208 protein-coding genes, 12 tRNA genes, 4 pseudogenes and 1 riboswitch (2 of these 225 only partly in view) are annotated in these 222,705 nt (G+C 67.0%); of the genes and pseudogenes, 109 read left to right on the forward strand and 115 right to left on the reverse strand.

All coding sequences use genetic code 11. The features are described from left to right. Both AC5P60_RS00920 and AC5P60_RS00925 read right to left on the reverse strand, forming a co-directional pair. A protein-coding gene (locus AC5P60_RS00920; protein WP_495201662.1) for an inorganic phosphate transporter crosses the window boundary here: on the reverse strand, positions 1–300 show its start. 822 nt of this gene lie to the left of the window's left edge; the window shows 300 of its 1,122 coding nt (coding positions 1–300); it begins with the start codon at positions 298–300; its stop codon lies off the left edge, out of view. A 13-nt stretch (positions 301–313) separates the two neighbouring features. Beyond that, positions 314–940: a DUF47 domain-containing protein gene (locus AC5P60_RS00925; protein WP_004152833.1), complete on the reverse strand. Its 627-nt coding sequence runs from the start codon at positions 938–940 to the stop codon at positions 314–316. Between the two features lie 292 nt (positions 941–1,232). Here AC5P60_RS00925 and AC5P60_RS00930 point away from each other — a divergent pair, with 292 nt between their 5' ends. Both AC5P60_RS00930 and AC5P60_RS00935 read left to right on the forward strand, forming a co-directional pair. Beyond that, positions 1,233–2,537, forward strand: a complete 1,305-nt coding sequence (locus tag AC5P60_RS00930; protein ID WP_032966609.1) for a hemolysin family protein — start codon at positions 1,233–1,235, stop codon at positions 2,535–2,537. After that, on the forward strand, positions 2,521–3,180 hold the full coding sequence (locus AC5P60_RS00935) for an exopolysaccharide biosynthesis protein (protein ID WP_111172667.1): 660 nt from the start codon (positions 2,521–2,523) through the stop codon (positions 3,178–3,180). The genes AC5P60_RS00930 and AC5P60_RS00935 overlap by 17 nt, the downstream gene beginning before the upstream one ends. Positions 3,181–3,272: 92 nt before the next feature. Here AC5P60_RS00935 and AC5P60_RS00940 read toward each other — a convergent pair whose 3' ends face one another. The 4 genes from AC5P60_RS00940 to AC5P60_RS00955 all read right to left on the reverse strand — a co-directional run bounded on the left by AC5P60_RS00940 (position 3,273) and on the right by AC5P60_RS00955 (position 6,486). Beyond that, positions 3,273–3,770, reverse strand: coding sequence for a pyridoxamine 5'-phosphate oxidase family protein (locus AC5P60_RS00940; protein ID WP_033834120.1), 498 nt, complete (start codon positions 3,768–3,770; stop codon positions 3,273–3,275). Between the two features lie 68 nt (positions 3,771–3,838). After that, positions 3,839–4,834, reverse strand: a complete 996-nt coding sequence (locus AC5P60_RS00945; protein ID WP_483692836.1) for an LLM class flavin-dependent oxidoreductase — start codon at positions 4,832–4,834, stop codon at positions 3,839–3,841. A gap of 223 nt (positions 4,835–5,057) precedes the next feature. Beyond that, positions 5,058–5,825 (reverse strand): sulfurtransferase, encoded by a 768-nt coding sequence (locus tag AC5P60_RS00950; RefSeq protein ID WP_005408988.1) that lies wholly within the window; start codon positions 5,823–5,825, stop codon positions 5,058–5,060. A 295-nt stretch (positions 5,826–6,120) separates the two neighbouring features. Next, entirely contained in the window at positions 6,121–6,486 is a 366-nt protein-coding gene (locus tag AC5P60_RS00955; protein WP_005408987.1) for a DUF6164 family protein, read from the reverse strand. Positions 6,487–6,556: 70 nt separating this feature from the next. Here AC5P60_RS00955 and AC5P60_RS00960 point away from each other — a divergent pair, with 70 nt between their 5' ends. Beyond that, the gene (locus AC5P60_RS00960) at positions 6,557–6,991 is read left to right on the forward strand and encodes an FKBP-type peptidyl-prolyl cis-trans isomerase (protein ID WP_005408986.1); all 435 of its coding nucleotides are present in this window, start codon (positions 6,557–6,559) and stop codon (positions 6,989–6,991) included. Beyond that, positions 6,978–8,225 (forward strand): TIGR03862 family flavoprotein, encoded by a 1,248-nt coding sequence (locus AC5P60_RS00965; RefSeq protein WP_049459681.1) that lies wholly within the window; start codon positions 6,978–6,980, stop codon positions 8,223–8,225. Before AC5P60_RS00960 ends, AC5P60_RS00965 begins: the two co-directional genes overlap by 14 nt. A 53-nt stretch (positions 8,226–8,278) precedes the next feature. On the opposite strand, the gene AC5P60_RS00970 is transcribed toward AC5P60_RS00965, so the two are convergent. The 4 genes from AC5P60_RS00970 to AC5P60_RS00985 all read right to left on the reverse strand — a co-directional run bounded on the left by AC5P60_RS00970 (position 8,279) and on the right by AC5P60_RS00985 (position 12,381). Further along, the gene (locus tag AC5P60_RS00970) at positions 8,279–8,740 is read right to left on the reverse strand and encodes a GNAT family N-acetyltransferase (RefSeq protein WP_024956617.1); all 462 of its coding nucleotides are present in this window, start codon (positions 8,738–8,740) and stop codon (positions 8,279–8,281) included. 99 nt (positions 8,741–8,839) lie between these two features. Continuing rightward, on the reverse strand, positions 8,840–10,462 hold the full coding sequence (locus tag AC5P60_RS00975; RefSeq protein WP_005408983.1) for an FMN-binding glutamate synthase family protein: 1,623 nt from the start codon (positions 10,460–10,462) through the stop codon (positions 8,840–8,842). Positions 10,463–10,517: 55 nt separating this feature from the next. Continuing rightward, positions 10,518–11,804, reverse strand: coding sequence for a nucleotide sugar dehydrogenase (locus AC5P60_RS00980; RefSeq protein ID WP_005408982.1), 1,287 nt, complete (start codon positions 11,802–11,804; stop codon positions 10,518–10,520). A gap of 142 nt (positions 11,805–11,946) precedes the next feature. Further along, the gene (locus AC5P60_RS00985) at positions 11,947–12,381 is read right to left on the reverse strand and encodes a BLUF domain-containing protein (protein WP_005408981.1); all 435 of its coding nucleotides are present in this window, start codon (positions 12,379–12,381) and stop codon (positions 11,947–11,949) included. A gap of 128 nt (positions 12,382–12,509) precedes the next feature. On the opposite strand from AC5P60_RS00985, the gene AC5P60_RS00990 reads away from it, so the two are divergent. Continuing rightward, a tRNA-Leu gene (locus tag AC5P60_RS00990) sits at positions 12,510–12,596 on the forward strand. Positions 12,597–12,619: 23 nt separating this feature from the next. Here the strand turns inward: AC5P60_RS00990 and hemN are convergent. Next, entirely contained in the window at positions 12,620–14,029 is a 1,410-nt protein-coding gene (gene hemN, locus AC5P60_RS00995) for an oxygen-independent coproporphyrinogen III oxidase (RefSeq protein ID WP_483692837.1), read from the reverse strand. 44 nt (positions 14,030–14,073) lie between these two features. Further along, the gene (locus AC5P60_RS01000; protein ID WP_033834669.1) at positions 14,074–14,511 is read right to left on the reverse strand and encodes a group III truncated hemoglobin; all 438 of its coding nucleotides are present in this window, start codon (positions 14,509–14,511) and stop codon (positions 14,074–14,076) included. Positions 14,512–14,689: 178 nt separating this feature from the next. Between AC5P60_RS01000 and AC5P60_RS01005 the strand changes: the two genes are divergently transcribed. Together AC5P60_RS01005 and AC5P60_RS01010 are read left to right on the forward strand one after the other, a co-directional pair. Beyond that, entirely contained in the window at positions 14,690–14,977 is a 288-nt protein-coding gene (locus AC5P60_RS01005; RefSeq protein WP_483692838.1) for a hypothetical protein, read from the forward strand. Then, a complete protein-coding gene (locus AC5P60_RS01010; RefSeq protein WP_483692839.1) occupies positions 14,974–16,017 on the forward strand; it encodes a 4Fe-4S dicluster domain-containing protein in 1,044 nt (347 codons plus the stop codon). The genes AC5P60_RS01005 and AC5P60_RS01010 overlap by 4 nt, the downstream gene beginning before the upstream one ends. A 1-nt stretch (position 16,018) precedes the next feature. Here AC5P60_RS01010 and AC5P60_RS01015 read toward each other — a convergent pair whose 3' ends face one another. Together AC5P60_RS01015 and AC5P60_RS01020 are read right to left on the reverse strand one after the other, a co-directional pair. After that, entirely contained in the window at positions 16,019–16,255 is a 237-nt protein-coding gene (locus AC5P60_RS01015; protein WP_005408923.1) for a hypothetical protein, read from the reverse strand. 352 nt (positions 16,256–16,607) lie between these two features. Beyond that, positions 16,608–16,817: a helix-turn-helix domain-containing protein gene (locus AC5P60_RS01020; RefSeq protein WP_005408922.1), complete on the reverse strand. Its 210-nt coding sequence runs from the start codon at positions 16,815–16,817 to the stop codon at positions 16,608–16,610. Between the two features lie 111 nt (positions 16,818–16,928). On the opposite strand from AC5P60_RS01020, the gene AC5P60_RS01025 reads away from it, so the two are divergent. Together AC5P60_RS01025 and crcB are read left to right on the forward strand one after the other, a co-directional pair. After that, positions 16,929–17,330 (forward strand): transcriptional regulator, encoded by a 402-nt coding sequence (locus AC5P60_RS01025; RefSeq protein ID WP_005408921.1) that lies wholly within the window; start codon positions 16,929–16,931, stop codon positions 17,328–17,330. A gap of 22 nt (positions 17,331–17,352) precedes the next feature. After that, positions 17,353–17,416, forward strand: a riboswitch (Fluoride riboswitch). 82 nt (positions 17,417–17,498) lie between these two features. After that, positions 17,499–17,891, forward strand: coding sequence for a fluoride efflux transporter CrcB (crcB, locus tag AC5P60_RS01030; protein WP_005412844.1), 393 nt, complete (start codon positions 17,499–17,501; stop codon positions 17,889–17,891). Positions 17,892–17,894: 3 nt separating this feature from the next. On the opposite strand, the gene AC5P60_RS01035 is transcribed toward crcB, so the two are convergent. Next, positions 17,895–18,728 (reverse strand): AraC family transcriptional regulator, encoded by an 834-nt coding sequence (locus AC5P60_RS01035; protein WP_483692840.1) that lies wholly within the window; start codon positions 18,726–18,728, stop codon positions 17,895–17,897. Positions 18,729–18,862: 134 nt separating this feature from the next. Here AC5P60_RS01035 and AC5P60_RS01040 point away from each other — a divergent pair, with 134 nt between their 5' ends. After that, positions 18,863–19,357, forward strand: a complete 495-nt coding sequence (locus tag AC5P60_RS01040) for a DUF6265 family protein (RefSeq protein ID WP_111108376.1) — start codon at positions 18,863–18,865, stop codon at positions 19,355–19,357. A 58-nt stretch (positions 19,358–19,415) separates the two neighbouring features. Here AC5P60_RS01040 and AC5P60_RS01045 read toward each other — a convergent pair whose 3' ends face one another. Both AC5P60_RS01045 and AC5P60_RS01050 read right to left on the reverse strand, forming a co-directional pair. Continuing rightward, the gene (locus AC5P60_RS01045) at positions 19,416–19,826 is read right to left on the reverse strand and encodes an SRPBCC family protein (protein ID WP_483692841.1); all 411 of its coding nucleotides are present in this window, start codon (positions 19,824–19,826) and stop codon (positions 19,416–19,418) included. Between the two features lie 20 nt (positions 19,827–19,846). Beyond that, a complete protein-coding gene (locus tag AC5P60_RS01050; protein ID WP_483692842.1) occupies positions 19,847–20,866 on the reverse strand; it encodes an aldo/keto reductase in 1,020 nt (339 codons plus the stop codon). Between the two features lie 103 nt (positions 20,867–20,969). On the opposite strand from AC5P60_RS01050, the gene AC5P60_RS01055 reads away from it, so the two are divergent. Continuing rightward, on the forward strand, positions 20,970–21,887 hold the full coding sequence (locus AC5P60_RS01055; protein ID WP_231522150.1) for a LysR family transcriptional regulator: 918 nt from the start codon (positions 20,970–20,972) through the stop codon (positions 21,885–21,887). A gap of 10 nt (positions 21,888–21,897) precedes the next feature. On the opposite strand, the gene AC5P60_RS01060 is transcribed toward AC5P60_RS01055, so the two are convergent. After that, complete coding sequence (locus AC5P60_RS01060) at positions 21,898–22,416, reverse strand: P-loop nucleotide/nucleoside kinase family protein (RefSeq protein ID WP_081284545.1); 519 nt, start codon at positions 22,414–22,416, stop codon at positions 21,898–21,900. Between the two features lie 261 nt (positions 22,417–22,677). Here AC5P60_RS01060 and AC5P60_RS01065 point away from each other — a divergent pair, with 261 nt between their 5' ends. Continuing rightward, positions 22,678–23,754: an alpha/beta hydrolase family protein gene (locus tag AC5P60_RS01065; protein WP_495201663.1), complete on the forward strand. Its 1,077-nt coding sequence runs from the start codon at positions 22,678–22,680 to the stop codon at positions 23,752–23,754. 259 nt (positions 23,755–24,013) lie between these two features. Here the strand turns inward: AC5P60_RS01065 and AC5P60_RS01070 are convergent, their stop codons facing one another. Together AC5P60_RS01070 and AC5P60_RS01075 are read right to left on the reverse strand one after the other, a co-directional pair. After that, the gene (locus AC5P60_RS01070; protein WP_005408911.1) at positions 24,014–24,283 is read right to left on the reverse strand and encodes a hypothetical protein; all 270 of its coding nucleotides are present in this window, start codon (positions 24,281–24,283) and stop codon (positions 24,014–24,016) included. Positions 24,284–24,407: 124 nt separating this feature from the next. Then, the gene (locus AC5P60_RS01075) at positions 24,408–25,112 is read right to left on the reverse strand and encodes an ArsR/SmtB family transcription factor (protein ID WP_483692844.1); all 705 of its coding nucleotides are present in this window, start codon (positions 25,110–25,112) and stop codon (positions 24,408–24,410) included. A gap of 103 nt (positions 25,113–25,215) precedes the next feature. On the opposite strand from AC5P60_RS01075, the gene AC5P60_RS01080 reads away from it, so the two are divergent. Further along, entirely contained in the window at positions 25,216–25,857 is a 642-nt protein-coding gene (locus tag AC5P60_RS01080; RefSeq protein ID WP_483692845.1) for a flavin reductase family protein, read from the forward strand. 10 nt (positions 25,858–25,867) lie between these two features. Here the strand turns inward: AC5P60_RS01080 and AC5P60_RS01085 are convergent, their stop codons facing one another. From AC5P60_RS01085 to AC5P60_RS01095, 3 genes are all read right to left on the reverse strand, one after another. Continuing rightward, the gene (locus AC5P60_RS01085) at positions 25,868–26,413 is read right to left on the reverse strand and encodes a DUF4124 domain-containing protein (protein ID WP_033834659.1); all 546 of its coding nucleotides are present in this window, start codon (positions 26,411–26,413) and stop codon (positions 25,868–25,870) included. Between the two features lie 74 nt (positions 26,414–26,487). Then, entirely contained in the window at positions 26,488–27,036 is a 549-nt protein-coding gene (locus AC5P60_RS01090) for a GNAT family N-acetyltransferase (RefSeq protein ID WP_049452811.1), read from the reverse strand. A gap of 43 nt (positions 27,037–27,079) precedes the next feature. Continuing rightward, complete coding sequence (locus AC5P60_RS01095) at positions 27,080–27,577, reverse strand: GNAT family N-acetyltransferase (RefSeq protein ID WP_495201664.1); 498 nt, start codon at positions 27,575–27,577, stop codon at positions 27,080–27,082. Positions 27,578–27,684: 107 nt separating this feature from the next. Between AC5P60_RS01095 and AC5P60_RS01100 the strand changes: the two genes are divergently transcribed. Next, positions 27,685–28,089, forward strand: a complete 405-nt coding sequence (locus AC5P60_RS01100) for an NUDIX hydrolase (protein WP_053451721.1) — start codon at positions 27,685–27,687, stop codon at positions 28,087–28,089. A gap of 73 nt (positions 28,090–28,162) precedes the next feature. On the opposite strand, the gene AC5P60_RS01105 is transcribed toward AC5P60_RS01100, so the two are convergent. The 3 genes from AC5P60_RS01105 to AC5P60_RS01115 all read right to left on the reverse strand — a co-directional run bounded on the left by AC5P60_RS01105 (position 28,163) and on the right by AC5P60_RS01115 (position 28,596). Beyond that, positions 28,163–28,236: transfer RNA gene (locus tag AC5P60_RS01105), tRNA-Cys, on the reverse strand. Positions 28,237–28,302: 66 nt separating this feature from the next. After that, positions 28,303–28,378: transfer RNA gene (locus AC5P60_RS01110), tRNA-Gly, on the reverse strand. A gap of 142 nt (positions 28,379–28,520) precedes the next feature. Further along, a tRNA-Gly gene (locus AC5P60_RS01115) sits at positions 28,521–28,596 on the reverse strand. 130 nt (positions 28,597–28,726) lie between these two features. On the opposite strand from AC5P60_RS01115, the gene AC5P60_RS01120 reads away from it, so the two are divergent. Continuing rightward, a complete protein-coding gene (locus tag AC5P60_RS01120; RefSeq protein ID WP_012479693.1) occupies positions 28,727–29,128 on the forward strand; it encodes a hypothetical protein in 402 nt (133 codons plus the stop codon). Continuing rightward, positions 29,121–29,570, forward strand: coding sequence for a hypothetical protein (locus AC5P60_RS01125; RefSeq protein ID WP_033833853.1), 450 nt, complete (start codon positions 29,121–29,123; stop codon positions 29,568–29,570). The genes AC5P60_RS01120 and AC5P60_RS01125 overlap by 8 nt, the downstream gene beginning before the upstream one ends. Before the next feature lie 2 nt (positions 29,571–29,572). Here the strand turns inward: AC5P60_RS01125 and AC5P60_RS01130 are convergent, their stop codons facing one another. From AC5P60_RS01130 to AC5P60_RS01220, 19 genes and pseudogenes are all read right to left on the reverse strand, one after another. Next, complete coding sequence (locus tag AC5P60_RS01130) at positions 29,573–30,493, reverse strand: HlyD family secretion protein (RefSeq protein WP_049452179.1); 921 nt, start codon at positions 30,491–30,493, stop codon at positions 29,573–29,575. Continuing rightward, entirely contained in the window at positions 30,490–31,218 is a 729-nt protein-coding gene (locus AC5P60_RS01135) for an ABC transporter ATP-binding protein (protein ID WP_005408900.1), read from the reverse strand. Before AC5P60_RS01135 ends, AC5P60_RS01130 begins: the two co-directional genes overlap by 4 nt. Positions 31,219–31,228: 10 nt before the next feature. Further along, positions 31,229–32,368 (reverse strand): ABC transporter permease, encoded by a 1,140-nt coding sequence (locus AC5P60_RS01140; RefSeq protein WP_033835993.1) that lies wholly within the window; start codon positions 32,366–32,368, stop codon positions 31,229–31,231. Beyond that, positions 32,365–33,829: pseudogene (locus tag AC5P60_RS01145) on the reverse strand (TolC family protein). The gene AC5P60_RS01140 and the pseudogene AC5P60_RS01145 overlap by 4 nt, the downstream one beginning before the upstream one ends. Before the next feature lie 369 nt (positions 33,830–34,198). Next, positions 34,199–34,274 (reverse strand) — tRNA-Gly (locus AC5P60_RS01150). 115 nt (positions 34,275–34,389) lie between these two features. Next, the gene (locus AC5P60_RS01155) at positions 34,390–35,496 is read right to left on the reverse strand and encodes an NAD(P)/FAD-dependent oxidoreductase (RefSeq protein ID WP_483692846.1); all 1,107 of its coding nucleotides are present in this window, start codon (positions 35,494–35,496) and stop codon (positions 34,390–34,392) included. 138 nt (positions 35,497–35,634) lie between these two features. Continuing rightward, positions 35,635–35,710: transfer RNA gene (locus AC5P60_RS01160), tRNA-Gly, on the reverse strand. A 236-nt stretch (positions 35,711–35,946) separates the two neighbouring features. Continuing rightward, entirely contained in the window at positions 35,947–36,573 is a 627-nt protein-coding gene (gene pgsA, locus AC5P60_RS01165; RefSeq protein ID WP_483692847.1) for a CDP-diacylglycerol--glycerol-3-phosphate 3-phosphatidyltransferase, read from the reverse strand. Positions 36,574–36,591: 18 nt separating this feature from the next. Next, complete coding sequence (gene uvrC / locus AC5P60_RS01170) at positions 36,592–38,436, reverse strand: excinuclease ABC subunit UvrC (protein WP_033833872.1); 1,845 nt, start codon at positions 38,434–38,436, stop codon at positions 36,592–36,594. Beyond that, positions 38,433–39,845, reverse strand: coding sequence for a hypothetical protein (locus AC5P60_RS01175; protein ID WP_483692849.1), 1,413 nt, complete (start codon positions 39,843–39,845; stop codon positions 38,433–38,435). Before AC5P60_RS01175 ends, uvrC begins: the two co-directional genes overlap by 4 nt. After that, a complete protein-coding gene (locus AC5P60_RS01180; RefSeq protein WP_495201665.1) occupies positions 39,842–40,330 on the reverse strand; it encodes a low molecular weight protein-tyrosine-phosphatase in 489 nt (162 codons plus the stop codon). The genes AC5P60_RS01175 and AC5P60_RS01180 overlap by 4 nt, the downstream gene beginning before the upstream one ends. Then, positions 40,327–41,100 carry a 3-deoxy-manno-octulosonate cytidylyltransferase gene (gene kdsB, locus AC5P60_RS01185; protein WP_033833870.1) on the reverse strand — a complete coding sequence of 258 codons (774 nt, stop codon included), beginning with the start codon at positions 41,098–41,100 and terminating at the stop codon, positions 40,327–40,329. The genes AC5P60_RS01180 and kdsB overlap by 4 nt, the downstream gene beginning before the upstream one ends. 74 nt (positions 41,101–41,174) lie before the next feature. Then, positions 41,175–42,194: a tetraacyldisaccharide 4'-kinase gene (gene lpxK, locus AC5P60_RS01190; RefSeq protein WP_005408875.1), complete on the reverse strand. Its 1,020-nt coding sequence runs from the start codon at positions 42,192–42,194 to the stop codon at positions 41,175–41,177. Further along, complete coding sequence (msbA, locus tag AC5P60_RS01195; RefSeq protein WP_049451352.1) at positions 42,194–43,942, reverse strand: lipid A export permease/ATP-binding protein MsbA; 1,749 nt, start codon at positions 43,940–43,942, stop codon at positions 42,194–42,196. Before msbA ends, lpxK begins: the two co-directional genes overlap by 1 nt. Next, positions 43,939–44,361: an ExbD/TolR family protein gene (locus AC5P60_RS01200; RefSeq protein WP_004152323.1), complete on the reverse strand. Its 423-nt coding sequence runs from the start codon at positions 44,359–44,361 to the stop codon at positions 43,939–43,941. The genes msbA and AC5P60_RS01200 overlap by 4 nt, the downstream gene beginning before the upstream one ends. Positions 44,362–44,364: 3 nt before the next feature. After that, entirely contained in the window at positions 44,365–45,027 is a 663-nt protein-coding gene (locus AC5P60_RS01205; protein WP_005412819.1) for a MotA/TolQ/ExbB proton channel family protein, read from the reverse strand. A 3-nt stretch (positions 45,028–45,030) separates the two neighbouring features. Next, on the reverse strand, positions 45,031–47,430 hold the full coding sequence (locus AC5P60_RS01210; protein WP_483692850.1) for a DNA internalization-related competence protein ComEC/Rec2: 2,400 nt from the start codon (positions 47,428–47,430) through the stop codon (positions 45,031–45,033). 59 nt (positions 47,431–47,489) lie between these two features. Next, positions 47,490–48,833 (reverse strand): sensor histidine kinase, encoded by a 1,344-nt coding sequence (locus tag AC5P60_RS01215; protein WP_033833868.1) that lies wholly within the window; start codon positions 48,831–48,833, stop codon positions 47,490–47,492. Position 48,834: 1 nt separating this feature from the next. After that, positions 48,835–49,506, reverse strand: a complete 672-nt coding sequence (locus AC5P60_RS01220; protein ID WP_033833867.1) for a response regulator transcription factor — start codon at positions 49,504–49,506, stop codon at positions 48,835–48,837. A 145-nt stretch (positions 49,507–49,651) separates the two neighbouring features. Between AC5P60_RS01220 and AC5P60_RS01225 the strand changes: the two genes are divergently transcribed. Together AC5P60_RS01225 and AC5P60_RS01230 are read left to right on the forward strand one after the other, a co-directional pair. Continuing rightward, positions 49,652–50,419: a MipA/OmpV family protein gene (locus AC5P60_RS01225; protein WP_033833866.1), complete on the forward strand. Its 768-nt coding sequence runs from the start codon at positions 49,652–49,654 to the stop codon at positions 50,417–50,419. A gap of 30 nt (positions 50,420–50,449) precedes the next feature. Further along, complete coding sequence (locus tag AC5P60_RS01230; RefSeq protein ID WP_005408868.1) at positions 50,450–50,734, forward strand: hypothetical protein; 285 nt, start codon at positions 50,450–50,452, stop codon at positions 50,732–50,734. Between the two features lie 42 nt (positions 50,735–50,776). Here AC5P60_RS01230 and AC5P60_RS01235 read toward each other — a convergent pair whose 3' ends face one another. Continuing rightward, positions 50,777–50,917, reverse strand: a complete 141-nt coding sequence (locus tag AC5P60_RS01235) for a hypothetical protein (protein WP_164281623.1) — start codon at positions 50,915–50,917, stop codon at positions 50,777–50,779. 162 nt (positions 50,918–51,079) lie between these two features. On the opposite strand from AC5P60_RS01235, the gene AC5P60_RS01240 reads away from it, so the two are divergent. From AC5P60_RS01240 to AC5P60_RS01250, 3 genes are all read left to right on the forward strand, one after another. Continuing rightward, the gene (locus AC5P60_RS01240) at positions 51,080–51,649 is read left to right on the forward strand and encodes a TlpA family protein disulfide reductase (protein WP_033833865.1); all 570 of its coding nucleotides are present in this window, start codon (positions 51,080–51,082) and stop codon (positions 51,647–51,649) included. 112 nt (positions 51,650–51,761) lie between these two features. After that, a complete protein-coding gene (locus AC5P60_RS01245; RefSeq protein WP_005408865.1) occupies positions 51,762–51,950 on the forward strand; it encodes a hypothetical protein in 189 nt (62 codons plus the stop codon). A 257-nt stretch (positions 51,951–52,207) separates the two neighbouring features. After that, positions 52,208–52,540: a hypothetical protein gene (locus tag AC5P60_RS01250; protein ID WP_049403688.1), complete on the forward strand. Its 333-nt coding sequence runs from the start codon at positions 52,208–52,210 to the stop codon at positions 52,538–52,540. Between the two features lie 94 nt (positions 52,541–52,634). On the opposite strand, the gene AC5P60_RS01255 is transcribed toward AC5P60_RS01250, so the two are convergent. The 3 genes from AC5P60_RS01255 to uvrB all read right to left on the reverse strand — a co-directional run bounded on the left by AC5P60_RS01255 (position 52,635) and on the right by uvrB (position 55,014). After that, positions 52,635–52,709 (reverse strand) — tRNA-Val (locus tag AC5P60_RS01255). Positions 52,710–52,807: 98 nt separating this feature from the next. Further along, positions 52,808–52,882 (reverse strand) — tRNA-Val (locus AC5P60_RS01260). A gap of 107 nt (positions 52,883–52,989) precedes the next feature. Continuing rightward, complete coding sequence (uvrB, locus tag AC5P60_RS01265) at positions 52,990–55,014, reverse strand: excinuclease ABC subunit UvrB (protein ID WP_033833863.1); 2,025 nt, start codon at positions 55,012–55,014, stop codon at positions 52,990–52,992. A gap of 129 nt (positions 55,015–55,143) precedes the next feature. Between uvrB and AC5P60_RS01270 the strand changes: the two genes are divergently transcribed. Beyond that, positions 55,144–55,680: a GspH/FimT family pseudopilin gene (locus AC5P60_RS01270; RefSeq protein WP_005408862.1), complete on the forward strand. Its 537-nt coding sequence runs from the start codon at positions 55,144–55,146 to the stop codon at positions 55,678–55,680. A gap of 48 nt (positions 55,681–55,728) precedes the next feature. Here AC5P60_RS01270 and AC5P60_RS01275 read toward each other — a convergent pair. The 11 genes from AC5P60_RS01275 to grxD all read right to left on the reverse strand — a co-directional run bounded on the left by AC5P60_RS01275 (position 55,729) and on the right by grxD (position 69,201). Next, positions 55,729–55,805 (reverse strand) — tRNA-Asn (locus AC5P60_RS01275). Between the two features lie 47 nt (positions 55,806–55,852). Beyond that, positions 55,853–56,278 carry a type IV pilin protein gene (locus AC5P60_RS01280; RefSeq protein ID WP_005408861.1) on the reverse strand — a complete coding sequence of 142 codons (426 nt, stop codon included), beginning with the start codon at positions 56,276–56,278 and terminating at the stop codon, positions 55,853–55,855. A gap of 13 nt (positions 56,279–56,291) precedes the next feature. Beyond that, entirely contained in the window at positions 56,292–60,113 is a 3,822-nt protein-coding gene (locus AC5P60_RS01285) for a pilus assembly protein (protein ID WP_033833862.1), read from the reverse strand. An 11-nt stretch (positions 60,114–60,124) separates the two neighbouring features. Continuing rightward, positions 60,125–60,646, reverse strand: a complete 522-nt coding sequence (locus tag AC5P60_RS01290) for a pilus assembly PilX family protein (RefSeq protein ID WP_005408859.1) — start codon at positions 60,644–60,646, stop codon at positions 60,125–60,127. 3 nt (positions 60,647–60,649) lie between these two features. Further along, a complete protein-coding gene (locus AC5P60_RS01295) occupies positions 60,650–61,819 on the reverse strand; it encodes a PilW family protein (RefSeq protein ID WP_483692852.1) in 1,170 nt (389 codons plus the stop codon). Continuing rightward, positions 61,816–62,316, reverse strand: a complete 501-nt coding sequence (gene pilV / locus AC5P60_RS01300) for a type IV pilus modification protein PilV (protein ID WP_005408857.1) — start codon at positions 62,314–62,316, stop codon at positions 61,816–61,818. The genes AC5P60_RS01295 and pilV overlap by 4 nt, the downstream gene beginning before the upstream one ends. Then, a complete protein-coding gene (locus AC5P60_RS01305; RefSeq protein WP_005408856.1) occupies positions 62,313–62,828 on the reverse strand; it encodes a GspH/FimT family pseudopilin in 516 nt (171 codons plus the stop codon). Before AC5P60_RS01305 ends, pilV begins: the two co-directional genes overlap by 4 nt. Positions 62,829–62,989: 161 nt before the next feature. Beyond that, positions 62,990–64,378, reverse strand: coding sequence for a nucleotide 5'-monophosphate nucleosidase PpnN (ppnN, locus tag AC5P60_RS01310; RefSeq protein WP_483692853.1), 1,389 nt, complete (start codon positions 64,376–64,378; stop codon positions 62,990–62,992). A gap of 252 nt (positions 64,379–64,630) precedes the next feature. Further along, on the reverse strand, positions 64,631–67,876 hold the full coding sequence (locus AC5P60_RS01315; protein ID WP_005408854.1) for a TonB-dependent receptor: 3,246 nt from the start codon (positions 67,874–67,876) through the stop codon (positions 64,631–64,633). Between the two features lie 231 nt (positions 67,877–68,107). Then, complete coding sequence (locus tag AC5P60_RS01320; RefSeq protein ID WP_483692854.1) at positions 68,108–68,884, reverse strand: SDR family NAD(P)-dependent oxidoreductase; 777 nt, start codon at positions 68,882–68,884, stop codon at positions 68,108–68,110. Next, positions 68,881–69,201, reverse strand: coding sequence for a Grx4 family monothiol glutaredoxin (gene grxD / locus AC5P60_RS01325; RefSeq protein ID WP_414497734.1), 321 nt, complete (start codon positions 69,199–69,201; stop codon positions 68,881–68,883). Before grxD ends, AC5P60_RS01320 begins: the two co-directional genes overlap by 4 nt. Positions 69,202–69,322: 121 nt before the next feature. Between grxD and AC5P60_RS01330 the strand changes: the two genes are divergently transcribed. Next, positions 69,323–69,901: a superoxide dismutase gene (locus tag AC5P60_RS01330; protein WP_483692856.1), complete on the forward strand. Its 579-nt coding sequence runs from the start codon at positions 69,323–69,325 to the stop codon at positions 69,899–69,901. Positions 69,902–70,015: 114 nt separating this feature from the next. On the opposite strand, the gene AC5P60_RS01335 is transcribed toward AC5P60_RS01330, so the two are convergent. The 3 genes from AC5P60_RS01335 to purE all read right to left on the reverse strand — a co-directional run bounded on the left by AC5P60_RS01335 (position 70,016) and on the right by purE (position 72,118). Continuing rightward, the gene (locus tag AC5P60_RS01335) at positions 70,016–70,357 is read right to left on the reverse strand and encodes a carboxymuconolactone decarboxylase family protein (protein ID WP_483692857.1); all 342 of its coding nucleotides are present in this window, start codon (positions 70,355–70,357) and stop codon (positions 70,016–70,018) included. Positions 70,358–70,469: 112 nt separating this feature from the next. Continuing rightward, positions 70,470–71,618, reverse strand: coding sequence for a 5-(carboxyamino)imidazole ribonucleotide synthase (locus AC5P60_RS01340; RefSeq protein ID WP_049454048.1), 1,149 nt, complete (start codon positions 71,616–71,618; stop codon positions 70,470–70,472). Continuing rightward, on the reverse strand, positions 71,615–72,118 hold the full coding sequence (gene purE / locus AC5P60_RS01345; protein ID WP_483692858.1) for a 5-(carboxyamino)imidazole ribonucleotide mutase: 504 nt from the start codon (positions 72,116–72,118) through the stop codon (positions 71,615–71,617). Before purE ends, AC5P60_RS01340 begins: the two co-directional genes overlap by 4 nt. Before the next feature lie 58 nt (positions 72,119–72,176). Here purE and AC5P60_RS01350 point away from each other — a divergent pair, with 58 nt between their 5' ends. From AC5P60_RS01350 to AC5P60_RS01365, 4 genes are all read left to right on the forward strand, one after another. Continuing rightward, positions 72,177–72,446: a Trm112 family protein gene (locus tag AC5P60_RS01350; RefSeq protein WP_049402738.1), complete on the forward strand. Its 270-nt coding sequence runs from the start codon at positions 72,177–72,179 to the stop codon at positions 72,444–72,446. Then, entirely contained in the window at positions 72,443–73,294 is an 852-nt protein-coding gene (gene nadC / locus AC5P60_RS01355; protein ID WP_005408846.1) for a carboxylating nicotinate-nucleotide diphosphorylase, read from the forward strand. The genes AC5P60_RS01350 and nadC overlap by 4 nt, the downstream gene beginning before the upstream one ends. A 114-nt stretch (positions 73,295–73,408) precedes the next feature. Further along, the gene (locus AC5P60_RS01360) at positions 73,409–74,410 is read left to right on the forward strand and encodes a DUF2272 domain-containing protein (protein WP_483692859.1); all 1,002 of its coding nucleotides are present in this window, start codon (positions 73,409–73,411) and stop codon (positions 74,408–74,410) included. 67 nt (positions 74,411–74,477) lie between these two features. Next, entirely contained in the window at positions 74,478–74,828 is a 351-nt protein-coding gene (locus AC5P60_RS01365; protein ID WP_005408844.1) for a DUF3301 domain-containing protein, read from the forward strand. Between the two features lie 46 nt (positions 74,829–74,874). Here the strand turns inward: AC5P60_RS01365 and AC5P60_RS01370 are convergent, their stop codons facing one another. The 7 genes from AC5P60_RS01370 to AC5P60_RS01400 form a co-directional block, all read right to left on the reverse strand. Continuing rightward, positions 74,875–75,327: a ClpXP protease specificity-enhancing factor gene (locus tag AC5P60_RS01370; RefSeq protein ID WP_005412806.1), complete on the reverse strand. Its 453-nt coding sequence runs from the start codon at positions 75,325–75,327 to the stop codon at positions 74,875–74,877. 84 nt (positions 75,328–75,411) lie between these two features. Continuing rightward, positions 75,412–76,047, reverse strand: coding sequence for a glutathione S-transferase N-terminal domain-containing protein (locus AC5P60_RS01375; protein WP_005408842.1), 636 nt, complete (start codon positions 76,045–76,047; stop codon positions 75,412–75,414). 134 nt (positions 76,048–76,181) lie between these two features. After that, a complete protein-coding gene (locus tag AC5P60_RS01380) occupies positions 76,182–76,931 on the reverse strand; it encodes a cytochrome c1 (protein ID WP_005408841.1) in 750 nt (249 codons plus the stop codon). Continuing rightward, positions 76,924–78,183: a cytochrome b gene (locus AC5P60_RS01385; RefSeq protein WP_049454044.1), complete on the reverse strand. Its 1,260-nt coding sequence runs from the start codon at positions 78,181–78,183 to the stop codon at positions 76,924–76,926. Before AC5P60_RS01385 ends, AC5P60_RS01380 begins: the two co-directional genes overlap by 8 nt. Continuing rightward, entirely contained in the window at positions 78,183–78,803 is a 621-nt protein-coding gene (gene petA / locus AC5P60_RS01390) for a ubiquinol-cytochrome c reductase iron-sulfur subunit (protein WP_004151998.1), read from the reverse strand. Before petA ends, AC5P60_RS01385 begins: the two co-directional genes overlap by 1 nt. Positions 78,804–78,997: 194 nt before the next feature. After that, the gene (locus tag AC5P60_RS01395) at positions 78,998–79,918 is read right to left on the reverse strand and encodes a lytic transglycosylase domain-containing protein (protein WP_005408839.1); all 921 of its coding nucleotides are present in this window, start codon (positions 79,916–79,918) and stop codon (positions 78,998–79,000) included. A 46-nt stretch (positions 79,919–79,964) separates the two neighbouring features. Continuing rightward, positions 79,965–80,933 carry a helix-turn-helix transcriptional regulator gene (locus tag AC5P60_RS01400; protein WP_049454042.1) on the reverse strand — a complete coding sequence of 323 codons (969 nt, stop codon included), beginning with the start codon at positions 80,931–80,933 and terminating at the stop codon, positions 79,965–79,967. Positions 80,934–81,012: 79 nt separating this feature from the next. Here AC5P60_RS01400 and AC5P60_RS01405 point away from each other — a divergent pair, with 79 nt between their 5' ends. Both AC5P60_RS01405 and miaB read left to right on the forward strand, forming a co-directional pair. Then, entirely contained in the window at positions 81,013–81,633 is a 621-nt protein-coding gene (locus AC5P60_RS01405) for a glutathione S-transferase family protein (RefSeq protein WP_012479667.1), read from the forward strand. Between the two features lie 165 nt (positions 81,634–81,798). Beyond that, on the forward strand, positions 81,799–83,217 hold the full coding sequence (miaB, locus tag AC5P60_RS01410; RefSeq protein WP_005408836.1) for a tRNA (N6-isopentenyl adenosine(37)-C2)-methylthiotransferase MiaB: 1,419 nt from the start codon (positions 81,799–81,801) through the stop codon (positions 83,215–83,217). Positions 83,218–83,277: 60 nt separating this feature from the next. Here the strand turns inward: miaB and AC5P60_RS01415 are convergent, their stop codons facing one another. From AC5P60_RS01415 to AC5P60_RS01425, 3 genes are read right to left on the reverse strand one after another with little or no spacing between them, the layout of a single operon-like run. Next, a complete protein-coding gene (locus AC5P60_RS01415; RefSeq protein ID WP_483692861.1) occupies positions 83,278–84,390 on the reverse strand; it encodes an ABC transporter permease in 1,113 nt (370 codons plus the stop codon). Next, positions 84,387–85,310 (reverse strand): ABC transporter ATP-binding protein, encoded by a 924-nt coding sequence (locus AC5P60_RS01420; protein WP_033834736.1) that lies wholly within the window; start codon positions 85,308–85,310, stop codon positions 84,387–84,389. The genes AC5P60_RS01415 and AC5P60_RS01420 overlap by 4 nt, the downstream gene beginning before the upstream one ends. Positions 85,311–85,330: 20 nt before the next feature. After that, complete coding sequence (locus tag AC5P60_RS01425) at positions 85,331–86,287, reverse strand: HlyD family secretion protein (protein WP_483692862.1); 957 nt, start codon at positions 86,285–86,287, stop codon at positions 85,331–85,333. A gap of 482 nt (positions 86,288–86,769) precedes the next feature. Between AC5P60_RS01425 and AC5P60_RS01430 the strand changes: the two genes are divergently transcribed. From AC5P60_RS01430 to AC5P60_RS01465, 8 genes are all read left to right on the forward strand, one after another. Beyond that, a complete protein-coding gene (locus AC5P60_RS01430; RefSeq protein WP_033834734.1) occupies positions 86,770–87,756 on the forward strand; it encodes a PhoH family protein in 987 nt (328 codons plus the stop codon). Beyond that, positions 87,753–88,238 (forward strand): rRNA maturation RNase YbeY, encoded by a 486-nt coding sequence (ybeY, locus tag AC5P60_RS01435; RefSeq protein ID WP_032966554.1) that lies wholly within the window; start codon positions 87,753–87,755, stop codon positions 88,236–88,238. Before AC5P60_RS01430 ends, ybeY begins: the two co-directional genes overlap by 4 nt. 48 nt (positions 88,239–88,286) lie before the next feature. After that, positions 88,287–88,895, forward strand: a complete 609-nt coding sequence (locus AC5P60_RS01440) for a hypothetical protein (RefSeq protein ID WP_049402731.1) — start codon at positions 88,287–88,289, stop codon at positions 88,893–88,895. 75 nt (positions 88,896–88,970) lie between these two features. Continuing rightward, positions 88,971–89,579: a hypothetical protein gene (locus AC5P60_RS01445; RefSeq protein ID WP_111108360.1), complete on the forward strand. Its 609-nt coding sequence runs from the start codon at positions 88,971–88,973 to the stop codon at positions 89,577–89,579. Further along, positions 89,579–90,166, forward strand: coding sequence for a hypothetical protein (locus AC5P60_RS01450; RefSeq protein WP_172711786.1), 588 nt, complete (start codon positions 89,579–89,581; stop codon positions 90,164–90,166). The genes AC5P60_RS01445 and AC5P60_RS01450 overlap by 1 nt, the downstream gene beginning before the upstream one ends. Positions 90,167–90,230: 64 nt before the next feature. Next, complete coding sequence (locus AC5P60_RS01455; RefSeq protein WP_005408827.1) at positions 90,231–91,112, forward strand: CorC family transporter; 882 nt, start codon at positions 90,231–90,233, stop codon at positions 91,110–91,112. After that, positions 91,109–92,359, forward strand: coding sequence for a lipoprotein N-acyltransferase Lnb domain-containing protein (locus AC5P60_RS01460; RefSeq protein ID WP_483692863.1), 1,251 nt, complete (start codon positions 91,109–91,111; stop codon positions 92,357–92,359). Before AC5P60_RS01455 ends, AC5P60_RS01460 begins: the two co-directional genes overlap by 4 nt. A gap of 6 nt (positions 92,360–92,365) precedes the next feature. Next, a complete protein-coding gene (locus AC5P60_RS01465; protein ID WP_005408825.1) occupies positions 92,366–93,388 on the forward strand; it encodes a magnesium and cobalt transport protein CorA in 1,023 nt (340 codons plus the stop codon). Between the two features lie 118 nt (positions 93,389–93,506). Here AC5P60_RS01465 and AC5P60_RS01470 read toward each other — a convergent pair whose 3' ends face one another. The 4 genes from AC5P60_RS01470 to AC5P60_RS01485 all read right to left on the reverse strand — a co-directional run bounded on the left by AC5P60_RS01470 (position 93,507) and on the right by AC5P60_RS01485 (position 97,859). Next, on the reverse strand, positions 93,507–94,871 hold the full coding sequence (locus AC5P60_RS01470) for an NAD-dependent succinate-semialdehyde dehydrogenase (protein ID WP_483692864.1): 1,365 nt from the start codon (positions 94,869–94,871) through the stop codon (positions 93,507–93,509). 83 nt (positions 94,872–94,954) lie between these two features. Beyond that, positions 94,955–95,797 (reverse strand): ABC transporter permease subunit, encoded by an 843-nt coding sequence (locus AC5P60_RS01475; RefSeq protein WP_483692865.1) that lies wholly within the window; start codon positions 95,795–95,797, stop codon positions 94,955–94,957. Beyond that, positions 95,794–96,726, reverse strand: coding sequence for an ABC transporter permease subunit (locus tag AC5P60_RS01480; protein WP_024956568.1), 933 nt, complete (start codon positions 96,724–96,726; stop codon positions 95,794–95,796). Before AC5P60_RS01480 ends, AC5P60_RS01475 begins: the two co-directional genes overlap by 4 nt. Next, positions 96,723–97,859 carry an ABC transporter ATP-binding protein gene (locus AC5P60_RS01485; RefSeq protein ID WP_005408821.1) on the reverse strand — a complete coding sequence of 379 codons (1,137 nt, stop codon included), beginning with the start codon at positions 97,857–97,859 and terminating at the stop codon, positions 96,723–96,725. Before AC5P60_RS01485 ends, AC5P60_RS01480 begins: the two co-directional genes overlap by 4 nt. Before the next feature lie 273 nt (positions 97,860–98,132). Here AC5P60_RS01485 and AC5P60_RS01490 point away from each other — a divergent pair, with 273 nt between their 5' ends. Next, positions 98,133–99,533 (forward strand): flavin-containing monooxygenase, encoded by a 1,401-nt coding sequence (locus AC5P60_RS01490; RefSeq protein ID WP_483692866.1) that lies wholly within the window; start codon positions 98,133–98,135, stop codon positions 99,531–99,533. Between the two features lie 38 nt (positions 99,534–99,571). Here the strand turns inward: AC5P60_RS01490 and AC5P60_RS01495 are convergent, their stop codons facing one another. From AC5P60_RS01495 to AC5P60_RS01505, 3 genes are all read right to left on the reverse strand, one after another. After that, the gene (locus tag AC5P60_RS01495; RefSeq protein WP_483692867.1) at positions 99,572–100,681 is read right to left on the reverse strand and encodes a polyamine ABC transporter substrate-binding protein; all 1,110 of its coding nucleotides are present in this window, start codon (positions 100,679–100,681) and stop codon (positions 99,572–99,574) included. 91 nt (positions 100,682–100,772) lie between these two features. Beyond that, entirely contained in the window at positions 100,773–102,170 is a 1,398-nt protein-coding gene (locus AC5P60_RS01500; protein WP_049402723.1) for a glutamine synthetase family protein, read from the reverse strand. Continuing rightward, a complete protein-coding gene (locus tag AC5P60_RS01505) occupies positions 102,167–102,928 on the reverse strand; it encodes a gamma-glutamyl-gamma-aminobutyrate hydrolase family protein (RefSeq protein ID WP_164133510.1) in 762 nt (253 codons plus the stop codon). Before AC5P60_RS01505 ends, AC5P60_RS01500 begins: the two co-directional genes overlap by 4 nt. Before the next feature lie 161 nt (positions 102,929–103,089). Here AC5P60_RS01505 and AC5P60_RS01510 point away from each other — a divergent pair, with 161 nt between their 5' ends. The 5 genes from AC5P60_RS01510 to AC5P60_RS01530 all read left to right on the forward strand — a co-directional run bounded on the left by AC5P60_RS01510 (position 103,090) and on the right by AC5P60_RS01530 (position 109,761). Next, positions 103,090–104,367, forward strand: coding sequence for an NAD(P)/FAD-dependent oxidoreductase (locus AC5P60_RS01510; RefSeq protein ID WP_341353747.1), 1,278 nt, complete (start codon positions 103,090–103,092; stop codon positions 104,365–104,367). Positions 104,368–104,417: 50 nt separating this feature from the next. Beyond that, complete coding sequence (locus AC5P60_RS01515; RefSeq protein ID WP_033834724.1) at positions 104,418–106,022, forward strand: MASE1 domain-containing protein; 1,605 nt, start codon at positions 104,418–104,420, stop codon at positions 106,020–106,022. A gap of 198 nt (positions 106,023–106,220) precedes the next feature. Then, on the forward strand, positions 106,221–107,774 hold the full coding sequence (locus AC5P60_RS01520) for an MASE1 domain-containing protein (RefSeq protein WP_483692869.1): 1,554 nt from the start codon (positions 106,221–106,223) through the stop codon (positions 107,772–107,774). A 96-nt stretch (positions 107,775–107,870) separates the two neighbouring features. Further along, a complete protein-coding gene (locus AC5P60_RS01525) occupies positions 107,871–109,214 on the forward strand; it encodes a diguanylate cyclase (protein ID WP_005408813.1) in 1,344 nt (447 codons plus the stop codon). Positions 109,215–109,299: 85 nt separating this feature from the next. Continuing rightward, a complete protein-coding gene (locus AC5P60_RS01530; protein WP_004151683.1) occupies positions 109,300–109,761 on the forward strand; it encodes a bacteriohemerythrin in 462 nt (153 codons plus the stop codon). On the opposite strand, the gene AC5P60_RS01535 is transcribed toward AC5P60_RS01530, so the two are convergent. Continuing rightward, positions 109,742–111,034: an MFS transporter gene (locus AC5P60_RS01535; RefSeq protein WP_174842179.1), complete on the reverse strand. Its 1,293-nt coding sequence runs from the start codon at positions 111,032–111,034 to the stop codon at positions 109,742–109,744. The two genes, AC5P60_RS01530 and AC5P60_RS01535, sit on opposite strands and share 20 nt — an antisense overlap. 156 nt (positions 111,035–111,190) lie before the next feature. Here AC5P60_RS01535 and AC5P60_RS01540 point away from each other — a divergent pair, with 156 nt between their 5' ends. Next, positions 111,191–111,832: a hypothetical protein gene (locus AC5P60_RS01540; protein ID WP_049402718.1), complete on the forward strand. Its 642-nt coding sequence runs from the start codon at positions 111,191–111,193 to the stop codon at positions 111,830–111,832. A gap of 115 nt (positions 111,833–111,947) precedes the next feature. On the opposite strand, the gene AC5P60_RS01545 is transcribed toward AC5P60_RS01540, so the two are convergent. Beyond that, a complete protein-coding gene (locus AC5P60_RS01545) occupies positions 111,948–113,444 on the reverse strand; it encodes an aldehyde dehydrogenase (RefSeq protein WP_033834722.1) in 1,497 nt (498 codons plus the stop codon). A 103-nt stretch (positions 113,445–113,547) separates the two neighbouring features. Here AC5P60_RS01545 and aptA point away from each other — a divergent pair, with 103 nt between their 5' ends. The 7 genes from aptA (at position 113,548) to AC5P60_RS01580 (ending at position 120,271) form a co-directional block, all read left to right on the forward strand. Continuing rightward, the gene (aptA, locus tag AC5P60_RS01550) at positions 113,548–114,900 is read left to right on the forward strand and encodes an omega-aminotransferase AptA (protein WP_005412783.1); all 1,353 of its coding nucleotides are present in this window, start codon (positions 113,548–113,550) and stop codon (positions 114,898–114,900) included. A 63-nt stretch (positions 114,901–114,963) separates the two neighbouring features. Continuing rightward, a complete protein-coding gene (locus AC5P60_RS01555) occupies positions 114,964–115,842 on the forward strand; it encodes a hypothetical protein (RefSeq protein ID WP_062607534.1) in 879 nt (292 codons plus the stop codon). 118 nt (positions 115,843–115,960) lie between these two features. Continuing rightward, positions 115,961–117,247, forward strand: coding sequence for a DUF445 domain-containing protein (locus tag AC5P60_RS01560; RefSeq protein WP_483692871.1), 1,287 nt, complete (start codon positions 115,961–115,963; stop codon positions 117,245–117,247). Between the two features lie 246 nt (positions 117,248–117,493). Next, complete coding sequence (locus AC5P60_RS01565; RefSeq protein ID WP_033834719.1) at positions 117,494–117,808, forward strand: DUF3649 domain-containing protein; 315 nt, start codon at positions 117,494–117,496, stop codon at positions 117,806–117,808. Continuing rightward, on the forward strand, positions 117,805–119,442 hold the full coding sequence (locus AC5P60_RS01570) for a PepSY-associated TM helix domain-containing protein (protein WP_049402713.1): 1,638 nt from the start codon (positions 117,805–117,807) through the stop codon (positions 119,440–119,442). The genes AC5P60_RS01565 and AC5P60_RS01570 overlap by 4 nt, the downstream gene beginning before the upstream one ends. Next, complete coding sequence (locus AC5P60_RS01575; protein WP_483692872.1) at positions 119,439–119,768, forward strand: DUF3325 domain-containing protein; 330 nt, start codon at positions 119,439–119,441, stop codon at positions 119,766–119,768. The genes AC5P60_RS01570 and AC5P60_RS01575 overlap by 4 nt, the downstream gene beginning before the upstream one ends. Positions 119,769–119,797: 29 nt before the next feature. Further along, positions 119,798–120,271 (forward strand): hypothetical protein, encoded by a 474-nt coding sequence (locus AC5P60_RS01580; RefSeq protein WP_033836021.1) that lies wholly within the window; start codon positions 119,798–119,800, stop codon positions 120,269–120,271. 121 nt (positions 120,272–120,392) lie between these two features. Here AC5P60_RS01580 and rlmKL read toward each other — a convergent pair whose 3' ends face one another. Together rlmKL and AC5P60_RS01590 are read right to left on the reverse strand one after the other, a co-directional pair. After that, positions 120,393–122,531, reverse strand: a complete 2,139-nt coding sequence (rlmKL, locus tag AC5P60_RS01585) for a bifunctional 23S rRNA (guanine(2069)-N(7))-methyltransferase RlmK/23S rRNA (guanine(2445)-N(2))-methyltransferase RlmL (protein WP_483692873.1) — start codon at positions 122,529–122,531, stop codon at positions 120,393–120,395. A gap of 145 nt (positions 122,532–122,676) precedes the next feature. Beyond that, positions 122,677–123,204: an alpha/beta hydrolase gene (locus AC5P60_RS01590; RefSeq protein ID WP_033834993.1), complete on the reverse strand. Its 528-nt coding sequence runs from the start codon at positions 123,202–123,204 to the stop codon at positions 122,677–122,679. Positions 123,205–123,276: 72 nt separating this feature from the next. On the opposite strand from AC5P60_RS01590, the gene AC5P60_RS01595 reads away from it, so the two are divergent. Continuing rightward, on the forward strand, positions 123,277–123,843 hold the full coding sequence (locus tag AC5P60_RS01595; protein ID WP_483692874.1) for an N-acetylmuramoyl-L-alanine amidase: 567 nt from the start codon (positions 123,277–123,279) through the stop codon (positions 123,841–123,843). A 354-nt stretch (positions 123,844–124,197) separates the two neighbouring features. On the opposite strand, the gene AC5P60_RS01600 is transcribed toward AC5P60_RS01595, so the two are convergent. The 3 genes from AC5P60_RS01600 to AC5P60_RS01610 all read right to left on the reverse strand — a co-directional run bounded on the left by AC5P60_RS01600 (position 124,198) and on the right by AC5P60_RS01610 (position 126,819). Next, positions 124,198–125,100 carry a sulfurtransferase gene (locus AC5P60_RS01600; protein ID WP_483692875.1) on the reverse strand — a complete coding sequence of 301 codons (903 nt, stop codon included), beginning with the start codon at positions 125,098–125,100 and terminating at the stop codon, positions 124,198–124,200. Next, a complete protein-coding gene (locus tag AC5P60_RS01605; protein WP_032965692.1) occupies positions 125,097–125,900 on the reverse strand; it encodes a CoA pyrophosphatase in 804 nt (267 codons plus the stop codon). Before AC5P60_RS01605 ends, AC5P60_RS01600 begins: the two co-directional genes overlap by 4 nt. 217 nt (positions 125,901–126,117) lie before the next feature. Further along, complete coding sequence (locus tag AC5P60_RS01610; RefSeq protein ID WP_005408797.1) at positions 126,118–126,819, reverse strand: FKBP-type peptidyl-prolyl cis-trans isomerase; 702 nt, start codon at positions 126,817–126,819, stop codon at positions 126,118–126,120. Between the two features lie 167 nt (positions 126,820–126,986). On the opposite strand from AC5P60_RS01610, the gene AC5P60_RS01615 reads away from it, so the two are divergent. From AC5P60_RS01615 to rnt, 15 genes are all read left to right on the forward strand, one after another. Then, positions 126,987–127,769, forward strand: coding sequence for an enoyl-CoA hydratase/isomerase family protein (locus AC5P60_RS01615; protein WP_483692876.1), 783 nt, complete (start codon positions 126,987–126,989; stop codon positions 127,767–127,769). A gap of 4 nt (positions 127,770–127,773) precedes the next feature. Further along, on the forward strand, positions 127,774–128,127 hold the full coding sequence (locus AC5P60_RS01620) for a hypothetical protein (RefSeq protein ID WP_483692877.1): 354 nt from the start codon (positions 127,774–127,776) through the stop codon (positions 128,125–128,127). Further along, positions 128,127–128,816 carry an endonuclease III gene (gene nth / locus AC5P60_RS01625; protein ID WP_012479638.1) on the forward strand — a complete coding sequence of 230 codons (690 nt, stop codon included), beginning with the start codon at positions 128,127–128,129 and terminating at the stop codon, positions 128,814–128,816. The genes AC5P60_RS01620 and nth overlap by 1 nt, the downstream gene beginning before the upstream one ends. Before the next feature lie 196 nt (positions 128,817–129,012). Further along, positions 129,013–130,224 (forward strand): OprO/OprP family phosphate-selective porin, encoded by a 1,212-nt coding sequence (locus tag AC5P60_RS01630; RefSeq protein ID WP_005408793.1) that lies wholly within the window; start codon positions 129,013–129,015, stop codon positions 130,222–130,224. A gap of 222 nt (positions 130,225–130,446) precedes the next feature. Continuing rightward, entirely contained in the window at positions 130,447–131,463 is a 1,017-nt protein-coding gene (gene pstS / locus AC5P60_RS01635) for a phosphate ABC transporter substrate-binding protein PstS (RefSeq protein ID WP_005408792.1), read from the forward strand. A 587-nt stretch (positions 131,464–132,050) separates the two neighbouring features. Next, positions 132,051–133,139 (forward strand): phosphate ABC transporter substrate-binding protein PstS, encoded by a 1,089-nt coding sequence (gene pstS / locus AC5P60_RS01640; protein ID WP_005408791.1) that lies wholly within the window; start codon positions 132,051–132,053, stop codon positions 133,137–133,139. 82 nt (positions 133,140–133,221) lie between these two features. Continuing rightward, complete coding sequence (gene pstC, locus AC5P60_RS01645; protein WP_049402705.1) at positions 133,222–134,190, forward strand: phosphate ABC transporter permease subunit PstC; 969 nt, start codon at positions 133,222–133,224, stop codon at positions 134,188–134,190. Then, a complete protein-coding gene (gene pstA, locus AC5P60_RS01650; RefSeq protein WP_483692879.1) occupies positions 134,190–135,053 on the forward strand; it encodes a phosphate ABC transporter permease PstA in 864 nt (287 codons plus the stop codon). Before pstC ends, pstA begins: the two co-directional genes overlap by 1 nt. A gap of 19 nt (positions 135,054–135,072) precedes the next feature. Then, positions 135,073–135,903 (forward strand): phosphate ABC transporter ATP-binding protein PstB, encoded by an 831-nt coding sequence (pstB, locus tag AC5P60_RS01655; RefSeq protein ID WP_005408788.1) that lies wholly within the window; start codon positions 135,073–135,075, stop codon positions 135,901–135,903. Between the two features lie 65 nt (positions 135,904–135,968). Next, the gene (gene phoU / locus AC5P60_RS01660) at positions 135,969–136,676 is read left to right on the forward strand and encodes a phosphate signaling complex protein PhoU (RefSeq protein WP_005408787.1); all 708 of its coding nucleotides are present in this window, start codon (positions 135,969–135,971) and stop codon (positions 136,674–136,676) included. A 258-nt stretch (positions 136,677–136,934) separates the two neighbouring features. Then, on the forward strand, positions 136,935–137,291 hold the full coding sequence (locus tag AC5P60_RS01665; RefSeq protein ID WP_005408786.1) for an HvfA family oxazolone/thioamide-modified RiPP metallophore: 357 nt from the start codon (positions 136,935–136,937) through the stop codon (positions 137,289–137,291). Beyond that, positions 137,278–138,153 (forward strand): HvfB family MNIO-type RiPP peptide maturase, encoded by an 876-nt coding sequence (locus AC5P60_RS01670; RefSeq protein WP_483692881.1) that lies wholly within the window; start codon positions 137,278–137,280, stop codon positions 138,151–138,153. The genes AC5P60_RS01665 and AC5P60_RS01670 overlap by 14 nt, the downstream gene beginning before the upstream one ends. Next, the gene (locus tag AC5P60_RS01675; protein ID WP_322534776.1) at positions 138,146–138,901 is read left to right on the forward strand and encodes an HvfC family RiPP maturation protein; all 756 of its coding nucleotides are present in this window, start codon (positions 138,146–138,148) and stop codon (positions 138,899–138,901) included. The genes AC5P60_RS01670 and AC5P60_RS01675 overlap by 8 nt, the downstream gene beginning before the upstream one ends. Before the next feature lie 26 nt (positions 138,902–138,927). Next, complete coding sequence (locus AC5P60_RS01680; protein WP_483692882.1) at positions 138,928–139,449, forward strand: HvfX family Cu-binding RiPP maturation protein; 522 nt, start codon at positions 138,928–138,930, stop codon at positions 139,447–139,449. 169 nt (positions 139,450–139,618) lie between these two features. Beyond that, positions 139,619–140,269 carry a ribonuclease T gene (rnt, locus tag AC5P60_RS01685; RefSeq protein WP_414486620.1) on the forward strand — a complete coding sequence of 217 codons (651 nt, stop codon included), beginning with the start codon at positions 139,619–139,621 and terminating at the stop codon, positions 140,267–140,269. An 84-nt stretch (positions 140,270–140,353) separates the two neighbouring features. Here rnt and AC5P60_RS01690 read toward each other — a convergent pair whose 3' ends face one another. From AC5P60_RS01690 to AC5P60_RS01700, 3 genes are all read right to left on the reverse strand, one after another. Beyond that, complete coding sequence (locus AC5P60_RS01690; RefSeq protein ID WP_483692883.1) at positions 140,354–143,380, reverse strand: two-component regulator propeller domain-containing protein; 3,027 nt, start codon at positions 143,378–143,380, stop codon at positions 140,354–140,356. A gap of 177 nt (positions 143,381–143,557) precedes the next feature. Then, positions 143,558–144,967, reverse strand: coding sequence for an ATP-binding protein (locus AC5P60_RS01695; RefSeq protein WP_005408780.1), 1,410 nt, complete (start codon positions 144,965–144,967; stop codon positions 143,558–143,560). A gap of 6 nt (positions 144,968–144,973) precedes the next feature. Next, positions 144,974–145,702 (reverse strand): response regulator, encoded by a 729-nt coding sequence (locus tag AC5P60_RS01700; protein ID WP_005408779.1) that lies wholly within the window; start codon positions 145,700–145,702, stop codon positions 144,974–144,976. Between the two features lie 204 nt (positions 145,703–145,906). Here AC5P60_RS01700 and AC5P60_RS01705 point away from each other — a divergent pair, with 204 nt between their 5' ends. The 3 genes from AC5P60_RS01705 to AC5P60_RS01715 are packed head-to-tail and all read left to right on the forward strand — an operon-like array spanning position 145,907 to position 150,542. Further along, positions 145,907–147,151: an efflux RND transporter periplasmic adaptor subunit gene (locus AC5P60_RS01705; RefSeq protein ID WP_483692884.1), complete on the forward strand. Its 1,245-nt coding sequence runs from the start codon at positions 145,907–145,909 to the stop codon at positions 147,149–147,151. After that, positions 147,148–149,106, forward strand: a complete 1,959-nt coding sequence (locus AC5P60_RS01710) for a MacB family efflux pump subunit (RefSeq protein WP_005408777.1) — start codon at positions 147,148–147,150, stop codon at positions 149,104–149,106. The genes AC5P60_RS01705 and AC5P60_RS01710 overlap by 4 nt, the downstream gene beginning before the upstream one ends. Continuing rightward, positions 149,103–150,542 (forward strand): efflux transporter outer membrane subunit, encoded by a 1,440-nt coding sequence (locus tag AC5P60_RS01715; protein ID WP_483692885.1) that lies wholly within the window; start codon positions 149,103–149,105, stop codon positions 150,540–150,542. The genes AC5P60_RS01710 and AC5P60_RS01715 overlap by 4 nt, the downstream gene beginning before the upstream one ends. Positions 150,543–150,669: 127 nt before the next feature. On the opposite strand, the gene rlmB is transcribed toward AC5P60_RS01715, so the two are convergent. The 3 genes and pseudogenes from rlmB to rnr all read right to left on the reverse strand — a co-directional run. Continuing rightward, the gene (gene rlmB, locus AC5P60_RS01720; RefSeq protein WP_005408775.1) at positions 150,670–151,413 is read right to left on the reverse strand and encodes a 23S rRNA (guanosine(2251)-2'-O)-methyltransferase RlmB; all 744 of its coding nucleotides are present in this window, start codon (positions 151,411–151,413) and stop codon (positions 150,670–150,672) included. Positions 151,414–151,565: 152 nt separating this feature from the next. Continuing rightward, positions 151,566–152,048, reverse strand: a complete 483-nt coding sequence (locus AC5P60_RS01725) for a GFA family protein (protein ID WP_033834106.1) — start codon at positions 152,046–152,048, stop codon at positions 151,566–151,568. 94 nt (positions 152,049–152,142) lie between these two features. Continuing rightward, a pseudogene (rnr, locus tag AC5P60_RS01730) lies at positions 152,143–154,371 on the reverse strand (ribonuclease R); the annotation flags it as partial. 359 nt (positions 154,372–154,730) lie between these two features. Here rnr and AC5P60_RS01735 point away from each other — a divergent pair. Beyond that, a tRNA-Leu gene (locus tag AC5P60_RS01735) sits at positions 154,731–154,815 on the forward strand. Positions 154,816–155,020: 205 nt separating this feature from the next. Next, positions 155,021–155,105 (forward strand) — tRNA-Leu (locus AC5P60_RS01740). 56 nt (positions 155,106–155,161) lie between these two features. On the opposite strand, the gene AC5P60_RS01745 is transcribed toward AC5P60_RS01740, so the two are convergent. Next, on the reverse strand, positions 155,162–155,908 hold the full coding sequence (locus tag AC5P60_RS01745; RefSeq protein ID WP_483692886.1) for a sulfite exporter TauE/SafE family protein: 747 nt from the start codon (positions 155,906–155,908) through the stop codon (positions 155,162–155,164). Between the two features lie 99 nt (positions 155,909–156,007). Here AC5P60_RS01745 and AC5P60_RS01750 point away from each other — a divergent pair, with 99 nt between their 5' ends. The 3 genes from AC5P60_RS01750 to AC5P60_RS01760 all read left to right on the forward strand — a co-directional run bounded on the left by AC5P60_RS01750 (position 156,008) and on the right by AC5P60_RS01760 (position 157,644). After that, positions 156,008–156,907 carry a LysR family transcriptional regulator gene (locus AC5P60_RS01750; protein ID WP_483692887.1) on the forward strand — a complete coding sequence of 300 codons (900 nt, stop codon included), beginning with the start codon at positions 156,008–156,010 and terminating at the stop codon, positions 156,905–156,907. A gap of 50 nt (positions 156,908–156,957) precedes the next feature. Next, a tRNA-Leu gene (locus tag AC5P60_RS01755) sits at positions 156,958–157,042 on the forward strand. Between the two features lie 434 nt (positions 157,043–157,476). Continuing rightward, positions 157,477–157,644 carry a hypothetical protein gene (locus AC5P60_RS01760; protein ID WP_483692888.1) on the forward strand — a complete coding sequence of 56 codons (168 nt, stop codon included), beginning with the start codon at positions 157,477–157,479 and terminating at the stop codon, positions 157,642–157,644. A gap of 111 nt (positions 157,645–157,755) precedes the next feature. On the opposite strand, the gene emrB is transcribed toward AC5P60_RS01760, so the two are convergent. Genes emrB through emrR form a run of 4 tightly spaced genes read right to left on the reverse strand, consistent with a single transcriptional unit; the run spans position 157,756 to position 162,476 of the window. Then, positions 157,756–159,342 carry a multidrug efflux MFS transporter permease subunit EmrB gene (emrB, locus tag AC5P60_RS01765; RefSeq protein WP_483692889.1) on the reverse strand — a complete coding sequence of 529 codons (1,587 nt, stop codon included), beginning with the start codon at positions 159,340–159,342 and terminating at the stop codon, positions 157,756–157,758. Positions 159,343–159,349: 7 nt separating this feature from the next. Then, positions 159,350–160,531, reverse strand: a complete 1,182-nt coding sequence (gene emrA, locus AC5P60_RS01770; protein ID WP_005408768.1) for a multidrug efflux MFS transporter periplasmic adaptor subunit EmrA — start codon at positions 160,529–160,531, stop codon at positions 159,350–159,352. Positions 160,532–160,542: 11 nt separating this feature from the next. After that, a complete protein-coding gene (emrC, locus tag AC5P60_RS01775; RefSeq protein ID WP_483692890.1) occupies positions 160,543–162,036 on the reverse strand; it encodes a multidrug efflux transporter outer membrane subunit EmrC in 1,494 nt (497 codons plus the stop codon). Next, positions 162,033–162,476: a multidrug efflux system transcriptional regulator EmrR gene (emrR, locus tag AC5P60_RS01780; protein WP_005408766.1), complete on the reverse strand. Its 444-nt coding sequence runs from the start codon at positions 162,474–162,476 to the stop codon at positions 162,033–162,035. The genes emrC and emrR overlap by 4 nt, the downstream gene beginning before the upstream one ends. Positions 162,477–162,648: 172 nt before the next feature. Between emrR and AC5P60_RS01785 the strand changes: the two genes are divergently transcribed. Further along, complete coding sequence (locus tag AC5P60_RS01785; protein ID WP_005408765.1) at positions 162,649–163,530, forward strand: helix-turn-helix domain-containing protein; 882 nt, start codon at positions 162,649–162,651, stop codon at positions 163,528–163,530. 59 nt (positions 163,531–163,589) lie between these two features. Next, positions 163,590–165,833, forward strand: a complete 2,244-nt coding sequence (gene parC / locus AC5P60_RS01790; protein ID WP_005408764.1) for a DNA topoisomerase IV subunit A — start codon at positions 163,590–163,592, stop codon at positions 165,831–165,833. Positions 165,834–166,190: 357 nt separating this feature from the next. Here parC and bfr read toward each other — a convergent pair whose 3' ends face one another. Beyond that, positions 166,191–166,679: a bacterioferritin gene (bfr, locus tag AC5P60_RS01795; RefSeq protein ID WP_005408763.1), complete on the reverse strand. Its 489-nt coding sequence runs from the start codon at positions 166,677–166,679 to the stop codon at positions 166,191–166,193. Positions 166,680–166,802: 123 nt separating this feature from the next. On the opposite strand from bfr, the gene AC5P60_RS01800 reads away from it, so the two are divergent. Beyond that, positions 166,803–169,130, forward strand: a complete 2,328-nt coding sequence (locus AC5P60_RS01800; protein ID WP_495201666.1) for a penicillin acylase family protein — start codon at positions 166,803–166,805, stop codon at positions 169,128–169,130. Positions 169,131–169,212: 82 nt separating this feature from the next. Here AC5P60_RS01800 and AC5P60_RS01805 read toward each other — a convergent pair whose 3' ends face one another. The 8 genes and pseudogenes from AC5P60_RS01805 to map form a co-directional block, all read right to left on the reverse strand. Then, on the reverse strand, positions 169,213–170,601 hold the full coding sequence (locus AC5P60_RS01805; RefSeq protein ID WP_483692892.1) for a cation:proton antiporter domain-containing protein: 1,389 nt from the start codon (positions 170,599–170,601) through the stop codon (positions 169,213–169,215). A 99-nt stretch (positions 170,602–170,700) separates the two neighbouring features. Next, positions 170,701–172,392, reverse strand: a complete 1,692-nt coding sequence (asnB, locus tag AC5P60_RS01810) for an asparagine synthase B (protein ID WP_483692893.1) — start codon at positions 172,390–172,392, stop codon at positions 170,701–170,703. Positions 172,393–172,942: 550 nt separating this feature from the next. Next, a complete protein-coding gene (gene dapE, locus AC5P60_RS01815; RefSeq protein WP_049453171.1) occupies positions 172,943–174,070 on the reverse strand; it encodes a succinyl-diaminopimelate desuccinylase in 1,128 nt (375 codons plus the stop codon). Next, positions 174,067–174,438, reverse strand: coding sequence for an arsenate reductase (locus AC5P60_RS01820; RefSeq protein WP_172958409.1), 372 nt, complete (start codon positions 174,436–174,438; stop codon positions 174,067–174,069). The genes dapE and AC5P60_RS01820 overlap by 4 nt, the downstream gene beginning before the upstream one ends. Positions 174,439–174,469: 31 nt before the next feature. Beyond that, positions 174,470–174,736: pseudogene (locus AC5P60_RS01825) on the reverse strand (hypothetical protein); the annotation flags it as partial. A 136-nt stretch (positions 174,737–174,872) separates the two neighbouring features. Further along, entirely contained in the window at positions 174,873–175,934 is a 1,062-nt protein-coding gene (dapD, locus tag AC5P60_RS01830; protein ID WP_005408756.1) for a 2,3,4,5-tetrahydropyridine-2,6-dicarboxylate N-succinyltransferase, read from the reverse strand. Further along, positions 175,934–178,543 (reverse strand): [protein-PII] uridylyltransferase, encoded by a 2,610-nt coding sequence (locus AC5P60_RS01835; RefSeq protein ID WP_447177726.1) that lies wholly within the window; start codon positions 178,541–178,543, stop codon positions 175,934–175,936. Before AC5P60_RS01835 ends, dapD begins: the two co-directional genes overlap by 1 nt. A 20-nt stretch (positions 178,544–178,563) precedes the next feature. Next, positions 178,564–179,406: a type I methionyl aminopeptidase gene (map, locus tag AC5P60_RS01840; RefSeq protein WP_005408754.1), complete on the reverse strand. Its 843-nt coding sequence runs from the start codon at positions 179,404–179,406 to the stop codon at positions 178,564–178,566. Between the two features lie 173 nt (positions 179,407–179,579). Here map and AC5P60_RS01845 point away from each other — a divergent pair, with 173 nt between their 5' ends. From AC5P60_RS01845 to AC5P60_RS01960, 24 genes are all read left to right on the forward strand, one after another. Then, on the forward strand, positions 179,580–180,110 hold the full coding sequence (locus tag AC5P60_RS01845) for a Csu type fimbrial protein (RefSeq protein ID WP_005412747.1): 531 nt from the start codon (positions 179,580–179,582) through the stop codon (positions 180,108–180,110). Next, the gene (locus AC5P60_RS01850) at positions 180,110–180,859 is read left to right on the forward strand and encodes a fimbrial biogenesis chaperone (RefSeq protein WP_005412746.1); all 750 of its coding nucleotides are present in this window, start codon (positions 180,110–180,112) and stop codon (positions 180,857–180,859) included. Before AC5P60_RS01845 ends, AC5P60_RS01850 begins: the two co-directional genes overlap by 1 nt. Before the next feature lie 7 nt (positions 180,860–180,866). Beyond that, positions 180,867–183,245 (forward strand): fimbria/pilus outer membrane usher protein, encoded by a 2,379-nt coding sequence (locus AC5P60_RS01855; RefSeq protein ID WP_483692894.1) that lies wholly within the window; start codon positions 180,867–180,869, stop codon positions 183,243–183,245. Beyond that, positions 183,242–184,276: a Csu type fimbrial protein gene (locus tag AC5P60_RS01860; protein ID WP_483692895.1), complete on the forward strand. Its 1,035-nt coding sequence runs from the start codon at positions 183,242–183,244 to the stop codon at positions 184,274–184,276. Before AC5P60_RS01855 ends, AC5P60_RS01860 begins: the two co-directional genes overlap by 4 nt. A 171-nt stretch (positions 184,277–184,447) precedes the next feature. Further along, positions 184,448–184,693 carry a hypothetical protein gene (locus AC5P60_RS01865; RefSeq protein WP_164133220.1) on the forward strand — a complete coding sequence of 82 codons (246 nt, stop codon included), beginning with the start codon at positions 184,448–184,450 and terminating at the stop codon, positions 184,691–184,693. Next, complete coding sequence (locus AC5P60_RS01870) at positions 184,693–185,391, forward strand: fimbrial biogenesis chaperone (protein ID WP_495201667.1); 699 nt, start codon at positions 184,693–184,695, stop codon at positions 185,389–185,391. Before AC5P60_RS01865 ends, AC5P60_RS01870 begins: the two co-directional genes overlap by 1 nt. Positions 185,392–185,611: 220 nt before the next feature. After that, a complete protein-coding gene (rpsB, locus tag AC5P60_RS01875) occupies positions 185,612–186,418 on the forward strand; it encodes a 30S ribosomal protein S2 (protein WP_005408748.1) in 807 nt (268 codons plus the stop codon). A gap of 125 nt (positions 186,419–186,543) precedes the next feature. Then, complete coding sequence (gene tsf / locus AC5P60_RS01880; RefSeq protein WP_005408747.1) at positions 186,544–187,419, forward strand: translation elongation factor Ts; 876 nt, start codon at positions 186,544–186,546, stop codon at positions 187,417–187,419. A gap of 226 nt (positions 187,420–187,645) precedes the next feature. After that, a complete protein-coding gene (locus tag AC5P60_RS01885; protein ID WP_005412741.1) occupies positions 187,646–189,184 on the forward strand; it encodes a GGDEF domain-containing protein in 1,539 nt (512 codons plus the stop codon). Positions 189,185–189,305: 121 nt separating this feature from the next. After that, positions 189,306–190,034 carry a UMP kinase gene (gene pyrH, locus AC5P60_RS01890; RefSeq protein ID WP_005408745.1) on the forward strand — a complete coding sequence of 243 codons (729 nt, stop codon included), beginning with the start codon at positions 189,306–189,308 and terminating at the stop codon, positions 190,032–190,034. 96 nt (positions 190,035–190,130) lie between these two features. Continuing rightward, positions 190,131–190,685, forward strand: coding sequence for a ribosome recycling factor (frr, locus tag AC5P60_RS01895; RefSeq protein WP_005408744.1), 555 nt, complete (start codon positions 190,131–190,133; stop codon positions 190,683–190,685). 5 nt (positions 190,686–190,690) lie between these two features. Continuing rightward, positions 190,691–191,458, forward strand: a complete 768-nt coding sequence (uppS, locus tag AC5P60_RS01900) for a polyprenyl diphosphate synthase (protein ID WP_005408743.1) — start codon at positions 190,691–190,693, stop codon at positions 191,456–191,458. After that, positions 191,455–192,291, forward strand: coding sequence for a phosphatidate cytidylyltransferase (locus AC5P60_RS01905; RefSeq protein WP_005408742.1), 837 nt, complete (start codon positions 191,455–191,457; stop codon positions 192,289–192,291). The genes uppS and AC5P60_RS01905 overlap by 4 nt, the downstream gene beginning before the upstream one ends. A gap of 2 nt (positions 192,292–192,293) precedes the next feature. Next, positions 192,294–193,484 carry a 1-deoxy-D-xylulose-5-phosphate reductoisomerase gene (locus AC5P60_RS01910; protein WP_005408741.1) on the forward strand — a complete coding sequence of 397 codons (1,191 nt, stop codon included), beginning with the start codon at positions 192,294–192,296 and terminating at the stop codon, positions 193,482–193,484. Between the two features lie 55 nt (positions 193,485–193,539). Next, a complete protein-coding gene (rseP, locus tag AC5P60_RS01915) occupies positions 193,540–194,898 on the forward strand; it encodes an RIP metalloprotease RseP (protein WP_483692898.1) in 1,359 nt (452 codons plus the stop codon). A gap of 74 nt (positions 194,899–194,972) precedes the next feature. Continuing rightward, positions 194,973–197,336 (forward strand): outer membrane protein assembly factor BamA, encoded by a 2,364-nt coding sequence (gene bamA / locus AC5P60_RS01920; protein ID WP_005408739.1) that lies wholly within the window; start codon positions 194,973–194,975, stop codon positions 197,334–197,336. Between the two features lie 516 nt (positions 197,337–197,852). After that, positions 197,853–198,875, forward strand: a complete 1,023-nt coding sequence (lpxD, locus tag AC5P60_RS01925) for a UDP-3-O-(3-hydroxymyristoyl)glucosamine N-acyltransferase (RefSeq protein WP_483692899.1) — start codon at positions 197,853–197,855, stop codon at positions 198,873–198,875. Then, positions 198,872–199,330, forward strand: a complete 459-nt coding sequence (gene fabZ / locus AC5P60_RS01930; RefSeq protein WP_005408737.1) for a 3-hydroxyacyl-ACP dehydratase FabZ — start codon at positions 198,872–198,874, stop codon at positions 199,328–199,330. The genes lpxD and fabZ overlap by 4 nt, the downstream gene beginning before the upstream one ends. Positions 199,331–199,346: 16 nt before the next feature. After that, a complete protein-coding gene (gene lpxA / locus AC5P60_RS01935; protein ID WP_005412736.1) occupies positions 199,347–200,138 on the forward strand; it encodes an acyl-ACP--UDP-N-acetylglucosamine O-acyltransferase in 792 nt (263 codons plus the stop codon). A gap of 53 nt (positions 200,139–200,191) precedes the next feature. Further along, positions 200,192–201,394, forward strand: a complete 1,203-nt coding sequence (gene lpxB, locus AC5P60_RS01940; protein ID WP_043034888.1) for a lipid-A-disaccharide synthase — start codon at positions 200,192–200,194, stop codon at positions 201,392–201,394. Continuing rightward, positions 201,391–202,062, forward strand: coding sequence for a ribonuclease HII (rnhB, locus tag AC5P60_RS01945; RefSeq protein ID WP_049454734.1), 672 nt, complete (start codon positions 201,391–201,393; stop codon positions 202,060–202,062). Before lpxB ends, rnhB begins: the two co-directional genes overlap by 4 nt. Positions 202,063–202,290: 228 nt before the next feature. Beyond that, a complete protein-coding gene (gene dnaE / locus AC5P60_RS01950) occupies positions 202,291–205,881 on the forward strand; it encodes a DNA polymerase III subunit alpha (protein WP_005412734.1) in 3,591 nt (1,196 codons plus the stop codon). 56 nt (positions 205,882–205,937) lie between these two features. Next, a complete protein-coding gene (locus AC5P60_RS01955) occupies positions 205,938–206,807 on the forward strand; it encodes a hypothetical protein (protein WP_483692900.1) in 870 nt (289 codons plus the stop codon). A gap of 113 nt (positions 206,808–206,920) precedes the next feature. Then, complete coding sequence (locus tag AC5P60_RS01960) at positions 206,921–207,880, forward strand: acetyl-CoA carboxylase carboxyltransferase subunit alpha (protein WP_005408731.1); 960 nt, start codon at positions 206,921–206,923, stop codon at positions 207,878–207,880. Between the two features lie 173 nt (positions 207,881–208,053). On the opposite strand, the gene AC5P60_RS01965 is transcribed toward AC5P60_RS01960, so the two are convergent. Beyond that, positions 208,054–208,509: a CopD family protein gene (locus AC5P60_RS01965; protein WP_005408730.1), complete on the reverse strand. Its 456-nt coding sequence runs from the start codon at positions 208,507–208,509 to the stop codon at positions 208,054–208,056. A gap of 149 nt (positions 208,510–208,658) precedes the next feature. Between AC5P60_RS01965 and AC5P60_RS01970 the strand changes: the two genes are divergently transcribed. Both AC5P60_RS01970 and AC5P60_RS01975 read left to right on the forward strand, forming a co-directional pair. Further along, positions 208,659–209,249, forward strand: a complete 591-nt coding sequence (locus AC5P60_RS01970; RefSeq protein WP_483692901.1) for a class I SAM-dependent DNA methyltransferase — start codon at positions 208,659–208,661, stop codon at positions 209,247–209,249. Between the two features lie 93 nt (positions 209,250–209,342). After that, entirely contained in the window at positions 209,343–210,650 is a 1,308-nt protein-coding gene (locus tag AC5P60_RS01975) for a polyhydroxyalkanoate depolymerase (RefSeq protein WP_495201668.1), read from the forward strand. 111 nt (positions 210,651–210,761) lie between these two features. On the opposite strand, the gene AC5P60_RS01980 is transcribed toward AC5P60_RS01975, so the two are convergent. Then, positions 210,762–211,751 (reverse strand): sensor domain-containing protein, encoded by a 990-nt coding sequence (locus AC5P60_RS01980; protein WP_049454730.1) that lies wholly within the window; start codon positions 211,749–211,751, stop codon positions 210,762–210,764. Beyond that, positions 211,748–212,113, reverse strand: coding sequence for a PadR family transcriptional regulator (locus AC5P60_RS01985; RefSeq protein ID WP_032128337.1), 366 nt, complete (start codon positions 212,111–212,113; stop codon positions 211,748–211,750). Before AC5P60_RS01985 ends, AC5P60_RS01980 begins: the two co-directional genes overlap by 4 nt. A gap of 136 nt (positions 212,114–212,249) precedes the next feature. Between AC5P60_RS01985 and AC5P60_RS01990 the strand changes: the two genes are divergently transcribed. Further along, a complete protein-coding gene (locus AC5P60_RS01990) occupies positions 212,250–213,152 on the forward strand; it encodes a peptidylprolyl isomerase (RefSeq protein ID WP_483692903.1) in 903 nt (300 codons plus the stop codon). A gap of 576 nt (positions 213,153–213,728) precedes the next feature. On the opposite strand, the gene AC5P60_RS01995 is transcribed toward AC5P60_RS01990, so the two are convergent. Further along, positions 213,729–214,601 (reverse strand): DMT family transporter, encoded by an 873-nt coding sequence (locus AC5P60_RS01995; protein WP_483692904.1) that lies wholly within the window; start codon positions 214,599–214,601, stop codon positions 213,729–213,731. Between the two features lie 115 nt (positions 214,602–214,716). Here AC5P60_RS01995 and AC5P60_RS02000 point away from each other — a divergent pair, with 115 nt between their 5' ends. Next, entirely contained in the window at positions 214,717–215,661 is a 945-nt protein-coding gene (locus AC5P60_RS02000; protein ID WP_005408722.1) for a LysR substrate-binding domain-containing protein, read from the forward strand. 68 nt (positions 215,662–215,729) lie between these two features. Next, the gene (locus AC5P60_RS02005) at positions 215,730–216,023 is read left to right on the forward strand and encodes a hypothetical protein (RefSeq protein WP_005408721.1); all 294 of its coding nucleotides are present in this window, start codon (positions 215,730–215,732) and stop codon (positions 216,021–216,023) included. 31 nt (positions 216,024–216,054) lie between these two features. Here AC5P60_RS02005 and AC5P60_RS02010 read toward each other — a convergent pair whose 3' ends face one another. Continuing rightward, positions 216,055–216,843 (reverse strand): DUF4349 domain-containing protein, encoded by a 789-nt coding sequence (locus tag AC5P60_RS02010; protein WP_088436641.1) that lies wholly within the window; start codon positions 216,841–216,843, stop codon positions 216,055–216,057. Positions 216,844–216,866: 23 nt separating this feature from the next. Then, positions 216,867–217,223: a GFA family protein gene (locus tag AC5P60_RS02015; protein ID WP_483692905.1), complete on the reverse strand. Its 357-nt coding sequence runs from the start codon at positions 217,221–217,223 to the stop codon at positions 216,867–216,869. A 112-nt stretch (positions 217,224–217,335) separates the two neighbouring features. On the opposite strand from AC5P60_RS02015, the gene AC5P60_RS02020 reads away from it, so the two are divergent. Continuing rightward, the gene (locus AC5P60_RS02020; RefSeq protein ID WP_005408718.1) at positions 217,336–219,144 is read left to right on the forward strand and encodes a DUF885 domain-containing protein; all 1,809 of its coding nucleotides are present in this window, start codon (positions 217,336–217,338) and stop codon (positions 219,142–219,144) included. Between the two features lie 144 nt (positions 219,145–219,288). Further along, positions 219,289–220,284, forward strand: a complete 996-nt coding sequence (locus AC5P60_RS02025; protein WP_483692906.1) for a polysaccharide lyase — start codon at positions 219,289–219,291, stop codon at positions 220,282–220,284. Between the two features lie 9 nt (positions 220,285–220,293). On the opposite strand, the pseudogene agp reads toward AC5P60_RS02025, so the two are convergent. Further along, a pseudogene (gene agp / locus AC5P60_RS02030) lies at positions 220,294–221,517 on the reverse strand (bifunctional glucose-1-phosphatase/inositol phosphatase). 67 nt (positions 221,518–221,584) lie between these two features. After that, positions 221,585–222,705 carry the 3' portion of a multidrug efflux ABC transporter SmrA gene (gene smrA / locus AC5P60_RS02035; protein ID WP_088436638.1) on the reverse strand. Its footprint extends 712 nt past the window's final position, so 1,121 of the gene's 1,833 nt are visible here — the last part of the coding sequence; its start codon lies beyond the right edge, outside the window — the gene reads right to left on this strand; its stop codon occupies positions 221,585–221,587.

Below are 222,705 nucleotides of genomic sequence, written 5' to 3' on the forward strand. Positions count from 1 at the left end.
CAGGCCCTTCCACCAGGTGATCAGGTTCCAGATGATGCCGCCCAGCAGCGCGCACAGGATTACCTGCGGGGTGACCTCGACCACGTTGGTGTTGAGCAGGCCCGAAGCGATGGTCAGCGCCACCGCGGTGCCGGTCAGCGCACCGATGAGATTCATGAAGGCGGCCAGCATCACCGCCCAGCCAGGCGAGAGCACCTTGGTCGCGACCACGGTGGCAATGGAATTGGCGGTGTCGTGGAAGCCGTTGATGAACTCGAAGACGAGTGCGGCCAGGATCACCACCAGGACAAGGGTCAACATGCGGCGGCGTCCGTCAGCTGTTCTTCAACACGATCTGGTACGCAACCACGCCGGCCTCGCGGCAACGGTCGATGGCCTTTTCCAGGATCTCGAAGAATTCCTTCAGCAGGAACATCTGCAGGTTGTCCAGGCGGCCGGAATAGATGTCGCGGTACAGCTCGAGCATCAGGCGGTCGGCCTCGTTCTCAAGCGAGCGCAGCTTCTCGTTCAGCGCGGTCATCCGGTCCAGGTTCATGTGGCGCAGGTCGGCCACCATCTCCACCACCACGCCGGCGGCCTGTTCCAGCATCGCCGCGCGCGGCGCGAAGTCGATGTGTTCCAGATGGGTCGTGGCCAGCGAATAGCGATCGGCGAACTTCTCGATCTGCTTCGGAATCTTGTACAGGGCCGAGCCCAGCGCTTCGATGTCTTCACGCTCGATCGGGGTCATGAAGCTGTCCACCAGCGCCTGGCTGATCTTGTCCGAGGCCGCGCGTTCGCGCAGGCGAGCCAGCTTGAAGGCGTCCAGCGCGGGCTGGCGGTCGGCCTCGCGCAGCATGGAATGCAGCGCCTTGGCGGCGTCGGAGGCCGCGACGGCAGCCTCATCGAGCAGGGTGTAGAACTGTTTGCCGGAACCGAAAATGGTCTGCAGAGAGAACATTGAGAAACCTGTCAGCCGTCGCGGGAAGGACGGCACCAGACGGAATTATGACGGCTAGATGACCATCTCGGGTATCCCCGCCCCCTTTCCGGGCATCGAGACCCCAAACCTGAACAGGCGGTTGCCACCCTGCCACGCCCCTTTGCTAAGATGCCAGCGCGCCTTCGGGCGCACCTTATGGACGACGACCCTTATCCCCCAGCGCCGCGCCGGACCCCGTTCCTGAGCGCCTGCCGCCATCGCAAGCACCCGCCCTCCCTGCCACCAACCGGGGACGACGCCCGTGTTTGAAATGATCCTGATTGTCTTCGCGCTTGTTCTGTTGAACGGCTTCTTCGCCATGTCCGAGATGTCGGTCATGACCTCGCGCAAGAGCCGCCTGAAGCAGATGGCTGCCACCTCCAAGCGCGCCGCCAAGGCGCTGGAACTGTCCGAGAAGCCGGAGAGCTTCCTGTCCACCGTGCAGATCGGCATCACCGTGATCGGCGTGCTGACCGGCTACCTCGGTGGTGAAGCGCTGGGCGAAGCCTTCGCCGGCTGGATCCAGGGTCTGATGCCGGGCTTCGCTTACGCCGGCAACATCGGCACCGCGCTGGCGGTCAGCCTGATCACCTTCATCACGCTGATCTTCGGCGAACTGGTGCCCAAGCGCCTGGCGCTGACCCGTTCGGAGGCCATTGCCGGCCTGGTCGCGATGCCGATGAGCTGGCTGGCCAAGCTCGCCCTGCCCTTCGTCTGGCTGCTGTCCAGGACCACCCAGCTGGTGCTGCGCCTGTTCGGCCTGGGCAAGGATGAAGTCGCCTCGGTGACCGAAGAAGAGATCCGCATGCTGGTCGCCGAAAGCCACGAGGCCGGCGTGATCGATGCCCACGAGCGCGACATGATGAACCGCGTCATGCGCCTGGGCGACCGCACCGCCGACAGCCTGATGACCCCGCGCAACCGCATCGCGTGGCTGGATACCCAGGCCGGGCTGGAGCGCAACCTGGAAATCATGGCCGAACACGAGTTCTCCCGGTACCCGGTGTACCGCGACAACGACATGGACGTGGTCGGCGTGCTCGAACTGAAATCGCTGGCCACGCGCATGGCTCGCGGCGACAACGCGCTGTTCCAGACCCTGCGCGAACCCCTGTACGTCTCCGAATCGACCCACGCGATGAAGCTGCTGGAAATCTTCCGCGAGGAACAGCAGTCGATGGCACTGGTGGTGGACGAGTACGGCGAGATCCAGGGCCTGGTGACCATCAGCGACCTGATGGGCGCAGTGGTTGGCCGTCTGCAGGCGGTGGAGAACGCCGACGAGGACGCGCTGGTGGTGACCCGCGAAGACGGCTCGCTGCTGGTGGACGGATCGCTGCCGATCGAAGACGTGCGCGAACTGATCGGCAGCAACGACCTGCCCGACGCCGAGGACGGCGACTACTACACGCTGGCCGGCATGTGCATCCATTACTTCGGCCGCATTCCGCACGCGGGCGAGTACTTCGACTGGGCTGGCTGGCGCTTCGAAGTGGTCGACCTCGACGGTGCGCGCGTGGACAAGCTGCTGCTGCGCACGTTGTCCGACGAGCAGGCCGATGAGCTCACCGCCTGAGGCCGGCCAGGGTCCGGGCGCCGAGCGCCCGACCTACCGCAACGAGGGCATCCGCACCCTGCTGGAGATGTTTGCCTCCGGTGATCCGGCCGAGCACATGCCGCTTGGCCGGATCCTGTGCAACCTGCAGCAGAGCGCGTTCGGCGTGTTCCTGTTCGTGGCGATCCTGCCGTCGTTCATTCCGATTCCGGGCATGGGCGGTGCGGTCAGCGGGCCGCTGGTGATCCTGATCGGCCTGCAGATGCTGTGCTGCCTGCGCCGTCCCTGGCTGCCCGGCTTCATTGCCCGGCGCGGGCCGAAGCGCGGCACCATGCACCGTTTCCTGGACCGCATCGACCGCCCGCTGCGGCGGTTGGACAAGATGCTGAAACCGCGCCTGCCGCAGCTGCTGACACCGCTGCCCGCCCACGCCTTCACCGGCCTGCTGCTGGTGCTGCTGGGCCTGCTGCTGTCGCTGCCGATTCCCTTCACCAACTTCCTGTTCGGCTTCCAGTTGCTGCTGTTCGCGCTGGCGCTGCTGGAGCGCGATGGCGCGCTGATGCTGTTCAACTGGATCGCGGCGCTGGCGGCAATCGCCTTCTTCGGTTTCAGCTCGGGGCAGCTGGTGGGCTATACGGTGGAACTGTTCCAGCGCTGGTTCTGAGCCGGAATCCGGTAGAGCCGGCCGCTGGCCGGCTGCCACGTTTCCAGGTTTGCCGGCCAGCGGCCGGCACTACCCATACCGGACATCGGTCATCACCGAAGGTCGATGAACCCGTTGTCGGCCAACGCCGCCGGTTCGTCCTGCACCGCCGACAGCACGAACGTCAACGCCTTGCCCAGCAGCGTGCCCGGACCGTCCCAGTACTCGGCACTGTCGGCGCGCACATGGATCAGGCGAAGGTTGGGGTCATCTTTGCCACCGGGGAAGAACAGCTTCATCGCCGGTGACCACAGCGCCTCGATCTTCGCGCGATCGTCGACCACGCGTGCCCGCCCCGCCACCGACACATAGGTGTTCTTCGAGGGCGAGGCATACGCCACGTTGACCCGCGGGTCGAGCGCGATCTCGGCCACCTTGGGGCTGTCGCCGGTGATCACGAACCACAGGTCACCGTCGAAGGCGACCTGCTGGGTGGCCAACGGCCGGCTGTAGAGGCGGCCGTCGACGCCGGTGGTGGTGAACATCGCCACCTCCACGTCCTTGATCAGTTCGGCCAGCTGGGCGATGTGTTCGGCACGGGTGTCGGCCATGTGGGGGCTCCTTCGATATGAGCCCCCATCAGACGCGGTTCGGCCGCAATGGGCCGTGACGCAATTGTTCAGCCCGCGTGGCGGGCGTGCCAGGCCTGCATGGTGAGTTCGAACGACCGCAGGCGCGCGCGGTGGTCGTACAGGTTGGCGGTGACCATCAGCTCGTCGGGCTTGTGCCGTTCGACGAACGCGGCAATGCCCTCCGCCACCTGCTGCGGATCGCCCAGCACGGTGCAGGCCAGCGCCCGCTCCACGCCCAGTTTTTCGTGCGGCTCCCAGAAGGACTCGATGTCGTCGATCGGTGCCGGAATCTTGCCCGGTCGGCCGCGACGCAGGTTCACGAAACTCTGCTGCTGGCTGGTGAACAGGCGCCGCGATTCGGTTTCGCTGTCGCTGGCAACGACGTTCAGGGCCAGCATCGCGTGCGGCTGCTTCAGCGTGGCCGAGGGGCGGAACTCGCGGCGGTACACGGCAAGGGCTTCATCCATCGCGTCGGGTGCGAAGTGCGAGGCGAACGCATACGGCAGGCCCATCGAGGCGGCCATGCGCGCACCGAACAGGCTCGAACCGAGGATCCAGGTCGGCACCCGCAGGCCGCCACCCGGAACCGCCTGCACCGCCTGCCCGGGTTGTACCGGCTCGAAGTAATGCAGCAGCTCGCGCACGTCCTGCGGGAACTGGTCGGCGCTGTCGAAGTAGCGGCGCAGCGCACGCGCGGTCGGCTGGTCGGTACCGGGTGCACGGCCCAGGCCGAGGTCGATGCGGTCCGGATACAGCGAAGCCAGCGTGCCGAACTGCTCGGCCACCTGCAGCGGGGCATGGTTGGGCAGCATGATGCCGCCGGCACCGACGCGGATGCGCTTTGTGCCACCGGCGACGTGGCCGATCAGCACGGCGGTGGCCGCACTGGCGATGCCCGGCATGTTGTGGTGTTCGGCCAGCCAGTAGCGGCGGTAGCCCAGCGCATCGGCGTGCTGGGCCAGTTCCAGCATGTTGGCGAAAGCGGCGGTGGTGTCACTGCCCTCGCAGACCGGGGCCAGGTCAAGGATCGACAACGGGATCATCAGGCGTTTTTCCGTCACAGGATCCCCCATGCATGGGGTCGGCCAGGCGCCGCGGCCAGTGACGGTGGCGGAATGCTGATTCCCGTGTGGCGGGTTCAGGGCTGACCGGGCCGATCCGGGGTGCCCTGATCCGCGCCAAGCGCGATTGGTAGTGCCGGCCGCTGGCCGGCATACAGGTAGATGGCTTCGCAGCCGGCCAGCGGCCGGCTCTACCGCGGAAGCGTCAGAACGCGCTGGGGCGCGGCTCCGGCAGCGGCTGGTCGACCATCGGCTTCAGCTCGGCATCCAGTGCCACGCGCTCATCGAACACGAAGCAACGCCCCTCGTAGCCTTCGCCGCCCACCTCCTCGAAGTAACCGAGGATGCCACCGTCCAGCTGCAGCACGTTGTCCATGCCGTCGTTGACCATCCACAGCGCCGCCTTCTCGCAGCGGATGCCGCCGGTGCAGAAACTGACCACGGTGCTGTCTTTCAGCGCCTCGCGGTGCGGCGCCAGCGCCTCGGGCAGGTCGGTGAACTTGTGAATCGGCAGCACCAGCGCATCCTTGAAGGTGCCGTACTCCACTTCCTGCAGGTTGCGGGTATCGAGCATCACCACCGGCTTGCCGGCGTCGTCATGCCCCTGCCGCAACCAGCGTTGCACCGTGGCCGGATCGACCGCCGGCGCGCGCGGATAGTCCAGCGGCTGACCGTCGTCACGGCGGAAGCTGATGATCTCGTCCTTCACCTTGGCCTTCAGCCGCGCGAACGGCTGATGTTCACTGAAGCTGGTCTTGACCCGCATATCGGCAAACCGCACGTCAGAACGCAGCGCCGCGTAGAAACCCTCGACCGCCTCCGGCGCACCCGCCAGGAACAGGTTCAGCCCCTCGCCCGCCACCAGGATCGTGCCCCGCAACTGCGCCGCCTCGGCACGCGCCAGCAACTGGTCGCACAGGGCCTGGGGAGCGTCGATGACGGCGAAATGATAGGCAGCGGTATTGGCGATCATCCTGGCATTTTAGCGCCTCCCGCCCCTCCGGGCAGATTCAGGGGTCAGAGCCCTCTGCGCAGCAGAGGGACCCGACCCCAAGCCCGGCAAACAACCGGAATCTGTCATGGGTGGGGCGGTGTGGGCAGGCGGGGGCGCAGAGCGCCATGGATGGCGCTCTACGAGGCACGCAGGAGCAGCTTTTGCCGTCCCCCGCCTGTCCACACCGCCCCGCCCTCCCACTGAAGCCCGGCTTTTGACGTTGCTGTTGCCGTTGCGTCTGCGGGTGCCGGGTGCAACCCGGCCAGAAGCCCCATTACCCCCGCAACAGCACGAACGGCAGCAGCACCAGCGCCGCCGCACCGGCCATCCCCAGCAGCACCAGCACCACGTAGACCGGCCGCCGCCGGAACAGGCTGCCGAAGGTCTCCGCCGTGCCATCACGCAATGCCTGCTCACGCTCGGCACGGATGCGCGGCCCGCGTTCGGCCTGGTATTCCGCCATCAGCGCCTTCGCTCGTGGATGATCAGCGTCCTCGCGCAGCCACAGGCCACCATTGGAGATGCCCCAGGGGCTGGGTTCGGTGCGATACCAGGCGATGCCGTGCTGGTCGAGCAGCGTGCAGACATCGGCATATTCGTCGTCGCCGACATTGCGCAGATTGAGCAGGAGTTTTGCCATGCCCCCATGATACCTGGCGCCGATGCGCTACCCTTGCCGCCCTCGCCCTGCGCCCTTCCGGAGACGCCCGATGCGCCGCCTGCTGCTTCCCCTGCTGCTGTCCCTCGCCGCCGCTGGCTGCACAACCGAACCGTCCGGCCCACCGCCCGGCGGCACCCTGACCACCTTTGAGCGCATCGATACCGTGCCCGGCACCGGCACCGAAGCCGTTGCCGGCAGCAAGGTCACCGTGCACTACACCGGCTGGATCTACGACAACCGCACCGAAACCAAGCACGGCAAGACCTTCGACAGCTCCTTCAAGCACGGCGAACCGTTCACCTTCGCACTCGGCGCCGGCCAGGTCATCCGCGGCTGGGATGAGGGCGTGGCCGGCATGAAGGTCGGCGGCAAGCGCACCCTGATGATCCCGCCGGATTACGGCTACGGCGACCGCCGGGTTGGCCCGATTCCGGCCGGCTCGTCGCTGGTGTTCGATGTCGAGCTGCTCGATGTCAAACCGTAATGCCGCACCGCTTCCGCGGGTCGCCGTCATCGGCGGCGGCCCGGCCGGCCTGTTCGCCGCCGAGCGCCTGCGCGCCGCCGGTCTGGAGGTGGACCTGTACGAGGCCAAAGGTTCGCCCGGCCGCAAGTTCCTGATCGCCGGCAAGGGCGGGCTCAACCTTACCCATTCCGATCCGCGTCCGCTGTTCGACAGCCGCTACCGCGAGCAGTCCACGACCGTGGGCCGCTGGCTGGATGGCTTCGATGCGCAGGCATTGCGCGACTGGGCCGGCGGTTTTGGCGTGGAGACCTATGTGGGCAGCTCCGGCCGCGTGTTCCCGGTCGACCGCAAGGCCGCGCCGCTGCTGCGTGGCTGGGTGCGCCGGCTGAAGGAACAGGGCGTGCGCCTGCATGCCAACCACCGTTGGATCGGCTGGAGCAACGACGGCGCGCTGCGCTTCGCCACCGAAGCCGGCGAGATCGATGTCCACGCCGATGCCACCGTGTTGGCGATGGGCGGCGGCAGCTGGCCGCAGCTGGGCAGCGACGGCGCCTGGGTTGCCCCGCTGCAGGCCCGTGGCGTGGACATCACGCCACTGCAGTCAGCCAACTGCGGCTTCGACGTGGACTGGACCCCGTTCTTCGCCCAGCGCAATGCCGGTGCACCGCTGAAGCCGGTGGTCGCGCACTGGATCGACCTGGCCGGACAGCCACAGTCGCTGCAGGGCGAATGCGTGGCCAGCGAGTACGGCATCGAAGGCAGCCTGATCTATGCGTTGGCGGCGGACCTGCGCGAGACCATCAACCGCGATGGCCACGCGATGCTGTGGCTGGATCTGGTGCCGGGCCGCGACGAGGCGCGCCTGCTGGCCGATCTGTCACGCCCGCGCAAGGGCCGCAGCTTCGGCGAGCACCTGCGTCGCCAGGCGGGCCTTGATGCGGTGAAGGCCGCACTGGTGTTCGAGATTCTGGGTAAGGAAGCCGGCAACGACCTGCCTGCCGTGGCGGCTACGCTCAAGCGCCTGCCGCTGCGCCTGCTGCGTCCCCGGCCGATGGCCGAGGTGATCAGCACCGCCGGCGGCGTGCGCCTGGATGCGCTGGATGATGGCCTGATGCTGCGGGCCGTGCCCGGCGTGTTCTGCGCCGGCGAGATGCTGGACTGGGAGGCGCCTACAGGTGGCTACCTGTTGACCGCGTGCTACGCCAGTGGCCTGCGTGCCGCCGAGGGCGTAATCAGGTGGCTGGCCGGGCGGTGACGCCTGCATTGTAGAGTCGAGCCATCCTCGACTGCCTTACAGTCCCCGGGCGCTCACCATGGCCTGCGCATGCTCACCGAAGCCAGCGCCACGCCGCTGGGATGCGGATAGACCTCTTCGCGCACGCTGATGAATCCCTGCCGTTGGTAGAACGGCACCGCGTTGAGCGAGGCCGACAGCACCACCTCACGCTCACGATCGGCCATTGCCAGCAGGCGCTGCATCAGCGCCTGGCCGATTCCCTGGCCGCCACGATCAGGATCAACGAACAACGCGTCGACTTCATTGGCATCGGCATCGAACACACCGAAGCCAAGAAGGCCGCCCTGCCCATCCTCGGCCACCACGCAGCCGCCCTGCCCCAGCAACCGCGCGTACTGCGACGGCGGCGGCGAGGCCGACCAGGGCGCAATCACTTCGGGCGGATAATGGCTGCTGCAGGTCTCGCGCACGCAACGCGTGCGCAACGCCCACAGCGTGGCCACGTCATCCGTGGTGCCGATCCGGAACCGCATGGCATCTCCTTGCAGCGTCGAGCCATGCTCGACGGTTCTTCGTTCCAACATCGCGATGAGAGAAGCAGCCGAGCATGGGCTCGGTTCTACAGCAACACGTTATCGCGACTTGCTGGCCCGCAGCGCCTGGATCTTCGGCGGCGGCTGGAAGGAATCGCTGCGCGCATCGGCCCAGAACGCATGGAACACGGCGTGGTCCGGCACCTTGTGCAGCAGCTCGCCCGGTTCCAGGTAGCGGTACAGCGAGGCCAGCGAACGGATCTCAACAGGCGAAACCCGACGCAGGATATGCTCCGGACCCAGTTCCGCCGGGTCGTTCAGGCCCGCGGCACACAGCAGTTCCTTCAAGGCATGCAGCGTGTGCTCGTGGTAGCTGTACACACGGGTGGCCTTGTCCGGTGCATCCAGATGCTTCCAGCGCGCCGGGTCCTGGGTCGCGATGCCGGTGGGGCACTTGTCGGTATGGCAGCTCAACGACTGGATGCAGCCCAGCGCGAACATGAAGCCGCGGCCGGCATTGCACCAGTCGGCACCCAGCGCGATGGTGCGCGCGATGTCGAACGCACTGGTGATCTTGCCGGCTGCACCGATGCGGATGCGCTCGCGCAGATCGAGGCCGACCAGGGTGTTGTGCACCAGCAGCAGCGCTTCGTGCATCGGCACGCCGACATGATCGACGAACTCGGCCGGCGCCGCGCCGGTGCCCCCTTCGGCACCGTCCACCACGATGAAATCCGGCAGCAACCCGGTTTCCTGCATCGCCTTGGCAATGCCGAACCACTCCCACGGGTGGCCGATCGCCAGCTTGAAACCGACCGGCTTGCCACCGGACAGCTCGCGCAGGCGGGCGACGAACTGCAGCAGCTCGACCGGTGTCGAGAACGCCGAGTGACGCGACGGCGACACGCAGTCCACGCCCATCGGCACGCCACGGGTCACCGAGATCTCGGCAGTCACCTTCGGCGCTGGCAGCACGCCGCCATGACCCGGCTTGGCACCCTGCGACAGCTTGATCTCGATCATCCTGACCTGGTCATGGGTGGCATTGGCAACGAAGCGTTCCTCGCTGAAACCACCCTTCTCGTCGCGGCAACCGAAGTAGCCCGAGCCGATTTCCCAGACCAGATCGCCGCCCATCTCACGGTGATAGGGCGAGATCGAACCTTCGCCGGTGTCGTGGTAGAAACCACCACGCCGTGCGCCTTCGTTCAGTGCGCGGATGGCATTGGCCGACAGTGAACCGAAGCTCATCGCCGAGATGTTGAACACGCTGGCCGAATAGGGCTTGGCACAGTTCGGACCGACCAGCACGCGGAAGTCATGCTTGGCGATGGCGGTTGGCGCCAGCGAATGGTTGATCCACTCGTAGTCCACCGCATAGGTGCTGCGCAGGGTACCGAACGGCACCGTGTCCATCTCGTTCTTGGCGCGCTGGTAGATCAGTGCACGTTGCTGGCGCGAGAACGGCACATCCTCCAGGTCACTCTGCACGAAGTACTGGCGGATCTCCGGGCCGATCGATTCCAGCCCGTAGCGGAAGTGCGCCATCACCGGATAGTTGCGGCGCAGCGTGCTGCGTTTCTGCAGCAGGTCCCAGGTCCCCAATGCCACCATCGCGGCAGTCAGGCCGACGCCCCAGTACCAGGCCGGCCAGATCGTGGCCAGCCACAGGCATATCGGGAACATCAGGATGGCGAGCAGGTAGACGATGTACCGGTGCATGGCTTTCCTCGGTTGCAACTGTTCCCGAGTCTACCGCGCCGCTCGCTGCCAAGGCTTACAAACGATCGTCAACCACGTTGCGCGGCCAGGCCGATTTGACGTCGTAGACCAGGCCGCCTGGCGCCAGCAGCGCCCGGATTGCGTCTTCATCCATTGCCTTGAAACGGGCGTGGGCCACCGCCAGCACCACCGCGTCATAGCGCCCTGCCCCGGGTTCGGCCAGCCAATCCAGGCCCTCGCCGGTCAATGCCGCCGGGCCGACCCACGGGTCGCTCACCTCCACCTGCGCCCCCGCATCGCGCAGGCGCTGGGCCAGTTCCAGCGCGCGGCTGTTGCGCAGGTCCGGGCAATCCTCCTTGAAGGTCACGCCCAGCACCAGGATGCGTGCCTCCGCCGGTGCACGGCCACGCTCGGCCAGCATCGCCAGCACGCGCGCCGCCACGTGCTCGCCGACGCGGTTGTTGACCTGCCGCGCGGTGTGGATCAGGTCCGGGTGGTAGCCCACGCTTTCGGACTTGTGCAGCAGATAGTACGGATCGACGCCGATGCAGTGACCGCCAACCAGGCCTGGCCGGAACGGCAGGAAATTCCACTTGCTGCCGGCGGCGTCCAGTACGTCCTGGGTATCGATGCCGAGCCGGTCGAAGATCAGCGCCAGCTCGTTGACCAGCGCGATGTTGACGTCGCGCTGGATGTTCTCGACCACCTTGGCTGCTTCGGCCACGCGCATCGACGGCGCCGGGAACGTACCGGCGTCGATGATGCGCTGGTAGAGACCATCGATCACCGCAGCGACTTCCGGGGTCGAACCAGACGTGATCTTGCGGATGTCGGCCAGGCGCCGCTGGCGGTCACCGGGACTGACCCGTTCCGGGCTGTAGCCGCAATAGAAGTCTTCGTTGAAGCCCAGGCCCGAACCCTGTTCCAGCAGCGGCACGCACACTTCCTCGGTGGTGCCGGGGTACACCGTGGACTCGTAGATCACCAGATCGCCGGCGCGAAGATGACTGGCAATCAGCCGTGTCGCCGAACGCAGGGGCTCCAGGTCGGGCTGCTCGTATGCATCGATCGGGGTCGGCACGGTGACGATATAGACGTTGCAGGCATCGAGCAGCGAAGGATCGCTGCCGTACTGCAGATGCGTGGCTTCGGCCAGCTCGTCGGCCTCCATCTCCAGCGTGTGATCGCGGCCACCGCGCAGCTCCGCGATGCGGCCGGCATCGATGTCAAAGCCCAGTGTCGGCCAGTGCCGGCCAAACGCCACGGCCAATGGCAGGCCGACGTAACCCAGGCCGATCACGGCGAAACGCGGCGTCACCGCCGCCGCAACGGGCACGCTCATCGGCATGTCCCGTGCACCGGGCGAAACCGGATGCGTGCCGCCATGGCTTGGGCCAACCCACTCATTCGCTGTACCACTCCGGAAAACCCGCACCAGAAAGGCTACAGCCTACCGGCCCCGGTACCCCGCCGCCAAGGCGGGCTCAGGAACCCAGCGCGACCGCAGCGGGTTCCAGCTCGCCGTCGGCACCGGTCCAGGCCTGCAGCAGGCGCTCGAAACCACCGCTGCCAAGCAGGAAACCCGGCCACGCCGCGTCAACGATCTGGGTCAGCAGGTCCGCATCGATCCGCCGCGTCCCCATCGACCAGCGCGGGAACGCACGCTGCACCACCGGCGCGCGGCACAACAGCCTCATCTGCGCGTGGCTGCGTGCATTGAAGATGCGCTGGAACACCGAATCGATGCCATCTTCGGGGCCTTCCAGATACTGCAGGAAGCGGCTGCCGTCGAACATCAGGACACCGGTGACACCGGCTACACGATTGAATGCCGTGGCGTCGGCCAGCAGGCGATCAAGATCGGTTGTCCGCAGATCGGCGCGGGCCTCACTGGCATAGGCAATCGCGTGCAGCGACATCGGGTGGCTCCCCCCCTGGGAACGGTGGCTGGGACTATGACATGAACAGGGATAACAGTTAAGCACGTCGCTCACGCGCAATCCGGCTGCAGCGACACGGGTAGGCTACAATCGGCGCCGCGCTGCAGGCCCGGATGGCGAAACTGGTAGACGCATCGGACTTAAAATCCGCCGGGGGCAACCCCATGCCGGTTCGATTCCGGCTCCGGGCACCACACGCATGCAGCACATCCCGCTTTCAGATCGCCCGCGAGTAACGTGGCTGCTCATGTGCGGCACGCAGATACGGGTCGAAGCACATTGCCAGCAACCGCAGCAACGGTCGCCCGGGTTCGCTCGCACGCACCACGCCATCGCGGTATTCGGCCAGGCCATCTTCCTGCAGCCGCTGTACCGAACGCAGGTCCTCGGCGAAGTACTGCTGGAAATCCACGCCGTGGCGCTGCCCCAGCACCGCACCATCCACCTCGCCCTGGCACATCAGCTGCTGGATCAGCTCCGCGCGCAGCTGGTCGTCGGCACTCAGCGCGACACCGCGCCAGACCGGCAACTGCCCCTGGTCCACCGCGTCCTCCCAGCACGCCAGGTCACGTGGATTCTGGCTGTAGGTGGCGCCGATATGGCTGATCGCACTTACGCCCAGGCCGAGCAGATCGGTATCGGCGTGGGTGGTGTAACCCATGAAGTTGCGATGCAGCTGGCCGGCACGCTGCGCGCGTGACAGATCCTCTTCCGGCAATGCGAAATGATCCATGCCGATGTACTGGTAGCCGGCCGCGGAGAGCTTCTCCACCGCCAGGCCCAGCAGCGCCAGCTTGTCTTCCGGCGACGGCAACCGGCTTTCGTCGATCTGCTTCTGCGCCCGGAACAGATGCGGCAGGTGCGCGTAGCCATACACCGCCAGGCGGTCCGGGCGCAGCGCCAGCACCCGTTCGAGGGTGCGGCCGAATCCTTCCAGGCTCTGCCCGGGCAGGCCGTAGATCAGGTCGACGTTGACCGAACGCATGCCGCTGTCGCGGCAGGCGCGCAGGATGTCCAGTGTCTGCTGCACGCCCTGTATGCGGTTGATCGATTCCTGCACCTGCGGGTCGAAATCCTGCACGCCCAGGCTGGCCCGGTTGAAGCCCAGGCGCGCCAGCATGGCGACGTCACGGGTGTCGATGAAGCGTGGATCGAGTTCGATCGAGAAATCGCGCTGCGGTGAATCGCTGAAATCGAAGCGCCGGCGCAACCCTTCCACCAGTGTGGTCATCGCCTCGGCATCGAGGAAGTTCGGCGTACCACCGCCCAGATGCAGCTGGATGACCTCGCGACCGTCCTCGAACTGTGGTGCCAGCAGATCGGCCTCGGCCAGCACGCGCGACACATAGCTGTGGCCACGGCCGCGATCGCGGGTGATCACCCGGTTGCAGCCGCAGTAGAAGCACGGGCTGGAACAGAACGGCACATGCACGTACAACGACAGCGCGCGGGCCAGCTGGTTGCTGTCGGCGATCGCCTGGCGCAGCGCCGGCGCGTCGAACCCATCATGGAAATGCGGCGCGGTCGGGTACGAGGTGTAGCGCGGGCCCGGCCGGTCGTGCCGGCGCAGAAGGTCGGGGTCGAAGGTCCAGGCCAGGCCACCAGCGGCGGGAGAGAACGTGTCCATGGCGCCAGCATCGCGCCGGGCGGCCTGCGCCGCCTTGACCCAGATCAATCCTTGGCGGGCATCCCCAGCACCGGCAGGCCGACCTGCGGCCATCGCAGCATCTGGTAGCGCTTCCAGAAGGTGTCACCGATGCGCGCAGCCACGTCGTTGGCAAGCTCCTGCATCGGCGGGTTGTTGCATTCGGCGGTGGTGATCCGGAACAGCACCAGCCAGCGGTCGAACAGATCCTTGTCCAGCTCGATTGCCATGTGCTTGGACATCGGCGAACCCTTGAAGCGCCGGGTGCCGCGCAGCATCGCCGACCAGAAGTCGACCAGCTGGGCCAGATGCTCCGGCCAGTCGTGGACGTGGGCCTCGAACACCGGCCCCAATCGCTCCTCCCCGCGCACGCGGGCGTAGAAGTCGTGGACCAGGCGGGTCACTTCCTGCTCGGTGCACAGCTCGGGCGAGGCGACAGGAAGGACAGGCGGCGTTGCGTTCATCGGGGTACCCAAAGCGTGCCGGCAGTGTGCCGCAGCCGGCCGGCACCACCGTTGATCCAGATCAATGTCGGCGCAGTCCGCTGCACCTAGGCTGGCACGCTTGCAGGAAGCATGCCCTGCGGATGCCGCGCCAACCCAGGCGAGTATACGCGCCGCCCACTTTTCGATCCGGGACAGCATGAACAGACCCTCTCCCAACCGTCGCCAGCAGTTGATCCAGCAATGGGGCGCGATCCTCTGGCCCAGCTTCATCGCTACCGGCCTGGCCAGCGTGGTGTTCTTCGCCTTCGTCGACCCGCTGCGGTTGCAGGCCATCAGTTTCCCGGGCACGCAGATCAGCCGTGAAATGGGCTACACGGTTGGCTTCTTCATGTTCTGGACGGTGACTGCGCTGTCCAGCGCGATCACCTGGTACCTGCAGCGACCGATGCCCAGCGGCGACGACGACGAGCTGCCGCTGGGATGAGTACGACCTGCACACCGAGACCACGGCACTGGCGCGGCACGCTCAGCGCCGCCTTGCTGGTGCTGTTCTACGCATTGCCATGGCTGCGCTGGGACGGCCGCCAGGCCTTGCTGCTGGATATCAACGCCCGCCGCTTCGATCTGTTCGGCTGGACGCTGTGGCCGGGAGACGTCGGGGTGCTGGTCGGCCTGCTGGCGGTGCTCGCGGTGGGGCTGGCACTGCTCACCCACCTCGCCGGGCGCATCTGGTGCGGCCACGCCTGCCCGCAGACACTGTGGCGCCGTGCCTTCGACTGGATCGCCGACGGCGTGGCCCGCGCGCTTCCGGCACGCGTTGCGCGCGCGGCCACACAGCTGGCCTGGGGGCTGCTCTCGTTGTGGACCGGCATCACCTTCGTGGGCCTGTTCAGCCCCATCGCCGAGCTGGTGATCGCAGCGCCGCGCGCCGGCTGGAGCGGCTGGGAAACGTTCTGGGTGCTGTTCTATGCCGCCGCCACCTGGGCAAACGCCGGCTTCCTGCGCGAGCAGGTCTGCCGTTCGCTGTGCCCGTTCGCACGCATGCAGCCGCTGCTGACCGATCCACATACGCCGCGCATGCTGTACGACGCCCGCCGCGGCGAGCCACGCGGACCTCGCCCATCCGGCCTGGGCGGCGTGCTGGGCCGTGGCCGCGGCCTGCTCGATTCGACCACTGCACAGGACTACGTGTTCCGCGCCGCGCATCCGCTGCTGGCCGGACCGATGCCGACCTTCAGCGCCGACCGTCTTGGCGACTGCACCGATTGCGCGGCCTGCATCAGCGCCTGCCCGATGCAGTTGGACATCCGCCAGGGGCCGCAGGCCGACTGCCTGGCCTGCGGCGCCTGTCTGGAAGCCTGCGCACAGCAACAGCACCGGGCCGGGTTCGGTCCGGGGCTGGTGCGCTACTGCAGTCCGCAGGCGATGGCCGGGCAACCGAAGCGCTGGTGGCGACCCCGGACCCTGGCCCTGCTGTCTTTGCTGCTTGCGCTGCTTGCCTGCGGCGCCTGGCGCCTGCTCTGAATCAACGCGGCCCGTCGGCGTGCGGTGGTACCAGCTGCGCGCGTCGGACAATGCCCAGCTGCTCGATGATCAGCGCCATTTCGTTGGTGAACTCGGTACGCTCGGTCCCCTGCGGGACGAGCCGGTCCAGCACCTGCTGGTAGGTATCCCAGAACGCCGGACCGCATCCGTGTTTGTGATAGCTGGCTTCCAGTTCGCGGCGTACCCGTTCAGCCAAGCCATGCATGCCGTATTCCATACGACCTCCGTTGGACTTGTTCTGCATCGTTGACGGTCTACCGACTCACTTGCGTGCTACTGAAAGACTCCCAGGCTTCACGCCCGGTTGATCCAAATTAGTCACAGATTTCACGACAGGTCAATTACATGCAGCGACTTTCGCGATTGAAATTATTAATCGTTCACGAAACCACATACGGGACCCCGCCCCTCCCGGATGGGGTGAAGCCGACAACGCGCCCCAGGCACCTGTCCGGCAGCCGGTAGGCCTCGACAATAGGTACTGCCAATACGATCAGTTTTTCCTATTTTGCTAATTGTACTTAACAGAATGCGCTTAGCACGCTAAATGCGACAAAAGGCGGCGTAATTCAGGCGGATTCGACTTCGGCGGCGCCAGTTGCGGGGAACAGGTTCGGGTAGCGCTGATGCAGGATGTACTGCCGCAGAGCGGGGATCGGGAAGTCTTTCGGCCATTGCGATACCGCGGAACGGCTGATGCCGAAGAAGCGCGCCAGCTCCGCATCGGTCTGGAACCCCAGCCGCGTGCGCACCTGCCGCTTGTTCCAGAATTCGGTCATGGTCTGCCCTTTTGTTAACCAGACTTATTCTTGCGGCAAGGATTCTTCGCATTCCACGCGTTAAGCTGGCTTGCATAGATGAATACTCTCGGCCAACGACTCGCCGCCGCCATGAAGAAAGCCGGGCACCCCCGCCCGGCCGATCTGGCCCGCGCCGCCAAATCCACCACGGCAACCATCAGCAACTGGCTCAACGACCATGTCAGTGCGTCCCATGTGAAAGCCGAGCAGCTGTTCCGCATCGCCGATGCGGCCAAGCTGGACGCACGCGAGCTGCTGTATGGAGTGAACGGGCGCGGCGTCGGGGAGCCGGGTAACGCCTACATTCCCAGCCAGGCCCACCTTGACGTCTGGCAGGACGCCTACGAGCTGGTCAGTCACCTGGTGGCCGAGAATGGCCTGGAAATCGACCACCGCCGCCACGCGGCGCTGGACCTGCTCGCGTTCGAACTGCTGATGGATGGCTTCAGCCGCAGCAAGGTGGCCCGCGTGCTGACCACCTCAATGACGTGAATGCACCGCCGCTGGTAGCATGGACCGCGATGGGGATGGGGCTCCCCCGATAACCGCCTGAGAAGGCTGATGGCTCCTGCCAGGACGAACCCGGTGTTCGTCGACGGCAGGTCGTGCCTGCCCTCGGCGTTCGCCATTGACCCTGCGAACCCGCATTCGAGGCACGCCATGCAAGCATTGAACAACTATTTCCTGGTCTTCGTCGGCGGCGGCATCGGTGCCTGCCTGCGCCACGCCTGCAACCTGATCGGCGCCCGAGTGGCCGTCGGTAGCCCCTGGCCATGGTCGACCTTCCTGATCAACATCAGCGGCGCCCTGCTGATGGGCGTGGTGGTCGAGGTCTTCGCGATGCGCAATGGTGCCTCGCCGCAGCTTCGCCTGTTGCTCGCCACCGGCATCCTTGGCGGCTACACCACGTTCTCTACCTATGCGCTGGAGATCGGCCTGCTGCTGCAGCGCGGCCAGCACGGACTGGCCGCGCTGTATGCCGGTGGCTCGGTGGCGCTGGGCCTGGCCGGCCTGTTCGGTGGCATGAAGCTGGCCCGGCTGGTGCTCGGCTGAGGCTCAGGCCGTGCCAGCACGCGCCTGTCCGCGCCATTCGCGTGGTGACTGCCCCGTGTGCGCCTTGAACGCGCGCGAGAGTGCCGCCTCGCTGCCATAGCCCACCTCGTCGGCAATCCGCTTCAGCGGCCGGCCCTGGCGCAGCGCCTGCTGTGCCAGCCCGACCCGCCAGCCTTGCAGGTACTGGCCCGGGGTGGTCCCCATCGCTTCGCGGAAGCTGGCGGCGAACACGCTGCGTGACATGCCGGCCACCTCGGCCAGATCCTCCAGCGTCCACCCCTGCGCCGGGGCTTCGTGCATCGCCACCAGCGCCAGCCGCAATCGCGGGTGGCCAAGCCCAGCGAACAGACCGCCGCGCATTTTGCCACCTTCCATCAGCTGGCGCAGCACCTGGATCATCACCACCTCGAACAGGCGGTTGACCATCGCCGCGCGCCCGCAACGCTGCTCGAACGCTTCTTCGAACAACAACTCCAGCGCTGCGTTGCCGCCATACAGCCCAGCCAGCGGCAGGCAGATGAAATCCGGCAACGCGGCGCTGATCGGATTGAGCCGGCCGCCTTCGAAATGCAGGTTCGCGCAGGCCATGTCGGCGCCCTGCTGTGGGTCGGTACTGAAGCGGTGCGGCATCGGCCGCGGATACAGCAGCAGGCTGGGCACATCCACCTGTACGGTCTGCTGGGCATGACTGACCTGCAGCGGCCCACGTCGCACCAGGTGCAGCTGCCCGGCTTCATCCTCACCCTCCAGCGTGTTGATGCCGCACAGCGCACCGGCATGGAACACCGAGGCGGTGACCGCGAAGCGTTCAAGCAGAATGGCGAGACGGTCGACCATGACGGGACTCCGGGTCAAGCGAGATAAGCTCAATGTGACAGATCGTATCGGAATCAGCACTGGAAAGGACGGCACTGGCCGCGTGATCTGGCGGGCGCTATACAGGCCGCACATTCCCGCGCATGGAGGCACCGATGTCACTCCGCATCGCCCTGGCCCTGTTGCCGCTGCTGCTCGCGGCCCCGCACGCGCTATCCGCCTCACCCTCGAAGATCGAACACCTGGCCTGGCTGGCCGGTTGCTGGCAGCTTGATGGGCAGCCACCCGGTGCCGGCGAGCAATGGACCAGCCTGGCTGGAAACACCCTGTTCGGCAGCAGCCGCAGCCTGCGTGAAGGGCGAACCGTCGGCTTCGAGTTCATGCAACTGCGCCAGCACGATGATGGGCGCCTGGTGCTGACTACCCTGCCCTCTGGCCAGAACGCCACGGACTTCGTTGCCACCCGGGTCGATGCCAACGAGGCGGTCTTCGAGAATCCTGCCAACGACTTCCCACAACGTATCCGCTACCGGCGCCTCGACGACCAGCGCGCACATGCGCGCATCGAGATCGCGCAGGACAATCCGAAGCAGGCAATGGACTTTCCCATGCATCGCGTCGCCTGCGGTGCACCGACGCCCGCACCCTGACACGCAGACGCCCCGGACCGGCCGGGGCGCCTGCATGCGGTCAACGCCACACGGGCATTCACCCGGCCAGCGTGGTTTCCAGGGCCTTCAGGCCATCGCGATAGATGCCCTCGAACAGCGCGGACGCTTCTTCGTTGCTGACGCCCACCGGAGTGAACTCACCGGACCAGTCGATCCGCGAACCGTCGCCCTGCTCGACCACACGCAGGGTGGATCGATAGCCGCTGACCGGGAACGGGGCCTGCAGGATCGAGTAGGTGTAGCTGCGATCGGCCTGGTCGAAGGCTTCCAGGCGCTCGACGATGGCATCGCCATCGGGATTGGCCAGATGGCGCACGCGACCGCCTTCACTGAGCGTGCTCTGGGGAATGTACGGAAGCCAGTCGGGCAATGAATCGAAGCCGCCGATGAGGTTCCAGACCTGGTCGGCCGGGGTCGGCACGGTGATGGATACAGAAGCAGTTACCATGGGAATGTCTCCTTCGGGACTCAGATGTTGTCGATCGGCAGCGGGGCGTTGGCCGCGACCAGGCCCTGGGCGCGCAGCGCCTGCCAGAACCCGGCCGGGATGATTTCCTTCAGTGCGGCGTAGTCTTCGGCGATGCGCTCGGGACGGCTGGCGCCCGGAATCACCGCAGCCACTGCCGGGTTGGCCAGCGAGAACTGCAACGCGGCCGCCTTGATGCTGATGCCGTACTCGGCCGCGATGGCCTTGATGCGCTCGACCTTGGCCAGGATCTCCGGCGACGCCTTCTGGTACTCGAAGTGGCTGCCACCGGCCAGCACGCCGGAGCTGTACGGACCGCCGACCACGACGCCGGTGTTGCGCTCGGCCGCCTTGGGCATCACCCGCTGCAGCGCACGCTCGTGGTCGAGCAGCGAGTAGCGGCCTGCCAGCAGGAAGCCATCCGGACGGGCTTCGTCCAGGTCCAGGGTCAGCTCGATCGGCTCGACACGGTTGACGCCCAGGCCCCAGGCCTTGATCACGCCCTCCTCGCGCAGGCGGGTCAGCACCTTGAAGGCGCCGCGGCGTGCGGTCTCGAAGTACGACAGCCACTCATCGCCGTAGAAGTCCTGTGCGATGTCGTGCACCCAGACGATGTCCAGGCGATCGGTCTTCAGGCGCTTGAGGCTGTCGTCGATCGAACGCAGGGTGGCATCGGCCGAGTAATCGTTGACCAGCTTGTTGGGGCGGCCGGCGACGAACAGGCCGCCCTTCTCGCCAAGGTCGCGGGCGCTGGTGTCTTCCACTTCGTCCAGGATCAGGCGGCCGACCTTGGTGCTGAACACGAAGTCATCGCGGTTGCGCTTGGCCAGCGCGTCGCCAAGGCGGATCTCGGCCAGGCCTGCGCCATAGAACGGGGCGGTATCGAAGTAGCGGGTGCCCTGTTCCCAGGCCGCGTCCACCGTGGCCTGGGCCTCGGCTTCCGGGATGTCACGGAACATGTTGCCCAGCGGCGCGGTACCGAAGCCGAGGGTCTTGCCAGCCAGCAGCGTGTTGATGCTCATGGGTTCCCCCTTGGGGAGGTTGTTGAAGTTGAGGCACAGGCTAGGCTTGCCCGATAAGACTGTCCAAGACATAATTTAATTATCTTGAGTCCCGCAGGGTCTTATGCTTGACCTCCGCCAACTGCGCTACTTCGTGGCCGTCGCCGAAGATGAACACGTCGGCCGCGCTGCCGAGCGCCTTCACATCTCCCAATCCCCGCTCAGCCGGCAGATCGCCCAGCTGGAGGAACGGCTGGAACTGCAGCTGTTCGAACGCTCGCAGCAGCGCATCCGGCTGACCGCCGATGGCCGTACCTTCCTGGCCGAGGCGCGGGCCCTGCTGACCCATGCCAACCGGCTGGAATCGCTGGCACGCCGGCTCGGCCGCGGCGACGAAGGCGGCCTGTGCATCGGCTATCTGGAGTACGCGATGCACTCCGGCGTATTGCCCACCGCCCTGCGCGAACTGCGCGGCGATCGCCCGGCAGTGCATATCGCGCTCTACAACCAGCAGTCGGACGTGCAGCTGGAAGGCCTGCGCCAACGCAGCCTGGACATCGCCCTGGTCTGCGAACCACCGGCGTTCGACGATCCAGACCTGGAAGCCACGCAGGTGCTGAACGATCCGATGCTGCTGGCGCTGCCGGCCGGCCACCCATTGGCCACTGCAGAGACCATCACGCCCGAGGATCTGGCCAGCCAGCAGTGGATCGGCGTGATGCACAGGGAAAACGCACTGCGCCACGACACCTTCATCGCCGCGTGTGCGAAAGCCGGGTTCACCCCGACCATCGCCATGGAAGCGACCGAGCCACTGGCCGCGCTTGGCCTGGTTGCCGCCGGCCTGGGCCTGGCCACCGTCCAGCAGAGCCTGGATCACCAGGCGCCGGACGGCGTGGTGCTGCGCGAGCTGCCGTGGTTCAGCTACCGCACACCGCTGTGGGCGGCCTGGCACCGCATCAACCTGCGCCCCCTGGTCGAGACCTTCCGCAGGACGCTCGTGCGCACCGCCACCGAAGGCAAGCCGGCATTCGGCGACTGAGCCGACCGCGCTATGCCGGGCCTGCCTCGGTGTAGCGCATCACCATGAAACCCTCTTCTGCGGCCGGTGCAACGAAGTGGCGGGTGATCTGCTCGAATTCCTCATCGCTGGCCTGGAAGGGATGCTCGCCGCATGCATTGCGTGCACGCAGCCGCGCCTTGCAGACCTCGTCGGCGATATCGAGGAAGTGCAGTTGATGCGCGGCGCCCACTGGCGAGAACACCTCACGTGCCCACCCGCGGGTTGCGGGCGTGTTGAAGGGGAAATCGAGCACCACCGAGACGCCGGCCCGCAGCAGCGTACGCAGATGATCGGTCAGCACGCTGCGCAGCGTGGCTGCGCGCTGCAGATAATCGGCGACGGAGTGGATTTCACCCGGGTGCAGCGTGGCCAACCAGGCATCTTCGCTGATCAATACGTGGCGAGGATTGGCCGCCAGCTGTTGCGACAACGTCGATTTTCCTGCGCCGATCTTGCCGCACAGCAGGTGCAGGGTTGCGCCGCCATCGGCGGATGAAGGGTGTTGCATCTGCGATCTCCTCGGTGGATTCCAGTTCCCGGGAGAGCGCTGCATGCAATCCGCCTTCCCGGGCGGGTTGCAGGGCCGTGACGACCGCGCGCTACCCCGCCTTCCCGTGGGGAATGCGGATAATCGACGCGGTGACGTGCGGAGCCATGCCACCAGCGTAGAGCGCCGCCTGTACGGCCCGCAATCCCCTGCGGCAGTGCAGCGCGCGCAACATTCCGCTGGCATCTATGCTCTGCGCCATTCCCGCATGGAATGACCACGATGCGCCCCTTGCTTCGATGTGCCCTCGCCCTTGGCCTGCTGCATGCTTCGACGGCATCGCTGGCAGCACCAACCACGGCACCACGCACGCTCAGCGGCGAGCTGCAGGGCGCCCCCTGGCGGCTGGATGTACCGGCAGACTGGAACGGCGACCTGGTGATGCTGGCCCATGGCTATGAGCCCGTGGGCGTGCCACGCACCACGCCGATGGCCGCCGGTGACAGCACCGCAGCACTGCTGGGCGCGGGCTACGCCGTCGCGCAGAGCGCGTATTCCAGCCAAGGCTGGGCGGTGGCCGAGGCGATCACCGACATGGAACACCTGCGACAGCATGCCCTGGGTGAACTCAAGCGCGTGCGACACACCTGGATGCTGGGCTTCTCGATGGGTGGTGCCGTAACCATTGGCAGCCTCGAGCGTTTCCCGCAGCACTATGCCGGTGGTGTGTCGCTGTGCGGCGCCAATCTCAGTGGCGAACAGATCGCGGCCGACCTGCTGACCACACTGGTCGCGTTCGATTATTTCTTCCCCAAGGCTGAGGGGTTGCCGGCCACCGGGTTGGCGTCGCGCGAAGCAGCCATGCTGGCCCAGAGCGAGCTTTACCAGGGCATCGCCACCACGCTGCAACGCGACCCGGCGCATGCCGCGTTGCTGGCGCAGCGGCTGCAGGTTTCCCCCGATGAAGTGGCCGGCACGATCAGCCTGCACGCCCTGGTGCTGCACGAGCTGGCCACACGCAGCGGTGGCATGCCGGTCGGCAACAGGGGCACGGTCTACAGCGGCTTCGGCGATGACGCCGCATTCAACGCCGGGGTGCGGCGCATCGATGCTGTACCTGCCGCGCAGGCCAGGGTGCGCGCGGCGCTGGCGCTGACCGGCGCACTGCAGCGCCCGCTGGTGATCCAGTTCAACCACAACGACCCCACCATCGTGCCGCACATGCAGACGGTGTATCCGCAGTTGGCCGCACACGCCGGTGCGCGGCCAGCGCCACGGGTACTGCCATCGGTGGGCGAAGGACATTGTGGCTTCTCTGAAGCACAGGTTGTCGATGCCTTGAAGACAGTGCAACGCTGAGTCCATCGCGTAGCGAAACGTGTCCGCCAGGCTGGCAACGCTTACGGTGCAGGGACCCGCGCAGCATGTGTCGCCTCCCCTCGATCCGACCGCGCACCTGTTCGGCATGCCCGAAGGCGAGTGGCTGGGCTTCGACATGTCGGTGCCGTTTGCCCACCCCGGTGTCGGCCGACCAGCACAGTGCCGTTCGATGCGCGCGGTCAGATCGGCGCGCTCGGCCAGGTCTTGGCCGTGCGCCCGTAGCCGCAGCAGGCGGGGATCAGCCGCCCAGCGTGCCCATCGTGAAGGTGTAGCCCGAGCTCATCAAGAATTCGCGCATGCGCATTTCCGCGCGCCGCGGTGAGGCCAGGTTGGCCGGCGCATACAGGGCGTACACCAGGCCCGATCCCTCGATATGCTCGCGGCGGACCTCGCAGCGGGCAGTTTCCGAGGCTATCACCCATCCGTCCTTCAGCCGCTCCGGCCCGATGGATTGCCCGTTCTTCAACCGAAAGGTCAGCCAACGCACATCTGCCATGATTTTGCTCATTTCCGATTCGCTCCGTGCCCGAAGCGACCCGTGATGTCCTTGCTCGCCATTGCAGCTCCCTGAGACGTGGAACTCGACCATAACGCCTTGCCATGTCGCGGGTGGCTGAGACTGGCCGCGCCGCTCAGGTCGCCAGGTTGAAGAGCCGCCACAACGCCTCGCGCCCGGGTGGCGTCAGCCGCAGTTCGCGCCGGCCCTCGACGCGCCGCAGCCAATCGTTGTTCACGAAACTGTCCAGCATCGCCCCACCGACCAGCCCTGCCAGGTGTGGCCGCCGTTCGGTGCAGTCCAGGCAGCCACGGCAGTAGCGCGCCGGCTTGGCCGCCACCGGCTGCTGCAGGAGCTCGCGCAACGGCAGGCCCAGTCCGGCAAGGAATGCGGCGCCTCCAGCGCTGATCTGCCAATGCCCTTCGCATGGCAGTACATGCCCCGCCTGCAGCAGGCGATCGGTGATGGCGACCGCGTGCACGCCGGCCAGGTGCCGATAGCAGGAACGCGCCTCGCGCAGTGCAGGCATGCTGCGCGCGGCCGCAGCGGTACAGGAAGGGGTACGGTCGGCCACGCGCAGCATGCCTTCGAGCATCTCTGCCACCTCGCTTGATGCCAGCCGGTGGTAGCGATGACGCCCCTGCGCCACCGCCACCAGCAGGTCACCCTCGACCAGCCTGCGCAGGTGCGTGCTCGCCGTCTGCGGCGTTACCCCGGCCACGCGCGCCAGCTCCATCGCGGTGTAAGCCCGTCCATCCATCAACTGCAGCAGCATGGCGGCACGCGCCTGGTCCCCGACCAGGGCACCGACACTGACAAGGGAACCGGAGGTGTGGACCATGCCCCATTGTGGCATGCCGTCATCTGCCAACAGTTCGATGCAGGCCGAAGCGTCAGCAGCCGACTGCGCGGCACAGTGCTCGCCCGCAACCGCGAGACCTGCCGTGAAGACCGCTTCGATCCATCGCCGCCGCATCACCCCTTCGGTCCTGTACCCAGGTACGCCCGTGCTGCTGATGACCACGTTGAATGACGATGGCAGCAGCAACATCAGCCCGCTTTCTTCGTTCTGGGCGCTGGGCAACCGGGTAGTGCTGGGTCTCGGTACGCAGGGCCAGGGCTATCGCAACCTGCAACTGCGCAACGAGTGCGTGCTGAACTTCCCCTCATCCGCGCAGGCCGCACAGGTCGAGGCGATCGCGCGGGCAACCGGCTGTAACCCGGCGCCGACCGCCAAGCAGGCGATGGGCTACGTGCACGTGCGCGACAAGTTCGCACTGGGCGGATTCACCGCCGCCGTGTCGACGCATGTTGCTCCGCTGGCCATTGCCGAGTGCCCGCTGCAGGTGGAGGCCACCGTCATGGCGATGCATCCACCCGGCGAGGATGATGGCCAGGGCTTCGTGATCGTCGAAGGCCGCATCCGCTGCGTGCATGCGCACGAAGACATCACCGTGCACGGCACCCAGCACATCGATGTGACGCGCTGGAAACCGCTGATCTACCTGTTCCGGCACTACCTGGGCGTGAGCGCGCCGGTTGGGCGGAACTTCCGTGCGGAGACACCCATGCGCCTTCCCGCCTAGCGGGAACGACTCATGGCGTACCCGCGGGTACGTTGCTGAACTTGTCGCGCACCGAGCGCTCGCGTTCACGCCGGGTCGAGGCGCACCGTTCGCGCGCACTCGCCATCTGTGTATCCGCCGCCATCCGCTCGGCACTCAACGATTGCTGCAGGCTGGCAATCTGCGTACGGATGCCCGAGTCACGGGTTGCGCCGGCCAGGTTGTTGCTCGACGCGGCCATCTGCCGGTTCAACTCGGCGATCTGCCGACCGATCTGCTGGCTGCGCGACTCCAGCGGACCGTAGATGCGCGAGCGCTCGCCCTGCACGCAGTTGCGCTCGGCGATACCGGCGTCGGCCAGTTCGGTGTTCTGGTACACCGCCGCGCGGTTCGATGCCTCCCCCGCCGTTTCCGTGGAGGAACGGCTGGAACGCAGCTTCATGGGTTCAGCGCCGGCAGCACAGGGATTCTGGCTGTATACCGTTTCACCGGAAGCGCCCTTGCACTTGTAGACCTGAGCCGATGCCAGCGGGAAACACCCCAGCAGCATCATCGCCATCACTACCTTCCCCTTCATCCTGCACCGCTCCCTGGTTCATTGGACAACCGCCACGATACGGTGGTTTGGTGGTGACTGCACGCTGGCGCCGTTCAGACCGTTTCGCCCTGCAGATCGAGCAAGGCCGTGGTCCAGCGGCGCGCTCCCAGCGTGGCCACCATGCCGCCGCGGTAGACGAACCTGCGTACGTGGCCGTCTTCAATGAAGCAGGTCTCGTTCTGCATCGGCACATAGCCCACAGAGGCATAGTGCCGATGATCCAGGGCGAACAGCACGGCGAAATCGATACCGTGCCGGCACAGCTCTGCATGGGCCGCTTCGATCAACCGCGAGGCAACGCCCTGCCGGCGAACGTCGGCACGCACCACCACGCCGCCAATCAAGCCCATGCGTTCCGGCTCGCCGTCCAGCAGTACGTTGCGTTCGTACAGCGCGAGATGTGCGACAACGTGATCACCTCCCATCGCCAGGACCAGAGCGACCGGCCCCGGGATGGCGTAGCCCTCGCCCTGCATGTCCGGGAAAGCCTGGCGAAGCAGATCCACCGCCTGCTGACGGTGTTGCGGCGCTACGCTTTGCCAGCGGCATACCTGAACGTGCATTGCCCCATCTTCGTCGAATGAATGTGTGTCCAGGCCCATCGTGCCACGGAAACATGACCGGGCTCGCAGTAACGTTTCACTGTCAGTGCAATGTGATCCAGTACGAGACGATATCCGTGTAGATGCCCTCGCGCTTGACTGCGCGCGGCTCCCTGCCGAGTACGCTGAAACCCAGCGATTCATACAGCCCGCGCGCAGCAGCATTGTCCGCCAGCACCGTGAGGGTGAGCGATTCAATGCCCTCAGCGCGCGCAGATGCAAACGCAGCAAGAAGAAGCTGGCGGGCGATACCCTGGCCACGGTGGCCGGTGCCCACATGGACACTGTGCACTTCCGCCGTATGCCGTCGCGCCATCCGCATCGGGCGTACGTAGCGCAGGGAACCCGCAAGCTTGCCGTCGATGAAAGCGCCGAAGTAACGCGTCCCGGGATCAGCAAGCTGGGCGCGCATCACGTCTGCTGTCTCATTCTGCGCCTCGGCCAGCGTGGACAGGAACGCAGCGGGCGACTCGCGAAGCGCCTGCAACCGCGCCTGCCAGAGAATGTCGGCGTCGTCAGCACCAAGTTGCCGGATGACCATGCGACACACCCGCGAGGTTGTTGATGCACAGGTGCCCAGCCTAGCGCGGGTTCGCCTGATGCGGCGTGCATGCAAGAATGAAAACCGTCCCTCCTTCATTCACCGCCATGACTGAACTGCAGATTCCCCGCGTTGGATGCGGCGCCGTCGTCCGTGATGCCGACGGCCGCATCCTGCTGATCCAGCGCGGACGCGATCCGGAGCGCGGGTATTGGGGCCTGCCTGGCGGCAAAGTCGACTGGATGGAAACGGTGGAGGCTGCCGTGGTCCGCGAAGTCCGCGAGGAGACCGCCTTGGAAGTGCAGCTGCTGCGCCTGCTGTGCGTGGCCGATCATTTCGAGCCGGCGCTTGTGCAGCACTGGGTCGCGCCCATCTACGAGGCACGGGCACTTGCGGGTGCCGAGGCTTCCATCCAGGAGCCGGGCGTGCAGACCGGGCTGGGCTGGTTCGCGCGGGATGCTCTGCCCCAGCCGCTGACCCAGGCCACGGTGCAGGCGCTGGCCCGGTTGTAGCGGGTATCGATCCGGGCGCGGGCCGGCATCCAGCCAAACAAAAAAGCCCTGACCGAAGTCAGGGCTTTTCAATTGGAGGCCTCAAGCGGAATCGAACCGCTGTAAACGGATTTGCAATCCGGTGCATAGCCACTCTGCCATGAGGCCAACGTACTGCGCGCCAGGAACTGGGCCCTGACAAGACAAAACCCCATGATGGGGCCTGTCGGAACATGGAGCGGGAAACGAGACTCGAACTCGCGACCTCAACCTTGGCAAGGTTGCGCTCTACCAACTGAGCTATTCCCGCGTAAGCCGACATGCTACCGGAAATCCGGAAAACACACCAGCGATTTCACTTTTCTGACTGCGCGCAAAGCCTTGTGGCCCAACGTGCCCCGCCTTGCCGTGGCGGGAGAAAAACAAGGCCCCTGCCGGGGCCCTGTAGAATCTGGAGCGGGAAACGAGACTCGAACTCGCGACCTCAACCTTGGCAAGGTTGCGCTCTACCAACTGAGCTATTCCCGCAGATTCCGTTCGACCTGCGTCGAAGGAGCGCTATTGTGTCCAAATTCCTTCACGCCGTCAACAGTCTTCACATCATGCGGTCACGGACGTCCGCAGTGGGGTACGCTGCCCCGCCCGGCCCCGTTCGCCCATGCTCCTTCGCGGCACGCCTCTGTTGATCGCCCTGCTGCTGCATCTGCTGGTGGCCCTGCTGTACTGGGCGCTGATGCCGATGGGAATGAACTGGTATCGCGACCATTTCGGCTTTGCTTCACATCGTGACATCGGCCTGGGCATCGCCCAGTTCTATCTGTTCTGGATGTTCATTGGCGCCCAGCCGCTGATCGCGGTGCTGCGGCCACTGTTTGCCAAGCTGCTGGTGCTGGCGATTCCCCTGGCGTTCGCGAGTTGGACACTGATGCACAACCATCCGCTGCGCCTGCTGTACTTCACCCTCGGGCCCGGCCTGCTGGCACTGGCCGCGATCGCCATTTCCGCGTGGTATGCATCACGCAACCGCCTGCCTGCCGCCACGGACACCGCCGATGCCTAGACGCTACGTCCGCCTATTCTGGTTGCTGGTTGCGTTGACCTGGCTGGCGCTGATCGCCGCACTGGTCAATGCCGGCTTCACCCCAGACTACTGGCTGCTGCATCACCTGGAAGGCGCCGAGTCGCCCTACCCGACCAGCACTGTCATCGTGTTCGCGTTGCTGGGCACCGTCGAACTGGTGGTGGCCGCCTTGATCGTGCGGCCGTGGCGACTGAAACGACTGTGGCTGCGCCTGCTGATCGCCTTCGCCCTGCTGCTGGCATGGTCGGTGCCGTGGATGCTGTCAGCCATGCACCAGCCGCCGGTACACGGCATGCATCTGCTGTGGTTGTTGCTGCTGGACGTGGGACTGCTGCTGGCGCTGTGCATGGTGTCGGCGGTGAGCGCATGGCGGGCGCTCAGGCGTCGAGGGCGCGCGGATGCGCCCCCGCCGCAGCACTAGGCTTACTTCCGGAACTCCACCCGCACATGCTGGCCGAAGCGCGCCTTGGCCTCGCCATCGAACTCCAGCACGCACTCCACCACCTTGGCCACGCCACGCCCAGCGTCTTCAGGCAGGCGTGCCTGTGCGAACACCGGGCTGATGCGTACCACGCGTGCGGGCGGCAGCGTGCTGGTGTTTTCGGCGCCATCGCTGTCCGGAACGACGGTAGCCTTCATGCCGACCTGCACGGCATCGGCGTAGGCCGCGCTGAGTTCGGCACGTACCTGCAGCGGGCGCGCGGGCAGCAGGGAGATTGCCGGCTTGCCGGCCTGCACGAATGCGCCAACGCCCGGCACCTGGCCGACCACGGTGCCAGCTTCCGGCGCGCTCAGCGACATCTGCTGCAGTTTCAGCCTGGCGTGTTCCAGCTTGTGCTGGGCCAGGTCGACCTGCGCACTGGCCACGTCGACATCGGCGCGCACACCCGCCAGCTGCTGCTTGGCCGCATCGGCCTGCTGGTTGGACGACACGCCCTCGCTGGCGCCCGTGGACAGGCGGGTAACGTTGCGCTCCAGTTCGCGCAGCTGCGCCTGGCTGCCCTTCAGGCGATCATTGGCCAGGGCGAGATCGGCGCTGGCCATCGCCACCTCCTGCTGCAGCAAGGCACCATCCAGCGACAGCAGCAGCTGCCCCTTCTTCACCGTGGCGCCTTCCTTCACCGGCGCGGCAGTGATCGAGCCGTCCACCGGCGGTGCCAGCGCGATCAGGCCACCCTCGACATCGATGATGCCGCGTGCCACCGCAACCTTGCCGGCGGCGGTTGCACCGGCCTTGCCCGAAGGCGACTGTGCAGGCGCAGGCGCGTCCCTGGAACAGGCGCCGAGCAGCAGTGCCGCGGACAGGGCCAGGCTGAGGGGGAGCAGGTGCGACGTCTTGGTCATGGGGCGGACTCTACAGTTTCGTTCTGGCGGCGGTCATCACGGACCATGCCGTCTTCCATGGCGATCACCCGATCGGCATGCCGGATCAGGCGCGGATCGTGGCTCACGCACAGCACGGTGGCGCCATGCGCACGTGCGTAGCGATGCAGGATGTCGATCACGCGCTGGCCGTTCTCGGCGTCCAGCGCGCTGGTGGGTTCGTCTGCGAAGATCAGCGTCGGCGACTTGGCGAAGGCGCGGGCAACGGCCACACGCTGCTTCTCGCCGCCGGACAGCTGCGCCGGGCGCATGTGGCTGCGGTGGCTGAGGCCCACTTCTTCCAGCGCCTTGCGCGCCAGCGGTTCGCTTTCGCGATTGCGCATGCCGCGGTAGCCCAGCGGCAGCTGCACCTGCTCCAGCGCAGTCAGTGCCGGGAACAGATTGAAGCCCTGGAACACGAAACCGACATGGTGCAGGCGGAAGCGCTCCACCTCGCTTCGGGTCATGTGCCCCACGTCCTGGCCAAGTGCGTGCACGCGGCCACCATCGGGCGCGGACAGGCCGGACAGCAGCGACAACAGCGTGCTCTTGCCGCAACCCGACGGGCCCGATACCAGGGTCAGCTCGCCAGGATAGATGTCCAGCGACAGGCCACGTAGCACCGGCACCTGCACGTCGCCGGACAGGAAGCCCTTTTCAAGTGCATCGGCCCGCAGGGTCGGGGCGACGGCGCGTGTGGAAGTCATCGGCCGGTCCTCAACGCAGCAGCAACGATGGATCGGAGCGGACGACACTGCGCACCGCCATGATGCTGGAGAGCATGGCCATCACCGCAACCAGCGCCACGCAGCCGAGGATCACCATCGGTGTCAGCTGCACCGGCACGCGCTGGGTCTGCGCGATCAACAGCACCACGGTGCTGAAGGCCGCCGCCAGCAACATGCCCACGCCACCGATCAGCAACGCCTGCTCGAACACCACCCGTGCCAGCGCATAGCGGCCTGCACCGAGTGCATTGAGCGTGGCGTACTCGCGAACCGAGCCAGCCACCACCGACGCGAACGACTGGTTGGTGATCACCGCGCCGACGAAGCAGACGATGACGGCCATGAACAACACCGCGATGCCGGCGCCGGTATCGAACAGCCAATACTGCTGCGAGCGGCTGGCGAACTCCGGCGCGGTCCAGAACTCGACCGGCGTGGCCCGGCCCATCGACGCGGACAAGCGGTCACGCACACGATCGGCCAGGTCCGGCGAGCGCAGGCCCGCCACGAAGTAGGTACTGCCCTCGTGTGGGTCGGTACCGGCGATGGCGCGCGCGGTATCCAGCGAAGCCAGTACGTTGACACCACCAAGGCCACGCAGGCCCGGCTGCGCGGCAACCACGCGCACGGCCTTGCCATTGATCCAGGCGCGGTTGTTCTGCAGGTCCACGCCCAGCGTATCCAGGTCGGCGCTGTCGACGATCACCGCACCCGGTTCGCGCAGCTGTGCACGCAGGTCGGCAGGCAGGATGCGCGCGAACATCATTGCATCGTCGCGGGTGGAGATGCCGGACAGATACACCGACACGTTGCCGGTACCCTGCGCGCTGGAGCGCCATTCGCCATCCACCCACTCGTAAGGTTCGACGCGGGTGACATCCGGATCCATGCGCAGGTGGCTTTCCACATCGGCGCTGATCGCGTGGCCGTAGTTGACGCTCTGGGTGCCGGGGAAACCGGCCCAGATATCGGCCGAAGATGCCTTCACATAGATCGCGGCGGTACCGAAGATGCCCAGCACCAGCGCCGCCTGCACGATCAGCAGCACGCCGGCGAAGCACATCGCCAGCACCACCGGCAGGAACCGGCGCCACTCATAGGCCAGGGTCTTGCGGGCCAGCGCGATCATTGCGGTTCGCCCTCAGCCTCGACCGGCAGCGGTGCGCCACCAAGCGCGCGGTACAGCGACGCAAAAGCCAGCACGCGCGCGCCCTGCGCACCGATCAGATCCGCCTGCGAAGCGAGCGCGGCACGTTGCGTGTCCAGCCCATCGAACTCGCTGGACAGGCCCAGCTGCACCTGCCGCACCTGGCGCTTGACCTGCTGGTTGGCGGCATCATTGGCCGCACGCAGCGATTGGATGCTGCTGTCCTGGCGCGCCAGGCTGCCCAGCGCGCCTTCCACTTCGCTCACGCCTTCCAGCACGGCCTTGCGATACCCGAGCAGCGCGGCGTCCAGTTGCTTCTCATCGGCATGGAAACGCGCACGGCGTTGGCCCCAGTCCCACAGCGGAATATCGACGTATGGACCGATCGACGGACTGGAGTCGGAATTGGAGCGCGCGTTCTGGGTGAGGTTGTAGGCATACAGAATGGAGCCGCCGAGGCTGATCCGCGGGTACATCGCGGCGCGCGCCGAGCCCTTGCTGGCGGCGGCCTGCATCACCTCCGATTCGGCCAGCAGGATCTGCGGACGATGGCGCAACAGGTCCGCTGGGACCTGCTGCAACGAGAACGTGCCCAGCGTCGGCGGCGTTCGGTACGCACGCCAGGTCGGATCCGGGCCATCGCGGCCCAGCAGCAATGCCAGGGCGCGGGCCGCGTTGTCGGCGTTTTTCCCGGGCCTGTGCCGTGGCGGCGCGGGTGGCGGCCTGGCGTGCACGCAGGCGATCCAGTTCGCCCGGCTCATCCAGGCGAAGTCGCTGGCGGACCCGCGCCAGTTGTTCGCCGCGGTCGTCCACGGCCTGCTGGCGCATCAGCAGATCCTGCTGGGCCTGCGCCACGGTCAGGTCCAGATAGCTGCGCACCACGTCGGCAATCACCGCTACCTGCGCGGCATTGCGTAGCGCCTCGGCATTGCCGGCCGAGGCCTGCGCGCTCAGCTGCGCACTCTCGGCGGCGCCGAACAGGCCCAGGTCCCAGATCGCTTCAATGCCGGCATGGAAGTAGGTATCGACAGCGGCGGCGTCCTGCACCTGCTTGGCGCTGGCGGAGATTTCCGGCAGGAAACGCGAGTCGGACGTGCCAGCGACGATCCGAACGGCCTGCAGGCGCAAGGTGGCCTGCTGCAGGTCGAGATTGCCGGCGACCGCCTGATCGACCAGGCCATCCAGCGCCGGGTCGGCCAGCACCTTCCACCACTGCCTGGCGTCCACCGCCACGCCCTGGCCCTGCGGTACCTGGGTCCAGGCGCTGGGTGTGCGATCAGGCAGGTCCGGGACGGGCACCGACATGCAGCCGGCCAAGGCCAGGGTTGCCAAAAACGCACCGGGGCGCAGCACTGCCTGCAGGGAGAGTCCGCGCCCTGTCCTGGGCACTGCCACTGAAGTGATACGCCTGACCACCAGCCCGCCAACGTGTAGAAGGAGCATGAAGGCTACCGTGCGATTGTGGAGCGAACATGGAGAAATGGTCCGAAAAAGGTCACAGCACGCGTGCGGTTCAGGCAACGATGGCGTTGGCCTTTCGCCAGCCTTTCACTGCATGCGACGCACGGAACGCTGGTGCGACATCCGGGCCATTGCGTCTTCTTGCCAACTTCCCCGAGCCCCGCCCCTGCGGTCATCCCCACGACCGATACGCCCCGCCATTCCGATTGCAACACTAACGCTGGAATCGTCCCGCCAGGCCGTCGATATCACGCCCGCCATGACGATGCCATGGCGCGACTGTAGCGCCCCGTGCCGCCAACGTCATGACAAACGAAAGACGCCCCCTTTCGGGAGCGTTCTTCTTGAATCTGGAGCGGGAAACGAGACTCGAACTCGCGACCTCAACCTTGGCAAGGTTGCGCTCTACCAACTGAGCTATTCCCGCAGATTTCGTTCGACCTGCGTCGAAGGAGCGCTATTGTGTCGATATTGCTGCACGGCGTCAACAGGAATTTTCGCCCGCATTGCGGGGAGGCGTTCAGGCCCCCAGGACCGATACCTCAGGTTCGCAGGCCACGGCGGTGGAAGTAGACCTGCTCGGCGATGCGCCGCGTGGCCGCCGTGTGCAGCAGTGCATTGAGCGGCCAGTCCGCCTGCAGATGGTCCATCGCCCAGCGCAGCAGGCGCTTGCCATGGAATGCCGGCGCCACCCGCCGCGCCACCCGTTCCGCTTCCGGCCCTTGCCCACGCAGATGGCGGGCAATCGCCTCGCCGACCGCCCAGCCGTGCCGCCACGAGGAGTGGATGCCCCCGGCGGACAGCGGCGAGACGATGCCCGCCGCGTCGCCGGTCAGGATCAGCCGCTGGCCGGTGATCGGCCCATCCGGCCGGCCGCAGGGGACCAAGCCGGCGCGGGTGGCCGAGGAACGCGCCGAAGGCGGAATGTCGACCACATCGCGCACGTGGTCGAGGAAGCCATCGATATCCGGCGGCCGCACCTGTTGCGGGTCATGACGCAGCGCCAATCCCACCTGCAGCCCGGTCGGATTCTGTGCGACCCAGCCGATGTAGCCCGGTGCGTAGTGCTTGCTGACGAAGCAATGCAGCGCGTCGCCCTGCGGCAAATGCAGGCCGGCGAACTCACGCTCGACGCCGTAGAGGTTGTCACGCACCTGGCCAAGTCCGGTGCGATGTGCCACGCGTGAGCGTGCGCCATCAGCACCAACCAGATAGGCGCATCGCCCTGCCCCATCCACCTGCCAGCCGTCACCACTGCGATGGGCATCGGTGAAAGACCGTTGCAGGCGCAGGTCGACACTATTCGCGCGCAGCTCGCTGGCCAGCCAGCGCATCAGGTTCGGCGTATCGGTGGTGAGGAAGTAATAGCCCGGCGCGACCAGCAACACGTTGCGCAGGTTCGGCGCATACAGGCGCACGTTGGCGACGCGCTGCACCAGATGCTCGGGCATGCGCCCCAACCAGGTCTGCTCCATCGCTTCTTTCACCACGATGCCGGTGGTGTGCAGGCGCTCGCCGGGGTCGGCCTTGCGTTCAAGCACGCAGACGCGCAGACCGTACTGGGCGGCAGCCAATGCGCAGGCGGCACCGGCGAAACTGGCGCCGACGATGACCACGTCGTGGTCGTAGGCGGGGGAAGTGTGAGGCATTGCGGCATCGCCGTGGAGCGTCGGAGATGCAGCTTCGAACTGCCGCGTGGTGAGGCGAAGGAGTGGCGGTGAAGTGAGGATGAAGCGTGGAACACGCAAACGAAAAACGCCCCCTTGCGGGAGCGTTTTTCTTGAATCTGGAGCGGGAAACGAGACTCGAACTCGCGACCTCAACCTTGGCAAGGTTGCGCTCTACCAACTGAGCTATTCCCGCTTGGGAGGCGAAATTTTACCTATTCCAAGGATGGCGTCAAGCGCTTTTTTCAGGGTCTGCCGAGGCACCTGGCACCGCGTATCCACGCATGGCGTGGATCTACTGCAGCGTCTCCGCAAACTGATGGATCCGCCCCCTCCTTGGATGCGGCATTTCCAGTAGATCCACGCCATGCGTGGATGGCAGCAACCGTGGGGTCAGAGCCCTTTCCTGCGGAAAGGGATCCGACCCCGGGCTCAGTTGCCCAGCTTCTTCTGCCGCGCACGCTCGCGCGCAGCGCGCTCGTCATCGCGCAGGCTCGGCCAGGCGACGTGCAGGTACTGCAGGCCCGACCACAGGGTCAGCACCGCGGCAATGGCCAGGGTCCAGTCGCCGATATGGAACACCGGCCAGCCCATCCAGATGTCTTCCACCGGCACGTTCGGGGCCACCGAGTACAGCAGGCACAGCAACGCGACCATCTGCGCGGTGGTCTTGATCTTGCCGATCATCGCCACGCGCACCTTCGCACGCTGGCCCAGCTCGGCCATCCATTCGCGCAGCGCCGATACCGCGATCTCACGGCCGACGATGACCGCCGCCCAGAACGCCATCCACGGCGTCGGATGGCCCTGCACGATCAGGAACAGTGCCACTGCCACCATCAGCTTGTCCGCGACCGGGTCGAGGAAGGCACCGAAGGCCGACTCCAGCTGGTAACGGCGTGCGATCCAGCCATCGAGCCAGTCGGTGATCGCGGCCAGGCCGAAGATCGCCGCCGAAGCGAAGTTGGTCCAGGTGTAGGGCAGGTAGAACACCAGCACCAGCACCGGGATCATCACGATCCGCAACAACGTCAGCCAGGTGGGCAGGGTCAACTTCATGCTTGCGTGCTTCTCTCTCTACTCGGCCGCATCAGGCGTGGCCAACCCGTGCAGGTTAGCGTAGATACGTGCCGCGAGGGCGTCATTGATGCCTTCCACCTTGGCGATTTCCGCTTCGCCAGCGGCTTTCAGGCCCACCAGGCCGCCGAAATGCTTGAGCAGGCTGGCGCGGCGGCGCGGCCCGATGCCGGGGATATCCTCCAGCTTGCTGGTCATCCGCGCCTTCTGGCGGCGCCCCCTGTGGCCGGTGATGGCAAAGCGATGCGCCTCGTCGCGCACCTGCTGGATGAACTGCAGCGCCGGGTTGGCCGCGCCCGGGCGCAGCTCGCGGCCATCGGGCATCACCAGCGCTTCGTGGCCGGCGCGGCGCTCCACGCCTTTGGCCACGCCCACCAGCAGCACGCCTTCCACGCCCAGGTCGGCCAGCGCGGCCTGCGCCTGCGCCAGCTGACCGGCACCACCGTCGATCAGCAGTACGTCCGGCAGCACGCCCTGCTCTTCCACCGCACGGCGGAAGCGCCGATCGATGGCCTGGCGCATCGCAGCGTAGTCGTCGCCCGGCTCGATGCCGCTGATGTTGAAGCGGCGGTACTGCGCGCGTACCGGACCGGCGGCGTCGAACACCACGCACGAGGCCACGGTAGCCTCGCCAAGCGTATGGCTGATATCGAAGCACTCGACCCGCTTGACCGGCTCGGCCAGGCCCAGCATCTCGCGCAGTGCATCGCTGCGCGCGTGCTGCGCATTGCGGCTGTTGAGTTCGGTGGTCAGGGTCAGCTGCGCGTTGCGGCTGGCCAGTTCCACGTAGCCGGCGCGCTCGCCGCGCACGTTCCACTTCAGCTGCACCTTGCGCTCGGCCGAGGCCGACAACGCGGCGACCAGCAGGTCGGCATCGGGGATCTCGCGGTCCAGCAGGATCTCGCGCGGTGGCTCGAATTCGATGTAGTACTGCGAGACAAACGCGGCCAGCACTTCCTCCGGGCTTTCTTCACCATTGGTGCGCGGAAAGAACGGGCGGGTGCCGAGGTTGCGGCCATCACGGAAGGCCAGCAGCAGTACGCAGGCCTGCGAGCCCTGCATGGCCACCGCCAGCACGTCCAGGTCGGCAGCACGGCCATCCACGTACTGGCGGGTCTGCATGCTGCGCAGCGAGGAAATCAGGTCACGCAGGCGCGCGGCCTGCTCGAATTCCAGTGCCTCGCTGGCGGCCTGCATCTGCTCGCCCAGCTCGCGGGTCAGTTCGTCGCTCTTGCCTTCCAGGAACAATGCAGCGCGACGCACCGATTCGGCGTACTCGGCAGGCGCCACCAGCTCCACGCAGGGCGCGCTGCAACGCCCGATCTGGTACTGCAGGCACGGTCGCGAACGGTTGCGGAACACGCTGTCCTCGCAGCTGCGCAGCTTGAACAGCTTGTGCATCAGGTTCAGCGTTTCGCGCACCGCAGTGACGCCGGGATACGGCCCGAAGTAGCGGCCGGGAATGGCGCGCGGGCCGCGGTGCAGGGCGATGCGCGGCCAGTCCTCGCGGGTCAGCAGCACATGCGGATAGGTCTTGTCGTCGCGCAGCGAGACGTTGTAACGCGGCGACAGCGACTTGATCAGCTGGTTTTCCAGCAGCAGCGCCTCGGCTTCCGAGCGCGTCACCGTCACGTCCATGCGCACGATCTGCGAGATCATCGACATGATCCGCGCATTCTTCGGACTGCCGTTGAAATAGCTGCCGACTCGGTTGCGCAGCGCACGCGCCTTGCCGACATACAGCAGGGTGTCGTCGGCCGCGTACATGCGGTACACACCGGGGGCGGTACTGAGCTGGGCCGCGAAGGCCTTGCCGTCGAAGGCCGGGGCGGGAACGTCGGTCATTCGCTGATCGGCACTTCGCTGAGCACGCCGCTTTCGGGGTCGAATCGCAGTATGGCGTGGGCGTCGGTCTCGGCGATCCACACCGCACCGGCACCCACGGCCAACCCGGCCGGGCCGTGCAGGCGGCGCGGCAGCGGCTGGGTGGTCAGTTCGCCACCGCCCAGGCGCAGCGTGCGCAGGCGGCCATTGCCGGTATCGGCAATCCATAGCAGCGGCGCATCCGGACTCAGCGCGATCGCCTGTGGGAACTGCAGGCTGGCCTGCGCGCGCGGGCCATCTTCGTCACCGAAACGCCAGGGGCCCTGCCCGACCAGCGTCTGCACAAGATCCCCGCGCAGCTGCAGTGCACGGATCGAGGAGCCCAGCGCATCGGCCACGTACAGCACCTGCTGCACCACGGCCAGCGCGGTCGGTTGGGCAAAGGCAGCCAGATGGCCGCTGCCGTCACGCTCGTCGATGGCACCGCTGCCGGCGCGCCACTGCAGGCTGCGCTGACCCAGGTGGTAGCTCCAGATGCGGTTGTCGCCGGCCATGGCGATGTGCAGCTGGTTATCGGCGATGGCGAGGCCGGCCGGGTGGTCCAGCGAGACCTGCCGCGCCTGTGCTACCGGGCCCTCCACCGGCGCACCGGGGCGGCCATTGCCGCACAGCGTGTCGACGATGCCGGTCAGCAGGTTGATGCGGCGCACGGCATGGTTGCCGGTGTCGGCCACGTACAGCGCGTCGCGCTCAAGCACCAGCGCCTGCGGGCGATGGAACGCCGCTTCGGCGAGGTTGCCGTCCATGAAATCGGCCGTCCCCAACCCGAACTGGCGCAGGATGCGGCCGCCGTGGCTGCATTCGAGGATGCGGTGATGGCCACTGTCGGCGACGTACAGGCGTTCGGTGCTGACCGCCAGGCCCAGCGGAAAACGCAGGGCCTGCCGCGGCTCCGGATGCAGCTCGGTACCGCCGCGCGGCGGTGCCGACGGCGCACCGTGGCACAGCGCATTCAACGCACGCTCAAGCTCTCCCGGAGCCCCCAGCCCGACCAGCCGCTGCTGCTCGCGACCCTGCGCGTCCAGCAGCACCACGGTCGGCCACGATGTGATGCCGAAGCGACGCCAGCCATCCCAGTCGGCATCGAGCAGGACCGGCATTGACAGCCCTTGGCGGCGCAGCAGTTTGAGTGCGGCGCCGGCGTCACGCTCGAAATCGAAGCGGGGTACCTGCAGGACCAGCGGCTGCAGCATGCCAGGGTGACGCGACAGCCATTGACTGAATTCGGCCAGGCGCTGCGCGCTCCAGGCAGAAGCGGCGTTGACGAACAACAGGGCCACCGGCCGACCGCGCAGTTCGGTCAGGGTACAGGGAGCGGCATTGAGCCAGGTGGCGAACTCGGGCAGGTCCGGGACGGGCTGGACGTTCATGGCCCGATTATGCCGGAGTCGGCGTCATGCAACAGTCGTGCCACTGCACGTTTTGCAGCATTGTCGACCAGCGTCCAGACCTGTTCAAAGTGATCGCTGCCGCCGGTGTAGGGATCCGGGATGGCCGCCTGCCCCTCCCCGCCCGACCAGGGCAGGTACAGCGCCAGCCGCTCACGCTGGGCGGGTGCCACCAAGCGTCCCGCGTCCCGCAGGTTCGCCTCGTCGGCGCACAGGATCCAGTCGAAGCGGTCGAAATCAGCGGCGTGCAGCTGGCGCGCACGCAGGCCGCCGATGTCCACGCCGTGCCCGGCCGCGCAGGTGATCGCACGCCGGTCCGGCGGCTCGCCCACATGCCAGTCACCGGTGCCGGCCGAATCCACCTGCACGCGCCCCGCCAGTGGCGAAGCGTCCAGGCGTGCGCGGAGCGCGCCTTCGGCCATCGGCGAACGGCAGATGTTGCCGAGGCAGACGACCAGCAGCTTCATCGGGCAGCCAGCGTCTGCAGCAGTGCTTCGGCGCGCTCCAGGTCCTCGGGCGTGTCGATGCCCGCCGGGAACGGTTCAGGCGAGATCGCCACGCTGATCGGGTAGCCGGCCTCGAGCACGCGCAGCTGCTCCAGCGATTCGACCTGCTCCAGCCGGCCCGGGGGCATCGCCGCGAACTGCTGCAGGAAACCGGCGCGGTAGCCGTAGATGCCGATGTGGCGCAGCCAGGCATGCCCTTCCGGCAGCACGTCGCGGCTGCGCGCGAAGCCATCGCGGTGCCAGGCAATCGGCGCGCGGCTGAAGTACATCGCCTCGTTGCGCACGTTGCGCACCAGCTTGACCACGTTCGGATCGAACAGGGTTTCTGCATCCTCCACGGCGGTCGCCAGCGTCGACATCGGCGCATTGCCTTCAACCAGCGCCTGGGCCACCGCACGGATTCCCGCAGCCGGCGCGAACGGTTCATCACCCTGCAGGTTGACCACTACGGTGTCGTCGGCCCAGCCGGCGATGCGCGCGCACTCGGCCAGGCGGTCGGTACCGGAGGCATGCGAGGTGGCGGTCATGGCCACCTTCACCTCGGCCAGCCCGGACAGCGCGTCGGCGATGCGTTGATCGTCGGTAGCGACCCAGACCTCGCCAGCGCCGGCCTGCAGCGCGCGGCGCGCCACGTGCAGCACCAGCGGCTCACCACCCAGCAGGCGCAGCGGCTTGCCCGGCAGCCGCGAGGCGGCATAGCGGGCCGGAATGGCGACGACGAATTCGGTCATGGGGCAATACTCGGCAGGCTCGTTACAACGGGGATGCGGCCGGCGGCGCTTGAATGCAAGCGCCGCCGCGCCGCTCAGTTCGGTCGCAGCTTGTCCAGGCGGTCGGTCAGCGCCACCCAGAACGCGGCAGGCAGCTCGGCACGCAACGGCACCGCGTAATGCCAATCGTTGCCGAACGCGCGGCATTTCACCGCATCCTTCTCGGTCATCAGCACCGGCAGCTGGCTGCCGAACGACAGGTCCTGCGGTTGGTAGGCCTGGTGGTCGGCAAAGGCGTGCGGCACCACGCCGATGCCACGCGCGCGCAGCATGTCGAAGAAGCGCTGCGGATGGGCGATGCCGGCCACCGCATGAACACGCTGGCCCTTGAAGTACGACAACGGGCGCGCGCGGCCACCGGCCAGCGGCTGCGCACTGTCGATGTGCAGGGCCATCGGCCACTGGCCGAAACCGCAGGCCTGTGCCGCGCTTTCCTCATCGGCCTGGCCCAGGTTGACCACGCGGAAATCGCATTCGCCGGCACGGCTGACCGGCTCGCGCAGCGGTCCGGCGGGAATCATCCGGCCGTTGCCGTAGCGCCGCTGGGCATCGACCACTTCGATCTCGATGTCGCGCGCCAGCCGGTAATGCTGCAGGCCGTCATCGCAGACGATCACATCGCAGCCGGCCTGGATCAGTGCCCTGCCTGCGGCCACGCGGTCAGCGTCCACGCGCACCGGCACGCCGGTCTTCCAGGCGATCAGCACCGGTTCGTCACCGCCCTTGGCGGTCGGCGTGTCGGCCTGCACCCACAGCGGCTTGTCAGCGTCTTCACGGCCATAGCCACGGCTGGCGACGCCCGGCTTCCAGCCGGCCGCACGCAGGCGCTCGACCAGGGCGATGGTCAGCGGCGTCTTGCCGGTGCCGCCGGCGGTGATGTTGCCAACCACGATGACCGGCACCGGCAGCGCGTAGCGCTTGCGCCATCCACGCCGGTAGGCACGGCGGCGCAGCGCGGTGACGCCGGCATACAGCGGCGCCAGCAGGCGCATCGCCCATGGAACCGGGCTGCCGTCGTACCAGTACGGCGGGGTCTGGGTACCCTTGCCAGCCATCAGTCCTGCCTTTCGCGGAACTGCATGCTGTGCAGATGCTGGTACAGGCCACCCATGGCAAGCAGCTCCCTGTGGGTACCCCGTTCAACGATGCGGCCGTGGTCCATCACCAGCACCTGATCGGCATGCTCGATGGTCGACAGGCGGTGCGCGATGACCAGCGTGGTGCGTTCGGGCATCAGGCGCTGCAGCGCATCCTGCACCAGTCGCTCGGATTCGTTGTCCAGCGCGGCAGTGGCTTCGTCGAGGATCAGGATCGGCGCGTCACGCAGGATCGCGCGGGCGATCGCCAGGCGCTGGCGCTGGCCGCCGGACAGCAGCGCGCCGTTCTCGCCGACCGGGGTCTGCAGCTGCTGCGGCATGCGCGCGATGAACTCCCACGCATTGGCCGCTTCGGCCGCCGCACGGATCTGTTCCTCGCTCGCTTCCATGCCATAGGCGATGTTGGCCGCGATGGTGTCATCGAACAGCATGACCTTCTGCCCGACCATCGCCACCTGCCGACGCAGGTCGGCCAACGGATAGTCATCCAGCGCGACGCCATCGAGGGTGATCACACCACCGCTGGGCTCATAGAAGCGCGGCACCAGCCGGATCAGGCTGGTCTTGCCACTGCCGGAACGACCCACGATGGCGGTGACCGTACCCGGCTTCGCCACGAAACTGATGTCGTCCAGGGCAATGCCGCTGTCCTCGCGGTAGCGCAGCATGACGTGGTCGAAGGCCAGCTCGCCGCGCACGCGCTGCACGTTGTTGCGGCCCTCGTCACGCTCGACCTGCATGTCGAGGATGCCGAACAGGCGTTCGGCGGCGGACACACCGCGGGAGATCGAGGACTGCACGCTGGTCAGGCGGCGCAGCGACGGGATGATCGCTGTCATGGAGATCATCAGGCCCATGAACTGGCCGGCATTGAGGCGGCCTGCCAGTGCTTCACGGGTCGATACCCAGACGATCACCGCCAGCGCCAGCGCGGCCAGGAACTGGACCACGCTGGATGCACCGGCACGGGTGATTTCCACCTTCATGTTCAGCGCCAGCATGCGGTTGGCCAGGCGCGAATAGCGCGACATTTCGTGTTGCTGGGTGCCGTGCACCTTCACTTCCTGCTGGGCCGCCAGCGACTGTTCGGCGGTCTGCGCCATCGTGCCCATGCCGTCCTGGATGCCGCGGCTGATACGGCGGTAGCGCTTGCCAACATAGGACACGATCACGCCGATCATCGGCACCACCACCAGCATCGCCACGGTCACCTTGACACTCATCTGCAGCATCACCGCCAGCATGGCGATGATGGTCAGGGTGTCGGCAACCACGGTCTTGAGCGCATCGGCACTGGCCTGGGTGACCTGCTCGGTATCGAAGTTGAGGCGGCTGACCATCACCGGCGTCGATTCGGTATCAAAATGCGAGGACGGCAGATGTAGGTACTTGGCCAGCACCTGCTCACGCAGGTCGCGCACCACGCTGCGGCCGGTCTTGGCCAGCGCGTAGTCGCTCACCCAGGTGGCAGCGCTGCGCATCAGGAACAGGCCGAGGATGGTCAGCGGCAGGATCACCGCCATTTTCGGTTCGGGATTAACGAAGCCACGGTTGACGAGCGGCTCCATCAGCTTGGTGAAGTGGTAGCCGGCCACCGACTCCACCGCCATGGCGATGACGGCGGCGACCATCATGCCCCAGTAGGCACGGGTGTATCCCAGCAGACGTTTGTAGATCGGCCACACCGGCGCGTGTTTGGAACTCATGGACGCACCTCGGGTGCTGTTGCAATGGCAATACGGCGGAAGCCGAGCTGACCCAGCGCGTCCTGCGCGGTCACCACGGCCTGGTAGGGAGTGCGTGCGTCTGCACGCAGCAGCACGGTCTGCTCGCGATCGCTGCCGGCCACGGCGGCGATGGTCTGCTTGACCGACTCCACGTCGCTGCGCAGCACTTCCTGGTCGTTGATGAAGTAACGGCCTTCGGCGTTGATCAGCACGCTGAGCGAGCGCGGCGGCTCGTTGGTCTGCTGCTGGCTGGCGGTCGGCAACTGCACCTGCAGCGTCGAACGCGCGTCGAAGGTGGTGGTGACCACGAAGAAGATGATCAGCACCAGGATGACGTCGATCAGCGGCACCAGGTCGATATGCGGCTCATCCTGGGATCGGTCGTTGCCGATACGCATCGATCAGGCCTTCGCCGTGGCGGCGCCGGACTGGCGCGCGGCCGGGGCCGGGTTCATCACCCCGGGGCGGCCGTCGAGCGTATCCAGCAGGGCGCTGGCTTCCTGCTCCATCTCCACCACGTAGCCGTGGATGCGGCCCTTGAAGTAGCGATGGAACATCAGCGCCGGAATCGCCACGATCATGCCGGTGGCGGTGCACACCAGCGCCTTGCCGATGCCGCCGGCCAGCTGGTTCACGTCGCCCACGCCGTGGTCGAGGATGCCCAGGAACATCTGGATCATGCCGATCACCGTGCCGAGCAGGCCCAGCAGCGGGCCGGCCGAGGCAATGGTGCCCAGTGCGTTCAGGAATCGCTCCATGCGGTGCACCAGGTGGCGGCCGGTGTCTTCGATGCGCTCGCGGATCTGGTCGCGCGGGCGGTTGCGGGCTTCCAGTGCGGCAGCCAGCAGCGCGCCCAGCGGCGAGTTCGCCCGCAGGGTCTGCAGGTGGGCCGGGTCGAGCTTGCCGCGGGCGGCCCAGTTGCGCACTTCCTGGCCGAGGCCGGGCGGCAGCACTTCAGTCCGCCGAAGGGACCAGAAACGCTCCAGGATGATCGCCAAAGCCAGTACGCCCAGCAGCAGCAGCGGCACCATCGGCCAGCCACCGGCCTTGACCAGTTCCCACACGTTTCAACCCTCCGGCCCAACGGCCGCTTGTTCGATCGGCGATAGGATAGCAGCCGACCGCGCCCGCCCAGCGGCATCCCACCACCGGGATGCATGGATGCGCTGTTCACGCAGCTGCAGGCCTTGTGCGCCAAGCCATACGCGGATCGCCCCGGAGTCGGCCGTGGCCAGCACCTCCGCGCCTTGCGCCTGCCAGCGCTGGACCACATCCTGGCGCGGGTGGCCGAAGCGGTTCCGGTGCCCGGCCGAGACCACCGCCAACCGCGGCGCCACCGCCGCAACCCACGGCGCACTGGAGCTGCCGCCGCTGCCATGGTGCGGCACCAGTACCACGTCCGCCCTCAGCGCGTGCGGGTACGCCTGCAGCAGCGCCCCCTCGGCCGGTCGACCGATGTCACCCGGCAGCAGGACCACGCCGTGACGGCTGGCGATGCGCAGCACGCAGCTGTCCTCGTTTTCGGCTTGCCGGCTGCCCGGCGCCGGGTGCAGGACCTGGAAATCAACCCCGTCCCACTCCCAGCGCATCCCCTGCTGGCAGGGCGTGGCGCCGCCGATGGTGCTGCCCGGTGGCGCCAGCAGCTGCAGCCCGGGCAACTGCCGTCGCAGGCTGGGCAGGCTGCCGGTGTGATCCAGGTGGTCATGGCTGAGCATCACCTGCCGGGGCGGCCCCTGGCCGAGCGCGCGCAGGGCCGGGACCAGGATGCGTTCGTTGCCCTCGCCGCCAGTCGGCGGCCCCACGTCGTACCAGAGCGCGTGCCGCGCCGTGCGCACCAGCACCGCCGTGCCCTGGCCGACATCGTGCACCAGCAGCTCCAGCTCCCCCGCGGCCGGTGCATGCCGGGCCGGCCACAGCAGCGGCAGGCACAGCAGCAGGCCCGCCAGGCCACCGCCGGCGCCGCGCGGCAGCAGCCACCAGAACACGCCCAGCAAGGCCACGGGTAGCGCCCAGCGCGGCGCCTCGGCCAGCCACCACATCGCCTGCGGATGCAGCGCCAACGGCTGCAGGGCCCCCCAGCTGAGCTCGAACAGCCAGGCCGCGGCACGCCAGGCCCAACGCCCCGCGCCGTCATGCAGCACGTGCAGGCCGGTACCGAGCAGCGACAGCGGAACAACCAGCATTGTCCACCACGGGATGATCGGCAGGTTGACCAGCGGCCCCAGCCGCGCGGTCCCGCCGAACAAGGCGATGCACAGCGGCAGCAGCCCAAGGCTGGCAACACCCTGCGCGGCAAGGAACCCGCGCAGCCCGCCACCGATTCCCTCCGGCCCCGTCCTCGGCAGGCACCAGAGCAGCCACAGCACGCCACCGAAGCTCAGCCAGAATCCAGCCGAGAGCACCGACAGCGGCGCAGGCAACAGCATCACCATCGCGGCCAACGCCAGCCCCTGCCCTGCGCCCACCGGGCGACGCCCGGCCCTGGCCAGTGCGACCAGCCCGATCATCAGCGCCGCGCGCACCGTCGGCAGCGCACCACCCGCCGCCACGGCATAGGTGGCTGCGGCCAGCGCCGCTCCCCATGCGGCGGCCTGCGGCCGTGGCCAGTACCGTCCCAGCAGCGGGCACAGCCACCACCACAAGCGGCACAGCAGTACACCGAAGCCAGCCACCACGCCCACGTGGAAACCGGAGATGGCGACCAGATGGGTCAGGCCCAGCGCGCGCAGGTGTTCCCAGTCGGCATCGGACAGGCCGCGGGTATCGCCCAGTGCCAGCGCCTGCACGAACCGCGCGGCAGGATGTGCCACCTGCATGGCGATCGCCTCACTGCTGCGTTCCCGCCAGGCCTGCAGGCCCTGCGCCGGCAGCCACTCCCGCGCACGGGCCGGATCACGCACCGAGGCATTACCGGAGATGCCCCGCAGCACGGCGTGGCGCTCGCCATCGAAGCCGCCGGGATTGATCCGCGAGCGTGGCGCGCGCACGCGCAACGACAACTGCCAATGCGATCCTGCGCGAACCGCATGGCGCCCGCCCTCCGCCTCGTGCGCTGGCGATCCGCGCCACGGATCGTTCCAGGTCACCTGCAGGCGCTTGCCACGCAGCGATGGCAGCGCGCCGGCATCTTCGACATGCAGCACGAAACGCGTGTAGCCGGGCCCCTGCTGGGGAAGGTCGGCAACCCGGCCCCGCACCTGCACATCCTGCGCTGGCGCGCCGGGTGGCAGCTGGCCATGCAGGACCCAGTGCCCGTGCACCGTTGCCCAGGCCAGGCCGAGCAGGGCCGCGGCCCAGGCACGGCCGCGCCAGGGCAACAGCCAGCCGCCGGCGCCGGCGATCGCCATCGGCACACTCAGCCACAGCGGCAGCAACATCGGCATCTGCACGCAGGCCAGCGCCCCCAGCACCAGGCCTGCAGCGCAGCCAAAGCCAAACAGGGCCGGGGCGGATCGATCGGGAACCATTTCCCCAGCCTGCCGCTGGAGGTCGCAGGCTGCCTATCGGGCCTTTCCCCGTGCGCCTGTCAGCGCCGTACGGTACCGCGGTGGAAATTGACTCTGAAGCTGGCGCCGCCGCCAGCCGCTTCGCCAACGCTGACCGAGCCACCGTGGTGCTGCACGATTTCCTTCACCAGGTGCAGGCCCAGGCCACTGCCGCTGCCGGCTGCACGCAGGCGGTGGAAGGGCTCGAAGATCGCTTCGCGGTCGCCGACCGGAATGCCGGCGCCCTGGTCGCTGACCTCTAGCAGGCCGCGTGCATCGAGGCGCACGCAGATCGTGCCGCGCCCGCCGCCATGGACGATGGCGTTGTGCACCAGGTTGGCGATCACACGCCCCAGCGCCAGGCTGTCGCCATGGATCCACACGGGCGACTCCGGCGCATCCACCTCGAAGCCATAACCGGCGCCGACCACCAGCGGCGCCAGATCGGCGGCCGCCTCGCGCACCAGCAACGCCAGGTCCAGCCGCTGCAGCGCGCCGACATTGCGATCGAGACGCTGCAGGTCGAGCAGGTGCTCAGCCACGTTGCCGAGGCGGGCGACGTCGGTCAGCAACTGCGATTTCAGTTCACCCTGCGGCAGCTGCGACAGGCGCGCCTGCACCACCGCGATCGGTACGCGCAGCTCATGCGCGGCATCGGCGAGGAACTTGTCGCGCGCTGCATAGCCCTGCTGCACCTTGTCGATCGCATCGTTGAACGCTTCCACCAGTGGTGCGACCTCGGTGGACACCAGCTGCGCATCCAGGCGCGCGCCCGGCTGGCCGATGTCCAGTTCCTTGGCCTGCTGCGCGGAGCGGCGCACGCCGCGCATCGCGCGATGGATCACCGTCGGCATCACCAGCAGCGTGACCACGATCAACGGCAGGAAGAACCACAGGCCGATCAGGCGCAGCACCATCAGCGCGCCATCCAGCAACCCGCCCTTTGGAGCGCCACCGACCATCACCGTGATGCGGCGCCCCTCTTCGTTGCGGATCATCACCCGCGCCACATCCAGGTACGGCGGCACCAGCGAACCAAGTTCGGTCGCGCCCAGCGTCGGCAACCGCGCCAGCAGCGGCGCGTGGATCGCCGGAATCGTGCCGCGCTCCAACCAGACACCCTTGTCGTCGACTGCCGCGAACCAGAGGTTGCCGCCTGCACTGGCATCGAGCTTTTCCCAGCGCGCCTGGTCCAGCACCAGTCGGCCCCCCTCGCTGTGCACTGCCTTGGCCACTGCCTCGGCCATGAACATGTCCATGCCCCAGGTGTCCTTGTCACCCCAGGTCAGGATCAACGCGACCACCGCGAACAGCACGGTGAAGGCCTGTGCAAGGAACAGGCGCCAGGCCAGGCCCAGGGTGATGGAACGGATCGGACGTGCCATCTCAGGCCTCCGCCAGCAGGTAGCCGACACCGCGGATCACATGGATCTCCACGCCGGCCCCCGCCTGTTGCAGCGCCTTGCGCAGCTTGGAGATATGCGCGTCCAGTGCATTGGACTGGATCTCGTCATCGAAGCCGTACACTGCCGCCTCCAAGGCACTGCGGGTGACGGTGCGTCCCTGCCGCATCGCCAGCGCCTGCAGCACCAGCACCTGCCGGCGCGGCAGCGCCAGCAGCTGGCCATCGACCTGCGCCTGCAGCGATTCGAAATCGAATTCCAGCCGGCCCAGTCGCAGGCTGGGTGTCACCATCGCAGACGGCCGCCGCGACACCGCACGGATGCGCGCCATCAGCTCCTCGATCGCCACCGGCTTGACCAGATAGTCATCGGCGCCGACATCCAGGCCCTCGACCTTGTCCGACAGCGTGCCCTTGGCAGTCAGCATGATCACCGCCAGGTTCGGGCGCAGGGCCCGCGCAACGGCAACGAAGCCAGCGCCGTCGCCATCAGGCAACTGGCGGTCGAGCAGCATCAGCTGGTGCACGGGTTCGCGCAGCGCGATGGCCGCTTCGGCCAGGCAACCAACCACATCGGCGACCACGCCCTGCCGCTCCAGTCCCGATTGCAGGGCTCGGGACAGATCAGGATCGTCTTCGACCAGGAGGATGCGCATCGGGGGCTCGGCTACCGGAAACGGTGCCGATCATAGTGCCTGGCGCCCACTTTTTCCGCTTCGGCCTGCCGGATGCGCCGACGCAATGTTCTGACAATGTTGCCCCGCCATCATGCGCAGCCATCCCCCGCAAAGTCGCTGATCGATGCCGTCACTGTCCTCGACCCTGCTGCGCCCGCTGCTGTTCTCCGCTGCATTCGGCCTGCCGGTGTTCGCGCAGGCCGCCGACCGCAACCCGGGCGTGCAGGCCGGCATCAGCGCTGGCGCAACCTCGGGCGCGTATGCGCACTACGACGTCAAACCACTGGTGGTTCCGTCCATTGCCTGGCAGGGCCAGCGCTTCTTCGCCAGCCCCGGCTCGCTGGGGATGTACCTGTACAAGGGCCAGGGCCTGCGCCTTTCGACGGCGCTCACGCCCTACACGCTGCGCTTCAAGACCGATGACGTGAATGATCCGCAGCTGCGCCGCCTGCACAGCCGGCAGATGTCGGCCATGGCCGGCATCAACGGCGAATACAGCGCCGACTGGGGCATCATCGAAGCTGGGGTGATGCGTGAGATCACCGGCCACGGCGGCGGTTTCGAATCGCGCCTGCACTACAGCTATCCGATCCAGGCCGGCCGCTTCACCTGGGTCCCCAAGGTGGGCGTGGTGCGCTCCAGCGCACGCTTGCTGGATTACTACTACGGCATCAGCGATGAGGAAGCGCTGCGCTCCGGACTGGCCGCCTACCGGCCGGGCAGCACGACATCGCCAAGCCTGCAGATCGCCGTCAGCACGCCGCTGGGCACGAAGTGGCGCGCGACCGGCGTCGTCGCCAACCAGTGGTTTGGCGATGCGGTGAAGGACAGCCCGATGGCACGACGCGGCACACAGTCGTCGGCCTTCATTTCCCTGATGCGCTCGTTCTGAACGAGCACCCGCTACGGACAAGGACTCCCCATGGCCTCCGTCTCCCCCACTTCCGAAGCACACGCGATCCTGCGAGCCCCCGATCTGGACAGCGCCGAACGCGTCTACCTTGGCCTGATGCCCGACCTTGAGCACGTAAGCGCGCTTGCACGTCGCGCGCTCGGCCAGTCGCGCGTTGCCGACGCGGCCCGGGGATACGCGCTTTCGATGACCCTGGTCGGGCTGCGCCTGCAGGAACTGGAGATGGGCGAGGCCAGCGCGAAAGAGCACCGGCAGGCCACCCTGCGCAGCCTGCGCCAGGCCTTCAGCGCCTGAGCACCGGCCAGCCGCAACGCTGCCGCAGTGCCGCGCAGCCGCTCAGCGGAACGTGGTCCAGGCCAGCACAGCGGACAACAGGGCGACCCAGATCACTGCCTTGAACGTACCTTCCAGCATGTTGCCGCCGAACAGCACTTCAAAGAACGGATTGGGCCTGGAAACCGGCACATGATCGCTCATCGTTGAAAGATCCTGGGGATGGGTGGAGGGCATGCACGCAAGCCTGCGCGGGCACAACTCTAGTACATGTGCTCCGTCGGAGGATGCGCCGGGAACATCCGCTTAACAACCTGCGCGCCAGTTCGGGTATGTTCGACCCAACGCTGTGTTCAAGGATGATCGATGCTCAAGCGCGTCCTGTTCCCCGTTGTCGCCCTGCTGCTGTCCGTGCTGGTCATCGCGCTCGGATGGCAGAACCGCCAGCTGCGGCAGATCAATGAGCAGATGGCCACGCAGCTGCAGGACATGCGTCTTGCAGCACATGGCCTCGAACTGGGCAGTCGCCCGGATGCGCTGGCGCTGCGCACCACGCAGCAGACCTTCGTCGATATCGGCGGCGCGCGCGAGGTTCCGCAGATCCTCTATTTCTTCTCCACCGCATGCCGCTACTGCCTGGCCTCGGTACCGCAGCTGCAACAGATCGCCGCGGCCCGCGGCAACAGCGAACTGGTCGGTGTCGGCATGCCGCCATACGACCAGCTGGGGGACTACGCCGGCAAACATGCACTGCGCTTCCCGATCGCCATCGACAACGAAGCCGCCGCGTCCACGCGCTATCGCGCCACCGTCACGCCGATGCTGATGGTGCTGGCTGCCGATGGCCGCGTTGCCTACAAGCATGTCGGCCAGCTCGACGCCCAGGTCGTGCAGGCTGTCGTCGCCTCGCTCGCACCGAGGCCGGCGCTGCCCTGATCCCGCGTGCCGCGCATTGCGTCGCGGCCCCCTGTTACCGCATTCGCGCCACAACCGGCACTCCCGTGCCTTCGGCAACTGCAACTCCACAACGCCAACCAAGGAGATACACATGATCGGAAAGAAAGTGCTTTCGTCCGTCGCCGGTATCGTCGTTGTCGCGGCCATGGCCTTCGGCGCCAGCCAGGCCTTCGCCGTCTCGCCCAAGACCGGATATGCACCGGGCTGCGAACCACACCCGCAGTGCCCGTTCGGCAACGCGGGCAAGCACGGCCAGCTGCTGTGCTGCGATCCGTTGTAACCGGATCCGTGCATGGGGTCGGCATCGCTGACCTGCCACACCCGCCGCGGAGCTGAGCCAGCGCCGCGGCCATGACCGGGCCACCCCGCAGTGGCCCACCACGCCGGGCCGCCTTGAAGCGCGGCCCGGCACTTCCTGGCCCGGATTCATCCTTCCCGCAGCGACTTGGCGGACGCTTTTCCGGCTTTCGTCGCATACCGGTTTCACAGCGCAGGGGGCAGTGCCACGCTGGACTCCCTTCTCCGGAGCACCGTGCCATGCCGATGCTTGCCCTGCTGTTGTTGTGCGCTGGCCTGTTCGGCCGCGATGCCGACGCCGGGGATGCCTCCCTGCGCAGCCAGATCCTGCAGGCCGACGCCGGTCAGGCAGAAACATCCTCGGTGCCGGATCGGAAAGCGGCCCCGGCCACCCTGCAGCTGTACCGGCTACGCCAGGATCGCGTATTGCGCGTGGGCAATCAGCCGCTGCAGGCCGACGCCCCGCAGCGGCAAGCCGGCTCGGCGCGCTTCGCGCAGGTCTGGGAACGCGTGGACGGCCACTGGCGGCTGCAGCGCATGATCAGCATCGACGAATGGGTTGCCCAGCGCTGACGCTCGGCACCGGCAACCGTCGTAAACGAGAAAGCCGGCCCAGGGCCGGCTTTCATCGTGATCCACCGCTGCACCGGCAATGCCGGGAGCCAGGTGGTGGGCGGTACAGGGTTCGAACCTGTGACCCCTACCATGTCAAGGTAGTGCTCTACCGCTGAGCTAACCGCCCATCTTGTTCCTGCCGCCCGAAAGCTGGCCTTGCTACGTAAAAACCCGGCGCCAGGGCCGGGCTCTTCAGTTCACGACAGCCTCCTTCCGGAGACTTCGTGGTGGGCGGTACAGGGTTCGAACCTGTGACCCCTACCATGTCAAGGTAGTGCTCTACCGCTGAGCTAACCGCCCGTTTTTGCTTCTGAACGTCCGCGATTGCGTCGGTGCAGGCCGCGTATATTACGGATGCCGGCCGTGAAGCGCAACACTTTTGTGAAGAAGATGCTGCACCGCCGCGTTCAGCCCAGACTCGCTTCCTTCAGCTGCCGGATCTGGTCACGCACCCGTGCGGCATCCTCGAATTCCAGGTCCTTGGCGTGCTGGTACATCTGCTGTTCGAGCGCCTTGAGACGCGCCGCCAGCTGGGCCGGACCGAGCGAACGGTAATCGGCTCCGTCCTCGGCAACACCCGCCCTGCCCTTGCCCTTGCCCTTCTTGGCTTCCTTCTCCGCCGCATCCGAACGCGCACCTTCGAGGACGTCGACGATCGGGCGCGCCACCGAGCGCGGCACGATGCCGTGTTCTTCGTTGTACTCGACCTGCTTGGCGCGGCGGCGGTCGGTCTCGTCGATCGCTGCCTGCATCGAGCGGGTCACCTTGTCCGCATACAGGATCGCCTTGCCGCGCACATTGCGGGCGGCGCGGCCGATGGTCTGGATCAGCGAACCGGTGGAGCGCAGGAAGCCTTCCTTGTCGGCGTCGAGGATCGCCACCAGCGACACCTCGGGCATGTCCAGGCCTTCGCGCAGCAGGTTGATGCCGACCAGCACGTCGAACTTGCCCAGGCGCAGGTCGCGGATGATCTCCACGCGCTCGACCGTATCCACGTCCGAGTGCAGGTAGCGCACGCGGATACCGTGTTCGGTGAGGTACTCGGTGAGGTTTTCAGCCATGCGCTTGGTCAGCGTGGTGACCAGCACGCGGTCGCCCGCCTTGATGCGCGCGTTGGCCTCGCTCATCAGATCGTCGACCTGGGTACCGACCGGCCGGATCTCCACCACCGGGTCGATCAGGCCGGTTGGGCGCACCACCAGTTCGGTGATCTCGTCACCGGCTTCACGCAGTTCATAGGGCCCGGGCGTGGCCGACACGTAGATGCTGCGCGGGCAGCGCTCCTCCCATTCCTCGAAGCGCAGCGGGCGGTTGTCCAGCGCCGACGGCAGGCGGAAACCGAACTCAACCAGGGTTTCCTTGCGCGAGCGGTCACCCTTGAACATGGCGCCGATCTGCGGAATGGTCACATGCGATTCGTCGATGACCAGCAGCGCGTCCGGCGGCAGGTAGTCGAACAGGGTCGGTGGCGGCTCGCCGGCGTTCTTGCCGGTCAGGTGCCGCGAGTAGTTCTCGATACCGTTGCAGAACCCGACCTCGGCCATCATCTCGATGTCGAACTGCGTGCGCTGTGCCAGGCGCTGCGCCTCCACCAGCTTGTTTTCCGCGTACAGCTGCTCAAGCCGCTCCTTCAACTCCACCTTGATCGTTTCCACCGCGGCCAGCACGCGCTCGCGGGTGGTGGCGTAGTGGGTCTTGGGGTAGACGGTGAAACGCTGCATGTTGCGCATCGTCTCACCGGTGAGCGGGTCGAACAGGGTGATCTTCTCGACCTCGCCGTCGAACAGCTCGATACGCAGCGCTTCGCTGTCCGACTCGGCCGGGAACACGTCGATCACTTCGCCACGCACGCGGAACGTGCCGCGCTGAAGCTCGTACTCATTGCGCGTGTACTGCAGCTGGGTCAGGTGATTGATCAGGTCGCGCTGGTCGATGCGCTCGCCCTTGGACAGGATCAGGCGCAGCGACAGGTAGTCCTCCGGCGCACCCAGGCCATAGATCGCCGACACCGTGGCCACCACGATCGCATCCGGGCGCGACAGCAGGGTCTTGGTCGCGGCCAGCCGCATCTGCTCGATGTGCTCGTTGATCGAACTGTCCTTCTCGATGAAGGTGTCCGACGAAGGCACGTAGGCCTCCGGCTGGTAGTAGTCGTAGTAGCTGACGAAATACTCGACCGCGTTGTGCGGGAAGAACGCCTTGAACTCACCATACAGCTGCGCCGCCAGCGTCTTGTTCGGCGCCATGATCAGCGTCGGTTTCTGCACGTTCTGGATGACGTTGGCGATGGTGTAGGTCTTGCCCGAGCCGGTGACGCCCAGCAGGGTCTGCTTGGCGATGCCCGCCTCGAAGTTGCTGGTCAGCTTCGCGATGGCATCAGGCTGGTCGCCCGCCGGCGAATACGGCGAGACGAGTTCGAAACGGTCGCTCATGGTGTTGCCAGTTCCCGGGAAGGACAAGTATACGGGGCAAGGGGTGACGGCCGGCTGAGGGCTTTCCGGGCAGGCGGGCGCGGCAGTGCCTGATGGCGGCCGTCCCGCTGCGGCGCGAGGCTTGATGCCATGCATCGCACTCCCGCCCACTGTCGTTCAGCATCACGCGGCGTGCATCTGGTCGAGATGCTGGTGGTGATCGCCATCCTTTCCGTTCTGCTGGCCGTGGGCTGGCCGGCCCTGCGCCCGGTGCTGTTGCGGCAACGCGCCGACGCCCTGCAGCTGACCCTGCATGCCAGTCTTTCCAGCGCCAGAAGCGAGGCCCTGAAGCGCCGCGAACTGATCGGGCTGTGCGCCAGCGACGACGGTGAGCAGTGCTCCCGCGACTGGAGCGCAGGGTGGATCATCTATCGCAGCGGCAGGCACCGGGGGACACCAGCATCCGCCCAGGACATCCTGATCCACCATCAAGGCCGGACCGACATCGCCATCGTCGCCCAGGCCAGCGGTGGACGGCCGCTGCTGTTCTTCCAGCCTGACGGGCGCAGTCCCGGTGCCAATCTGACGCTGCGCATCTGCGCAGGAGACCGGCTGCATGGCAGGTTGGTCATCAACAACGGCGGCCGCATCCGCAGCGAGCGTGTCGACCGCACCCTTCCCTGCTGACGGGCCAAAACGACAAAAGCCGCGATTTCTCGCGGCTTTTGCAGTATCTGGCGCCCGAAGTTGGACTCGAACCAACGACCCCCTGATTAACAGTCAAGTGCTCTAACCGGCTGAGCTATTCGGGCGGGGAGGCGCATTGTACTGGGCGTTCAGAGGAAGATCAACACCTGATTTACCAGCAATCGGAAACCGTGCCGCTGGCCGTTTTGCGGTTGGCCTGGTCCACGCTCAGCGTCCCGCAGCTGTCCTTGGTCTGGTTGCCCTGGGGCGTCGCAGTCAGCGTGAACGAGGACGCCTTGCCATCGAACGTGATCGCGTACCGTGTGGTCCCGCCCTCGCGCGGCGACACCTTGCTGGGCAGCGCGAAGCCCGAGTAGGTGTTGTTCACCGAGTAGTAGCGCTCGGCACGCTGCGCGTATTCCACCAGGTCCGCCTTGGCCACGCCCCGGTGCGACTGGCGGATGTACTGCTGGTACGACGGAACGACAATCGCGGCCAGGATGCCGAGCACGATCACCACGATCATCAGTTCGATGAGGGAGAAACCGTGCTGCTTGCCGGGACGACGCAGGGTACGGGAAAGAGTGTTCAGGCTCATGGGCATGTCTTCGTTACTGGATCTGGCGCCAGGATTGGCGACCGCAGGGATAAGGCACGTACATCGTCGGAGCACCCGCCACGTTGACCGCCATCCAGCAGGCACGTCCGCCTCGATCGGCACCCTTTGCCAGGCGCGGCATCACCGAGACATTGACGTCCTTCACCGGTGCGGTGCCGCCGGTGTCGAGACTGACGCCAGCCGTGCCCGCTCCGTAGGGCGTACCGGTAATGGACCCGACCCGCGCCTGCTCCAGCGATGCAACGCCCGAGATCGGATTGAGGCCAAACAGCCAGTTGCTTCCCTCGGTCGAACAGCCACGGCCACCCGCGGTGGGCATGTAGGTAGGCATGAACACCGTTCCCGACGCCACGGCAGGATTACCAACAAAGCGCTCACCTGCGCCGGGCAGTGCAATGCTCCATCCGCGCGCCGCGCCGGAGAAGGGTGTGGCCGTGACCGTGCGCAACTTGTTGGTGGTGGTCACTGTATAGGCCACCAGATTGGCGGGCACGATCGTGGCCTCCGGCTGGTCCTTGCTGGTGTCGTTGACACCGTACAGCGACTGCGCGGTGAGATCCTGGGGGTCATTGTCGAAGGAGAAGCTGCCGGTACCCAGCACCAGCATCACGCCACCACCGGGTCCGGTCACGGCGGTCATGCCACCGGTAATCGGCTGGCGATACACCTGGTTGTTGTTGTTGGTCTGGCGCGCCGTGGTGAACACCGGCGTGGTGACCGAGGTCGCCGTGCTTTCCAGGTCGAACTTCCACAGCGCGCCGCGCTGGTCGGCCGCATAGATCGTGTCCGCCAGGCCGTCACGGCCACGTACACGCCCCGTCCCACCGGCGCTGTCGGCGCGCCAACGGTCGACAGCCACGATGTTGCCCAGGCCATTGTCACCGGCAGGTGCGGTTGCTGCGGCCTCGGTAGCAGTGATCATCCGCACCGCGCCCGATCCCAGGTCGACCACGAACAGCACGGCCTTGCGGCTGAGGCTGTTGTAACCGTTGCCGAAGATCGCTTTCCACGCCACCCCGGTCCCTTCCTTCACCGGCACGATCACCGGCTTGCCAAGGACATGGCCGATGTTCGCCTTTACGGTGCTATCGAGCCCCGGCGCCACGTCACTGATTTCCCACAGGCGATTGCCGGTACCGAAGCTGGACGGCGTGGTCACATCCAGCGCGAACACCGAGCGCCCACCGGCGCCGGCCGTACCGACCAGTGCCGTGGCCCAGTTGCCACCGATCTGCGCGTCCGCCACCGCGATCGGTCCATCCACGTAGTAGCGATGACGGAAGCGCTGGTCGGACTTGTTGGCCGCCACGTAGGGATACAGCAGGTTGGCCATGTGGCCCAGCGCGGTTCCAGGGATGTAGGCGAAGGTCTCGCTGCCACCGGCACCGTCACTTACGCCACTGCCGTTCATGCCACCGTCGAAGGCATGCAGCATGCCGTCATTGGCACCGACATAGACCATGTAGCGGCCATTGTTGCGCTTGCGGGTCAGATACGTGGCATACGAGGTCGCCATCGCGGTGCTGATGCGCTGGTAGCCATAGTCGTCGCGGGGCGAACTGATCACCGGGCTGGAATTGACGATGTCGCCCAGCACGGTGGTACGGGTGCGATAGATGCCCCCTGAGTTGCGTACTTCGCGCGATGCGTCGCCGCGCAGATAAGCCATGGCCGTGGCGATGTCGCCGCCCAGCTTTTCAGCCTCGGTCGCAGAACAGCGCGCAATACCCGGATACTGCTTCTCGTCCTTGTTGCAGAGATCGGTGAAGGCGATGTTGGTGCTGCTGAAGTCAACTGCAGCATTGCCCTTGGTGGCGACGATGGTGCGCGAACGCTGCGCGCCCAGTTTCTCGGCCGCTTCCCACACCTGCGTGTACTCGGTCTGCTGCGTCTTGTCGTTCACCGCAAGCTTGGATGCCTTCAGGCGGCTGAACCAATCGGTTTCCTCGTTGGCTACTTCGAACTGGGGCGTGACCGCCAGCGACCCGGTACCGATACGCGCGCCGGTCAGGCCCTGGCTGCCCGAAGGCGCTGGCCCGGAGGTGACCGACGAGAGCACCCGGCGCATGGCCGTGGTGATGTCTGCCGGAGTACGCGCGTTGATGTACTCACCGCGGGTATTGGTCGCGGCGTGCCAGATGTCATCCACGGTGCTGGGGTTGTTGTTCTGACGTGGCGGCCAGTTGTTGTAGATGGCCGAATCGGTATACGGATTCTGCTGTTTGTCCGGATCGAACAGGTTGCCACGCGCACCCAGGGTGATCCCGTAGAAGTTGATATGCAGGTTCTTGTTGCAGTCCAGCGACTTGTCGGTACTGGTCGCGCACTGCTCCGGCACCGGCACATTGCCCTTGGGCATCGCGGTATCGGTGCGCAACGGATTGACGTAATAGTACGCCGCGATATCAGCCATCGTATCCGAGTTGCTGTCCTTGAACGGGGCACCCATGGCACCGTCAATGTTCCCTGGGGTGGGAATCGAACTCGATGGGAACCCGTTGCCGTTGTTGCTGTAGCCATCGGTGAACAGCATCACCGCGTTTTTCTGGCAGGAAAGCTTGATGGGGGCCGCATCGTCGGTTCGCATGAACTGCAGGCCGGCCGCATTGACCGCATTTCGGTTGGGCGTACCGCCATTGGCGGTCAGCGCAATCATGTCGCTGTACAGTTTCGCCTTTTGCGAGATCAGGCTCATGTCCTGGATCGCGAGACGCTTCGCATCATCCGACGAGCTGTTGTACTTCAGGAAGTCGTTGATCTTGAAGTAGCCGACATACATGTCGTTGACGTTCAACGCATGCGTCATGCCAGCGATCATCGCGCGGTTTCGGTTACCGTAGTAGGAGTACCAGTTGGCGAAATTCTGGAGCGCGGCGGCATCACCGGATGCGATGACATACTTCCACATGTCACAGCCTGGGCCACAGGCACCCGCAATTCTGGTGCGCTTCACGCCCGCATATGCATTGGTCGTCCCCGGCAGCTGGGGACGGGGGTCCGCATCACTGCTGTAGGGCATGAAGAATGTTGCCGGAACGTACCTGAGAGATGCGTAATCCGCCGAAGTCCAGCTTCGGCCAGCGCTATTGCCATTGCTGTTTTCGCTACCGAATGTATACGTTACGTTCCCCGAGCGATCCTCGTATCGGGTCACATTCGCATAGGCCTGCCCCTGCGGCGCAACCATGCCCTTCTGCATCCGTTGGACATCCCAACTGGATTTACCCAGGTAGCTCGCAGCAAGCGACAGCGAATTACCCGTGTCACGCGGATCAATGAGGGTGGCTGTCGTATTGGCCTGAGGATAGGACACGACCTCTTCCTTGACGATGTTCAGCCAAGGCTCGTACTTGATGTTCGGATCGTAGTACGCCGGATTGTAGGCGGCCGATCGCGCGAACCCGAATACGTCCAGCGCGGGAATGCCGCTGTTGTCGTTGATTCGGGCACCTGGCAGTACATAGAAGTAGTCGCACTCACCCGCGCCATAGATGGGATTTCCATAGCGATCGTAGCCACTGATGATGTCGTCAACGGTGTTCAGTACACCCTTGGATCTGAAGAAGCTCTGCCGGGCATAGTTCCAGCACGCCGTTCCGTCCTGCCCCGGGAACTGGGTCTGAAAGGTCATCGAACCCGAATCATCCACCGCCATGATGAATGACGGCGGCGCGGAGACCTTCAGGTTCATCGGGTGCTGCGACAATGTGCCCTGCGCCTGCGCGGCGAACAGGTTCATCGCAAGCCAGGTGCCGCCAGCCACCGCCAGCAACAGCCCGGAGCCGGCCAGGATCTTGATCTTTCGGGTCGCCATGACCGGGTTCCTCAAAGCTTGAAAACAGTGTCGACAGCCGCCGAGGAAGTACCCTCGTTGCTGGTGGCGGCATCGCGATCGGAGCCGAACGCGGTGATCTGGTAGACGCGGGTGGGCTCTTCGCTTTCCGGCGTGCCCATGCCCAGCGTCGATTCGCCCTGGATGCAGGCGTCGATGCGGCGCACGCTGACCACCGGCGCCGCCGACAGTTTCTGCTCTCCCACCCAGCGGGTGGGATCGAAGCCGTCATCGCAGATGCGCTTGATGGCGTCAGCCTTCAACGAGCCGCCGTCGCCGGTATTGTTGTCGATCTCCTCGATCGACCGCTCGGCGTCACGGACCGCCCGCTCGCTGGCCTGGAACGCCACGTTGGCGGCCCGGTAGTTGGAGGACATGCGCTCCTGCATGCTCGCCACCTGCATGCCGACCACGCCGATCAGCGACAGCAGGATCAACAGCATCAGAGCCACGTACAGCACCGCACCGCGCTGCTGCGTACGCCCCTGGAATCGACGGGAGACGGAGGGCTTCATGGGTCAGTTCCCGAACAGTCGGTTGCGCAGTGCCACGGACACCTCGTAGGAGGCACGGTAACGATCGTCGTAGGTCGTGGGCGGATTGAAGCCAACGCCGAGCACGCCCAGCTGGGCCACGGCCGTATTGGCCTGCTCGGCCGCGGCGCGCTGCGGGCTGCGCACCAGCAGTCCAAACTGCACCAGGCCAACCCGTCGCCACGCGGCGACAGCGGCAGCATCGGTACCGGTACTGACCCCGCTGGCAGTCTTCTGGAAGGCGATTACCCCGGTCGGCGGCGCGGTGCTGCTGATCGCCGTCTCGGTATCCTGGCCGTAGAGGAACTGCAGGCTCTCAATGCCTTCCACCAGCTCCTCACCGGTGGCGAACGTATTGTCGCCAGCGCCACGCGCGCGGTACAGCGCGGGTTCGCCGGCGGTATTCGTTGCCACGTAGTACGCCATCGATTCCACCCGATAGACCATGGTCACCGCGTTGTTGGCCGAATACGCCGAGAGATCGGCTTTGCTGGCCGTGATCGTGCTGCCGGCGATTTTTCCGGCAAACACGTCCACTTTGCTGCAATCGGCCACGGCAAACGCCGAGGGCGTGGTGACGGCACCGGCCGACAGGCGGGCCGCCGCGTCACTGGCGATCGTGATGTCCGGCGAAGTACCGGAGCCGATGGACAGCACCGGCGAGCCTTCCGGCGCCAGGTAGCGCATCACGATGATGTCGCTGCCGCCAAGCGGTTTGGGCTTCAGATTGGTGATCGCCGACGGCGTGCTGCCGGCAGCCCCCCAGCTTGCGCCGAGGGTCAGCTTGTTGCCAGGCGCGGTGCCCTGTGCCTCGTAACCCTGGATCGGCACCGAAAAGTCCATCGGGCTGCCATCACCCGACTTCACGCCGGCAATGTTGACCTTGATACTGTCCTGGGCGCGCACCAGGTGCGCCTGGTCATTCACGCAGCCCATGTGCCCGGCCATCCGGATGTCGCGCTCGAGGAACTCCAACGCGAATCGGGCGTTCTCCTGGGTGCGCGCGACACCTTCGGACAGCTGCGAGGCCGCCCGCGAAGCCATGAAGATCTGGGTCACGCCCAGCATCAGCACCAGGCCGATGACCAGCGAGATCAGCAGTTCAACCAGCGAGAGGCCAGCCGCATGGCTGGCAGCGGAAGGCGCGCGCTTCATAGACGGGTAACCAGGGTGAACGTGGTGATGCTGTCGGGATTGGCTGCGTTCCATCGCTCGTCTCCCCAGCCGATGCCCACCGTGACCAGACCATCATTGACGGTCACGTTGGCGCTGGCCTTGCCTCCCAGCACCTTGACGACCTGGCATTGCCAGCGCGCCACGTTCGCCTTGGAGGCTGTCACGTCGGCACTGTTGGGCCAGGTGCAGGGGCCAGCCGGCGCGGTGACCGAGCCGGCAGTGAAGGAGGCCTTGGTGTATTCGCCACCGTTGAGGGTTTCGCTGCGCTGTACGCGCATCAGCTCGATCAGATCGTAGGCCAGGCTGGTGGCCTGGGTGCGCTGGCTGGCGCTCTGCACGAACCGCACGTTCATGGTCTGCAGCAGCGCAAAGCCAAGCAGGCCGAACGCCAGCACCAGCAGCGCGATCAGCACCTCGATCAGGCTGAAGCCACGACTGCGGGCAGGCCCGCCCATGCCGGAACGACGACGTTTCATTTGCAGGTTCCTGCGGTGGAGCGGACCTGGCCGGAGAACAGGACGGTCAGGGTCCGCATGGGGTCACCCGTCTTGCAGCCTTGCGGCACCAGGCTCACGACCTGGTCGGCGGACGCGCGGCGGCGTCCCTGGGAATCGAAGGTGATGACGGTTGGGCTGGGAGCCTCGACCGCCAGGCTGCTGCTGCCCTTGGAGAAGCGCAGCACGCTTTCGCTGCCGCTGACGGAGCCATCGCCATCGGCGTCGCCCCAGGCCAGCATGCCCTTGCTCCACTCACCATCGCAGGACGTGCCGTTGCTGCTGCCGCACACCCCGCCACCATGGCGGTTGCGGATGGCCTCGCTGCGAGCGAGCGACAACAGACCGATCACCTCGTTGTTGGTGGTGGTCAGCCGGTTCGAGCGCATCGCGGTGCGGAAGCTGGGATAGGAGATGCTGGCCAGAATGACCAGGATGACCAGCGTGATCATCAACTCGACCAGCGTGAAGCCGTTTTGCCGGCGCAAAGACATTGGACGCTCCCCAGCGTGTTGGTGGCCACGATGGGCCATCGTCCCGCCACCGGCAAGCGGCGGCAGGATGAACGGTCAATCCAGGGCGACGGGCGTCAAAGCCTTGACGACCCGCACCTTCCCACCCCGGCCGGCGCGATCCCCATCGCACCGGCCCGGGCTCAGGCCAGCACCTGGTAGCAGGGCTGGTATTCGCCGGAGATCTTCATCCGGCGCTGCTCGACGAAAGCGCGCAGCAACGCGTCCAGCGCCTGCATCATGTCCGGGTCGCCATGGATCTGGAACGGTCCGAACTGTTCGATGCGACGCATGCCGTCTTCCTTCACGTTGCCGGCGACGATGCCCGAGAACGCCCGGCGCAGGTCGGCCGCCAGCGCATGCGGCGCACGCCCGTGGTGCAGGTCCAATGCGGCCATCGCCTCGTGGGTGGGCACGAACGGCTGCTGGTACTCCCACGGAATCTCGATCGACCAGTTGAAGAAGAACGAGTCCTTCTGCGCCAGGCGGTGCTCGCGCACGCGCTTGATGCCATTGGCCATCTTCTTCGCCACCGCCACCGGGTCGCCGATGATGATCTCGTAGCGCTCGGCGGCCGCGTCACCCAGGGTCAGGCGGATGAAGCGGTCGATCTGCTCGAAGTACGGCGCCGCCACGGTCGGTCCGGTCAGGATCAGCGGGAACGGCAGGTCGTTGTTTTCCTCGCGCAGCAGGATGCCGAGCAGGTACAGGATCTCCTCGGCGGTACCGACGCCACCGGCGAACACGATGATGCCGTGGCCGATGCGGACGAAGGCCTCCAGGCGCTTCTCGATGTCCGGCATGATCACCAGGTGGTTGACGATCGGGTTCGGCGACTCGGCGGCGATGATGCCCGGCTCGGTCAGGCCGATGTAGCGCGTCACGGTACGGCGCTGCTTGGCATGTGCGATCGTGGCACCCTTCATCGGACCCTTCATCGCGCCCGGGCCGCAGCCGGTGCAGATGTCCAGGCCGCGCAGGCCCAGTTCATAGCCCACCTGCTTGGTGTACAGATACTCGTCGCGCGAGATCGAGTGGCCGCCCCAGCACACCACCAGGTTCGGGTCACCCGGGTTGAGGATGCGCGCATTGCGCAGCAGGCCGAACACCGCGTTGGTGATGCCCTCGGACGACTCCAGCTCGGCCGCGTAGGCAGGGCCCATCTCGATGGCCATGTAGGCCAGGTCACGCACCACGGCGAACAGCAGTTCGGCAACACCGCGGATGATCTCGCCATCGACGAAGGCCATGGCCGGTGCGTTGACCAGGTCGATGCGCACGCCGCGATCCTGCTGCGCGACCTGGATGTCGAAATCGGGATACAGATCGCGCGCCGCGCGCGGATCGTCAGAGGCACTGCCGCTGGTCAGCACGGCCAGCGCGCAGCGGCGCAGCAGCTCGTGCATGCCGCCGGCAGAGGCATCGCGCAGGCGGGCCACTTCGGCCCGCGACAGCACATCCAGCCCACCGCGCGGGTAGATCCGTGCGTCCTGCACCGGCAGTGCGCGGGCTGATTTTTCGTTCGTGGTCATGTCCAATTTTTTGCTTCCTTCAAGGTTTCCGACTGTACTGCCGCCCCCTTAAAAAGCAAAACGGCCGGGAAGCCCGACCGTTGGATGTGTGCTCCCCGCGTTCGCCTTTCCGGGACCGCATCGGCGGCGTTGGCACCGCGCACATTTCCGGATGCTACGCCGATGCAGAGTGGCCTGCAAGGACTTTCGCCTGAACGGAAAACGGCCGGGTTTCCCCGGCCGTTTCCACTTACTGCTTCAGATTCTGACGGATCAGAACTTGTACTTCAGGGTCAGCTGCATCGACCAACGCGACACGGCGGTGTTGCCCTTGTCGTTGTTGTTTTCCTGGATCGAGGAATTGTCGGTACGGCCGGTGAAGTTGTACAGGTACTTGCCGGTAGCCGGGTCGATACCCGAGTAGTTGGCAACGCGACGGGTGGCGTAGAAGCCGTAGTCGTCGATCAGACCCCACTTCTTGTTCAGCAGGTTGCCGACATTCATGATGTCCAGGGCGACTTCACCCTTGTGACCCTTCACGAAGCCCGGGAATTCCTGGCTGATACGGACGTCGAAGCTGTTGACCCACTTGGCACGGTGCGAGTTGGCCGGGACCACGCTGCCACGGTAGGCCTCGAGTTCCGGATTCTGCGCCAGCCATTCGAAGAACTTCTTCTCCATGTCGGCGCCGCCGGTGAAGATCACGTCACCCGGGCCCTTCGGCACGTAGAACAGGTCGTTGGTACCGGCACCGTCGCCATTCACGTCGTTGTAGTAGACGTAGCTGTACGGACGGCCCGAACGGCCTTCATAGAACAGGCCAACGCGGGTGGCGTTGTCACCGAAGAAGTTGTGCTTCCACTCCAGGGTACCGGTGATGCGGTCCTTGATCGCGTAGCGCGAGTTGTACGCAACGTTGTCGTTGGCGTTCAGGCTCAGCGTGTTGTTCCAGTTCGAGGTGTTCTGCGAGCTGGACAGCGGGCTCACTTCCTTGGACTGGGTGTAGGTGTAACCCAGCGACCAGCCCCAGTTCTCGGTCAGCGGCTTGGCCAGCGAGAAGGTAGCCTGCGAACCGCGACCCTTGTCGGTATTGCGCAGCAGGATCACGTCGCCGATGTCACCCGGACGGTTGACGCGGTCACCCGGGCAGGTCCGATCGGTCGCCGAGCAGGCGCGACCATTCTTCTGGCCAGCCTGCATACCGTTCGGGCCGGCATTGGCACCATTCATGCCGTAGTCGTTCCAGTACAGCGCGCGACCGTCCTGACCGACCGAACGGTTGGCATTCGGGGTCATCACGTCCAGGCGGTCGAAGTACAGTCCATCCTTGACCTTGGTGAACAGCACTTCAGCCGACGCCACGATGCCGTACCACGGCAGCTCGTGGTCGAACGCCAGGTTGGCCTTCCACACCGACGGCAGACGGGTGCCCGGAGCGATCAGGTCAACGTTCTGGCGGGCCGAGGCCAGCGACGGGTTCGGGATGTACGGGTTGTCGGCGTCGAAGCTGAAGCCACCCGGGTTGCGGGTCAGGTTGTACTCGGAGTAGTTCAGGCCGGTGTTCTGGTAGGCACCTGCCAGCCACACGTTCGGAGCAGCGCCGCCGAACAGGCCAACGCCACCGCGCAGCTGGGTCGGACGATCGGTGTCGAAGGTGTAGTTGAAGCCGACGCGCGGCTGGAACAGCTTCTTGTCGACCAGCTGGGTGTTGTTGAAGCCGTACAGCTGTTCGATGCGCGGGTTGTACAGGCGCTGGGTGCTGAAGTCCGGCATGTCGATACGGATACCGAACATCAGGCTCAGGTTGTAGTTGATCGCCCAGGTGTCCTGGATGAACAGGCCGGTGTTCTTCAGGTGGAACTTGGCCGGAATGTCGTCAACGCTGCCGCCGGCGCGCGGGACGCGCACCTGGTAGGCCGACGGGGTACCGGCTTCAAACGCAGCCAGGTCGGCGAACTCGTACGCGCCGTACAGGTTGCGGCCGTAGAAGTTCATCAGGTCGTTGTCGGTGTAATCGAAACCGAACTTGACGGTGTGGTCACCGATGTACCAGGTACCGGCACCGAAGGCGCTCAGTTCCTTCGACTCGACGATGTTGGTGTGGGTGTTCTGCTCGGTACCCAGGTACAGCGAGTTGTTGCCGAAGCGCACGCGGATCTGCGGCAGGTGCGAGGCAGCAACGCGGTTGGACGAGTAGTCCTTGTGCGAAACCTTGAACTCGGTCGAGAAGTTCTCGGACCAGTCACTGAACAGTTCACCCATCCAGGTTTCGTACTGGGTCGGCTGGGTGTACCAGAAGTCACTCAGCGAGATGGCGCTGTTGTTGACCTGCGGGAAGCGGACGACGTCCTGCTTCATCTTGTTGTAGCGCAGGGCCGCGCGGTGGTTCTCGTTGATGTTCCAGTCGAGCTTGATCGCGTACTCTTCGATCGAGGTCTTGTTGTCCAGCGCGCCGATGCCGCCAACCGGGTAGCCCAGGTCGGACATGCGCTTCTGCACGCGGGCGATGTCGGCGTCGCTGATGCCGTTCGGCTTGTTGTACGGGGTTTCGCCGAGGCTCACGCCGCCGCCGCTACGCTCGTACTTTTCATAGTTGGTGAAGAAGAACAGCTTGTCCTTGACGATCGGGCCGCCCAGGGTCATGCCGTAGGTCTTCTCGTCCTTGAAGCCGTTGAAGTCCGTCGTGTCACCTTCCAGGCGCGTACGGATCATGTCCTTGTCGCGGTACGAACCGTACACGGTGCCGTGGAACTCATTGGTACCCGACTTGGTCACGGCGTTGATCACCGCACCGGTACCGCCGGCGATGGTGGTGTCGTAGTTGGCCAGGTCGATGTTGATTTCCTGGATGGCATCCATCGACACCGGCTGACGCTCGGTCGGCAGGTTGTTGGAGCCCAGGCCGAACGGATCGGAGGCGCTGATGCCGTCGATGCGGATGGCGTTGTAGCGGGTGTTCTGGCCACCGGCCGAGATCGCGCCGTCAGCCTTGCTGACCTGCGAGATGCGCGGGTCCAGGCGGATGTAGTCCTGGATGTTGCGGTTGGCCGACGGCAGCGCGTCCATCGTTTCGCGGGTCACGTTGCTGCCGGTGCCCATCTTGTTGGCGCTGAACAGGTCCAGGCCGCCGGCGGTCGCAACAACGTTCACCGCGTCCAGGTTGGTCGCAGCCAGGTCACCGCCCAGGTTGGCGTTGACCGTGTTGACCTGGTTCAGGTTCAGGTAGACACCCTCTTCGGTCTTGGTGCCTTCACCGGACTTGGTGATGGTGATGGTGTACGGACCACCCACGCGCAGGCCGCGCGCGTTGTATCGACCCGACGCATCGGTGGTGGCACGCGAAACGGTGCCCGACTCGGTGTGGGTGATGGTGACTTCAGCGCCGGCGACAGGCTGGCCTGCGGCGGACATCACCTGGCCGCCGACACCGGCAGAGGTGCTCTGGGCGAAGGCGGGAGCGGCGGCGAGCGCAGCCACGAGACCAAGGGTGAGCTTGGACATCCGGAGTGGGTGGGTCATTTTTCGGTAGCCTCGATGCGAGTTGGCGATGGCGGAAAAAAGCGCATCCAAACAGCCCTGCGGGTGGCTGGTCGGAGATTTATCTGGGGTTCCCTACCGCTTGGCTGAAGGCAGCCACAACGGTTAACACTAGATTAACACGCTACGCCATCAATGTGACGGTTGTGCGACAAACGGCACCGGATCGCAACGCAATCGTGACGGGTTCTTCACTCCGCCTTTCCCCCGGCCTCATTCCGGCAGGGGCGCCTCACTGGCGTCGAGAATCCGGCCCCGCCAGGCAAGCCCAGCGCTGGACAGCAGGGTCACGGCCGCCGCAGCGGCGGCCTCCGGGCCCCGGGCGGCCGGGTCCTGGTCGACGGAATAGGCCCTGGCGCGCAGCGCCGTGCGCAGGGGGCCCGGATACAGGCCGCTGACCCGCACCGGGCTGCGGCCGAGTTCGTCATGCAGGCTGGTGATCAGCCCGCGCAGGCCATGCTGGGCCACACCGTATCCACCCCAATAGGCCTGCCCCACCCGTTCGGAGGCATCGACCGCAAACACCAGGGCCGCGTCCTCGCGCTGCCGCAGCAGCGGCAGGCAGGCCTGGGCCAGCCACGCCGGGGCAGTGAGCGTGACATGCACCGCACGGGCGAAACTGGCCGGGTCGGCCAGTTCGAACGGGGTCAATCCGGGGAAATGGGCGGCACAGACCAGCACTCCATCCAGGCGCGCCAGCTCGCGCTGCAGGGCCTGGGCCAGTTCGGCATAGTCGTCGGGGCCCGCACCCTCCAGATCCAGCGGATACAGCAGCGGTTCCGGGCCGACGGCCTGGACCTGGGCGTAGACACGGTCCAGGCGGCGCGGCTTGCGGCCCAGCAGGACCACGGTGGCCCCGGCGGCGGCGGCGGCAACGGCCGCCGCACTGCCCAGCCCACCGCCGGCGCCGGCAACCAGCACCACGCGATCCTGCAACGGGCGGCCATCGAGCGCCCCGTTGGTCGGTGACGTCGATGGCCAGGCACTCATCCCTGGGTCGCCTCTTCGACGATGCGCTTGAGCTCGCCGGCTTCAAACAGTTCCAAGACGATGTCGCAGCCGCCGATCAGCTCTCCATTGATGAACAGCTGCGGGAAGGTCGGCAGGTTGGAGAACCGCGGCAGGTTGGCGCGGATCTCGGGTTCTTCCAGCACGTTGACGGTGCGCAGGGTGGCCGCGCCGGCTGCCATCAACGCCTGTACGGCGCGGCTGGAGAAACCGCACATCGGGTATTGCGGGGTGCCCTTCATGAACAGCACGAGCGGGTAACGATCGACCTCGGCCTGGATTTGCTGCATTACCGCCACAACCTCACTCCTTGCTTCGCCGGACAAACCGACCGCGGTGGTCGGCTAGACTGCCCACGGTAGCCGCCATTGTAAGCGGATGGAACCGGCTGCCGCCGCCCCTCTGGCCACGAACCTGTCCATGCCTGTCGAATTGCCTGCCCTGCCCTACCTTTCCGGCTCCCTGCAGCCGCACCTGTCCGCACAGACCCTGGAGCTGCACCACGGCCGCCACCATCGCGCCTACGTGGATGCGGTCAATGCCGGCATCCTCGGCACCGAGTGGGAAGACGCGTCACTGGAAGAGATCGTCCGCCAGGCCCAGGGCAAGCTGTTCGATGCGGCCGCCCAGGTGTGGAACCACGGCTTCTACTGGCAGTGCCTGCGACCGCGTGGCGGTGGCGAACCACAGGGTCGCCTGGGCGAGCTGGTGAAGCGCCAGTTCGGCGACGTGCAGCGCCTGCGCGAGGAATTCAACCGCACCGCGCTGGGCCTGTTCGGCTCCGGCTGGGTGTGGCTGGTGCAGCATCCGGGCGGACAGCTGGGCATCCAGGCGACCCGCAATGCCGGCACGCCGCTGACGGGTGAAAGCACGCCGCTGCTGTGCTGCGATGTCTGGGAGCACGCCTACTACACCGACTACCAGAATGATCGCGCGCGCTATCTGGACGCGTTCTGGCAGATGGTCAACTGGGAATTCGCTGAGAGCCAGCTACGCTGAGGCAACGGCTCCGCCCCGGGGTGGTGCCGGCCGCTGGCCGGCATCCCCATCGGTGTACAGAGATGGCGAATCTGCCGGCCAGCGGCCGGCACTACCGGAAAGCAGAGCGTGGCTTCACGCGTTCTCGTGCGCGGCCACCGCATCCATCACCCGCGCCGAGTACACCAGCGTCGCACCGGCATTGAGCGACACCGCCACACCCAGCGCCTCGGCGATTTCCTCGCGGTTGGCACCGTGCTTCAGCGCGGCATCCACGTGCACGGTGATGCAACCGTCGCAGCGGGTGGTCACCGCCACCGCCAACGCGATCAGCTCGCGGGTCTTCGCATCGAGGTGGTTGGTCTGCGCGCCAGCGTTGGCCAGGGTGGCGTAGCCCTTGACCGTATCCGGTGAGAGCTTGCCGATCTCACCGATACGGTCCTTCAGTTCCTTGCGGTAGGCATTCCAGTCGAGCATGGGGGTGACTCCTGTGAAAGGAGCTCCACGCTACCACCGGGAATGTTGCGCCGATGCCTGCACCGGCGCTTCACAGCGTTGCACTGCCGGCCAGCGGCCGGCACTACCGGACTCAGCGATTGCGCAGCGCGTGCACCGCCGGCGCCACCTGGGCCTGGCGATCCAGCTCCAGGCCGACCTGCTCCAGCGCATCGGCCAGCGCGGCAGCATCGTCATCGCGCAACGTGGCGTGGCCGACCTTGCGGCCTTCGCGCGGCTCCTTGCCATAGTCGTGCCAATGGCCGCTGGCCTGGCCCAGCACCGGTGCCGGGTCCGGCATCGCGCCCAGCCAGTTCAGCATGCAGGCGTGGCCGAGCATGCGGGTGCTGCCCAGCGGCAGGCCCAGCACGGCACGCAGATGGTTCTCGAACTGCGAGGTCTCGCTGCCCTCGATGGTCCAGTGGCCGGAGTTGTGTACGCGCGGCGCCATCTCGTTGGCCAACAGCTCGCCATCGCGACAGAACAGCTCCAGCGCGAACACGCCGACGTACTGCAGGTGCTCGGCGACACGGCGGGCATAGCCGATCGCGGCCTGCTGCTCGGCATCGGACAGCACAGCCGGTGCCACGCTGGCCGACAGCACGCCGTCGACATGCCAGTTGCCGGTGACCGGCCAGGCTTCGAAGCTGCCATCGCGGCCACGCACGGCGACCACGCTGACCTCGCGCTGGAACGCCACGAAGCCTTCCAGGATCAGGCCGGTTCGCTCGACCTGCGCGCCCAGTGCATCCCACGCGGCGTCGATGTCGGACTCGCTGCGCAGGCGGAACTGGCCCTTGCCGTCATAACCAAGGCGGCGGGTCTTGAGGATGCACGGCAGGCCGAACTCAGCCGCCTTCGCAGCCAGCTCGTCACGGCTGCGGATATCAGCGAAGGCCGGCAGCGGGATGCCCAACTGCTGGAACAGGGTCTTCTCGCTCAACCGGTCCTGGGCCACCGCCAGCGCGGCCGGCGGCGGATAGACCGGCACGCGGTTGGCCAGGAACTGCGCGCTGTCTGCGGGCACGTTCTCGAAATCGAAAGTGACCACATCGACCTTGGCGGCGAACTCCGCCAGCGCGTGGCGGTCATCGAAGGCACCGACGGTGAGCGGCGCCAGCGGGCCACTGCAGGCGTCGGCCGCCGGGTCGTACAGCTGGAAGCGCAGTCCCAGCGGCGCACCGGCCAGGACCATCATGCGGGCGAGCTGGCCGCCGCCCAGGATGCCGACGGTCAGGCTCATTGGCGCGGATCGTCGTGGGCCATCACGTCTTCGGTCTGGCGTGCACGGAAGGCGTCGAGCGCCTGGCCGATCGACGGCTGGTCGCTGGCCAGCATCGCAGCAGCGAACAGCGCCGCGTTGGACGCTCCGGCATTGCCGATGGCGAAGGTGGCGACCGGGATGCCGGCCGGCATCTGCACGATCGACAGCAGCGAATCCATGCCGTTGAGGGCCTTGGACTGCACCGGCACGCCCAGCACCGGCACGGCGGTCTTGGCGGCGATCATGCCCGGCAGGTGGGCGGCCCCGCCGGCGCCGGCGATGATCGCGCGCAGGCCACGCGGACCCGCCTGCTCGGCGTAACTGAACAACACATCCGGCGTCCGATGCGCGGACACCACCTTCACTTCGAACGGAACACCCAGGGCTTCAAGCTTCTGGGCGGCGTGCTGCATGGTTTCCCAGTCGGAACGGGAACCCATGACGATGCCGACAAGCGGCGCGATCGGGTTGGGGGTCATTGGCCGTCACCTGCCTTAAAGACGTATTCTAGCCATCTTCCACGCAAGACGAAGAACCATGGATCGCAAGCTGCTCGACCTGCTGGTGTCGCCGGACACCCGCCAGCCCCTGTCCCTGCTGGATGGCAAGGGCCTGGAAGCCCTCAACAAGGCCATTTCCGTCGGCGCGGTGAACAAGGCCGATGGCAACCCGCTGGCGCAGCCGCTGCGCGAAGCGCTGGTCACCCGCGACCGCAAGCAGGTGTTCCGCGTTGACGACGGCATCCCGGTGCTGCTGGCCGAGGAAGCCATCCCGACCGCCCAGATCGCCGACTTCCCGGCCGCATGAGCGCGCTGCCGACGCCGGATGCGGCCGTTGTCGCCGCCGATGTCGCGCGTGCGCTGGCCGAGGACCTGGGCAGCGGCGACGTCACCGCCGCCCTGCTGCCCGACCAGGCCGACAGCGCTTACCTGCTGTGCAAGCAGGACGGGGTGATTGCCGGCCGTCCGTGGTTCGACGCCACCCACCGCGCACTCGACCCGGACGTGCGCATCGAATGGCGTGTCTCCGAAGGTGACGCGGTCACCGCAGGCACCGTGCTGGCCCTGCTGCACGGGCGCAGCCGCAGCCTGGTCAGCGCCGAGCGCACCTCGCTGAACTTCCTGCAGACGCTGTCTGGCACCGCCACCACCACTGCCCGCTACGTGGCGGCGGTGGCCGGTACCGGCACGCGCATCCTCGACACCCGCAAGACTCTGCCTGGCCTGCGCCTGGCGCAGAAGTACGCGGTGCGCTGTGGCGGCGGTGACAACCACCGCTTCGGCCTCTATGACACGGTGATGCTGAAGGAAAACCACATCCGTGCCGCCGGTTCGCTGGCCGCGGCGGTGGCCGCCGCGCGCCGGCAATGGCCCGCGCTGCCGCTGGTGGTCGAGGTCGAGGACCTGGCCCAGCTGCGCCAGGCGCTGGAAGCCGGTTGCGAGCGCATCCTGCTGGATGACTTCAGCCCCGACCTGCGCCGCGAGGCAGTGCGCATCACGGCGGGCCGCATTCCGCTGGAAGTATCCGGCAGCGTGGGCCTGGGTGGCCTGCGTTCGATCGCCGAGGACGGCGTTGACTGCATCTCCATCGGTGGACTGACCAAGCACGTGCAGGCCATCGATCTGTCGCTGAAGCTGGGCCCGCCGCCGGGTTGAGGCCTGGCGTGGGGGCCGATCCGTTGTCCATGGGAAAAGGGATCCGACCCCGTTCTCACACCCGGCGTTCACGACAGCGCTGCGACGCTGAGGTATCCCCCACAGGAGCCGCGCATGCGCCGGATGCTCTTGCCTGCCTGCCTGCTGCTGGCCGCGGCACCGTTGTCCGCAGCGGCCGCCGAAGCCTGCGATGTTCCGCCCCGCTTCGGCCTGAGTCCGTTGGCGGTGGCCATCCGCAACACCGCCTGCAATGAGCACCGGCTCTGGTACCGGCCCTTCATCGATCGTGAAGGCCGTGCCGCCAGCCTCAGCGTCACCGAGGCCGAAAGCGATCACCTGGCAGACAATGGCCTGATCGCCTGGCAGCGCGTGGCCGGCTACTGGCGCAACAGCGGCACACTCAATGCGATGGGCAGCATCGCGGGCGCCAGCAGCTGCCTGGCGCCGTTGGGCACGCGCTACACCGACAGCGACTGCCGCGCCTTCCTGATCGACAACCCATGGTCGGCCGCGTACATTTCCTGGGTGATGGTGCAGTCCGGCGTTCCTGGCTTCAATACGTCGCCACGCCACATCGACTACATCCGTGCCGCCTACCAGGGCGGCCCCTCGGGCGTGCCGTACCGGCTGGTCGACCCAGCCACGGCCAAACCCGCACCGGGCGACCTGCTGTGCTTCCTGCGCGACCGCAGCACCACGCTCAGCTACAGCGGGCTGGTGCAGGCACTGGGCAATGGCTCGGTGGGCCACTGGAAATCGCATTGCGAAGTGGTGGTGGCGGCCAACCTCGGCGGCGACCAGACCCTGTACCTGGTCGGTGGCAACGTGATGAACACCGTAGCGATGCGGTTGCTGCAGCTGGATCGTACGGGGCTGATCAAGCTGCCTCCGGCACGCGAACGCAACAGCACCGGCATCGACCCCGGCTGCACGCCAGGTCGCGAGGACGAATGCAGCTTCAACCGGCAGGACTGGGCAGCGCTGCTGCAGCTGACTGCAACCTCACCGCTGGTGATGCCCTCGCCCACTGCGACGCCGATGCAGCCCACTCCGGCACCTCAACCGGTCATCGTGCCCGCGCAGCCGATGTCCAGCGAACCGCAGCTGCGGCGGTGAGTGCAGCGCTTGATCCCGCGCGCGTTCGCCGCCATCTTTGCGGGATCGACCCCTGACGGCTGACGCCATGCCCACCCTGCTGCTGTTGCTGATTGCCGGCGGAATCATCTATTTCTTCTGGAACGCGGCGCGTTCGGCCGCCGAGCGCGCGGTCGAACTGGGGCGCAATGCCTGCCGTGCTGCCGACGTGCAATGGCTGGATCAGGCGGTGCACGCCACCGGCCTGCGCCTGTCGCGCGGCGAAGATGGCCGGCTCGGCTTCGAACGTACCTTCAAGTTCGAGTATTCCTACGACGGCATCGATCGCCACGTGGGCCGCATGGTGCTGCGCGGCGACCAGCTGATCTCATTCACTGGTCCGGGCGCGGCGCGGATCAGCCAGATCCGCGCGGATGTGGACGATGCCGAGGATGTGTAAGGGCTGAATGCGTGCCGACCAATGGTCGGCACCCACCGTTACCTGGTTACTTGACCACGCGCAGGTTCGGGCGCCCCTTCGGCGGCGGGCTGGCTGGCGGCGTATCGTCCGGCGGCGTGCCTTCCTCGTGCAGCAGCTCATCGCTGGTCGGAGCGGTCTCGTTGCCCGGGATGTCATCCGGTAGCGCCATGCCCTGCCCGGTCTCGCGGGCGTAGACGGCCAGCACGGCGCTGATCGGCACCTGCACCGGGTAGCTGGTACCGGAGAAGCGCGCCGAGAAGCTCACCATCTCGTTGTCGATCATCAGTCGCACGACAGCACGTTCGGCGATGTTGAGCACGACCCGGCCATCCTTGACCGCCGAAGGCGGGACCTGCACGCCGGGAACGCCGGCGTCGACCAGGATGTGCGGGGTCAGCTGGTTGTCGTTGATCCATTCCACCAGCGCCCGCAGCAGGTACGGGCGGTGGCTGGTCATGTGGAAGAAGTCTTCGGTCATGCGTGAAGTGTACGCGTCCGGCGCCCCGCCGGGGCGGATCACCTGCACGCCGGTCGGCGTGCAGACGGGTAACGCAGGCCCGGATCAGACCGGCAGATCGCGCAGCTTCTTTTCCTGATCGGTCAGGCTGCGGACGAAGCCCGGATGGCGGAAGATGCGGTTGCCGTAGTCCTCGATCGCCTTGCCGTCCTTCGGCAGCGGTACGTCCAGCGACTGCAGGCGCCAGATGATCGGCGCCATCGCGCAGTCGGCCAGGCTCATTTCCGGGTTGAGGAAGAACTTACTGGCCTTGAACAGCGGCAGCGAGGCGGTCAGCAGCTCCTTCAGGCGCTTGCGGCCAGCCTCGGCCTGGGTCTTGTTGCCGAGCTGGATGGCCTGCACCTGTGGCACCCAGTCGTGCTCGATGCGCAGCATCGCCAGGCGGATGCGCGCACGCGAGAGCGGATCGACCGGCATCAGCGGCGGATGCGGATAACGTTCGTCCAGGTACTCGCTGACCACTGATGCGGCGTACAGCACCAGCTCGCGTTCGACCAGGGTCGGCACCGAGTGATACGGATTGAGGTCGATCAGGTCTTCAGGCGGGTTCTGTGGATCGACCGGAACGAAGTCGAAGGTCACACCCTTGGCCGCCAGGACCAGGCGTACACGGTGGCACAGTACATCGTCGTTCGAGGAAAACAGCGTCAGTGTATTGCGCATGCGTACGCTCGCCGCCATCAAAGGCTCTCCCACGACAGGAGACCGCCTGCCGCATCGGCGCCGCCGGCACCGTGCCGGCGGTCTACTCCTCCCCGAGTGTGCAACCGACCATCACAAAAGCCAATAGGCCCGTGAGATGGCCGGCGGCAGATTCAGTGAACGTCCTTCCAGTATTCCTTCTTCAGCAGGTACAGCAGGAAGGTGAGCAGGGCCAGGAACAGGATCACCCACACGCCCAGCTGCTGGCGCTTGAGCGCGGCCGGTTCACCGGCATACTCGAGGAAGTTGGTGATGTCCCGCACCGCCTGGTCGTACTGCCCGGCATCGACCGACCCGGGCGTTTCGATCTTCAGGCCGGTCACCGGCGGGTCCATGCCGGGCGCTTCCGCCTTGCCGTGCACCGCATGCTGCAGGCCCTGCATCTCCCACAGCGGGTTGGGCATGGAGGCATTGGCGAACAGCGCGTTGTTCCAGCCCAGCGGGCGACTGCTGTCCAGATAGAACGACTTGAGGTAGGTGTAGACCCAGTCACTGCCCCGCACACGCGCGATCAGGCTGAGATCGGGCGGCATCTTGCCGAACCACTTCTCCGCGTTCTCCTTGGGCATCGCCACCGGAATCGGGTCGCCGATCGCCGAGCCGGTGAAGTTGAGGTTGTTCATCACCTCTTCCTCGGTCAGGCCCAGGTCCTGCGCCATCCGCGAATAGCGCAGGTACTTCAGCGCGTGGCAGCCGGAGCAGTAATTCATGTATAGCTGCGCGCCGCGCTGCAGCGAAGCGCGGTCGCCCAGATCGTTGCCGGCCTGCAGCAGCTTGGTGCCACCTTCGGCGGCGGAGGCCAGGAAACTGCCCAGCATCAGGGTGGCCGTCAGGGCCAACCGGACCATCCAGCGATCAGTCATGGGTGGTCACCCTCTCCGGTACCGGCTTGGTCTTGTCCAACCGCGTCCATAGCGGCATGGTGATGAAGAACGCGAAGTACAGGAAGGTCAGCACCCGCCCGATGTAGGTCTCGTGCACGTCGGTGCCCGGGCCGGAACCAATCACGCCCAGCCACACGAAGCACACCGCCAGCACGCCCAGCATCACCTTCGAGATCCAGCCGCGGTAGCGCACCGACTTCACCCTGGCCTTGTCCAGCCACGGCACCAGGAACAGGATCGCAATGGCCGAGAACATCACCAGCACGCCACCGAGCTTGTTCGGCACCACGCGCAACATCGCGTAGTAAGGCGTGTAGTACCAGACCGGCTTGATGTGTTCCGGGGTCACCAGGCGGTTGGCCTCGGTGAAGTTGTCGTGCTCCAGGAACAGGCCGCCGAAACCGGGCGCGAAGAAGATGATGAAGGCGGCGATGATCAGCAGGAAACCGGCGCCGACGCCATCCTTGAGCGTGTAGTACGGGTGGAACGGGATGCCATCGGCCGGTGCGTTCGGCGACCAGCGGTTGCCCTTCGGCCCCTTCTTGATCTCCACGCCATCGGGGTTGTTCGAACCCACTTCGTGCAGCGCGCCCAGATGCAGTACCACCAGCAGCAACAGCACCAGCGGCAGGGCGATGACATGCAGCGCGAAGAAACGGTTGAGCGTGGCGTCACTGGGCAGGTAATCGCCCATGATCCATTCGGTCAGGCCGTTGCCGATCACCGGTATCGCGCCGAACAGCGAGATGATCACCTTGGCGCCCCAGAACGACATCTGGCCCCACGGCAGCACGTAGCCCATGAAGGCTTCGGCCATCAACACCAGGTAGATCAGCATGCCGAGGATCCACACCAGCTCGCGCGGCTTCTGGTAACTGCCGTACAGCAGGCCACGGAACATGTGCAGGTAGACCACGATGAAGAACAGCGAGGCACCGGTGGAGTGCATGTAGCGGATCAGCCAGCCCCACTCCACATCGCGCATGATGTACTCGATGGAGCCGAACGCCTCGGCGGCGCTGGTCTTGTAGTGCATCGTCAGGAAGATGCCGGTGACGATCTGGTTGACCAGCACCAGCAGCGCCAGCGAACCGAAGTAGTACCAGATGTTGAAGTTCTTCGGCGCGTAGTACTCGCTGACGTGCTTCCGGTAGACCGGCATCAGGCCGGGCGCGCGGGCGTTGACCCAGTCGGCGACGCCGCTGGCGGTACGGGCGAGGATATTGGCCATCAGGCAGCCCCCTGCGGATCGACACCGATGATGATGGTGTTGTCGTCCTGGTAATGGTGCGCGGGCACCTTCAGGTTGATCGGCGCCGGCACGTCCTTGAAGACGCGTCCGGACATGTCGAAGCGCGACTTGTGGCAGGGGCAGAAGTAGCCACCCTTCCACTGCGGGTCGTAGGGCTCGGGCCGGATCTCGGCGACCATTTCCGGCGAGCAGCCCAGGTGCGTGCACAGGCCGACCAGCACGGAGATGTCCGGCTTGATCGAGCGCAGCTCGGGGTTCTGCTTCAGCACGTAGTCCGGCTGCTGGTCCTTCTCGCCGGACTCGGGGTCCTTGAGGCGGCCATCCAGCCCGTGCAGCGCGTCCAGGATCGCCTTGGACCGCTTGACGATCCAGATCGGCTGGCCACGCCATTCCACGATCAGGCGTTGGCCTTCCTGCAGGGCGCTGATGTCGGCCACCACCGGTGCGCCGGCAAGCTTGGCGCGGGCACTGGGGTTCCAGGATTTGATGAAAGGAACTGCGGTGAATCCGACGCCGACGGCGCCAACCACAGCAGTGGTGGCAGAAAGAAAACGCCGACGTCCGGTGTTGACTGGATCGTGTACCCCATCGTTGGCCATCCGGCACTCCGATATTGATTAGGTAGCTTTAAGGCTGCCAGCGGATCCGGTGGGGGCCAGAGCCGCATTGAATCACGGTCGAGTGTAGCGGAACCGTCGCGCGCCACACAACGCATTGCAACAACATTGATTGCGGGGTTGCCGGCCAGCGGCCGGCACTACCTTTCAAAGGAGTGCCGACCAACGGTCGGCACCTACTGGTGACTCAGGGCGGTGCGGTAACGCTCCGCCAGCTGCCCGACCCGGCGCACGTAGTACTGGGTCTCGCTGTAGGGCGGCACGCCACCGTGGCGGTCGACCGCGCCTTCGCCAGCGTTGTAGCCGGCTGCGGCAAGGGTCAGGTCGCCATTGAAGCGTTTCAGCAACCACGCAAGATACTGCACGCCGCCACGGATGTTCTGCCCGGCGTCATAGGAATCGCTTACGCCGAAGCGCGCGGCGGTCGGCGGCATCAGCTGCATCAGGCCCTGCGCGCCAGCACGGCTGAGCGCGGTCGGGTTGTAGGCCGACTCGGCATGGATGATGGCGCGCACCACCGCCTCCTCCACGCCGAACTCGCGCGCGGCCGAGGTGATCTCGGCCTGGAAGGCCGAGGTGTTCAGTCGCACGGTGCCGAAGTCCACGCGTGGATTGACCCCGCAGGCATAGCAGCGCTCCATGAAGCTGTAGCGGATGGTCCGGACCGGGCCGAGGTTGGCCACCTGTGTCGGGCGCGCACTGGTGTAGTGGCGCACGCCATCCTTCATGAAGGAATAGACCTGGCCGCTGACCATGCGGCCGCTGCGCGAGGCGACCGGCTGTGCGGGACCGGATGCCGGCACGGACGCAGGCGCGACCGTTGCCGGCGCTGCGGCACTCGCGGCAACGGCCACCGGGTTGCGTTCGATGCTGGCCACCGTGGTCGGTGCCGGCCTGGGCGCGGCCACCACCGGTCGAGGTGCCGGGCGGGTGTCACGGGTGTAGCTGATGGTGCTGCAGCGCGCGCCGGCCACCCGCTTGCTCACATAACTGGTGACGCCGTCAGCGCCCTGGCACTTGTACAGGGTTCCAGCGCTGGCCGGCGCAGCGGTCAGCGCAGCGATGATGATCGCCGTTGTCCCCAGTATCCCCTTCATGGCGGCGAGTGTCCCAGCTTCGCCGGGGCTTGCCAAGCGACGTGGCTCAGCCTGTGACCGGCGGCACAGCCAGCAGCTGGCCGAGGCCCGCCAGGCGCTGTGCCAGTTCGTCGCGCAGGCCCGGCGGGGTGGTCCAAAGCGCCACGGGTAGGCGGTCCAGGCTGAGAATCTGCGCCAGCATCATGCCGCGGCTCTCGGCGCCCATGCGTAGCAGGCAGTGGTCGGGGCCATCCGCTTCCAGCACTCCACACCACGGCGGGATGCGGCCTTCCAGCTCGGAATGGCTGCCGGACAGGCGGAGGATGGCCTGCAGCGCGAACGGCGCCTGGCTGACCGCCTGCCGCACCATCACATCGGGCGGCGCCGGGGTGCGCCGGTGCAGGCCCGGCCCGGCGCACTCACGTACGGCGCCCATGCGGTCCACGCGCAGGGTGCGCCAGTCCTGCCGCCCCAGGTCCCAGGCAAGCAGATACCAGCGTCGCCCGTAATTGACCAGGTGCTGGGCCTCGACCTCGCGCTGGGTGACGGCTTCCTGCGCGCTGCGGTACTCGAAGGCCAGCCGTGACGCCTGTCGGCAGTGCTGGGCCAGCCGCCCGAGCAGGCGTGCGTCGGTGGACGGAAGGTCGGACAGGGTGGCCGTCGCTGCATGCACCTCGCCGGCCTGCCGGCGACGACGGGTCGGCACCAGCGGATCGAGCTTGGACAACAGGCCACGCGCGGTGTCGTCGATCCCGGCAACGGTGGCCGAGGCTGCGCGCAGGGCGATGGCCAGGGTGGTCGCCTCCTCCTCGTCCAGCAGCATCGGCAGCACCGGGGCCCCGGCCCCCAACTGGTAGCCGCCGCCGACCCCGGACGAGGCCTGCACCGGATAGCCCAGCTCGCGCAGGCGCTCGATATCACGGCGGATGCTGCGCCGGTCCACGCCCATGCGCTCGGCCAGCTCGGCCCCGGACCACTGGCGGCGGGCCTGCAGCAGGGCGATCAGGCGCAGCAGACGATGGGCGGTATGGCGCATGAAGGATCGAGGACAGAAGTCGTCCGCAATAGTGCCCCAGGATGGCTCCAGTTCACCACCCACCGCAAGGAGCAATGCCATGAATTCACGCCAGATCACCCTGTACCACGCCGCCCGTTCCCGCTCGAGCGGCGCCGTGGCCCTGCTCGAAGCGCTGGGTGCCGACTACCGCATGCAGGTGCTGGACCTGAAAGCCGGCGCCAACCTGGCCCCGGCCTACCTGGCCATCAACCCGATGGGCAAGGTGCCGGCCATCGTCCACAACGGCGCACTGGTGACCGAGCAGGTGGCGATCTACCTGTACCTGGCCGACCTGTATCCGGAAGCCGGGCTGGCGCCGCCGATCGGTGACGCCCTGCGCGGGCCCTATCTGCGCTGGATGGCCTTCTATGGCGCCTGTTTCGAGCCGGCGATGATCGACAAGGCGATGCACCGCGAGCCGCCGCCGCGCCTGATGTCGCCGTACAACGATGCCGAGACCGTGCTGCAGGTGGTCGAGGCCCAGCTGGCGCAGGGCCCGTACCTGCTGGGCGAGGTCATGAGCGCCGCCGACGTGCTGTGGGGCAATGCACTGGCGTGGACCACGGCCTTTGGCCTGGTACAGCCGGCGCCGGCCACGGCTGACTACATCGCACGGATGAGCGCGATGACCGCGTTCGACCGTTCGCGGCAGATCGATGCGGAGCTGGTGGCGGCCTGAGGCGTGCCGGCGGGCGCGGCCGGGGGGCGGACCCGCAGTTCCAGTAGATCCTCGCCATGGGTGGATGAATACAGCCAGGCATGGCCTGGCTCTACTGGGCCGGCGCACGCGCCGGGATGCAGGTAGAATTGCCGGCTTTCCCGCCACCCGAATGGATTAAGCGCCATGACCGGGACGCCAGACGTCTTTCCGCCCGCCCCGCCGGGCGGTGCCCCGCTCGTTGCCCTGCCCGCCGGTCCGCGCAAGCCCGACCAGGTGAAAGGCAAGCTGTACATCAAGACCCACGGTTGCCAGATGAACGAGTACGACTCGGCCAAGATGGCCGACGTGCTCGCCGCCAGCGATGGCCTGGAACTGACCGATACCCCGGAAGACGCCGACGTCATCCTGGTCAACACCTGCTCCATCCGCGAGAAGGCGCAGGAGAAGGTGTTCAGCCAGCTCGGCGTCTGGAAGGGCCTGAAGAACAAGGGCCGCGAGGTCATCATCGGCGTGGGCGGCTGCGTTGCCTCGCAGGAAGGCGAGGCGATCATCAAGCGTGCGCCGTTCGTGGACCTTGTGTTCGGCCCGCAGACCCTGCACCGGCTGCCGGAGCTGATCCGCGCCCGCCGCGAGCAGAAGCGCCCGCAGGTGGACATCAGCTTCCCCGAGATCGAGAAGTTCGACCGTCTGCCGGAACCGCGTGCCGAAGGCGCTTCGGCGTTCGTGTCGATCATGGAAGGCTGCTCGAAGTACTGCTCGTTCTGCGTGGTGCCCTACACCCGCGGCACCGAAGTCAGCCGCCCGTTCGAGGACGTGGTGGTGGAAGTGGCGCAGCTGGCCGCGCAGGGCGTGCGCGAAATCAACCTGCTCGGGCAGAACGTCAATGCCTATCGCGGCCCCTATGGAGATGGCGAGTTCGCCGATCTCGGTCTGCTGATCCGGACCATCGCCGAGATCGACGGCGTCGGCCGCATCCGCTTCACCACCTCGCACCCGCTGGAGTTCAGCGACTCGCTGATCGATGCGTTCCGCGACGTGCCGCAGCTGGCCAACTTCCTGCACCTGCCGGTGCAGGCCGGCAGCGACCGCGTACTGTCGGCGATGAAGCGCGGCTATACCGCACTGGAATTCAAGTCGAAGATCCGCAAGCTGCGCGCGGTGCGCCCGGACATCTCGATCAGCTCGGACTTCATCGTCGGCTTCCCCGGCGAAACCGATGCCGATTTCGAGAAGACCATGAAGCTGATCGAGGACATCGGCTTCGACCACAGCTTCTCCTTCATCTATTCGCGCCGCCCGGGCACCCCGGCGGCCGACCTGGAGGACACGATCAGCGATGCCGAAAAGCACGCGCGCCTGTCGCGCCTGCAGGAGCGCATCAATGCGCACGCCGCCGGCATCTCCGAGAAGATGGTCGGTACCGTGCAGACCGTGCTGGTGGAAGGCCCTTCGCGCAAGAACCCGAACGAACTGACCGGCAAGACCGAGAACATGCGTTCGGTGAACTTCCCTGCGCCGGCGCGGCTGATCGGCCAGTTCGTGGATGTGGTGATTACCGAGGCGCTGACCAATTCGCTGCGCGCGCGCGTGGTGGCGGAATAAGGTGCGCCGACCAACGGTCGGCACCCACCGGGGTGGATGCCGACCGTTGGTCGGCATGCCTCAATCCAGTCGCTTGCGGAAACGCAGGATCGCCAGGGTCATCATCACCGCGATGAAGGCCAGCAGCGCCAGCGCGTCGTGCCACAGCTCCCACAGCGACGCTCCGCGCAGCATGATGCCGCGCACCAGGCGCAGGAAGTGGGTCAGCGGCAGTACTTCGGCCAGCCATTGCACCGGCCGCGGCATGCCCGCGAACGGGAACATGAAGCCCGACAGCAGGATCGACGGCAGGAACAGGAACAGGGTCATCTGCATCGCCTGGAACTGCGAGCGCGCGCGCGTGGAAATCAGCAGCCCCAGTGCGAGGTTGGCCAGCACCAGCAGCACCGCGGCCAGGTAGATATCGAGCAGGCTGCCGCGGATCGGCACCTGGAACAGCCAGGTGCCCAGCACCAGCACCAGCGTGGTCTGCAGCAGGCCGATGGCTGCATAGGGCAGCACCTTGCCCACCATCAGTTCGCTGCGCGACACCGGTGTGGCGATCAGCAGCTCCATGTTGCCGCGTTCGCGTTCACGCACCACCGCCACCGCCGTGAACATCACCAGGGTCATGGTCAGGATCACCCCGATCAGGCCTGGCACGATGTTCACCGCCGAACGCCGCTGCGGGTTGTAGAAGCTGGTCACGCTGATTGGACCATCGGCGATGCTGCCTTCGCGCAGCGGCCGCGTGTTGCTGGTCGGTCGCGTCTCCAGCGGCACCTGCGCCAGCTGGATCGCCGCGCTCTGCACCACGGTGTCGCTGCCATCAACCAGCACCTGCACCGCCTCGCGTCCATCGAAGCGACGGCGCTCGAAGTCGGCCGGCACCACGATGCCGACACTGATCTCGCCACGCCGCAGCGCCTGCATCAACTGGTCGGGCGTATAGGCTTCGCTGCGCGGCGTGATCACGCCGGTGGCGACCATGTCCTGCACCAGCGCGCGTGACGCCGCACTGTTGGCGTGGTCGGCGAAACCGGCGTCGAGGTGGCGCAGGTTGAGATTGATTGCGTAGCCGAACAGCAGCAGCTGCATCACCGGAATGCCGACGATCATCGCCAGCGTGATGCGGTCGCGGCGCAGCTGGCGCAATTCCTTGAGCATGATCGCCCACAGCCGGCGCAGGTTCATGCCGCTGGCTCCCGGCCACGGCCGCGGGTGGCGGCGACGAAGACGTCTTCCAGATTCGGCGCCACCGCCTCGATGCGGGCCTGCGGATCGGCGCTGGCCAGCGCGCGCCGCAACGCTGGCGTATCGGCGGCCCCCTCGCTGCACAGCACGCGCAGCTGCGTGCCGATCTGTGCCACGCTCAGCACGCCGGGCAGCTCAGACAACGCGCGGCTGACCTGCCGCGGCTGCGCCGACGTGACCTGCAACGTGCGGCCGTCCAGCTGTGCACACAGTTCGGCCGGCGTGCCATCGGCGACCAGCGCGCCTCGATCGAGGATCGCCAGCCGGTGGCAGCGCTCGGCTTCGTCCATGTAGTGGGTCGATACCAGCACGGTGGTACCGGCGTCGGCAAGTTCAAACAGGGCCTCCCAGAAATCGCGGCGTGACTCCGGGTCGACCGCGCTGGTCGGCTCGTCCAGGAACAACAGCTCGGGTGCGTGCACGACGGCGCCGGCCAGCGCCAGGCGCTGTTTCTGGCCACCACTGAGGGTGCCGGCCAGCTGTGGCTGCCGGTCCAGGAGACGGTACTGCTGCAGCAGTTCGTCGACCCGCTGCCGGGCCTGCGTACGCGGCAGGTCCTGGATGGCGGCGAGGAATTCCAGGTTCTCGCGCACCGAAAGGTCTTCATACAACGAGAAGCGCTGGGTCATGTAGCCGATGCGCCGGCGCAGTGCCTCGGCCTGCTCCGGCACGGCCAGGCCGAGCACCTCGATCTGGCCGGCGCTCGGTTCCAGCAGGCCGCACAGCATGCGGATGGTGGTCGACTTGCCCGACCCGTTCGGGCCCAGGAAGCCATAGACCTGGCCACGCGGCACGGTCAGGTCGACATTGTCCACGGCCAGCAGATCGCCGAAGCGGCGGGTCAGGCCCTGGGCATGCACCGCGATGTCGTTGCCGGTGTTCAGAAGGTCACCTGCACCGGCATTCCCGCCGGCAGCTTCTGCATGTCGGCGGCGTCGTCCACTTCGATCTCGGCGAGGTAGCTCAGGCGCGCGACGTCGTCACCGGTCAACGCGTAGTACGGCGTAAATGACGGCTCGCTGCGGATCGAGCGCACATGCCCCTTCAACGCAGTGCCCTGCCCTGCCAGGTGCACCTGCGCGACCTGCCCGACCTTGACCTGCAACCGCAATGGCTGCGGCAGGTAGACGCGCGCATAGGGGCGCTCGCCGACCAGCATCACCGCCAGCGGCGCGCCGACCGGCGCCTGGTCGCCCTGCCGGTAAGGCAAGGCATCGACCACGCCGTCGCGCGGCGCACGCAATTGCAGCTTCTGCAGGTTCACGGCCTGCACTGCCTGTTGCGCCTGCGCGGCATCGGCGGTGGCCTGGCCCTGGGCGATATCCTGCACACGGCTGCCGTGCACCCGCTCCAGCCAGGCCTGCTCGGCAGCACGCACGCTGGCCTCGGCATTGCCGGCGGCGGCACGTGCACGATCCAGCTCAGCGGCGGCAATCAAGCGCTGCTGTGCCAACGGCTGGACCCGTCGGTAATAGGCACTTGCTTCGGCAGCCTGCGCGCGCAGCGCGGCCAGTTGCGCCTGGGCCTGCGCGATCTGCTCCTGGCGTGGGCCGATCTTCAGTTCTTCCAGCTGCGCCTGCGCACGCGCCGTATCAGCCTGCGCTGCGGCGAACTGCGCGTCGCCGCGGGCCGGGTCGAGCTGCATCAGCACGGCGCCGGCCTTGACCTGCTGTCCCTCGCGCACCTCCACCGTGGCGATCACTTCGGCCGCCGGTGCCGGCACCGTGATCCGGTCCCACTCCAGCGTGCCCAGTGCAGTCGGTGTCGACTGCCCACACCCGGCAAGCAGGCCGATGCCCGCCAGTCCGATTCCTCGCATCCCGTTGCCGATGCCCATGCCATCCCCTCCTGCGACGGCGACACGGTGCCATGTGCCCCGTGCACCCTCAATGATTCCGATCAGCCCTGGCGGTTTTTTCGCCACGCGCGGGCACGCCTTTTGCTGCAAGGCTCCGCACCACCTATCCACAGGTTGATTCGGCATCATTCCACAACCGTTGTGGAAATCCGCCAGCGCGCGGCTTTGTTGCTCGCCCGGCAACGAAACCTGCACTGTCGTCACGATGAATGCCCCCGTGCAGGCCCCCCGTGGCAGTGTTGCCGAAGCGACGAGCGACCATGACGTTTTTTTCACCAGGACCTCATGGGCCTTGTGGCACAAGCATTGCGAAGGTCTATCCACAGGTTTTCGCGCGCCCCGTCCACACCGGGTGTGGAGAACGCTGTATCGACCGTCTGCTGGCCGTGTGCCCCGCACGCGCGCTACCCTTGTCTCCCCTGAATACACTGCGGTGGAAGGCGTCCGCCCCACCCGAAGCAATGAAAAGCATCGAGCATCGAGACTTCACCCTGTCGCCGGAAGACAACGAACGGCTGGCCAACCTGTGTGGCCCGTTCGACGGGCACCTGCGGCAGATCGAACTGAAACTCGGCGTGGAAATCGCCAACCGTGGCTTCGTGTTCCGCATCAGCGGGCCGAACGAAGCCATCGTCGAGGCGCAGAAGCTGGTTGAAGCGCTGTACGCCGAAGCCGGCGAAACGACCTTCGACAACCACGCCATCCACCTGCGCCTGGCGCAGGCCAATGTCGAGCAGATCGCCGAGCGCTCCTACGAAGCGCAGGAGGTGGCGATCAAGGTCAAGCGCGGCACGGTACGCGGGCGCGGTGCCAACCAGGCCCGCTACCTGCACCAGATCGCAACCCACGACATCAACTTCGGCATCGGGCCGGCCGGCACCGGCAAGACCTTCCTGGCCGTGGCCAGCGCGGTCGAAGCACTGAACGAATCGCGGGTGCAGCGGCTGATCCTGGTCCGTCCCGCGGTGGAAGCCGGCGAGAAGCTGGGCTTCCTGCCTGGCGACCTGAGCCAGAAGGTCGATCCCTATCTGCGACCGCTGTACGACGCCCTGTACGAGATGATGGGCGTGGAGAAGGTGGTCAAGCTGCTGGAAAGGAACGTCATCGAGATCGCGCCGCTGGCCTATATGCGCGGCCGCACGCTCAACGATGCGTTCGTGATCCTGGACGAAGCACAGAACACCACCATCGAGCAGATGAAGATGTTCCTGACCCGCCTCGGCTACGGCTCCACCGCGGTGGTCACCGGTGACCTGACCCAGACCGACCTGCCCAAGCACGTGAAGTCGGGCCTGCGCGACGCCATCGATGTGCTGCGCGACGTGGAGGGTGTCAGCTTCACCTTCTTCGAATCCCGCGACGTGGTCCGCCACCCGCTGGTGGCGCGTATCGTCAGCGCCTACGACCGCCGCGACCTGCATCAGATCCAACCTGGAGCAACTCCATGACCCGTGGTCCCGTGCGACTGGACGTCGCCGTCAGTTATGCCCTGCCGCGTGCCGGCCTGCCGGCGGCAGTGAGCTTCCGCAGGTGGGTGGCTGCCGCGCTGAAGGGCCGCATCCGCGAGGCCGACCTGGCCATCCGCGTGGTCGACGCCAAGGAAGGCCAGTCGTTGAACCGCCACTACCGTGGCAAGGACTACGCCACCAACGTGCTCAGCTTCCCGGCCGAAGTGCCCGAAGGCCTGCCCAAGGGCGTCAAGTTCCCGCTGCTCGGCGATCTGGTGATCTGTGCACCTGTCGTAGCGCGGGAGGCCGACGAACAGGGCAAGGCGCTCAACGCCCACTACGCGCACCTGACCGTGCACGGCGTGCTGCACCTGCTCGGCTGGGACCACGAGGACGACAAGGAAGCCGAAGCGATGGAACAGCTGGAACGGGAGATCCTGGCCGAGCTGGGCATCGACGACCCCTACGCGGGCGAGCGCTGACACCGGGCCCTGTTCCGAGCCCACGCACTCACGGAAGAGGAGCGCAGCATGACCCTGCCCGCACTTGTGCTTGCCGCGCTACTGCAGTCCGGGGCAGGCCTGATGCCCGATCCTGACCGTCCCTCACCGTTCCCCGCCAGCGACAGCGAGGCCGACATCGCCGCAAAGATCGCCGAACTACGGGCGTTCTTCGGCAGCAGCGAGCGCGACACCCGCAACATCGTCGCCACTGCCCAGCAACGGGCACTGATCGAGCGCCTGGAAGCGCGGCACGCGGCACGTCTGGCCGGCATATGGGTGGACAATGCGAGGGGCTGGAACGTTGTCGTGCGACTGACAGGCGCCGCACCCGAGGCCGATGAGACACATCCAGGGGCGGATGGCCCGCAACGTGTGCGCTACATCACCGGCGCCGCGATGACCGAAGCGGAGATGACGCGCCGCCTGCACGCACAGCAGGACTGGCTGCGGGCCCAGCTGCCCGACCTGTTCGGCCATGGCCTGGATGTCAAGACCGGGGAGCTGGAGGTGGAGCTGCGGGATACCCCAGCCAACCGCGCGACGGCGGCGGCCGTGCGTGACCACCTGCAGGCGCGACTGGGCTACCCGGTCAGGCTGCGCTGGTACCCAGCGGCCACGCGCTGGAATCCGCCCTGACTGCGCCACGGCTGGAGTGCCAGCCCATGCGCTGAGCTACTGTTCAACACCGGCCAGGACGCGGAAGGAAAAAGGATGAACCCAGGGAACAGCTTCACGACGTTTGCGATGGCCCCCGGCCTGCTCGCGGGCCTGCTGGTGCTGGGCGCTTACACCTTGCGCCGCATCAGCGCCCGCGACCCCGGCGGCAGGCACTGGCTGCTGCGCAGCCTGGCCCTGCTGTCGCCCGTGTGCCTGCTGGCCGGGCTGGCGATCGGCATGTTCGGCCCGCACCTCACAGGTAGAGCTGAACCCGCCCACCTGCCGGGGCTTTGGGAAACGTCGATGGTGCTGATACTGGTCGGTGCCTTGACCCTGCCAGTACTGTGGCGAACGCTGCTGCAGCAGTGGCTTGGCAGGCCGGCCAATGCACTCCCGTTCTTCCACGCCAGCCGCACCTCGCTGCTGGTGCTGTTCGTGCTGGCCGTGATCTACATGAAAGTGGCCAGGACAGCCGCGGCGGAACTGATGCCCTGGCTGACCAGCCCGGGCCTGTGGCCGGCGGTGGCGCGCATCGCGGGGCAATCGATGCAGGTCGCCATGCTTGCGGTTGTGCTGACTCTCTCACTGATGGTCGTACGGCGGGCGATGACCGGTTTCCTGCGCCTTCTCAGCGGGCTGTTCCGGCGCTCGCCGGGGCTATGATGGCGGCCCCTCGCCTGCGGAAACCGACCGTGTCACTGCGCTGCTGTCTGCCCCTGCTCTGTGCCCTCGCCGCTCCCTCCGCCTTCGCCACCCGCCTGGACCTGCCGGCCCTGATCGAATGCCGCCAGGGCGTGGCCGAGCAGGCCGCGCTGGCGCCGCTGCTGGCCGATCCGCTGAAGGCCGTGGCCCAGGGCCTGCAGCCGCTGCCGCAGGGCAACCAGTTCATGAGCGAGTTCCGGCTGGCCAGCCCGATCACCGTCTTCGGCCAACAGACCGATCGGGTGGCGGTGGCCGGCGCCAGCGTCATGGCCGTCCTCGACCAGGCCGACCCACGCCCGCTGGCCAAACGGCTGGAATTGGAGACCGGCTACGACCAGGACGGCAAGTTCATGGCCGGCCGCGAACTGGTCAGCCGCGACGTGACCGACCCGAAGACCGGCGAGGCCCAGATCGAGTCGATCATCCTCAGCGTCTCCACCGTGGCCTCCCACCCGGGCAAGACTTTGGCCGGCTGCACCTACAGCCTGGACCTGCCCGAGGAGGCGCCGGCCGCGGCCGCCCCAGCCCCGGCCACCGGCAGTCACTGACAGGCCGTCACATCCTGCTAGACTTGGGTCAACGCCCGGCCTGCCGGGTGCCTTTTTTCCAGAGATGTCAGAAGACGACAGTAGTAGCTCCCCTGCGGAGCACAGTGAAAAGAAGCGCGGCTGGCTTGAACGCCTGACCTCCGCCTTCTCCGGCGAACCCCATACCCGCGACGAGCTGGTCGCTGTCCTGCACACCGCGCAGGAAGAGGGTCTGATCGCCGCCGATACCCTGAAGATGATGGAAGGCGCCATTTCGGTGGCCGAGCTGACCGTGGGCGACGTGATGATCTCGCGCTCGCAGATGGTCTCGCTGCCGGTTGAAGCGCCCTTCCTGGAACTGATGAAGCAGGTGGTCGAATCCGGCCATTCACGCTTCCCGGTACACGGCGAGAACAAGGACGACATCCTTGGCATCCTGCTGGCCAAGGACCTGCTGCGCGGCGTGGTCGCCGACAACGGTCCGGCCAACGTGCGCGAGCTGCTGCGCCCGGCGGTCCTGATCCCGGAAGCGAAGAAGCTCAACGTGCTGCTGAAGGAATTCCGCCTGTCGCGCAACCACATGGCCATCGTGGTGGACGAGTACGGCGGTGTCGCCGGCCTGGTCACCATCGAGGACGTGCTGGAACAGATCGTCGGCGAGATCGACGATGAGCATGACGAGGCCGAGGATCCCTCGGCGCAGATCGCGATCCAGTCCGACGGCCAGTACGTGGTCGACGCGCTGACCCCAATCGGCGACTTCAACGAGCGATTCGGCGCGACGTTCTCCGACGAGGACTACGACACCATCGGCGGCCTGGTCACCGAGGCCGTGGGCCACCTGCCGGAAGTCGGTGACGAGCTGGCGCTGGACCGCTTCATGTTCCGCGTGGCCCGCGCCGATGCGCGCCGGGTACAGGCCTTCCACGTGACCGTGCTGCCGCCGGACGCGCAGGACGACGCTTGAAGCGCCGCGGCCTGATCCTCATGGTGTGGCTGGCACTCTACGTGCTGGCCATGGCCCTGCCGCTGGCCGCCTTCGCGCAGCCGGCGCCGGCCACACCTGCCGTGCCCGCGGCCAGCGCTGAAGCCCCTGCTCCGCGCATCGGCGTGGTGACCATGCAGCCGGGCACGGTGTTCTTCGAACGCTTCGGCCATGACGCCATCGTGGTGGTCGATCCGCTCAGCGGTGAAGCGACCTCGTACAACTTCGGCTACTTCGATCCGTCCGAGGACGATTTCGTCAGCCGCTTCGCGCGCGGCGACATGATGTACTACCTGGTGGCGCTGCCGCTGCAGCAGGACCTGTCGTACTACGACGAGACCGGCCGTGGCGCCAGCGTGCAATGGCTGGACCTGCGCCCGGACCAGGCGCGCTCGCTGGCCGCCGGCCTGGCCGAGCGGGCCAAGCCGGAAAACGCGCGTTACCACTACGATTACTACACTGCCAACTGCGCGACGATGGTGCGCGACACGCTGGACAAGGCACTCGGCGGCGGCCTGCAGTCGCAGCTGTCGGGGCGCTCGCGTGGCAACACCTATCGCAGTGAATCGGTCCGTCTGGCCTCGCCGGCACCATGGATGTGGCTGGGCTTCGACGTGGGCCTCGGACCGTTCGCCGACCAGCCGCTGTCGCGCTGGCAGGAAGCGTTCGTGCCGATGCGCCTGGCCGATGCCCTGCGCCAGGCACGCAACAGCGATGGCCGGCCGCTGGTGCAGTCCGAACAGGAACTGTTGCCGCACCGCATCGATCCGGAGCCGAAGGAGTTCGCACGCCGCTGGTGGCCGTGGCTGCTATGTGGCCTGGTGATCGCCGCTGGCGTGCTGGCGCTGCGCAACCGCCCGCGCCTGCTGGCCGGGCTGGCCCTGCCGTTCTGGCTGCTGTGCGCCCTGTTCGGTGGCGTGCTGGTGTTCCTGTGGGGCTTCAGCATCCACTACGCCGCATGGGCCAACCGCAACCTGCTGCTGCTTTCGCCACTGGCCGTGCTGCTGCTGCCGGGCGCGATCGCACTGCTGCGCCGGCGCGTGCCGGGACGCATGTTCAGGATCGTGCTGTGGCTGCTGGCGGTACAGGCGGTGGCCGCGCTGGTGCTGCACTGGCTGAGCCTGCAGCCGCAGTACAACGTGCAGTGGATCGTGCTGCTGCTGCCGGTGCACATGGCACTGGCGTGGGTGCTGGCGCGTCGTCCTCACTTGTCCGAAACACGGCCCTGACGCACGATGGCGGGCATGTCATTGCCCGCCTCCGCTTCCGCCCCCGCTTCGGCCAACCCTACCTGCGTCATCAACTGCGTCCACTACGATGACGAGGGCAAGCGCCACGACATCAGCCTGGATGCCATCAGCGATGTCATTGCCAGCGGCAACGGCTTCGTCTGGGTCGGCCTGTACGACCCCAACGAAGACGTGCTGCTGAAACTGCAGGAAGAATTCTGCCTGCACGACCTGGCCATCGAGGATGCGCGCAACGCGCACCAGCGGCCCAAGGTCGAGACCTATGGCAACTCGTTGTTCGTGGTGGTGACCACCGCGCAGATGGTCGACGAACGCATCCAGTATGGCGAAACCCATGCCTTCCTCGGCCCGCGCTTCCTGGTGACGGTCCGCCACGGCGCCTCGCTGTCCTACGCGCCGGTGCGCGCACGCGTCGAGCGCGAGCCGCAGCTGCTGAAGATGGGCCCGTCGTACTGCCTGTACGCGGTGACCGACTTCGTGGTCGACAACTACCTGCCGATCGTGCACCGCTTCCGCGACACCCTGGACCTGCTGGAAAAGGACATCTTCGCCGACACCTACAAGCGCAGCACGGTGGTGCGGCTGTACGAGCTCAAGCGCGAACTGAACAAGATGCGGATGGCGGTGGCGCCGTTGCAGGACGTGCTGGCGCAGCTGCGCCGCTACCAGGGCGAACTGATTCCCGATGAAGTGAAGCTCTACGTGCGTGACGTGCATGACCATGCGGTGCGCATCAGCGATGTGATCGACACCCTGCGCGAGATGCTGGGCACCGCGCTGAGCGTGAACCTTTCGCTGGTGACACTGGCGCAGGGCGAGACGGTCAAGCGGCTGGGCGCCTGGGCTGCGCTGCTCGCCGCGCCGACGCTGATCACCAGCTGGTACGGCATGAACTTCAGTCACATGCCGGAGCTGAGCGAACCCTGGTCGTACCCGCTGATGATCGTTGGCGTGGGCGGTGTGTGCGTGGGGCTGTACCGGTTGTTCAAGCGCGCGAAGTGGTTGTAGCGCGTATCGACCAACGGTCGATACCCACCAAGCACGGCACATGCCCCGCTTCTGGTAGTGCCGGCCGCTGGCCGGCAACCCGGCAATGCCGGCCGGCGGCCGGCACTACCGTTCGGGATCAAGCCACGTAGACGGTCTTGATGTTCATGAACTCATGGATGCCATGGTCAGCCAGCTCCCGACCAAAGCCTGACTGCTTGCTGCCGCCGAACGGCAGCCGCGCGTCGCTCTTGACGATGGCGTTGACGAACGCCGCACCGCATTCCATGCGCTGCGCGAAGCGCTCGCCGCGTACCGGATCGCCGGTCCACACGCTGCCGCCCAGGCCGAAGCGGGTGTCGTTGGCCACGCGCAGTGCCTCGGCCTCATCCTTGACCCGGATCACTGCGGCCACCGGCCCGAACAGCTCCTCGTCATACGCCGGCATGCCCGGGCCGACCTGGTCGAGCACCGTGGCCGGATAGCCGGCATGGGTGCCGGCAATCGGCTCACCACCGATCAGCACCCGCGCGCCCTTGGCCACGCTGGCCTGCACCTGCTTGTGCAGTTCGTCACGCAGGTCGGCGCGAGCCATCGGCGCCAGCGTGGTGCCCCGCTCATCGGGATCGCCGTACTGGCGCTCGCCCGCCGCTTCCACGAAGCGACGGGTGAATTCATCGGCCACCGCCTCGACCACGATGAAGCGCTTGGCCGCGATGCAGGTCTGGCCGCTGTTGTCGAAGCGTGACTTCACTGCCGCGGCCACGGTCTTGTCGAGGTCGGCATCGTCGAGCACCACGAAGGCATCGCTGCCACCCAGCTCCATCACCGACTTCTTCAGCTGGCCGCCGGCATTGGAAGCGATCGAGCGCCCTGCCCGCTCGCTGCCGGTCAGCGTCACCGCCTTCACCCGCGCGTCGCGCAGCACGTCGGCGGCCTGGTCGTTGTCGATGTGCAGCACGTCGAACACGCCATCAGGCAGGCCGCCGTCACGGCACACCGCCAGGATCAGGTCGGCGCACTGCGGCACGTTGCTGGCGTGCTTGAGCAGGGCGACGTTGCCAGCCATGAACGCCGGGGCGAGGAAACGGAACACCTGCCAGATCGGGAAATTCCACGGCATCACCGCGAACACGCAGCCGATCGGCTCGTAGCGCACGTAGCTGCGCTGGGCTTCGGTATCGATCAGCTGCGGCTTGAGATAGTCGGCCGCGTGATCGGCATAGTACTCGCAGGCGGCAGCGCACTTGTCGACCTCGGCCAGCGCCTCGGCCTTGAGCTTGCCCATCTCGTGGGTCATCGCCTGCTGCAGGTCGTCGCGCCGCGTGCGCAGCTGCGCGGCGATCTGGCGCAGGATGGCGCCGCGGTCCTGCAGCGAGCGATCTGCCCAGCCCGGAAACGCATCGGCAGCGGCCTGCAGGCGCTGCTCGATGTCGGCTGCGCCCATCAGTTCATGGCGGTAGGTCACCTGTCCGGTGGCCGGGTCGACGATCTCGACGGTCATGGGGGATCTCCAGCTGGAAGACCCCCATTGTGCGCCGCCGGCTGTGAGCCGGGTGTTGCCGGCGTTGTCGGCAGACCGTGTCCTCAGCCGTTGTCCTGCCGCGCCAGCTGCAGGTCGCGCTGGCGCCGCTTCTCGGCGCGGGCGTTGATGTACCAGCCGATCACCGCGGCGATCGACACCGCCGACACCAGCAGCGTGGCCAACGCGTTGATCTTCGGGCTGATGCCCATGCGCACCGAGGCGAACACCTTCATCGGCAGCGTGGTCGAGCCCGGCGTGGCGACAAAGCTGGCCACCACCACGTCATCCAGCGACAGGGTGAACGCCAGCAGCCAGCCCGCCACCAGCGCCGGCGCGATGATCGGCAGGGTGATGCGGCCGAACACGGTCAGCCGGCTGGCGCCCAGATCCATCGCCGCTTCTTCCAGCGACAGGTCCATTTCCTGCAGCCGCGAGGACACCACCACGGTGACGAAGCACAGGGTGAAGGTGACGTGGGCGATCCAGATGGTGGCCAGGCCGCGTGCCGGGAAGCCGGGAATCGCGCCCATCGAGGCCAGCAGCGCCATCAGCGAGAAGCCCAGGATCACATCCGGCATCACCAGCGGTGCGGTCACCAGCGCGCCGAACAGCGGCTTGCCACGGAAGCGCTTGAAGCGCGTCATCACCATCGCCGCCAGCGTACCCAGCACGGTGGCGGTACAGGCGGTCCAGAACGCCACCACCAGGCTGGTCCACATCGCATCCACCAGCGCGCGGTCGGCGAACAGGTCGCTGTAGGCACGGGTGGAGAACCCGGCCCAGACCATCGCCAGCCGCGAGCTGTTGAACGAATAGAACATCAACAGCAGGATCGGCAGGTACAGGAAGGCGAAGCCGAGCAGCAGCACGCCCAGCCCCAGGCCCTTTGCGCTACGCGGGCTCATGCCTGCTTCCCTTCCAGCAGGCGCTGCTGGGAACGGTTGAACAGCAGGATCGGCACCAGCAGCAACAGGATCATCGCCACCGCCATCGCCGAGGCGCCCGGCCAGTTGCGGTTGTTGAAGAACTCGTTCCACAGCTGGCGGCCGACCATCAGCGTTTCCGAGCCACCCAGCATTTCCGGGATCACGAATTCACCGATCGCCGGAATCATCACCAGCATGCAGCCGGCGATGATGCCCGCTTTGGACAACGGCAGGGTGATGCGCAGGAACGCCTGCCACGGCCTGGCACCGAGGTCGTAGGCCGCTTCCAGCAGGCGGTGGTCATGCTTGACCAGATTGGCGTACAGCGGCAGCACCATGAACGGCAGATAGCAGTAGACGATGCCGATGTAGGCGGCGGTCGGGGTGTCGATCAGCTGCAGTTTCGGCAGGCCCATCGACGTCATCAGCGTCTGCAGGCCGGTGAACTGCAGGAACTGGTCGAGCAGGCCATTGCGGTCCAGGATCGCCTTCCACGCATACACGCGGATCAGGAACGAGGTCCACGACGGCAGCACCACCAGCATCATCGCCACGTTGCGCGCGGCGGGCGACAGGCGCGCGATGGCATAGGCCATCGGATAGCCGATCAGCAGGGTCAGGAAGGTCGAGATCGCCGCGATCCTGATCGAGCTCAGGAACGCCTGCGCATAGATCGAATCGCGGAACAGCGCCAGGTAGTTTTCCAGGTTCAGCTTCAGCGAGAAACCGCCGTCGGCGTACTGCAGCAGCCAGGTGTACGGCGGCGAGCCGACCCGGCTGAGCGAGAAGCTGATCATCAGCACGATCAGGAACGGCACTGCGAAGAACAGCAGCAGCCACAGGTACGGAATGCCGATCACCGTGGCACGCAGCCCCGGCAGCCAGCGCTTCAGGCCGGCGGTGCTCATGAGGTGAGCACCACGCCGTCGTTGTCGCGCCAGTGCACCCACACCTCGTCGCCCCAGGTGAGGCCATCACTGGCCCAGCGCTGCGAATTTGCGAAGTTGGCCAGTACCTTGGCGCCGCTGGGCAGGCGCACGTGGTAGACCGAATGGCTGCCGAAGTAGGCGATGTCCTCGATCACACCCTGGGCCTTGTTGGTGTGCCCTTCCGGTTCGTCCTTGCCGATCATCACCTTCTCCGGGCGCAGCGCGAACGCGACCGGCTGCCCTTCATAGCCGGTGATGCCATGGGCGATGTAGATCGGCGCCGGGAACAGCGGCGAGCGTACGGTCACGTACTCCGGCAGGTCCTCGTCGATCACCCCGTCGAACAGGTTGACCGAACCGATGAACTCGGCGACGAAGCGGTTGGCCGGCTGCTCGTAGACCTCGTCCGGCTTGCCGACCTGCTGGATCCAGCCGGCATCCATCACCGCGATGCGGGTGGCCATGGTCATCGCTTCTTCCTGGTCGTGGGTGACCATCACGCAGGTCACGCCCGACGATTCGATGATGCTGACCAGTTCCAGCTGCATCTGCGAGCGCAGCTTCTTGTCCAGCGCGCCCATCGGCTCGTCCAGCAGCAGCAGCTTCGGCCCCTTGGCCAGCGACCGCGCCAGCGCCACGCGCTGCTGCTGGCCGCCGGACAGCTGGTGTGGCTTGCGCTTGCCCAGGTGGCCCATCTGCACCAGGTCGAGCATCTCGCCCACGCGCTTGCCGATCGCATCCTTGCCCAGGCCATCCTGCTTCAGGCCGAAAGCGATGTTCTGCTCGACCGTCATGTGCGGGAACAGCGCATAGGACTGGAACATCATGTTGACCGGCCGCTGGTACGGCGGCAGCGCGTCCAGGCGCTGGCCATCGAGGGTGATGCTGCCCTTGGTGGGCGTCTCGAAGCCGCCCAGGCAGCGCAGCAGGGTCGATTTGCCACTGCCGGAGCCACCGAGCAGGGCAAAGATCTCGCCCTTGCGCACGTCCAGGTTGACGTCGTCGACGGCGACGAAACCGTCGAATTCCTTGCGCAGGTCACGAATGGAGAGATAGCCGGGCGCACCGGTCGTGTCGACGACGGTGGCTACCGGCTGGGCTTCAACGGGCATGGGGGCTCCGGGAGCGGGCGGTGGACAGCGGCCGCCATTCTAACGGCCGGGGGGCCCAGGGGATATGACGGCGGCAGGCGGAAGCGGCCGCTGGCCGGCTCCGGGGGCGTTAGGAGTGTCGGTTTTCCCCCGCCATGGTGGCCTGCCCGCGCAAAGGCCCAGGCTCCCCGGGACGGCCCTGCGGCCGTCCCGGCCAGACACCACAGGCGACGCCTCGATCTGCAACGTTTTTCAGAACCGGATCTGTTGAAGGCCCGGGGCATTGCCCGCGCAATGGCCCTGATCAAGGCCTTGCATGGACCCACACTGGTGATTTCCCCGGACAGCCCCTCCCCATTCCCGCCCCGCCTGCCGGGCTCCCTGCCTGCAAGGCTGCCGCTGGTCATCATCGGTGCCGGCCAGGCCGGGTTGTCGCTCAGCGCGCTCCTGCAGGAGACCGGCGTCGAGCATCGCGTGCTGGAGGCCGAAACCGTGGGCGCCAGCTGGCAGCGGCGCTGGGAGTCGTTCCAGACCAACACCGCCAACGCGACGATGGCCCTGCATGGTCATGCCTATGCCGGCGATGACCCGGATGGCTTCATGGGCGCCCCGGAGGTGATCCGGCACCTCCGCGACTATGCCCACGAGCGTTCCCTGCCGATCAACGAGGGATGCGGGGTGCATCGGGTTGGGCCTGGGCCCGGTGGCTACGCCATCCACAGCAGCCAGGGGCTGATCCATGCCCGCGCAGTGGTGGTCGCCACTGGTGAATACCGCCGCGCGAGGATGCCCCGGGTCCCGTTCGCGCCCGCGCCAGGCCTGACCGTGCTGCACTCGGGCGACTACCGCAATGCGGGCCAACTGCCCGACGGCGCCGTGCTGGTCATCGGCGGCGGCCAGTCCGGCGCGCAGATCGCCCAGGACCTGCGCGACAGCGGTCGCAGCGTGTACTGGTCACTGGCCCAGCGGCATTCGCATACCCGCCGGCTGCGCGGCAAGGACTCGATGACCTGGTGGGACATGGCTGGGCGCATCCACCAGCACGTGAGTGAAGCGGCCGCCGTCCTGGCCGGAGAACCGGATGCCCTGCGCAAGGCCCGCACCGCCGAATTCCCGCTGATTTCCGGCAAGGGGCGTGCCGGCTTGGGCAGCTCGATCAGCCTGCTGGCGATGCACCGCGTGGGCATCAGGCTGCTGGGCCGGTTGCAGGGCTTCGATGGAAACGTCGCCCGCTTCGCCGATGTGCGCCCGCAGCTGCGTACCGCGATCGAGGCCACGCGGGGCGAGTACGCCTATCTCGATTCGCTGGCCAGCGCGTACTACGCCACGCGTCCCGAACCACGCACCGACGATGCCCGCTACATTCCGGAGGAGGTCTATCTGCACTGGGAACCGGACGCATCCCCGTGCGAACTGGATCTGCAGGCGGAAGGCATCCGCTCGGTGGTGCTGGCCACCGGCTTCGTCGCCGAATGGCCCTGGCTCGACGTACCGGGCGCGCTGGATGCACATGGCTACCCGCTCGGCGACTTCGGTGTTTCACCGCAACCGGGGCTGTTCTTCATCGGCATGCACAACCTGCAGCGGATGAGTTCATCGTTCCTGTGCAACGGCGGTCGCGATGCACGCGACCTGCTGCCTGCCATCCTGCGGCACCTGGGCCGAAGCGGGAGTACCGGCATCGACCCAGGGTAAGGCAGCCGCCGGGCATGACCCGGCGGCACCAGGCCGGCTCAACGGCCGGTCTTCACCTCGGTCCACAGCCGGGTGTAGAGCTTGTCGGTTTCCGGCGTGTTGATCGAGTACGTGAACATCTTCGCGGCCACGTCGGCCGGCGGGTAGATGGTCGGGTCGGTACGGATCGCCTCATCCACCAGCGGGGTCGCGGTCGGCACCGGGTTGGCGTAGTGGATGAAGTTGGTGTTGGCCGCGGCAACCTTCGGCTGCAGCAGGTAATTGATGAAGGCGTAAGCGGCCTCCGGATGCTTGGCGTCCTTCGGGATCGCCAGCATGTCGAACCACTGCGGGGCGCCTTCCTTCGGGATCGAATAGGCCACGTGCACGCCATTGCTGGCTTCCTCGGCGCGGTCGCGGGCCTGGATGATGTCACCCGACCAGCCGACCACCAGGCAGGTGCCGCCATTGGCCAGCGAACCCACGTACTGCGAGGAGTGGAAATTCTGCACGTACGGTCGGATCGACTTCAGCAGGTCGGCCGCCTTCTGCAGCTCGGCCGGGTCACCGCTGTGCGGGTCCAGGCCCAGGTAATGCAGCGCGATCGGGATCATGTCGGCCGGCGTGTCCAGGATGGTCACGCCGCAGTCCTTCATCTTGCTGATGTTCTCCGGCTTGAACACCAGGTCCCAGCTGTTGGCGATGTCGGTGCTGCCACCGAAACGCTGCTTCAGCATCTCCACGTTGTAGCCGATGCCGGTGGTGCCGATCATGTACGGCACGCCGTACTGGTTGCCCGGGTCCTGGGTGGCGATGCGCTTCATCACCGCCGGATCGAGATTGCCCAGGTTCGGGATCTTGCTCTTGTCCAGCGGCAGGAACACACCGGCCTGGATCTGGCGACCGAAGAAATTCAGGGTCGGCACCACCACGTCGTAGCCGCTGTTGCCGGCCAGCAGCTTGGTCTCGACCATCTCATCGCTGTCGAACACATCGTAGGTCACCCTGATGCCGCTCTCCTTCTCGAAGGTCGGGATGGTGTCCTCGGCGATGTAATCGCTGTAGTTGTAGACGTTCAGGACCTGGCTGTCCTGCGCGCCGCCATTGCCACCGCCACAGGCGGCGAGCATGGCGGAGGCCAGGCCGAGCGTGAGGATACGCAGCTTCATCGGGTGCTCCAGAATGCGGGAAGGGGGGCCGGCGGGGCCGGCGACGGGTGCCAGCCTACCCCCCGGCGGCGGATTTTTCTATTCCGGATGCTCAGACGTTCAGCAGCAGGAACTCGCGCTCCCACGAGCTGATGACACGGAAAAAGGTCTCGTATTCCTTGCGCTTCACCGAGATGTAGGCCCGGCAGAAGCGCTCGCCCAGCAGGGCCTGCAGTTCGCTGCATTGCTCCAGCCCATCCAGCGCTTCGCCCAGCGAGCGCGGCAGGTTGTAGCCCAGTTCCTTGGCGCTGCCGGTCACCGGCGCATCCGGTGCCAACCGCTCGCGGATGCCCAGCAGGCCGCAGGCCAGAGTCGCCGCCATCGCCAGGTAGGGGTTGGCGTCGGAACCGGCGAAGCGGCTCTCCACGCGCATGTTTTCCGGCGTGTCCAGCGGCACGCGCAGGCCACAGGTGCGGTTGTCGAAGCCCCAGTGCACGTTGCTCGGCGAGACTTCGCCGAACACCAGCCGGCGGTAGGAATTCACGTTCGGCGCGAAGAACGCCATCGCCTGCGGCGCGTACTTCTGCAGGCCGCCCAGATAGTGGCCGAACACCGGGCTGAACTCGCCTTCGGTATCGGTATCGCCAGCGAACACATTGCTGCCGTCGCTCACCCGCACCAGGCTCTGGTGGATGTGCATGGCACTGCCCGGCTCGTTCTCCATCGGCTTGGCCAGGAAGGTGGCATACACGCCGTGGCGCATCGCCGCCTCGCGCATGGTGCGCTTGAACAGGAACACCTGGTCGGCCAGGTCCATCGCATCGGCATGGGTGAAGTTGACCTCCAGCTGCGCCGCACCGGATTCGTGGATCAGCGTGTCCACATCCAGCTTCATCGCATCGGCGTAGTCGTACATCAGGTCGAGGATCGGGTCGAATTCGTTGACCGCATCGATCGAGTACGACTGCCGCGCGGTTTCCGGGCGCCCGGAGCGGCCGGCCGGTGGCAGCAGCGGGAAGTCCGGGTCGGTGTTCTTCTGCACCAGGAAGAACTCAAGCTCCGGCGCCACCACCGGGCGCAGGCCCAGCTCGGCGTAGGCCGCCAGCACGCGGCGCAGTACGTTGCGTGGCGCCAGCTCGTGCGGCTCACCGTTCTTGGTGTAACAGTCGTGGATGACCTGCGCGGTGGCGTCGGCCGCCCACGGCACCATGCGCACCGTGTCCGGATCGGGACGCAGCATCATGTCCGAGTCCGACGGCGAGGTCAGCTCGTAGTAGTCATCAGGGAACTCGCCGGTGACGGTGGTGGCGAAAATGCCTTCGGGCAGCCGCGTACCGTAATCATGCGAGAACTTGTCGGCGGGAATGATCTTGCCGCGCGCGTTGCCGGTGATGTCCGGGACCAGGCATTCGACCTCGGTGATGCGCCGCTCCTTCAGCCAGCGCAGCAGGCTGCTTTCCTGCGGTGCGGGGGGCGTAGCCGTCTTGCGCGGGCGCGTTCGGGAACTCATCGGGAATCCAGTCGGTTCTGTTGGTGCTGCCGGCAAGCTTGGCCGAACGCACGGAAAATAGCGTGATAGAACGGCGAGTCCATGACACGCCACTCCGGGTGCCACTGTACGCCGAGCACGAAACGATGGCGTGGGCTGCGCGCTGCCTCGACCAGTCCATCATCGGCCCAGGCCTCGACCTGCAGCCCGTGTGCCAATCGGTCGATGCCCTGCCCGTGAACCGAATTGACCTGTGCGCGGTCACCGCCTTGCCACTGCGCCAGCCAGCCATCCGCCGCCAGGGCGACCGCATGGGCCGGCCCGTACTGCACATCAACCGGCGCCTTCGGGTCTTCACGATGATCCGAAAGACCGGGCGCCGCGTGCACCTGCGGATGCAACGTTCCACCCAGCGCAACGTTCAGCTCCTGCAGGCCGCGGCAGATCGCCAGCACCGGCAGGTCCAGCGCCAGCGCCTCGTGCAGCAGCGCGAACGCGTTGGCGTCACGGGCCGGGTCATGCGGATTGCCCGGCCAGCTGCGACCGCCGTCGTAATGCTGCGGTTCGATGTTGCTGACCGCACCGGTCAACAGCAGGCCATCGAGCCCCTGCAGCCAGTCGCCGGCCGGCAGCGGCGGCTGCACGCTCGGCAACAGTACCGGGGTCACCTCGGCGGCCTCGGCCAGCGCGCGCACGTACTTCTCGCCGGCCACCGCGAAACGGTGATGGCCGAGCACGGTGCTGTCGGTGGGCAGGCCCACCCAGGGCAGGCGGCGCATGGGAAAACTCCTTGGCGTGCCGACACGTTACCCGCCGTCCGGCGAAGGCGGCAAGTCGTCGCCGTCACACCATGGCTGTCACGCATCGGCGAAACTACTCGGGTGAATGCTGATCGTCCTCCCCCGCTCTCCTCCACCGCACTGCGCCCGCGAGGCCTGCGGTGAGTGCCGCGTTCCCGCCCAGCTGGTATGCCGCCAGCCTGCCCGAACCACCCGCGCTGCCCCCGCTGCAGGGCGAGGTTCAGGCCGATGTCGCAGTGCTTGGTGCGGGCTACACCGGCCTGACCGCGGCCCTGGAACTGGCCTCACGTGGCCAGCGCGTGGTGGTGCTGGAGGCGCAGCGGATCGGTTGGGGCGCGTCCGGCCGCAATGGTGGCCAGGCGCTGGTCGGCTACGGCTGCGAGGTGGACGAACTGGAGCGTCAGCTGGGTCGTGATGATGCACGCCACCTGTTCGACTGGTCGCGCGGCGCGGTGCAGGCGATGCGCACGCGCATCGATCGCCACCGCATCGACTGCCATTGGGTTGAAGGCCACGCCAGCGTGGCCATCCGTGAACGCCACGAGCGTGACCTGCGCGCCAACTGCGAGCACCTGCAACGCCACTACGACTACCCCATGCAGTGGTGGGGCCATGACGCTCTGCGCGCGCAGCTGGACAGCCCGCGCTACCGCGCCGCGATGTTCGACCCGCTCAGCGCACACCTGCACCCGCTGGCGTATGCACGCGGTCTGGCCGATGCAGCGCGCGCGGCAGGTGTGGTCATCCACGAGAATTCGCCCGTCGTGCGCATCCAGCGCGGGCCACGGCCGAGCCTGCACACTGCCCAGGGCAGCGTGCGCGCCATGCATCTGGTGGTGGCCGGCAATGCCTGGCTGCTGGGCCTGCTGCCCGAGCTGGAACGGCGGATCATGCCGGTGGGCACCTATATCGGTGCCAGTGAGCCACTGGGCGCAGAACGTGCCCGCGCCCTGATCGGCAACAACATGGCCGTGGCCGACACCGCCTGGGCACTGGACTACTTCCGCCTCAGCCACGACCACCGCCTGCTGTTCGGCGGCCGCGCCAGCTACTCGGCATTGCCCCCGCCCGGCCTGCGCGGGGTGATGCAGCGACGCATGCACGACGTCTTCCCGCAGCTGGCCGACGTGGTACTGGACCAGGTCTGGGGTGGCTACGTGGACATCACCCGCAACCGCGCCCCGCACTGGGGCCGGCTGGACGGCAACCTGTACTTCGCGCAGGGATTCTCCGGCCATGGGGTGGCCGCCGCCGGACTGGCCGGCGAGGTGATCGCCGCCGCCATTGCCGGCCAGAGCGAGCGTCTGGACGTGTTCCAGCGCCTGCGGCATGCGCCCTTCCCCGGCGGCCGGCTGCTGCGCACGCCCCTGCTGGTGGCGGCGATGTCGTGGTACAAGCTGCGGGATGCGTTGTGGTAGCCGGGCCCTTCCCAGCCACATAATCGGCGCAGGAGCTGGGGAGCACGTGGATGCAGTGGTGGAAGGACGGCCTGCTGGTGAGGATACGGGTCAGCCCAGAAGGGCTGGCGCTGGCGCTGCTCTATGCCCTCGCCTGCTGGGGTGCGCGCAAGCTGTCACTGGACCAGTTCTTCCTGCCTGCCGGCGTGCGGGTGGCCGCGCTGTTGCTGTGCCCGCCGCGTCTTTGGCCCTACCTGCTGATGGGTGAATACGCCTACTTCGCGCATCTGCGCATCCCCCTGATCAGCAAATACAACCTGACCTGGGTAATCCTGGCCTCGGTGTTCCTGATGCCTGCCGTGATGCTGATCGTGCGCCTGCACCGGAAGCTGCTGGCACGCACCACGATCGTCGGCGTGATCTCCATTGCGGTATGCGCCGCGACGGTCGTCAGCCTGCTCAACCTCGGAATCTCGTATGTGATGTGGGCACCGTTGCATGAAGAGACATTACTCACCAATGTGCTGCGCTATGCGCTGGGCGACTTCACCGGCATCCTGATCCTGGCACCCCTGGCATTGCTGTGGATCCGACGCGCCGAGGAAAAATGGACAACCGGGTCTGTCGCGGCCACGGTCGCAGCACTCGGCGCCATGCTGGTCATTGGCCTGCAGGCGACGCCGGTACCGGCCTCGATCACGGCCCCCGGCTCGCTGCAGCTGCTGTTGATCCTGCCTATTCCCGCGATCGCACTGACCTGCCTGCTGGGATGGCGCGGTGCGGCCATCGGTGTCGCCGCCGTCAACATGATTCTTGGCCTCAGCACCCCCGCCGACCATCCGACCGCATTCGACCCGGCTACCTTCGCTACCCAGCAGGCCATGGCCATCGCCAGCATCGCCCTGCTGTTGCTGGGTGCGCGCATCACCCACTTCCAGACCCAGCACCGGCTGCACGAGGAAGATGGTAGAGCGGCCCTGCAGCTTGCTCGGAATTCACACCTGGCCAGCGAGATGGACCTGCGTGAGCGCGCGGCCCATCTGCGCCAGCTGGGCGATGGCATGGACCTGTCGCTGAACGAAATGGTGAACTGGCTGCATGCGCAGGGTCATCACGCCGTGGCCGACAGCCTGCGGCATACCTCTGAGGTGCATTCGCGCCTGTTCCGGGCCCAGGCCAGCATGATCTATCCCGCCGCCCTGGAACAGCTGGGCCTGTACGTGGCGTTGCAGGCTGGCGGGGTGCGCGAGGCATGGAATGCTGCGCATCGCATCGGCCAGCCGAGGTTGAAGGGTGACCCCTGCGCACTCGGGGTCGGCCTGCAGCTTGCTGCCTATCGACTCGTGGTCGATGCGGTCTCGCTTCTATTGAAGTGCGAGTGTGGACAGATCTCGGTCAGTATCCGCTGCGGAAGCTCCTTCCGGAAGCGTGGTGCCTTCATCTGCGTGGCTCTTCTGGACCGCCACGCATCACTGGGAAGCCGTGCAAAGGCGCTGGCAAACGAGCAGCTGCTGGGCCGAGTGCTCGCACACGCTGGCCACATGGACCTGAGTGGCAACAGGCTCAGGATGGTGTTGACCGAAGCACGGGACGCTCCCCGCCAGGCAGGCACTACTGAAGCCTTGAGGGAAAGCACACGCTCCATGGACACTGGCGCCCCCCGGGCCGCGATCTGACTATCCCGGTGAAAGGAGCTGCAGATCATTGCGCGAAAGTGATCTTTGGTCGGCGCCGAACCCACCCCGTCAGGATCTGGCGCCGGCGTGCAATTGCGCCCCCCTGCTTCCATCGATACTGTCATCCAATGGCGCGTCATGGCGCGTTCAAGCAACCCGCACGGCCGCTGCCATGTCACGAGCAAGGGAGGCTCGGGTTTGGACCGATTCAAGAAGGAAGTTGAACTGAGCTTCCGTATCCGGCCAGCCGGCATCGCACTCGCGGCCGTCTATGCGCTGAGCTGCCTCGGCTCGCGTCAGTTTTCGCTGGATCAGTTCTTCCTGCCGGCGGGCATCCGCGCAGCGGCACTGCTGATCGTCCCGACCCGCCTGTGGCCCTACCTGCTGCTGGGCGAGTACGCGTACTTTGCAACGCTGCGCATCCCCATGATCGACACCTACGGCCTGGATTGGGTCATCCTGGCTTCGACGCTGCTGATGCCGATGGCGATGCTGGTGGTCTACCTGCATCGGATGAGAATGCCGTCCGAAGCAGCCACCGGTCTGTGGCTGCTGTCGCTGTCGTTCTGCACAGCGTTGTTCGTGCCGGGTCTCAACCTGGGCATTTCATATGTCCTATGGTCGAACCCACCACCCAGCAACCTGCTGGACGCGGTCGACCGGACGATCTTTGGCCACTTCGCCGCCATCATCACCCTGGTGCCGTTGGCATTCCTCTGGTCGCGGCGGCAGGCCGACCCCGGTTGGACAGACCGTTTCGTCGCCCCTACCGCCTCGGCGATCCTGGTGATGCTGGTGCTGGGCCTGTGCATGCAATTGACACGCGCCGACGCCCACACGACGCGGACACACATGGTGCTGCTGGCCGCCCTGCCCGCCATCGCCCTGACCTTCATGCACGGGTGGCGCGGCGCAGCCATCGCGATTCCGTTGTTGAACCTCCCCCTGCACGGCGCAACGCCCAGCACTGGCCTGCCTTCCTCGTTCGACCTGGGCACGTTCACCACCCAACAGAACATGGCGGTGATGAGTGTCGCACTGCTGGCACTCGGTTCCAGCATCAGCTATCACCATCAGCGCGCCCGGTCCCGCGGCCTGGCCGAGGCAACCACGCTGCGCCTGGCACGTGGCTCACTTCAGACCAGCGAGCGTGAGCTGCGTGAACGGGCCGTCCACCTGAAGCACCTGGGCGAGGGCATGGACAATTCGCTCAGCGAGATGGTCAGCTGGCTGAAGTCCCAAGGCCACCATGCGGTCGCAAACAGCCTGCAGCACGCGTCGTCGGTACATTCACGGCTGTTTCGCGAACAGGCCAGCCTGGTCTATCCCACCGGACTGGAGCACGTCGGGCTCTACATCGCGCTGCAAGCCGGCGGTGCATGCGAAATCTGGAACAACACGCATCGCGTCATTCCACCCAGGCTGGCGGGCAATCCCTGCCTGCTGACCGTGGATCTGCAACTGGCCATCTATCGCTCGCTGATCGAGGCGGTTTCACTTCTGCTGGAACTGGAAACCGGGCAGGTCTGCGTGCGCGCCCGAAGCGGTCGGGCAGGCAAGCATCGCGGCATTGTTGCCGTGGTGAGCCTGCTCGACCGTGGTTGCCCGCTTTCCACGCGTACCACCCAACAGGCCGTCGAGCGCCTGGCCGGACGGATGCTTGCCTACGGCGGAACGGTCCACTGCCGCGGCAATCGTCTGCGGCTGGTCCTGCATGAACCGATCACCCACGCGTCGCCAGCGGCGGCCTGACGCGGAATCTGGCCCGGCGCGCAACGTTCGCCGCTAAAGTTACACCCGAAACCGCCGTTATCCGTGCCGAGCCCCTCCCTCGTGAGCCACCGCATCATGCCCGTCCTGCCGCAGGCCGCCGTCGATGGCGACCTGGCCGATCCGCTGCCGCAGCGGATCCTGCTGGTCGAAAACTCCCGCGCCTTCACCGGCATGCTGCGCGAGGCCATCGAGCAGCGCCTGGAACTGCCGGTGGTGATCGCCTCCACCCTGGCCGAGGCCGACCGCCTGCTGAGCGAAGGTGGCGGCTGGTTCCTGGTACTGACCGGGCTGGTCCTGGCCGATGGCGACCGCGACGCGGTGGTCGAGTTCTTCCTCAAGCGCGACCTGCCGACCGTGGTGGTCAGCGGCGTCTACGACGAGGACCTGCGCAAGCGCGTGCTGCAGCAGCAGATCATCGACTACGTGCTGAAGAACACTCCCGGCAGCATCGATTACCTGGTGTGGCTGGTGCAGCGGCTGGAGCGCAACCGGCGCATCGCCGCGCTGGTAGTGGACGACTCACCGTCCGCGCGCGGTTACGCCGCAGCCTTGCTGCGCATGTACGGCCATGAGGTGCACGAAGCGGCCGATGGCAACGAAGGCCTGGCCGCGATCGAGGCGCATCCGGCGATCCGCCTGGCCGTGGTCGACCAGGAAATGCCGGGCATGCAGGGCGTGGAGTTCACCCGCCGCCTGCGCACCCTGCGTTCGCGCGACAAGGTGGCGGTGATCGGCATCTCCGGCAATACCGATGCATCGTTGATTCCGCGCTTCCTGAAGAACGGCGCCAACGATTTCCTGCGCAAGCCGTTCTCGCGCGAGGAATTCTTCTGCCGGGTCTCGCAGAATGTGGACCAGCTGGAGCTGATCGGCACCCTGCAGGACCTGGCCACCCGCGATTTCCTCACCGGCCTGCCCAACCGCCGCTGCTTCCTGGAGCAGAGCCAGCGCCAGCTGCCGCAGCTGCAGCTGCACGGCCAGTGCGTGGCGGTGGCGATGATCGACATCGACCACTTCAAGCACATCAATGACACCCATGGCCACGAAGCCGGCGACGATGCGCTGCGCGCGGTGGCCGGCGCGGTGGCCACGCATGCACGCAGCCACGACCTGATCGCGCGCTTCGGCGGCGAGGAATTCTGCCTGCTGGTGCCGGACATGGAACAGGACGAGGCGCTGCTGTACTTCGAGGAGCTGCGCCAGCGCATCGCCGCGCTGGAGGTGGACATCGGCACCGCCACGCTGCGCATGACGGTCAGCATCGGGCTGTGCTGCCTGCGCCCGCAGCGCGATGCACTGCACCGGCTGATCTCCGAAGCCGACCGCCAGCTGTACCTGGCCAAGGCCGGTGGCCGCAACCGGGTCAGCTGCACCACGGTCGCCAGCCCGCTACGCCCACGCGAGCCGGCGCTGCCCTGACCGGTACGCTTTGATCCAGATCAACGCCGCCCGCGCCGGGCGGCTCTACAGTCCGCCCCGACATACGCATGAAGGGGAGCCGGGGATGGCACTACTGGTCTGGCAGGACGATCTGAACATCGGCATCGATGTGATCGACCAACAACACCGCCGCATCATCGAAATGCTCAACCACCTGCACGTGGCCCAGGCCAGCATGCAGCGTGCCGCAGTGGGTGAAGTGATCGACGAGGTGGTGGACTACACCATGTCGCACTTCGCGTTCGAGGAAGAGCTGATGGAGGAAGCGGGCTACCCGTTCTGTGCCGCGCACAAACGCGTGCATGAGGTCTTCATCAAGCGTGTCTCGGAGTACCGCATGCGCTTCCAGGCCGGCGAGGACATCAGTGACGAGCTGCGCACCATGCTCTCGCGCTGGCTGTTCAACCACATCCGCGGCGACGACCAGGCCTATGCCGAACAGGTCAAGGCGCACCTGAACCAGTTCGCCCGCGAACACCAGGGCGGCGGCTGGCTGGGTCGCACGCTCAAGCGCTTCTTTGGTTGAGCCGCAGCGCGCGCCGGTGCAGTGCCACCAGCGCGCACAGGGTGGCCACCGCGGTCAGGCACAGGTAATAACCCACCGCAACCAGGCCGAAGCGCTCGGCCAGCCAGGTGGCCAGGTACGGCGCCGGTGCCGCACCGAGGATGCCGGCCAGATTGAAGGACAGCGAGGCACCGGTGTAGCGCACCTCCACCGGGTAGATCTCGGCCAGGAAGGTACCGCAGGGGCCGTAGGTCAGCCCCATCAGGAACAGGCCCAGGCACAGGAAGGCGGTGACCAGCCACGGGCTGTGCGGCTGGAACAACGGTGCGAACAGTACGCCGAAGCCGACGATCAGTACGCTGGCAACAATCATCGTGCGCCGCGTGCCCCAACGGTCGCCATAGCGCGCCGACAGCGGGATGCCCAGCGCGAAGAACAGCATGCCGGCCATCTGCATCAGCAGGAACTGCTCGCGGCTGTAGCCCAGCACCGCGGTGCCATGGCCGAGACTGAACACCGTCATCAGGTAGAACAGCACGAAGGTGGCGAAGGCGCCCAGCGTGCCGAGCAGCATCGGTACCGGGTGGTCACGCAGTACCGTCCACATCGGCAACCGCACCGGCGCCTTGCGCTCCAGCGCCTTCTTGAAGTCCGGCGTCTCGTGGATGTTCAGGCGCACCCACAGGCCAAGGCCAACCAGCAGTGCGCTGGCCACGAACGGAATGCGCCAGCCCCACTGCAGGAAGTCGTTCTGGCTCAGGCAGCGGCCGAGCACGAGGAAGATGCCGGCCGACAGCAGGAAGCCGAGCGGTGCGCCCAGCTGCGGGAACATGCCGTACCAGGCGCGCTTGCCCGGCGGCGCATTCTCGGTGGCCAGCAGCACCGCCCCACCCCACTCGCCGCCCAACCCCAGGCCCTGGCCGAAACGGCACAGCGCCAGCAGCGCCGGCGCCCACAGCCCGATCTGCGCGTGGGTCGGCAGCAGGCCGATCAGCACCGTGGACAGGCCCATGGTCAGCAGCGCGGCGACCAGGGTGGCCTTGCGGCCGATGCGGTCGCCGAAATGGCCGAACACCGCCGAGCCGACCGGACGCGCGATGAACGCCACCGCGAAGGTCGCCAGTGACTGCAGCAGGGCCGCCTGCTCACTGCTGTCCGGAAAGAACAGGTGCGGGAACACCAGCACGGCGGCCGTGGCGTAGATATAGAAATCGAAGAATTCGATGGTGGTGCCGATCAGGCTGGCCAGCAGGACACGACGGGGGGAATTCACGGGCGGCGCGGCAGCAGTGATCGTCGACATCGGCAACACGGGTAACGGCGGATCGCCCGATTCTGCCACGGGCCGATGGCCGCACGGGACGATGGTTTCAGCCGACACCGATGCCAACGGAATTTTTCCGGCCGCCGGCTAGGCTGCGCCACCGGTCCCTGCATGGATGCCTTGCCCATGGCTGCAGTTGCGTTGTCATGCTCCGATTCGCCGAAGCTGCCGCGGATGGCGGCGTGGCTGGTGGTACTGCTGGTGCATGGCGGGCTCGCTCTGTGGCTGCTGGACAGCGGCCGGATCGAACTGCGCAGCGGTGAGGGCCCGCGGATCTCGCTGCATTGGCTGCCACTGGAACCGCCGGCGCCGGTACCTCAACAGCCCGCCTCGCCCTCCGCAAAGATGACGCGTCCGGCCGCATCGATGATGCCCCGCCCTGCTCCGGTTGCACAGGCAGAGAGCGCCCTGCCTGCCCCGGGGAACGTGGCTGCAGTGGCGCCACTGATCCTGAGCCTGCCTGCGGGCAGCATCGACGGTGGTGACGGCATCAGCGCAGCTGGCGTGGCGCCGCGCCTGATCGGTCGGCGCGAGGTCCATCCTGCGTTCGGGCCTCGCCGCAATTACTTCCGGATCCGTCGGCAGATGAGCCCCGAGCAGATCGTGCATGGCGTGGCGCAACTGCTGGGGCTTTGGCCGCCGGGATACATCGTCGACCCGTGCGAACTGGGTAAACAGGACATGGACTATTTCCAGAACGCGGTCGAAGACGCCGACCGCGACATGCTGCGCGCGGCAGTGCTGCAGGTGAGTGCCCGCTGCCGGTAGCTCGACGGCTGTCTGCCTTCTGCAGAGTCGAGCAACGCTCGACTGCTCTTCGCGAGAAGCAGTCGAGCAGGGCTCGACGCTACAAAGAACGAACAGCGGTCAAGCAGCCACGTCGTTACAGCTGGATCCAGGTGGCCTTGATCTCGCTGTACTTGTCGAACGCATGCAGTGACTTGTCGCGCCCATTGCCGGACTGCTTGTAGCCACCGAACGGTGCGGTCATGTCGCCGCCATCCCAGCCGTTCACCCACACGCTGCCGGCGCGCAGCTGGCGTGCGACGCGATGGGCGCGGCCGAGGTCACGTGTCCACAGGCCCGCCGCCAACCCATAGCGGCTGTCATTGGCCACGCGCACTGCCTCTGCTTCGTCCTCGAAACCAAGTACCGCCAGCACCGGGCCGAACACCTCCTCGCGTGCCAACGCGTGGTCCGGACGCACCTGGTCGAACACCGTGGGCTGCACATAGCAGCCGCCGGCCTCCACCTCGGCCCGATGGCCGCCGAGCAGCAGGCGGGCGCCCTCGCCTTCGGCCCGTGCGATATCGGCCAGCACCTTGTCCACGTGCGCGGCATCGACCAGCGCGCCCATCGGTGCATCGGCCTCCAGTGGATGCTGCGGCTGCATATGCTGGCCGTAGGCAATCACCTGGTGCACGAAGTCCTCACGGATCGAGCGCTGCACCAGCAGCCGCGAGCCGGCGGTGCAGACTTCGCCCTGGTTGAAGAAGATGCCCTGCGCCACGGCCTTGGCCGCTGCGTCCAGGTCCGGTGCATCGGCGAACACCAGGTGCGGGCTTTTGCCACCGCATTCCAGCCAGACCCGCTTGAGGTTGGACCGTCCCGCATGCTCCAGCAGCTTCGCGCCGGTGGCGGTGGAACCGGTGAAGGCCAGCACGTCCACATCCATGTGCAGCGCCAACGGTTCACCGACGCGCGTACCGTGGCCTGGCAATACGTTCAGCACGCCGTCCGGCAGGCCCGCCTCAGCGGCCAGCGCGGCCAATCGCAACGCACTCAAGGGCGACCGCTCGGAAGGCTTGAGCACCACCGAATTGCCCATGGCCAGCGCAGGCGCGATCTTCCAGCAGGCCATCAGCAACGGAAAGTTCCATGGCACGATCGCTGCGACCACGCCGGCTGGCTCGCGCGTGACCAGGCCCAGCTCGTGTGGGCCAGTCGGTGCGACTTCGCCGTACAGCTTGTCCACCGCTTCGGCGGTCCAGCGCAGGCAGCGCACCACGCCGGGCAGGTCGATACGACGTGCGTCGCGCACCGGCTTGCCCATGTCCAGGGTTTCCAGCAGGGCCAACTCATCAGCGTGCTTTTCCACCAATGCCGCCAAGGCCAGCAACACCCGCTTGCGGTGGGCCGGGCTGGCCTCTGACCAGTGGCCCGCATCGAAGGCACGCCGCGCCGACCGCACTGCGCGCTCTACGTCCTCTGCATCGCAGTCGGCGACCACCGCCAGCACGCGCCCATCAATCGGGCTGATGCAGTCGAAGCGCGCGCCGCTGGCAGCGTCGGTGTAACGACCATCAATGAAGGCCTGTGCGGGTATCGAAAGCTGCTGGGCCAGCACCTGCCAGTGGCTGCGGTCGGGAAAGTCGGCCATGTCGGGCTCCTCGGAACAGTTTCCCCGGTTATACCGGCGCGGCCGCGACTCCGCCGTGACGTGGCTGCGCTACATTTCTCCCATCGGACCCGATGGAGCTGGCATGAAGCGTTCCGCGAGCGACCTGCACGATCTGGCTACCCAACGCCCGGAGTCATTGGAGGCGTACTGGATGCCGTTCACCGCCAACCGCCAGTTCAAGGCCGCGCCGCGTGTGCTGGTGCGTGCCGAGGGCATGCACTACGAGGATGTCGACGGCCGCCAGATCCTCGATGGCACCGCCGGCCTCTGGTGCTGCAACGCGGGCCATGCCCGCCCACGCATCGTCGAGGCCATCGTCGAGCAGGCACGCACGCTCGACTACTCGCCGGCCTTCCAGATGGGCTCACCACCGGCCTTCGCGCTGGCGCAGCGACTGGCCGCATTGGCGCCGACGCCACTGAACCATGTGTTCTTCACCAGCTCCGGCTCGGAGGCGGTGGATACCGCGATGAAGATCGTGCTGGCCTACCACCGCCAGCGTGGCGAGGGCCAGCGCACGCGTTTCATCAGCCGCGAGAAGGCCTACCACGGCGTGGGCTTCGGCGGCATGGCGCTGGGCGGCTTGCCCAACAACCGCAGGGCGTTCGGTCTGCAGCTGGGCGGCGTGGACTACCTGCGCCACACCCTGGACCTGCAGCGCAATGCGTTCAGCAAAGGCCTGCCGCGCCAGGGCGCCGAGCTGGCCGATGACCTGGAACGACTGATCGCACTGCATGACGCCTCAACCATCGCGGCGGTCTTCGTCGAACCCATTGCCGGTTCCGCCGGGGTGATTCTGCCGGCGCCGGGCTACCTGCAGCGCCTGCGCGAGCTGTGCGACCACCACGGCATCCTGCTGGTGTTCGATGAGGTCATCACCGGTTTCGGCAGGGTCGGCATGCCATTCGCCGCACAGCGCTTCGGGGTCACCCCCGACCTGCTGACCTTCGCCAAGGCGGTCAGCAACGGCGCAGTGCCGCTGGGCGGCGTGCTGGCCAGCGACGCCGTGCATGCAACCCTGATGCAGGCACCGCCACAGGCCATCGAGCTGTTCCATGGCTATACCTATTCGGGGCATCCGCTGGCCTGCGCGGCCGCACTGGCCACGCTGGAGGTCTACGCCGAGGAGCGCCTTTTCGAGCGCGCCATCGAGCTGGGCGAGTACTGGCAGGAACGGCTGCATGCGCTGCAGGGCCTCCCCAACGTGATCGACATCCGCAACTTCGGCCTGGTCGGCGCGGTCGAGCTGGCGCCTCGCCGCGATGCGCCGGGCAGCCGGGGCTACGAGGTCTATCGGCGCTGCTTCCACGACGGCGGGCTGCTGGTGCGCTGTACCGGTGACATCATCGCGCTGTCGCCCCCGCTGATCGTGGACAAGGCGCAGATCGACCAGATCACCGGCACGCTGGGCGAGATGATCCGGGCCACTGCCTGAGCCCTGGCCGGCGGCGGCGAGCGGGTACAATGGGCGGTTCCGCTCCTGCTCGCTGCCGTGCCCATGGATATCGTCGTCAAAGAAGAACTCAAGGCCTATATCGACCCGCTGACTGCGGACGAACATGACGCGCTGGAGCGCAGCATCCTGGCCGAGGGCTGTCGTGACGCGCTGGTCCTGTGGGGCAACGTACTGGTCGACGGCCACAACCGCTTCGGCATCTGCCAGAAGCATGGCCTGCCCTTCAACACCGTACAGAACACCCGCTTCCAGAGCATGGAAGACGTGCACCTGTGGATGATCGAGCAGCACCTGGGCCGTCGCAGCGTGTCCGACTTCCAGCGCGGCGTGCTGGCGCTGCGCAAGCGCGACATCCTGGCCGCCCGCAAGCAGATCGAGCAGGCGCAGCTGCAGCGCGAGAGCGATGGCACTGCCGACGCCACCGATGAGGCCGGTGAAGACAGCCCGCCGTGGGAGCCGGCGCCGAAGATCAGCCGCGCCGAGCTGGCCCGCGAAGCCAAGCTGAGCACCAGCCAGGTTGGCATGATCGAGCGCATCCACGCCCAGGCCGCGGCCGAGGTGGTGGAAGCGGTCAAGGCCGGCGTGATCTCGATCAGCGCCGCCGCCGCCGTGGCTGACCTGCCGGAAGAAGAGCAGCGCGCCGCCGCCGCCGGTGGCAAGGACGAGCTGAAGCAGGCCGCCAAGCGCGTGCGCGAGTCCAAGCGCAAGCCGCGTGCGCCGAAGCCGGAAGCAGCCGAGATGGATTTCGAGGAGGCAGATGAGGACGAGATCGCCAGCCGCGATGCCGAGGTGCTGTCGGCGCTGGAGCAGCTGGGCGAGGACGCACCAGCGCTGCGCCGTCGGGTGGTCGCGCTGACCCGCGAGAACGACACCCTGCGCGCGCAACTGGCCGCGCTGCGCAAGCAACTGGAAGCGCTCTGAACCAAGGGGTAGTGCCGGCCGCTGGCCGGCAACGCCATGAACGTATCGGGTGCGTTGAGGTTGCCGGCCAGCGGCCGGCACTACCAGATGCTCATGCCGTGCCGGTTAGACTTCCGGCATGACGTCTGCCAACGACCCGCGCCGCGCTCAGCTGCGGCGCCTGAAAGCCCTCGCGCTGGGCCTGCTGCTGTTGATGCTGGCCGGTTTCGCGGTCAGCCACTGGCAGGGCGAGCGCGGCATCTGGGCCTGGGTTTCGGCGTTCTGCGAGGCCGCAGCCGTGGGCGCACTGGCCGATTGGTTCGCCGTGGTCGCGCTGTTCCGCCGGCCGATGGGCCTGCCGATCCCGCACACCGCGATCATCCCGCGCAGCAAGGAACGCATCGGCGACAGCCTTGCGCTGTTCGTGCGCGACCAGTTCCTGGAGCCGGGCGTGCTGCTGGCCAAGCTGCAGGTGTTCGATCCGGCCAGCCGCCTCGGCAGCTGGCTGGCCGACCCGGCACGCTCGCGCATGCTGGCCGACATGGCCCGCGGCTGGGCGCTGCAGGCACTGGATTTCTTCGACGAAACCGCCGTGCGCCGGCAGCTGCACGGCTTCGTTGTGCAGCAGTTGCGGCAGTGGAATGCCGCTGCCACTGCCGGTGAGCTGCTGGCCCTGCTGACCGCCGATGGTCGCCATCAACGCGTGCTGGACGAAGGCCTGCAGCGGCTGGGCCGCTGGCTCGAGCAGCCCGAGGTGAAAGAACGCGCCTCGCAGCTGATCGTGCGTTACATCCAGCGCGAATGGCCGACGCTCTCGAGCACGGTGAACTGGGTCAAGCCGATTGACGAGATCGGCGACAGCCTGGCCGAGCGCCTGGCCCGCGCGGTACTGGAAGAGCTGCAGCAGGTACTGGCCGAGCCGCAGCATCCGCTGCGCCAGGACTACGAGAGCTGGCTGCAGAATTACGTGCAGCGCCTGCGCGAGGACCCGGCCCTGGCCGAGCGCATCGAACAGCTCAAGCAGGAAATGATCGACCATCCGGCCCTGCAGGACTACGTGCAGGGGTTGTGGGCGCGCATCCACGCCAGCCTGCGCGCTGACCTGCAGCGCGAGGACTCGGCGCTGGTCGGCCACCTGCAACGCAGCCTGGGTTCGCTCGGTGCCAGCCTGCAGGCCGACCCGGCGCTGCGCGAGGCCCTCAACCAGCACCTGCTGGAAGGCGCGCAACGCCTGACCGGCCGCCTGCGCGAAGGCGTGGCCACGCATATCGCGCAGACCGTGAAGGGCTGGGACGAGCGCCATCTGGTGGAACAGCTGGAACTGAGCGTGGGCCGCGACCTGCAGTTCATCCGGTTCAACGGCACCCTGGTGGGTGGCCTGATCGGCCTGCTGCTGCATGCGGCGACAGTGGTGTTCAGGTTCTAGGCCTCAACGCGCCCTTCGGGTCATCACGCTTGATTCATAAAATGCGAATGCCTATCATTTACTGATCGGTTGTACGCTTAGCCAACCGGGTGCGGAAGACGCACCCATCGCCCGTGTACATCCCCCACCTCTGGACTGCCCGTCTGCGCGGGCCGTGCTTCGTCGATGGGACACGCTGGGCGACATGCGCAGGGCGCAAGGGGGCCGCGGACGCGTTCCATCCCCTCTCCTACCTGCAGGAATGCCGTGGACCGCTCGCCCGCAACCGCCAGCCCCCGCACCTTCTTTTCCAACCCGCGCTGGGGCGTGCTGTCACGCTCGTTGGCCGCGATCTTCGGCGGTTACGCGCTTGCCTCGGTGACCAGTGTGTTCTGCGCCGTGGCCCTGCCCGGCGCCCGTGGCCAGACCGTGCTGACCGGCATGCTGCTGGCCATCCTGGTCGCCGCCTGTGCGGCACTGTGGGCATTCGCCACCCGCAGCGCGCTGCGCGCCTGGGTCGGCATCCTCGCGCCCGCGCTGCTGATGGCCGCCATTGCGCGCCTGATGGGGGCCTGGGCATGAAGAACGGATTCCGCCAGTCGATGGCCTGGCTGCACACCTGGACCGGGCTGCTGGTTGGCTGGTTGCTGCTGCTGATCTTCATGGCTGGCACGGCCAGCTACTACCGCGAGGAAATCAGCCGCTGGATGCGTCCGGAACTGCCGTCCAGCAACGTCAGCATCGACGTCGCCGCACAGCGCGCGGTGGACTACCTGCAAGCCAACGCCGCGCAGGCCGAAAGCTGGTTCGTCACACTGCCGCAGCCGCGCAACCCGGCCATGCAGATGTTCTGGCGGTTGCCGCCGGAACTGGCCGATCCCAGCCGTGGCCGCCGCGGTGGCTTCGGCGACGCCACGCTGGACCCCAACACCGGCCAGGCATTGAAGGCGCGCGAGACCCGCGGCGGCGACTTCTTCTACCGCCTGCACTTCGACCTGCACTACATCCCGGTGCTGTGGGCACGCTATCTGGTCGGCTTCTGCGCGATGTTCATGCTGGTGGCGATCATCACCGGCGTCATCACCCACAAGAAAATCTTCAAGGACTTCTTCACCTTCCGCAAGGACAAGGGCCTGCGTTCCTGGCTTGATTTCCACAACGTCAGCGCGGTGATGGCCCTGCCCTACCACGCGATGATCACCTACACCGGCATTGTGACGTTGATGATCATGTACCTGCCGTGGGGGGTGAAGGTGGCCTACCCGCAGGACGAGGACACGTTCTTCTTCGAGGCCTTCGGCGGCCTCCCGGAAGTGACCGCGCCCGCCGAGGGCCACGCCACGCCGTTGCCGATCGCACAACTGCTGGACAACGCGCGCGCGCATTGGCACGGCGTGGAGGTGGCCGGTTTCACCGTGTCCAATCCGGGCGCGGCCAATGCGGTGATCGACATCCGCCAGCGCGACGGCAAGCGCCTGTCCATCGACACCCCGGCCGTGCGTTACGCCATGGTCAGCGGTGCTCTGCTTGAGGAAACGCCGCCTTCCGGCGGTGCCACCGCCACCCGCGGCGTGCTGTACGGCCTGCACCTGGCGCGTTTTGCCGACTGGGGCCTGCGTGCACTGTTCTTCCTGTCCGGTCTGGTCGGCTGCCTGATGGTGGCCAGCGGCGTGGTGCTGTGGGCGGTGAAGGAACGGCCCAGGCACGCCAAGAGTGGCCGCACCGGCTTCGGCCTGCGCCTGGTCGATGCGCTGAACATCGGCACCGTGGCCGGCCTGCCGATCGCCTTCGCCGCCTACTTCTGGGGCAACCGCCTGCTGCCGCTGGACATCGCCGAGCGCTCGAGTGCGGAGGCCAACGTGTTCTTCTACGCCTGGGCCGGCGCGCTGCTGGCCGCCTTCATCTGGCCGAAGCGGATGATGTGGGCGTGGCAGCTCTACCTGGGCGCGGCCGCGTTCGCACTGGTACCGGTGGTCAATGCGCTGACCACGCATGCGCACCTGGGCAACACCCTGCGCAACGGCGACTGGGTATTGGCTGGCTTCGATCTGTCGATGATCGCGTTCGGTGCGATGCTGGCGCTGTGCGGTTGGCGCATGCAGCGCTGGACGCCACCGCTGAGTGCGGCCGAGAAGAAGAAGCGTGCAGCCACTGCGGCTGCGCCGAAGGCATCGGTGAACACTGCAGACGCGGCCGAAGCGGAGGCCAGCGCATGATGCTGCTGGCGCTGACCCTGTCGTTCTCTGCGTTTACTGCGCTGTCGCTGGCGATGGAAAAGCACCAGCACGACCTGCATGGCAAAGCCGCGGCCACACCCGCACGGCGGGTGCTGTGGCGGGTGCTGGGCTGGGCGCTGCTGGCGGCGGCGTTCGCACTGTGCGTGGCCGACCACGGCTGGGCGATGGGCCCGGTGCTGTGGCTGGGGGCAATGACCCTGGCCGGCGTGACGCTGTCGTTCGGGTTGTATCCGTATCGTCCAACATGGATTGCGCCGCTGGCGATCACGCTGCCGGTGCTGGGGTTGATGCTGGAATTGCTGTAGCCGCAGGACGGGGACAGCGGCATCCACGCTTGGCGTGGATCTACAATGCCCGTATGGATAGCATGCTGCAGCGGATGTCTGGAATCGGCTTTTTTTCCCGGTTGGGTGAAACACTGCCCATAACGGCCGGCGTCGTCGCCGTTCGGTCGCTGGCCGAAGCAATGCGGACCATCGATACCGATGGTTTCGAATGGATGCCCACAACACTGGGCGATTCGGATCCGTTTCACGGCGCCCTGCCCCATCCCGCCGAACTGGCCGACGCCCGACGCGAACTCAACCGCACGTTGATGCGCGCGCTTTCGGCACTGGATCTGCCGGCACTGCGCTGCGGTGCACATGACCTGCAGCTGGTGGCGCGCGATGGGGCGATGTTCGCCTTCCGGCAACGCCTGCTGGAGATGCATCTCGGCCTGCCGGCACACTGGGAGCCTGTGCTTGCGCTGTACGAACAGGGCCATTGGCCCCTGGCCCATGCGCCGGGGCGATTGTTGGTGCTTTAGGCCGATCCACGCATGGCGTGGACCTACGGACCAGATGCGGTAATGCCGACCGCTGGCCGGCATCCCGCGGACCTTCCACGGTTCTGACGCAGTTGCCGGCCAGCGGCCGGCACTACCGGGATTACCTCAACCGCTTCAATTCCCACGCGCGATGGATGCGCGCGTTGCGCTCGAAGTCCGGGCCGATGGTGCGCGCGGTGATCTCGCGGCACTGGGCAAATTCGGCAATGGCGTTTTCTTCCAGCTTGAAACGGCGGAAGTTGTTCGAGAAGTACAGCACGCCCCCCGGTGCCAGCCGCGCCACCGCCGCGCGCAGCAGCTTCAGCTGTTCGCGCTGCACGTCGAAGTCATCGGCGCGTGCGGAGTTGGAGAAGGTCGGCGGGTCACAGAAGATCACGTCGTACTGGCCACGGTCGCCTTCCAGCCAGGCCATCGCATCGGCCTGCACCAGAAGGTGCTGGTTGCCGCCCTGCCCGTTCAGCGCCAGGTTGTCGTAGCACCACTGCAGGTAAGTGGCCGACAGGTCGACGCTGGTGGTGCTGGCGGCACCAGCCACGGCGGCCTGCACGCTGGCCACGCCGGTGTAGCAGAACAGGTTGAGGAAACGCTTGCCACGCACCTGCTCGGCCATCATCTGGCGCAGCGGGCGATGGTCGAGGAACAGGCCGGTATCGAGATAGTCGAACAGGTTCACCTGCAGCAGTGCGTTGTTCTCGCGCACTACGATGAATTCATCTCGCTGCTCGAAGCGGCCGTACTTGCTGCCGCCCTTGCCGCGCTCGCGCGACTTCATCGAGACCTGCTCCGGCGGCACGCCGAATACTTCGCGCGCGGCAGCCAGCAGTTCGTTGCGGCGGCGGCGCACGTCGTTCTCCGGAATCGCGGCCGGTGCGGCGTATTCCTGCACGTGCAGGAAGGTACGGCGCTTGCCACCGTCTTCCTCGTAGACGTCGATGGCGGCCGCGTATTCCGGCAGGTCGGCGTCATAGGCACGGAAGCAGGTGATGTGCTCGCGGGCGCGCCAGCTCTTGAACTTCTTCAGGTTCTTGCGCAGGCGGTTGGCCACCATCTGCGCACCTTCGCTCAGCTCGCGCGGTTGTGCCGGATCACGGCCCGGCACGGCAATCGGATCGCAGACGATCAGCGCGCATTCCAGCGCACCGTTGAACATCTGGTACTTCTTGCTGGCGCGCAGGCCGGTGGCGAAGGCCAGCTCGTCGTTGCCGCACAGTAGGCTGGCACGCCACTGCGGCACCGCCTTCTGCAGGGCGTTGCCCAGTGCGCGGTACAGCGCCGGATCGGCGGCCAGGCGCTCGTCGTACGGCGGGTTGCAGACCACCGCACCGATCTCCTGCTCCGGCGCGGCCAGGTCGGCCACATCGGCACGAGTGAAGCGGATCGCATGAGCGACGCCCGCGACCTCGGCATTCTCGCATGCCGCCTGGATCGCAGTCGGATCGATGTCGCTGCCGTGGATGACCGGCTTCAGCGCGGCCAGGCCGGCGGCCTCGCGATCGCGTGCTTCGCTCTGGAGGGTCTTCCAGGCCGCCTTGTCGAAGCCCAGCCAACGGCTCGGCGGCAGGCTGCCGTGGCGCATCAGGCCCGGGGCGACGTCGGCGGCCATCAGCGCGCCTTCGATCAGCAGCGTGCCGCTGCCGCACATCGGGTCCAGCAGGCCGCCACCGGCGGCGTGCAGGCGCGGCCACTGCGCGCGCAGCAGCAGCGCGGCGGCCAGGTTTTCCTTCAGCGGTGCCTCGTGGGCGGCGCCACGCCAGCCACGGCGATGCAGCGGGCCACCGCCGAGGTCGATCGACAACGAAGCGCGGCCCTTGCGCAGCGACAGGTTGACGCGCACATCGGGCAGATCGGTGTTGACCGAAGGGCGCTCCAGGCCTTCATCGCGCATGCGGTCGACGATGGCGTCCTTGATCCGCTGCGCGGCGAAGCGGGCATGGGTGATCTTGTCGCCGGACACGTGTGCGTCCACCGCCAGGGTCATCTCCGGCTTGATGTGCTCATGCCACGGCAGCGCACGCACGCCGTCGTACAGAGCCTGCTCGTCCGGGCACTCGAACTCGTCGATCGGCCACAGCACGCGGCTGGCCAGGCGTGACCACATCACGATCCGCAGCGCCTGCTCCAGTTCGCCCTCGGCGTTGACGCCGGCAATGGTGGCAGTGGCCTTGCCAAGGCCCAGGGCCGACAGTTCATCGGCAAGCAGGTATTCCAGGCCCTTGGCGCAGGAGACGAAGAATTTCACGGGGTCGGTTCGCAGGTGGTCGGGCGCGGCACAGGGGCCGGGCCGGTCGGAAAGGAGGGCCGTAGGCACGGCCGGCAGGCCCGCGCCGGGGGCGGCGGGGCTGCCATTGTAGTCAATGCGGGCAGGCGCGCCTTGCGCCCGGGCTTCACAGTTGCCGCAACAGGCGCTCGAAGGCCTGTGCGGAGGCCTCCACATGGTGCTCCAGGCGGTGGCCGTCGTCGACCAGCAGCAGCTGCGCCGAACGCGCCTGCGCCCAGGCGATCACTCCGGCGGCGGGGACCACATCGTCATGCCAGGCCTGGACCACGGTGGTCGGCACGGCGGCGGCGTCCAGCGCCGGCATCGGGCCCATCGTAGTCGGCGGCACCATCAGGAACAGGCCGGCGACCGGTACCTGCAACGAGGCGATGCCGGAGATGTAGGCGCCCAGGCTGGAACCGGCCAGTACCACTGGGCCCTGCCGGGCGGCGATGGCGGCGCGCTCGACCAGGCGGCGCAGGCGGGTCGGCACATCGCCTACCCGGCTGACCTCGCTCATCGCATCCAGGTCGGTGTAGTCGGGGCGCTCGTGGGTCCAGCCCAGGCGCTGTGCCACCTCGGCCAGCGCGGTGACCTTGGTCGCTTCCGGGCCGCTCTCGAAGCCGTGGGACAGGATGCAGTGGCCGCGGCTCATGCGTGCGCTCCGCACGAACGGGCCGACAAGGAAAGGGAAGGCAGGTTCATGCCGCAATGCTAGCATCGCCGGATGCCCAACCCGCTCCTGCCCGGCCTGCAGCTGCAGCCCCTGCCCTACGAAGACCGCCTGCCACTGCGCGACCCGGCCACGCTGGAGATGGTGGTGATCCACTGCACCGAGCTGCCCGACCTGGCGATGGCCCGCGAGTACGGCGAGCGTGCGCTGTACGACAGTGGTGCCGGCAACAGCGGGCATTTCTACATCGACCGCGATGGCAGCGTGGTGCAGTACGTGGCACCGGAACGGGTGGCCCACCACGTGCGCGGCATGAACGCGCATACGCTGGGTATCGAACTGGTCAATACCGGGCGCTACCCGCACTGGTTCGACAGCCGTCACCAGGCGATGGACGAGGCCTACACCGAGGCGCAGGTGGAAGCGCTGGAACAGCTGCTGTTGGCGCTGGTGGCACGCTATCCGTCGCTGCAGCGGATTGCCGGGCATGACCAGCTTGATCGGGAGCAGGTGCCGGCCAGCGATGATCCGACGCTGATGGTGGCGCGCAAGCGTGATCCGGGGCCGTTGTTCCCGTGGGCGCGGGTGCTGGCGAAGGTGCCGCTGCAGCCGGTTGGGTAAGTGGCAGGGCTGCGCCCTGCACCCGCAGAAGCAACGTCAACGTCAACGTCAACGTCAAGAGCTGGCATTCCGGGGGATGGCGGGGGTGGGGCCGGTTGCGGGGGACGCTGCAAGTTCCCCCTCCGGGGCCCGGCCCAGCCGCTGGCGGCTGTGCGTTCGGGCGCTTGCGAAGCAGTGCTTCGCAAGCAAAGCGCCCTCACCCATGTAAGCTCGGTCGCCGCATCCATGCGGCTCACGCCCCCGCAATCGGCACGGGGTCGGATCCCGTGGCCACGCAACGGGCTCTGACCCGGATTTACGCTCGATGGGGTCAGAGCCGTTTTCCGTTGGAAAACGGATCCGACCCCGCGCTTCTCAGGTACCGGTCGCCACCGGGCGGCTGCTGTCGCTCACCCAACCGCTCCAGGAGTCGGCGTAGATGCGTGCGCCGCTCAGGCCTGCGTTTTCCATCGCCAGCAGCAGGTGGCAGGCGGTCACGCCGGAGCCGCACATCAGCACCACCTGCTGCGGATCACGGTTGCCGATCACACCCTGCAGTTCGACGCGCAGTTCCTGTGCATCGCGCAGCCGGCCGTCGGCGACGTTCAACGCAAACGGACGGTTGACCGCGCCGGGTACGTGGCCGGCGACCGGGTCCAGCGGCTCGACTTCGCCGCGGAAGCGTTCGCCCGCGCGTGCGTCGACCAGCCAGCCCGGCGCGTGCTTCAGGCGTGCGCTGATCTCCTCGGCATTGGCGATCTGGGTGGTGTCGAAACGGCCCGGGTAAGCCGGCAGCGCGGTCACCTCATCCGGCCCCGTCGCCAAAGGTTGCCGTGCGGCCTGCCACGCGGCGATACCACCATCGAGCACGGCCACCTTGCTGTGCCCGATCAGGCGCAGCAGCCACCACAGGCGCGAGGCGGCCATGCTGCCGTCGCTGCCGTCGTAGACCACCACCTGCGTGTCAGGACCGATACCCCACTGGCCGAGCTTCGCGGCGAAGGCATCGCTGTCCGGCAGCGGATGGCGACCATGGCCGACGCGCGACAGATCGGACAGGTCACGATTCAGATCGGCATACACCGCACCCGGGATATGACCTGCCAGGTACTGGCCGCTACCCGCCTGCGGATCGGCCAGCGAGGAACGCGCATCAACCACGCGCACCGCGGTGCTGGCGGTGGCGCGTGCGTCGACCACGCGGATGCCCTCGCCCAACGCGGCAGCCAGGGTGGCGACATCGACCAGGGTGGTCCACGGCGGATCGATCGGGTTCATTGCACTTGCTCCAGGCGGCGACGCAGGTTGTAGAGAATGGCCGCGGTGGCGCCCCAGATGCGCTGGCCGGGCCAGCTGTACTCAAGGACGTGACGGATGCGGCCGCGATGGTTGATTTCGACCTGGCGCAGGTTGTCCGCCGCCATCAGGTAGTCCAGCGGCACCTCGAACACCTCGGCCACTTCGCTGGGCTGCGGCACCGGCACGAAGTCCGGATCGACCACCGCCACCACCGGGGTGACCCGATAGCCGGTGATCGTCACGAAGGGATCGAGATAGCCCAGCGCCTGCACCTGGCCCGGAGCCAAGGCGATTTCTTCCTGGCTCTCGCGCAATGCTGCCGCCAGTGCGTCGCGGTCGTCGGGCTCGGTGCGGCCGCCGGGGAATCCGACCTGGCCACCGTGCGTGCGCAGGGTTTCGGTGCGACGGGTGAGGATCACCTGCGCGCCACTGGCGCGCGGCACGATTCCCGCGAGCACGGCCGCTTCCACCGGAGGCCCGGGCGGCAGCAGATCGATCAGCTCGCTGCGGTTCCAGCCATCGCCGGCCGGCGGATCGGCCAACGGATGCAGCGCGCGCATCAAACGTTCGTGGTCGGCCAGCGAGCCGCGCAGTGATTGCTGGAGCTGCGCCCGCAAAGGCTGCACGCGATGCAGGATGCGACTGCGTTCGTCGTTGCTCATCGACGGCCACCGTGCGATTTCATCGATATGACGTCCGCAGCCGGTGCACTGCCGGTGCGGATCCAGCGTGCACACTCCGATGCAGGGACTTGCGACAACACGCGCCGTTTCTTCCATTGTTTGCACCCGGCAACAGTAGCGCGAACGGGCTGAATTTGCGCGGGTGGGCCGGTCGGACGGTAGAGTCGACTGTCAGTCGACTCGCGCGCGCAGCGCGGGCGTTTCCCCGATGTGACCCAAGAGCAGTCGACTGACAGTCGACTCTACCGTCAGGCACTGCGCAAACAAAAACGCGCCGGTGGAATCACCGGCGCGTTTGGTTTACTGCTTCGATTTACTTGACGCTGACCAGCTTGATCTCGAACTGCACAGCCACGTTCGGCGGGAACGGGGTGCGCGGGTCCGCACCGTAGGCCTGGTCCGGCGGCAGGGTGACTTCCCACTTCGAGCCGGCCGGCATCTGCAGCAGGGTCTCGCGCATGGCCTTCATTTCGACTTCGCTGACCTTGATCGACGGGATCTGCTGGGCCGGGCGGGCTTCGGTCGGGCGCTGGCCGTACGGGAACGGACCGGCCACTTCCAGCTGCACGGTGCTGGCCTGGGTCGGCTTGGCACCCTTGCCGGCTTCGATCACGCGGTACTGGACGCCGCTCGGCAGCGACTGCACGCCGGCCTTGGCCTTGTTCGCCGCGATGAACTGATCGCTCTTGGTCTTGTTTTCGGCAGCAGCCTTCTCGTACTCGGCCTTGGCAGCCTGGGCACGGCCCTGCTCGCGCTTCTGGAACGCTTCAACGGCCGGCTTCAGCTGCTCGGCGGTGATCGCCGGCTGCTTCTTGGCGTAGGCATCCTGCAGGCCCTTCACCACCGAGTTGATGTCCAGCTGCTCACCACGACCGGTCAGCTCCGCCAGGTTGTTGCCGTAGTCGTAACCGAAGTAGTAGCTCAGCTTGCCCTTTTCGGACGAGACGTCCTGGGCGAAGGCATTGCCCGTCAGGGCCAGGGCCGCGACGGCGACCGCGATAGAACGCAACTTCATCAAACAGTTCTCCAGGGGTGGTAACTCAGGGACGTTCTGCGCCGCCCTGAGGCGACGGGTTAGGATAACGGGCGCAACGTGTAACCGCTACTCACGATGCAGGCTATGACCCGTCTGCGTTCGCGGAGTTCAATATCACTTTTTTTTAACGTTCCAGGAGTTTCCCCGTGGCCGATGCCCTGATCGCTGTCGCCGACGATGGCGCCATCCGCACCGTGACCGTCCAGCGCCCGGACAAGCTCAACGCTCTGAACGCCGCGACCCTGCAGGCCCTGGCCGAGGCCTTCAGCGCCGCCGCGGCAGACCCGGAGATCCGCGTGGTGGTGCTGACCGGTGCCGGCCCGAAGGCGTTCGTGGCTGGCGCTGACATCGCCGAGATGAACACACTCAGCCCGGTTCAGGGACGTGATTTCTCGCTGCTGGGCCAGGCCCTGATGCGCCAGATCGAGCGCATGCCCAAACCGGTCATCGCCCGCGTCAACGGTTTTGCCCTGGGCGGCGGCCTGGAACTGGCCATGGCCTGCCACCTGCGCATTGCCGCCGATACCGCCAAAGTCGGCCAACCGGAAATCAATCTCGGGCTGATTCCCGGCTTCGGCGGCAGCCAGCGCCTGCTGCGCCTGTGCGGCCGCGCCGCCACCCTGGAGCTATGCCTGCTGGGTGCACCGATCAATGCCGCACGTGCGCTGGAACTGGGGATCGTCAACGAGGTGGTACCGGCCGACGCGCTGGACAACCGCGTGCAGGACATCGCCCGGCAGCTGGCACGCTCGGCGCCGCTGGCCCTGCGCGGCCTGCTCGATGCGGTGCACGTGGGCGGCGAATGCAGCCTGGAAGCCGGGCTGGAATACGAAAGCGCACAGTTCGGCCTGCTGTTCGCCACCGAGGACATGCGCGAAGGAACCAGCGCCTTCCTGCAGCGCCGCCCGCCGGCCTTCCAGAACCGCTGACGCCATGGCATCCCGACCCAACCCCGCGCAGCTGTTTGCCCGGGTCCAGGCAGACGATCTCGACGGCGCCCTGCAGGCCGGGCTGATGGACTATGTCGCCCGCGCCGACGACGCGCAGTTGCTGCACGGCCACCCGGAACTCCCGCAGCGGTTGCAGCAGGCCCAGCAGCAGCTTCAGGCCGCCTGGGCGGCACGCGAACGCTACCGCGCCCGTGCGGTGCGACTGGCCCGCCGCGAAGCCGAACGCGACGCGCGGCGCACGCCCGCCCCGGCGCCGGACGTGAAGCCCACCCTGCCCGCCGCGGCCGCCGCCATCCTCGCCCGGGCCAAGGCCCGCGCCAGCGGCAAGGAGCAGTAATGGCCACCACGAAGAAAACCGCACGCGCCCCGGCGCGGCGTGGCGGCACGATGCCGCGCGCCGACGTGGTGGAAATGTTCACCCGCCTGCGCGAACTCAACCCGCACCCGAAGACCGAACTGGAGTACAGCTCGCCGTTCGAGCTGCTGGTGGCGGTGGCGCTGTCGGCGCAGGCCACCGACGTCGGCGTCAACAAGGCCACGCGCCGCCTGTTCCCGGTGGCCAACACGCCGGCGAAGATCCTCGCGCTTGGCGAAGAAGGACTGAAGCAGTACATCGCCACCATCGGCCTGTTCAACGCCAAGGCGAAGAACGTGATCGCCACCTGCGCGATCCTGCTGGAAAAGCATGGTGGTGAAGTGCCGCGCGATCGCGATGCGCTGGAAGCACTGCCGGGCGTGGGCCGCAAGACCGCAAACGTGGTGCTCAACACCGCCTTCGGCGAGCCGGTGATGGCGGTGGACACGCATATCTTCCGCGTCTCCAACCGTACCGGCCTGGCCCCGGGAAAGAATGTGCGCGAAGTGGAAGACAAGCTGGTGAAGGTGATCCCCGCCGAATTCCTGCTCGACGCGCATCACTGGCTGATCCTGCACGGACGTTATGTGTGCAAGGCGCGCAAGCCGGATTGCCCGGGATGCGTGATCGCCGATCTGTGCCGGTTCAAGGACAAGACCCCGGCCGAGTGACGGCCGCATCCATGCAGGGCGTGGATCGACTGCAACCAAGGCGCAATCCGGGCGTCATACGCAAGCGGGTTCAATGGCAGGCCCTGCCGTGACGGGGCCTGCGGTGGATGTCTGCCGCGCGTGAACTGTCACATTTACGCAATCTTTACCTTCTAGCCTGCGCGCATCTTCCCACCTGCCTGCAAGGCTCCTCTCCATGAAACTGCATCACCAACTCCTGACGGTGGCCGTGGCTGCTGCGCTGTATGTGCCGGCTGCACACGCCGAAGTCGCCATCGACGTGATCGGCGGTTCGGAAATCACCTTCGAAGGCCTGGTCCAGGCCGATGGCAACTGGTTCCACAACGATGTGGTCGACCTCAACGGCGGCGACGCCGGCAACGGCAAGAACAGCGAATTCGAACTGCGTCGCGCCGAGCTGGTGCTGAAGGGCAAGGGCCCGGGCAACGTGGAGTGGGTGGTCGGCTATGACGCCAAGGCCGACAAGTTCCTCGACACCAACGTGAAGTACAAGCTGCTGGGCAACGCCAACCACTTCCTGCAGCTGGGCCAGTTCAAGCAGCCCAACAGCCTGGAAGAACTGTCCAGCACCAAGAACAACGATTTCATTTCCAAGGCAGCGGTCACCAACACCTATGCCATCGCCCGCCGCCTGGGCGGCGCGTACAGCTACGGCCAGGACAACTGGTCGGTGACTGCCAGCGCCTTCGGCCGCGAGCTGACCCGCAACCTGGCCCACGGCAGCGGCTACGGCGCGCGTGGCACCTGGGCCCCGATCAATGAAAAGGGCCAGGTCCTGCACTTCGGACTGAGCTACGTCAACTACGACACCGACGCCGACACCCTGCGCGTGCGTGCACGTCCGAATGCCGACCTCGCCACGGCCCGCCTGGTCGACAGCGGCAACCTGACCGACACCGACCGCGTCAGCACCATCGGCGCCGAAGCGATGTACTTCCAGGGCCCGTTCAAGGCCCAGGCCGAGTACTACACCAGCAAGGCCAAGCGCTACGACCACGACAACTACACCAGCGACGGCTATTACATCAGCGGCGTGTGGAACGTCACCGGCGAGACATGGAGCTACAAGGGCGGGACCCCGGGCACCGGCCTGCCGAACAACCCGGCCGGCGGCCAGTGGCAGCTGGGCGTGCGCTACGACCACATGGACCTCAATGACGGCAACCTCGCCGCCAACCCGGTTGCCGGTCGCCCGCCGATCGTCGATGGCGTGCTGGGTGGCAAGATGGACATCTGGACCGTGGGCGCCAACTGGTACCTGCGTTCCAACTTCAAGCTGATGCTCAACTACGTGATGGTCGACAGCAAGAAGTACAGCTCCACGGCGCGCGGTTTCGTCAACGATGATCCCAACATCCTGGAAGCCCGCGCGCAGTTCTTCTGGTAAGTCCAGCCCCCTGCGTTGACCCGCGAAGGCACGGCCCCGGCCGTGCCTTCGTCGTTGCATCGGTAGCCGCGCTGCCCTGCCGGCGCAGCGGACGTGACATCGCTCATGACGCGTGTCACGCCCGCGTCATATGACAGACGCGGGGGTGTCACGCAACCGTTATGGAATGTGCACCGAAACGTCGGGCAACCGCCCTTCGACCACCACCCCAGGAGTCTCCCCGTGATCCACGCATTCAAGTCGCGCGCCGCTGTCGCCATCCTGGCCGCATCGTCCGTGTTCGCCGCCAACGCCGCCGATATCACCGGCGCGGGCGCATCGTTCATCTACCCGGTCATGTCCAAGTGGTCGGCCGACTACAGCACCGCAACCGGCAACAAGGTCAACTACCAGTCCATCGGTTCCGGCGGCGGCATTGCCCAGATCAAGGCCAAGACCGTTGATTTCGGCTCCTCCGACGCGCCGCTGAAGCCGGAAGACCTGGCTGCCGCGGGCCTGGCGCAGTTCCCGTCGGTGATCGGCGGCGTGGTGCCGGTGGTCAACGTGGCCGGCATCGCGCCGGGCGCGCTGAAGCTGGACGGCGCGGTGCTGGCCAACATCTTCCTGGGCAAGATCAAGACCTGGAACGACCCGGCCATCGCCGCGCTGAACCCGGGCGTGACCCTGCCCAACGCCAAGGTCACCGTCGTGCATCGTTCGGACGGCTCGGGCACCACCTTCAACTTCGTCAATTACCTGTCCAAGGTCAGCCCGGAGTGGAAGAGCTCGGTCGGTGAAGGCACCTCGGTGCAGTGGCCCGCCGGCATCGGCGGCAAGGGCAACGAAGGTGTTGCCGCCTATGTGAAGCAGATCAAGGGCGGCATCGGCTATGTCGAACTGTCCTACGCGCTGCAGAACAAGCTCTCCTACACCGCGATGAAGAATGCCGCCGGCAAGTTCGTGCAGCCGAGCGACACCTCGTTCGCAGCCGCTGCCGCCAGCGCCGACTGGGCCAACGCCCGCGACTTCTACCTGGTGATGACCAACGCGCCGGGCGCCGAGTCCTGGCCGATCACCGCCACCAACTTCATCCTGGTGCAGAAGACGCCGAAGAATGCTGCCAATGGCAAGGCGACCCAGGAATTCTTCCGCTGGGTCTACAAGAATGGCGACGCCCAGGCCCGCCAGCTGGACTACGTGCCGCTGCCGGACAGCCTGGTCCGCCAGATCGAGACCTACTGGTCGCAGAACCTGAAGTAAGCGCGTTCCCCCGCAGGAACGGGGGCGGCGGGTCCTCTCTCCCCCGCCGCTCCCACCCGGGCGCGAGATCCTCGAGATCTCGCGCTCTTCTTGTTTTTGGGGGATTGGTCGTGAAGAGCGCTGCGCTTCCAATCTACTGCTCGGGGTCGGCGCAGGGCCCAGCCCGGGACACGCCGTAAACCCCGCTCCGCGGTCCGGCCCAGCCGCTGGCGGCTGTGCGTTCGGGCGCTTGCGAGGCAGTGCCTCGCAGGCAAACCGCCCTCACCTTTGGGGGCTCGATCGCGCCATCCATGGCGGGAATGGTCCCGGGCTGGGCCCTGCACCGACTCTGGACAGTTCATCGGGTGCGCGGTGGGGTCATGAAAGGCAGGAGCAAAGGCAAGAGCGTTTGTAGAGCCCCGACCGTCATATCGGTGCGCAGATCGGGGGTTTCCGGGCACCTGCCGGATCGGCGCCAATCCTGTGAAACCCTTGTCAGAACGTGATCCAGGACACCCCTGTCATGGTCGTAATACGGCTGTAACAAAAACATCATTTCATAGCCGCATCCGCCGACCACGTCGGCTCTTCCCCGCTATGGAGTGACCATGAAACTGCACTCGGCCGGCCTCGCCGCCCTTTCCCTGGCCATCGCCCTGGGCCTGTCGGCCTGCGGTGGCGACAAGCAGGCCGCGCAGCAGCCGGCTGCCGACGGCGCCGCCGCCCCGGCCGCTGCCGGTGCCAAGGTGACCGCCGAAGTGTCCGGCGCGGGCGCGTCCTTCATCTTCCCGCTGGTCTCCAAGTGGTCGGCTGACTACAACACCAGCACCGGCGCCAAGATCAACTACCAGTCGATCGGCTCCGGCGGCGGTATTGCCCAGATCAAGGCCGGCACCGTCGACTTCGGTTCCTCCGACAAGCCGCTGAGCAGCGAAGAGCTGGCCCAGGCCGGCCTGGCGCAGTTCCCGTCCGCCATCGGCGGCGTAGTGCCGGTAGTCAACATCGAAGGTCTGGAAGCGGGCAAGCTGCGCCTGAGCGGCGCCCTGCTGGCCGACATCTTCCTGGGCAAGGTCAAGACCTGGAACGACCCGGCCATCGTCGCCGCCAACCCGGGCGTGAAGCTGCCGGACGGCAAGATCACCCTGGTCCACCGTTCGGACGGTTCGGGCACCACTTTCAACTTCTCCAACTACCTGTCCAAGGTCAGCCCGGAGTGGAAGAGCAAGGTCGGCGAAGGCACCTCGGTGCAGTGGCCGGACGGCGTCGGTGGCAAGGGCAATGAAGGCGTCGCTTCCTATGTGAAGCAGATCAAGGGCTCGATCGGCTACGTCGAACTGGCTTACGCGCTGCAGAACGGCATGCCGTACACCGCCATGCAGAACGCGGCCGGCAACTGGGTCGAGCCGAGCGCGGAAACCTTCGCCGCCGCGGCCGCCAGCGCCGACTGGGCCAGCGCCAAGGACTTCAACCTGGTCATCACCAACGCTCCGGGCGAGCAGGCGTGGCCGATCACCGCCACCAACTTCATGCTGATGCAGAAGAAGCCGAAGGATGCCAAGCGCAACCAGGACACCCTGGCCTTCTTCAAGTGGGCCTTCGAAAACGGCCAGGCGCAGGCCAACGAGCTGCACTACGTGCCGCTGCCGGCCGAACTGGTCAAGCAGATCGAGGCCTACTGGGCGACCGACCTGAAGTGATGGACACGACGGTGCCCGCCCCACGCGGGAACCGTTTCTTCCACGCCGTGCCGCCCCGCCCCTTCCTGGCCCTGCCGTCCCCATGAATGCCATCGCCCAGCCTGTAGCCGCCCCGTCCACGCGTGATGCGCGTGATGCCCGCAACGACAAACTGTTCCGATGGGTGCTGGTCGGCACCGTCATCTTCGTCCTGATCGCCCTGGCCTGCGCCGCGCTGTCGATGCTGTGGGGCGGCCGCCATGCCCTGCAGATGCAGGGCCTGAGCTTCTTCTTCTCCGCCGACTGGAATCCGGTCGAAAACAAGTTCGGTGCGCTCGCCCCGATCTACGGCACCCTGGTCACCGCCGTCATCGCGATGGTCATCGCCGTGCCGGTCAGCTTCGGCATCGCCTTCTTCCTCACCGAAGTCGCGCCGCGCTGGCTGCGTGGCCCGGTCGGTACCGCCATCGAACTGCTGGCCGGAATTCCCTCGATCATCTACGGCATGTGGGGCCTGTTCGTGCTGGTGCCGGTGATGACCGAGTACGTCACCCCGTTCCTCAACGAGACCCTGGGCGAATGGCCGATCGTCGGCCCGATGTTCCAGGGCCCGCCGCTCGGCATCGGCATGCTCACCGCCGGTTTCGTGCTGGCCATCATGGTCATTCCGTTCATCTCCTCGGTGATGCGCGAAGTGTTCCTGACCGTGCCCACCCGCCTGAAGGAGTCGGCGTACGCGCTGGGCTCCACCAAGTGGGAAGTGAGCTGGGACATCGTCCTGCCCTACACCCGCTCGGCAGTGATCGGCGGCATCTTCCTCGGCCTCGGCCGCGCCCTGGGCGAGACGATGGCGGTGGCCTTCGTGATCGGCAACAGCGTGCGCCTGTCGCCGTCGCTGCTGGAGCCGGGCACCACCATCGCCGCGCTGATCGCCAACGATTTCGGCGAAGCCACTGAAACCTACCGCTCGGCCCTGCTGCTGCTCGGCTTCGTCCTCTTCATCGTCACCTTCGTGGTGCTGGCCATCGCCCGCCTGATGCTGATGCGCCTGTCCCGCAAGGAGGGCAACTGATGTCCACCACCGCTGATTCGTTGTACCTGCGCCGCCGCATCGGCAACGTCGTTGCGATCACAGCCTCCTGCGCCACCGCGCTGTTCGGCCTGTTCTTCCTGGGCTGGATCCTGTTCACCCTGGCCTCGAAAGGCCTGGCCGGCATCAACTGGGACCTGTTCACCAAGATGACGCCGCCGCCGATGCAGAACGGTGGCCTCGCCAACGCCTTCTTCGGCAGTGCCGTGATGTGTGCGCTGGCGATCGGCATCGGCACGCCGCTGGGCGTGCTGGCCGGTACCTGGCTGGCCGAGTACGGCAACGCCCGCAAGGCCGGCACCGTGGTCCGCTTCGTCAATGACATCCTGCTGTCGGCACCGTCGATCGTGCTGGGCCTGTTCGTCTACACCCTGTACGTGATGCAGACCGGCGGCAACTTCTCGGCGTTCGCCGGTGCCCTGTCGCTGGCCTTCATCGTGCTGCCGGTGGTGGTGCGCACCACCGACGAGATGCTGCGGCTGGTGCCCTCGCAGATGCGCGAAGCGGCCCTGTCGCTGGGTATCCCGCAGTGGAAGGTGATCGTGCAGGTGCTGTACCGCAGCGCGTCGGCCGGCATCATCACCGGCATCCTGCTGGCGCTGGCCCGCATCTCCGGCGAGACCGCGCCGCTGCTGTTCACCGCTTTCGGCAACCAGTACTGGAACAACAACATCTTCCAGCCGATGGCCTCGGTGCCGGTGGTGATGAACCAGTTCGCCGGCAGCCCGTATGAATCCTGGCAGGTGCTGGCCTGGGCCGGTGCCCTGGTGCTGACTGTCTTCGTGTTGCTGGTCAGCCTTGCCGCCCGCGGCATCCTGCTGCGCAACCGTATCTCCCATGACTGACCTTTCCGTGGACAACGCCATGAACGACCTTTCCAACGCCGTGCCGATGCAGCGCATCGCCGTGCCGTCCTCGCACGAGAGCCTGCACACGCCGTCGCCGGTGAAGCTGGCTGCGCGTGGACTGGACTTCTACTACGACAAGTTCCACGCCCTGAAGGGCATCAACCTGGAGATTCCGGAAAAGCGCGTGACCGCGCTGATCGGTCCCTCCGGTTGCGGCAAGTCGACCCTGCTGCGCATCTTCAACCGCATCTACGCGCTGTACCCCAAGCTGGAAGCGCGCGGTGAAGTGCTGCTGGACGGCGAAAACATACTGTCGCCGAAGTACCCGATGAACCGCCTGCGCAGCAAGGTCGGCATGGTGTTCCAGAAGCCGGTGCCGTTCCCGATGACCATCTTCGAGAACGTGGCCTACGGCATCCGCCACCACGAGAAACTGAGCAAGGCCGACATGGCCGACCGCGTCGAGCAGGCACTGCGCCAGGGCGCACTGTGGGACGAAGTGAAGGACAAGCTGGGGCAGAGCGCGCTGGGCCTGTCCGGTGGCCAGCAGCAGCGCCTGTGCATCGCCCGTGCCGTGGCGCTGCGCCCGTCGGTGCTGCTGCTGGACGAGCCGACCTCGGCGCTGGATCCGATCTCGACCAGCCGCATCGAGCAGCTGGTGGAAGAGCTCAAGCACGAGTACACCATCGTCATCGTCACCCACAACATGCAGCAGGCCGCGCGCGTTTCCGACTACACCGCCTTCATGTACCTGGGCGACCTGATCGAGCACGACCGCACCGAAGTGATCTTCTCGCAGCCGTCGCAGCGGCAGACCGAGGACTACATCACCGGTCGCTTCGGCTGATCGACGCTGATCCTTCGCCACATGTCCCAGCCAGGCACGGCCTGGCTCTACCCGGATTGCAGACCATGAACCTTCCCAACGACCACATCGTCAAGAGCTACGACGAAGAGCAGCAGCGCCTGGTGGCCGAAATCGTGCGCATGGGCGAGATGGCCGTCGCCCAGCTCGAAGCGTCGATGGACGTGATCGAGAAGCGCGACGAGAACGCCGCCCATCGCATCATCGCCAACGACGAAGCCATTGATGCGCTGGAGCAGCAGATCAGCCATGACGTGATGCGCCTGGCCCTGCGCGGCCCGATGGCGCGCGACCTGCGCGAGATCCTCGCTGGCCTGCGCATCCCGGCCGACATCGAACGCATCGGCGACTATGCAGCGAACGTCGCCAAGCGTTCGATCGCGCTGGGCAAGGTGCCGCCGCTGCCGCAGATCCAGGGCCTGCGTGCGCTGGGCCGCCTGGCCGCGCAGCAGGTCCGTCGTGCCATTGCCGCCTACCGCGACAACGACGCCGACGCCGCACTGGAACTGCGCGAGGACGACGCCCGCCTGGACGCGCAGTACACCGCGCTGTTCCGCGAGCTGCTGACCTACATGATGGAAGACCCGCGCAACATCACCCCGTGCACGCACCTGCTGTTCATGGCCAAGAACCTGGAGCGCGTGGGCGACCACGCCACCAACATCGCCGAGAACGTATGGTTCCTGGTGCACGGGGAGCAGCCGCTGCCGCCGCGCGAGAAGCGCGACGAGACCTCCAGCACCGGCCAGCCCTGACGCTGCACTGCAACACCGGAGTCGACTCCAAGGTGGCCGCTGTCCTGGTGACAGCGGCCTTCTTTTTGGGGGTGTTCCACCCGCGTTGTGGGCGCCGGGCTTGCCCGGTGCGAACCTTCCGGATGCTTCTGTAACAAACCTCACGAAAATTTGAGGTCTTGGCGAGGATTCGTTGAGTAGGATCGCTGCACCATCGATTCCACCGGCATCCCTGCCGGCCATCCGGGCACCCGCCCACACCACCCAGGAGCACGACCGATGAGCAGTTCCAACAAGACCCTGTCCCTGCTGACTGCTACCGCCCTGGCCGCCGGCCTGGGCATGACCGCCAGTGCCTCGGCCCTGAGCATGAGCGACCTCGCCCAGGGCTACCTGGTTGCCGGGCAGGCAGCCAAGGCCAGTACCGACGCCAAGGCCGCAGACACCAAGATGGCCGCTGACGCGACCAAGCATGCCGAAGGCAAGTGTGGCGCCGACGGCAAGACCGCCGAAGGCAAGTGCGGCGCCGACAAGGGCAAGGCTGCCGGCGCTGCGGCAGGCGCCAAGGCCACGTCCGGCGACAAGAAGGCGGCTGAAGGCAAGTGTGGCGAAGGCAAGTGCGGTGGCAAGCACTGACGTCCGCGCCAGCGTCGTCAGCCCGCGGTCGCCGCTTCGTGCGGCGGCCGCCGGGTTGGGGCTGCGCAGGGCGCTGCTGCAGGAGCTGCGCGATGCACCGGCGGGCGACTTCGATTTCCTCGAATGCGCGCCGGAGAACTGGATCCATGTCGGTGGTCCTGCCGGGGATGCACTGGCCGAGCTGGCACAGCGCCATCCGCTCAGCTGCCACGGCCTGTCCCTGTCGCTGGGTGGCAGTGCGCCGCTGGATAGCCGGCTGCTGGAACAGGTCGGCCAGTTCCTGGAAAAGCACCGCGTGCCGCTGTACAGCGAGCACCTGAGCTACTGCAGCGACGACGGCCACCTGTACGACCTGCTGCCGATTCCATTTACCGACGAAGCGGTGCGCCATACCGCCGCACGCATCGCCCGTGTGCAGGATCTGCTGGGTCGCCGCATCGCAGTGGAGAACGTGTCCTACTACCTTGCGCCGGAGCCGGCGATGGACGAGCTGGCCTTCACCAACGCCGTGCTCGCCGAGGCCGACTGCGACCTGCTGCTGGACGTCAACAACGTCTACGTCAACGCCTGCAACCACGGCTACGACGCCGACACCTTCATTGCCGGGCTGCCCGCAGAACGCATCGTCTGCCTGCATGTGGCCGGGCACCTGGACGAGGCACCGGACCTGAAGATCGATACCCATGGCAGTGCGGTGATCGACCCGGTCTGGGCCCTGCTGGCACGCACCTATGCGCGCATCGGCCCGCGCCCCACCCTGCTTGAGCGCGATTTCAACTTCCCGCCCTACGCCGAACTGCAGGGCGAGCTGCAGACCATCCGCCGCCTGCAGGCGACGCACGCCGGGAGCGCACATGGCTGATGCTCCCGACACCCTGCGCGCGCAGCAGCACGCATTCACTGCCCATCTGCGTGATCCACAGGGCGTGCCGCCACCGGCCGGGCTGGAATCACACCGGGTCGCGGTATACCAACGACTGCTGTTCAACAACCTGCTCGGCCTGTTGAGCAACGGCTTCCCGGTCTGCGTGCGCCTGCTCGGCGAACCGGCCTGGAGCGGACTGGTGCGCCAGTACTTCGCGACCCATCGCTGCCAGACACCGCTGTTCACCGAACTGGCCGCCGAATTCGTGCAGTGGCTGCAGGCGCAGCCACTGCTGCCGCATCCGGCGTTGGCCGAACTGGCCCACTACGAGTGGGTGGAAACCGCGCTGTACCAGCTGGATGCCGAACCGCTGCCGGCGCAGGACGACACCGACCCGCTGCGGGTGCCGCTGCAGCGCTCGCCGTTGGCATGGCCGCTGCTGTACCAGTGGCCGGTGCACCGGCTCGGCGCTGAGGACGCACCGACCGAGCCGCCGGCCGAGCCGACTGGCCTTCTGGTCCGCCGCGATGCCGACGGCGAGGTGCGATTCGCCACGCTCAGCCCTCTGGCGGTGTTCCTGCTGTCCAGCATCGGCGAACAGCCCGGCCTTGATGGTCAGGCCTACCTGCAGCGTCTGGCCGCCGCGCACGGCCTGGCCGAGGACGCGCTGGCCGGACCCGGTGCCGCGCTGCTGCGGCAGTTCCTGCAGGCCGGCGTGATCGGCCCGCTCACACCCCCTCCCTGACACACCTCATTCGCGGAGACCCCCTGATGAACCTTCTGATCCTGGCCACCGCGCGTGGCCAGCTGGACCGTCTCGCCCCCTGGTTGGCCCCGCTCGGCCTGCGCCTGCTGCTGGCCTGGGAATACTTCGAATCCGGCCGCGAGAAACTGCACGGCCAGAACTGGTTCGCCGACCTGCAGGATGCCTTTCCGTTCCCGTTCGATCAGCTGCCGAGCACGCTGAACTGGCAGCTGGCGACCTGGTTCGAACTGGTCGGCGCGGCCTGCCTGCTGCTGGGTTTCGGTACGCGTTTCGCCGCCGCCAGCCTGCTGGTATTGACCGTGGTGGCCACCTACGCCGTGCACTGGCCGATGCAATGGGACTCGCTGGGCGACCTCGCGATGGGCTATGCGATCACTGACCAGGGCTTCGGCAACTTCAAGCTGCCGGTGCTGTTCATGGCGATGCTGCTGCCACTGATCTTCAGCGGCGCCGGCAGGCTGAGCGTGGATGCGTGGTTGGCACGGTGGTCTCCCTCGGCCACGCCTGCGCGGCCAGCAGTCCGGTAGATGCCAACCTGGGTTGGCGCGCATCGTGCCAACCCAGGTTGGCACCTACCGGAATCCTGGGCGCGCGGTGCACCGGTGGGTGTCGACCTTGGTCGACACGCTCCTGCGCAGGGAACCCGTGCGCCACGGGCTGGCCGGGCGCTCAGGGTCGCTCTGCTAGAATTCACGCATGACTGACCCCACCCCCGCACCTGCCGCCGCCCCCGATTCCGCAATCCCCCAGGCGCAGCGCGCGATGTCACAACGCTTCCGCGGCTTCCTGCCGGTGGTGGTGGACGTGGAAACCGGCGGCTTCGACAGCCAGCGCAACGCCCTGCTGGAAATCGCCGCGGTGCCCATCGAGATGGACGAGAACGGCCTGCTCTACCCCGGCCAGACCGCCAGTGCCCATGTGGTGCCGGCCGAGGGCCTGGAGATCGACCCGAAGTCGCTGGAAGTGACCGGCATCATCCTCGACCACCCGTTCCGGCTGGCCAAGGAAGAGAAGGCCGCACTGGACCACATCTTCACCCCGGTACGCGCGGCGATGAAGAAGTACGGCTGCCAGCGCGCGATCCTGGTCGGCCACAACGCCCATTTCGACCTGGGCTTCGTCAACGCCGCCGTGGCCCGGACCGGCCACAAGCGCAATCCGTTCCATCCGTTCAGCGTGTTCGACACCGTCACCCTGGCCGGCATCGCCTACGGGCAGACGGTGCTGGCGCGTGCAGCCACGGCCGCCGGGTTGGGCTGGGATGCGAACGAAGCACACAGCGCGGTGTATGACACCGAACAGACCGCACGATTGTTCTGCACCATCGCCAACGCCTGGCCGCGGTAAGACAGCCAGCGGCGCAACCACATCCACGCATGGCGTGGATCTACTACGGCAACACCAGTAGATCCACGCCATGCGTGGATGCGATCAACCAATACTCGTACGATCGCGGCCGTCGCTCTTGGCGCGGTACAGCGCGCGGTCGGCGCGCTGGTACAGCAGCGCCGGGGTGCGGTCATCGGCATCCAGTTCCACCAGGCCTGCGCTGAAGGTCACGCGCAGGCCCGCTACTCCGGCCCAGTCGGGGTGGTCATGGAACAGGCCACGCAGGCGCGCGCACAGCTGCGCGGCTTCTTCCAGGCGGGTGTCGTTGAGCAGCAGCGCGAACTCCTCGCCACCGGTGCGCGCGGGCAGGTCCGAGTCGCGGCAGGCCGCGGCGATCAGTCGGGCCACCTGCACCAGCACAGCATCGCCGATGCTGTGGCTGTGCCGGTCGTTGACGTCCTTGAAGTGGTCGATGTCCAGCACCACCAGGCACAGCGGGTGGCCGCTGCGCTGTGAGCGGGCGAAGTCGCGCGCCAGCGTTTCGTCGAAGGCACGGCGATTGGCCAGCCCGGTCAGCGCATCCTCGCGCGCCTGCCGCTCGAAGGCCTCGGCCTGCCGTGCAAGGCGCTCGGCCAGTTCGGTCTTTTCCTGGTTCAGCGCCTGCAGGTGCACGGTCTTGGCCTGCAGGTCGAAGGTTGCCTCGTCCACGCGCCGTGCCAGGCGCAGGTTGCTGGCCTTCAGCTGCTGCAGCAGCAGGCGGTACAGCACAACCAGCCCGGCCAGCAGCAGCAGCCCGCCCAGCATCTGCACGCTGCGGCGCTGCCACCAGAACGGCTCCACCGTGAAGCTCCACACGGCTTCCTGCTGGCCCCAGGCCCCGCCCGGATGCGCCGCCGACACGTGCAGAGTGTAGTCACCCGGAGGCAGGCCGACGAACTCGACGCTGCGCTGCGGGCCGCGCTCGACCCAGCCGGTGTCCAGGCCATCCAGCCGCGTGCGATATCGGATCCGGTCCGACATCAGGTAGCTCAGGCCCACATAGCTCACCGCCAGACGTCGGCCGCCGGGAATGTAGTTGCGATCCGGGCCCTCCCAATGCACGGGTGCGCCATCCACCTGCACGCTCTCGATCGCTGCAGGCGGTGATGGGCGCTCGCGGAAGCGCTGCAGGCGTTGCGGGTCGACGGTGCTGAGGCCTCCGGCGGTGACCACCCAGAACGTGCCGTCCTGGCGCAGGATGGCCGATGGCCCGGAGCTGCCGTTGGCCTGCGCGTTGGCCATGCCGTCGATCTCGTTGTAGCGCTCCACCACTACGCGCGGTGCACGACCATCGGCCACGGCGTTGAGGGTGGCCATGTCGGTGCGCAGCACGCCGCGGTTGCTGCTGATCCACACATTGCCCAAACGGTCCGGCACCAGCTGGAACACCGCATCCACCGGCATGCCCTGCTCAAGACCGACGCGTGCCAGTTTTCCGTCGAGCCAACGGTACAGGCCGCGGTCGCTGCTGATCCACATCGCATCGCCCAGCTGATGGAAGCCGAACACGCTGCGGCCCCCGCCCATCGGTGTCAGGTCGATCGACTGCACGTAGTCGCCACGCAGCACGCGGATTCCCTCGATGGTGCCGATCCACAGGTTGCCCTGATGATCGTGCTCAAGCGCGGTGATCAGGCCACTGGGCATGCCCACAACGTTTGATACCTGCACGCGGTCGCCGTCGATGCGGACTACGCCCTTCTGCGTGCCTGCCCAGACCACGCCCTGCGGGTCCACGCTGATCGCGCGGATGTTGCCGCCCGGCATGCCATCGGCGGCGGCATAGTTGTGCCGCAGCCGGCCATCGCGGCCAAGACGGTAGACACCATCGCCGAACGTTCCGACCCACAGGTCACCGTCCGGGCCCTGCGCCAGGCTGAGCACCGAAGGTGCCTTGCCGCCGCGGTTGTGCAGCGCCATTGCGCGGAAGCGGCCATCGGGTGTCTGCAGATCGAGACCACTGGCACTACCGACCCACAACTGGCGGTCGCGGTCCTCCAGCACCGTGCGCACATAGTCGCCACTGAGGCCATCGCGCTCGGTGTAGCTGCTGAACAGTGTTTCGCGCAGGCGGTACAGGCCACCGTTGGCCCCCACCCAGATGCTGCCTTCGGCATCCTCGCGCAGGCTGACAACGCGCCCGCCCGGCAGGTTCAGGCCGGCCGGCAACCGCTCCAGCCCATGCGCCGAGATCCGCAGCAGGCCCTGGTTCTCGGTTCCCAGCCACAGGTCGCCGTGCCGGTCCTGCAGCATCGAGGTCATGTGCAGCTGGCCCGGCAGGCGGTGCACCAGCACCAGCTGGTCGTCCTCTACGCGGTACAGGCGCTCGCCGGCGACGATCCACAGCGCGCCATCCGGAGCCCGGTACGGCCATGACAGGCCGGTGCCGGCACCCAGACCCCACGCCGCGGGTGCGCGCTTGAGCACGCCGTCGTTGTCGCGCAGCACCAGCCCGTCCAGCGTGCCAACCCAGACCCGGTCCTGCGCATCGACCACCAGCTTGGTGAAGCTCATCGCCATCGGCAGGTCGGCCGCCGGTGCCTGGTAGACGATGCCCTTGTCCGGGGTCAGATAGCCGATGCCCTTGCCTTCGTACAGCAGCCACAGGCGCCCCTGGCTGTCCATCTGCATGGACTGGATCAGCACCTGCGGGGTGTCGGCCTGATGCTCCCAGACCCGCCACTGGCCGTCGTTGCCGCGATGGCTGACATTGCCGCGCGAATCACTGATCCACAGACCTCCCTGCCGATCGACCAGCAGTGCGCCGATGCCGTTGTCGCGCAGCCCCGGGCGGGTGCTGCGGTCGAACACGGTGAAATCCAGGCCGTTGTAGCGGACCAGGCCTTCCCAGGTGGCAAACCACAGGTGCCCCTCGGGGGTCTGCGCGATATCGCGCAGGGAGTTGTGCGGCAGGCCATTGCGCGAGGTCCACACGTCGATGGCGTAGTCGCGCAGCGGCGGCGCGCCCTCCTGCGCGGCCAGCGGCAGCGCCAGCGCCAGCAACAGCCACAGCAGACCGCGCTGCAGTGCCTGCCTGGCCTTCGAAACGCGGCGCTCCACCCAGCACCCGTTGTCCCCTGACCTGCCCATCAGCTCGGCGGCAGTGGCCGGTAGCGGCTGCAGGGCATGACAGCAAGCGGGAACGACCGGGCAACGCGGAACGGCGTGCCGTCAGGAACGGGCTGACTCATCGGGGAGAAACTGGGGAGATGCGCAGATGATAGGCCAAACCCTGGCCCCGGCGTCATCGCGTGCGTCCGGCGGGGCTCAGCCGGGCCGGCCAGGCGGCACCACCTGCGCACTGGCCGGCCACTGCACCACCGCCTCCAGACCGCCCTCGGCACGGTTGCGCAGCCACAGCCGCGCGCCATCCTTCTCGGCCAGGGCGCGCGCGATGGTCAGGCCCAGCCCGGCGCCGCCGGTTTCCCGCGAACGCGAGGTTTCCACCCGCACGAACGGGTCGAACACGGCCTCCAGCTGGTCTTCCGCCAGGCCCGGGCCATCGTCGGACACCATCGCCGTGATCGTGCCGCCGCTGCGTTCCACCCGCACGCGCACGCGGTGGGCATACATCACGGCGTTATCCACCAGGTTGGAGAACAGCCGGTGCATGGCCAGCGGGCGCAACATCAGCACCGCACCGGTGCCGCCCTCGAAGACCACGTCGGCACCGCCCTCGGCGGCGTCTTCCACGATGCTTTCCAGCAGCGAATCCAGATCCAGCGCGGCGCGCTGCTCGGCGCTCTCGGCACTGCGGGCCAGCTCCAGGCCTTCGCGCACCAGTGCCTGCATCGCCGCCAGATCGCCGATCAGGCGCTCGCGCAGCACCTCGTCGCTGACGTTCTCCAGGCGCAGGCGCAGGCGGGTCAACGGGGTCTGCAGGTCATGGGTGATCGCCGCCAGCATCTGCGTGCGTTCGGCCAGGTGCCGCTGCAGGCGGTGCTGCATGGCATTGAAGGCCTCGGCGGCGCGCTGCACCTCGCGCGGCCCGCGCAACGGCAGTGGATCGCGCTGCAGATCGTCGCCGAGATCCTCCGCGGCTGCCGCCAGCTCCTGCAGCGGCGCACTGGCCATGCGCGCGACGATGTAGGCCAGCACCGCGATGGCCAGCACCAGCAGGGTCAGGAACCACGGGTCCACGGCCAGAATGCCGTTGTGGGCCACCGCCGGCGAATCCAGCGCCAGCTTCAACAGCGTACCGTCGTTGAGCGTCACATCGACCGCGCGGCACTTGGGCGGAATGAAGGCCGGATCGCGCTCACGCGGATGCCGCCGGTGCCCCGGCGGCGGTGGCGGCAGCAGATCCTGCAGCTTGGGAATGCAGGAACGGAACGAGGTGAAGTGCACATGCGCGCGCGACACCGGGCCGGGCCGGTCATCCAGGACTTCCATCAGTGCGGTATCCGCCCGCCCCAGGCGCGCGCCGGGCTGCAGCGCACGCACGCTGGGCCCACCGATCTCAAGCAGTCGCTCGCGCAGTTCTGGATTGCCATCGAGCAGGTTGACGTAGCCCTGCAGGCGGTCGGCGATGCGGTTCAGGTTCTGCCGCTCGAACTCCTGCTGGCGTTTGGAGGTGGCCAGCATGGTCGCGCCGATCGCAGCCACGCTCATGCCCAACAGCAGGATCACGAACAACCGCCCGACCATCGAGGACAGGAAATGGCGCAGGCGCTTCATGACGGCTTATTCCAGGTTCACCGAGGAGGCCAGCACGTAGCCTTCGTTGCGCACGGTCTTGATCAGGCCATCCGGCCCACCGTCATCGCCCAGCTTGTTGCGCAGGCGGCTGACCTGCAGGTCGATCGCGCGATCCTGCGCCTCGTAGTTGCGGCCGCTGCTGAGCGCGACCAGCTGTTCGCGCGACAGCACCTTGTTGGCATGGGCGATGAACACGCGCAGCAGGCGGAACTCGGCACCGGACAGCACCACCACGCGATCATCCGGATCGACCAGGTGGCGATGCTCCAGATCGAACACCCAGCGCGAGAAACGCGCACGGCGCACCGCCAGCGGCTCCAGGTTGGCCGGCAGCGCCTCGGTCCGGCGCAGCACGTTGCGGATGCGCGCCAGCAGCTCGCGCGGTTCGAACGGCTTGGCCAGGTAGTCGTCGGCGCCCATTTCCAGGCCGAGCACGCGGTCGATCGGCTCGGCGCGCGCGGTCAGCATGATCACCGGGGTGTTCGAGCGCGCACGCAGGTCGCGGCACAGGGTCAGGCCATCCTCGCGCGGCAGGTTGAGGTCGAGCACGATCAGGTCCACGTGCTCGCGGTCCAGCAGCTGGCGCATGGCGGTGCCATCGGCGGCGGTGCTCACCTGGTAACCGGCACGGCCGAGCTGCTCGGCCAGCAGGGTGCGGATGTCGTTGTCGTCGTCGACGATCAGCAGTCGATGCATCGTGTTTTCAGTCTCCATGTCGCGATCATCCCGTGTCGGCAGCTGAACCGCATCCGGGGCAATGCGTACCAGTGTATCCAGCCATGAGCGGGATACCTGTGGTTACGCGTATTCACCGACAGTGTTACATAGAGACATACCCCGAGGATTGAGCCGCCTGTCGCCCGGTCTTCACAATGCCCACCAACGCCGCCGCCGCGGCCCCGAGAGTGAAGCCACGACGTGACGTTCCGCCTGTTGCCCGCGACCCGCCGTGGTCGCCTGATACTGATCGCCCTGCTCGCCCTCATCGTGGCCGTCGCCGCCTGGTGGCTGCTGCGCAAACCCGCCGCCCCGGCGGTGGCGACCACGCCGGTCAGCCGCGGCGACATCGAGCAGACCGTGGAAGCCACCGGTGTGATCGACGCCTACAAGCTGGTCAGCGTGGGTGCCCAGGCCTCGGGCCAGATCAAGTCGCTGAAGGTGCAGCTGGGCGACACCGTGAAGGAAGGCGACCTGATCGCCGAGATCGACGCCACCACCCAGCAGAACCAGGTGCTCAACGCGCAGGCTTCGCTGGACCAGGTCACCGCCCAGCGTGCCGTGCAGCAGGCCACCCTGCGCCAGGCCGAACTGGAGTTCGCGCGCCAGCAGCAGATGCTGGCCGCCGAAGCCACCTCGCGCCAGGAATACGATGCCGCCGAGGCACAGCTGAAGACCGCCCGCGCCCAGCTGCAGTCCTACGAGGCGCAGATCAAGGGCCGCGAAACCGAACTGGGCACCGCCCGTGCCAACCTGGCCTACACCCGCATCACCGCGCCGATGGATGGCACCGTGGTGGCGGTGGTGGCCGAGGAAGGCCGCACCGTGAACGCCAACCAGACCGCGCCCACCATCGTGATGCTGGCGCGGCTGGACGTGGTCACGGTCAACGCCGAGATCTCCGAGGCCGACGTGGTCAAGATCAAGGCCGGCATGCCGGTGTACTTCACCACCCTGGGTGACCCCGACCGCAAGTACCACGCCACGCTGCGCCAGATCAATCCGGCGCCGGCCTCGATCGCCAACGAGAACTCGTCCAGCTCCAGCAGTTCGTCCAGCTCCAGTTCCAGCAGCGCGGTCTACTACAACGCGCTGTTCGACGTGGAGAACCCGGACGGCACCCTGCGCATCGACATGACCGCGCAGGTCTCGGTACTGCTCAAGCAGGCCAAGGACGTGCTGATGGTGCCGGCGGTGGCGCTGGGACCGAAGCGCCGCGGCGACGAGCGCATGGTGCGGGTGCTGGACGACAAGGGCCAGCCGCAACCGCGCAAGGTCACCGTGGGCATCAACAACGGCGCCTCGGCCGAAATCCTGTCCGGGCTGAAGGAAGGCGAACGCGTGGTGGTGGGCGAAGCCGGTGCGGCCGGTGCCAGCGCCGGCGGCGGCAACCGCGGCGGCATGCAGATGCGGGTCGGCGGCCCGGGCATGGGTCCGCGCCGATGAGCACGAAGGCGCCGCTGCTGCGCCTGCGCGACCTGCGACGCGAATTCCCGGCTGGCGATGATGTGATCGCCGTCCTGCGCGACGTCAACCTGGATATCCACGCCGGCGAGATGGTGGCGATCGTCGGCCAGTCCGGCTCGGGCAAGTCGACGCTGATGAACATCCTCGGCTGCCTCGATCGCCCCACCCGTGGCAGCTACCAGGTGGCCGGCCGCGAAACCGGCAGGATGGCGCCGGATGAACTGGCCGAACTGCGCCGCGAGCATTTCGGCTTCATCTTCCAGCGCTACCACCTGCTGGGCGACCTGGATGCGCGCGGCAACGTGGAGGTACCGGCCGTGTATGCCGGCAGCCCGGGCGCAGTGCGCAACGCGCGTGCCGAGCAGCTGCTGCAGCGGCTGGGCCTGGGCGACCGCATGCACCACAAGCCGGGCCAGCTGTCCGGTGGCCAGCAGCAGCGCGTGTCGATCGCACGTGCGCTGATGAACGGCGGCGAGGTGATCCTGGCCGACGAACCGACCGGCGCGCTCGACACGAAATCCGGCGAGGAAGTGATGGCGATCCTCGGCGAGCTGCACGCCGAAGGCCACACCATCATCATCGTCACCCACGACATGAGCGTGGCCGAACACGCGCAGCGCATCATCGAAATCCGCGATGGCGAGATCATCGCCGACCGCACCAATCCGAACGCACCGACCTACCGCGCGCAGCGCGAGGCCAGCACCGGCGTGGCCCGCGGCAACAGCTGGCGGGCAGCCCGTGACCGCTTCACCGAAGCGTTCCGCATGGCCCTGCTGGCGATGAACGCACATCGGCTGCGCACCTTCCTGACCATGCTCGGCATCATCATCGGCATCGCCTCGGTGGTCTCGGTGGTGGCGCTGGGCAATGGCTCGCAGCAGCAGATCCTGCAGAACATCAGCGCGCTCGGCACCAACACCATCGACGTCTATCCCGGCCGTGGTTTCGGTGACATGCGCTCGGCGCGGGTACAGACGCTCAAGGCCAGCGATGCCGATGCACTGGCAAAGCAGAGCTACGTGGACAGCGCCACCCCCAGCGTGTCGACCTCGGTCACCGCGCGTTACCGCAACCAGTCCTCCACCGCCCAGGTCAGTGGCGTCGGCGAGCAGTTCTTCCGGGTCAAGGGCGTGACCCTGCTCAGCGGCAGCTTCTTCGATACCGACGCGGTGAAGGGCCTCGGCCAGGTGGCGGTGATCGACGAGAACACCCAGACCCAGTTCTTCCCCGATGTAGATCCGGTCGGCCAGGTGATCCTGCTCGGCAACGTACCGGCACGCGTGGTCGGCGTGGCCAAGCGCCAGAGCTTCGGCTTTGGTGGCAGCACCAGCCTCAGCGTGTGGGTGCCCTACACCACGGTGATGTCGCGCATGCTCGGCCAGAGCCACGTTTCCAGCATCACCGTGCGCGTGGACGACGACACGCCGATGGATGCGGCGCAGGAAGCGATCACCCGCCTGCTGACCCTGCGCCACGGCACCGAGGACTTCTTCCTCAGCAACAGCGCAGAGATCCGCCAGACCATCGAGCAGACCACGCGCACGATGACCCTGCTGATCGGCGCCATCGCCGCCATCGCGCTGCTGGTCGGCGGCATCGGCGTGATGAACATCATGCTGGTCTCGGTGACCGAGCGCACCCGCGAAATCGGCGTACGCATGGCGGTGGGGGCACGGCAGAGTGACATCCGCCAGCAGTTCCTGATCGAAGCGGTGCTGGTGTGCCTGCTCGGTGGTCTGCTCGGCATCGGCCTGGCCCTGCTGCTGGGCTCGATGATCGGCCGTTTCGCCAGTGACTTCCAGGTGCTGTTCTCCACCGCCTCGATCGTTGCCGCGTTCGCCTGCTCGACCCTGATCGGCGTGGCATTCGGCTTCCTGCCCGCGCGCAACGCCGCGCAGCTGGACCCGGTGGAGGCCCTGGCCCGCGAATGAAGATGATGACCCGACTGCCCTTCCCTGCTCCCTCGCGCCTGCTGCTGGTGGGCGCTGTTCTGCTCGCCCTCTCTGGCTGTGCATCAGTGGGCCGCTACCCGGTGCAGGCCCCCGACGTGGCGGCCAGCTACGGCCGTGGCGATGCCACCCTCAACGCACCGGCCGACGACCCGCGCAGCAGCCTGGATACACCGGGCCGCGACATCCGCCAGGACAGCTGGTGGACGGGCTTCGGCGATGAACGACTGAATCGCCTGGTGGCGCAGGCGCTGGCCGCCAACAGCGATCTGGCCGCCGCTGGCCTGGCCGTGCAGCGGTCGCGCCTGCAGGCCGGCCTGGCCAGCAATGCGCTGTGGCCGCAGCCTTCGTCGTCCGGCGTCAGCGGCAATGCCAGCCGCGCCACCGATCAGGCCGACGACTGGCGCCGCAGCTATTCCACCGGCGTCTCGCTGGGCTGGGAGGTCGATCTGTGGGGCCGTCTGCGTACCCAGCGCGACATCGCCCGCTGGGAAGCCGAGGCCAGCGAGGAAGACCGGCAGAACACCGCGCTGCTGGTGATCGGCGACACCATCACACAGTACTGGAACCTGGCCTATCTCAACCAGTCCATCGCCACCGGCCGGGCCAACCTGGAGCGGCTGGAGCGCACCCGCGACCTTGTGCAGGCCCGCTTCGACGCTGGTGCGGTATCGCGCCTGGAAGTGCGCCAGGCGCTGCAGAACCTGCAGTCGCAGCGTTCCTCGCAGAGCGCGCTGGAACAGCAGCGGGTGGAGGTGCGCAATGCACTGACCGTGCTGCTGGACGGCACGCCCTGGCCGCAGCAGGACGAACCGCAGGACCTGCTGGACGCACGCAGCCCGGGGATCAACGAAGGCCTGCCGGCCGACCTGCTCGGCCGCCGTCCCGACCTGCGCGCGGCCGAACTTCGCCTGCGCAACAGCCTGAAGACCATCAAGGTGACCGCTACCCAGTACTACCCGGCGCTGAGCCTGACCGGCAGCCTCGGCTCCAGTGCAACGTCGCTGGGTGACGTGCTGCGCAACCCGGTGGCCACGCTGGGCGCCGGCCTGTCGCTGCCGTTCCTCAACCTGCAGCGCGCGCAGCTGGATACCGACATCGCCGGCACCAGCTATCAGATCGCCGCGACCAATTTCCGCAAGACGCTGTACACCGCGCTGTCGGAAGTGGACAACGCGCTGTCGGCACGCGAGCAGCTGGCGCGCCAGGTGGCGGCCTCGCAGGCTTCGTATGACGAAGCGGTGGAAGTGGAGCGCGCGCAGGAAGTGCGCTACCGCGTAGGTGCCACCGACCTGCGCACCTGGCTGGAGGCCCAGCAGACCCGGCGTGATGCCGAGCTGTCGCTGGCGCGCGTGCGCCAGAGCCAGCTGAACAACGACGTCACCCTGTTCAAGGCACTGGGCGGCAGCGCGGGGTGAGGCGGCAAGAGCGCCAACCCAGGTTGGCGACTACCCGCTGGGTGTCGACCTTGGTCGACACGGCAACGGCCCGGTAGGTGTCGGCCTTGGTCGACACGGCACATGGAAAAGGGAACCGACCCCGAAATCAACCGCGCTGGCGCACGGCCTCGAACAGGCTGACGCCGGCGGCAACGGAGACGTTCAGGCTCTCGATCTCGCCCGGCATCGGGATCTTGACCAGGCCATCGCAGTTTTCGCGGGTCAGGCGGCGCAGGCCATCGGCCTCGCCACCCAGCACCAGGGCGATGTTGCCCTTCAGGTCCAGCTGGTACAGCGACGCAGTGGCTTCGCCGGCCAGGCCGTAGATCCACACGCCCTGCTTCTGCAGGTCCTTCAGGCAACGCGACAGGTTGGTCACCGCCACCACCGGGATCAGATCGGCGGCACCGGCCGAAGTCTTGCGCACGGTCGCGTTCACCGTGGCCGACTTGTCCTTGGGGATGATCACGGCAGTGGCGCCTGCGGCAGCCGCCGAGCGCAGGCAAGCGCCAAGGTTGTGCGGGTCCTGCACTTCGTCCAGCACCAGCAGCAGGGCCTTGCCCTCGGCTGCGGTGACCAGGCCTTCCAGCTCGTTCTCGCTGTAAGTGCGGGCGGCGGCATAGCGCGCGGCCACGCCCTGGTGGCGTACCGAACCGCCGACACCGTCCAGCGCCTGGCTGTTCACCTTGCGCACGTCGATGCCCTTGCGGCGGGCGTTTTCCTCGATCTCGGTCAGGCGCGGGTTCTTCGCACCGGCCTCGACCAGCACTTCGCGGACGTTCTCGGCGTCGTTCTCGATGGAGGAGGCGACGGCGTTGACGCCGACGATCCACTGGCTGTTCTTGCTCATGCGGGCGGGGACCGGAAAGGGGGTGGCTATGGTAGAGCATCGGCGGGCCGGGCGCTGCGGCGGGGCTCCTGTTGAGCCGAGCCTGCGCTCGCTGCCCGGGCTGAGGCCGCGGCGACCTGCCAACCGAGCCTGGGCCCGGCGCTACAGGGGCGTTACCGGCTGCGCGGCGGCCAGTGCGGCGTGTCGTGGTCCGGGTGCTGATGGGACACGATGGTGGCCAGGAACTCCAGCGCCGCGATGTCTTCCTCGGTACGACGGGCCGGCAGACCGGCCAACGTATCGACGAACGGCAGCTTGCGCTCCACCCCGTACTGGATGGTCGGCGGCAGGCGTTCCGGTTCGTCGAAGGCGCCGGCCGCCACCGCTACGCCGTCCGGCGCCTCGTAGCTCAGCGGCGTGCCGCAGTCGGCACAGAAGCCCCGGCGCACCACGTTGGAGGACTGGAAATAGCGAGGCTGGCCGCGGGTCCAGCTGAACTGCACGCCGCGCACCGACACCAGCGGTGCGTAGTAGGCACCGAAGGCCTTCTGGCACATCCGGCAATGACAGATCGAACTGTCGGTCAGCGCGCCACGCACCTGGAAGCGGATCGCGCCGCACTGGCAACCGCCACTGTATTCGGGTTGGCCTTGCATGCGATGTCTCCTGGTGGTGCCGGCCGCTGGCCGGCAACCCGTCGGTGCCGAGGGTGCCATGGATGCCGGCCAGCGGCCGGCACTACCACGGTCATCAGTATTTCTCTTTCTTCCGCTTGGCCGGCTTGCCACGCTCCGGCAGCGGCGGCAGGCCGTCGCCCTCGTCCTCGCCCTTGTGTTCGACCAGGCGGAAGTCGATCTTGCGCTCTTCCATGCTGGCCTTCAGGACCAGGATCCGCACGCGGTCACCCAGCCGGTAGCTGCTGCCGCGGCGCTCGCCGGTCAGCGTCTTGCGGGTCGCGTCGAACTTGTAATAGTCCTGCGGCAGCTGGGTCACGTGCACCAGGCCCTGCACCTTCGACTCATCCAGCTCCACGAACAGGCCGAAGCTGGTCACGCCGCTGATCACGCCATCGAACTGGCCACCCACGTGCTTTTCCATCCACGCCGCGCGGTAACGCTCGTCGACCTCGCGTTCGGCTTCATCGGCACGGCGCTCGCGCTCGGAGCACTGCAGCGCCAGCGCAGCCATTTCGCGCGCGTTGTAGGTGAACTTGTCCAGCGGCTTGCCGGACAGCGCGTGCTTGATCGCGCGGTGTACCAGCAGGTCGGGGTAACGGCGGATCGGCGAGGTGAAGTGCGCGTACGCCTCCAGTGCCAGGCCGAAATGACCGTGGTTTTCCGGGCTGTAGATCGCCAGGCTCTGGCTGCGCAGCAGCACCGATTCCAGCAGCGTGGCATCGGGGCGGTCGCGGATCTTCTTCAGCAGCTTGGTGTAATCGCCCGGGCGCACCTTCGACCACAGCGGCAGGCTCAGCTTGAACTCCTTGAGGAATTCCAGCAGGTCGGCGTACTTGGTTTCCGGCGGCTTCTCGTGGATGCGGTACGGGGCCGGCACATGGCGCGACAGCAGGTACTTCGCCGCCTCCACATTGGCCGCGATCATGCATTCCTCGATCAGCTTGTGCGCGTCATTGCGAACCAGCATGCCGGCCTGGGTCACTTCACCGCGGTTGTCCAGCACGAAGCGCACTTCGCTGCTTTCGAACTCGATGGCGCCACGCTTGGCACGCGCCTTGGACAGGACCTTGTACAGCTGGTGCAGGCGCTGCACCTGCGGCAGCAGGTCGCCCATCCAGGCCTTGGTATCGGCATCGTCCTCACCCACCGCCTTCCACACCTGGGTGTAGGTCAGGCGCGCATGCGAGTTCATCACCGCTTCGTAGAAGCGCGAATGCGTGACCAGACCGTCGCGGTCGATCTGCATGTCGCAGACGAAGCACATGCGGTCGACCTTCGGCATCAGCGAACAGATGCCGTTGGAGAGCGTCTCCGGCAGCATCGGCACCACGAAGCCCGGGAAGTACACCGAGGTGGCACGCTTCTGCGCCTCTTCGTCCAGTGGCGTGCCGGGCCGGACGTAGTTGGAGACATCGGCAATCGCCACCACCAGCCGGAAGCCATCGGCGTTCGGCTCGCAGTACACCGCGTCGTCGAAGTCCTTGGCATCCTCGCCATCGATGGTGACCAGCGGCATGCTACGCAGGTCGACGCGGTCGCCGATCATCGCCGGCTCGACCACCAGCGGCACCGAGGCGGCTTCGTCCAGCACTTCCTGCGGGAACTCGAACGGCAGTTCATGGCCGTGGATGGCGGTCTCCACCACCAGCGAGGCGGTCAGCTTGTCGCCGAGCACGGCGATGATGCGGCCGATCGGCGGGCGACGGCTGTCCGGCGCCTGGGTCAGTTCGCAGACCACCAGCTGGCCGTCGCGCGCACCACCGGTCTGGTCCGGCGGCACCTGCACGTTGCGCTGCACGCGCTTGTCGTCGGGCACCACGTAGTTGATGCCCATCTCGATGCTGAAGCGACCGATCAGGCGGGTCATGCCGCGCTCCAGCACGCGGGCGATGCTGCCTTCGCGGCGACCACGGTGGTCGATGCCGGTCACGCGGGCCAGCACCTTGTCGCCGTGCATGACCTTGCGCATTTCATACGGCGGCAGGAACAGGTCGTCGCCGCCCTCGACCGGGCGCAGGAAGCCGAACCCCTCCGGGTTGGCGATCACCACGCCGGTGACCAGGTTCAGGGTCTGGATCGGGGCGAAGCCCCCGCGGCGGTTCTGCACCAGCTGGCCGTCGCGGACCATGGCGCCGAGCCGGCGCGACAGTGCTTCGGCGCGGTCCGGGGCGGTCAGGCCCAGGCGTGCGCCCAGTTCCTCTGCCGTCTGCGGCCCTTCGCAACGCTCCAGCAGGGCCAGGATGGCTTCGCGGCTGGCGATGGGCTGTTCGTACTTCTCTGCTTCGCGGGCGGCATAGGGATCGTCGATCACCTTGCCGGTCGGCGGCAACTTGCGGCCCGGGGCCGGGCCCGGTGCGTCGCTGCTGCGGCCCTTGCGGCCACGCGGCGGTGCACCGCCTTCATTCAATTCAGGGAACCAGCCCGGCAACGGCTTGCCCGGCTTGGTGGCGCGGGCCGTGCCCGCCTTGGCGCCCTTCTTCGGGGCCTGGCTGCGGGAGATGCTCCCGCCCTTGCTTGGTTTTTTGGTAGTCATCGCCCTACATGGTAGCCGTTGACGGCGTGCAGAACGGGTCAGTGGCCGTCTTGAAGGCCTTGCGTGAAAAATATTCAGGAAGTCGTTGACAGCCTGCGAATTCATCTTCACAATTGCGCCTCTGGAACGCCCAGGTGGCGGAATTGGTAGACGCACTAGTTTCAGGTACTAGCGGGTAAAACCGTGGAGGTTCGAGTCCTCTCCTGGGCACCAACGAAAAAACTCCTCGCTTCGGCGGGGATTTTTTTTGCCTGCAATCCAGCAACGGGGCCGAATTCCTTTCCGAAGGAAAGCGCTCCGACCCCAAGCGAGTGAGATGGGGTCAGAGCCCGCTCCGCACGCGAAACGGGGTCCGACACCGGATCCAGAAAAAGTGTTGACACCCCCGTAACAACACCCCATAATCTCGCTCCTCGACGCCCAGGTGGCGGAATTGGTAGACGCACTAGTTTCAGGTACTAGCGGGTAAAACCGTGGAGGTTCGAGTCCTCTCCTGGGCACCACGTCGAGAATGAGAAAAACCCGCGAGAGCGGGTTTTTTCATGCCCGAAATCCGGCATCAGAGCAGCGGCCGCAGCACCAGTTCCAGCCCGAGCAGCAGCAGGAAACCCAGGAAGCAACCCCGGAACACCCGCGCACTGATGCGCTGCCGGATCACCTGCCCCAGCCACATGCCCAGCAATGCCGGCAGCACCGCCAGCGCACTCAGCCCCAGCTGCTGGATGCCGAATGCGCCGTGCAGCACCAGCCCGGCGGTCAGCGAAATCGTTGACACCGTGAACGCCAGCCCCAGCGCCTGCACCAGCTCCTCGCGCTGCAACCCCAGCGACTGCAGGTACGGCACCGCCGGCATCACGAACACGCCGGTGGCGCCGGTCACCACGCCCGACAACGCCCCCACCAGCGGCCCCAGCCAACGCTCGCGCCGCTGCCGCACGCGGAACACCGGTGCAAGCAACGCATAGGCGGCATAGACCACCAATGCCACGCCCAGCGCAACGCGCGACCAAGTGCGATCGACCCGCACCAGCAGCGCCGCCGAGCCCAGCGTCACCACCACCACGGCCAGCATCATCGGCCACAGGCGCCGCGCGATGCGGTCCAGTGACGGCCCGGACAACAGCTGCCACGCATTGGTGACGAAAGTGGGAATGAACAGCATCGACGCCGCCGCCACCGGCGACAGCGTGCTGCCCAGCAGCCCCATCGCCACCGTCGGCAACCCCATCCCAGTCACACCCTTGACCACACCGGCCAGCACGAACACCACCACCAGCAGCACGTAGAAGTACATCGATTCATTCATGCCTTCATTGGATCGGCCGGCCGCTCGGCGCACAATGCGGTGTTTCCGGCCTTGCCTTCGGCTGATCCGAAGGCGCAGCCGTTGCGATGAGGGCATCACATGCGGATGGATATCGCCGACCTGCGCCTGTTCCTGGCGATTGCCGAGGCGGGCAGCATCACGGCCGGCGCAGCGCAGGCAAACCTGGCACTGGCGTCGGCCAGCGAACGCCTGCGCACGATCGAAGCCGATGCCGGCACCGCGTTGTTGAACCGGCACCCCCGCGGCGTCAGCCTGACCGAAGCCGGCGCCGCCCTCGCCCACCATGCACGATTGATCCTGCAGCAGCAGGCGCAGCTGCGCGGTGAACTGCAGGCGTTCGCGCACGGCGCGCGCGGCACACTGCATCTGTATGCCAACACCGCAGCACTGACCAACTACCTGCCTTCGCGGCTGGCACCGTGGCTGGCCGAACGCCCGCGCCTGCACGTGGAACTGCTGGAGCGCACCAGCCCCGAAGTCGTGCGTGCGATCAACGCTGGCCAGGCCGAAGCCGGCATCATCAGTGATGCGGTCGACGCTGCCGGCCTGCAGCAGCACGTGGTCGCCGAAGATCCACTGGTGATGCTGCTGCCCGCGGAACACCGCTTCGCATCGCGGCGCAGCGTGGCCTTCGCCGATGTTGCCGGCGAGACCTTCGTCGCGCTGGCCGACGGCAATGCACTGCAGGCCTACATCGAAGACCAGGCACGCGACATCGGGCGACGCCTGGACGTGCGCATCCGCATGAAGACCTTCGAAGGCGTGTGCATCATGGTCGGCCACGGCATTGGTGTCGGCATCGTGCCGCGCACCATCGCCCGCCAGCATCGACGCAATACCCATACTGTTGCGGTCCCGCTTGCAGATGCGTGGGCACAGCGCCGCCTGTGCGCCTGTTTCGCCGGATGGGCGCAGCTGTCACCGGCGATGCGCAGCCTGCTGCTTCACCTGGGCGTACGGCCACAGAAAAATGTGTGAAATGTTGTTGACACACTCTCTGCCGTCCCGCACAATTCATCTCCTGAGTCGCCCAGGTGGCGGAATTGGTAGACGCACTAGTTTCAGGTACTAGCGGGTAAAACCGTGGAGGTTCGAGTCCTCTCCTGGGCACCACGACTCAAGATGATCAAACCCGCGAAAGCGGGTTTTTTCGTTTCCGGGGTTTGGCGATCCTGGCATCGCAACCGCCACTCGGACTGTCGTATCTCGCACCGCCCGGGCGTCGTCTGCGGGTGCATACCTCCTCCCGGCGCGTCGTCACCAGACCTTGAACGGCCGCCTTTTGGGGCGCATTTCACGTTCCCCGTTCAATTCGCACTTTTCCTAGTCGAGATCCACCCGATTCCTTTTCGGCGGGAGGCAGATTTGCGGGAGCCGGTTGCAGGTGTATCGCCACGACCTGACCAGCGCCCCCCCTCTCCCCCAAAGGACGCACCAATGCAGCGCAGCATCATCTGCCCACACTGCCATACCGGCTCGACCACGGCGTAAGCGTATGCGTGGGATGCCAGGCCGAGGTCCACTACGGCGCATCAAAGGAGGCCGTAATGCTTGTCTTTGTCGCCGCCATCATCTGCGGCGCACTTGTCGGCAGCCGATTTCAGGCCACTGCCGGCTGGCTCGCATGCGGCGCCGTACTTGTGGCGGGGATCTGGGCCATTTCCCGATTGTCTTCCGACCGGGTGGTGTTCAAACGCGTCTATCGCACGCGCTGAACCTGCGCCGTTGCACCACCCCGAGGGCAATGCCCGCGCGACCAGCGTCGCCCCAACAAAAACCCCGCCTCGCGGCGGGGTCAAAATACAGCACGGTGTTTCCAGGGAGTTTCAGTGTCCACCACCGGCGGCTGCACCTGCGCCTGCGCCGAATGGCGGCTTGGCCAGCCACAGGAACGTAATGATCGCCAGGAAGATCCAGCCCAGCAGGAAGAAGATGTCGTTGAAGCCCATCTGCGATGCCTGGTGGTTGATCATGTTGTTCAGTACCGCTGCACCGTGTTGCAGGTCGCCCTGCCCCATCGCCGTCACCTGGTCCTGCATGCCGGGCTGATAGGCCGAGATGTGTTCGGTCAGGTCGGCATGGTGCACCTGGGTACGCCGCGCCCACAGCCACGTCGTCAGTGACGCCGCGAAGCTGCCGCCCAGCGTACGCAGGAACGTGGCCAGGCCGGAGCCCGCCGCGATCTCGCGCCCATCCAGGTCCGACAGCAGGATCTGCAGCACCGGCATGAAGAACAGCGCGACGCCGATGCCCATGATCAGCTGTACGCCGGCCACGTGAATGTAGTCCACCTGCAGGTTGAAGTTCGATCGCAGGAAGCTGGTCATCGACAACACAATGAACGCGACCGTGGCCAGCATGCGCATATCGAAGCGCGACGCATACTTGCCCACGAACGGGGTCATGATCACCGGCAGGATGCCGATCGGCGCCGTCGCCAGGCCCGCCCAGATCGCGGTGTAGCCCATGTCACGCTGCAGCCACTGCGGGATCAGCAGCGCCACGCTGAAGAACGCCGCGTAGGCCACCACCATCGCCAGCGTACCGGCGCGGAAGTTGCGGTGCCGGAACAGCTTCAGGTCAACGATCGGATCCTTGTCGGTCAGCTCCCAGATCAGGAACACCGTCAGCGTCACCACCGCTACGCAGGCCAGCACCACGATCTTCATCGACGAGAACCAGTCCTCGTCGTTGCCCAGGTCGAGGACCAGCTGAAGCGCACCGACGCCGATCACCAGGGTGACCAGGCCGACGTAGTCCATCTTCGGCTTCTCGATCTGCTCCGGGCGCCCCTTCAGCTGGTTGCCCACCACCAGCGCGGCGAAGATGCCCAGCGGCACGTTGATCAGGAAGATCCACTCCCAGCTGTAGTTGTCGGTGATCCAGCCACCGAGGATCGGGCCACAGATCGGCGCAACCACCGTGATCATCGCCAGCAGTGCCAATGCCTGCCCGCGTTTCTCGCGCGGATAGATCGAGACCAGCAGCGACTGCGTGATCGGGTACATCGGGCCGGCCACGAACCCCTGCAGCGCACGCGACAGCACCAGCATGCCCATGCTCTGCGCCAGGCCGCACAGCAGCGAGGTGATGACGAAGGCCAGCGTGGCCCAGACGAACAGCTTGCGTTCGCCGAAACGGCGGCTGAGCCAGCCGGTCAGCGGCAGCGCGATGGCCGTGCTGACCGCGAACGAGGTGATGACCCAGGTCGCCTGCTGCGAACTGGCGCCGAGATTGCCGGCGATGGTCGGCAGCGAGACGTTGGCGATGGTGGTGTCGAGCACCTGCATGAACGAGGCCATCGCCAGGCCCACGGTGCACAGTGCGACGCTGGGCGGCAGGAACCCGGAGGCCGCACCCGGCGCCGCCGGTGCGCCCGGAGCGCCGGGCGCGGCTGGAGCTTGTGCGGACATGGCGACCTCAGCCCACCTTCGCCTGCTGCTGCGGCAGGTTGCCCTGGATGATCGTGTGGATCACCTCGTCGGCATCATGCAGCTGCTTGGCATACACGTCGGTGTCGAACACCGTGCCCTTGGCCGGAGTGCTCGGCAGCACTTCGCCCTTCTGGTCGCGCAGGCTCACTTCAGCCTTCATCGACAGGCCGATGCGCAGCGGGTGTTCGGCCAGCTGCTTGGCATCGATGGCGATGCGCACCGGCACGCGCTGCACGATCTTGATCCAGTTGCCGCTGGCGTTCTGCGCCGGCAGCAGCGAGAACGCGGAGCCGGTGCCCAGGCCAAGGCTCTGGATGCGGCCCTTGTACTTCACGTCACCGGCGTACAGGTCCGACTTCAGCTCCACTTCCTGGCCCAGGCGCATGTGGCGCAGCTGGGTTTCCTTGAAGTTGGCCTCGACCCACATCTGCTCGGTCGGCACCACGGCCATCAGGGCATTGCCCGGCTGCACGCGCTGACCGACCTGCACCGAACGCCGGGCGACGTAGCCGGTGACCGGCGCGACGATGCCGGCGCGGGCGTTGTTGAGGAAGGCCTGGCGCAGCTGCGCGGCGGCGGCCTGCACGTCCGGCTGGGTGGCGATCACGGTGTCGTCGACCAGCGCGCGGTTGCGCTCGACGGTCTCGCGCGAGCCGGCCACGGCCGCTTCGGCGGCAGCCAGCTCGTCACGGGCGTGGGCCAGTTCTTCGTTGGAGATGGCGCCGGTGGCGGCCAGGTCCTTGCGGCGGGCGAAGTCTTCGCGCACGCGCTTCAGGGTCACCTGGCGGGCGTTCAAGTCCGCCTGGGCGCCTTCCACGCTGCGGTACAGACCACGGGTCTGGCGCACCGTCTTGGCCAGGTTGGCTTCGGCCTGCTGCAGTGCCACCGCGGTGTCGGACGGGTCCAGCTGGACCAGCAGCTGGCCGCGCTCCACGCGCATGCCGTCATCGGCGTTGATGGCGACCACGGTACCGGCCACCAGCGGGGTGATCTGCACCTGGTTGCCCTGCACGTAGGCATCGTCGGTCTCTTCGAACCAACGGCCGAACATGAAGTACCACAGCGCCAGTGCGGCAAGCAGCAGCACGACGATCACGAACAGGCCGCGCAGCAGGTTGCCGCGGCGGTTGGGGGCGGCCGGGGCCGCGGTGTCTTGGGTCTGGCTCATGGCGGGCGTCTTCAGGAATGCGAGGAATCGGAATGGGAGGCGATCGGTGCGCGGTCGGCGTCAGCGGGCTGGAAACCACCGCCCAGCGCCTTGCTCAGGCGCACCGAGGACTGCACCTGCTGCGACTGCAGGCCGGCCAGCTGCTGCTGCGACTGCAGCAGGGTGGACTGCGCGGTCAGCACGTCCAGGTAGCTGCCGATGCCGGCGCGGTAACGCTGCTGGGCCAGGTCGAAGGCCGAGCGTGCGGTATCCACCGCCTGCTGCTGCGAGTGCGCCTGCTGCGCCAGCGAGCGCACCGCGTTGACCTGGTCGGCGACGTCGCGCAGTGCGTCGAGCACGGTCTGGTTGTAGTTGGCCACCGCCAGGTCGTACTGCGCATCGGTGTTGGCCAGGTTGGCGCGCAGCTTGCCACCTTCGAAGATCGGCAGGCTCAGCGCCGGGCCGATGTAGGCGAAGGTGGAGCTGCTCTTCAGCAGGTCACCCACGTTCGGGGCGACCACGCCGGCCAGCGCGGTCAGGTTGAAGCTCGGGTAGAACCTGGTCTTGGCAACCTTGATCTGCTTGTCGGCCGCTTCAACGCGCCAGCGTGCGGCAACGATGTCGGGGCGACGGCCCAGCAGTTCGCTGGGCAGCACGCCCGGCAGCTGCAGCGCCACCGGGTTCAGCGGCTGCGGGCGCTGGATCGACAGGCCACGGTCCGGGCCCTTGCCGACCAGCGCGGCCAGTGCGGTGCGGGCCGCGTCGATCCGCTGCTGTGCGGCCTGCACCTGCTGCTGCGCGGCCGGTACGCGGGCCTCGGCCTGGCGCACCTGCAGATCGCTGTCGATGCCGGCGCGGCGGCGCTGGCGGGTCAGTTCCAGCGACTTCTGCGAGCGGGCCAGTTCTTCTTCGGCCACATCATTGAGCTGCCACGCATAGGCGAGGTCGGCGTAGGCCTGGGTGATGCCGGTGGACAGGTTCAGGCGTGCCGCCTGCGCCTCGACGGTGGCCGCATGCGCGCCATCCACGGCGGCTTCCCAGGCGGCGCGCTTGCCGCCCCACAGGTCCACGCCATAGCTGAAGTCGAAGGCGACCTGGCTGCTGCCGGCGTAATGGCCACCGATCTCGCTGCCTGCCATCGACTCAGGCAGGCGCAGCCCGGTATAGCCACCGGACACCGACAGGCTGGGCAGCTCATCGGCACGTGCGGTGCCGACCTGGGCCTGGGCCTGGCGCAGGCGCGCGTCGGCGGCGTCCAGGCTCGGGTGGCCGGCCAGGCCCTCGGCGACCAGCGCGTCCAGCTGCGCATCGCCCAGCGCCTTCCACCAGTCCTGCGCCGGGAAGCCGGTGGCGCTGAGGTCGGTGTCGGCCAGGGTGCGTTCGCTGTGCAGGCTGTCCACGTCAAGCACGTGGCCCTGCGGGTTGAGGCCATGACTGCTGGCGCAGGCGGCCAGGGCCAGGGCCAGCGCTGACACCAGCAGCGCGCGCCCGGACCGGCGGAGAGTGGAATGCGGGATCGGGTTCATGGGGTCGTCAGGGAATCGCGGATTCGGGTAAGGAGGGACAGCAGCAGCGTGCGCTCGTCGGCGGAAAGATCACGCAGGGCGTAATCCATCACCGCGTCGCCACGCAGCTTCAACCGCGCCCACAATGCGCGGCCTTCATCGGTCAGCACGATCTGCAGCGCACGCCGGTCCTGCGCATGCGGTTCGCGGCGGACGCAGCCCAGTGCCTCGAGCTTGTCCAGCAGGCGGGTGACTGCGCTGGGTACCTGGTCGATGGCCTGGGCCAGTTCGTTGGCCGTGCACGGGGCCATGTGCGAGAGCACCTTCAACCCGATGTAGTGGGTGAAGCCGATACCCAAGTCTTCTTCAGCCATGGACGCGTCGAGTTGCCGGACCAGGCCGTCGCGCACCTGGCGCAGCAGCAGGCCGAAGCTGGGGGGAGTGGTTGCAGGACAGATCATGGGGGAGCATTCTCTTCCAAAAAAAATATTTCTCAATGGAAATATTCGATCTGGCATCGAATGCTGTGTTGCAGCAGTGGGCTGGATCAATGAAGGCGCCTACCTTAATGATCTGGTCAGGTGGCCCGGTAGTACAATTCAGCCAATGGATGACACATTTCAGCCAGCGGACATGATGAACAAGGCAGAAATTCCCGCTCCCAAGCGCCTGCTCAGGGACGACGCACTGGATTGGTTCGAGCGCAACGATGGCCCACCGGTGGTCGCTTTCCGCTTCGACAGCCCGCAGGGGCTGGTCCGGGAAGTGGACTGGCACCACCACCAGCGCGCCCAGCTGATCTGTGTCGAGCGTGGCCTGCTGACCACCCGCACCTCGCACGGGACGTGGTCGCTGGCACCGGGCTCGGCCGGCTGGATGCCACCGCTGGAGCCGCATACGGTGACCTTGGACGGTCCGCTGCGCGGCTGGGGCATGGCGCTGGCCGCGCCGGCCTGCGCCACCCTGCCCGCAGATCCCTGCGTACTGGGCCTGTCCAAGCTGGCGCAGGCGCTGGCCGACCGCATCTGCGAATGGCCGCTGGGCTATGACACCACGCCTGAGCGCCAGCACATCATCGAGGTGCTGCTGGACGAGATCCGCACCGCGCCGCGCCAGCGCATGCACCTGCCGATGCCGCACGACCGGCGCCTGCTGAAGATCGCCTCGCAGCTGCTGGCCGACCCGTCCGACGAGCGCAGCCTGGCCGAATGGGCGCATTGGGCCGGCCTGTCGCCGCGCAGCCTGACCCGTCACTTCCGCGACGAGACCACGCTCAGCTTCGCCCAGTGGCGGCAACAGGCCCGCCTGTCCGAAGCCCTGCGCCAGCTGACCGATGGCCGCAGCGTGGCCGACATCGCCCATGCACTGGGCTTCAGCAGTGCCAGTGCCTTCGTCACCGTGTTCCGCCGCCACTTCGGGCTGCCACCGGGGCGCTATCTGGCGCGGGCCGGGCATGGCCTCGAAACCGGGCTGGACCCTGCACGTGGCTTGGCATCCCCCGCCGCATCCGGATAATCACAGGATTGCGAGCGGCGACCGCCGTCGCCGCCTCCCGACATAGGTAACAACGCCGCATGACCGAACTTGCCCGCCCCGTGTTCCACGGATTCGAACAACTGCCGCTGCGCGAGTACGCCGAACGCGCCTACCTCGACTACTCGATGTACGTGGTCCTGGACCGCGCCCTGCCGTTCATCGGCGACGGCCTGAAGCCGGTGCAGCGCCGCATCATCTATTCGATGAGCGAGCTGGGCCTGAATGCTGCGTCCAAGCCGAAGAAGTCCGCGCGCACCGTCGGTGACGTCATCGGTAAGTACCACCCGCACGGCGACAGCGCGTGCTACGAGGCGCTGGTGCTGATGGCGCAGCCGTTCTCGTACCGCTACCCGCTGATCGAGGGCCAGGGCAACTTCGGCTCCAGCGATGACCCGAAGTCGTTCGCGGCGATGCGTTACACCGAATCCAAGCTGACCCCGATCGCCGAAGTGCTGCTGGGCGAACTGGGCCAGGGCACCACCGACTGGGCACCGAACTTCGACGGCACCCTGCAGGAACCGACCTGGATGCCAGCGCGGCTGCCGCACCTGCTGCTGAACGGCACCACCGGCATCGCCGTGGGCATGGCCACCGACGTGCCGCCGCACAATCTCAACGAGATCGTCAGCGCACTGCTGCACCTGCTGGACAATCCCGATGCGACCGTGCGCGACCTGTGCGAGCACGTGCAGGGCCCGGACTACCCGTCCAGCGCCGAGATCATCACCGCCGCCAACGATCTGCGGAACATCTACGAGACCGGCAACGGCAGCGTGCGTGCGCGGGCGACCTTCAACAAGGAAGCCAACAACATCGTGGTGACGGCGCTGCCGTTCCAGGTGTCGCCGTCGAAGGTGATCGAGCAGATCGCCGCGCAGATGCGCGCCAAGAAGCTGCCGTGGCTGGAAGACATCCGCGACGAATCCGACCACGCCAACCCGGTGCGCGTGGTGCTGGTGCCACGTTCCAACCGCGTCGACGCCGACCAGCTGATGGGCCACCTGTTCGCGACAACGGACCTGGAGCGCAGCTACCGCGTCAACCTCAACGTGATCGGGCTGGACGGCCGTCCGCAGGTGAAGAACCTGAAGATGCTGCTCAGCGAATGGCTGACCTTCCGCAGCAACACCGTCACCCGCCGCCTGCAGCACCGCCTGCAGAAGGTCGAGCGCCGCCTGCACCTGCTGGAAGGCCTGCTGGTCGCCTTCCTCAACCTGGACGAGGTGATCCACATCATCCGTACCGAGGACGAACCGAAGGCAGCGCTGATCGCGCGCTTCGGCCTGTCCGAGGAACAGGCCGAGTACATCCTGGAAACCAAGCTGAAGCAGCTGGCCCGCCTGGAAGAGATGAAGATCCGCGGCGAGCAGGACGAGCTGGCCAAGGAACGCGAGAAGATCCTCGGCATCCTCGACAGCAAGGCCAAGCTGAAGAAGCTGATCCGCGACGAACTGACGGCCGACGCCAAGAAGTTCGGCGACGCGCGCCGTTCGCCGCTGGTGCAGCGCCAGGCCGCGCAGGCCATCGACGAGACCGAGCTGGTGCCGAGCGAGCCGATGACCGTGGTGCTGTCGGAAAAGGGCTGGATCCGTGCCGCCAAGGGCCATGACGTCGATGCGTCCGCCCTCTCCTACCGCGACGGTGATGCCCTGCAGGGCGCGGTGCGTGCGCGCAGCACCCAGCAGGTCGCGTTCCTCGACAGCGAGGGCCGCGCCTACTCGACGCCGGTGCACACCCTGCCCTCCGCGCGTGGCAACGGCGAGCCGCTGACCGGCCGCTTCTCGCCGGCAGCGGGTACCAGCTTCGTGACCCTGGCCAGTGCCGAGCCGGATGCCCGCTTCGTGCTGGCCTCCAGCCATGGCTACGGCTTCGTCACCCGCTTCGAGAACCTGATCGGTCGCAACAAGGCCGGCAAGGCGATGCTGAACCTGTCGTCCGGCTCGTCGGTGCTCACCCCGTCGATGGTCGCCAACGTGGCCACCGACCGCATCGTGGCGGTGACCAGTTCCGGCAACCTGCTGGCGATCGCCGCCAACGACCTGCCGGAACTGGACAAGGGCAAGGGCAACAAGATCATCGAGATCCCGAAGGCCAAGCTCGCCACTGAACGCGTGGTCGCCATCGTGGCGATCAGCCCGGGGCAGACCCTGCAGGTGCGCAGCGGTCAGCGCACGATGGGGCTGAAGTTCAACGAGCTCGACGCCTACCTCGGCGCCCGCGCCACCCGCGGCCACCTGCTGCCGCGCGGCTGGCAGAAGGTGGAAGGGTTGTCGGTGGAATAAGGGCTTGGGCCCTGCCCCTGGTGGGTGTCAACCTTGGTTGAGGTGGGTGTCAACCTTGGTTGACACGCATTACCCCGGCAAACGCCAACCTCGGTTGGCGTTTTCGATCCCAATGGGGTCAGAGCCGTTTTCGTTGAAAACGGATCCGACCCCGGACACGAAAAAGCCGGGGCATTCCCCGGCTTTTTCGTTGTCGGCTGGCGGGCGATGGAGCAGCTGGCTGGCGAAGGCTGGCTGGCGGTGCTCCGGTGCTGGCGGGCGACATTGCTTTGTGCGCCTGGTAGAGCCGACCGCTGGTCGGCTGCTCTGCAAAAAGCAGCCGACCAGCGGTCGGCTCTAGCGAAGCGCGGTGCCGGCTCAGTGCGCCGGGGCGCCGTTGCCGTCGATCTTGCTCAGCTGGTACAGCTCCAGGCCGATGCGCTTGATCAGGCCCAGCTGCTGCTCCAGCCACCAGGCGTGGTCTTCCTCGGTGTCCTTCAGCTGGGCCAACAGGATGTCGCGGCTCACGTAGTCACCCTTCTCCTCGCACAGCTTCATGCCGGCGGCGAGATTGTTCCGAACCGCGTATTCAGTGTCGAGATCCTTCTGCAGCATCTCTTCCACGGTCTTGCCCGGCTCGGTGGCGTGGGGGCGCATGTCCGGGTCGCCGCCCAGGAACAGGATCCGGCGCAGCAGCGCATCGGCGTGCTGGGTTTCCTCTTCCATCTCGTGGTTCAGGCGTTCGTACAGCGCGAACAGGCCCTGGTCCTCGTAGCGGCGGGAATGGATGAAGTACTGGTCGCGGGCAGCAAGCTCGCCGCGCAGCAGTTCCTTCAGGCAGGCGATGACGTCCGGGTTGCCTTTCATGGGGGGCTCCTGTGAATCGATGCGGCATAGGGTGCCGCATTTCAAAATACGGTGATCTAATCGGAATCAGTCGCAGTTGCGCCTGCGGCTACAATCGGCCCACGAGTTCGGAAAGGACGTGCGATGCGACGTACATGGCGTTGGATGCTGGGCGTAGTGATCGCCATCGTGCTGGTCACCGCACTGGTCCTGTGGCTGCTGCTGCGCGGCAGCCTGGCCGACCTGGACGGCGAGCATGCGCTGCCCGGCCTGGCCAGGCCGGTCACCATCGAGCGCGATGCGCTGGGCGTGGTCACCATCACCGCCACCAGCCAGGCCGACGCGATGCGCGCATTGGGCCGCGTGCATGCGCAGGAACGCTATTTCGAGATGGACCTGATGCGCCGTAGCGCCGCCGGCGAACTGTCCGCACTGTTTGGCCCGAAGGCGATCGATGCCGACAAGCGCATGCGCGTGCATCGGCTGCGCGCGCGCACAGAGGCGAACGTGCAGGCTGCGCTGGGCGACAACGTCGAAGCCGTGAGCGCCTATGTCGGTGGGGTCAATGAGGGCCTGGCCGGCCTCTCCGTGCGGCCATGGGCCTACCTGCTGCTGCGGCAGTCGCCGCAACCGTGGCAGGCCAGCGACAGCGTGCTGACCGGGCTGGCCATGTACGCCGACCTGCAGGACCCCGGCAACCAGACCGAGCTTGCACTGAGCCGCATCCGCGCAGTGGTGCCGCCGGCGCTGTACGCATTGATCGCCCACGACGGCACCGAATGGGATGCACCGCTGTTCGGCGAACCCACCGGCAACGCCGCCCTGCCCGATGCCAGCCAGCTCGACCTGCGCACATTGAAGGGAAAATCCGGCACCGCGCAGGAAGAGGTCGACGCCGTCGGCAGCAACAACTTCGCGGTGGCCGGTGCGCTTACCGCGGACGGTCGCGCGATCGTCGCCGACGACATGCACCTGGGCCTGCGCGCGCCGGGTCTGTGGTTCCGCGTGCGCCTGCGCTACCCCGACCCGCAGGCCGCGAGCGGACAGGTTGACGTCACCGGCTTCTCACTGCCCGGCCTGCCAGCGGTGATCGTCGGCAGCAACGGCCACGTCGCCTGGGGCTTCACCAACAGTTACATAGACACCGCCGATTACCGCACTGAACCAGCCAACGCCGCAGTGACCGTGCATGAAGAGCGGATTGCGGTGGCCGGCCAGGCCGACGTGCTGTTCCCGGTGCGCGAAACCGACTGGGGGCCGATCCTGCACACGCATGCCGATGGCAGCGGCGACGCGCTGCGCTGGGTCGCCCACCTGCCCGGCGCGGTGCGCCTGGACTTCGGTGACCTGGCCCGCGCCGGTGACCTGGACAGTGCCCTGCAGTTCGCCGACCACGCCGGCATCCCCGCACAGAACCTGGTGGTCGGCGACCGCAGCGGACGCATCGCCTGGCGCCTGATCGGCGCCCGCCCCGACCGCGGTCCGGGCTGTGCACCGGCCGGCTTCACCGCCGCCAACAACCAGGACTGCGCCCCTTGGCCGATCCGCAGCGACGCATCGCCGGCATTGATCGACCCACCGAACCATCGCCTGTGGACCGCCAACGGCCGCGTCCTCGACGGCGAGGCACTGGCCAATGTCGGCAACGGTGGTTATGACCTTGGCGCCCGCGCGCGGCAGATCCGCGATCTGCTCGCCATCCAGGACCGTTTCGACGAGCACGATCTGCTGGCGATCCAGCTCGACGATCGCGCGGTGTTCCTGCAGCGCTGGTGGGCACTGCTGCACGACGTCATCGAGCGCAGTGACGACCCTGCACTGAAGCGTTTGAAGGAAGTCAGCCATCAATGGGGCGGTCGTGCCGCGGCCAGTTCGGTCAGCTACCGGGTAGTACGTGAATTCCGCACCCAGGTGATGGAGACGTTGTCCGATGCACTGCTGGCACCGGCCAATGCGCAGCTGGGTGATGACTACCTCGACCCGCGACTGGCGCAGCTGGAAGGCGTGGCCTGGCCGATGCTGCAACAGCGTCCGGCCCATCTGCTGCCACCGGCCTTCGACAGCTGGGATACGCTGCTGATCGACGCGGCACGCCGTACCGAGAGCGAGCTGGCCAAGCAGGGACCGCTGTCCAAGCGCACCTGGGGCGAACGCAACACTGCGGCGATCTGCCACCCCATCGCACGGGCGCTGCCGGGCATCGCCAAGCGCTGGCTGTGCATGCCCGCCGACCAGCTGCCCGGCGACCGTGACATGCCACGCGTGCAGACGCCGAACTTCGGTGCTTCCGAGCGCATGGTGGTCTCGCCCGGCCACGAGGCCGACGGCATCGTGCACATGCCGGGCGGCCAGAGCGGCCATCCACTGTCACCCTACTGGGGCGCCGGCCACGAGGACTGGGTGCATGGACGGCCGACGCCCTTCCTGCCCGGCAAGGCACAGCACGTGATGACACTGGTGCCGGCGCGGTAGTGCCGGCCGCTGGCCGGCAACCTCTTGTTGCTGGGCACACCTGCGTGGATGCCGGCCAGCGGCCGGCACCACCGTTCAACGCTCAAGCCCTGCGACGCTCGATCAGGTTCAGCAGCGGCCCGGTCATCGCCGTGGTCACCAGCGCCATGACCACCAGCACGGCGAACAGGCGGTCGCCGAGCAGGCCCAGCTCGTAACCCAGGTTGAGCACGATCAGCTCCATCAGGCCACGGGTGTTCATCAGCGCGCCCAACCGCCACGCCTCGCGCGTGGGCATGCCGGCACTGCGTGCAGCACTGAAGGTGCCCAGCAGCTTGCCCACCGTGGCCACCGCGATCACCACCCCGCACAACACGATGTCGCTGGCCTGCAGTGCATCGGCGCGCATGCGAAGGCCGGTCACGGCGAAGAACAACGGCAGCAGCAGGGTCACCGCAAACGGTTCGACGCGGGCCATCAACAGGTCGCGCAGCTGCGCGTTGGACGATACCGCGACGCCCGCAGCGAAGGCACCGAACAGCGCGTGGATGCCCAGCATTTCGGTGATCAGGGCACTGCCCAACGACAGCAGCAGGATGCCGAGCAGCCAGCGCCCCTCACGGCCCGGCGCAATCTGCTGGCGGGCGAACCACGGCTTCACCAGCCCCAGCATCAGCGCCACGAAGGCGACCACGCACAGCAGGTTGAGGCTGGCCGGCAGCCATCCACTGGCCTGTGCAGCCGCCACGATCAGTGCCAGCAGGCACCATGCGGTGGCATCGCCCAATGCCGCGCACGCGATGGCGGTCTGCCCCAGCGACGTCTGCGCGATGCCGCGGTCGGCAAGGATGCGCAGCAGCACCGGGAACGCGGTGATGCTCATCGAGATGCCGACGAAAAGTGCGAAGGCAGTGAAGCCCACGCCCTGCGGGCCGTGCTGCGGATACAGCCAGATCGCCAACGCGACGCCGAGCACGAACGGCACCGCGATGCCGGCATGGCTGACCGTGAAGGCGAAACGCCGGCGGCCGCGCAGTGCCGCCAGGTCCAGCTCGGCACCGGCCACCAGCAGGAACATCAGCACGCCCAGCTGGCTGAGCATGCCCAGCGGCCCCAACGAGCTGGCCGGGAACAACGCACCATGCAACTGCGGCAGCAGGCTGCCGAGCACCAGCGGGCCCATCATCAGGCCGGCCGCCATCTCGCCAATCACCGCCGGCTGGCCCAGCCGCTTCAGCAATGCACCCGCCCCCTTGGCTACCAGCAGCAGTACCAGCAGCTGCAGCAGGAACAGGCCCAGCGGAGACGCCAGATGCTGCGCCCAGCTGCCTTCGGCAGCAACCGTGGCACGGGCGACCATCTCGGGGGCCGCCGGACCGGCATACCGCGCCAGCAGCACGCCGGCCAGCAACGGCACCCCGGCCCACGCCAGATAACGCCATCCCCATTTCGTGGGCGGCGCGTTGCCGCCTGCCTGTACGTCCATGAACATTCCCCAATGCGCAGGGGGCGATCATACAAAAAGGGGACGGAGGGGATTAAGTCGTTTGTGCCACTTACGACTTAATCCCCTCCGTCCCCATTTTGGGGCTTAGGCCAGTGCCTGCTCGTGCACGCCGGCGATCGCGCGTCCCGAAGGGTCGGCAGCGGCGGCGAAGCTGGCGTCCCAGGCAATGGCCGCCGGCGACGAGCAGGCGATGGACTTGCCGCCCGGCACGGTCTCCGCGGCCGCACGGCTGGGGAAGAACTGCTCGAACAGGTGGCGGTAGTAATACGCCTCCTTGGTCTGCGGCGGGTTGTGCGGGAAGCGCTTGTCGGCCGCCGCCAGCACGCGGTCACTCACCTGCGCCTCGGCATGCGCCTTCAGGCCGTCGATCCAGCCATAGCCGACGCCATCGCTGAACTGCTCCTTCTGTCGCCACAGGATGCTGTCCGGCAGGTAGCCATCGAACGCCTCGCGCAGCACCGCCTTCTCGATGCGGCGGCCGCCAAAGCCGGCACCGACCATCTTGTGCGCGGCATCGAAGCGCATCGCCACATCAAGGAACTCACGATCGAGGAACGGCACGCGCGGCTCCACGCCCCAGGCCATCATCGACTTGTTGGCACGCAGGCAGTCGTAGTTGTGCAGCGCGTCGAGCTTGCGCACCAGCTCCTCGTGGAATTCGCGCGCATCCGGCGCCTTGTGGAAGTACAGGTAGCCACCGAAGATCTCGTCGCTGCCCTCGCCGGAAAGCACCATCTTCACCCCCATCGCCTTGATCCGCCGCGCCAGCAGGAACATCGGCGTGGAGGCGCGGATGGTGGTGACGTCGTAGGTCTCGATGTGGCGGATCACTTCCGGCAGCGCATCGAGGCCTTCCTCGAAGGTGTATTCGAAGCCGTGATGCACGGTGCCCAGCGCTTCGGCGGCGATTGCAGCGGCGGCAAGATCAGGCGAGCCCTTCAAACCGATCGCGAACGAGTGCAGGCGCGGCCACCAGGCTTCGGTCTGCCCCCCATCCTCGATGCGGCGACGTGAGTAGCGCGCAGCCACCGCCGCCACCAGCGACGAGTCCAGGCCACCGGACAGCAGCACGCCGTACGGCACGTCGCTCATCAACTGGCGTTCCACCGCGTGCTCGAAGGCCTGGCGCAGTTCGGCCAGATCGGCCTGGCGACCCTGCACGTCGGCATAGTCACGCCACGGTTGCTGGTAGTAGCGCACCAGTTCACCGCTGGCACTGTCGAAATAGTGGCCCGGCGGGAACTGCGCGACATCGGCACAGGTATCGACCAGCGCCTTCATTTCCGAGGCCACGCGCAAGCGCCCCTGGGCGTCGTGGCCCCAGTACAGCGGCACCACACCGACCGGGTCGCGCGCCACCAGCACGCGTCCACTGTCACGGTCCCACAGCGCGAAGGCGAAGATGCCGTTGAGCTGTTCCAGCCACTGCGCCGGCGCGCCGCCCTGGCGGTACAGCGCGTTGATCACCTCGCAGTCCGAGCCGGTCTGGAAGTCGTAGGTGGTGGTCAGCGCTGCCTTCAACGCCTGGTGGTTGTAGATCTCGCCGTTCACCGCCAGCGCCAGCTGGCCATCGGCCGACAGCAGCGGCTGCGAACCACCGGCCGGATCGACGATGGCCAGCCGTTCATGGACCAGCAGCGCACCTTCGTCGAGGTACACGCCGCTCCAGTCCGGGCCACGGTGGCGCTGGCGTTGCGACAGTTCCAGCGCGTGGCGGCGCAGGGTGGGAAGATCGTCACCGGCCTGCAGGCCGAAGATTCCGAAGATCGAACACATGGGGGAGCTCCTGTTGGGGAATTTCACGGGTGGGAAGGTGTTCGACCGGCCATCCAGGCCCGGGCAGGCTGCGCCCGGGCACAAAAAAACCCGCATCGGCTGATGCGGGTTTTCTGGTGTCCGGGCGTGTGTTGCTGTCTATCTACCCAGGGCGCAGTCCCGCATCGGCCGCGCACGATTATTCGCGCGCAGATTATTGCGGTTGTTGTTGTTGACGGCGGTGGCCAGGCGGATCGACATGGCATTGACCCTACCCCGGTTTCCAGCGCGGCGCAACAGTTGCGTCGGCAACGAGGCACCGGGGCACTGGTTGCCCTGCCCTGCCTGGGCCTGGCGCCTGCCAGACCCTCACCCGCCTTCGGCCCTGCCAGCGGCGGCCGGCTTGTTCGCCCGGCCCCAGGCGCAGCGTTTCTACATGGCCGCGCCAAGCTACTGGGAAAAGGCGATCATGCCGCCGTTATTCATCTTTTCGGACCAGGGCCCGGCTACAGTCCTGCGCGGAAGGTGTGCCGACCAACGGTCGGCATCCACCATCCTCACACCACCATCGTCACACCAGCAGCCGTTCCACCAGCCGCTGGTACAGCCCCGGCAGCGCTTCCAGATCGTCCACGCGCACGTTCTCGTCCACCTGGTGGATGCTGGCATTGACCGGGCCTACTTCGATGCACTGGGCGCCCAATGGCGCGATGAAGCGTGCATCGGAGGTGCCGCCGCCGGTGCTTTCTTCTGGCGCGCGGCCGATGTGCTCGGCCAGCACCGCACGGGCGATGGCGCGCAGCGTGCCTTCCGGGGTGTAGAACGGCTCGCCGCTGCGATGCCACTTCAGCGTGTACTGCAGGCCATGCCGTTCCAGCAGTGCGGTGATCTCCGCCTCCAGCTTCGGCGCATCCCAGTGCGGGTTGTAGCGGATGTTGAAATCCACTTCGAGCTCACCGGGAATCACGTTGTTGGCACCGGTGCCGGCGTGGATGTTGGAGATCTGCAGGCTGGTCGGCGGGAAACTCTCGTAGCCTTCGTCCCAGCGCCGCGCGCATAGTTCGGCCAGGGCCGGCGCCGCCTGGTGAATCGGGTTGCGTGCCTTTTCCGGATACGCCACGTGGCCCTGCACGCCTTGGATGCGCAGTTTGGCCGACAGGCTGCCGCGACGTCCCACGCGCAGCAGATCGCCCAGCGTCGCGGTCGACGACGGCTCACCGGTGATGCACCAGTCGATGCGCTGCCCGCGTGCGGCGAACAGGCGTGCAACGTGGCGCACGCCATCGATGGCATCGCCCTCCTCGTCGCTGGTCAGCAGTACCGCCAGCGTGCCGGGATGGTCGGGATGGTCGGCGACGAACTGCTCGGCGGCCACCACGAACGCCGCCACGCTGCCTTTCATGTCGGCGGCACCGCGCCCATACAGCACGCCATCGCGGATCTGTGGGGTGAACGGGTCGCTGGTCCAGGTCTCGCGCGGGCCGGTGGGCACCACGTCAGTGTGGCCCAGCAGAACCAGCACCGGCGCGCCCTGGCCATGGGTCGCCCACAGATTGTCAACGTCGCCCAGACGCAGATGATCGCACTGGAATCCGGCCTGCTTCAGCCGCGCCGCCAACAGCGCCTGGCAACCAGCATCGTCCGGCGTTACCGAAGGTCGCGCAATCAGCTCGCAGGTCAGGTCGAGGACCGCGCTCACGCGGCACCCACGCCGAAGCGGGCCTTGAAGCCGTTGTCACTGAAACCCTGGCTGACCGTGCCGTCGGCGGTGACCACCAGCGGGCGCTTGATCAGCTGCGGATACTCGCGCAGCAGCAGCTTCCACTCGGCCTCGGAGTCCGCGGCCTTGCGGTTGTCCGGCAGCTGCCGCCAGGTAGTGGAGGACTTGTTCACCATCGCGGCCAGGCCACCCAGCTGCGCTGCCCACGCCAGCAGCATTTCCGGGCTGGGTTTGTTCTCGCGGTAGTCGACGAAGGTGTACGGCACGCCGAAGCGGTCCAGCCACTTGGTCGCCTTCTTGCAGGTATCGCAGTTCTTCAAACCGTAGACAGTGGTGCTCATGGCCATCTGTGATGCTGGAAAACAGAGGGCCAGAATCTCACAACAGGCGCTCGGACACGACCCGGAACGGCACTCTCGGCAAGCGGAAGGCCAGGCCCGATGCAAGCGCCACGCCCATTGCCTGCAGGCGCGGGCACTGCAGCTCGCGTTCCAGGCGCAGCGGCTGCAGGCTGTCGAGGCCTACCGGCAGCGCGATGCGGGTGCTGGCCCAGCGACAGTCGCAGGTGCGGGCGATGGCCTCGTCTTGGCAGGTGAGGAAACGCAGGAGGGCCTGATGGCCACCGAAGGCGGCGCCGGCATCGGCCAGCGCCGCGACAGTGCGCGGCGCAGCCGGGTCCAGCGCATGGCGTGCAGCAGGCGCGGCAGCATCCGCCCCAACAGGGTGTCGGACGGATGCCGGTAGATCGCGGACTGCGCCAGCTCCTCCGGCGCAGCCACCTTCAGTCGGCCAGGCCGCGCAGCAGGTCGTTGACGCTGGTCTTGCTGCGGGTCCTGGCATCAACCTGCTTGACGATCACCGCGCAGTACAGCGAATGCGTACCGTCCTTGCTCGGCAGCGAGCCGGACACCACCACGCTGTACGGCGGGATGTAGCCGTAGGTGATCTCGCCGGTGGCACGGTTGTAGATGCGGGTGCTCTGGCTGAGGAACACGCCCATGCCGATCACGCTGTGGTGACCGACCACCACGCCTTCCACCACTTCTGAACGCGCACCGATGAAGCAGTGGTCTTCAATGATGGTCGGGCTGGCCTGCAGGGGTTCCAGCACGCCGCCAATGCCGGCACCGCCGGACAGGTGGCAGTGCTGGCCGATCTGCGCGCACGAACCCACGGTGGCCCAGGTATCGACCATGGTGCCTTCACCGACATAGGCACCGATGTTGGTGAAGCTCGGCATCAGCACCACGTCCTTGCCGAAGTACGTACCGCGGCGGGCAATGGCGCCCGGCACCACGCGCACGCCACCACGGCGGAACTTCGCTTCGTCATAACCGGCAAAACGCGATTCGACCTTGTCCCAGAACGGCGCCGGACGTGCGTCGACCACGGCCATGTCGTTGACGCGGAAGTACAACAGCACGGCCTTCTTCAGCCACTCGTTGACCTTCCAGCCACCGTGGCCGTCCGGTTCGGCAACGCGGAATTCGCCGCTTTCCAGGCCGTCGATCACACGGTTGACCAGCGGCCTGGTCGAGCCTTCCAGTTCGTGAAGGGTCAGCGTGGCGCGGCGTTCGAAGGCACTTTCGATGCCGAACTTCAGTTCTTCCACGCCCGGCGCGGCCGGCTTGCGCAGCGACTTGCGGGCGATGGTTTCGGCGCGTGCGGCTTCTGCGCTCTTGGCCGGGGCCTTCTTCGGTGCTGCCACCTTCTTCGCCGGCGCCTTCACCACCGCGGCTTTCTTCGGCGCGGCAGCCTTCTTCGCGGCCGGCACGGCGGCAGTTTTCTTGGCCGCTGCGCTCTTGGCGGTGGCAGCAGTCTTCTTAACAGGCTTGGTGGCCATCAGGCGGGGTCTCCGGCGTTTCGATCAGGGTCCAGGCAGGCCAGCATCGCGTCATGCAGCTGCTGTCGGGCAGGTTCAGTCAGGGGGAGGTCGTGTTCGTCACTGATCACGAAGGTGTCTTCGGCGCGTTCGCCGAACGTGGCAATGCGTGCATCATGCACGCGCAGGCCCTGGTTGCGCAGCACGAACGCCACGTCGGCCAGCAGGCCGGGGCGGTCGGGGGCGACCAGGGCAAAACGGGTTGCGCCCGGTTCATCGCGGAACTCGATGCGCGGCGCGAAGCGGAAATGGCGCAGCTGGCGTGGCACCACCCGACGCGACGGGCGCAGGCGCGAAAGGTCACCACTGAGTGCCTCGCGCAGCGCGGCCTCCAGGTTGGCGCTGCTGCCATCGGCGAAGCTGTCGGCCGGGTTCACTTCGAAGGTATCGAAAATGGTGTCGGCCGGGCCATCCAGCACGCGCGCGCGATGGATCCCGTAGCCCTTGCGGTCCAGGGTCATCACGATGGCGGCGAACAGGCCGTCGCGGTCCGGCGAATGCACGAACACTTCCAGTGCCGGGTCGTCGACACTGATGCGGCGCACCTTCACCAGCGTCTGGCCCTGTTTCACCGGTACCAGCGCCGCGGCCTGCCAGGCCAGCTGCTCGGGGCGCAGGCGAATGAAGCCCTCATCCGGCATCACGGCGAACTGGCGGTCGATGGTGGCGTCGTCGTAACCCTGCTCGCGCACCAGTGCGCGCACGCTGTCACGCGCCTCGGCCACGCGCTCGGCGGCCGGTACCGGATGCTCCAACCCCTCGCGCAGCGCACGCCGGGTGGCAAAGTACAGGTCGGCCAGCAGGCGATCCTTCCAGGCATTCCACAGTTTCGGACTGGTGCCGGCGATATCAGCGCAGGTCAGCAGGTACAGATAGTCGAGGCGGTCGCGGCTGCCCACCAGGGTGGCGAAGCGATGGATCACCACCGGGTCGGCGATGTCCTGCTTCTGCGCGGTCACCGACATGCGCAGGTGCTGTTCGACCAGCCACGCTACCAGTTCGGTATCGGACGTGCTCAGCGCATGCGCCTGGCAGAACGCGCGCGCATCGACCGCGCCCAGTTCGGAATGGTCGCCGCCGCGGCCCTTGGCAATGTCATGGAACAGGCCGGCCAGCAGCAGCAGCTCCGGCTTGCGCAGGCGCGGCCAGACTTCATGGGCGATCGAGAAGCGTTCGTCGGCACGGCTGCTGGCGAACAGGCCGATGTTGCGCAGGACCATCAGCGTGTGCTGGTCGACGGTATAGACATGGAACAGGTCGAACTGCATGCGCCCGCTGACCTGGGCGAACGCGGGAATCCACTGGCCGAGCACGCCCAGCCGCGCCATGCGCGAAAGCGTATCGACCGGGCGTTGGCCACGCAGCAGGGTCATGAACTGCTCGCGCGCGTCGGTGTCGGCCTGGTCGTAGGCCGGCAGCAGCGGCAGCGCTTCGGCCAGCGCGCGCGCCGTCAGCGAATGCAGGCCGCGTACCTGCGGATTGTTGGCCCAGCTGGAGAACAGCGCAAACACCTGGCCGATATCGCCACGCGGCCAGTCGGCCTCGTTGGCGGCCAGGTAGCCGCGGCGCAGGGAGAAGCCCACGGTCAGCGGCTCCGGCTGCGCTTCGCCATCGAACTGTTCCTCGAAGCGCTGCAGCAGGCGGTCGCTGATCCGGCGCACCACCAGCGCGGCGCGGTAGAAGCCCTGCATCATCTTCTCGACACCGAGGTTCTCGGCGTCGTCTTCGAAGCCCAGGCGCGCGGCCAGGGTCTTCTGGTAATCGAAACGCAGGCGCTCTTCCGGGCGACGTGCTACCAGGTGCAGGCCGAAGCGCAACCGCGCCAGCACCGCACGTTCGCGCTTGAGCGCCGCGGCTTCGTCGGCACCCAGATGGCCGAGCCCGACCAGGGCTTCCAGGTCGCGCACGCCAAAGGCACGCAGAGCCATCCAGCCCAGCGTGTTGAGATCGCGCAGGCCACCGGGACCATCCTTCAGGTCCGGCTCCAGGTTGTCGGCGGTATCGCCGAAACGCTGGTGCCGGTTGCGCAGTTCTTCCAGCTTGGCCAGGAAGAACGCGCGTGCCGGCCACAGTTCGCGGTCGTCGATGGCCTCGCGCAGCGCGCGGCGCGCCGCATCATCAGCCAGGATCGGGCGCGCCTCGATCAGCGCGGTCAGCACGGTCTGGTCCGTCGCCGCCTCGCGGCACTGGGATGCAGAACGCACCGCATGGCTGACCGCCAGACCGCAATCCCACAGCAGCGCAAACAGGCGCGCCAGTGCCGCTTCGTGCGCCAGCTGTGCCGGCGGGCCGCCAAACACCAGCAGGTCGATGTCCGAGCGCGGGAACAGCTCACCGCGCCCATAGCCGCCCACCGCGAACAGCGACAGGCCACTATCGACTGGCAGGCAGCGCTGCCACGCCAGGCGGATCAGATGGTCGGCGGCACGCGCGCGCAGCGCCAGCAGGCGCTCGATGTTGTCGCCCTGGTCGAAGCGGCGGTACAGGCGCGCGTCGGCCTGCTGCAGCGCCTGGCGCGCGGCAGCAGCCCAGTCCGGGTCGTTGAGCGACGCGGCCGGCGTGTCCAGCAGCGAACTCGCCGGCAGCATCCTCAGGAGACCTGCGACTCGCCCGGCGACAGAGTCAGCACGTCGACGCCGGTCTCGGTGACCGCGATCATGTGCTCCCACTGCGCCGACAGCTTGCGGTCCTTGGTCACCACGGTCCAGCCATCCGGCAGCACCTTGTTGTAACGGGTGCCCTCGTTGATCATCGGTTCGATGGTGAAGGTCATGCCCGGCTGCAGCACCAGGCCCTGGCCCGGGCGGCCGTAATGCACCACCTGCGGCTCGTCGTGGTAGACCTTGCCGATGCCGTGGCCGCAGTACTCGCGCACCACGCTGAAACGCTCGCCTTCGGCATAGCTCTGGATGGCATGGCCGATGTCGCCCAGGGTTGCGCCCGGACGCACCGCACGGATGCCGCGCCACATCGCTTCGTAGGTGGTTTCCACCAGGCGGCGGGCCATCACCGACGGCGTGCCGACGAAGTACATGCGGCTGGTGTCGCCGTGCCAGCCGTCCTTGATGACGGTGACGTCGATATTGATGATGTCGCCATCCTTCAGCACCTTCCCTTCGCTGGGAATACCGTGGCAGATGACGTTGTTGACCGAGGTGCACACGGTCTTCGGGAAGCCGCGGTAGCCGACGTTGGCCGGAATCGCGCCCTGCACGTTCACGATGTGGTCGTGGCAGATGCGGTCCAGCTCCTCGGTGGTGACACCGGGCTTGACGTGGGGGGTGACGATGTCGAGCACTTCGCTGGCCAGGCGGCCGGCGATGCGCATCATCTCGATTTCCTGCGGGGTTTTCAGATTCACGCTCATGGCGCCCATTATCGCCGATCCCGCTGCAATCTGAACGAACGCCACCCAACTGGCGATCCGGGGCATGCACGGTTCCGGCAAGGAAAGTGAAAGCGTGACGATCTCCACCCTTTCGCACGCCTGTTTATCACGGATTACAGACACTTACCCGCAGAAGCTGGCGACGACCGTTGTCAAAGCGGCCCCGAACCTCCCGCCTTCGCCTTGTTCAACAGACCTTCGGGTCAGGGAGGTTGTCCATGCGATCCACGTTCCGCTCACCGCTCGCCTGGGTCCTGACCGGACTGTTGCTGGCCGGCCCCGCACTGGCCGCCGACACCACGACCTTCAACGTGACCCTGGTGGTCACCAAGGCCTGCACCATCACGGCGGCGGCGGCCACCAACGTTGACTTCGGCACGGCGGCCTCGACCACGGCGACCCCCACCCTGGGCCAGGGCACGGTGACCGCCCAATGCTCGGCCCTGACCCCGTACACGATTTCGCTGAACGCGGGCGCCAATGCCAGCACCGCCAACGACGTCACCACCCGCCGGATGAAGAACACCAACGCCGCGGTGACCGCCAACAACTTCGTTGGCTACCAGCTCTACCAGGACGCCGCTCATACCCTGGTCTGGGGTGCGACCTCGGGCACCAACACCCAGGCCGGCATCGGCACTGGCCTGGCCGTGCCCTACATCGTCTACGGCCAGATCCTGAACCTGAGCACCAACAACCCGGCCACCGGCAACTACCTGGATACGGTCACCGCCACGATCACCTATTGATGGAGCACGCCCGCATGGCCGGACCCCGCCCGTGGCGCGCCACCGGCGTGGCGCTGCTCGCCCTCTCCCTGCTGGCCGCAGCCCCTGCCGGTGCCACCAGCCTCCAGGTCGCCCCCACCAGCCTGCAGCTTGAGGCCCGCCAGCGCGCCGGCGAACTGTGGCTGACCAACAGTGGCACCTCGCCGGTCAGGCTGCAGGTGCGGGTCTTCCGCTGGGTACAGCAGGATGGCCAGGAACAACTGCTGCCCACCGAGGAACTGCTGGCCACCCCTCCGATGCAGGAACTGGGCGCTGGCCAGCAGCAGCTGGTGCGGGTCATGCGCCCGAACCACGAACCGCCTGCGGCACAGCAGTACTACCGGCTGATCGTCGACGAGGTGCCTGATCTGGCGACCCGCGCCAACGGCATGCAGTTCGTGCTGCGCTATTCGATACCGGTGTTCGTGCAACCCTCGGGCGGCAAGCTGGCGCCGCGCCTGCAGGCCAGCCTGGTCCGGTTGCAGGACGGACGCAACGGCGTGGAGGTGGCCAACACCGGCAACAGCTATGCACAGATCGCCGACCTGGCGCTGGGCAGCGTCCAGCGCCCGCGCATCGTGCACCCCGGCCTGCTGGGCTATGTACTGCCCGGGCAGGTGATGCGCTGGCCGATCGAGCGCACGGCCATCGACCGCGACAACGACCAGATCACGGCCAAGCTCAATGGCGAGTCGGAACAGACGCCGCTGTCGCCGCCACCGGCTCGCTGAGGCGTTGATGGGCGCGCTGTTTGCTGCCCTGGCTCCTGCGGCGACCGAAGCCGCCGATGTGTCCGGCGTGGCTGCCGCCGGGGCTGCGGACGTCTCCGGGGTGTCGGCCGACGCGATCCTGCCCGCCCCCACGCCCCTGACCGCCAGCCAGACCCTGTACCTGGACGTCTCGCTCAACAGCACGCCCCGCGGCCTGCTGCCATTCACTGAAACCCGTGGCCGGCTGCAGGCCAGTCCGGAAGTGCTGCGCCAGCTCGGCTTCAGCGCCCGCGGCGATGCGCCGGTCTATCTGGACCAGATCAGCGGGGCCGTTGTGCGCTACGACGCGCATATGCAGACCCTGGCCCTGGACGTGCCGCTGGACCAGCTGACCCTGCCGACCACCGTGCTCAGCCAGCCGCAGACCCGGGCACCGGCCAGCACCGCCTCGCCCGGCCTGCTGCTGAACTACGACGTGTATGGCAGCCGGGTCGACATGCTCGGCAACCTCAGCCTCAGCTCGGAGCTGCGCCTGTTCGGGATCGGCAACGGCACCGTCGAGAACACAGCGATCAGCCGGCGCTACCAGCAGCCCGGCGACCGTCGCTGGCGCGGTGAGAGCGTGCGCCTGGATACGCGCTGGAGCCTGGATTTCCCCGGCAAGGCGATGACGCTGGAGGTCGGCGATTTCTACAGCGGCTTCGTCGACTGGACCCGTCCGGTGCGCCTGGGCGGCCTGCAGATCGGCCGCAACTACGGCCTGCAGCCGTATCGCGTACTCACCCCCACGCCCAGCTTCCTCGGCCAGGCGGTGGTGCCGTCCACGGTCGAGCTGTACGTCGATGGCCTGCGCCAGTACAGCGGGCAGGTGCCGGTCGGTCCGTTCCAGCTGGCCGCGCAACCCGGCATCAGCGGCACCGGCAGCGCACAGGTGGTGGTGACCGATGCATTCGGGCGCATGCAGACGCTGGATTTCAGTTTCTATGGCACCCAGCAGCTGCTGGCCAAGGGCCTGTCGGACTGGTCGGCCGGCGTTGGCCGCCTGCGTGAGGATTTCGGCCAGCGTTCCTTCGCCTACGATGATCGCACCGTGGCCAGTGCCAGCTGGCGAGGCGGTATCAGCGACACATTTACCGGCGAAGCACATGCCGAAGGCGGCGGCGGCCTGGCCCAGGCCGGCATCGGCGGCTGGTGGCTGCTCGGCGGCGCGGGCGTGTTCAACGCCGCCTATGCGCACAGTGACTATCACGGCCTGCAGGGCGGGCAATGGGCACTGGGCTACAGCTGGAACAACCGCCGACTCAACTTCAATCTGCGCAGCGTGCGCAGCCATGGCAATTACCGCGACCTGGGCGCACTGCAGGGCAACCTGCCGCCGAGCATCAGTGAACAGGCCACGGTCGGCGCCGATCTGCTGCGGCTGGGCACGCTCAGCGCCAGCTACCTGCGCCTGCGCTATCCCGACGGAGACGACAACCGCTACGCCAGTCTGTTCTGGTCACGGACCTGGAGCCAGCGGTGGTCGGCCTACCTGTCGGTGAACCAGAACCTGGACAAGAGCGATGACCGCAGCATCTACCTGTCGGTCACCGCCAGCCTGGGCAACAACCGCCAGGCCAGCCTCTCCAGCCAGCGCAACGGCGACAGCCAGAGCTGGGTAGCGGACGTGACCCAGCCGGTGCCCGGCGACGGCAGCGCCGGCGGCGTCGGTTGGCGCGCGCAGGTGCGCCATGGCGAGGACGGCAATGGCGGCCTGGCCGAAGTCGGCATCCTCAATGACGTCGGTCGCTACTCATTCGGCGCCTCGCGCCAGGGCGGCCTGAACTATGCCTACGCCAGCGCCAGTGGCAGCCTGGTGTGGATGGGCGGGCATGCCTTCGCCACCCGCGAAGTCTCCGACGCGTTCGCAGTCATCAGCACCAACGGCGTGGGCGGCGTGCCGGTGCGGCTGGAAAACCGGCTGATCGGCGTGACCGATGATCGCGGCCTGCTGCTGGTCAGCCCACTGCTGTCCTGGCAGCGCAACCGCGTCTCCATCGACACCCTGGACCTGCCCGAGGACATGCGCGTCGATCGCATCGAAGACTGGGTGACACCCCGCCAACGCGCCGGTACCCGCGTGACCTTCGCGCTGCGTTCGCGGCCGTCGTTGAACCTGACCCTGCACGGCATGGACGGGCAACCGCTGGAGGTCGGCAGCGAGGTGCAGCTGCCGGACGGGCGACAGGCGCTGGTGGGCTATGACGGGCTGCTGTACCTGGAAGACGTGTCCGCCGGCAGCGTGCTGTACACCACCACCAGCCGCGGGCAATGCAGGGTGAAGGTACCGGACGTGCCCAAGGTGGTGGCTTCCGGCGCGCGGCCGAAGCCGGCACCGCTGGCGTGCATCCCGGAGGTAGCGCCATGAGGACGTTGCTGCTCGGCCTGCTGCTGGTCGCCGGCCTGCTGGCGGCGGCACCGGCCCGCGCCGTCGCGGTGTGCGCCGCCGTCGCCGACCCGACGCTGCCGTTTGGCAACGTCAACAGCAATGCGCCCGGTGCAACCACCGGTACGCTCAACATCACCGTGACCTGCACCACTGCCGCGCTGAGCGTGCTGGCCACTACCGGCGTGCGGGTCTGCGTGGGCATCGGCGCCGGCAGCGGCGGCGGCAGCAGCTCCAGCTGGCGGACGATGAAGACCAGCACCAGCGACAGCATGAACTTCCAGCTCTACAACACCTCCAACTTCAGCCAGGTGACCGGGTTGACCCCGCGCGGCTCGCCGCCGGCGCAGGAGCTGACCTTGACCTACAACGTGCCCCTGACCGGCGGCAGCGGCACGCAGACCACGCAGCTGTCCGCACAGATCCCCGCCAATCAGATCCTGGCGTCAGGCGCCTACAGCAGCACCTTCAACGGCGCCAACGTGGTGCTGACCTGGGCCTGGAACGAGGTCCTGCTCGGCAATGCCACGGTGCCCGCCAACTGCAACGGCGGCGCCACCGGCACCAACAGCATCAGCAACGCCTTCAGCTTCACCGCCACCGCCAACGTGTTGCCGCAGTGCGGCAGCTACGTCACCACCAACATGGACTTCGGCAACGTCACCGGCGGCATTCCCGCCAACATCGACCGGACCGCCACCCTGACCCTGACCTGCCTGAAGAACACGGCCTACCAGGTCAGCCTCAACAACGGCCAGAACAATCCCACCGCCACCAGCACGCGGCGCATGGCCACTACCATCGGCGGCAGCACCTACTACCTCACCTACGAGCTGTACCGCGATGCCGCGCGCAGCCTGCGCTGGGGCAATACCCTCAACGTCGATACCGTTGGCGGCACCGGAAGTGGCAGCGCGCAGCAAATCACGATCCATGGCCGGGTGCCGCCGGTCACCGGCCAGCCCCCGGCCGGCATCTACAACGATGTGGTGCAGGTGACCATCACCTATTGACCTGCATGCCGACCAACGGTCGACACCCACCGGGGTTTCGGCAGATCCACGTCATGCGTGAATGCGCGCATCATTCCTGTGCCAGGAGCAGTCGACTGACAGTCGACGCTACAGATTCGGCCGATCCAGCCGATACCGCGCAGCGAGATCTTTCAGCACGGTGGTTGCCAGGTGGCTCGCGCATTTCTGATCGGGGCGATACTGTTCGCCAGCACATCGGCGTGGGCCGAACCCGGCACCAGCAACCTGCAGATCCGCCTGACCGTGGTCGAAGCCTGCCGCGATGACCCCGGCAGCACCCACTGCCCCGCACCCCACCAGCGCAGCGACACACCGCAACTTCCGCCCCAGGTCCGCGAGCTCGCGCCTCCCGCCGACGACGAAGACACGACGTCCGCCGTGACCGTCATCTACTGATGCGGGTACTTCTGACCCTGCTGGCGATGCTGCTGGCGTTGCCTGCCGCGGCATTGGACCTGTTGCCGACCACACTGCAGCTGCCCGCCGAAGGGGGCCAGGGCGAACTTTGGCTCTTCAACCCCGGTCCCGGCCGCTGGCAGGGCCGGGTACAGATCCTTGCGTGGGACCAGCAGACCGACGCGGACATGCTGCGTCCCACCGACCAGGTGCTCGCCAGCCCAACCCTGCTCGACATCCCGCCCGGCGTCCGACAGCGCATCTGGCTGCTGCCACGCCAGCCGGCATCCGCTGTCGGCGAACAGGCCTATCGGGTCGTCCTCGCCCCCACTGCGCCAGGGCTGCAGCGCTATTCGCTGCCGTTGTTCCGCGGGCACGCCACACCAATGGCCCAATCGCGGCTGCATGCAGGGATCGAACCCGGCCAGTCACATACCTTCCTGCGACTGAGCAACACCGGTACCCTGCACGCACGCCTGAACGATCTCGCCTACATCCCCAGCGGCGGTCAGCGCACCCTGCTGCTGCCCGGTCTGGCCGGGTATCTGCTGGCCGGCCATGAGCGCCGCTGGGCCCTGCCCGCCCGCGCTGATGGCTACGCCGGCGGTCATTTCCAGGCCCGGCTGCAGGATGGCCGGGTGGTCGATCTGGTCGCTCCAGGCCCGGCAATTGCAGCCGGCGCACCAAGCGGGCTATAATCGACCGGATCCCTGCCGCCTGCGTGCGCGGGAACCCGTCCACACCGGACGTCACCGGTGAATCCACACCTGCTGCCCCCATCCGTGCCGGGGTGCTCCGCAAGGAGTTCGGCCACGGAGGCAACAGGGAAGCCCAACCCCGGAACCGATCGCGCTTCCACGCGTCCCGCATACCTATCCCCGCGGGCGGAATCGCTGGTTCCATATCAGGAGTATTGCAATGCCCCAGGTCACCATGCGTCAGATGCTGGAAGCCGGCGTCCACTTCGGCCACCAGACCCGCTACTGGAACCCCAAGATGGCTCCGTACATCTTCGGCGCCCGCGGCAAGATCCACATCATCAACCTGGAAAAGACCGTCCCGCTGTTCAACGATGCGATGAACTTCATCTCGTCGGTTGCCCAGAAGCGCGGCACCGTCCTGTTCCTGGGCACCAAGCGCAGCGCCCGCGAAACCATCAAGGAAGAAGCCGAGCGTTGCGGCATGCCGTTCATGAACCAGCGCTGGCTGGGCGGCACCCTGACCAACTTCCGTACCGTCAAGCAGTCGGTTGCCCGCCTGAAGGAACTGGAAGCCGGTGAAACCGACGGCACCTTCGAGAAGCTGGTCAAGCACGAAGTGCTGGGCCTGCGTCGCGAGCGCGACAAGCTGGAAGCCTCGCTGGGCGGCATCAAGGACATGAACCGCCTGCCGGACGCCATCTTCGTGATCGACATCGGCCACGAAGACATCGCGATCAAGGAAGCCAAGAAGCTGGGCATCCCGGTCATCGCCGTGGTCGACACCAACTACAACCCGGAACTGGTGGACTACGCCATCCCGGGCAACGACGACGCCATCCGCGCTGTGCAGCTGTACGCCCGCGCCGCTGCCGACGCCGTGCTGGAAGGCAAGGCTGCTGCTCCGCATGCTGCTTCGGTGCGCGAGGAAGAGTTCGCTGAAGCCGCTGCTGAAGGCGAAGAGAAGCCGGCCCGCCGCGCTCCGGCCAAGAAGGCTGCCAAGAAGGGCGACGACGCCCAGGCCTGATCCAGGCCCGGGGTGGACGCCCGGCGTCCACCCTCCCTGCGCGCAGCCTTTGGCGCGTGACAGGACCGTGTCACACGGGCCGGCCACCATGCCGGCCCAACCCCTTTCTTTCGTGAGGTAATCCCGTGGAAATCACTGCTTCCCTGGTCAAGGAACTGCGCGAGCGCACCGGCGCCGGCATGATGGAATGCAAGAAGGCGCTCACCGAAGCCAACGGCGACATCGACGCTGCTGCTGAAGCCATGCGCAAGTCCGGCGCTGCCAAGGCCGACAAGAAGGCTGACCGCGTGGCCGCCGAAGGCCGCCTGGGCCTGGCCCAGGATGGCGGCAAGGCCGTGCTGGTCGAAGTCAACTCGGAAACCGACTTCGTCGCCAACGATGACAACTTCAAGTCCTTCGTCAATGCCGTTGCCGCTGCCGCCCTGGCATCGGGCGCCACCGACGTTGAAGCCGTGAAGGCTGCCAAGCTGGCCGATGGCCGCACCGTTGAAGAAGCCCGCGCCACCGCCGTGCAGACCCTGGGTGAGAACATCCAGATCCGTCGCATGGTGAATGTCGACACCACCGGCAACATCGGTGCGTATGTCCACACCAACGGCAAGGTCGGCGTGCTGGTCGATCTGATCGGCGGCGACGTCGAGCTGGCCCGTGGCCTGGCCATGCACGTGGCTGCGCTGAAGCCGCCGCACAACAAGGCTGCGGACGTTCCGGCCGACTTCGTCGAGAAGGAAAAGGAAATCGAGCTGGCCAAGATGTCCGAAAAGGACAAGGCCAAGCCGGCCGACATCCTGGAAAAGATCATCAGCGGCAAGATCAACAAGATCGTCAGCGACGTGACCCTGTACGGCCAGACCTACGTGCTGGGCGACACCACCGTCGAGCAGGTGGTCAAGGCCGCTGGCGCCGATGTTGCTGGCTTCAAGCTGCTGATCGTCGGCGAAGGCATCGAGAAGGTGGTGGAAGACTACGCCGCCGAAGTTGCCAAGGCGATGCAGGTCTGATTCCAGCCTTCCGGCCGTGAAGCAACCAGAAGGAGCCGCGGGAAACCGCGGCTCCTTTTTTTTATGCCGGCGGCCCTGTGGGGTGCGCACAGCGGCACCTTTGCGTTGCGCGCGAATCAAGCCGATACTCGGCACAGGGAATCAACAGTCATTTAGCAGGAACGAAAATCGCGGACTGTGATGCATTCCTAGGTATTCTTGTCCCAATGGAATTGAACGACCCGACATGCCTCCCGAGCTGACAGCTGCCCTGGCGCTCTGCCGCAACCTGCCCTCGCCACCCGGTATTGCCCTGCGCATCATCGAACTGGCACAGGACCCGGAAGCGGATATCGCCACCGCCGCCGACATCATCGCCATCGACATGGCGCTGAGCGCTCGCATGCTGCGCATCGCCAATTCGCCGCTGTACGCCAGCCGCCGTCGGATCGAGAACCTCGGCCAGGCACTGACCATGCTCGGCCTGAATGCCACGATCAGCCTGGCCCTCGGCTTCACCGTCACCCAGGGGCTGACCGGCGGCACCGGCGCCGACCACGACCTGCGCCAACGCGCCTGGAAGCGCAGCATCCTCAGCGCGCTGGCTGCCAGCCAGCTGGGCCAGGCCCGCGGCCTGCGCCGGCTGGAAGAACTGATGCTGGCCGGCCTGCTGCAGGACCTGGGCGTACTGTGCCTGGCCCAGGCCGAATCGGAGCGCTACCTGCCGCTGCTGCGCGAAGCACGCGACAACATCGACCTGGTCGCGCGCGAGCGCGACGAACTGGGCTGCAGCCACGCCGAGGTCGGCGCCTGGGTGGCCGAGCAGTGGGGCCTGCCGCGCTACCTGGTGGAGAGCATCAGCCACAGCGAAGACCTGGACGCCGCGGAATCGCCGTTCCAGGCCTGCGTGCAGCTGTCCGGTGCCGTGGCCGACATCTGGCTGGACGATGACGCCGATGCCGCCCGCGAGCGCGCCCTGCAGCAGGTGCATGACCGCCTTGAACTGGACAGCGCCCGTTTCGACCAGGTCCTGACCCGCATCAGCGAGGCCCTGCCGGACATCGCCAGCCTGTTCGAGGCCGGCCTGAATTCCCCCTCGCGGGTGCGCGAGCTGATCGACCACGCGCAGGAGCTGGCCACCCTGCGCAACCTGCGCGAACTGCAGGATGCCGACCAGGCCCGTCGCCGCGCCGACGAATTCGAAGCCCGGGCCAAGCGCCTGGCCGACCAGGCCCATCGAGATGCCCTCACCGGCGTACTCAACCGGCGCCAGCTGGAAGCCGTGCTGGAGCAGGAATTCCTGCGCGCCGGTCGCCAGGGCTGGCCGCTGTCGGTGGCCTTCATCGACCTGGACGACTTCAAGAAGATCAACGACGCCCATGGCCACCTGACCGGCGACGAGGTGCTGCGCGCCTTTGCCGGCAAACTGCAGGGCCAGCTGCGCCACAGCGACACCGTGGCCCGCTTCGGCGGCGAGGAGTTCGTCGCGCTGCTGCCCAACACCAGCGAAACGGTAGCACTGGACGTGATCCGCCGGGTGCTGGCCAACATCGTTGCCACGCCGATGGCCGAACTGGAAGGCGGCCCGCTGTTCGTCACCTTCTCCGCCGGCGTGGCCACCCAGGGCGGCTACGAACGCTTCGCCGACGTGCAGGACCTGCTGCGCGCCGCCGACGACGTGCTGTACCGCTCCAAGAACCTCGGCCGCAACCGGGTGATCGCGCGCTCCCCCGGCGCCCTCGGCCACGACGAGCTGTCAGCGACCGCGGGCGCCGAGCTGGGCTGAACCGGAAGCCCCGGATGACCGGGGCGAACGCCAGGATTTTACGCCGCAGTGCACAAAACACTATGGCCCGACGCCGCATGCGCGTAGAATCGCCCGCGATTTCCACGCACCCGAGGTCCCCATGTCCAAGCTCGCCTATCGCCGCATCCTTCTGAAACTGTCCGGGGAGGCGCTGATGGGAGATGAGGACTACGGCATCGACCCGAAGATCATCAACCGCCTGGCCCGTGAGGTCATCGAAGCCCAGCAGGCCGGTGCCGAAGTAGCCCTGGTGATCGGCGGCGGCAACATCTTCCGCGGCGCTGGCCTGGCCGCAGGCGGCATGGACCGGGTCACCGGCGACCAGATGGGCATGCTGGCCACGGTCATCAACGCCCTGGCCATGCAGGACGCCCTGGAGAAGCTGGGCGCCAAGGCGCGCGTGATGAGCGCGATCAAGATCAACGACGTGTGCGAGGACTACATCCGCCGCCGCGCCATCCGCCACCTGGAAAAGGGCCGCCTGGTGATCTTCGCCGCCGGCGTCGGCAGCCCGTTCTTCACCACCGACTCCGGCGCCGCCCTGCGCGCGATCGAGATCGGTGCCGACCTGCTGCTGAAGGCCACCAAGGTCGATGGCGTGTACGACAAGGACCCGAACAAGCACAGCGATGCGGTCCGCTTCGACAGCCTGAGCTATGACGAAGTGATCCGCCGCGGCCTGGAAGTGATGGATACCGCCGCCTTCGCACTGGCCCGCGACAGCGACCTGCCGATGCGCGTGTTCGACATGGGCCAGCCGGGCGAGCTGCTGAAGATCCTCAACGGCGAGAACATCGGCACTCTGGTCCAGGGCCGCGATCCGGCCTGAGCCTGAGCGCGCGGCGACAACCGGGCCGATTCAGGCCCGGCAGCGTCCCGTATTCGCCTATAATCGCCCGATTCCAGATACATCCAGGACCGGGCGATGCTCAACGACATCAAGAACAACGCGCAGACGCGCATGGCCAAGAGCATCGACGCTCTGAAGCACACCCTCACCTCCATCCGGACCGGGCGTGCCACGCCGGCCCTGCTGGACCGCGTGACGGTCAATGCCTACGGCAACGCCAGCACCCCGCTGAACCAGGTTGCCTCGATCTCCAACGCCGATGCGCACTCGCTGCTGGTCACCCCGTTCGACAAGGGCATGATCAAGGAGATCGAGAAGGGTCTCTATAACGCCGAGTTCACCCCGAACACGCTGGGCACCGCGATCCGCATCAACATGCCGCCGCCGACCGAAGAGCGCCGCAAGGAGCTGGTCAAGCAGGTGCAGAAGGAAGGCGAAGGCGCCAAGATCGCGATCCGCAACATCCGTCAGGACGCGAACAAGGAAATCGCCAAGCTGGTCAAGGACAAGGCGATCAGCGAGGACGAGAAGAAGCGCGGTGAGGACGACATCCAGAAGTTGACCGACACCAACATCAAGGACGTCGACAAGGTCGTTGCCGACAAGGAAAAAGAACTGCTGTCGGTCTGAAGTCGATGCCTTCAGTCCCGCCTCCGTTGCCGGCCACCCTGCCCCGCCACGTCGCCATCATCATGGATGGCAACGGGCGCTGGGCACAGCAGCGCCGCCGCCCGCGCGTGATCGGCCATCGTGCCGGCGCGCGCGCGGTCAACCGCACCATCGAGCGCTGCCTTGAACTGGGCATTCCGGCGCTGACCCTGTTCGCGTTTTCCAGCGAGAACTGGGGCCGGCCGCAGGAAGAAGTCGACGCCCTGATGAAGCTGTTCCTCGGCGCGCTCGACCGCGAAGTGGACGAACTGCACCGACGCGGCGTGCGCGTACGCTTCATCGGCGAACGCGAGCGCTTTGGTGCCGGACTGGTCAGCCGCATGCAGCTGGCCGAGCAGCGCACCGCCGACAACACCACCCTGACCCTGTCGATCGCCGCCAGTTACGGCGGTCGCCAGGACATCGCCCGTGCCGCGCGCGCACTGGCCGCTGAAGTCGCCGCAGGACGCCTGCTGCCCGAACAGATCGACGAATCGCTGCTGGGCAGCCAGGTCGCCCTGGCCGACCTGCCGCCGCCGGATCTGTTCATCCGCACCGGTGGCGACACCCGCATCAGCAACTTCCTGCTGTGGCAACTGGCCTACACCGAGCTGTGGTTCACCGAGGCGCTGTGGCCGGACTTTGATGCCGCCCTGCTGCAGCAGGCGCTGGATGCCTATGGCAGCCGCGAGCGTCGTTTCGGCCTGACCAGCGCCCAGATCGCCGCACTGGCCACCGAGACCTCCAGCCCATGACCAAGACCCGAGTCCTCGCCGCGCTGATCATGGCGCCGCTCGCCATTGCCGCGATCCTGCTGCTGCCGACGCAATGGCTGGCCGCCGCCGCCGCCGCCGTGCTGCTGATCGGCCTGTGGGAATGGCTGAAGCTGGCCGGCATCGAAGACACCCTCGCGCGCACCGTGCTGCTGGTGCTGAACCTGCTGCTGATGGTGCTGCTGGTGTGGGCCGATGGCAGCACGCTGGTGCTGTTCCAGATCACCACACTGGCAGGTGTTGCCTGGTGGCTGGCGGCGCTGGCCTGGCTGCGCTTCTTCAACTTTGGCGCCCAGCCGACGGCCCCCTCCCGGATCGTGAAGATGCTGGCCGGCACCCTGGCCATCGTTCCTGCCTGGGCAGCGCTGGTACTGATCCACGCTGGCGGTGACCCGCCAGGCAAGCAGGGCCACCTGTGGCTGCTGGCGGCACTGGCACTGGTCTGGGCAGCCGATTCGGGCGCCTATTTCGCCGGCCGTCACTTCGGCAAGCACAAGCTGGCGCCGCGGATTAGCCCCAACAAGACCTGGGAAGGCCTGTTCGGCGGCCTGCTGGCCGGTGTCGCCGTGGCCCTCGGACTGGGCTGGCTGGCCGGCATCGACATCGCGCACCTGCCGGGCCTGCTGATCACCTCGGTGGTGGCCGTATTCGCGTCGGTGCTGGGTGACCTGTTCGAAAGCCTGATCAAGCGCCACGCCGGTGCCAAGGACTCGGGCAACCTGATTCCGGGCCATGGTGGCGTGCTCGACCGCGTCGACGGCGTCCTCGCCGCCGTGCCGGTGTTCGCGCTGGGCAAGGAAATCTTCGGGTTCTGACCATGAATGCTGTCGCAGACCTGCGCCGGGTCGCCGTATACGGCGCCACCGGCTCGATCGGTGCCTCCACGCTGGACGTCATCGCCCGCCACCCGCAGCGCTACCAGGCCACGGTGCTGGCCGCCGGCCGCCAGGTGCAGGCACTGCTGGCCCTGTGCCGCCAGCACAAGCCCGCGCACGCGGTCATCGCCGACGAAGCGCTGTTCACCGAACTGCGCGACGGCCTCCGCGATGCCGGGCTGTCGACCGAGGCCCACGCCGGTCATGCCGCACTGGATCAGCTGGCAGCAAGCGATGCCTGCGACACGGTCGTCGCGGCCATTGTCGGTGCTGCAGGGCTGTCCTCGACCCTCGCCGCCGCTGCGGCCGGCAAGCGCATCCTGCTGGCCAACAAGGAATCGCTGGTACTGGCCGGCGAGCTGCTGACCCGCACCGCCGAGCGCGCCGGCGCCGAGATCATTCCGATCGATAGCGAGCACAGCGCGATCTTCCAGTGCCTGCGTTCGCGCGACGCCAGCATCGACGGCGCCGGCGTGCGCCGCATCCTGCTGACCGCGTCGGGCGGCCCGTTCCGCGGCCGCAGCCGCGCCGAGCTGGCCGAGGTCACCCCGGCCCAGGCCGTGGCTCACCCGAAGTGGTCGATGGGCCCGAAGATCTCGGTCGATTCGGCGACGTTGATGAACAAGGGCCTGGAAGTCATCGAGGCGCACCATCTGTTCTCGGTGCCGGGCGAGCGCATCGAGGTGCTGGTGCACCCGCAGAGCCTGGTCCATTCGCTGGTCGAATTCGTCGACGGCTCGACCCTGGCCCAGATGGGCCTGCCGGACATGCGCACCACCCTGGCGGTCGGCCTGGGCTGGCCGCAGCGCATCGAATCGGGCGTGGCCGGGCTGGACCTGCTGGCGCAGGGCCGGCTGGATTTCGAGGCGCCTGACACCGACGCCTTCCCCTGCCTGGCGCTGGCCTGGCAGGCCATGCAGGCCGGCGGTACTGCCCCGGCGGTGCTGAACGCCGCCAATGAAGAGGCGGTTTCAGCATTTCTTCAGGGCCGGATCGGTTTCCTGACCATCCCGGAGCTGGTTGCTAACGCTCTTTCAACACTGCCGACCCAGCCAGCCGATACACTGGAGGTCCTGTTGTCCGCCGACCAGCGGGCACGCCAGCTCACCCTGAACGCCATCGACGCCGCCTGAACGACCGCCTCGCCCAGCATGACGCCGCCGCCCCTGCCCGCCACTGTGAGCCTGCATGACTGACTTCCTCGGATCGGTCTGGTGGATGATTGTCAGCCTCGGGCTGCTGGTCACGTTCCACGAGTTCGGGCATTACTGGGTCGGCCGCCTCTGTGGGGTCAAGATCCTGCGCTTCTCGGTCGGCTTCGGCCGTCCGCTGTGGTCGCGCCGCGACAGGCACGGCACCGAGTTCGCCATTGCCGCCATCCCGCTGGGTGGCTACGTGAAGTTCCTCGACGAACGTGAGGTCGAGGTCCATCCCCACGAGCGCGGCCAGGCCTTCAACCACAAGACCGTGTGGCAGCGCATCGCCATTGTTGCTGCAGGGCCGATCGCCAATCTGCTGCTGTGCATCCTGCTGCTGTGGGCGATGTTCGTGATCGGCAGGCAGGACTACTCGCCGACGATCGGCCGGGTTGACGGCATCGCCGCCAGCGCCGGCCTGCTCAGCGGTGACCGCGTTCTGCGGGTGGATGAGCGCCAGGTCGCCACCCTGGGCGAGGCCAGCATGGCGCTGACCGCCGCCGCGATGGATCGCCGCGACGTCACGCTTGAGGTACTCGACCCTGCGGACCAGGTGCGCGTGCGCACCCTGCCGCTGTCGCAGCTGCCCGCCGGCTTCGATGAACGACGGGTACCGATCCTGGCCGGCCTGTACTGGCAATCGTGGCTGCAGCCGGCGCTGGTCGACTCGCTCACCGCCGATTCGGTGGTCACCGGGCTGCTGCAGCCGGGCGACCTGATCGTGGCGATCGACGGCCAGCGCATCGACAGCGTCGACCAGGTGATCGGCGAGATCCAGGCCCTCGGCCGTGCCGGAGGCCCCGGCATGATCGAGGTCCTGCGAGGCGGTGAACGCCTTGCACTGGAAGTCACGCCCCGCCAGGGCAAGGATGGCAAGGGCAACCCGGTCTGGCAGATCGGCGTCGGCTTCCCCACCACCTACAGCCCCTCCTACGACACCCTGCTGCGCTATGGGCCGCTGGATGCAGTGACCGTCGCCGTACGTGAAACCGGCCGGCTTGCCGCCGATTCGCTGGGCATGATGGCCCGCATCGTCACCGGCAAAGCCTCGCTGCAGAACGTTTCCGGGCCGGTCACCATCGCCCGCGTGGCCAATGTCTCGGCCAAACGTGGCCTCGACTGGTTCCTGCAGTTCCTTGCCCTGCTGTCACTCAGCCTGTGCATCATCAACCTGTTGCCGATCCCGATCTTGGACGGCGGGCACCTGCTGTATTACCTTATCGAGTTGGTCAAGGGCAGCCCGCTGAGCGAGCGTGCCATCGCCGCCGGCCAATACATCGGCCTGGCGTTGCTGGCCGGGCTGATGGGGTTGGCGTTCTACAACGACATCCTCGGCCTGGTCCCGCGATGAACTTTTCCACGTTGTTGCCGTCTACAGCGTCGGCATCCCGCACCAATGAAATCGACCTTCCTACCGGACGTGACATGACGCGACTCCCCAATCGCCGCCTGCTGGCCCTCGCCCTCGCCGCCGTCACCGGCGCTCCCGCCCTGGCCCAGGCAGCCGAGCCCTTCACTGTCAGCGACATCCGCGTCGATGGCCTGCAGCGCATCAGCTCGGGCACGGTGTTCACCTACCTGCCGGTGGAACGGGGCGAGACGATCACCGACAACAAGGTCGGCGAGACCATCCGCGCGCTGTACAAGACCGGCTTCTTCGAAGACGTGCAGCTGGACCGCCAGGGCAGCATCCTGGTGGTGACCGTCAAGGAACGCCCGGCGATCAACAAGCTGACCGTGACCGGCAACAAGGACATCAAGTCCGAGCAGCTGCTCAAGGGCCTGTCCGACATCGGCCTGACCGAGGGTGGCACCTTCGACCGCCTGAGCCTGGACCGCGTGACCCAGGAACTGCGCCGCCAGTACAACGACCGCGGCAAGTACACCGTCGAGATCACCCCGACCGTGAGCCCGCTGGACCGCAACCGCGTGGACATCGCGATCGCCATCAAGGAAGGCAAGGCGGCCAAGATCCGCCACGTCAACCTGGTCGGCACCGAGAAGTTCGAGAGCAAGGACATCCTGGAGACCTGGGAGTCCAAGGAGCACAACTGGGCGTCGTGGTACCGCCGTGACGACCAGTACTCCAAGGAAAAGCTGTCCGGCGACCTGGAAAAGCTCAACTCGTGGTACCTGGACCGCGGCTACGTCGACTTCAGCATCGATTCCACCCAGGTCTCGATCAGCCCCGACAAGCGCGACATGTTCCTCACCGCGGGCGTGACCGAGGGTGCGCAGTACAAGATCTCCGAGATCAAGGTCAGCGGCGACACCATCCTTCCGCAGGAGGACGTCGAGCGCATGGTGATCCAGAAGCCGGGCGACACGTTCTCGCGTGCCCTGCTGGAATTCAGCTCGGACACCATCACCAACTCGCTGTCCAACATCGGCTACGCGTTCGCCAAAGTGAACCCGATCCCGACCACCAACCGTGCCGAACAGACGGTAGGGATCAACATGCAGGTCGTGCCCGGCCCGCGCGTGTCGGTGCGCCGTATCCTGTTCCGTGGCAACACCCGCACCTCCGACGAAGTGATGCGTCGCGAAATGCGCCAGTTCGAGAACAGCTGGTACTCGCAGGCCGCGATCGACCGCTCCAAGATCCGCCTGCAGCGCCTGGGCTACTTCGAGTCGGTGGACGTCGAGACCCCGGCCGTCAGCGGCAGCAACGACCAGGTCGACGTCGTCTACAACGTCAAGGAAACCACCTCCGGCAGCTTCGTGTTCGGCCTGGGCTATTCGCAGTCCTACGGCATGACCACCTCGGTGCAGCTGTCGCAGAACAACTTCCTCGGCGGCGGCAACCGCGTGTCGGTCGAAGCCTCGCGCAGCAGCTACCTGCAGCGCTACGGCTTCAGCTACACCAACCCGTACTTCACCGACGACGGCGTTTCGCTGGGCTACAACCTGTCCTGGCGTGAACTGGACTACTCCGACTTCAACACCGCGCAGTACAACAGCACCAATGGTTCTGCGCAGGTGGTATTCGGCGTGCCGCTGACCGAGACCGACACCGTCTCGCTGATGTTCGGCATCGACAGCAACCAGATCACGACCTACCGTGGCTCGACCCCGCCCTCGATCATCGATTACATCGATGCGGTCGGTTCGCGCACCTTCCATGCCTGGCGCACGGAACTGGGCTGGGCGCGCGACTCGCGCAACGACTACTTCATGCCGACCCGCGGCACTTACCAGCGCGTCGGCCTGGAAACCACCCTGCCGGGTTCGACCATCGAGTACTACAAGCTGAACTACCAGATCAGCAAGTACTGGCCGATCATGCCGTCGCTGGTGATCAACACCCGCGCCGAAGTGGGCTACGGCGACGCCTACGGCAAGGACTACACCCGTACGATCACCAATGCCGATGGCACCACCCGTACCGTCACCGCCAGCGGCCTGCCGTTCTTCGAAAACTTCTATGCCGGTGGTACCAACTCGGTACGCGGCTTCGAGGACAACACCCTCGGCCCGCGCGAAGCCACCGACGGTTACCCGGAAGGCCAGCCGCTGGGTGGTTCACTGAAGACCGTCGGTTCGGTCGAAGCCTACTTCCCGCGCCTGTTCGACAGCCCGTCTGCACGCGTGTCGGCCTTCGTCGACTTCGGTAACGTCTACAACGGCACCAAGAACTTCAAGGCCAACGAACTGCGCGTCTCCACCGGTGTGGCCCTGCTGTGGCGCGCCCCGGTCGGTCCGATCTCGATCAGCTACGCCTTCCCGCTGAAGAAGGAAGACGGCGACAAGATCGAACGTCTGCAATTTACCTTCGGCGGTCAGTTCTAAGAACTGACCACCGAAGGTGCGCCGCTGCTTGCTGCGCAAGCAGCGGGTCCCGACCTACCTCCTATCCCCCGCGCCATTACGCATGCCATCCATGGCATGCGCCCTTCGGGCCGTTGCATAGCAACGTTGGGAATCGCTCCTGCGATTCCCAGGGGCGCGCTCCCCCTTAACAGAAGGGAGGCTCTCCACCAGACGGGGTGCGAATCGCCGGGCTCTGCCCGGCGTTTTCGTTTAGTCCGGATGCGGGAAGCGCGCACCCCGCTTTTGTTTTTTTCTGTTTTTCCGTGGCTGGCACTCGCGCCAGGCCGTCGGAGGTCGGACGGGGTGGGGCTGCGGGGGTGTGAGCCGCATGGATGCGGCGACCAAGGCTACATGGACGTACTTGCGCCGCCCCCCGCAGTCCCGCCCCGTCCGACCCAGCCCATGACACTGGCTCTGCCGGCCGCGAGGGGCCCTGCCGTTGGCTGCATATGCCCCCCGCATGACCGCAATGGCGTCACACGTTAAACTCCCGCCGTGAATACTCCCACCTACACCGCCCAGCAACTCGCCGAGCAGTTCGGCCTGCAGGTCCATGGCGACCCCGCCACCGCCATCCACGGCGTGGCCACCCTCGCCCACGCCGGTCCTGGCCAGCTGACCTTCCTCGCCAATCCACGCTACCGCGCCCAGCTGGCCGACAGCCAGGCCTCGCTGGTCGTGCTGCGCGCCGACGACGCCGAAGCCGCCCCCGGCGCCGCGCTCGTGGCCAAGGACCCGTACACCTCCTTCGCCAAGATCGCCGCGCTGTTCGACATCGCGCCCACGCGCCCACCGGGCATCCACCCCAGCGCCGTCATCGATCCCAGCGCCCAGGTCGCCGCCAGCGCCCACATCGGCCCCTTCGTCTCCATCGGCGCGCGCAGCGTGGTCGGCGAGAACTGCATCATCGGCACCGGCAGCGTGATCGGCGAAGACTGCAGCCTGGACAGCGGCTGCGAACTGATCGCCCGGGTCACCCTGGTCACCCGGGTCAAGCTCGGCAAGCGCGTGCGCGTGCACCCCGGTGCCGTGCTCGGTGCCGATGGCTTCGGCCTGGCGATGGACGCCGGCAAGTGGATCAAGGTGCCGCAGCTCGGCGGCGTGCGCATCGGCGACGATTGCGAAATCGGCGCCAACACCTGCGTCGACCGTGGTGCACTGGAAGACACCGTGCTGGACGAAGACGTGCGCCTGGACAACCTGGTACAGATCGCGCACAACGTGCAGATCGGCGCGCACTCGGCCATCGCCGGCTGCACCGGCATCGCCGGCAGCGCCAGGATCGGCCGCTACTGCCTGCTCGGTGGCCACGTCGGCGTGGTCGGCCACCTCGAGATCTGCGACAAGGTCGTGATCACCGGCAAGTCGGTGGTCCGCAATTCCATCCATGAGCCGGGCGAGTACTCGTCCGGCACCCCGTTGACCGACAACCGCACGTGGCGCAAGAACGCCGCGCGCTTCAAGCAGCTGGACGCATTGGCTCGCCGCGTCCTGGCTGCTGGCAAGGAGAAAGAATGAACGACACGCTGCAGCTTCCGATCGACGTCTGCCAGATCCAGGAACTGCTCCCGCACCGCTACCCGTTCCTGCTGGTGGACCGGGTGCTTGAGCTCGACATCGACGCCAAGCGCATCCTGGCGCAGAAGAACGTCAGCATCAACGAGCCGTTCTTCCAGGGTCACTTCCCGGGCCGCCCGATCATGCCCGGCGTGCTGATCATCGAAGCGCTGGCCCAGGCCGGTGGCGTGATGACCCAGCTGACGCTTGGCCGCGATGCGCAGTCCAAGCTGTTCTACATGGTCAAGGTGGAAAACGCCCGCTTCAACAAGCAGGTCGTGCCCGGCGACGTGCTGATGCTGGATGTGCAGATGAAGCGCCTGATCCGCAACATGGGCTGGTACTACGGCGAGGCCAAGGTCAACGGTGAAGTCGTTGCCTCGGCCGAGGTCATGTGCGCCGGTGCCAAGGGCTGATCCACGGGAGGCAGCAATGACTGACAACGCACCACGGATCCACCCGACTGCCGTCATCGATCCGGCCGCGCGCCTGGCCGACGACGTCCAGGTCGGCGCGTTCACCCTGATCGGTGCCGATGTGGAAATCGGCGCCGGCACAGTGGTCGGCCCCCATTGCAGCATCCACGGCCCGACCAGGATCGGCCGTGACAACCGCTTCATCGGTCACGCCGCGATCGGTGGCGAGCCGCAGGACAAGAAGTTTGCCGGCGAACGCACCGAACTGGTGATCGGCGACCGCAACGTGTTCCGCGAGTTCGTCACCCTGAACCGTGGCACCGGCGGCGGCGGCGGCATCACCACGATCGGCAACGACAACTGGATGCTGGCCTACACGCACGTGGCGCACGACTGCCATGTCGGCAACTTCTGCGTGTTCTCCAACAACACCACCCTGGCCGGCCACGTGACCGTGGGCGACTACGTGATCATCAGCGGCTTCGCCGGTGCCCACCAGTTCTGCCGCATCGGTGCCCACGCCTTCCTCGGCATGGGCGCGCTGACCAACGGCGACGTTCCGCCGTTCACCATGGTCGGCACCGATTCGCTGGGCCGCCCGCGCGGCATCAACAGCGAAGGGCTGAAGCGTCGTGGCTTCGACGCCGAGCGCATCTCCGCCATCAAGCGCGCCTACCGCACCCTGTACGTGGCGGGCCTGCCGCTGGCCGAAGCCAAGGTGCAGCTGACCGAACAGGCACGCGACAGCGATGACGTGAAGGCCATGCTGGACTTCATCGAGCACGCTGAGAGGCCCTTGCTGCGATGAGCAGCACGACCGGCCAGGCGCCGGCCGGCGCCGCCGTGATTCCGCTGGCCTCGATGGCCGGCAGCGTCCCCGCGCAGCGGGTGCTCAGCGAGCGCCCGCTGCGGATCGCTCTGGTGGCCGGTGAGGCCTCCGGTGACCTGCTGGGTGCGGGCCTGGTGCGCGAGCTGAAGGCACGCTTTCCGAATGCCGAATTCGCCGGCATCGGTGGCGATGCCATGCGCAGCGCCGGCTGCCTGACCTGGCACGATGCCAGCGAGCTGGCGGTGATGGGCCTGACCGAAGTGCTGCGCCACCTGCCACGCCTGCTGAAACTGCGTTCCGCGTTCCGCCAGCGTGCACTGGAATGGCAACCGGACGTGTTCATCGGCATCGACGCGCCCGACTTCAACCTGGGCATCGAACGCTGGCTGAAGCAGCGCGGCGTGCGCACTGTGCACTACGTCAGCCCCTCGGTCTGGGCCTGGCGCGAGAAGCGCGCCGAGAAGATCGGCAGCAGCGCCGACCTGGTGCTGTGCCTGTTCCCGATGGAACCCCCGATCTATGCCAGGCACGGCATCGACGCGCGCTTCGTTGGCCATCCGATGGCCGATGACATCCCCCTGCAGGGCAACCGCGAGGAAGCGCGCGCCGCGCTTGGCCTGCCGACCTCGGCCAAGGTGCTGGCGGTGCTGCCAGGCAGCCGCCTGGGCGAAATCTCGCGCCTCGGTGAACCGTTCTTCGAGGCCGCCTGGCAGGTCTCCGAGCGCATCCCCGGCCTGCACGTGGTAGTGCCTGCCGCCAACCCGGCCTGCAAGCGCCTGATCGAAGAGCAGCTGTCACGCTCGGCGCTGCCGGTAGCCTTCTCGCATGTACTCGACGGTGAGGCGCGCAACGCGATGATCGCCGCCGATGTGGTGGTGCTGGCCTCGGGCACCGCGACGCTGGAGGCGATGCTGGTCAAGCGGCCGATGGTGGTCGGTTACCGCGTCAACGAGCTGACCTACCGCCTGGTCAAGGCGCTGGGCCTGATCAAGGTCGACCGCTTTGCCCTGCCCAACATCCTGGCGGGCCAGGACCTGGCACCGGAACTGATGCAGCACGACTGCACGCCGGACAAGCTGGCGGCGGCCATCCAGCAATGGTTCGACCACCCGCAGCGGGTGACCGACCTGCAGGACACCTATGCCCGCCTGCATCAACGACTGCGCCGCAATGCCTCGGCCCGCGCGGCCGACGCTGTGGGCGAGCTGTTGATGCGCGACCAGGCCCAGGCATGAGCCGCCGCCATGCCGCAGCGGCCAGCCTGGCCCTGTTCGACGGTGCTGCCGTGGTCGAGCCGGAGCGTCTGGTCGCCGGCGTCGACGAAGCCGGCCGCGGTCCGCTGGCCGGACCGGTCGCGGTGGCGGCGGTGGTGTTCGACCCGGCACGGCCACGCATCAACGGCCTGGACGATTCCAAGCAACTCACCGCAGCCCGCCGCGAGCAACTGCATGACCGCATCATCGAACGTGCCCTGGCCTGGCACGTGGTGCTGGTGGACGTGGACACCATCGACCGCCTGAACATCTACCAGGCCACCCTGCAGGGCATGCGTGACGTCGTTGCAGCGGTCGCCCACGTGGCCGGCTTCGCCCGCATCGACGGCAACGTGGTGCCCAAGGGCCTGGTACTGCCGGCGCAGGCGCTGGTCGGCGGTGATGGCATCGACCGCGCGATCATGGCCGCCTCGATCCTGGCCAAGGTCTCGCGCGACCGCTACATGCAGGACGTGCATGCCCGCCACCCGCAGTACGGCTTCGAGCAGCACAAGGGCTACGGCACCCCGGCCCATCTGGCCGCCCTGCGCGAGCACGGCCCCTGCATGGAGCACCGGCGCAGCTTCGCCCCGGTGCGCGAGTGCCTGGAAAACCCGGCAGCTGTGACCGCAGACAACGCAATCGCCTGAATCGCCTGAACGGTCGCTGCACCCGGCTGCGAAAGCAGGGTCAAGCGGGGCCCGCGGTTCGCCTGCGAACCGTGGGGAGCGATAGCGCGGATGCGATATCGCATGCCGTCAAGAGCTTGTCGCGCCCTCCAGCCCTCGCTACCCTGACCGGGCACTCCAGCGCTTCCCGACCCCGGCGACGATTCCCCCGTCAGCACCCGGGGCCCGCGCGCTCCAACCTGGTCCGGCATGTCCAACTCCCGCTTCGTACATCTCCACGTCCACACCGAGTTCTCGCTGGCGGACTCCACCATCCGTGTGCCGGCCAAGCCGGACCAGGCGGACCCGAAGAAGGCCAAGCAGGCCAACCTGCTGTCACGCTCGGTCGAACTCGGCCTGCCCGCGCTGGCGGTGACCGACCTCAACAACCTGTTCGCCCTGGTCAAGTTCTACAAGGCGGCCGAAGGCGTGGGCATCAAGCCTATCGCCGGCGCCGACGTGCTGATCGCCGAGGAAGGGCAGGATCCGTGGCGGATGACCCTGCTGTGCCGCGACCGCGAGGGCTACCTGAGCCTGTCGCGGCTGCTGACCCGCGCGTGGATGGAAGGCCATCGCCCCGAAGGCGGCGTGGCCATCCATCCGGACTGGCTGAAGGCCGGCAACGCCAACCTGTTCGCGCTGGCCGGCCGGCAGAGCCTGGCCGGGCGCCTGGCGCTGGACGGCAAGCATGAACTGGCCGAGCAGCAGCTGGCCGATTGGCAGCGCGTGTTCGGCGATGGCCTGCACCTGGAGCTGACCCGCACCGGCCGCGAGGGCGAGGAAACCTTCAACCAGTTCGCGCTGATGGCCGCCGGCCAGCGTGGCCTGCCGGTGGTGGCCAGCAATGATGTGCGCTTCCTGGCGCCCACCGATTTCAGCGCGCACGAAGCGCGCGTGTGCATTTCCACCGGCCGCGTGCTGGACGACCCCAAGCGCCCGCGCGAGTACAGCGACCAGCAGTACCTGAAATCGGCCGAAGAGATGTGTGCGCTGTTCGCCGACATTCCCGATGCCATCGACAACACGCTGGCGCTGGCCGAGCGCTGCAACATCGAGATGCGGCTGGGCACCTACTTCCTGCCCAATTACCCGGTGCCCGACGACGAGACCCTGGATACCTGGATCCAGAAGATGTCGCGCGACGGCCTGGAAGAGCGCCTGGAGAAGAATCCGCTGGCGCCGGGCAAGACCCGCGAAGATTATTTCGAGCGCCTGGAGTTCGAGCTCAACACCATCATCAAGATGGGTTTCCCCGGCTACTTCCTGATCGTGGCCGACTTCATCCAGTGGGGCAAGAACCAGGGCATCCCGATCGGCCCGGGCCGTGGTTCGGGTGCCGGTTCGCTGGTGGCGTGGGCGCTGAAGATCACCGATCTGGACCCACTGCCGTACAACCTGCTGTTCGAGCGCTTCCTGAACCCGGAACGCGTGTCGATGCCCGACTTCGACATCGACTTCTGCATGGACCGCCGCGACGAGGTGATCGACTACGTCGCGCGCAAGTACGGGCGCGAGCGCGTCAGCCAGATCATCACCTACGGCACCATGGCCGCCAAGGCGGTGGTGCGCGACTCCGGGCGCGTGCTCGGCTTCCCGTACGGCCTGGTCGACGGTGTTTCCAAGCTGATCCCGAACATCCTCGGCATCCACCTGAAGGATGCACTGGGCAAGGGCAAGGAAGGCCCCAGCTCGGAAATGGCGTCGCCGGAACTGATCCAGCGCTACGAGACCGAGGACGATGTCCGCGACCTGATCGACCTGGCGCTGCAGCTGGAAGACCTGACCCGCAACGCCGGCAAGCACGCTGGTGGCGTGGTGATCGGGCCCGAACCGCTGAGCGAGTTCTGCCCGCTGTACGCCGAACACGACGAGAACGGCCTCGGCAAGAACCCGGTCACCCAGTTCGACAAGAACGACGTGGAAGAAGTGGGCCTGGTGAAGTTCGACTTCCTCGGCCTGCGCACGCTGACCATCATCGACTGGGCGGTGAAGGCGATCAACAAGCGCCATGAGCGCGCCGGCATTCCGCCGGTGGACATCGCCGCGATTCCGCTGGACGACACGCCCACCTACAAGGACATCTTCGCCAACGGCAATACGGGCGCAGTGTTCCAGTTCGAATCCTCGGGCATGCGCCGCCTGCTGAAGGACGCGCGCCCCGATCGTTTCGAAGACCTGATCGCGCTGGTGTCGTTGTACCGCCCCGGCCCGATGGACCTGATTCCCTCCTTCAATGCGCGTAAGCACGGCCAGGAAGAAATCATCTATCCCGATCCGCGCACCGAAGCGATCCTGAAGGACACCTACGGCATCATGGTGTACCAGGAGCAGGTGATGCAGATGGCGCAGATCGTCGGCGGCTACTCGCTGGGCGGCGCCGACCTGCTGCGCCGTGCGATGGGCAAGAAGGTGCCGGCCGAAATGGCCAAGCACCGCGAGATCTTCCGCGAAGGCGCGGCCAAGGACGGCGTGGACGAAGCCAAGGCCGACGCGATCTTCGACCTGATGGAGAAGTTCGCCGGCTACGGCTTCAACAAGTCGCACGCCGCCGCCTACGCGCTGGTCAGTTACCAGACCGCATGGCTGAAACGCCATTACCCGGCCGAGTTCATGGCGGCCACGCTGTCGTCCGATCTGGACAACACCGACAAGGTGGTCGGCTTCCTCGACGAGGTGCGCAACCTCGGCCTGACCGTGCTGCCGCCCAAGGTGAACCAGTCGGCCTTCATGTTCGAAGCGGTGACCCCGGACACCATCCAGTACGGCCTCGGTGCGATCAAGGGCGTCGGCCAGGGTGCCTGCGAGGCGGTGGTCGAGGAGCGACTGAAGGGCGGCCCGTTCAAGGACCTGCTCGACTTCTGCACCCGCGTCGGCTCGGCCAAGCTCAACCGGCGCACGCTGGAAGCGATGATCAACTGTGGTGCGTTGGACGAGCTTGGCCGCAACCGTGCCTCGCTGATGCTGCAGCTGCCGGAGGTGATCAAGGCTACCGACCAGATGGCCCGCGAGCGCGCTTCGGGACAGAACTCGCTGTTCGGTGGCCCGGACCCGAGCGCGACCACGATCCAGCTGGACCTGCCCGAAGCCGAAGAATGGCCGCTGCTGCAGCGCCTCAACGGCGAGCGCGACACGCTGGGCTTCTATCTCAGTGGCCACCCGTTCGATCCATGGCGCGACGATGTACGCGATCTGGTCGGCAACGACCTGGGTTCGGTGGAGAAGATCTGGAGCGCCAACAGCGGTGGTGGCGGCGGCGGCGAAAAGCGCTGGCGCCCGGAAGTACAGACCGTGCTGGCCGGCCAGGTGGTCGGTGTGCGTCGCAAGGGCGAGAGCCAGATCTTCATCCAGCTGGAAGATGGCCGCGGCCGCGTCGAGTGCAGCGCGTTCTCCGACGCGATGGCCGAGTTCGGGCACCTGATGACCAAGGACCGCATCCTGGTGGTCAAGGGCGGCCTGCGCGAGGACGAGTTCAACGGCGGCTACGCATTGCGCATCCGCCAGTGCTGGGACTTCGACGAAGTCTGCGCCAACTACGCCACGCGGCTGTCGCTGCGCCTGGACCTGCGCCAGCAGCGCCCGGTCTGGGAGCGCGTCAATGCGCTGCTGGACCGCCATCGCCCGGGGCGCACGCCGCTGCGCCTGGACCTGCTGCTGAAGGGCCCGCACGGCGGCGTCGCCGGTATGCTCGATGTGTCCGGGCAGAGCGCGGTGCGCATCGATTCCAAGTTGATGGAGGCGCTGCGCGCCGACCCCGCCGTGCGCACGCTGAAAGTGCGCTACAGCCCACCGTGGGCCAGCTGAGGTCGGCTCCTCCGTATTCCTGTTTTTCCCGTTCCAGTCATCAAGGACGATTGCCAATGAAGACCCTGCTGTTCCCGTTCGCCGCCGCGCTGGCCCTGGCCGCCTGCTCGCCATCGAAGGTCGAGTTCCAGATCGACAACCCGACCGATGCGCCGCTGGCCCTGAGCATCGATGGCAAGGACCTGCCGGTGGCCGCACAGGGCTCGCGCCCGATCTCGCTGGCCATCGGCGAGCACCGCCTGCACACCGACAAGCTCGGCGACGTGCGCTTCATCGTCTACGTCGACGGTCGTGGCGGCCTGATCAATCCGACCCTCAGCGAGTACGTGATCGCCCGCGAGGTCTATGTCACCGACGAGAGCAAGCTGAAGAACTTCGGCGTCGGCAACAAGGGCATCGAACTTGGCGGGGTCGACTTCGAAGGCCCGTTCGAGAAGAGCCACGACCTGTTCATCGACAAGAGCTGGACCTACGGCGTGCGCGAACCCTTCCCGAAGGAAAAGGTGGTGGCCCACGTCGACGCCAGCGGTGGCCAGATCGTGGCCAAGGTGTTCACCGCGCCAGACTTCATCGCTTACGTGGAAGAAGGCATGGGCGAGCCCGGCGCCTTCAAGCGCGAGCAGCCGGCCGGCTACGTGGCCCCGGCGTTCAGCCTGGAACCGGCCCCGGCCAGCCTGCCGGCGCTGGTGCCCGCCTTCGAGGCCCACGCCGCGCCGCTGCGCGAGGTCTATGCGCGCTGGCTGAAGGCGACCACCGCCGATGAACAGAAGGCGCTGCGCAAGCAGGACTTCGCCGCGCAGATGGCCTTCACCTCGGCCACCGCCACCCTGGGCAGCGGGCTGGGCCGTGACGCCAACGAGGCCTACAACGACTTCGTTTCCCAGCGCAGCCAGCTGATGGGCCGCAGCGCCCTGGTGGTGCCCTGAGCTGACTGGCGCGCCCCGCCCGGCTGCGCTACCGTCGCCTTCCAGACGAAGGCGTACGGGTGGTTTGCGCGCATTCGGCTAGAATTCCCCTCTTCTTTACACGACGGCTTCCGATGAATCCGAACTACCTCGACTTCGAGCAACCCATCGCCGACCTGGAAGCCAAGATCCAGGAACTGCGCAACGCCAGTGCCGGGCCGGCGGTCAATGTCGAGGCGGAAGTGCACGCGCTGCAGGACAAGCTGCGCATGCGCACCGCGCAGATCTTCCGCAACCTGACCTCGTGGCAGGTGCTGCAGCTGGCACGTCATCCGTCGCGCCCTTACACCGCCGACTACCTCCGCGTCATGTTCGATGAGTTCCAGGAGCTGGCCGGCGACCGTGCCTTCGCCGACGACAAGGCGATCATGGGTGGCCTGGCCCGCATCAACGGCCGTGCAGTGATGGTGATCGGCCACCAGAAGGGCCGTGACACCAAGGAGAAGATCAAGCGCAACTTCGGCATGCCCAAGCCGGAGGGCTACCGCAAGGCCCTGCGCCTGATGAAGATGGCCGAGCGCTTCGGCCTGCCGGTGCTGACCCTGATCGACACCGCTGGCGCCTGGCCGGGCATCGACGCCGAATCGCGCGGCCAGTCCGAAGCGATCGCGCGCAACCTGATCGAGATGGCCGAACTGAAGGTGCCGATCATCTGCACCGTGATCGGCGAAGGCGGCTCCGGCGGCGCGCTGGCGCTGGGCGTGGGCGACCGCACCGTGATGCTGGAATACGCGGTGTACTCGACCATCACCCCGGAAGGCTGCGCCTCGATCCTGTGGAAGGACGCCGGCAAGGCCAAGGACGCGGCCGAACAGCTGGGCCTGACCGCCCCGCGCCTGAAGAGCCTGGGCCTGGTCGACAAGGTCGTACGCGAGCCCACCGGCGGCGCCCACCGCAACCCGACGCAGATGGCCAAGCGCCTGAAGGCGGTGCTGCTGAACGAGCTGGATGCGCTGGACAAGCTGTCCACCGAACAGCTGCTGGAACAGCGCTACGCGCGCCTGCGCAGCTACGGCACGTACGAAGCAGCCTGACGTAGTGCCGGCCGCTGGCCAGCATGCAGGTAGGCCTGGTAGTGCCGGCCGCTGGCCGGCAACACGCAGGTGATTGCAGAAACGAAAGCGCCGGGCAAATGCCCGGCGCTTTCGTTTGCGCCCTGACGGCATCCACGCATGGCGTGGATCTACCGGGTGCAGATGCCCCCGCCTCAGAACGGCTTGGCCAGCACCAGCCACACGATCGGAATGAAGGCCAGCAGCGGGATCTCGTTGATCCAGCGCAGCGCGCGCGACGACGGCAGCGCCCTGCCCTTGGCCACGCCCTTGAGCAGGCGGCCGATCCAGCCGAAGTACACCAGCAGCAGCACCACCAGCCCCAGCTTGGCATGCAGCCAGCCGGCGCCACCAGGCGCGACCATGGTCGGGAAATCGGGAATCACCTTGTAGCCCAGCCACAGCACCAGGCCCAGCAGGAATGCCAGGCCGAACATCGAGTGGCCGAAGCGGTACAGGCGCAGGCCCATCAGCTGCAGGCGCTCGGTCACCGCCGGCTGGCCTGCAGTCTCGGCCAGGTTCACCAGGATGCGCGGCAGATAGAACACCGTGGCCATCCACGCCACCACGAACACGATGTGGAAGGTCTTGACCCAGTAGTAGCTCTGCATGCGCTCGCTCCGGCGGCTGGCGTAGGTTGACGGCCATTCTCGCATGCCGTGGCGAAGCCGCTGCAGGCACGCACGCCGCGACACATCGACGCATGGCGCGTCGCAACACCGTACGATAGGCGCCGTTTTCCCCGACCGCGCACCGCCCCATGGACAAGACCTACGACGCCGCCTACTTCCAACGCTGGTACCGCCGTGCCGACATCGGCGGCAGCGCCCGCCTGGCGCGCAAGGTCGCGTTGGCCGTGGCCAGCGCCGAGTACTACCTGGAGCGGCCGATCCGCAGCGTGCTGGACATCGGCTGCGGTGAAGGCGCCTGGCGTGCACCGCTGCTGAAGCTGCGTCCGAAGGTCGAATACCTCGGCTTCGACAGCAGCGAGTACGCTGTGCGCCGCTACGGCAGGACCCGCAACCTGCACATGGCCCGCTTCGGCGATTTCGCCTGGCTGCGGCCCTGTGTCCCGGTCGACCTGCTGATCTGCTCGGACGTGATGCATTACGTGCCCGACCGCGAGCTGCGCGCCGGTCTGGCCGGCGTGGCCGAGCTGACCGGTGGCGTGGCCTTCCTGGAGACCTTCGCCGCCGAGGACGAGTTCGAGGGCGACCATGACGGCTTCCAGGCCCGCCCGGCGCGCTGGTACCGCCGCACGCTGGCCCGGCACGGCCTGCAGCCGGTAGGGTCGCACTGCTGGCTCGGCCCCGCCCTGGCAGGCGATGCGGCCGCGCTGGAACGGATGTGAATCCGGATTCATTATTTTCAGCCGACTTAACCTGCGGGACACCCGGATGGGATATGCTGCGCGGCAACATATGACCATACATATTCGGTCGTCATGCTCTATCAACTGCACGAACTGACCCGCAACCTGCTCGCCCCCTGGGTGCACCAGGCCCAGGCCAACGCCAGGTTCTTCGCCAACCAGGGCCACTGGTGGTCGCAGATGCCCGGCGCTGATCGCCTGGCGGCGGTCAATGAGCTGTTCCATCGCATCGGCAAGGATTACGAGAAGCCCGAGTGGGGCATCAACGAAATCGACGTCGATGGCGAACGCGTGCCGATCGTCGTGCACGAGGAAGTGAGCAAGCCGTTCTGCAAGCTGCTGCGCTTCAAGCGCCACAGCAATGAAGCCGACCAGCTGCACACGATGCTCAACCAGCCGTTCGTGCTGGTGGTGGCGCCGCTGTCGGGCCACCACGCCACGCTGCTGCGCGATACCGTGCGCACGCTGCTGCGCGACCACCGCGTGTACGTGACTGACTGGGTCGACGCGCGCATGGTGCCGTCCAGCGAAGGCGAATTCGGCCTGGACGACTACATCGCCTACATCCAGGAATTCATGCGCCACCTCGGCGTCGAGCGCCTGCACGTGGTGAGCGTGTGCCAGCCGACCGTACCGGTGCTGGCCGCGGTTTCGCTGATGGCCAGCCGTGGCGAACCGACGCCGCGCACGCTGGTGATGATGGGTGGCCCGATCGATGCGCGCTGCAGCCCGACCGCAGTGAACAACCTGGCCACGCAGAACCCGCTGTCGTGGTTCGAGAACAACGTCATCCACACCGTGCCGGCCAGCTATCCCGGTGCCGGCCGTCGCGTGTATCCGGGCTTCCTGCAGCACGCCGGCTTCCTGTCGATGAACCCCAGCCGCCACTTCAGCTCGCACTGGGATTTCTACACCGACCTGGTCAAGGGCGATCTGGAAGACGCCGACGCGCACCGTCGTTTCTACGACGAGTACAACGCGGTGCTGGACATGCCGGCCAAGTACTACCTGGATACCATTTCCGTGGTGTTCCAGGACTTCCTGCTGCCGCGTGGCGAGTGGTTGGTCAACGGCGAGAAGGTCGATCCGTCGGCGATCCGCGATACCGCGCTGCTCAGCATCGAAGGCGAGCTGGACGATATCGCCGGCCTCGGCCAGACCGAAGCCGCACAGGCGCTGTGCACCGGCATCACTGCTGACCGACGCGAGCATTTCATCGTCGAAGGTGCCGGCCACTACGGCATCTTCAGCGGCCGTCGCTGGCGCGAAGTGGTGTACCCGAAGGTGCGCGACTTCTTCGCCGCGCATGCCGAAGCACCGGCGGCGAAGGTCACGAAGAAGAAGAGCAACGTCACCCCGTTGCGGCGAAAGGCGGGGTAATGCCTCGCCTCGGGGTCGGATCCCTTTCCAACGGAAAGGGCTCTGACCCCAGCATGATGGGATCCGGGGTCAGAGCCCTGTTCTGCGAACAGGGATCCGACCCCTGGCCTGTTACAACCGCACCAGCAGGTTCTTGGCAATCAGCCCGTGCAGCTTGCCGATGCCGCGTGCCAGATGCATCGTCAGCAGCAGCAGCAGCGCGCCCGCCGCAGCAACCGTGATCGCCACCAGCGGCGATGCAGCCATCGGCAGTACATTCACGCCATCGACGTACACGCCCGGAATGTCGCCACTGAAGATTGCCGCGACCGGCGCCCAGATCAGGCTCAGCGACAGCGACAGCAGCGTCACCGCGAGGGTGAAGTAGATGACGCCCAGCGGCAGCATCAGCACGAAGTACAGCAGGGTGAGCCAGGTGCGGCCATCGGTGAACATGTCGCCGATGCGCTGCAGCCAGGTGCGGCTGCGATCGGTGTAACGCGGACGGCGCGGCATGCGCTCGCCCAGCAGCGCTTCCACCAGCCGCCCTTCCAGCAGCGCCAGCCCGCGCACCGAGCCGAAGAACAGCACGGTCAGCGGAATGCCCACGATCAGGATCAGCAGGCCCAGCGACAGCGACAGGCCGGTCACCACCCAGGTGAAGAAGAAGATGCCGGTAGCCAGCGACAGCAGCATGTAGAACAGCGCACCGTAGGTGTGCGGATCGGTCACCACGCCGAAGAAACGCGCCAGCAGCGAGCGCTGCACCGGCGCCGGCGGCGGTGCGGCCGGCTCGACGCCACTGGCTTCCGCCGCTGCGCGCAGCACCGGTGCGGTATCGGCACGCGGCGTGCGCAGCGCGCGGTTCACCGTCACTTCGGTCTCGCGGTAGATCTCGGCCACTTCGTCCGGCGCGCCGTAGCTGCCGGCCACGTCGGCGATCACCTCGGCCTCGCTGCGACCGGGCTGCGCCGCCAGCTCCGAGCGCAGGTACTCCTCGGCGTCGTACAGCGCGTCCTGCACCATCGCCGGGTCGGCGCCTTCCAGCGCCGCGCGCAGCTGCGCCAGGTACTGCGGGATGGTGGTCGGCAGGGTGCGGCCTGCCAGGCTCGGATCGTTCATTGCGGTACCCCCTCCAACACGGAATCGACGGAATCGCGGGTGGCCTGCCAGGCCTGGCGCCACTGCGCCAGCACCTCGCGGCCACGTTCGTTGATGCGGTAGTAGCGTCGCGGCGGCCCGCTGCTGGACGGCTCCACATGGCTTTCCAGCAGGCCGGCTCCTTCCAGATTGCGCAGCACCGGGTACAGCGCGCTCTGCTTGCCGCTCAGCACGCCCTCGCCCACCCGCTCCAGCTCCTTGGCAATGAGGTAGCCGTACAGCGGCTCCCCGGCCCGGGCCAGCACCGCCAGCAGGGCCAGCGACACCGTTCCGGCGCTGAGCTCCTTCTGGAACTTCTTCAGCTGGACATCGTCCTCGGACATGACCGGCCCTCCACTACGTTGAAGTCCACAGTAGTGCGAAGTTCGGTATAGCGAATGTGTCGTTAGTCATCGTGCCGGTTGGCGTGGCCGGGCCGCTCGCGCAGAATCGAAGCCTCGTTCATGTTCCGGGGATCCCATGCCGCACCTTCGTCGCCTTGCCCTGACCGCCATCGCCCTGTCCTGCCTGCTGCCCGCCATGGCCAGTTCGGCCACGCCCTACCGCAGCCCGCAGCAGATCCTCGACGCATCGGCGGCCCGCGACTGGCGCACGCCGGACCCGGCCAACCTGCTGTACATGGACCTGCCGGCCGGTCGCGTGATCATCGAGCTCGCGCCGCAGTTCGCCCCGCGCCATGTCGCCAACATCCAGACCTTCGCCCACGAGCACTTCTGGGACGGCACCAGCATCTACCGCTCACAGGACAACTTCGTGGTGCAGTTCGGCGATGCCGACGCCGATGACGCCGCCAAGGCCAAGCCGTTCGGCAGTGCCGAGCGCAAGCTGCCGGCCGAATTCGAGCGCGCCGGCGCCGGCCTGAAGGTGAGCGTGCTGCCGGACCGCGATGGCTGGGCCGCGCAGACCGGTTTCGTCGATGGCTTCCCGGTGGGCCAGGACCCGCAGGCCGGCAAGGCCTGGCTGGCGCACTGCTACGGCATGCTGGGCGCCGGCCGCAGCAACGAAGAGGACAGCAGCATCGGTGCCGAACTGTACGTGGTGACCGGGCAGTCACCGCGTCAGCTGGACCGCAACATCACCCTGGTCGGCCGCGTGCTGAAGGGCATGGAGCTGCTCAGCGCGATCCCGCGCGGACCGGCGCCGATGGGCTTCTACACCGACCCGACACTGCGTACGCCGATCGTGTCGATCCGCCGTGCCAGCGATGTGCCGGCGGCCGAGCGCACGCCGATCCAGGTACTGCGCACCGATTCGAAGACGTTTGCCGATACGGTGGAGGCACGGCGCAATCGCGTGGATGATTTCTACAAGCGTCCGGCCGGGCATATCGATCTCTGCAATATTCCGGTGCCGGTGCGCTGATGGTTTCCTGCGCGTGACGCGTGCTGAAGTTGCTTCACTGTTCATGGGCGTCACTTTTCTTTTCGCGCGAAAAGAAAAGTAACCAAAAGAAACGCGCCGCCAGGTCGCGAGCCGCCGTGCTTCGCACGTCGGTCCCCTGCGCTTCTCGGTGAATCAGGGGACGGTGCCGAACTCGCTGCGCTCAGACATCGGCACCTCTTCGCCCCTGATTCCCCTGCGATGCTCGGCTCACTCAAGGCGGACCCAAGGTCAAGAGCCACAGCTGCACGACGATGCATGGTAGTGCCGGGCCGGGCCCGGCGAGCGAAGCGACCGCTTCTGCCTTTGATCTTGGATCCGCCTTGAGCGAGCCGAGCACCGCAGGTCCGGCGAGGGCGAAGAGGCGCGGGTGTCTGAGCGCAGCGAGTTCCCGCGCCGTCCCTCGACGGGCCGAGGAGCGCAGGGCACCGGTGCGCAGCACCGGCTCGCGACCGGCGGAACGTTTCTTTTGGTTACTTTTCTTTGCGTACAAAGAAAAGTAACGCCCATGAACAGTGAAGCACCTTCAGCACGCGCAACGCGCAAAACGCCAATTCCTCAGCCCTTCTGGCTCACCGCCACGCTGCCCAGAATCAACACACCCGCAATCAGCATCTGCACCGTCACCGCCTCACCCAGGAACAACCACGCAAACGCCGCGCCGAACAGCGGAATCAGGTAGGTCACCGTCGACGCGCGTGACGGGCCAATGCGGCCGATCAGGCGATAGAACATCAGGTACGCCAGGCCGCTACAGGCCACGCCCAATGCGATCGCCGCGCCCCAGGCCTTCAACGGAATCGCCGCCTGCGGCCAGTGGCTGACCGCCATCGGCAGCATCCACAGCGAGGCACACGACAGCGTGGCTGCCGCGGCGGCGGCCGAGGGCAGGCCGGTCATGTGCCGCTTCACCAGGTTCACGCCCAGGCCGTACAGCAGCGATGCCGCTGCACCGGCCAGCACTGCGGTGCCGATGCTCAGGCCGGAGACCTTGGCGGTGGCCAGCACCACCACGCCAGCGAAGCCAACCAGCAAGGCACCGGCGCGGCGCAAGCCGATCTTCTCGCCGAAGAACAGGAAGGCGATCAGCGCGGCGAACAGCACGGTCATCGCATTGCAGATCGCGCCGATCGCCGCCGGCGCCTGTTCCGCTGCATAGGCGAACAACACGAACGGCAACGCCGAGTTGATCAGGCCGATCGGCGCCAGCCACAGCCAGCGCCGCGGCGGGAACTGCGCGCGGGCGCGCCACAGGAACGGCAGCAGCACCAGCGCACCCAGCACCAGCCGCACCTCGACCAGCGCGAACGGGCCGAACGACGGCACCGCCACCCGCATGAACAGGAACGAGCAGCCCCAGATGGCGCCCAGCAGGGTCAATTCCAGCGGCGTGCGCCAATCGCGCTCGGCCGCCTGTGGGACCGCATTCATGCCTTGCCTCCGTACATCGTCAATTCCTCGCCAAGGCGGACAGGATCAGGCGCAGACGCCCGCTGCACAAGCGCGTAGTATCGCTGCCAGCCACAAATATGGTTTGAGGCTCGACATGCTGCTACGCCCTTCCCTGCTACCCGCACTGGCCGTGTTCGCGGTCGCCGCGCGCCACCAGAACTTCGCCCAGGCCGCGCAGGAGCTGCACCTGACCGCCAGCGCGGTCAGCCACCACGTGCGCCGCCTGGAAGAGGTGCTCGAGGTGCGCCTGTTCCTGCGCCACGCGCGTGGCGTGCGCCTGACTGCCGAGGGCCGGCAACTGGCCGACGCCGCCAGCGCCGCCTTCACCGATGTCGCGGCCGTCGCCCATCACCTGCAGCCGGATGCCGACAGCGTGCCGCTGCGGATCACCACGCTGCGCTCGCTGTCCTACTGCTGGCTGCTGCCACGGCTGCCGCGCTTCACCCAGGCCTACCCGCACATCCGCATCGAACTGCATACCGGCAGCGGGCTGGATCGCTATGACGACAACGGCCCGGAAGTGGGCATCCGCTACGGCCTGGGCCAATGGCCCGGCCTGCGTGCGCAGCACCTGATGGATGACTACCTGTTCCCGGTCGCCTCACCGGCACTGGCCGGCGTCGAAACGCTGGTCGATCCGGCGCGCATCGCCGACCTGCCGCTGCTCACCGACCTGTCGCCGCAGGGCTGGCGCGACTGGTTCCGCCACGCCGGCGTGCGCACGCCGTCGCCGCTGCCACCCATGCACACCTTCGCCGACAGCACCGATGCGATGCGTGCTGCGGTGTATGGCATGGGCGCGGTGCTGGCGCGCACCCACATCGCCCAGCCCTATCTGCAGCGCTACGAGGTGGTGCGCCTGCCCGGCCCGGCGCTGAAGGCGCGCTATGCGTATCACGTAGTGCATGCCGAAGGGCAACCGCCCAGCCCGGCCGCACGCCTGTTCATCGACTGGCTGCTGGAGCAGGCGCAGGACGAACGCACACCGATTCCGGCATTGCCGGACAGCCTGCTCGGGCGCCCGGCCACACGCGCCTGACTGCACCCTCACCCGTTCTTTGCCCGGCGCTGGCTAGGCTGCAGGCAACTCCACAACGTACCTACGCCATGGCCATGCTGCGACTGCGCATCACCGGAACTGAAGACGACGCCCGTGCCATCAGCGACCTGCTGCTCGGCCTGGAGGGCATCGAGCATGTCGAGGAAACCGACGATCTGATGCCGCACATGGACGACGACGATTCCAGCTCGGCCGGGCTGTCCGACGACATCGGCCCGGGCATCCATGAGCTGGAAGTGGAAGTCGGCAATGAAAGCACCGCGCAGAAGGTGCGCGACGCGGTGCAGGAACTGGCGCTGGAGCTGGATGTGTTCGTCGAGTACGAGACCGACGAGGGCTGATGCCGGCTGGCTGCCGGCATCAGCCTTCACCTCAGAGGTTGGGCGGCAGCTTGCGACGGCGGCGGCGCCACCATGCCCGCATACCCCAGGCCGCGATCAAGGCCAGCACCGCCACCGGCAGCAGCGCGGCGACGGCGCGGATCAGGAACGCAACGCTGGTGCTGAGGATGCTGCCCGACTCGCTCAGCGCCTCGCCGATCTCGCTGCGGCTGCGCTGGCCGGACGTGGTATCGAAATGGATCGTCACCAGCTGGGTATCGATGCGCCGGCGCTGCTGCGCGGCATCCTTGCTGGCCTGCTCGACACCCGCCTCGATCTCGGACAGCCGCGTGGTGATCGCCATCAGGTCCTCGATCTTCAGGTCCTTGCGGTCCTGGTAGGCCAGCAGCCGCGCGTGTTCCTTCTCCAGCCGCGCCTTGGTCAGCGCGGTGTCGGCCACGGCCTGCGCGAGGTCCTCGGCACGCGTGTTGCGCGACTGCAGCGTGCCGCCCTCACCGGCCAACGCGATCAACGGCTCGGTGCCCTTCGGTGCAATCCGCACCTTGACCTCGCCACTGGGCTGCTCGCCACTGCGCTGGTCTACCTGCAGCACCGCGCAGTCACCGAACTTCGCGCTCTGGCAGGCCTGTGCCACCTGCTGGATGCGCGGTGCGATCTGCGCCGCTTCCAGTTGCACCTGCACGTCGTGTTCGTAGGCGAGGAATGCGCCTTCCGGTGAAGCGATGGCAGCCTCGGCCGCCGTGGCGCCCGCATCCGCCGCCATGTCGCCCTGCTTGGCGCAGGCGCCCAGCGCCAGCAGCAGCACCGGCATTGCCGCCATGCACGTCCACGCGCGCACCGGCCTCACAGTGCGGCCCCGTCGTAGGAGGTCACCGCCAGCGTGGCCAGATCCACTGCAGGCACGCAGCGCACGTTCACCGCCACCATCGGCACACCGCTGCGCGGATCCACCGCCTCGCTGTAGGGGGCAATGCCGCATTCGCGGCAATGGTGATGGTCGATGTGGGCCTTGTTGAAGTGGTAGGTGGCCACGTCCGCCGGATCGGTGCTCAGCTGGAACGCTTCGCGCGGGGCGAACCACAGCAGGCTGCCACGGCGGCGGCACATCGAGCAGTTGCAGTCGATGGCGTCGCTGATCGGCGCCCCGGCCTGTACGGTGAATGCGATCCTGCCGCAATGGCAGCTTCCCTGGTATTCCATGTTCTGCGCTCCTTTGGAGGGTCCTTGTCTGCGCCCATGGTAATCCTATGGCACGGGGACAAAGCAGCCACGCGGCCCTATGCTCAGGGTTTGACCCCGTACAGGAACGCCGATGCGCCCGCATCTTCTTGCCCTCGCCCTGGTCGCCGCGCTGGCCGGTTGCCAGCCGGCCGACGCCCCGACCAACGCTTCCACCCCGGCCACCAGCCAGCAGGCCGGTGACGCGGCGGTCGATGCCGCCTTCGCCGACCTGTCCAAGCGCGCCCTGGACACCTGGATGCAGCTGTCGCCGGTCAGCGCTACCCAGATCGGTGACCACCGCTACGACAGCGAGCTGGACGACCTCAGTGCCGCCGGCCAGCAGAAGACCCTGGCAGCCTACAAGGCGCTGCTGGGCGAGCTGGACAAGATCGAGGTGGCCAAGCTGGGCCGCGAGAACCAGGTAGACGCGGCGATCCTGCGCAACCAGCTGCAGTCGGAAATATGGAACGCCGAAGTGCTGCAGTCCGGCAAGTGGGACCCGCAGCTGTACAACGGCATTGCCGGCAGCGCGATCTACGGCCTGATGGCGCGCGAGTTCGCGCCGCTGCCGGAGCGCCTGAAGTCGGCCACCGCGCGCATGGAAAAGCTGCCGGCGATCTTCGCCCAGGCCCGCGAGAACCTGGATCCGGCACGGGTGCCGAAGATCCACGCCGAAACGGTGGCCAAGCAGAACAAGGGCATCCTCAGCATCGTCGATACCTTCATCACCCCGCACATCGGTGAACTGCCGCAGGCCGACCAGCAGCGCCTGCAGGCCGCCATCGACGGCCTGAAGAAGGCGGTGGACGAGCAGCAGACCTGGCTGGACAAGACCCTGGTGCCGAATGCCAAGGGCGACTTCCGCATCGGTGCGGAAAAGTACGACCAGAAGCTGAAGTTCGCGCTGAGCTCCTCGCTGTCGCGCCAGGAGATCGGTGAGCGTGCACGCGCCGAACTCAAGCGCGTGCGCGAAGACATGTACGGCATCGCGCAGACCGTGCTGAAGGACAAGCCGGGTGCGCCGGAGATGCCGGCCCAGCCGACCGACGAGCAGCAGCAGAAGGCCATTGAAGCTGCGCTGGAGCTGGCCTACGCCGACAAGCCGGCACGCGACAAGGTCGTCGACGATGCCAAGGCCGCACTGGAGCAGTCCACCGCGTTCGTGCGCGAGCACGATCTGATGACGCTGCCCGACGCGCCGGTGGACATCATCCTGATGCCGGAATTCCAGCGTGGCGTGGCCGTGGCCTACTGTGATTCACCGGGTCCGCTGGACAAGAACCTGAAGACCTTCTACGCCGTGTCGCCGATTCCGGACGACTGGAACGACAAGCAGGTCGACTCGTTCCTGCGTGAGTACAACTCGCGCATGATCCACCTGCTGAGCATCCACGAAGGCACCCCGGGCCACTACCTGGAAGGCTGGCATTCGGCCAAGTTCCCCTCCACCCTGCGTGCGGTGCTGCGTTCAGGCCTGTTCGCCGAAGGCTGGGCGGTCTACACCGAGCGCATGATGCAGGAGCAGGGTTACCTCAACAACGACCCGCTGTTCCACCTGGTGCAGCTGAAGTTCTACCTGCGCACGATCTCCAACGCGATCCTCGACCAGGGCGTGCACGTGGACAACTGGGATCGCGAGAAGGCGATGCACCTGATGACCCACGACGCGTTCCAGCAGGAAAGCGAAGCGGCGGGCAAGTGGGTGCGTGCACAGCTGACCTCGGCACAGCTACCGACCTACTTCGTCGGTGCGCAGGAACACTTCGACACCCGCAAGGCGGTGCAGGAGAAGCTGGGCGACAAGTTCAACCTGAAGGCGTACCACGACCAGGTACTGTCCTACGGCGCACCCCCGGTGCGTTTCGCACGCCAGCTGATGCTGGACCAGCCGATCGAGTGATCGGGGTGGTGTGAGTTGAAGCGGATCGGCCCGGGGAAACCCGGGCCGATCTGTATGTGGGGGATCGCCAAGCCATCTCCGCATCACATGCCGGCAACATGGCCAGGCGCATCGTTCGCCGGATTTCCCTTCCGCCGGTTTCCAATGTCTCTCCCCTTGCGCCTCGCCCTGCTGCCCACGCTGATGGCCAGTGCGGGTGCCTTCGCCGCCTGCCCCGCACCGCCGCCCGGCCAGCCGGACATCCGCGCGCTTGGCTACTACACCGACAAGGTCGGCTCGGTGATCGACCCGGTACTGCACCAGCAAAACAAGGACGCCACTGCGCCGCTGGACCGCTATGCCGCCGACGTCGCGCGCATGAGCGATGACTACCTGCGCACCAGTGACCCGGCAGCGGCACAGTGCACGCTGAGCTGGTTGGGTGCGTGGGCCGACGACGGCGCCATGCTCGGGCAGATGATCCGGGTCAACAACGATCAGTCGTTCTACATGCGTCAGTGGATGCTCGATGCGGTAGCCATGGCGTACCTGAAAGTGCATGACCAGGCCAACCCGCAGCAGCGTGCGCGTATCGATCCGTGGCTGCAGAAGCTGGCACGGGCCAATCTGGCGTACTGGGACAATCCGAAACGGCGCCGCAACAACCACTACTACTGGGGCGGGCTGGGCGTGCTGGCCACCGGCCTGACCACCGACGACGATGCCCTGTGGCAGGCCGGCCACGCCGCGTTCCAGAAGGGCATCGATGACATCCAGGACGATGGCAGCCTGCCGCTGGAGATGGCCCGCGGGCAACGGGCCCTGCACTACCACGACTACGCATTGGCGCCACTGGTGATGATGGCCGAGCTGGCGCGTCTGCGCGGCCAGGACTGGTATGCCAGCAGGAACCACGCGATCGACCGCCTGGCGCGGCGGGTCATCGAAGGCAGCAGGGACCCTGCATGGTTCAACCAGCACACCGGCGTTGCCCAGTTGCCCCTGCAGGCCAGCGGCTGGGTCGAGTTCTACCGCCTGCGCTCACCTGACGGCGGCGTGTTCGACGCCGCGCATGCGCGCGGACCGTTCCACTCGCCACGGCTGGGCGGCGACCTTACGCTGATGGCCACGCATGGCATCGTGCGCACGCCGCTGCGTTAGCAGCGCGCCTCAGCGGGCTTTCGGATGCAGCAGGCGCTGGAACTCGGCGACGGTGCACCCCTGAGCCGCGCACCCCGGCACACGCAGCACGACGCGGCCCGGCGGCTGCGCGTTGGCCAGCGGCAGCGCATCGCGCAGCTGCGCGGTGGTCGGGTAGACGTAGGCCAGGCGGATCCGTTCCACCCCGCTGTGGCGATCACGCCAGCGTTCGAACTGCAGCAGGCCACCGATCGGTGTCTTCTCGTACTGCCCCGGCAGGCTGTAGTCGCTGATTCCCAACGCCGCCAGCACCGAGCCGATGTTGGAATCGTGACCGACCAGCAGGGTCACCTTCGGCGACGCCGGGTCGTCGAACAACGCATTCACTCTTGTCAGCAGCGGAGCGGCCACATCACGCGCCACCTCGGGCGTTCCGAACAGGATGTCCTGGTAGCGGTTGCGGATCTGCGCCAGCGCCTGTCATTGCGCCTCGGTGGTCAACCGGCCCCAGCCTTCGCGGGGGATGCCACTGCCCTGGTAGTGCTCCATCAACAAGGCATCGACCAGCCCGCTGGCCAGCGCCAGTGATCCGGACGCGCGAGGCTCCTTGCCCGGTTCCGTACTGAAGGTGGTATCGGCCAGCGCCAGATGGCAGTCGCTGTGCCCCTTGCATGCCGTCGACTGCGGATAGCGGGTGATCTCCTCCACCACGGACAAAGCCGGTGCCAGGTCCACTGCGGCCAGCGCTCGCTGCATTGACTCCAGCGCGCGCGTGCGGAATGCCGCGTCGTCGCGGCGGATCACCGGATCGAACAACGGATCCATCGAGCCCAGCGGCATGCGCTGTTCGACCGCAACATGGCAGCCCGGGAAAGCACCGGCAACGAAGAACTGCGCGGTGGCCTGGGTGCGCTGCAGGCTGTTGGCGTACGCGTGGAAGTCATCCTCCTGCGGGCAACCCGACACCGGCAACAGCTGCGCCTGGCGCAGCCACTGGGCGATGTAGCGGCCCATGTAGACCTCCAGCACGCCTCCCTTGGTGGTCAGCTCGCCCGGTGCCACCTCCCAGCGCGGCCAGGTCTCGGGCGTCGCATTGGCGAGCGCGCCGGAGGCCACCACCGGCGCGCGCAGGTTGTGACGGCTGAGCAGGACGACCTGCTCGAGCTGGTCGCCGTCCATGGGTGCCGGCGCAGCCGTGGCAACCGTGGTAACCAGGCTGAGTGCCAGCAACAGGGAGCGCAGGGGGCGGATCATGCAGGTCTCCGGAAACACGCTGGGGTCAGAGCCCTTTCCTGCAGAAAGGGATCCGACCCCGAAGCGATCATTGATCGGCAGCAACAAATCCACCGGTCTGCCGCGCCCACAACCGTGCGTACAGGCCACCGGCCGCAATCAGCTCGGCATGGGTGCCGGTCTCCACGATGCGTCCCTGGTCCATCACCACCAACCGGTCCATGCGCGCGATGGTCGACAGCCGGTGCGCGATCGCGATCACCGTCTTGCCGCCCATCAGCTCATCCAGGCTGTCCTGGATCGCCGCTTCCACTTCCGAGTCCAGTGCCGAGGTTGCTTCGTCCAGCACCAGGATCGGAGCGTCCTTCAGCAGCACGCGGGCAATGGCGATGCGCTGGCGCTGGCCGCCGGAGAGTTTCACGCCACGCTCGCCGACATGCGCGTCGTAGCCGCGACGCCCCTGCCCGTCCACCAGCGTGTCGATGAAGGCTTCGGCACGCGCCTTGGCCACCGCAGCGCGCAGCTGCTCATCGGTCGCGTCTGGACGGCCGTACAGCAGGTTGTCGCGGATCGAGCGATGCAGCAGCGAGGTGTCCTGGGTGACCACACCGATCTGCTGGCGCAGGCTTTCCTGGGTGACGCAGGCAATGTCTTGGCCGTCGATCAGGATGCGGCCGCTTTCCAGGTCGTACAGGCGCAGCAGCACGTTGACCAGGGTCGACTTGCCGGCACCCGAAGGACCGACCAGGCCGATCTTCTCGCCCGGCTTCACCACCAGGTCCAGGCCTGCGATCACGCCACCCTTCTTGCCGTAGTGGAAGTGGATGTCCTGGAAATGCACGCCGCCACGGGTCACCTGCAACGGCACCGCATCCTCGCGGTCCTGCACGGTCAGCGGCTGGGCGATGGTGGTGATGCCATCCTGCACCGTGCCGATGTCCTCGAAGATGCCGTTGATGGTCCACATGATCCAGCCGGACATGTTGTGGATGCGGATCACCAGGCCGGTCGCCAGCGTGATCGCACCGACGGTGATGTGGCCGCCATTCCACAGCCACAGCGCCAGCCCACAGGTACCGGCGATCAGGAAACCGTTGACGATGGCGATGGTCAGGTCCATGCCGGTGGTCACCCGGGTCTGCGCGCGGTGCTTGACCGCCAGTTCCTGGATCGACTCGGCCACGTAGGCCTGCTCGCGCCCGCCATGGG

It is taken from the genome of Stenotrophomonas sp. YJH_SMC_120, assembly GCF_059368675.1.

What these genes read in the sequence shown, in the direction of transcription:
- AC5P60_RS01280 (WP_005408861.1), bottom strand. Translation starts at nt 56,278, where the DNA reads ATGAGCCTGAACACTCTTTCCCGTACCCTGCGTCGTCCCGGCAAGCAG.
- pstS (WP_005408791.1), top strand. Translation starts at nt 132,051, where the DNA reads ATGAAACTGCACTCGGCCGGCCTCGCCGCCCTTTCCCTGGCCATCGCC.
- pstC (WP_049402705.1), top strand. Translation starts at nt 133,222, where the DNA reads ATGAATGCCATCGCCCAGCCTGTAGCCGCCCCGTCCACGCGTGATGCG.
- AC5P60_RS01295 (WP_483692852.1), bottom strand. Translation starts at nt 61,819, where the DNA reads ATGAAGCGCGCGCCTTCCGCTGCCAGCCATGCGGCTGGCCTCTCGCTG.
- AC5P60_RS01040 (WP_111108376.1), top strand. Translation starts at nt 18,863, where the DNA reads ATGTCACTCCGCATCGCCCTGGCCCTGTTGCCGCTGCTGCTCGCGGCC.
- msbA (WP_049451352.1), bottom strand. Translation starts at nt 43,942, where the DNA reads ATGAGTTCCAAACACGCGCCGGTGTGGCCGATCTACAAACGTCTGCTG.
- AC5P60_RS01560 (WP_483692871.1), top strand. Translation starts at nt 115,961, where the DNA reads ATGACGTCTGCCAACGACCCGCGCCGCGCTCAGCTGCGGCGCCTGAAA.
- AC5P60_RS01820 (WP_172958409.1), bottom strand. Translation starts at nt 174,438, where the DNA reads ATGGCCATGAGCACCACTGTCTACGGTTTGAAGAACTGCGATACCTGC.
- AC5P60_RS01020 (WP_005408922.1), bottom strand. Translation starts at nt 16,817, where the DNA reads ATGACCGAATTCTGGAACAAGCGGCAGGTGCGCACGCGGCTGGGGTTC.
- AC5P60_RS01230 (WP_005408868.1), top strand. Translation starts at nt 50,450, where the DNA reads ATGGCCTCCGTCTCCCCCACTTCCGAAGCACACGCGATCCTGCGAGCC.
- AC5P60_RS01400 (WP_049454042.1), bottom strand. Translation starts at nt 80,933, where the DNA reads ATGCGCCATACCGCCCATCGTCTGCTGCGCCTGATCGCCCTGCTGCAG.
- emrA (WP_005408768.1), bottom strand. Translation starts at nt 160,531, where the DNA reads ATGAGCCAGACCCAAGACACCGCGGCCCCGGCCGCCCCCAACCGCCGC.
- AC5P60_RS01010 (WP_483692839.1), top strand. Translation starts at nt 14,974, where the DNA reads ATGAGTACGACCTGCACACCGAGACCACGGCACTGGCGCGGCACGCTC.
- AC5P60_RS01750 (WP_483692887.1), top strand. Translation starts at nt 156,008, where the DNA reads ATGCGGATGGATATCGCCGACCTGCGCCTGTTCCTGGCGATTGCCGAG.
- AC5P60_RS01330 (WP_483692856.1), top strand. Translation starts at nt 69,323, where the DNA reads ATGCCTGTCGAATTGCCTGCCCTGCCCTACCTTTCCGGCTCCCTGCAG.
- AC5P60_RS01485 (WP_005408821.1), bottom strand. Translation starts at nt 97,859, where the DNA reads ATGCCCGTTGAAGCCCAGCCGGTAGCCACCGTCGTCGACACGACCGGT.
- pgsA (WP_483692847.1), bottom strand. Translation starts at nt 36,573, where the DNA reads ATGAAGTTGACCCTGCCCACCTGGCTGACGTTGTTGCGGATCGTGATG.
- AC5P60_RS01725 (WP_033834106.1), bottom strand. Translation starts at nt 152,048, where the DNA reads ATGCAAGGCCAACCCGAATACAGTGGCGGTTGCCAGTGCGGCGCGATC.
- AC5P60_RS01065 (WP_495201663.1), top strand. Translation starts at nt 22,678, where the DNA reads ATGCGCCCCTTGCTTCGATGTGCCCTCGCCCTTGGCCTGCTGCATGCT.
- AC5P60_RS01430 (WP_033834734.1), top strand. Translation starts at nt 86,770, where the DNA reads ATGAAAAGCATCGAGCATCGAGACTTCACCCTGTCGCCGGAAGACAAC.
- AC5P60_RS01630 (WP_005408793.1), top strand. Translation starts at nt 129,013, where the DNA reads ATGAAACTGCATCACCAACTCCTGACGGTGGCCGTGGCTGCTGCGCTG.
- AC5P60_RS01695 (WP_005408780.1), bottom strand. Translation starts at nt 144,967, where the DNA reads ATGAAGCGCCTGCGCCATTTCCTGTCCTCGATGGTCGGGCGGTTGTTC.
- AC5P60_RS01525 (WP_005408813.1), top strand. Translation starts at nt 107,871, where the DNA reads ATGCCCGTCCTGCCGCAGGCCGCCGTCGATGGCGACCTGGCCGATCCG.
- AC5P60_RS01095 (WP_495201664.1), bottom strand. Translation starts at nt 27,577, where the DNA reads ATGGTCATCCGGCAACTTGGTGCTGACGACGCCGACATTCTCTGGCAG.
- AC5P60_RS00945 (WP_483692836.1), bottom strand. Translation starts at nt 4,834, where the DNA reads ATGATCCCGTTGTCGATCCTTGACCTGGCCCCGGTCTGCGAGGGCAGT.
- AC5P60_RS01555 (WP_062607534.1), top strand. Translation starts at nt 114,964, where the DNA reads ATGGATATCGTCGTCAAAGAAGAACTCAAGGCCTATATCGACCCGCTG.
- bamA (WP_005408739.1), top strand. Translation starts at nt 194,973, where the DNA reads ATGACGCGACTCCCCAATCGCCGCCTGCTGGCCCTCGCCCTCGCCGCC.
- AC5P60_RS01870 (WP_495201667.1), top strand. Translation starts at nt 184,693, where the DNA reads ATGCGGGTACTTCTGACCCTGCTGGCGATGCTGCTGGCGTTGCCTGCC.
- pilV (WP_005408857.1), bottom strand. Translation starts at nt 62,316, where the DNA reads ATGAAACGTCGTCGTTCCGGCATGGGCGGGCCTGCCCGCAGTCGTGGC.
- rseP (WP_483692898.1), top strand. Translation starts at nt 193,540, where the DNA reads ATGACTGACTTCCTCGGATCGGTCTGGTGGATGATTGTCAGCCTCGGG.
- rpsB (WP_005408748.1), top strand. Translation starts at nt 185,612, where the DNA reads ATGCCCCAGGTCACCATGCGTCAGATGCTGGAAGCCGGCGTCCACTTC.
- pstA (WP_483692879.1), top strand. Translation starts at nt 134,190, where the DNA reads ATGTCCACCACCGCTGATTCGTTGTACCTGCGCCGCCGCATCGGCAAC.
- kdsB (WP_033833870.1), bottom strand. Translation starts at nt 41,100, where the DNA reads ATGACCGAATTCGTCGTCGCCATTCCGGCCCGCTATGCCGCCTCGCGG.
- emrR (WP_005408766.1), bottom strand. Translation starts at nt 162,476, where the DNA reads ATGATCTGTCCTGCAACCACTCCCCCCAGCTTCGGCCTGCTGCTGCGC.
- AC5P60_RS01225 (WP_033833866.1), top strand. Translation starts at nt 49,652, where the DNA reads ATGCCGTCACTGTCCTCGACCCTGCTGCGCCCGCTGCTGTTCTCCGCT.
- AC5P60_RS01200 (WP_004152323.1), bottom strand. Translation starts at nt 44,361, where the DNA reads ATGCGTATCGGCAACGACCGATCCCAGGATGAGCCGCATATCGACCTG.
- pyrH (WP_005408745.1), top strand. Translation starts at nt 189,306, where the DNA reads ATGTCCAAGCTCGCCTATCGCCGCATCCTTCTGAAACTGTCCGGGGAG.
- AC5P60_RS01955 (WP_483692900.1), top strand. Translation starts at nt 205,938, where the DNA reads ATGAAGACCCTGCTGTTCCCGTTCGCCGCCGCGCTGGCCCTGGCCGCC.
- AC5P60_RS01515 (WP_033834724.1), top strand. Translation starts at nt 104,418, where the DNA reads ATGCAGTGGTGGAAGGACGGCCTGCTGGTGAGGATACGGGTCAGCCCA.
- AC5P60_RS01710 (WP_005408777.1), top strand. Translation starts at nt 147,148, where the DNA reads ATGAGCACGAAGGCGCCGCTGCTGCGCCTGCGCGACCTGCGACGCGAA.
- asnB (WP_483692893.1), bottom strand. Translation starts at nt 172,392, where the DNA reads ATGTGTTCGATCTTCGGAATCTTCGGCCTGCAGGCCGGTGACGATCTT.
- AC5P60_RS02015 (WP_483692905.1), bottom strand. Translation starts at nt 217,223, where the DNA reads ATGGAATACCAGGGAAGCTGCCATTGCGGCAGGATCGCATTCACCGTA.
- AC5P60_RS01545 (WP_033834722.1), bottom strand. Translation starts at nt 113,444, where the DNA reads ATGGCCGACTTTCCCGACCGCAGCCACTGGCAGGTGCTGGCCCAGCAG.
- AC5P60_RS01470 (WP_483692864.1), bottom strand. Translation starts at nt 94,871, where the DNA reads ATGACCGTCGAGATCGTCGACCCGGCCACCGGACAGGTGACCTACCGC.
- AC5P60_RS01350 (WP_049402738.1), top strand. Translation starts at nt 72,177, where the DNA reads ATGGATCGCAAGCTGCTCGACCTGCTGGTGTCGCCGGACACCCGCCAG.
- rnhB (WP_049454734.1), top strand. Translation starts at nt 201,391, where the DNA reads ATGAGCCGCCGCCATGCCGCAGCGGCCAGCCTGGCCCTGTTCGACGGT.
- AC5P60_RS00970 (WP_024956617.1), bottom strand. Translation starts at nt 8,740, where the DNA reads ATGCGGTTCCGGATCGGCACCACGGATGACGTGGCCACGCTGTGGGCG.
- crcB (WP_005412844.1), top strand. Translation starts at nt 17,499, where the DNA reads ATGCAAGCATTGAACAACTATTTCCTGGTCTTCGTCGGCGGCGGCATC.
- AC5P60_RS00935 (WP_111172667.1), top strand. Translation starts at nt 2,521, where the DNA reads ATGAGCTCACCGCCTGAGGCCGGCCAGGGTCCGGGCGCCGAGCGCCCG.
- AC5P60_RS01690 (WP_483692883.1), bottom strand. Translation starts at nt 143,380, where the DNA reads ATGGGCAGGTCAGGGGACAACGGGTGCTGGGTGGAGCGCCGCGTTTCG.
- AC5P60_RS01590 (WP_033834993.1), bottom strand. Translation starts at nt 123,204, where the DNA reads ATGAGCCGCGGCCACTGCATCCTGTCCCACGGCTTCGAGAGCGGCCCG.
- purE (WP_483692858.1), bottom strand. Translation starts at nt 72,118, where the DNA reads ATGACCCCCAACCCGATCGCGCCGCTTGTCGGCATCGTCATGGGTTCC.
- AC5P60_RS01175 (WP_483692849.1), bottom strand. Translation starts at nt 39,845, where the DNA reads ATGAACGTCCAGCCCGTCCCGGACCTGCCCGAGTTCGCCACCTGGCTC.
- AC5P60_RS01465 (WP_005408825.1), top strand. Translation starts at nt 92,366, where the DNA reads ATGGCGGGCATGTCATTGCCCGCCTCCGCTTCCGCCCCCGCTTCGGCC.
- AC5P60_RS01305 (WP_005408856.1), bottom strand. Translation starts at nt 62,828, where the DNA reads ATGTCTTTGCGCCGGCAAAACGGCTTCACGCTGGTCGAGTTGATGATC.
- AC5P60_RS01125 (WP_033833853.1), top strand. Translation starts at nt 29,121, where the DNA reads ATGCCTAGACGCTACGTCCGCCTATTCTGGTTGCTGGTTGCGTTGACC.
- AC5P60_RS01975 (WP_495201668.1), top strand. Translation starts at nt 209,343, where the DNA reads ATGCTCTATCAACTGCACGAACTGACCCGCAACCTGCTCGCCCCCTGG.
- uvrB (WP_033833863.1), bottom strand. Translation starts at nt 55,014, where the DNA reads ATGAGCGACCGTTTCGAACTCGTCTCGCCGTATTCGCCGGCGGGCGAC.
- AC5P60_RS01135 (WP_005408900.1), bottom strand. Translation starts at nt 31,218, where the DNA reads ATGACTTCCACACGCGCCGTCGCCCCGACCCTGCGGGCCGATGCACTT.
- AC5P60_RS01315 (WP_005408854.1), bottom strand. Translation starts at nt 67,876, where the DNA reads ATGACCCACCCACTCCGGATGTCCAAGCTCACCCTTGGTCTCGTGGCT.
- AC5P60_RS01320 (WP_483692854.1), bottom strand. Translation starts at nt 68,884, where the DNA reads ATGAGTGCCTGGCCATCGACGTCACCGACCAACGGGGCGCTCGATGGC.
- AC5P60_RS01965 (WP_005408730.1), bottom strand. Translation starts at nt 208,509, where the DNA reads ATGCAGAGCTACTACTGGGTCAAGACCTTCCACATCGTGTTCGTGGTG.
- ppnN (WP_483692853.1), bottom strand. Translation starts at nt 64,378, where the DNA reads ATGACCACGAACGAAAAATCAGCCCGCGCACTGCCGGTGCAGGACGCA.
- lpxA (WP_005412736.1), top strand. Translation starts at nt 199,347, where the DNA reads ATGACTGACAACGCACCACGGATCCACCCGACTGCCGTCATCGATCCG.
- aptA (WP_005412783.1), top strand. Translation starts at nt 113,548, where the DNA reads ATGAAGCGTTCCGCGAGCGACCTGCACGATCTGGCTACCCAACGCCCG.
- dnaE (WP_005412734.1), top strand. Translation starts at nt 202,291, where the DNA reads ATGTCCAACTCCCGCTTCGTACATCTCCACGTCCACACCGAGTTCTCG.
- AC5P60_RS01235 (WP_164281623.1), bottom strand. Translation starts at nt 50,917, where the DNA reads ATGAGCGATCATGTGCCGGTTTCCAGGCCCAATCCGTTCTTTGAAGTG.
- AC5P60_RS01035 (WP_483692840.1), bottom strand. Translation starts at nt 18,728, where the DNA reads ATGGTCGACCGTCTCGCCATTCTGCTTGAACGCTTCGCGGTCACCGCC.
- AC5P60_RS01495 (WP_483692867.1), bottom strand. Translation starts at nt 100,681, where the DNA reads ATGAAGCTGCGTATCCTCACGCTCGGCCTGGCCTCCGCCATGCTCGCC.
- AC5P60_RS01250 (WP_049403688.1), top strand. Translation starts at nt 52,208, where the DNA reads ATGCCGATGCTTGCCCTGCTGTTGTTGTGCGCTGGCCTGTTCGGCCGC.
- AC5P60_RS01570 (WP_049402713.1), top strand. Translation starts at nt 117,805, where the DNA reads ATGAAGAACGGATTCCGCCAGTCGATGGCCTGGCTGCACACCTGGACC.
- AC5P60_RS01675 (WP_322534776.1), top strand. Translation starts at nt 138,146, where the DNA reads ATGGCTGATGCTCCCGACACCCTGCGCGCGCAGCAGCACGCATTCACT.
- AC5P60_RS01025 (WP_005408921.1), top strand. Translation starts at nt 16,929, where the DNA reads ATGAAGAAAGCCGGGCACCCCCGCCCGGCCGATCTGGCCCGCGCCGCC.
- AC5P60_RS01100 (WP_053451721.1), top strand. Translation starts at nt 27,685, where the DNA reads ATGACTGAACTGCAGATTCCCCGCGTTGGATGCGGCGCCGTCGTCCGT.
- pstB (WP_005408788.1), top strand. Translation starts at nt 135,073, where the DNA reads ATGAACGACCTTTCCAACGCCGTGCCGATGCAGCGCATCGCCGTGCCG.
- rlmB (WP_005408775.1), bottom strand. Translation starts at nt 151,413, where the DNA reads ATGAGCAAGAACAGCCAGTGGATCGTCGGCGTCAACGCCGTCGCCTCC.
- AC5P60_RS01910 (WP_005408741.1), top strand. Translation starts at nt 192,294, where the DNA reads ATGAATGCTGTCGCAGACCTGCGCCGGGTCGCCGTATACGGCGCCACC.
- AC5P60_RS01155 (WP_483692846.1), bottom strand. Translation starts at nt 35,496, where the DNA reads ATGCCTCACACTTCCCCCGCCTACGACCACGACGTGGTCATCGTCGGC.
- AC5P60_RS02025 (WP_483692906.1), top strand. Translation starts at nt 219,289, where the DNA reads ATGTCTCTCCCCTTGCGCCTCGCCCTGCTGCCCACGCTGATGGCCAGT.
- AC5P60_RS01785 (WP_005408765.1), top strand. Translation starts at nt 162,649, where the DNA reads ATGATGAACAAGGCAGAAATTCCCGCTCCCAAGCGCCTGCTCAGGGAC.
- AC5P60_RS01360 (WP_483692859.1), top strand. Translation starts at nt 73,409, where the DNA reads ATGCGCCGGATGCTCTTGCCTGCCTGCCTGCTGCTGGCCGCGGCACCG.
- hemN (WP_483692837.1), bottom strand. Translation starts at nt 14,029, where the DNA reads ATGGACACGTTCTCTCCCGCCGCTGGTGGCCTGGCCTGGACCTTCGAC.
- AC5P60_RS01455 (WP_005408827.1), top strand. Translation starts at nt 90,231, where the DNA reads ATGTCAGAAGACGACAGTAGTAGCTCCCCTGCGGAGCACAGTGAAAAG.
- AC5P60_RS01245 (WP_005408865.1), top strand. Translation starts at nt 51,762, where the DNA reads ATGATCGGAAAGAAAGTGCTTTCGTCCGTCGCCGGTATCGTCGTTGTC.
- AC5P60_RS01610 (WP_005408797.1), bottom strand. Translation starts at nt 126,819, where the DNA reads ATGAAGTTGCGTTCTATCGCGGTCGCCGTCGCGGCCCTGGCCCTGACG.
- AC5P60_RS01885 (WP_005412741.1), top strand. Translation starts at nt 187,646, where the DNA reads ATGCCTCCCGAGCTGACAGCTGCCCTGGCGCTCTGCCGCAACCTGCCC.
- AC5P60_RS00960 (WP_005408986.1), top strand. Translation starts at nt 6,557, where the DNA reads ATGCGCCGCCTGCTGCTTCCCCTGCTGCTGTCCCTCGCCGCCGCTGGC.
- AC5P60_RS00925 (WP_004152833.1), bottom strand. Translation starts at nt 940, where the DNA reads ATGTTCTCTCTGCAGACCATTTTCGGTTCCGGCAAACAGTTCTACACC.
- map (WP_005408754.1), bottom strand. Translation starts at nt 179,406, where the DNA reads ATGCCCCGGATCGCCAGTTGGGTGGCGTTCGTTCAGATTGCAGCGGGA.
- AC5P60_RS01480 (WP_024956568.1), bottom strand. Translation starts at nt 96,726, where the DNA reads ATGAGCACCGCCGGCCTGAAGCGCTGGCTGCCGGGGCTGCGTGCCACG.
- AC5P60_RS01055 (WP_231522150.1), top strand. Translation starts at nt 20,970, where the DNA reads ATGCTTGACCTCCGCCAACTGCGCTACTTCGTGGCCGTCGCCGAAGAT.
- AC5P60_RS01085 (WP_033834659.1), bottom strand. Translation starts at nt 26,413, where the DNA reads ATGAAGGGGAAGGTAGTGATGGCGATGATGCTGCTGGGGTGTTTCCCG.
- AC5P60_RS01370 (WP_005412806.1), bottom strand. Translation starts at nt 75,327, where the DNA reads ATGACCGAAGACTTCTTCCACATGACCAGCCACCGCCCGTACCTGCTG.
- AC5P60_RS01285 (WP_033833862.1), bottom strand. Translation starts at nt 60,113, where the DNA reads ATGGCGACCCGAAAGATCAAGATCCTGGCCGGCTCCGGGCTGTTGCTG.
- AC5P60_RS01380 (WP_005408841.1), bottom strand. Translation starts at nt 76,931, where the DNA reads ATGACTGATCGCTGGATGGTCCGGTTGGCCCTGACGGCCACCCTGATG.
- AC5P60_RS01395 (WP_005408839.1), bottom strand. Translation starts at nt 79,918, where the DNA reads ATGAAGGGGATACTGGGGACAACGGCGATCATCATCGCTGCGCTGACC.
- AC5P60_RS01600 (WP_483692875.1), bottom strand. Translation starts at nt 125,100, where the DNA reads ATGAACCCGATCGATCCGCCGTGGACCACCCTGGTCGATGTCGCCACC.
- AC5P60_RS01445 (WP_111108360.1), top strand. Translation starts at nt 88,971, where the DNA reads ATGAACCCAGGGAACAGCTTCACGACGTTTGCGATGGCCCCCGGCCTG.
- AC5P60_RS01700 (WP_005408779.1), bottom strand. Translation starts at nt 145,702, where the DNA reads ATGGAGACTGAAAACACGATGCATCGACTGCTGATCGTCGACGACGAC.
- AC5P60_RS01215 (WP_033833868.1), bottom strand. Translation starts at nt 48,833, where the DNA reads ATGGCACGTCCGATCCGTTCCATCACCCTGGGCCTGGCCTGGCGCCTG.
- AC5P60_RS01180 (WP_495201665.1), bottom strand. Translation starts at nt 40,330, where the DNA reads ATGAAGCTGCTGGTCGTCTGCCTCGGCAACATCTGCCGTTCGCCGATG.
- AC5P60_RS01060 (WP_081284545.1), bottom strand. Translation starts at nt 22,416, where the DNA reads ATGCAACACCCTTCATCCGCCGATGGCGGCGCAACCCTGCACCTGCTG.
- AC5P60_RS00950 (WP_005408988.1), bottom strand. Translation starts at nt 5,825, where the DNA reads ATGATCGCCAATACCGCTGCCTATCATTTCGCCGTCATCGACGCTCCC.
- AC5P60_RS01995 (WP_483692904.1), bottom strand. Translation starts at nt 214,601, where the DNA reads ATGAATGCGGTCCCACAGGCGGCCGAGCGCGATTGGCGCACGCCGCTG.
- AC5P60_RS01960 (WP_005408731.1), top strand. Translation starts at nt 206,921, where the DNA reads ATGAATCCGAACTACCTCGACTTCGAGCAACCCATCGCCGACCTGGAA.
- AC5P60_RS00980 (WP_005408982.1), bottom strand. Translation starts at nt 11,804, where the DNA reads ATGAGCGTGCCCGTTGCGGCGGCGGTGACGCCGCGTTTCGCCGTGATC.
- AC5P60_RS01440 (WP_049402731.1), top strand. Translation starts at nt 88,287, where the DNA reads ATGACCCTGCCCGCACTTGTGCTTGCCGCGCTACTGCAGTCCGGGGCA.
- emrB (WP_483692889.1), bottom strand. Translation starts at nt 159,342, where the DNA reads ATGTCCGCACAAGCTCCAGCCGCGCCCGGCGCTCCGGGCGCACCGGCG.
- AC5P60_RS01290 (WP_005408859.1), bottom strand. Translation starts at nt 60,646, where the DNA reads ATGAAGCCCTCCGTCTCCCGTCGATTCCAGGGGCGTACGCAGCAGCGC.
- AC5P60_RS01335 (WP_483692857.1), bottom strand. Translation starts at nt 70,357, where the DNA reads ATGCTCGACTGGAATGCCTACCGCAAGGAACTGAAGGACCGTATCGGT.
- AC5P60_RS01415 (WP_483692861.1), bottom strand. Translation starts at nt 84,390, where the DNA reads ATGAACCTGCGCCGGCTGTGGGCGATCATGCTCAAGGAATTGCGCCAG.
- AC5P60_RS01605 (WP_032965692.1), bottom strand. Translation starts at nt 125,900, where the DNA reads ATGGAAGAAACGGCGCGTGTTGTCGCAAGTCCCTGCATCGGAGTGTGC.
- AC5P60_RS01120 (WP_012479693.1), top strand. Translation starts at nt 28,727, where the DNA reads ATGCTCCTTCGCGGCACGCCTCTGTTGATCGCCCTGCTGCTGCATCTG.
- AC5P60_RS01270 (WP_005408862.1), top strand. Translation starts at nt 55,144, where the DNA reads ATGCATCGCACTCCCGCCCACTGTCGTTCAGCATCACGCGGCGTGCAT.
- frr (WP_005408744.1), top strand. Translation starts at nt 190,131, where the DNA reads ATGCTCAACGACATCAAGAACAACGCGCAGACGCGCATGGCCAAGAGC.
- AC5P60_RS02020 (WP_005408718.1), top strand. Translation starts at nt 217,336, where the DNA reads ATGCGCCCGCATCTTCTTGCCCTCGCCCTGGTCGCCGCGCTGGCCGGT.
- AC5P60_RS01905 (WP_005408742.1), top strand. Translation starts at nt 191,455, where the DNA reads ATGACCAAGACCCGAGTCCTCGCCGCGCTGATCATGGCGCCGCTCGCC.
- AC5P60_RS01050 (WP_483692842.1), bottom strand. Translation starts at nt 20,866, where the DNA reads ATGAGCATCAACACGCTGCTGGCTGGCAAGACCCTCGGCTTCGGTACC.
- petA (WP_004151998.1), bottom strand. Translation starts at nt 78,803, where the DNA reads ATGGCCAACGATGGGGTACACGATCCAGTCAACACCGGACGTCGGCGT.
- AC5P60_RS01745 (WP_483692886.1), bottom strand. Translation starts at nt 155,908, where the DNA reads ATGAATGAATCGATGTACTTCTACGTGCTGCTGGTGGTGGTGTTCGTG.
- uvrC (WP_033833872.1), bottom strand. Translation starts at nt 38,436, where the DNA reads ATGACCGACGTTCCCGCCCCGGCCTTCGACGGCAAGGCCTTCGCGGCC.
- AC5P60_RS01980 (WP_049454730.1), bottom strand. Translation starts at nt 211,751, where the DNA reads ATGAACGATCCGAGCCTGGCAGGCCGCACCCTGCCGACCACCATCCCG.
- AC5P60_RS01505 (WP_164133510.1), bottom strand. Translation starts at nt 102,928, where the DNA reads ATGCGCCGCCTGCCCTGGGTGGGCCTGCCCACCGACAGCACCGTGCTC.
- AC5P60_RS01375 (WP_005408842.1), bottom strand. Translation starts at nt 76,047, where the DNA reads ATGGCGGCGAGCGTACGCATGCGCAATACACTGACGCTGTTTTCCTCG.
- AC5P60_RS00985 (WP_005408981.1), bottom strand. Translation starts at nt 12,381, where the DNA reads ATGTCGCTGCACGCGATTGCCTATGCCAGTGAGGCCCGCGCCGATCTG.
- phoU (WP_005408787.1), top strand. Translation starts at nt 135,969, where the DNA reads ATGAACCTTCCCAACGACCACATCGTCAAGAGCTACGACGAAGAGCAG.
- AC5P60_RS01500 (WP_049402723.1), bottom strand. Translation starts at nt 102,170, where the DNA reads ATGAGTTCCCGAACGCGCCCGCGCAAGACGGCTACGCCCCCCGCACCG.
- AC5P60_RS01530 (WP_004151683.1), top strand. Translation starts at nt 109,300, where the DNA reads ATGGCACTACTGGTCTGGCAGGACGATCTGAACATCGGCATCGATGTG.
- AC5P60_RS01860 (WP_483692895.1), top strand. Translation starts at nt 183,242, where the DNA reads ATGAGGACGTTGCTGCTCGGCCTGCTGCTGGTCGCCGGCCTGCTGGCG.
- AC5P60_RS01990 (WP_483692903.1), top strand. Translation starts at nt 212,250, where the DNA reads ATGCCGCACCTTCGTCGCCTTGCCCTGACCGCCATCGCCCTGTCCTGC.
- AC5P60_RS01490 (WP_483692866.1), top strand. Translation starts at nt 98,133, where the DNA reads ATGGCCCTGATCAAGGCCTTGCATGGACCCACACTGGTGATTTCCCCG.
- parC (WP_005408764.1), top strand. Translation starts at nt 163,590, where the DNA reads ATGACCGAACTTGCCCGCCCCGTGTTCCACGGATTCGAACAACTGCCG.
- AC5P60_RS01805 (WP_483692892.1), bottom strand. Translation starts at nt 170,601, where the DNA reads ATGTTCATGGACGTACAGGCAGGCGGCAACGCGCCGCCCACGAAATGG.
- AC5P60_RS01855 (WP_483692894.1), top strand. Translation starts at nt 180,867, where the DNA reads ATGGGCGCGCTGTTTGCTGCCCTGGCTCCTGCGGCGACCGAAGCCGCC.
- uppS (WP_005408743.1), top strand. Translation starts at nt 190,691, where the DNA reads ATGCCTTCAGTCCCGCCTCCGTTGCCGGCCACCCTGCCCCGCCACGTC.
- AC5P60_RS01425 (WP_483692862.1), bottom strand. Translation starts at nt 86,287, where the DNA reads ATGGGCATCGGCAACGGGATGCGAGGAATCGGACTGGCGGGCATCGGC.
- AC5P60_RS01665 (WP_005408786.1), top strand. Translation starts at nt 136,935, where the DNA reads ATGAGCAGTTCCAACAAGACCCTGTCCCTGCTGACTGCTACCGCCCTG.
- AC5P60_RS01540 (WP_049402718.1), top strand. Translation starts at nt 111,191, where the DNA reads ATGGCTGCAGTTGCGTTGTCATGCTCCGATTCGCCGAAGCTGCCGCGG.
- AC5P60_RS01385 (WP_049454044.1), bottom strand. Translation starts at nt 78,183, where the DNA reads ATGGCCAATATCCTCGCCCGTACCGCCAGCGGCGTCGCCGACTGGGTC.
- nadC (WP_005408846.1), top strand. Translation starts at nt 72,443, where the DNA reads ATGAGCGCGCTGCCGACGCCGGATGCGGCCGTTGTCGCCGCCGATGTC.
- miaB (WP_005408836.1), top strand. Translation starts at nt 81,799, where the DNA reads ATGACCGGGACGCCAGACGTCTTTCCGCCCGCCCCGCCGGGCGGTGCC.
- AC5P60_RS00975 (WP_005408983.1), bottom strand. Translation starts at nt 10,462, where the DNA reads ATGCACCGGTACATCGTCTACCTGCTCGCCATCCTGATGTTCCCGATA.
- AC5P60_RS02005 (WP_005408721.1), top strand. Translation starts at nt 215,730, where the DNA reads ATGGCCATGCTGCGACTGCGCATCACCGGAACTGAAGACGACGCCCGT.
- AC5P60_RS01850 (WP_005412746.1), top strand. Translation starts at nt 180,110, where the DNA reads ATGGAGCACGCCCGCATGGCCGGACCCCGCCCGTGGCGCGCCACCGGC.
- dapD (WP_005408756.1), bottom strand. Translation starts at nt 175,934, where the DNA reads ATGGCCACCAAGCCTGTTAAGAAGACTGCTGCCACCGCCAAGAGCGCA.
- AC5P60_RS01760 (WP_483692888.1), top strand. Translation starts at nt 157,477, where the DNA reads ATGCTTGTCTTTGTCGCCGCCATCATCTGCGGCGCACTTGTCGGCAGC.
- AC5P60_RS01075 (WP_483692844.1), bottom strand. Translation starts at nt 25,112, where the DNA reads ATGGTCCACACCTCCGGTTCCCTTGTCAGTGTCGGTGCCCTGGTCGGG.
- AC5P60_RS01845 (WP_005412747.1), top strand. Translation starts at nt 179,580, where the DNA reads ATGCGATCCACGTTCCGCTCACCGCTCGCCTGGGTCCTGACCGGACTG.
- AC5P60_RS01970 (WP_483692901.1), top strand. Translation starts at nt 208,659, where the DNA reads ATGGACAAGACCTACGACGCCGCCTACTTCCAACGCTGGTACCGCCGT.
- AC5P60_RS02010 (WP_088436641.1), bottom strand. Translation starts at nt 216,843, where the DNA reads ATGGCGGCAATGCCGGTGCTGCTGCTGGCGCTGGGCGCCTGCGCCAAG.
- AC5P60_RS01800 (WP_495201666.1), top strand. Translation starts at nt 166,803, where the DNA reads ATGCGACGTACATGGCGTTGGATGCTGGGCGTAGTGATCGCCATCGTG.
- AC5P60_RS01715 (WP_483692885.1), top strand. Translation starts at nt 149,103, where the DNA reads ATGAAGATGATGACCCGACTGCCCTTCCCTGCTCCCTCGCGCCTGCTG.
- AC5P60_RS01340 (WP_049454048.1), bottom strand. Translation starts at nt 71,618, where the DNA reads ATGAGCCTGACCGTCGGCATCCTGGGCGGCGGCCAGCTCGCCCGCATG.
- AC5P60_RS01000 (WP_033834669.1), bottom strand. Translation starts at nt 14,511, where the DNA reads ATGAACGCAACGCCGCCTGTCCTTCCTGTCGCCTCGCCCGAGCTGTGC.
- AC5P60_RS01575 (WP_483692872.1), top strand. Translation starts at nt 119,439, where the DNA reads ATGATGCTGCTGGCGCTGACCCTGTCGTTCTCTGCGTTTACTGCGCTG.
- rnt (WP_414486620.1), top strand. Translation starts at nt 139,619, where the DNA reads ATGACTGACCCCACCCCCGCACCTGCCGCCGCCCCCGATTCCGCAATC.
- AC5P60_RS01090 (WP_049452811.1), bottom strand. Translation starts at nt 27,036, where the DNA reads ATGGGCCTGGACACACATTCATTCGACGAAGATGGGGCAATGCACGTT.
- AC5P60_RS01140 (WP_033835993.1), bottom strand. Translation starts at nt 32,368, where the DNA reads ATGATCGCGCTGGCCCGCAAGACCCTGGCCTATGAGTGGCGCCGGTTC.
- bfr (WP_005408763.1), bottom strand. Translation starts at nt 166,679, where the DNA reads ATGAAAGGCAACCCGGACGTCATCGCCTGCCTGAAGGAACTGCTGCGC.
- fabZ (WP_005408737.1), top strand. Translation starts at nt 198,872, where the DNA reads ATGAACGACACGCTGCAGCTTCCGATCGACGTCTGCCAGATCCAGGAA.
- AC5P60_RS00965 (WP_049459681.1), top strand. Translation starts at nt 6,978, where the DNA reads ATGTCAAACCGTAATGCCGCACCGCTTCCGCGGGTCGCCGTCATCGGC.
- AC5P60_RS01365 (WP_005408844.1), top strand. Translation starts at nt 74,478, where the DNA reads ATGCCCACCCTGCTGCTGTTGCTGATTGCCGGCGGAATCATCTATTTC.
- AC5P60_RS01045 (WP_483692841.1), bottom strand. Translation starts at nt 19,826, where the DNA reads ATGGTAACTGCTTCTGTATCCATCACCGTGCCGACCCCGGCCGACCAG.
- AC5P60_RS01475 (WP_483692865.1), bottom strand. Translation starts at nt 95,797, where the DNA reads ATGAGCCCGCGTAGCGCAAAGGGCCTGGGGCTGGGCGTGCTGCTGCTC.
- emrC (WP_483692890.1), bottom strand. Translation starts at nt 162,036, where the DNA reads ATGAACCCGATCCCGCATTCCACTCTCCGCCGGTCCGGGCGCGCGCTG.
- AC5P60_RS00955 (WP_005408987.1), bottom strand. Translation starts at nt 6,486, where the DNA reads ATGGCAAAACTCCTGCTCAATCTGCGCAATGTCGGCGACGACGAATAT.
- AC5P60_RS01005 (WP_483692838.1), top strand. Translation starts at nt 14,690, where the DNA reads ATGAACAGACCCTCTCCCAACCGTCGCCAGCAGTTGATCCAGCAATGG.
- AC5P60_RS01220 (WP_033833867.1), bottom strand. Translation starts at nt 49,506, where the DNA reads ATGCGCATCCTCCTGGTCGAAGACGATCCTGATCTGTCCCGAGCCCTG.
- AC5P60_RS01680 (WP_483692882.1), top strand. Translation starts at nt 138,928, where the DNA reads ATGAACCTTCTGATCCTGGCCACCGCGCGTGGCCAGCTGGACCGTCTC.
- AC5P60_RS01210 (WP_483692850.1), bottom strand. Translation starts at nt 47,430, where the DNA reads ATGGTTCCCGATCGATCCGCCCCGGCCCTGTTTGGCTTTGGCTGCGCT.
- lpxB (WP_043034888.1), top strand. Translation starts at nt 200,192, where the DNA reads ATGGCCGGCAGCGTCCCCGCGCAGCGGGTGCTCAGCGAGCGCCCGCTG.
- AC5P60_RS01985 (WP_032128337.1), bottom strand. Translation starts at nt 212,113, where the DNA reads ATGTCCGAGGACGATGTCCAGCTGAAGAAGTTCCAGAAGGAGCTCAGC.
- AC5P60_RS01595 (WP_483692874.1), top strand. Translation starts at nt 123,277, where the DNA reads ATGCCCAACCCGCTCCTGCCCGGCCTGCAGCTGCAGCCCCTGCCCTAC.
- AC5P60_RS00940 (WP_033834120.1), bottom strand. Translation starts at nt 3,770, where the DNA reads ATGGCCGACACCCGTGCCGAACACATCGCCCAGCTGGCCGAACTGATC.
- AC5P60_RS01130 (WP_049452179.1), bottom strand. Translation starts at nt 30,493, where the DNA reads ATGACCAAGACGTCGCACCTGCTCCCCCTCAGCCTGGCCCTGTCCGCG.
- AC5P60_RS01070 (WP_005408911.1), bottom strand. Translation starts at nt 24,283, where the DNA reads ATGAGCAAAATCATGGCAGATGTGCGTTGGCTGACCTTTCGGTTGAAG.
- AC5P60_RS01620 (WP_483692877.1), top strand. Translation starts at nt 127,774, where the DNA reads ATGGCATCCCGACCCAACCCCGCGCAGCTGTTTGCCCGGGTCCAGGCA.
- nth (WP_012479638.1), top strand. Translation starts at nt 128,127, where the DNA reads ATGGCCACCACGAAGAAAACCGCACGCGCCCCGGCGCGGCGTGGCGGC.
- AC5P60_RS01015 (WP_005408923.1), bottom strand. Translation starts at nt 16,255, where the DNA reads ATGGAATACGGCATGCATGGCTTGGCTGAACGGGTACGCCGCGAACTG.
- AC5P60_RS00930 (WP_032966609.1), top strand. Translation starts at nt 1,233, where the DNA reads ATGATCCTGATTGTCTTCGCGCTTGTTCTGTTGAACGGCTTCTTCGCC.
- AC5P60_RS02000 (WP_005408722.1), top strand. Translation starts at nt 214,717, where the DNA reads ATGCTGCTACGCCCTTCCCTGCTACCCGCACTGGCCGTGTTCGCGGTC.
- ybeY (WP_032966554.1), top strand. Translation starts at nt 87,753, where the DNA reads ATGACCCGTGGTCCCGTGCGACTGGACGTCGCCGTCAGTTATGCCCTG.
- AC5P60_RS01405 (WP_012479667.1), top strand. Translation starts at nt 81,013, where the DNA reads ATGAATTCACGCCAGATCACCCTGTACCACGCCGCCCGTTCCCGCTCG.
- lpxK (WP_005408875.1), bottom strand. Translation starts at nt 42,194, where the DNA reads ATGGCTGGCAAGGGTACCCAGACCCCGCCGTACTGGTACGACGGCAGC.
- AC5P60_RS01450 (WP_172711786.1), top strand. Translation starts at nt 89,579, where the DNA reads ATGGCGGCCCCTCGCCTGCGGAAACCGACCGTGTCACTGCGCTGCTGT.
- AC5P60_RS01240 (WP_033833865.1), top strand. Translation starts at nt 51,080, where the DNA reads ATGCTCAAGCGCGTCCTGTTCCCCGTTGTCGCCCTGCTGCTGTCCGTG.